Genomic DNA, 230686 nt, shown 5'->3' on the forward strand with positions numbered 1-230686 from the left:
CATAATGCCAAATCCCGTTTCAGAGCGAACATGAATAGCATTTTCAAGTTCCACGGTCGAAACCGTTGAAGTCCCCAATTTACCCACCACAATTCCAGCGGCGACATTGGCTAGGTAACAAGATTCTTCGAAAGAACGCCCATCAGCTAACGCAGTTGCTAATACGCTAATAACGGTGTCACCGGCTCCCGTCACATCAAACACTTCTTTTGCAACGGTTGGCAAATGATAGGGTTCTTGATTTGGACGTAATAATGTCATTCCTTTTTCAGAACGCGTCACCAAAAGTGCGGTTAATTCAATATCAGAAATTAATTTTAAACCTTTCTCAATAATCTCTTCTTCTGTATTGCATTTGCCCACAACAGCTTCAAATTCAGACATATTTGGTGTCAATAATGTCGCACCACGATAACGTTCAAAATCAGTTCCCTTTGGATCGATTAACACAGGCACATTTGCTTTGCGTGCAATTTGAATCATTTTCTGAACATCTTTAAGAGTGCCTTTGCCATAATCAGAAAGAATCAAAGCACCATAATTTTTCACCGCACTTTCTAACTTCGCTAATAAATCCTTGCAATCTACATTATTGAAATCTTCTTCAAAATCAAGGCGAAGTAACTGTTGGTGACGGGATAAAATACGTAATTTAGTAATGGTTGGATGGGTTTCTAATGCAACAAAATTACAATCGATTTTTTGTTTTTCTAATAAGTGGGAAAGCGCAGAACCAGTTTCATCTTGTCCAATCAATCCCATTAACTGAACAGGTACGTTGAGTGAAGCAATATTCATCGCTACATTTGCAGCACCACCCGCGCGTTCTTCATTTTCTTGTACACGAACCACTGGCACAGGGGCTTCTGGTGAAATACGGTTGGTTGCGCCAAACCAATAACGATCAAGCATCACATCGCCTAATACGAGCACTTTTGCTTGCTTAAATTCTGCTGAATATTGAGCCATTTTAAAATCTCTCTATTTGAATAACCAAAATTGTGGCGATTTTACCACAACTCAAATTTACGATAAACTACGCTCCTAACTTACGTGGAAAGAACAATGAAAAACGAAAAACTCCCTCAATTTCAACCGCACTTTTTAGCTCCAAAATACTGGCTTTTTTGGCTAGGCGTGGCAATTTGGCGAAGTATTTTATGTCTTCCCTATCCTATTTTGCGCCATATTGGTCATGGTCTCGGTTGGCTGTTTTCACATTTAAAAGTGGGTAAACGTCGAGCTGCCATTGCACGCCGTAATCTTGAACTTTGTTTCCCTGATATGCCTGAAAACGAGCGTGAGGTGATTTTGCAAGAAAATCTCCGCTCAGTAGGCATGGCAATTATCGAAACAGGTATGGCTTGGTTTTGGTCGGATACACGTATCAAAAAATGGTCAAAAGTTGAAGGCTTACATTATCTAAAAGAAAATCAAAAAGATGGAATTGTTCTCGTCGGTGTTCATTTCTTAACACTAGAACTTGGTGCGCGTATCATTGGTTTACATCATCCTGGTATTGGAGTTTACCGCCCAAATGACGATCCTGCATTTGATTGGCTACAAATTCAAGGACGTTTAAAATCAAATAAAAATTTACTAAATCGTAAAGATTTACGTGGAATGATCAAAGCTTTACGCAATGAAGAAACCATTTGGTATGCGCCTGATCACGATTACGGCAGAAAAAATGCCGTTTTTGTTCCCTTTTTTGCGGTTCCTGATGCTTGCACAACCACTGGTAGTTATTATTTACTGAAATCCTCACCAAATAGCAAAGTGATTCCATTTGCGCCATTACGAAATAAAGATGGCTCAGGCTATACCGTGAGTATTTCAGCGCCTGTTGATTTTACAGATTTACAAGATGAAACGGCGATTGCAGCGCGAATGAATCAAATCGTTGAAAAGGAAATCATGAAGGGCATATCACAATATATGTGGCTACATCGCCGTTTTAAAACACGCCCAGATGAAAATACGCCTGGTTTATACGATTAAAAGTGCGGTCGAATATCACCGCACTTTTTGATAGAATTTTCTCAAATTTAAAAAATTAACGACTCATCTAACCATGACAACCAATTATTCAGCTCAAGAAATTACCGTACTTAAAGATCTCGAGCCGGTGCAAATTCGCCCCGGTATGTATACAGATACCACTCGTCCGAATCACCTCGCACAAGAAGTTATTGATAACAGCGTGGATGAAGCCCTTGCGGGTTTTGCCACAAAAATTGAAGTAATTTTACACCCAGATCAATCCATTGAAGTCACAGACAATGGTCGCGGTATGCCTGTGGATATTCATCCAATGGAAGGCGTTTCCGGCGTAGAAGTGATCCTGACTAAACTTCATGCTGGTGGTAAATTCTCCAATAAAAATTATGAATTTGCCGGTGGTTTACACGGTGTGGGGATTTCTGTGGTGAATGCGCTTTCTGAACGAGTGGATATTCAAGTCAAACGTAATGGTGAAGTGTATAAAATTGCCTTTGAAAACGGCAATAAAGTAGAAGAATTGGAAGTTATTGGGACTTGTGGCAGACGCACAACGGGGACAACAGTTCACTTCAAACCGAATCCAAAATATTTTGACAGCGCAAAATTTTCCGTTAGCCGTCTACGCCATTTATTAAGAGCGAAAGCCGTCCTCTGCTCAGGGCTTGAAATCAAATTCATTGATAAAGTAAACAATACTCAAGATATTTGGTTATATGAAGATGGGCTTTCCGATTATCTTATCGAAGCAGTTAATGGCTTTGAAACACTTCCGGAAAAACCATTCGTTGGTGAATTTAAAGGAACAAATGAAGCGGTTAGCTGGGCATTACTTTGGTTACCAGAAGGTGGCGAACTGATTGGCGAAAGCTACGTAAACTTAATTCCGACTATTCAAGGCGGAACACATGTTAATGGCCTACGTCAAGGTTTATTAGATGCCATTCGAGAATTTTGCGAATTTAGAAATCTATTACCACGCGGCGTAAAACTTACCGCTGATGATATTTGGGATCGTTGTTCTTACATTCTTTCCCTTAAAATGCAGGATGCGCAATTCGCGGGGCAAACTAAGGAACGCTTATCATCACGCCAAAGTGCGGTCTTTGTCAGCGGTGTTTTAAAAGATGCGTTTAGTTTATGGCTCAACCAAAACGTACAAGATGCTGAAAAATTAGCAGAAATTGCCATTAGTTCTGCACAACGCCGATTACGTGCAGCCAAAAAAGTCGTGCGAAAAAAACTCGTTAGTGGCCCTGCGTTACCAGGGAAATTAGCAGATTGTGGCTCACAGGATTTAGAAAAAACTGAATTATTTTTAGTGGAGGGCGACTCTGCGGGCGGTTCAGCAAAACAAGCGCGTGATCGCGAATATCAAGCGATTTTGCCGTTACGTGGAAAAATCTTAAATACATGGGAAGTTTCACCTGATCAAGTATTAGGTTCAACGGAAATTCACGATATCGCCGTTGCTCTTGGAATCGATCCTGACAGCAATGATTTATCACAACTTCGCTATGGTAAAGTATGTATTCTCGCGGATGCTGACTCCGATGGTCTGCATATTGCCACTCTGCTCTGCGCCCTGTTCTTACGTCATTTTCCGAAATTGGTACAAGACGGTCACGTTTACGTCGCAATGCCACCACTTTATCGCATTGACTTAAATAAAGAAGTCTTCTACGCATTAGATGAAAGTGAAAAAGAGGCGATTTTAGATCGATTAAAAAATAAAAAAGGCAAACCTAATGTTCAACGTTTTAAAGGTTTAGGTGAAATGAACCCATCGCAATTGCGTGAAACAACAATGGATCCTAATACTCGTCGCCTTGTTCAATTAACTTATGATTTAGAGGAAGACCAAGGTGCGGATACATTAGAACTCATGGATATGTTATTAGCGAAAAAACGTTCCGAAGACCGTAAAAATTGGTTGCAAGCGAAAGGCGATCAGGTTGATTTATCTGTTTAGACTAAATTAATCTCAGCAAATCCGAATTTTAATAAATTAAGAATATATTCAATTAACAGAAACCAAAATGACAAATATCAATTATGAAGGCATTGAGCAAATGCCTCTACGCACCTTCACCGAAAGGGCTTATCTCAACTATTCCATGTATGTCATCATGGATCGTGCGCTGCCTTTTATCGGTGACGGTTTAAAACCCGTTCAACGCCGTATTGTATATGCGATGTCTGAACTTGGCTTAAATGCCACGGCAAAATACAAAAAATCTGCCCGTACCGTCGGTGATGTACTCGGTAAATTCCATCCACATGGAGACAGTGCTTGTTATGAAGCGATGGTGTTAATGGCACAACCCTTCTCTTATCGTTATCCGCTCGTAGATGGTCAAGGTAACTGGGGGGCGCCAGATGATCCAAAATCTTTCGCTGCCATGCGTTATACGGAATCACGCCTATCTAAAATCTCTGAAATATTGCTGAGTGAACTCGGACAAGGAACGGTAGATTATCAACCAAACTTTGATGGAACCTTGGCTGAACCACAATATTTACCTGCTCGTTTACCTCATATTTTATTGAACGGCACAACAGGTATTGCAGTGGGTATGGCGACAGATATTCCACCACACAATATTAACGAAATTGCTGATGCGGCAGTAATGTTGCTAGATAATCCGAAAGCGGGATTAGATGATGTACTTAAAATTGTTCAAGGTCCAGATTTTCCAACAGAAGCGGAAATTATTTCGCCCAAATCAGAAATTCGTAAAATTTATGAGCAAGGTCGTGGCTCAATAAAAATGCGTGCAACTTGGAAAAAAGAAGACGGTGAAATTATTATCTCAGCACTTCCGCATCAATCTTCGCCATCCAAAATTATTGCCCAAATAGCCGAACAAATGACGGCAAAAAAACTGCCAATGCTAGAAGATATTCGTGATGAAGCCGATCACGAAAATCCAATTCGGATTGTGCTAGTTCCTCGCTCAAATCGCGTCGATACCGATGCATTAATGGCACACTTATTTGCGACTACAGATCTTGAAAAAAGCTACCGTGTAAATATGAATATGATCGGGCTTGATCATAAACCTGCGGTAAAAGGCTTATTAGAAATCTTAAATGAATGGCTTACTTTCCGCCGAATAACCGTGACTCGTCGTCTTCAATATCGTTTGGATAAAGTGCTCTCTCGCTTGCATATTTTAGAAGGTTTGATGGTAGCCTTTTTAAATATTGATGAGGTTATCGAAATTATACGCCATGAAGATGATCCAAAAGCAGAGCTTATAGCACGCTTTAATTTAAGCGATGAACAAGCCGATGCAATTTTAAATTTACGCTTACGTCATTTAGCGAAATTAGAAGAAAACCAACTCAAAGCTGAACAAAATGAACTTGAAAAAGAGCGGTTAAATTTAGAAGCAATTTTAGGATCGGAACGCCGTTTGAATACGCTTATCAAAAAAGAAATTCAAGAAGATGCGAAAAAATATACTAGTCCACGAATGTCTCAACTGGTCGAACGAGAAGAAGCCAAAATGATCTCTGAAAGTGACATGACACCAGCAGAGCCTGTCACTGTCATCTTATCCGAAATGGGCTGGGTTCGTTGTGCTAAAGGACACGATATTGATCCTAAATCATTAAGCTACAAAGCTGGTGATAATTATCGAGCTCACGCTTGTGGCAAGAGTAATCAAGCTGTTGTATTCATTGATAGTACGGGGCGAAGTTATGCACTCGATCCGCTTTCATTACCTTCCGCGCGTTCGCAAGGTGAACCCCTCACAGGTAAACTAAATTTACCCGCTGGTGCGACCATTGAATATGTCGTAATGGCCAGCGAACAGCAAGAATTATTGATGGCTTCTGATGCGGGTTATGGTTTTATTTGTAAATTTGAAGATTTAATTGCACGCAATAAAGCAGGAAAAGCCTTGATTTCTTTACCGGAAAATGCCAAAGTGATGGAGCCTAAAACGCTGGCGAATGCCACCTCACTTGTTGTCGCGATGACATCCGCTGGCAGAATGTTGATTTTCCCGGTAAAAGATTTACCGGCATTATCAAAAGGCAAAGGCAATAAAATTGTGACAATTCCTGCCGCAAATGCAAAGGAGCGCAGTGAATTGTTAGTGAAATTATTGCTTATTTCAGATCAAGCAAGTCTTGAATTTCATTCCGGAAAACGAAAAATTGTATTAAAACCGGAAGATCTGCAGAAGTTCCGTGCTGAACGAGGCAGAAAAGGTTCGACATTACCACGCGGATTACATACCAATGTTGAAATAGTGGTAATCGAACCGCAACACAACACATAACTTAAACACAACATAGGGAGATCCAATTTATGAGTCATACATTTAGCACGTATGAAACCCTTGCACTAGCAAGCTTAGTCTTGCTCTTGGGGTATTTTCTCGTTAAACGAATTAGCATCTTAAAAACATTCAACATTCCTGAGCCAGTTGTTGGTGGATTTATTGTTGCTATTGCTCTTTTAATTTGGAATAAAGTAGACGGTACATCCTTTAACTTCGATAAGAATTTGCAAACTACCATGATGTTAGTGTTCTTCACTTCCATTGGTTTAAGTGCAAACTTTTCCCGTTTAATTAAAGGCGGAAAACCACTTATCGTATTTTTATTCGTCGCTGGTTTGCTAATTATTTGCCAAAATGTTATCGGTGTCATAGGTTCATTAGCATTAGGTATCCACCCAGCATACGGCTTATTAGCGGGTTCTGTCACATTAACTGGCGGTCATGGTACTGGTGCTGCATGGGCTGATACATTTACTCACCAATTCAATTTACAAGGTGCAACTGAAATTGCGATGGCATGTGCAACCTTTGGTTTAGTCTTTGGTGGTATCATCGGTGGCCCTGTTGCACGTTTCTTATTAAATCGTCAAAAACAAGGTGAAAATCCTGAAAACGATGAAGTAGATGATATTCAAGAGGCTTTTGAACATCCAACTTACAAACGTAAAATTACTTCACGTTCGTTAATTGAAACCATTGCAATGATGTCTATCTGTTTGCTTATCGGCCAATATTTAGATGCTCAAACAAAAGGTACCGCATTCCAATTACCAACATTCGTATGGTGTTTATTTACCGGTGTAATTATCCGTAATATTTTAACCAATATCTTCCGTTTCCAAGTGGCTGATTCGGCTATTGATGTATTAGGTAGCGTGGGTTTATCTATCTTCTTAGCTATCGCCCTAATGTCATTAAAACTTTGGGAACTTGCAGGCTTAGCGGTAGATGTATTAATCATCCTTGCAGTACAAGTTGTCTTTATGGCGGTATTTGCAATCTATGTTACTTATCGCGCAATGGGTAAAGATTATGATGCGGTTGTATTAAGCTCTGGTCACTGTGGTTTCGGTTTAGGAGCAACCCCAACAGCCGTTGCAAATATGCAAGCCATTACCAGCCGTTTTGGGCCATCACACAAAGCATTTTTAATCGTTCCAATGGTCGGTGCATTCTTTATCGACTTAATCAACGCTGCGCTATTAAAAGTTTCATTTGCAGTTGTAAATATGCTCGTGTAAAGTGCGGTTGAAATTGACAATGTTTTAGAGAAATGCCTTTATCTTGAATTGGTAAAGGCATTTGTTTTAAGGAAGAAAAACAAAAGGAAAAATTATGCACGAATTGTCTCTTTGTCAAAATATGCTGGAAATAGTAGAACAACAATGCAAGAGTCACGATATAAAAAAAGTTACGGATCTTTGGCTAGAAATTGGCGCGCTCTCTTGTGTAGAACCTGATGCATTAGAATTTTGTTTTGATATAACCTTTCAAGGTACGGCTGCTGAAGGCTGTAAACTTCATCTAATTCCTATTGCAGCGCAAGCCTGGTGTTGGCAATGTCAAAAATTAGTTGAGATACAAGCTCATCATGATTCTTGTCCAAATTGTGGCAGCATACATTTGCAACGACAAAGCGGTGATGAGTTACGTATTAAAGAAATTGCCTTTGAATAAACCACTCTTTTTACATTTCTAATATTCTTACCTACATCATATTTCATTAGACATAAAAAAGGACAGGCATAAAGCCTGTCCTCATCATGATAAATATTATTAAGCCACAAGTGCGGTTTCTTTTAAACGAGATTTGAGCTTAGTATATTCAGTGACAACATAGTGCTCAGCCCAACGTTGATCTTCAATTTTTTCGATACGCACTGCGCTGTATTTATATTCCGGAGTACGAGATCCCGGATTTAAATGTTCAGCGGTGAGTTCGTTACATTTTCCGATCCACCATTGGTAAGTCATATAACACGCACCTTTGTTAGTACGAGAACTTACATCAGCACGAGATATCACTTTACCACGAGATGAAGAAATCCAAACAAGCTCATTATTCTTAATGCCTAAAGCTTTCGCATCTTGATCGTTCATTTGAACAAATCCTGGCTCATCAGCCAACGCAGCAAGTGCACGGCAGTTACCCGTCATTGAACGGCAAGAATAGTGACCAACTTCACGTACGGTAGAAAGGACTAATGGATATTCTTCAGAAACTTCTTCCATTGGTGGTTCCCAGTCGCAAGCAAAGAACTCTGCTTTACCATTTGGACGGTCGAAGATTTGACCTTCATATAAGTATGTAGTACCTTGATCTTCAGGGCCTTCATCCGTACATGGCCATTGAATATAACCCAAGCCTTCCATTTTTTCGTAAGTTGCACCTTTATAAATTGGGCAAAGCTCACGCAACTCATCCCAAATTTCTTTGGTGTTGTTGTAATGCATTGGATAACCCAAAGCTTGTGCCATAAGACTGATGATTTCCCAGTCGTCTTTCACATCACCCACAGGATCCACCGCTTTATAGAAACGTTGGAAACCACGGTCAGCCGCACTATAAACACCTTCGTGTTCAGCACAAGATGTTGCTGGTAAAATCACATCCGCTTCCGCTGCCGTTTGAGTCATAAAGATATCTTGAACAATAATAAACTCAAGATCTTTAAAGGTTTGTTTCATTGCATTCAAATCAGGTTCAGTTTGTAAAGTATCTTCACCCATAATATAGAATGCTTTGAGTTTACCTTCTGCCACAGCATGTGGCACTTCACTCAATGGTACACCTGGTTTGGTTGGAATAGACGGTACGCCCCATGCTTTCGCAAATTTAGCGTTGATTTCTGGATCCGCATAACTTTGATAACCAGGTAAAGTATTATATAAAGCCCCCATGTCACATGCGCCTTGTACGTTGTTTTGCCCACGCACAGGATTTACACCAACATTTGGTTTACCTAAGTTACCAGTAAGCATTGCCAAGCTTGCCAACGCACGTACAGTTTCCACACCTTGACGGAACTGACATACCCCCATACCCCAAAGAATTGTCGCAGTTTCAGCTTTCGCATAAGTGCGGGCAATTTCTCTCAACATTTCAGGCTCAATGCCAGTGATATGTTGAGTTGATTCAGGTGTATAAGCTTTTACAGTTTCATAGAACGCATCGAAATTTTCGGTATGTTCATCGATGAATTTTTGATCTTGTAATCCTTCTTCAAGAATCACGTTCATCATTGCATTCAAAAATGCGACGTTGCTACCATTGGCAAGAGGCGCATAAATATCAGCAATACGAGCGGTTTCAATTTTACGAGGATCACAAACAATAATCTTCGCCCCTTTTGCTTTTGCGTGGTTAATACGACGCGCCACAATAGGGTGAGACGTTGAGGCATTATAGCCAAAGATAAATACGCATTTAGTGTCTTCAATCTCAACAATTGAGTTGGACATCGCGCCGTTACCGACCGATTTGAGCAGACCTGTTACAGAAGGGCCGTGTCATACGCGCGCACAACAGTCAATATTGTTATTGCCTAATACCGCACGAGCAAATTTTTGCATAACGAAATTCACTTCGTTACCTGGTCCACGAGAAGAACCCGTTACCATAATTGACTCGTTGCCATATTTTTCTCTAATTTCTTGTAAACGTTTTGCAGAATAGGAAATAGCTTCTTCCCAGCTCACTGGCGTGAACGGCTCGCCACGTTTGTAGCGAATCATCGGTTGAGTTAGGCGAGGAGTGAGGATTTTTGTATCATGCACAAAATCCCAGCCATAATATCCTTTCAGGCAAAGCTCCCGTTCGTTTGTTTTACCGTTTGCACCTTCAGCACCCACAATTTTGTTGTTTTCAACCAATAGATTGATCTTACAACCTGAAGCGCAATACGGACAGACAGTAATCACTTTTTTAATTGCCATAATAATGTCCTTATTGTAGATAACCAGAATGAATTAATCATTCCGAGTAATATAATACGACTAAATAAGAAAAATAGTCTTATTAATTTTATGGTTTTCTTGATATAGAACAGGTTTTAAGTAATTTTTTAGAATATTTAAAACAAGTAAAAAAATAGCCGCACTTTATGCGGCTATTTTTATATAACATTGGAAATAAATATATTTATTTTCCCCAGACCTCTTCAGCAATGTCACGGATAAACTCTAGTTTTTTCCATTGTTGTTCTTCAGTTAAAATATTGCCTTCTTCTGTAGAAGCAAAACCACATTGAGGGCTTAAACAAAGCTGATTAATATCGACATATTGTGTTGCTTCCTTAATGCGTGCAATAATTTCATCACGATTCTCTAAGTCACCTGATTTGGATGTCACTAATCCTAGAACAACTTGCTGATTTTTAATAAAACGTAACGGTTTAAAATCACCCGCACGATCACTATCATATTCTAAGAAGAAACCATCTACATTACAGTGACCAAATAAGATTTCTGCTATAGGTTCATAACCACCAGCAGAGAACCAAGTAGAACGGAAATTACCTCGACAAATATGCATTGTAATGGCTAGATCAGCTGGTTTAGCCGCAACAATTTTATTAATCATATAGACATAATCTTTTGCGATTTGATCAAGATCTAAACCTCGCTCTGTATAGGCCTTGCGTTTATCTTCAGCACAAAACTCACCCCAACTTGTATCATCCAATTGCAAATTGCGACAGCCTGCAGCATAGAAGATATTCATTGCTTTAATATAAGCATCAGCAATATCATCAAGTAATAATTGATTATTATCTTGATAACGCGCAATAGGATGATAATCTGTTTCACGTACTGTACAAATTAAATGCAACATGGAAGGAGAAGGAATGGTTAATTTTACTTCTGTTTCACCTGAAATTTTTTGTAAAGCACGATAATGTGCTATGAATGGATGATTCTCAGAAAAATCAATTTTATCAACAATACGTAAAGTTTTTGGGCGGACACTATGATGCTTAAATTGTACAGAAAATTTTTCTACATCCACTTCTTTTACACCATCTAAAGCGGCTAAGAAGTCAAGATGCCAGAAAGTTCGACGAAACTCCCCATCTGTTACAGCAGATAATCCCACTGACTTTTGATGCTCAACTAATTTGGAAATTTCACTATCTTCTACTTGAGTTAAGTCGGCGCAAGAAATGTCGCCACAGCTACATTGATGGCGTGCTTGTTTTAATGTTTCTGGGCGTAAGAAGCTCCCGACAATATCAAAACGATAAGGGGCTTGAGTTCGAGTTTTGGCATTTGGAAATAATTTGCTCATGATGCTTTCCTATAATTAAATTTTAAATAAAGTGTGATCGATTCTAACAAAGAATATATAGCGATTGAAGTTTTAGCCATCTAGATGTATATGAATTTTATTTATGGTTTTAAAAAATAAATTTCATATAAATCATTGAAAGCAGATTCTTACAATATTAAAAATACCGCACTTTCATGCGGTATTCACAAAATTAATGGCTACTTAATACTTGGGCTGGTTGTAATTTAGCGGCCCTACTTGCTGGATAAAGACTAGCAATTAAACTCAATGCAAGCGCGGCAACTAAAACCATCAAAACATCCAACCAATGTAACTCGCTTGGCAAAAAATCGACAAAATACACATCGCCCGATAACAATTTCTTACCGATAACCCACTCAATGCCTTGAATAAAGGTTGTAAGATTTAATGCAAGTATAATGCCTAACACAATACCAATTAAGCAACCTTTCATTCCTGCCTGTAAGCCATACCAAATAAAAATACGTTTAATGAACGCATTATTCGCCCCAAGCGTACGCATAATGGCTATATCGCCCTGCTTATCTTTTACCGCCATAATCAGCGTAGAAACAATATTAAAACATGCTACCCCAATCACGAGTACCATGGCAATGTACATCACTGTTCGAATAAGTTGAATATCGCGATACATATAACCAAATTTACCAATCCAGTTTTGAATATAAAGCATCTGCGGATAATCATTAAGCATAGATAAATCCAGATTTTTCACAGAAAAAGGATCATCTAATTTCAATTCAACACCTGTTATTTGATCAGATTTATAAGTCAAAAATTCTTGTGCTTGAGCAAGCGGCAATAAGGCATAACTATAATCAAGTTGTCCATCTAAACGCAAAATTGCAGTGACTTGCACGCGTTCACGAGTTGGTTGAGCAAGTTGTTCCTCGCCGTTTTGCTGAGAAATAAGTAAGGTAACCCAATCACCCGCTTTTACATCGAGTTCTCTAGCAATACCTGATCCCAAGACTAATCCACCTTCTTTCCCAAATTTATCCCAGCCTTGCTCTTGTACGAAATTACCAAGAGAGCTCACGCGATCTTCTGCTTGTTTTTCAATGCCCTTCACCTGAACCACTTTCAGTTTTGAGCCATTTTCTACCAATGCAGTAAAACTAACAAAAGGGGAAATACCTTTAATTTGGGCATTTTGTTGTAAGCGTTTTTCTAAATTTTGCCAATGGTGAATGGTTGGCTCCGTCGCATTGGGCGCAGATAAAATCTCTGCGTGGGGAACTACAGCAAGAATTCGTTGATTAAGCTCACGCTCAAAACCATTCATCGCGCTTAAGCCAACAATTAAAACGGCAACACCCAGCGCAATACCGATAGCTGAAAATTTTGCAATTAACGCAACCAAAGGATTTTTCTGCTTGCCACGTTGATAACGCCAACTAATGAAAAAAGGCGTATTCATTATGCACCTTCCTTCAAAATACCGTCTTGCATGACTAAACGACGTGATAATTTTTCAGCAAGCCCCATATCGTGAGTGACTAATAAAAAAGCGATATTTTGCTCTTGATTAAGTTGTTGAATGAGTTCAAATATGCTTTCTGTGGTCTTGTGGTCAAGATTCCCTGTGGGCTCATCCGCTAAAACTAACGATGGATTATTCACTAAAGCACGTGCAATGGCGACGCGCTGACGTTCCCCTCCAGAAAGCGCAGAAGGGCGATGCATAATTCTATGACTTAAGCCTACCGCACTTAGCATTTTTTCGGCACGATCTTTTGCTTCTGTTTTATTCTGATGACCAATCAACATCGGCATCATCACATTTTCAAGTGCGGTAAAATCCGCCATTAAATGATGGAATTGATACACAAATCCTAAATAACGATTACGCAAAGCAGCTAATTCATTAGCTGATGCTTTTTGTAAGGATTGTCCATTAATAAACACTTCCCCACTACTTGGCTGATCAAGTCCCCCTAAAGTATGCAATAACGTACTTTTCCCTGAACCAGAACTCCCCACAATCGCAACCAACTCTGCGGGTTCCATAGAAAAAGAAACGCCTTTTAACACTTGCGTTTGATTTTCGCCTTCTTGATAAAATTTATTGATGTTTTCGCATTTTAATAAATAGTTATTCATTTTTTACTCGTTTTAACCGCACTTTAGCAGCAAATCATCTCATTAAAAACTTGCGCGAGTCTATCACACTTTTCTTTGAGCTTAAATTTCAATGCGCCCAAAGTATTCAAATCCCGTTTCAGGAAAATATTTTTTAAGATAACGTTTTAAATAGCCTTGTGTCTCTTCACTAATAATTGGATCGTATTCCGGATAACCGTTATACATCACGCTTAGCACTGACACACCATGAGAACGACAGGCATCTAAACTTAATAATGTGTGGTTAATACTACCTAATTTTCCCGATGTCACTAAAATCAAAGGGTAATTATTTGACTGGATATAATCTAACGTCGTCGCATCGTCACAATAAGGCACCATTAATCCACCAGCGCCCTCCAACAATACATAATCATATTTTTCTACCAAAAGTGCGGTAGATTTTTCAATAATTTTTTCATTAATTTCTCGCCCCTCGAGCTTTGCCGCTAAATGAGGAGAACAAGGATATTCAAAAAGATAAGGGCAGGTGTCGCCTTGTAAATCTTCTTCCGTCAAACCAATGCCTTGAATCTTTCGATGTACAAGCAAATCATCAGCGATATTTTTACAGCCTGTTTGAATCATTTTTTGTGTAATAACGGAAAAGCCTTGTTCCATCAACTTTTTAGCATAAATACCTGTTGCAACCGTTTTACCTACATCGGTATCAATGCCCGATACAAAAATAACCTTGCCCATAAATACGCCTTACTAATTTCCAGCACGAGAATAACGTGCGATAAAAAACAATGGATGATAAGTTAACCGCACTTTACCCGATGGCAAACTAAAAGCCCGCAAGTAATCATCAATAAATTTGTTGAGATTTTTTCTTGTCCAATTTTTCTGGTTAGTCGCTGTTACACCAGTATATTTCAGATGTTTGAGTACATCCAATGGCGTATCAAAGTCTAGTATTACATTAAAATCGTCACACCATAAAAGCTCAAAATCATTGGCTAACCAATTTTGCCATTGAGATAAATTCGGATAACTTAACCCCACATTCGTCATTTGGCGAATCTCTTTTAAATTATCTTTACCAAAGGTCGTCATCGCCAATAAACCATTAGGTTTCAATCCTGTTTTACAATGGGAAATAAAATTGTCAGGATGATGGAACCACTGCACCGCTGATGCACTTGCAATCAAGTCAAACCCTCGTTGAAAAGGAAAGTTTTCCGCATCGCCACAAGAAAAATCAAAAGGTTGAATCAGCTTTTCAGCGAGTAGAGAGCACACATCGCACAAATCATTAAATAACCAATAATTGGCTGAAATCTGTTTTTGCAACAATGAACTCAACATACCAGACCCGCAACCAAGCTCCAAAACACTATCTAGTGGCCCATTTGGTAAATAGTCTTGCAAATGCGTCATTAACTTAATATTCATTTTCTGTTGAATTAACGCATGTTCATCATAGCTATTTAAGGCTTTTTGAAAGGCTTGTTGAATGCGCAATTTATCTACAGAAGTTAATGATTCCATAATGCAGACCAGTGGCTAAATCTTGAAAACACATAATGCTCACCCTCTATTTCCTGAACAGCACAACGCGATGCCCAATATTGGTGCTGATTAGCTGGCATAAAAATTTTATCGCGAGAACTAATCCATGCATTTGTCCAGTGAATAAGATCGGTGCGTTTATCCTGCTGAATCATCGCAAAAAGAGCGGTGAGTTCTTGATGAATTTCGTTAAATGGTCGTGCAGAAAATTGTTGATAACGTTCAAAAGATACTTTGTCACCACAGATTCTACGTTCAAACTTTAAACGAGTATTTTCTGCGAGATTCTCTAGCGTACCTTTAAAAATAGCGTAGGGAATACCGAAGCAATCATCACAAGGTAAACCTGTGCCATTCACTGCTGTTGCAGATTGTAAGGTGATTCCTTGTAATACTCGCTCTGCCACCCAAACACCCATTGACCATGCCACTACACGAATTTGCTGATAGGCAGAAAAATCAAAATCTAACGTCAAATCTTGATAATCGTAGCAAATTAATAAATCATGATCTGTTGGCAAAATCAAATGAGCCACAGCATCAAGAGGTGTTCCCCAGCCAGCAAAATAAACTATTAAATGCTCACCTTGATGATCATAAAATTTCGTTTTCACATTATTTCCTTATAAGCATGCCACAAACTGCTTTACTTCATCCATTGTCATATCTGCCGTTAAAGACAATCGTATTCTGGATGTACCTTTCGGTACTGTCGGAGGTCTAATCGGCAAGCAATAATAACCTTGCTCTTGCAGATCTTTCGCCTTAGCAAGGGTTGCATCGTTCTCGCCTAAAATATAAGGAACGATGCAAGTTTGGCTTGGCATTATTTGCGTTCTATGCTCCACTTCTTGGCGTAAAAATGCACTTAACTGCTCAAGATGCGTTCTTTCTTTTGAAAGTTGTGGTAATCGTTCAAAAATAAAATGAGTCCATGCCACATTAAATGGCGGAAGTGCGGTTGAAAAAATCAATGGACGCATTTGATTAATCAAACACTCTTTTAATATTTGATCACAGACGACATAAGCGCCCATTGAAGCTAAGGCTTTGCCAAAAGTGCCGACCAATAAATCTATATCAGCTATCACATTAGCTCGTTCGGCAATACCTAATCCGTTTTTACCATAAACGCCTATTGCATGGGCTTCATCCACATAAAGATAAGTATTGGGAAACTGTTTTTTCAGTTGCACAAGATTTTTTAAATCAGCTACATCACCATCCATACTAAAAACCGATTCCGTCACAATAAAAGTGCGGTCAAATTTTCCAGCATTTTTTTCGAGCAGATTCTTTAGATGTTCATAATCATTATGACGATAACGAAAGAACTCACATTGGCTTAAACGAATGCCATCAATCATACTGGCATGCACTAATTTATCTGCCAAAATTAAACTTTTTGTTGTCGTCAACGCCGGTAAAATACCAAGATTGGCGTGATAGCCACTGTTAAATAATAAAGCGCTTTCTCGTTGGAAACGTTGAGCAATGAGCTGCTCAAGATCGGTATAAATAGGAAAATTTCCCGTTAATAAACGAGACGAAGAACTGGTAAAAGAAGGGAAATTATCGCCATATTGCTGTAAAAAAGACTGGCGCAAGTTTTCATTCGATGCCAAACCTAAATAATCATTAGATGACATATTCAACATTTTGCGATTTTCTCGCGTAATATATCGTCCTTGATGAACTAAATCTGGAATTGAACGATATTGATTTTGTGCACAAAGCTGTTCCAGTTGCTGTTTGAAAGCATCCATTTTTTATCCTAATGTTCATATTCCTGAATTAAAGCCAGAATCATGCCTTCCGTTAATTTCTGAAGTTCATCATCTTTAATCACAAATGGTGGCATAACATAAACCAATTTTCCGAAAGGCCGAATCCAAACACCTTGTTCCACAAAACGTGGGACTAAAGTTTTCATATTTACCGCACTTTTCATTTCAACCACCCCAATCGCCCCTAATACGCGAACTTCTTTGACGTAATCTTTTCCAGCTAAAGGCAAAAGCTGTTGTTTTAAGGAATGCTCAATTCGCTGAATATTTTGCTGCCAAGGACTTTCCAATAATAGACGAATAGATTCTGCCGCAATTGCACAAGCCAATGGATTTGCCATAAAAGTGGGCCCGTGCATAAAGCATTTAGCCTCACCGCGACAAATAGTTTGCGCAATTTCAGTGGTCGTAATGGTTGCCGATAAAGTTAAATAACCACCGGTTAAGGCTTTACCGATACACATAATATCTGGCGAAATCCCAGCATGCTCGGCAGCAAATAATTTCCCTGTGCGGCCAAAACCAGTGGCAATTTCATCAAAAATTAGCAATACACCATATTGTTTACAAAGCGCTTGTGCTTTCACTAAATAAGTTGGCGAATAAAAATACATACCGCCCGCACCTTGCACTACTGGCTCTAAAATAAGTGCGGCGATTTCGCTACCTTTTTTCTTAAGTAAATCAGCTAAAGGTTCAATCTCACAATCATTCCAAGATGCATTAAATGGAATATTAGGTTGAGGAAGAAAATATTGTACTGGCAGGCTATGATGAAATAAATGATGCATACCTGTGGTTGGATCACACACCGACATCGCATTCCAAGTATCGCCATGATAACCCGAACGGATGGTGGCGAATTTTTGTCGTTGTACTTCCCCTTTAGCGTGCTGATATTGAATAGCCATTTTCATCGCTACTTCCACAGCAACAGAACCACTATCAGCAAAAAAGATCTTATCTAATCCATTTGGCAAAATTTGTACCAATAATTGGGCTAATTCCACCGCGGGCTCATGGGTAAAACCGCCAAACATAATATGGCTCATTTTTGCCAACTGATTCTGTGCAGCCGCATTTAAACGAGGATGATTATAACCATGCAACGCTGCCCACCAAGAAGACATGCCATCAATCAAACGACGACCATCTTTTAAGGTTATCATCACGCCATCAGCACGTTCTACCGCATAAAGCGGTATATCAGAAGAAACTGAAGAATAAGGATGCCAAATATGTTGTGTATCAAAAGCTAAAAGTGATTGTTCATCCATCATTCATTTACCATTAAAAACTTATTCGTATCGCAAGGCAGCGGCAGGTTCTACTTTCGCAGCTCGATAAGCGGGATAAAGTGTAGAAAGTAAAGAAAGCAACAAGGAAAATCCAACGACAAAAATCATTTGAACAAAGGATAATTCTGTCGGTAAAAAAACACCTTGTGGATTTACCGCACTTACAATCTCTGTTAAGTTCAAGGTGACTAAAACACCTAAAATAGCACCGAGCAATGTGCCAACAAATCCCACCAGTAATCCTTGATAAATAAACACTGAACGCACTTGGGATTTTGTTAAGCCCTGAGTTTGCAAGATCGCAATTTCCCCTTGTTTATCCACCACCATCAAACTTAAAGAGGTGACGATATTGGAAATCGCCACAACAATGATCAAACTAATCAGCAATCCCATCATATTTTTTTCCATTCTCACCGCTTGGAAAAATTCACCTTTTTGGACACGCCAATCCGTGATTTTTTGTGTTGAGAAATGTTGTGGGAGCTCTGTAATTTGGAACGGATCATTCAAAAATAAACGATAACCCTGCGCTTGCTGCGGTTGAATACGCATTAAGCGACCAATATCTGTAATATTAGCAAAGGCTTCATAACCCGATGCTTCGCCATAATCATAATAAATATCGCTAACAGTAAATAAACGCTGCATTGGCACGCGACCGAATGGTGTATATTGGCTATTTTCCGTAATCATCAAACGGATTTTATCTCCAACATTCACGCCCAACTTTTGCGCCAGTTGATCACCAATGACCAGTTTAAATTCACCAGTCGGTAAAATTTCATTAAATTTATCCTGATCAAAAGATTCAACCAAAGGATCATCAGAAAATGATTGAATACCAATGATTTGTCCTGCACTCACGCCTTTTGTCGTTTGATAAATCACATTTGTTGTATTGATCGGCACGGCTTTTTGGACAAAGTACGGTAAATTTTCTAATGTTTTTTCTGTAGAAATAGGCTGTTCTTCACTCACAATCGCGTGAGGAATGGAAGATAGCACCTGTTGTTTTTGGTAACCTTCTAATCCATTCATCACAGAAAGCACGATGATCAATGCCATCACACCTAGCACAATCCCTAGGCTTGCAAGATTAGTCACTAATCGTCCAAAACGATCCGCACTTTTCGCACGCCAATAACGTAGTGCAATATAAAGAGAAATAGGAAAATTCATTATTTTTGATTTAATTGTTGTACAAATTCTTCGATATTTTGCATTACTTTGCCAACTAATGTTGTCACTGCACTATCACTCGCCCAAGCAATATGCGGGGTGATAATTAAATTAGACATAGTTTTTGCAGCTAAAATTAATGGGTTATCTTTTTCTGGTGGCTCTTTTACCATTACATCCAAAACCGCTCCGCCTAAATGCCCCGTTTTTAACGCATCAACTAAGGCAAATTCATCAATCAAAGGCCCACGCCCTGTATTAATCAAAAATGCACCTTTTTTCATTTGGGATAAGGTTTCTGTATTGATTAAATTCTTTGTTGTTTCAGTTAATGGGCAATGCAAAGTTACAATATCTGCTTGTTTTAATACCTCATCAAAGGGCGTATAACCTTCACGACAAACAGTGGCATCTTTATGTTCTGCATAAAGCACCTTCATTCCCACTGCATTCGCTAAACGCCCAACTTCTGTCCCTAAGCAACCTTTACCAAATACGCCCAATGTCGAACCGCGCACATCTGTAATAGAGTAATCAAAATAACAAAATTGTTTACTTTCCGCCCATTTTGCTTCCGTTTGATCGCGTAACCAACCTGCCAAACTGTGTTTTAAAGAAAAAATCAGACCGATGACGTGTTCTGGCACGGTTGTACTGGAATAACCTGTCACATTACGCACGGTGATTCCCATTTCTTCTGCAGCCACAAGATCAACATTATTTGTACCAGTTGCAGTAATTGCAATTAACTTTAACTTAGGTAATTGTTTTAACGTTTCTCGATCAAAAATAACTTTGCTCGTAATAACAATATCAGCATCTTTCGCTCGTTCAATCGTTTGTGAAGAAGAAGTATGCTCATATTCAATCCAAGTATGCGCAAAACTTGGACGAGGAATAGGGATATGCTTCGGGATAGCCGTACTATCTAAAAAGACGATATTCATCATTTCTACTTTTATATACAAAGTGATCTGCCCCCCAAAAGTTGGACAGGTTAGTTAACTTAAATATTGAGCTCGGTATTACACTGGACTCAATCCTTTGAAAGCAAGTTTAATTCGTTTTTGGTTGTAATACACTAAATATTCTTCAATTTCAGCCTGTAATTTAGCGATTGAGTGATAAGTCCGAGAGTGGGGTGCAGATCACTTAAGCCGATTATTTATCTAATTGAACAGGAAGAAATAAGCTTAATGGACGTTTTTTTACAATTTGACAAACTTCATACCAAATTGGCCACCAGCTATCAATTTCCGCATTCAAAGAACGCAGTGCAACCCAAAGCGTTAATGAAAAACTGACAATTAAATTAACTAAACCAATCAACAATACAAAACCAATGCATTGTAAAAGCAATGAATAGGTGAATTGTCCGCTCACAGCAATATAGCCTACATTCGCAGATGAAAATGCCACATGACGAATATCTAACGGAAGGTGCATTAAGTAACCTACCACACCCGTAATACCAAGCAGCATACCAAAGCAAAGGTTACCGATAAGCGAGCCATAATTCTCATGCATATAATTAGCAAATTTAACGCGAGATTTCTCAGACATTAATTTTTTCAATAACGGATGTTGGGTTAAACGAATACGCATATTCAAATAATTGCTGCGGTTATCAAAATAGCCTGAAATAATCCCTGAGCAGAATAACCACACCCCCGCAATGGCTGCAAACCATAAGGTTCCCGCAAAAGGATCAATGCTATGCAACTGATAAGCAATTTGATCAGCATTCATCAATGGCTCACCTGTTTTATATTGGTAACCAAACGCAATCAATGCGGCTAAGCCCATCGCAATGAGGACATTACCTAGCACCGCAATACTTTGAGAGCGAAATACATCCACTAATAATTGAGCTAATTTCATATTGACGCTTTTACCTTGAGGCGTTTTCTCAACAGCCTCAGCAAAACGGGCTGCAGTCATGGCAGGCTGTTTCGTCGCTACCGTAAAATGCAACATAAAGATCACCATAAAACCTAAGCCGTAATTTAAGCCTTCGGCAAGCCCTTTCCAGACTTTGTCATCAATAATGCTGCCTAGATAGATTTTAAATAGCGCCATCAGTGCAATTAATACACCACCACCTGCCGCAGAATAAAACATTGCCCAATACTCTTTTTTATCTCGAGTAATGTAATGCTCGCCGTGATCGCCCGCATTTTGGGTAATGCTACGTGAAATTAATCTAGAGCTTTGTTTCCATAATCGGGTAATGCTATGTTTTTCTGCTGCTGTGCGGGCAAAACAGCCAGTTAATAACAATATTCGGCGTGGTAAATAGCGATTTGAAACAAAAATCGCCATCAAGATTTCTAATCGTTCTAAGGTCTGAGAAAGACGCTCCAATAAATAAGCCGTATTTAAAGAAGAGCCCACCACTGCTCCACGTTTTTGCAAACGCTCAACCAATTTTTTACATTGGTTAAACATTACCTGTAAATGGCTATCATCAAAAACGGTTGATTGGCGGTGCGCCTGTAACCAATTCACCACTTCATGGTGCAATGCCACAAAAGGGGAATCTGCATTCAACAGAGAAGGCTCCATTCGCATCAGCTCAGGATCCATATCTTCAGCAGCAATCCAAATTGAAAGCATCTCAATGGCAAATAACCCTTCACTTTCAATATGATTTTTTAAACGCTCACGATCTTTTTGTTCTGTACAACGGGTTAAGACGCCAAATACACCTCGCCACGTTTTTAAAGGAACAGCATCAATCCAGCGTGCATCATTTTTATCTCTAAATAATAAATAAAAAATATCACGTAAATCATTAATATCTTTAAAAGAGGGGTTAAAACGCTCATAAATACGTGTTTTCATCTCCTGTCCAAAACCGCCACGTGTAAGGATACCGCTACTAATAAACAAGGGGTAAAGGCGTAAACCACATAACCAACCACATAATAATTTCGAAACAGAACAGCCTAATTCTTTATCGTTCTTTAAGATAAACTTAAACAAATGCAAGGTCGGAGCAATTTTTTCTGTGGGGCTGCTACGTAATAATTGGCACAAGCCCTCCACGAGACCAAAGGCATCGTTTTCCGCCACTTTGTTACGTAAAAATTGCGGTAAGGTATCGATTTTAATCATGAGCTTCCCCCTCATATCGTTTATATTCAAAAGCGTGACATTATACAGCGCTGTTGGATAAAGTAAAAATTAGCGGAAAAAGCGATCTGCCCCCCAAAAAAGTTGGACAGGTTAGTTAACTTAAATATTCTTCAATTTCAGCCTGTAATTCAGCAATTGAATGATAAGTCTGTGAGTAAAAACACTCTGATTTTAATATCGCAAAAAAACTTTCAATCACCGCATTATCGTAGCAATTTCCTCGGCGGCTCATACTTTGCACCGCTTTACCCTCCAACATTTTCATCCATTCCGCCGTGCCATACAATACGCCTTGGTCGCTATGAATAATCGGGCATTCTGTCGGTTTAAGCCGACTAAGTCCTTGTGCTAACATCTTTTTTACCAATGAAAATTTGGGGCGTGTTGAAAAGTTATAGGCAATAATTTCTCGGTTAGCTAAGTCTATCAACGGTGAAAAATAAAGCTTTTCTTGCCCAACCCGAAATTCCGTTACATCCGTTACCCATTTTTGATTGAGTGCTGTCGCTGTAAAATCACGATTCAGTAAATTCGGGGCAATATGCGATGTTTTTCCTCGTTTTCCATGTCTTTTTTTGCGTAAATGGAATGAATACCTAACTCGTTCATTAGCTTTAACACCGTTTTATGATTCAAATTAAAACCCATTTGGCGTAATTTAAACATCATGGGGCGATAACCATCTCACTTTCTGTTCTTTTTATACAGCGATAAGATAGCCTCTTTTACCTCGTGATAATTTCGCTTAATCTCTTTATAGTAAAAGCTTGAGCGAGGCATTTTAGCCACACGAAGTAAATCATTTAACGCGTGGTCCGGCTTCAATCTTTCAATGATTTTTCTTTTTTCTGTCGTTGTTTTTGACGGTCGAGCGCCTCCAACTCCTTTAGATAAGCAATCTCCGCACGAGCCAAGGCGAGCTCTCGTTGCAGCTTTTTAAACGCTTAGGTGAAAAGTCTGTGGTTTCTGGAATTTCATTTTTGGCTTTACTATTTTCGGTGTTTGAAGGCTTGTATAAGGCGATTTTACGCCATCAAGCCCTCTTTCCCGAAATGCTTTTAGCCAATAAATAACGAGAGAGTGGGAAATTTTATGAAGTTTAGCCACCTCACGGATACCATAATCCTGTTCGGTGACAAGTTTGATAATTTTCAAACGAAATTGATAAGAGTAGGACATAATCTGCACCTCGAATTAGGTATCCAGGTTTTTGGGGGCAGATCAAAGTGCGGTCAAAATTAACCGCACTTTTGCTTAAATATTTTCTTAGATTGAAGTATCCAATTCTGGGAAAGATTTTACTAAATCATCGATTGCTTTCATTTGAGAGACAAAACCTTCAAGAGCAGAAAGAGGCAATGCAGAAGGGCCATCACATTTCGCTTGATTTGGATTTGGATGCGCTTCTAAGAATAAACCTGCAATTCCTACTGCTAAACCTGAGCGCGCTAATTCTGTTACTTGCGCGCGACGTCCACCTGATGCAGATCCAAATGGATCACGGCATTGAAGTGAATGGGTTACATCAAAAATAACTGGGCTGCCCTTAGATGCTTTTTTCATAACACTAAAGCCAAGCATATCCACAATTAAATTATCATACCCAAAGTTTGTTCCACGATCACAAAGAATGATTTTATCGTTGCCACATTCTTCGATTTTTTCCACGATATTCCCCATTTGACCAGGGCTTAAAAATTGTGGTTTTTTCACATTAATCACTGCGCCTGTTTTCGCCATCGCTTCAACGAGATCTGTTTGACGTGCCAAAAAGGCTGGAAGTTGAATAATATCTACAACATCTGCTACGGGCTGACATTGATAGATTTCGTGTACATCGGTAATAATTTTTACACCGAACGTATCTTTTAATTCTTGGAAAATTTTTAATCCTTCTTCCATACCTGGGCCACGGTAAGAATGAATAGATGAACGATTTGCTTTGTCAAAAGAAGCTTTAAATACGTAAGGCACGCCAAGTTTTTCTATCACTTTCACGTAAGCCTCGCAGACTTGCATTGCCATATCACGGCTTTCAAGTACGTTCATTCCACCAAAAAGCACGAAAGGTTTGTCATTTGCAACATCAATATTGCCAATTTTTACAATTTTATTTTGCATAAATTTTCCTTAAATCAATGGAGGGGAAAAGGATCTTTATCAATCTCGCCCTTAAGTTCTAAAAGTTGAGTTCGGATTAAAGCCGCAGTTGGGTCTTCCGGACAACGTTCCACAAAAAATTCTAAATCTTTCAATGCCGAAGGGTAAGCGCCCATCTGAGCTAAAACTAAACCTCGATCGCGAATATGATAAGGGTCTTCATCATTGCCAATCAGTAAATTCTCAATATAACGGTATGCCATGTCGTTATGCTCTTCGCGGATGAGCGCATTCTTCGCCAGTTGTTCAAAACGAGAATAAAGTAAAGAAAGATCGGCTCTATCAAGTTCTTCAGGTTGAATTTGCACACCAAAACCAAATGCCCCTTCATAAAGTTGCTGTAATTTTTCTTGCGATATATAAGTACCATCCCAAGGATCAATAAAAGCGACTTCATCTCTTACTTCAGCACGTAAAATGAGCTGTGTTGGGAAATTTACTGGGTAAATCGGCAAATCCAATACCTCGGCTAAATAAAGCACAATTGCCCCAAGAGTCACAGGCATTCCTTGACGATGCTCCAACACATAGGGCAAATACAAATTGCGTGCATAGAAGTACTCTTCTGAGTCACAATGAAAGCCCCAATCACCATAAAATAGCTGTAGTAACTGATGAATTTGCTCTTCTTTCGGCCAATCTGGCGAAATTTCTTTACGTGCTCGACGTACAAACCCGCCAATTTTTCCCCGAATTTGCGCTTCTGATGATCCATCATCTGAGATGGTATTATAAAAATGCACAAATTGATCGTATAACGCACGTCGATAATATTTCATTACTTCTTCCAAAAACCTAAAGTGACGCGCTCATTGTCGCCATAATCACGCACGGTTTCAACCATTTCCCAATGATTTTCTAGGAAAATTGACCGCACTTTTTCGCCTTGTTGCCATCCATGCTCAAGTAATAATGCGCCATTAGAATTCAAATAACTCGGTGCTAATTCAATAATATGACGTAAATCAGCATAACCCGCATCATTGGCAACTAATGCAGAAAGCGGTTCAAAACGCACATCGCCTTGACGTAAATGTTCATCTTGCGCATCAATATAAGGCGGATTACTGACGATAAGATCAAACTTCCCTGTTATATTTTCAAACCAACGGCTCTGTAAAAATTTCACATTTAACTTATTTCTTTCTACATTAGATTGGGCTAACTCAACAACATCTGGCATAAGATCAACACCAATTATGTCTAATGAAATTTGTCGTTTTTGACAAATAGGTGAAAGCTCCGAGGCTAATGCTAACGCGATAGCGCCTGTGCCTGTGCCAAGATCAAGAATACGAAAGCGTGGTAGATTTTCTTGTAATTTTTCTAAAGCAATTTGTAATGCCTTTTCCACTAAAATTTCAGTATCTGGCCTTGGAATCAAGGTACCTTTTGAGACATTTAATGGCAACGACCAAAATTCTTTTTCGCCAAGAATATAAGCGATAGGTTCACCGTTTAAACGCCGATCTAAAAGTGCGGTTAATTTTAACCGCACTTTTTCATCAATCTCGGTATCATCAAAAGCAAGGATTTGCGTACGCGATTTGCCAGTAGCATGTTGAAGAAGCACAAGCGCATCAATTTTACTATTTTCAGTGGGATTTTTTTGTACCAAATCCGCAATCGCTTGTGCTAGCCATTCTTTATAATTCATTATTTTTCGTCTTTTAACACAACCGTGCCAGCCACTAAATCAGTTAAAGAACGACGATCATCGCGCACAAGTGCAACAATACCGCTAATAATTAATAAGAAACTCGTCCACGCCAATAAAATATCAATAATCTCACGGCCGATGTATTTACCAAATTCAACAGGCTGATTGGTATGATAATTAAATACACGCAAGCCTAGCCAGCGTTTTGCCATAGTTTGACCATAAGTTTTCATGAAATATAACTGAAAACCAGCATATACAATCGTCCCCACTACACCGGCAAAATCCCCCAATGCAAAACCGAGACCAACCATCACCCAAAGCACAAGCCCATTAATCATACTCGCAAGCCAACGTTTAAAACGGCTCGCTTGAGCGGGTTGAGAAGGCTTGAAAGCAGAAGAAAATTCAGCATCTTTTTGATTTTCAATGATCATTTTATTTCCCTGTAAAGTTAAAAAGGACATCTGAAATCAGATGTCCCTATCATTAATTCTGTTCAGACAATGCCGCCAACTGATCCGCTTGATATTCGGTAATAATCGGCTGAATCAGTTCATCAATTTTACCATTCATCACTTCATCCAAACGGTAAATTGTGAGATTGATACGGTGATCTGTGACTCGACCTTGCGGATAATTATATGTACGGATTTTATCGGAGCGATCGCCCGAACCTAATAAATTACGGCGCATATCTGTTTGTTCTGCAGCTTGGCGCTCTTGCTCTGCTTGAACAATACGTGACGCTAATACCGACATTGCTTTCGCTTTATTTTTATGCTGTGAACGCTCATCCTGACATTCCACAACAATGCCTGTTGGAATATGTGTAATACGCACTGCAGAATCCGTTGTGTTTACGTGCTGACCACCAGCGCCTGATGAGCGATAAGTATCAATACGCAAATCTGCTGGATTAATTTCTGGCATTTCAGATTCTGGCAATTCTGGCATTACCGCGACAGTACAAGCAGACGTGTGGATACGCCCTTGCGATTCGGTTTTTGGTACACGTTGCACACGATGACCACCAGACTCAAACTTCAATTGACCATATACACCTTCGCCAGTGACTTTAACAATCACCTCTTTATAACCGCCTTGCTCACTTTCGTTAGCACTTAGCATTTCTACACGCCAGCGTTTACTTTCAGCATAGCGACTATACATACGGAATAAATCACCCGCAAAAATACCCGCTTCATCACCGCCTGTTCCAGCACGGATTTCTAAATAGCAGTTATATTCATCATTAGGATCTTTCGGCAGTAACAGAATTTGAAGTTGTTGTTCCACTTCTTCAATTTCCGCTTTGGATTCTTCGATTTCCATTTGCGCCATTTCTTTCATTTCAGGATCGTCGAGCAATATTTCTGCTTCTTCAATATTTTGATTTAATTGCGTCCAACGATTAAAACATTTCACCACTTCTTCAAGTTGCGAATATTCTTTAGAATACGCACGGAATTTATCCTGATCACTAATCACAGAAACATCACCCAATAAGGCTTCTAGCTCTTCATAACGTTCTTTTAAACTTTCTAATTTTGCAATAATGGAATCTTTCATCATTTATAAGTTACCGAAAATAAAATCGGCGTATTCTAGCCGATTTTAGGGAAAATTGACAGTGTCAAAAGTGCGGTTAAAAATCGCCGCTTTTTAAATACGTGTCACATCAAATTTACTTAAATCAATACGATCTTCTGTGCCATAAAAAATAGCAAGAGCATGGCGTAACGTTTCAGCTCGTTTTGGTAAACCTTTTTCCGCGTAGATTTTCACTTGTTCATACACGGCTTGTTTAAAAGGCTGTGTATCGCCCGGATTGCCATTCAAATTATCCGCACTAGCAAAATAACGGAAACCTGCCGTCGTTGCCAAAATCCATTCTAATGCTTGCGGTTTAACTTCAACTTTTTCAAAATCACGCTGACGTTCTTCAGAACGTCCATCAGGCTCATACCAATAACCAAAATCTTCTAGTTTACGGCGTTCTTTGCCTGCCACTAACCAATGGGCAATTTCGTGCAATGCACTGCTGTAAAATCCTCGCGCAAAATAAATCGCATTATAAGGCACTTCATCATTTGCGGGTAAATAAATTGGTTCTTCACCGCCCTTGACTAAGCGAGTGTTGTATTCCTCTTCAAAACATTGATTAAAAATTGCAATAATATCTTCTAATTTATGTTCCATGGTATCGACTCCTAAAAAACCGCGAGATTATATCACCAGAGGCTCATTTGTTCTTGTTTATTTTCTTCGGGTAAATTGACATGTAGCCCGATCAAACGAATCGATCGCCCTTTTGATCGCATAAAAATTTGAGGAAGTAATTGTTGAAAACTCTCCAAAGAAAGTGACAAACCCGTTTTCTCTAAAGTAGTTACTTGAAAATCTTCAAATTTAAGCTTTATGCCGATTTTACGAAATGCAGATAACGGTATATTACGGCTAACACGCTCAAGGCGACGAATTAACTCTTGATAAAGATTATTCAATAAGGCTGAAGCTTGCTCAATTGTGTGAATGTTTTCAAGCAAAGTTTGTTCTACGCCAACTGATTTACGTTCACGATGAGCTTGTACTTCACGATCATCAATGCCGTGGCTAAAATCCCAAATACGTTTACCCGCTTTACCAAATTGATTTAATAAGACGATTTGATCAAAGGTTTGAATGTCAGTACAAGTTTCTAATCCCATATCGAGTAATCGTTGTGATGTTACTTTACCTACACCAGGAATTTTATTTAAAGGTAAGGCTTTAATGAATTCCTCTACTTCATTCGGCTTAATCACAAATTGCCCATTAGGTTTATTCATATCCGAGGCAATTTTGGCTAGGAATTTTAAAGGTGCCACACCAGCCGAGGCAGTTAAATGCAACTCATCAAAAATTGCTTGACGAATTTCTTGAGCGATCCAAGTCGCTGAGCCTGAACATTTTTGGCAATGCGTAACATCTAAATATGCTTCATCTAAAGAAAGTGGTTCAATAATATCGGTGTAGCGCTGGAAGATTTGATGAATTTGTGCTGAAACTTGTTTATACAACGCCATATTCACAGGCACAAGAATGAGATTAGGGCACTTTTTTATGGCTTGAGCGGTTGGCATTGCACTATGCAAACCAAATTTTCTCGCCTCATAATTACAAGTTGTTAATACACCACGTTGACGAGAAAAACCACCTACAGCAACAGGCTTTCCCTGGAAATTAGGATTTTCACGAATCTCAATCGATGCGTAAAAACAATCCATATCAATGTGAATAATTTTTTTATCTTGTAGCATAAAAAAAGTGCGGTTAAATTTTATTTAGTATAACCGCACTTTAATTACTGTTCAAGCATACATGTTTAATTATCAGAAACGACTTTCTTATCTTTAAACATGACTGAACGTTCAATTTTATAAACATGAATAGGTTCTTGCGTATTCATAAAAATTGAACGGTATTTTTCATCAATTTGAGCAAATGGAATTTGTAAATTGATTGTCAAAGACTTCCCTGGCAATAAGGTATTTTCTAATTCTATTTGCATATCTTGGCTATGCACAACTTGACGATTATGCACATACACACTCATCCATTGAATATTTTGAATCGGGAATTCACTTTTATTCGTAATGGTATATTTAAAGCGAGAAAGCGCTTGACCATCCTCGCCTACCACAATATCTCTATCGCCAACATCAATAGAAATAGCATAGTTAACATACTTAGGGTAGCTTTTTTCTGCAGTTGCAGTTTTTTCTACACTTTTAAGTTTTTCCTTTGAAACATTTTCTTTTGCAATTGCAGAAGAAATTGAACAACTCGCTGCAAACAAAGCGAGTACTAAATATTTAAAAAATGACATTATTTTTCTCCTATAAAAAACGCCGAAATTTTACCCTAACACACGCATTTAATAAATACCGCCCTTTTTCTTCTGCTTGTTTTTTGTTAGACTAGTCCACAATTTTGGGGCTGATTCTGGATTCGACGGGATTAGCGAAGCCCAAGGTGCACGTCGAGGTGCGGTAGGCCTCGTAAATAAACCGCAAAAAAATAGTCGCAAACGACGAACAATACGCTTTAGCAGCTTAATAACCTGCATTTAGCCTTCGCGCCCCAGCTTCCGCTCGTAAGACGGGGATAACGCGGAGTCAAACCAAAACGAGATCGTGTGGAAGCCACCGTTTGAGGATCGAAACACTAAATTGAATCAAACTAGCTTAAGTTTAGCGTGTCTGTCCGCATGCTTAAGTGAAATTAAAGACTAGACTAAACGTGTAGTGCTGAAGGTAGAGTAATTTCGGACGGGGGTTCAACTCCCCCCAGCTCCACCACCCCTTTGTTTTTCCTCTTCTAAGTTTTCAATAAAAGCAATAATTTAGTTTTTCTACTCACCTTAGTTTTAGTAACTGCTACCTTGTTATTACCTAGTACATTATTAGCGGAATCACTCATATTCGTTACTCGATGGGATATGGATATGAAATAATAAAGAGAGATTTTATGACCAGAATTAACCTTGTTCCTCCTGCTGAACTTTGCGATCAGCATCTATTAGCGGAACATAGAGAGCTAACACGGATTCCAAATGCTGTTGCGAAAGGAAAATTTAGCTTAAAAGGGCAGCCTGAAGATTATAAATTAGGCGAAGGACATGTACGATTTTTCTTTAATAAACTTGCGTTTTTAAAGCAACGTTACAACCTATTGCATGAAGAGTGTCTTGCTCGTGGTTTCAATGTACAATATTTTTGGGCAGAGGAGCTACCAGATGATCCTAATCTTTGGCAAAATTATTCGCCCACAGAAAATGCTTTAGCATTAAACCGTGAGCGAATTGCATTGCGTATGCCAGTAAAAGCACGATTTACCGCAAGAAAATAAAGCCCAGAAAGGGCTGTATCCCCCATTATAATCAGCACCTACACCAACCATTGTAGTCTCTATAGTGCGGTAGCCTTCTGTACCATTTGGGGAAAAATCGTCAGTCATGGATAAACTACTCTAGCTGTTCTAGGGTATTTTTGCTAAGTTCAGAAATCACTTCACCTATTTAATTTTTCTAAAATATTGATTTTATCTAATCATTAACAAATTCGTGGCAATGGTTCATTTGTTGGTAAATCTAACAATCGACTTTGTCCAAAAATGCCCACTAAACGCACTTTTTTATCGGTTGTCACTTCACCAATCACAGCCGCATTTTCACCTAATGGATGACGACGAAGTGCGGTCAAAATTTCTGGTGTTTTTTCGGCTGATGCAACAATAACAAGCTTGCCTTCATTAGCGAAGTTTAATGCTTCAAGACCAAGTAATTCACAAATTCCGCGCACTTCTTGGCGAATTGGTAAGGCTTGTTCATCAATGTTCATGCCTAGCTGTTGCGCCTGTGCAAATTCATGCAAAACAGCATTGACTCCCCCACGGGTCGCATCTCGAACTGCTTTCACGCCATATACTTCACGTAAATTTTCAATCAATGGATAAAGCACGGCGCAATCACTGTGAAGATCCGTTTGGATACCCAGTTTCTCACGTAAATTTAAGATTGTTGCACCATGATCCCCAATGGTGCCGCTAACAATGATTTTATCGCCTGCTTGAATTTTATGAACACCCCAATCCAAATTTTGAGGAATAACACCAATTCCACTGGTATTGATAAAAATCTTATCCACTGCCCCTTTCTGTACCACTTTTGTATCGCCAGTAACAACCTGAATGCCTGCTGCTTTTGCGGTTTCAGCCATTGATTGAATAATTGCTTTAAGATCCGCAAGTGGCAATCCTTCTTCCAAAATAAAGCCACAGGATAAATATTTTGGTATCGCCCCGCACACCGCCACATCATTTGCCGTGCCGCACACCGCTAATTTCCCGATGTTACCGCCAGGGAAAAAAATGGGATCAATTACAAAACTATCCGTGCTAAATGACAGTGTTTCGCCTTGCTTTGCTAATTCTGTTAATGGAATTCTAGCCTGATCTTCCCCTTGCGCCAAAATAGGATTCGCAAAAGCTTCAACAAAATAATCTTGGATCAATTTTTGCATGGCTGCACCACCATTGCCGTGCGCCATAGTGATAAATTCGCTCATTTTATTCTCTCCGATATTGATAATAGGCTGCACATGCGCCTTCGGAAGAAACCATTAATGCGCCATAAGCATTATCAGGATTACAACCTGTTCCAAATAACGGGCAATCAGATGGTTTACAACGCCCAGTCAAGACATCGCCACAACGAGAATTAGGATCATCCGCCACCTGTTGCGCTTGGCTTTGGAAATAAATTTCGGCATCAAATTCACGATAAGCCTCCGTCAATTCCACGCCAGATTGTTCAATTTCCCCCAACCCACGCCATTCACTGCTTGCTTTAAGCTGGAATACTTCTTGCATTGAACGTTGGGCTAAAGCATTTCCGTGATCATCAACAATTCGTTTATATTGATTTTCGATTTCACAACGACCATCAACAAATTGCTGCACTAACATCACAATCGCCTGCAAAATATCCAAAGGTTCAAAACCGGTAATCACGAAAGGTTTGTGATATTTATCGACAATCCCTTGATAAGGCGATGAACCAATCACCATACTCACATGCCCTGGCGCAAGAAAACCATCAATTTTGACTTGATCTTGTGCTAGCAAGCTATGTAACGTTGGAATAATCGTGATGTTTTGGCAAACAATCCAGAAATTTTTTGTTCCTAGTTTTTTGGCTTGCTGAAGCGTTACTGCCGTGCTCGGCATTGTCGTTTCAAATCCTAAGGAAAAAAAGACGACTTTTTTATTCGGATTATTTTGTGCAATATTCAATGCATCCAAAGGTGAATACACAATGCGAACATCTGCGCCTTTCGCTTTTGCTTCTAACAGCGAACCTTTGCGGCCTTTCACTCGCATTGCGTCACCAAAAGTACAGAAAATGACATCAGGTTTTAGCGCAATTTCAATACAGACATCAATACGCCCCATCGGAAGCACACAGACAGGGCAACCTGGGCCATGAATAAATTCGATACTTTTTGGCAATAGCCGATCCAACCCAAATTTAAAAATCGTATGGGTATGCCCGCCACACACTTCCATTAAATACAATGGATTCTGCGCCGTAAAGTGCGGCATTTTCTCCATCAATTTTTCAAGTTGCGCCACTAAACTACGGGCAAGTTCAGGATCGCGAAATTCATCAACAAATCGCATCGATTATCCTTGTTTACGTTGTTGTTCTAGCCAATTTAACCACTCACTGAGACCTTGTTCAGTGGTAGCAGAAAGTTGAATCACTTCAATATTTGGATTCACACGTTTTGCATTGGCAATGCATTGTTCTACATCAAATTTCAAATAAGGTAATAAATCCACTTTATTTAAAACCATCAAACTTGATGCGGCAAACATATGCGGGTATTTAAGCGGTTTATCTTCGCCTTCTGTCACAGATAAAATCACCACTTTCGCTTTTTCACCAAGATCAAACTCAGATGGACAAACTAAATTTCCCACATTTTCGATAAACATAATACTGTCAGCTTGTGGTCTTAATTTCACCATTGCTTCGCTAATCATTTGTGCATCTAAGTGGCAGCCTTTGCCTGTATTCACTTGAATAGCCGGCACGCCAGTAGCACGAATACGATCTGCATCATTTTCAGTTTGTTGATCGCCTTCAATGACATAACAAGTGCGGTCATTTTTGAGGGCATTTAGCGTCGTCGTTAAAAGGGTGGTTTTGCCTGAACCCGGACTCGATACAAGATTTAAGGCTAAAATATGTTGTTTCGCAAAGAATGCTCGGTTGTGATCAGCTAGTTGATTATTTTTTCCGAGAACATCTTGTTCGATTTTTAACAAACGTTTTTGAGTATCGTCTGCATCGACTGGTTTATTAAAATGAAATGTTGAATGTGAAAAGTTTGGCGTACCTGATTGATGACTTCCTTGATCATCATGAGTATGAGGCAATTCACCAATACGGACTTGCTCTGGATGTCCGCAGCCACAGGTTGTACACATAAATCCTCCGTTTTAATGTGCTTATTTGGGCTGAGGTTTCAAACTGACTTTCAACAGAAATAATGTTTAAAACACTCAAAGCCCTTAGCTTTGTCAACAAATTTGCAACAAGCATAGCACAATCAAAATTCGGCTTTTTGATGAAGATCATAAACTGATAATTTCTGTGGCTAATTCGTTAATAAATCCATGATGATGGGATGAAATCAAAATGGGTAAGGAAAGTTCACGCAAAAGTGCGGTCAATTTTTCAGTATTTTTTCGATCTAATCCATTGGTGGGTTCATCTAATAATAAGATTTTTGGCTGCATCGCTAAGACACCTGCAAGTGCGGTGAAATTTTTCTCACCACCAGATAAAGTATGTACCATACGATCTTTTAAACGTGTGATACCAAGACGTTCTAATTGCTGCTCTGCGATATGATACGCCTGATCTCTAGGCACATTTTGGTTTAATGGTCCAAAAGCAATATCATCCAACACTGTTGGGCCAAAAAGTTGATCATCGGCATTTTGAAAACAAATGCCAACCGTTCCTCGAAACGGTGCGAAATCTTTTTCTTCACGACAAACTTGGCCAAATAGTTTAATTTCACCTTTGGTTACAGGAACAAATCCCAACAAAGCAAGAAGTAACGTCGTTTTTCCTGAGCCAATTTCCCCTTGTACAAAAAGGCGTTTTTGACCTTCCAAGGTAAAACTCAAATCTTGAATAATCGCTCTACCATTGCGTTCTATATAAAGATTATTTACAGCTAACATTTATTTTTCTCTCTTTTTTCCGAACTGAAAACCACGACATTTTAAAGCCATTTGCGCCGTTTCGGCTTTCAACAGGGCATGAATCAATAATAAAGCGACACTTTGAGCCGTCACATAAAGGGTTCGCCGATTAAGCCCAGGACAAAATCCACGAGCGCGCATGGCAATATCCATTTTTTGACGCAATTCGCCAAGCAGTGCAATGTAACGTACGGTCAGCACAAAGAGTTGAATTAATTTTTCTGGCAAAGGCAATTTACCAATGGCTTGAACAAGCACCGCATCATTAATATTCCACAAAAAAAGCCAAAGCGAAATCAGCAATAAATGAGTCCGTAAACTTAACTTTTCTGCTAATTCTATGCCTTGAAAATTGAGTTCAATGCCATTTTCTCCAATTTTCCAACTTAATGTCGCCCACATTAAAGCAATAAAAATGATTAAAGCAAACCAACGTTTAAGATAGGGCAAAAAAGATTTTTGACTGAACAGCAGTGAAATAAAAAAGAGAGAAACTGCAAGTAAATTAAGGGGGATAAGCCAAGTGAGATCACTCAATCCACTAATGATTAGCCCCCAAATAAACAGATAAATCAACCTAAAGTGCGGTTGAAACAAGCAGTGAATTTTCATTAAGAGAAATTCTCGGTACGATTCATGACTTCAGGATACATTTTACCAAGCAAGGTAATCACCCCTACGCTGATAATACTATCCAAAATAAATACTGGAATATGAGAGACTAGCAAGAGCCAAACAAGATTCAGATAACTTTTTCCACCATCTAACATCAGCACAAAAGAGGCAAGCGCGCCTGCTCCGCCAACGCCAATTACGCCAGATCCAATACCTACTAATAAGCGATCTTTTAATGCCATTTGTGGCTGTAAACGAGAACGGAAAAGATAATGAGCGATCACCGCTGGCGTTGCCATCACGCAAAGGTTGACGCCTAACACTGCAAATCCGCCAAAAGAAAAGAAGATGACTTGCAATAAAAGCGCAATGAGGAATGCAGGAAAAACAGCCCACCCAAGAAATAAACCGGCCATGCCATTTAAAATTAAATGCACGCTACCAATTCCTACGGGCACATGAATGGTTCCTGCCACAAAAAATGCAGCTGCAAAAAGTGCGGTGAGCGGTAAACGTTCTGATTCTAAACGACGTAACCCCACAGCAATGCCCGCAACAGCAAGCACTGCGCCAGCTAATAAAATAGGCGTATGTAACACGCCTTCAGATAAATGCATTAAATACGTCCTTGTTTAATTTTACGCGCATTACGTAAAGCAATAAGTCCAGCAATACCAACGATATAACCGATGCCACCTAAAATATCATGCAAATAAATTTTATCTTTTAAATGCGCAATATCTTCACGAAGCAGCATTAAATCTGCACCGCTTTGATTTTCGGCAGATGTATGAGCAGCAACAACTGATGCACGGTGTCCTTCATCGCCTTCCACTACAACTTTTAAGGTTGTATGTGGCACATCAGCAATAGAAAGCTTAAATGCGCCTTGGCGGTCAGTTTTTCCAGTTAAAACGGGATCAGCAACACCAGAACGGAAAACTTCTAAATAAGTTTCAGCTGCTGGGGTCATATCAGAATAATAGGATTTGCCAGAGAGTGTTTGCCCATCATATTGGGCAAACACATAAAGCGCGTGGGCATAAGCATTCGGGAGATAGCAAGCCGCAAAAAGTGCGGTTAAAAAAACAATTTTCTTCATCCCAAATCCATATTATTGCGCATCAAAAGTTAACATATATTCTACAGAGCGACGATCGTAATCCGCATTATTTGTTACTTTTTCCTCAAACTCTGCCCATACTTTGTTGAAGCCTTTAGTTGGCGTAAATTGAGCGATACCTTTTTCATTCGTTAAATTGAACGGTGCATCTTCACTCACGCCCACTTTAATCCCTTGAACCGGTTTACCATTATGTAACACAAGGATAGAAAGTGGTTTGTTCGCTTGTGCTTTTTCTTGAGGAACCAATTCATAAGCTTGTTGATGAGATTTGAAAGATTCAGCATCCCATTTCAAAATCGCTTTACCAAATTTAACAGGATTGGTACTAAATTCTGCTGTTGGTTCTTCACGTTTTGTTTTTTCAACGTATTTACCGCTTGGTAATTTTGACCATACACCATTATCAAAATGAACGAATACTAAATCTGATTTAGGCATAAGATAGGCTTCGCCATTTCTGAATTGGTAGTCAACTGCAGTTAATTTTCCTTGCGCATTTAAGGCTTGAATTGATTTAAGTTTAGATTCTGGGTAGGTTTCAGTTTGTTCATGTCCAAATTTCACCACATATTCACCTTTAGCTGAAGCAGGTTCAAGCCAAACATTGTGAGCGTTAGCAACAGACATACCTAAAAGTGCGGTTAATCCCACTGCGATTTTTTTTAATTCCATTTTGGATGCTCCTTGTTTGTTTAAGAAAATCTGAAAGCATGATAAAATATGAAGTAACTTTAGAGTCAAGTTATTTTTTAAGGTGATTAATGAAAATTGGAGCACTTGCTAAAGCCCTAGGCTGCACCGTAGAAACCATTCGTTATTATGAACAACAAGGTTTAATCCCGCCCCCAAAACGCACTTCAGGCAATTTTCGACAATATAATGAAGAACACTTGCAACGTTTATCATTTATTTGTAACTGCCGAAATTTAGATATTTCATTAAGTGAAATAAAAAGCCTACTGAATTTAGAAAACGCCTCAAAACAACAAGCAAAAGAAATTAATCGTGTGTTAGACAAACATATTAAAGAAGTGGCAACACGAATTCATGAACTCGCCCATTTGCGGATGAAATTAATTGAATTACGTGAAAAAACAGTCTCAAATGATGAAGATCCAATGAAATTGCTATTGCAACATAGTGGTGTGAAATTTGTGCGGTTAAAATAGCCTATATCTTATGTAATACACAATTATGTCCTAGGTATATTATCCAAAAATTACATGCTTAATAAACTTTCTAAAATACACCTTACAGTCTCAAGAATTAAATTGCCTGTATTTTTTAGTGTTCTCCAGAACTTTCATTTTTCATAATAGTCTTATAAATAAGATTTATCAGTAAAGAGATTTTTATGAAAAAAGCTACTTTTCTTGCAACCTTTATTGCACTTACATTTTCAACCTCAACACTTGCTATACCAAATAAACCCGATCCTCTAGCCAATACCCCTTATTTTAATCAAACAGACAAGGGATTCGATCTTAAATTCACCCCAAAAAACTACCGCACTTTAGAGGTAAAAGTCGGGGATTCATCAGTTAAATTCCGTGCCTTTGAAAAGATTGTGTACGTGGCGAATCCTATCGAGCCTGATTATCAAACCTTAAATATTTATGTTCCGGAAGCTTATTTTAAGGGTAAAAAAATAAATGGTTATTCAGCTGAAACGGCGCCGATCTTTTTACCTAATGCAGTTGGTGGCTATATGCCGGCTAAAGCGGCAACCTATGATGCCAAAGGTTTTGGTAGTGGCGATAAACCAAATGCCATTGTGACCGCACTTTCTAAAGGTTATGTAGTGGCGAGCGTAGGCGCGCGCGGCCGTACTTTAGAAAAAGACGGGAAATACACCGGTAAAGCACCTGCAGCAATTATTGATTTGAAAGCTGCTGTTCGTTATTTGCATGCGAATGATAATGTGATGCCTGGTGATGCGAAGAAGATTATTTCTAACGGCACCAGTGCTGGAGGGGCATTATCTGCTTTACTGGGTGCAAGTGGTGATAGCAACGATTATATCGATTATTTAAAACAAGCCGGCGCGGCCGAGGCAAGTGATGCTATTTTTGCGGTATCGGCTTATTGCCCGATTACCAATTTAGAGAATGCGGATAGTGCTTATGAGTGGGAATTTAACGGTTTAAATGAATATAGCCGTATGGATATGAGCCGTTTAGATGCCAATAGCTATAATGACCGTTCACAGGTAGAAAAAGCTAAAATTGAAGGGACATTGTCTGCAGATGAAATCAAGGTTTCTGATCAACTTAAAGCGGCGTTTCCAGCTTACTTAAATAGCTTAAATTTAAAAGATGAAAAAGGTCATGCTTTGACATTAGATGCACAAGGAAATGGCTCTTTCAAAGATTATATGCGTTCAGTGATTGCTTCATCTGCAGATAAAGCCCATAAAAACGGTGCCTCTTTTGAGGGTAAACCTTGGGTGAAAGTCAGTAAAGATGGCGTAAGCGATATTGATTGGGATGGCTATGTTCACTCAGAAAAACGAATGAAATCGCCCCCTGCGTTTGACGCATTGAATTTGAGTTCTGGCGAGAATAATTTATTCGGTACGGAAACGGTAAATAATAAACATTTTACTGCATATTCACTGCAACACAGTACAGAGAAAGGTGAAATGGCAGATAAACAAATCGTGAAACTCATGAATGCCATGAATTATCTCGATCAGAGTAAAACGCAGCATTGGCGCATCCGTGCGGGAACATCAGATCGTGATACATCTCATGCGATTAGTGCGATCTTAGCAGTGAAATTACGCATGAATGGTAAGCAAGTTGACTATCAAACGCCTTGGGGTGTACCTCATTCAGGAGATTATGATCTCGATGAATTATTCCAATGGATTGATAGCATTTCAAAATAACTGAAAAACCAACCGCACTTTTAAATTATGGCTGACTAGATAAACGCTGTTTTGCTTCCTTATTGCCTAATTCAGCGGCTTTCTTCAGCCATTCCAATGATTTTTCAGGTTGGTTTTGTGAGCGATAAATATTACTTAACATCATCATTCCATCCGTATCTTTAGCTCGAGCTGTACGTTCAAAAAGCTTAATGGCTTGCTCTGTATTTTGTTTGACGTAATCGCCACGCAGATACATAACGCCAAGGTTATTTAGCCCTTTCACACTACCCTTCTCTGCCGCTTCGCTAAACCACCAATAAGCCTTTTCGTAGTCTCTCACCGTGCCACGCCCAAGGTTATATAACATACCTAGATTGCTTTGAGCGGTTATATTTCCTTCTAACGCCATCGGATACATAATATCGAAAACAGAGATCCATTGCTGTTTATTGGCAAAGTCTTGTGCCAAATTCATTCTTGCTTGATCATCCATTTTCGAACTCGCTGTGATATCAACGGTTTTCATTGCCCAAACAGGCAAACTAAAACAAAATAATACTGTATGAAAAAATAACTTCAGTTTCATTTATAAAGTTGCTATTAAAAGTAAAATAAAAAACACGGCAGTAATGGCAAATTCGGTTAGTCCAACTTGCATAACAGAGAGCTTTTTAGTGGGCAGATAAACCGCTCGCACTAACCCGGGAACAAAAGCTAATGCTAAAATAAATTGTTGCGAAACCACAAAAATCAGCACACATAATAAGTGAAAAATCACTGATGCCCAAAAATAACATGGATTTTTTCGCTCACGCATCATGGATTTCACATAAAGTGTTGTTCCAATAAAAAATAACGTTGGATAAATCGCCACCCAAAGTATTTTTTCATCAAAAGTGCGGTCAGAAAAGTAATAAGATCCCATTCCAGATAGAGCAAAAATTAAGATCCCCGCCAAGTCATTCCATAAGTTACGCTCATCTTTTTTCTTGGTGAAATAAATATTTACCGCGACAAACGGCAGCATGGCAAACATAAAATACAGCACTTGCCAATTATAAATTAACGCGGGAATCGCAAAAATCACAGCGGCAGCAAAATAAATCACAGACCATTTTTTGTATAACTCAAGATTTTTACCTTTAAACAAATTCAAAAAAGGATAAGTCATCAAATAAAGCGAAAACCATCCTAATAATAAAAATACGTGCGCCCATACAGGATTCGCAAGTAACATGCCGTAAATAAAAGGCACCAATGCCATAACAATAGCGCCATGCTGATTAGAGATAAGCAGTTTCATAATGATTAAATAATTGAGAATAATTATCGGGTATTCTAGCCTAGTAAAGAGGATTTTACAAAATGGTAAACGCTATTTAGAATAGAAAAAAATACCCCAAAGGAGAACCCTATGACAATTCAACGCATTTTACCCAGCACACGTTTAAGTGAAGTTTCAATTCATAACAACCTTGCCTATTTTGCAGGGCAAGTTCCAGAATTAACCATCGAGCAAAATGCCTACGAACAAACCAAAGAAGTATTAGGTTTAATTGATAAATTGTTAGCAGAAATTGGCTCCAATAAAAGCAACATTTTAACCGCACAAATTTTCTTGGTAGACATGCAAGATTATGCTCAATTCAATCAAGCTTGGGATGAATGGGTCGATCATGTTAGCCCACCAAGTCGAGCAACAGTCGAAGCTAAATTAGCGGATCCTCGTTGGAAAGTTGAAATTGTTATTATTGCAACTTGTTAGTTTTTAAGCCAAATAAACAGGAGAACATTATGGAAAATTGGACAAATGAAATTTGGGTAGCAATTGGTATCGCTTTTATTCTTGGATTATTTATTGGTTACATTATTGTGCGTTTAACCAAAGGATCCGTAAAACATCAAGCTAAGACAGAAGCTGAATTAAAAACAGCCAAAACCCAACTTGATACACAAAAAGCACAAATCGAAAAACATTTCGCAGAAAGTGCTGAGTTATTCAAAACCCTCATTAACGATTATCAAAAGCTTTATCGCCACTACGCAACCTCCTCCAATAATTTACTGGGCGAAAAAGATCACAAAGGTTTATTCACCCAACAGTTAATTACTGCAACAGATAAATCTCAAAATGAACAACCAAGAGATTATTCAGAGGGCGCATCAGGCTTATTTAAAGAAAATAAAGAAGAAAATTAAAAAGTGCGGCTAAAAATAGAAATGTTTTTAGCCGTTTTGATATAGGAACAATTTATTGTTCTCTTATACTACTCATAAAACCTAGATAAAACATAACCCCGCGATTAGTTTCGCGGGGTTATGAAAGGGTTAGATGGTGCAACTAGCTGGACTCGAACCAGTGACCCCCACCATGTCAAGGTGGTGCTCTAACCAACTGAGCTATAGTTGCACTGCATAAATCGTTTGGAATTATAGATATTTTTAATCTGAAAACAAGTATTTTTCTTAAAACTCGAGATAACTGACAAAAAAGTAAACAGTATTGCCTTAAATAACCGGGCTGTTTTTGATTTCCCCAATTTTTAAGCGTATAATGCGCACCGATTTTTCATCTGGCTAATATATAGCCAAGTAAAAATAGTATCTTTAAAATTTTGTAATTATTGACGGAGTAAATAATGTCTAGAAGACTAAGAAGAACGAAGATTGTATGTACTATGGGCCCATCAACTGACCGTGATAACAATCTTGAAAAAATTATCGCAGCGGGCGCAAACGTAGTTCGTATGAACTTCTCTCACGGTACACCTGATGACCATATTGAACGTGCTGAACGTGTACGTTCTATTGCGAAAAAATTAGGTAAAACTGTGGCAATCTTAGGTGATTTACAAGGTCCTAAAATTCGTGTTTCTACCTTTAAAGATGGTAAGATTTTCTTAAACATTGGTGACAAATTCATTCTTGATGCAGAGTTACCAAAAGGTGAAGGCACACAAGAATCTGTTGGTCTAGACTATAAAACCCTTCCACAAGATGTTGTTCCTGGCGATATTCTTTTATTAGATGATGGCCGTGTTCAATTAAAAGTATTATCAACTGATGGGGCGAAAGTTTTCACTGAAGTCACTGTTGGTGGTCCATTATCAAATAATAAAGGTATCAACAAATTAGGCGGTGGTTTATCTGCAGATGCCTTAACAGAAAAAGATAAAGCAGACATTATTACTGCTGCACGCATTGGCGTTGATTTCTTAGCTGTTTCTTTCCCTCGTTCAAGCGCTGACCTGAATTATGCACGTGAACTTGCACAACAAGCGGGTTTAAATGCAAAAATCGTTGCTAAAGTTGAACGTGCAGAAACAGTGGCTACTGATGAAGCGATGGACGATATTATTTTAGCATCTGATGTTATCATGGTTGCTCGTGGTGACTTAGGTGTAGAAATCGGCGATCCTGAATTAGTCGGCGTACAGAAAAAATTAATCCGTCGTTCACGTCAATTAAATCGTGCGGTAATTACAGCGACTCAAATGATGGAATCAATGATTAGCAACCCAATGCCAACTCGAGCTGAAGTAATGGACGTTGCAAACGCAGTATTAGATGGTACTGATGCTGTTATGCTTTCTGCAGAAACAGCAGCTGGTCAATATCCTTCTGAAACAGTAACCGCAATGGCTGGCGTATGTTTAGGGGCGGAAAAAATGCCAAGCATTAACGTTTCTCGTCACCGTATGGACAAACAATTCGAAAATATTGAAGAATCTGTTGCCATGTCTGCAATGTATGCTGCTAATCACATGAAAGGTGTTGCTGCTATCGTTACATTAACAAGCTCAGGCCGTACACCTTTATTAATGTCTCGTATTAGTTCTGGTTTACCAATCTTTGCATTATCTCGTCATCAAGAAACCTTAAATCTTTGTGCGTTATACCGCGGTGTAACTCCTGTTTTCTATGGTGAAGATAGCCGTACTGAAGCTGGTGCAAAAGCTGCACTACAATCATTAAAAGAAAAAGGTTATTTATCTGCAGGCGATTTAGTGCTTTTAACTCAAGGTGGACAAGGTGCGACAGAAACCAACGTATGTCGTACATTAATTGTTGAATAATCAACAATCTAGATACGTTAAAATGAAAGAGCGGTGGATTTTTCCACCGTTTTTTATTTCCTTTTTCCACCGCACTTTTCACTTAAACCTAATAGATATTTGCGGTATCATAAGCGACATTCTAGTATCAAAATAAGTCCTATGGCATCACAACCTCAAATCAAATCTTCTGACAAAAAAACGGCACAAATAAGTATTCCACCACATTCACTTGAGGCTGAACAAGCCGTATTGGGAGGCATCATGCTGAGCAATCAACATTGGGACGGCATTGCTGAACGTGTGATTGCTGACGATTTTTATACTTTTCAGCATCGTCTAATTTTTACAGAAATGGAACATCTCATGCGTAATCAATCACCTATTGATTTAATTACGCTAGATCAAGCCTTAAGAAGCCGAGGTGTAAGCGATGAAGTGGGTGGATTTGCCTATCTAGCAGAGCTTTCCAATAATACGCCGAATGCCATTAATATTTTGGCTTATGCGGATATTGTGAGAGAAAAAGCCATATTACGAGAACTTATTTCGGTAGGAAATCGCATTGCTGAAAATAGCTATTCTCCCAAAGGACAAGACATCAAGTTAATTCTTGATGAGGCTGAGCGTGAAGTCTTTGCGATTGCAGAAAAACGGACAACTTCTAGCGAGGGCCCACAAAATGTGATCAATGTGCTGGAAAGTACTATTGAAAAAATCGATATTTTGAGCAAACTTGAAAATCATTCAGGCGTAACAGGCATTACGACTGGTTTCACTGATCTTGATAAAAAAACGGCAGGTTTACAGCCTTCTGACTTAATTATCGTTGCGGCACGTCCGTCAATGGGTAAAACTACTTTCGCTATGAACCTTTGCGAAAATGCCGCAATGGCAAGTGAAAAACCTGTTTTAGTATTTAGTTTGGAAATGCCAGCAGAACAAATTATGATGCGTATGATCGCATCGCTTGCTCGCGTTGATCAAACTAAAATCCGAACAGGCCAGAATTTAGATGAAATCGAGTGGAACAAAATTGCTAGCGTAGTGGGAATGTTCAAGCAAAAAAATAATCTTTATATCGATGACTCTTCGGGCCTAACACCTACCGACGTTCGTTCTCGCGCACGCCGAGTTTATCGTGAAAATGGTGGATTAAGTATGATTATGGTGGATTATTTGCAATTAATGCGCGCCCCCGCATTTTCAGATAACCGAACACTAGAAATTGCAGAAATTTCTCGCTCCCTCAAGGCGCTAGCCAAAGAATTACAAGTGCCAGTCATCGCCCTTTCTCAGTTAAATCGTACTTTGGAACAACGTGCGGATAAACGCCCTGTAAACTCAGATTTACGTGAATCTGGCTCCATTGAACAAGATGCAGACTTAATTATGTTTATTTACCGAGATGAAGTCTATAACGATAACTCAGAAGATAAAGGTGTTGCAGAAATTATTATCGGTAAACAGCGTAACGGCCCGATTGGTCGAGTGCGGTTAAAATTTAATGGACAATTCTCACGCTTCGATAATCTCGCCGAACAACGTGAATATCATGATGATTATTAAGGAATAACAATGAATGTAAAACCGGCGACAGCGAAAATTAGCTCACACGCCTTAAAACAAAATTTAGAAATAATTAAACAAAAAGCACCAAATAGTAAAATAATCGCCGTGGTTAAAGCAAACGCCTATGGTCACGGAGTTGTGTTTGTCGCATCAACTTTAGAACAAAATGTTGATTGCTTTGGCGTGGCGCGTTTAGAAGAGGCTTTAGCATTACGCTCCAACGGTATTACTAAACCGATTTTATTGCTTGAAGGCTTTTTTAATGAACAGGATTTGCCCGTCTTAGCGGTCAATAATATCGAAACTATCGTACATAATCGTGAACAATTGGATGCACTAAAACGTGCGAATTTACCAAGCCCAATTAAAGTTTGGTTAAAAATAGACACAGGCATGCATCGTTTAGGTGTTGCATTAGATGAAGTGGATTTTTTCTATAATGAACTTAAAAAACTTCCATATATTCAACCGCACTTAGGCTTTGTCAGCCATTTTAGCCGCGCTGATGAATTAGAATCCAATTATACCCAACTTCAAATCAACCGCTTTTTATCCGCCACAAAAGATAAACAAGGTGAACGTACTATTGCTGCGTCAGGCGGCATTCTTTTCTGGCCTGAATCTCATCTGGAATGTATCCGCCCTGGTATTATTATGTATGGCATTTCACCAACTGATACCGTCGGTGCTGAGTTTGGTTTAACACCAGTGATGAATTTAACTTCATCATTGATTGCTGTTCGAAACCATAAACAAGGTGAGCCAGTTGGATACGGTGGCATTTGGACAAGTTCACATGATACAAAAATCGGCGTTGTGGCTATTGGTTATGGCGATGGATATCCTCGAGATGTTCCTGAAGGCACGCCTGTTTATTTGAGTGGTCGTATCGTGCCAATCGTTGGAAGGGTTTCAATGGATATGTTAACCGTTGATTTAGGACCTGATAGCCAAGATCAAGTAGGTGATGAAGTCATTCTATGGGGTAAGGAATTACCTATTGAAACCGTAGCTAAATTCACAGGAATTTTAAGCTATGAGCTAATTACAAAATTAACACCGCGTGTTATAACTGAATATGTTGATTAATCTGTTAATCACTGCATTTTCTGAAAAGAGGGATTCAGTCCCTCTCTAATAGAAATTCTAGAAAGTGCGGTTAAAATTTTGATTATTTTTAATGAAAGGAAATACAATGAAAAACATTAACCCGACTCACACCCATGCGTGGAAATCTCTCGAAACACATAAAGCTGAATTGTCAAACATCACCATCCAAGATTTATTTAAACAAGAAAAAAATCGTTTTGGCGATTATTCTTTAACATTCAATAACCAAATTCTTGTAGATTTTTCCAAAAACAACATCAATCAAACAACCCTTTCACATCTTCGCCAACTTGCTCAAGAATGCGCTCTTGATAGCGCAAAAGAAGCAATGTTTACTGGTGAAAAAATTAATCGTACTGAAAATCGGGCTGTACTACATACCGCACTTCGCAATCGTTCTAATACTCCAGTACTTGTTGATGGTAAAGATGTTATGCCTGAAGTCAATGCGGTGCTAGCTAAAATGAAAGATTTCTGTCAGCGTATTATTTCTGGTGAATGGAAAGGCTATACAGGCAAAGCGATTACTGATGTAGTGAATATTGGTATTGGTGGCTCTGATTTAGGCCCTTATATGGTAACCGAAGCGCTTCGCCCATATAAAAATCATCTAAATATGCACTTTGTTTCAAATGTCGATGGTACACATATTGCGGAAACCTTAAAAAAAGTCAATCCAGAAACGACGCTTTTCTTAGTTGCATCTAAAACTTTTACCACTCAAGAAACCATGACAAATGCGCAAAGTGCGCGTGATTGGTTACTGAAAGCAGCGAAAGATGAAAGTGCGGTTGCAAAACATTTTGCAGCATTATCAACCAATGCTAAAGATGTAGAAAAATTTGGTATTGATACCAATAACATGTTTGAATTTTGGGATTGGGTTGGCGGTCGTTACTCTTTATGGTCAGCTATTGGTCTTTCAATTGCACTATCAATTGGCTTTGAAAACTTTGAAGAGTTATTGAATGGCGCGCATGAAATGGATAAACATTTCCGCTCTGCTCCAATTGAAAGAAATATTCCAACCACTTTAGCATTAGTTGGTTTATGGAATACCAACTTCCTTGATGCCCAAACAGAAGCGATCTTACCTTATGATCAATATTTACATCGCTTTGCTGCCTACTTCCAACAAGGTAATATGGAATCAAATGGTAAATATGTGGATCGTGATGGCAATGTCATTAATCATTACCAAACTGGCCCGATTATTTGGGGAGAACCAGGTACAAATGGACAACATGCGTTCTATCAATTAATTCACCAAGGCACCACTTTAATTCCTTGTGATTTTATCGCACCAGCTCAAAGCCATAACCCATTGGCAGATCATCACAATAAATTACTTTCTAACTTCTTCGCACAAACAGAAGCATTAGCATTCGGAAAAACAAAAGAGGAAGTCGAGGCTGAATTTGTAAAAGCGGGTAAATCTTTAGATGATGTAAAAAATATTGTTCCATTTAAAGTATTCACTGGTAATAAGCCAACTAATTCGATTCTCGTTCAAAAAATCACGCCATTTACCTTAGGGGCATTAATTGCTATGTATGAACATAAAATCTTCGTACAAGGTGTGATTTTTAATATCTTTAGCTTCGATCAATGGGGTGTAGAATTAGGCAAACAACTTGCAAACAGAATTCTTCCTGAATTAACAGATTCTGAAAAAGTAGCAAGTCATGACAGTTCAACCAATGGGTTAATTAATCAATTTAAATCATGGCGTTAGTTTTTTAATATATAAATAATCTGCACTCTAATTACTGATAGATAATCAGATTTTTAAAGTGCAGATTAATAATTAAAATTTTAATTCATTTACTCTCTCTAATAGTACTCTCCCCAGAGGACTTGGATCGCCTATAAAAAGTGTATTCAATCTATTATTTTCGATAATATGTTGACGTAATTTAAGTCGTTCTCTATGGTTTTCTGCAAGACTAACAGCACAATCAATGTATCCATCTATAGTTTTAGCTATAAGCCATTCAGGTAAACCTAAACGTTTAAATAAACCTTCATCAATATGCTCATGTACTTCTATACCAGTTTTACAAACACCTACTAAGCCCAAAGTAACCATATCAATGATGCCATTGGTATTGCCAAATGGAAATGGATTTAACATCATATCGCATTGACCTAAAATATTGAGATATTGATGATAAGGCGCATGAGCATAAGCTGTTGCACTATCCCCTAAATAGCTCTCAATAAACCACTTAACATAGGGATGGGTGATACCTAAAGATTGACCTAAAGCAAAGTGAAAATGTATTTTTACTTTAGCTCTATCCCGAATCTCTCGTAGAGTCTCAAGAAATTTAGGGTTCATTTTCATTGTCGTTGCAGCAATACCAATATTGACAATCTCTGGATCTTCTCTAAGTAAATAGTCTACTTTTTCTGGCGCTAATGCTGATGGTACATAAGGTAATGAATCTTTTGGTAAACGTATTAAGGTTTCACTAAAACAATCTTCCGATCCCACATAATCATCCTCTACAATTACATATTCAATAAAATCAGAATATGTAGTTGCAGGGTGCCCTAGCGCAATCGCTTGAATTGGAGCAAGACGTGTATTACTTGCAAAAATGGTGATTAAATCCATCCCAATACTTGGCATATAAAACACTGCCGCACCATATTCTTCACATGTCCGACGAATAAACTCAAGATTCTTTAGAATACTATTCCCTTCAAGTTGAAAAAACTCATCAAATACATCACGCCCAGCTTTATCAACCTCTTTTCTCCCGATGCCAATTAAATAAAATCGTTCACGAGCGGCAATCATTGAAGTTGAATGAGTACGGTAAATTGAATGAGCTGAATTAAAATGCTCTAGTAATACAATCATTACTGGCTTATCATTATAACGCCCCAAAGAAATTATCTTACGATCTTCCCACCCCTGAGCTAATAAATGTCCCCGAATCACTTTATTTAAAGCTCGCTTTACATAGTGTTTATTACTTGCAAAATCATAACTACAATGCATATAAACATCATGAGAAATACCCGAAGGTAATTCATCTAAATTCTCAAACTCTGCTAATTTTTCAGGAAACCACTGTAAAATAGCAGCTCTCTTATTAAATGCCGTACTTGTTCCAATAAAACGAGGTGATTGCAATGCAAAACAAAGTGAAGCACAAAGCGCTTTGTTAATTTCCCAGAGTGCATTTAAATCTACATTAATATTTGATTCTGGCAAATATAAAATACAGAATTTTGCGAATGACGAAAAATCAGTCTTTAAACACATATCACCTTTAGGATCAGGATTAATATTATAAGTTCTTAAAATATGATCTGCATTAACATAAGGGGAGGTTGAAAAAATCATTGTCAACCAACGTTGTAAAGTAATAAAACGCAGTGCTCCACTTTCTGAAATATGTAAATCAGGATCTATAAATAAATTAGTTACTGCATTTGCAACGCGTGTACAAAAATACGTCAAATGTTTTTCCGATAAATCAGAAAGCTGTTTTGGATAATCGAATTGTATTCCTTCAATTCCACCAAAATTACAATCAAGTTTAGTTAAAATTTTTATAAGTTCTAAACAAGCTAGTTCATAATTTTTAGCTGAGATTTCTTGTTCTAAACGATTAACACTAGGTAGAATTTCTTCTGACATATATATCCTTCTTACATTAATCAATATTATGTTCTCGTTATATTTTTACCATTCTATTGAAATCTTAAGATGAAATAAATAAAAATTCATAGACTATAAAAATGCAGTACCCATTATAGTAATAAATTTTATTATTGAAAAATTGACTAATTGTAGATTAAATATATCTATAATGATTGATTGACCATTATAGCCTGTTTGATTAAATGTTACTAATATGTGATCTTGATCACATTTTTACACTCTTTCATTAGCATTATTTTCACTATTTTTCTATAATTAAGTCATAATTAAAGACTAAAGGAAAATTATGAAAACATTAAGTGAATTTATTGTAGAACGGCAAGCTGAATACCCTAATGCAAAAGGGGAGTTAAGTGGAATTTTATCGTCAATACGATTACTTGCTAAAATTATCCATCGTGATATCAATAAAGCGGGCCTAACTAATATCCTTGGACAATCAGGTATAGAAAATGTGCAAGGTGAAAGCCAAATGAAGCTAGATTTATTTGCACACAATACAATGAGAGCAGCCTTAATGGCACGAGAAGAAGTCGCGGGATTTGCATCAGAGGAAGAAGAAAGCTTTATCGCTTTCGATACAGAACGTGGTCGCAATGCAAAATATATTATATTGACAGATCCTCTTGATGGTTCATCTAATATTGATGTAAATGTATCTGTCGGAACAATTTTCTCTATTTATCGTAGAGTTTCACCAATTGGTACACCAGTAACATTAGAAGATTTCTTGCAACCTGGAAATAAACAAGTTGCTGCTGGTTATATTGTTTATGGTTCATCAACAATGTTAGTATATACCACTGGTAACGGAGTTAACGGATTTACCTATGATCCATCAATCGGCACATTTTGTCTTTCTCACGAAAATATGCAAATGCCAAAAGATGGACGTATTTATTCTATTAATGAGGGACAATATTTGAAATTTCCTCAAGGTGTAAAAAAATATATCAAATATTGTCAAGAAGAAGACAGAACCACTAACCGTCCTTATGCATCTCGCTACATTGGATCGCTTGTTGCTGATTTCCATCGCAACTTACTTAAAGGTGGAATTTATATTTACCCAAGTGCAACTAATTACCCGAATGGTAAGTTACGCCTACTTTATGAAGGTAATCCTATAGCCTTCTTAGCCGAACAAGCAGGAGGAATTGCGAGTGATGGTTATCGTAGAATTTTAGATATAAAACCAACTGCACTTCATGAACGAATCCCATTATTTGTCGGTTCAGAGAAAATGGTGAAAAAAGCGCAAGAAATGATGGAAGAATTTAAAGAAAATTAAGAGATCTTTCATCAAATCCTTTTTATTTCTTAATCTTAATATAAATGGGGGGAGGACATCCTCCCATATTATTTTCAACATCAGATGAGCTTGAATACAACTGATCTAGATAACAATATAATCTATTTTATGACTATCTTACTTACTAAATTTCTAAAAATAAATTATTTGTTTAGCTTAGTAAACAATATCAAATAGTAATAATACAGGAAATATGGCTGGGGTACTAGGATTCGAACCTAGGGATGCCGAGATCAAAACCCGGTGCCTTACCGCTTGGCGATACCCCAACAGAGAAATCTTTGATTAGATATAAAGAAGATTTATTTGATAGCATGGCTGGGGTACTAGGATTCGAACCTAGGGATGCCGAGATCAAAACCCGGTGCCTTACCGCTTGGCGATACCCCAACTACTATTTGACTTACAAAGCGATAAATGGTGCGGGACGAGGGACTTGAACCCACACACCTCTCGGCGCCAGAACCTAAATCTGGTGCGTCTACCAATTTCGCCAGTCCCGCAAATCTGGTGGCTACAGCGAGATTCGAACTTGCGACCCCAACATTATGAGTGTTGTGCTCTAACCAACTGAGCTATGTAGCCATTACCTTAATTTGCCTAACCATATCGGCTTTGCGGGGCGTATTATGCTGATTTTAAGAGACCTCGTCAAATACTTTTTTGAAAAAATTTGTGTTTATATGTTTATTTGATTATTAAAAAAACACTTTACTTGTTTTTTACACGTTTGCAGTTTGCATTGTAAGCATTCCTATTCTATGTCTCCAACTTTTTATTTTTCACATTCATATATAAATTTTATTTATATTATGATTAAAAAAATGGCATTTTTTCATTTGTCAATAAAATCTATTTGACAAAAAATGCCTAAATCGTTATTTCTATACCAACTATTCTAAAAAATCACAACATCTCAGGAGCATCTTATGTCCCATCTCTCAGTCGCCAAATTTGGCGGAACATCTGTAGCCAACCACGCCGCAATGACAGCTTGCGCCAAAATTGTCATCGCTGATCCAAATACACGCGTAGTCGCGCTTTCTGCATCAGCTGGCGTGACGAATTTATTAGTCGCTTTAGCAAATGGTGTAGAAGCGACAGAACGTGAAAAATTAATTGGTGAAATCCGTCAAATTCAAGAGAATATTTTGAATGAATTAAAAGACGACAGCCGAGTTCGTCCGATTATTGAAAAATATCTTGAAAATATTACCGCACTTTCCGAAGCAGCTAGCCTTGCAACCTCTCCCGCATTAACTGATGAACTCATCAGTCACGGAGAAATGATGTCAACTCAAATCTTTATTGAGATTTTACGTGAACAAAACGCATCGGGCACTTGGGTTGATGTCCGTACGATTGTTGCAACCAATAACCATTTTGGTAAAGCTGCACCAAATGATGAACAAACTCAATCAAACAGTGATAGCATTTTAAAACCATTAATAGACCGCGGCGAATTAGTCATCACCCAAGGTTTTATCGGACGTGAACCAAGCGGTAAAACAACCACATTAGGCCGTGGCGGTAGCGACTACTCTGCTGCCTTGTTAGCCGAAGTATTAAATGCAAAAGACGTTTTAATTTGGACTGATGTTGCTGGTATTTACACAACCGATCCACGCATTGTTCCAGCTGCACAACGTATCGACACAATGAGCTTTGCTGAAGCAGCTGAAATGGCAACCTTTGGCGCAAAAGTGCTACATCCAGCCACATTACTCCCTGCAGTACGCAGCAATATCCCCGTTTATGTAGGTTCAAGCAAAGCCCCTGAAGCGGGCGGAACTTGGGTCACTCGCGATCCTCAACCACGTCCAACTTTCCGTGCAATTGCGCTACGCCGAGATCAAACCTTACTTACGCTTTCCAGCTTAAGTATGCTGCATGCACAAGGTTTCTTAGCGAATGTATTTAACATTTTGGCTAAACACAAAATTTCTGTGGATACTATCACCACATCAGAAGTGAGCGTTGCATTGACATTGGATAAAACAGGCTCCGCATCTTCAGGGGCAGAATTACTTTCAACCGAATTGTTAGATGAACTTCGTCAATATTGTTCAGTGAAAGTCGATACTGGATTATCATTAGTTGCATTAATCGGCAATAATTTACATACTGCAACAGGTGTAGCAAAAGGAATTTTTGATACTCTTGAGCCTTATAATGTAAGAATGATTAGCTATGGTGCAAGCACCAATAATATTTGTATGCTCGTGCAAAGTGAACATGCTGACGAAGTCGTTCGTTCATTACACAAATCCTTATTTGAATAAAGTCTAACCCCAAAGTGCGGTGAAAAATCACCGCACTTTTTCTTTTATATCATTGAGATTAAAGCCGAAAAAGAGTAAAGTAAACGGCTGTTCATTTGACTAATTTAACCGAATAAAAGGCGGAAATTATGGGAAAAAGTGTTGTTATCTTAGGCGCTCAATGGGGCGATGAAGGTAAAGGGAAAATCGTCGATCTTCTAACGGATCGCGTAAAATACGTAGTTCGTTACCAAGGCGGTCACAACGCAGGCCACACACTTATCATCAATGGAGAGAAAACCGTATTACGTTTAATTCCATCTGGTATGTTACATCCAAACGTAACTTGCTTAATTGGTAATGGCGTTGTTGTTTCACCTGAAGCATTAATGAAAGAAATGGGTGAACTTGAAAGCCGTGGTATTAAAGTTCGTGAACGTTTATTAATTTCTGAAGCTTGTCCTTTAATCTTGCCTTATCATGTGGCGATGGATCACGCCCGTGAAGCAGCACTCGGCAAAAAAGCTATCGGTACAACTGGTCGTGGTATTGGCCCAGCTTATGAAGATAAAGTAGCTCGTCGTGGTTTACGCGTAGGCGATTTATTTAATAAAGAAGCCTTTGCCGAAAAACTCAAAAATATCCTTGAATACTATAATTTCCAATTGGTGAACTACTACAAAGTTGAACCTGTTGATTATCAAAAAACCTTAGATGATGTAATGGCAATTGCCGATGTAATCACTGGTATGGTGGCAGATATCACTACAATTCTTGATACTGCACGCAAAAATGGTGAGCACATTTTATTTGAAGGTGCACAAGGCACCATGTTAGATATCGACCACGGTACTTATCCGTATGTAACCAGCTCAAACACAACGGCTGGTGGTGTTGCAACTGGCTCTGGTTTTGGCCCGCGTAACTTAGACTATGTACTTGGTATCATCAAGGCTTACTGTACTCGTGTAGGTGGAGGCCCATTCACAACGGAATTATTTGATGATGTGGGTGCTGAAATTGCGCGTAAAGGTAACGAATTTGGTGCAGTAACAGGCCGTCCACGTCGTTGTGGTTGGTTCGATGCCGTCGCCATTCGCCGTGCAATCCAACTTAACTCTATTTCTGGCTTCTGCATGACCAAACTGGACGTATTAGATGGTTTTGATGAAGTAAAAATCTGTGTTGCATACAAAATGCCAAATGGTGAAATCGTTGAATATGCACCATTAGCAGCAAAAGATTGGGAAGGTGTAGAACCAATTTATGAAACATTACCGGGTTGGAAAGAAAATACTTTCCGCATCACGGATGTAAATAAATTACCACAAAACTGCATTAACTATATTAAACGTATTGAAGAAGTAACTGGGGTGCCAATTGATATTCTTTCAACAGGTCCTGATCGTGTAGAAACCATGATTTTACGTGATCCATTTGCAGAATAATGAAAATGGCGAATGTAAATACTTTATTTACATTCGCCTTTATTATTTTAAATATAAATACTCTTATGTAAAAAATGAACTAAATATTCATTTCTTTCTATACTACATAATACGACGAGATTGTGTATAAACTCTCGCCCAATAATCTTCATCAAGAGAACTAATAGTCACTCCCTGGCTTGTACTTGCATGCATAAATTGGTTGTTACCAATATAAACACCGACATGGTTATTTTTACGGAAGAAAACTAAATCACCTTTTTTCAACTCTGATTTACTAATTTGTTTACCCAAATAACGTTGTTCAGCCGTAGAACGAGGCAACTCAATGCCAAATGCTTCAGAAAAAGTCGTTTGCATAAATGCAGAACAATCAATACCACGTTTAGTTGTACCGCCCATACGATAAGCGGTTCCCACCCATTCATTATACACACCAGCTAAAGCCTTATCACCCATCAATGCAGATGAACGGTTTGTTCTCACTTTATGGAAAATCCCTGAACGATTACCTTTTTCTAAATTACTAATCAAACCCGTTAATTGAGCATCATCACTTTCAGAAATAGCCTGATGATTTGCCGTTCGAGGGCCATTAGAACAAGCGGTTGCGAGTGTCGCTAAACCAATAATAACTAAAATTCTTTTTAACATAATTTAAAATAATTAAAAGATATAAAATAAAATTCTGCCCGAGACTATCAAAATTTGAATAAGATTGCCAGTAAAAATCCAATTTTAATGGAATTTTTGTGATCTTTTGCACAATTTTGGTTTAATTTGTACCACCAACGGTAATTTCATCAATTTTTAGTGCGGGCTGTCCAACGCCGACGGGCACACTTTGCCCCTCTTTACCACAAACCCCGATACCTAAATCAAGTTCTGATTTATCTGCAACCATAGAAATTTTTTGCATCACTTCAATGCCACTACCGATTAAAGTTGCGCCCTTAACTGGTTTCGTAATTTTTCCTTTTTCAATTAAATAAGCTTCTGAAGTGGAAAATACAAATTTACCAGACGTAATATCCACTTGCCCACCACCAAAGTGCGGTGCATAAATCCCTCGTTCTACAGAAGCAATCAAATCATCAAACTGACTTTGTCCAGCAAGCATATAGGTGTTAGTCATTCTAGGCATTGGTAAATGGGCATAAGACTCACGTCGTCCATTCCCTGTTGGTGCGACGCCCATCAAACGAGCATTCATTTTATCTTGCATATAACCTTGCAAGATCCCATCTTTGATGAGTACATTGCACTGGCTTGGCACACCTTCATCATCAATAGTTAATGAACCTCGACGATTTTCAATCGTACCATCATCCACGATCGTACATAACGGTGAAGTCACTTGTTCCCCAATCTTGCCTGTGAAAAGTGAACTTTCTTTACGGTTAAAATCCCCTTCTAAACCGTGCCCTACCGCCTCGTGTAACAACACACCAGGCCAACCAGCACCTAATACAACAGGCATTAATCCAGCTGGTGCTGCAACTGCGCTAAGATTTACTAAAGCTTGACGAACCGCTTCTTTAGCAAATCGTACTGCTCTAATATCGCCATCAATCACTTCAAAGAACCAATCTAAACCGAAACGCCCACCAGAACCACAACTGCCTCGTTCACGTTTGCCATTTTCTTCTACTAACACAGAAATAGATAAGCGAACTAAAGGACGAATATCTGCGGCTAGCGTACCATCCGTCGCCATGACTAATACTTCTTCATAAACGGAACTAAGACTTGCTGATACGCGGGTTACGCGATGGTCTTCTGCGCGTGCTGTACGATCAACCAAATGTAATAGCTCAATTTTTTTCTCTTTAGTCAAACTTTCCAAAGGATTAATCGCCGCATAACGAGCAATAGGATTTACAACATTAAAAGCAGATGGCAAAATCAAATTCCCCTGTTTTACTTGCGCAATCCCTTTTACCGCCTCCGCACATTGCTGCAAAGAGGCGAGATTAATTTGATCAGCATAAGCAAAACCTGTTTTCTCACCAGAAACAGCCCGCACGCCAACACCACGATCAATATGAAAACCACCTTCTTTTATAATACCATCTTCCAATACCCAACTTTCATCTTGGCTAAGTTGAAAATACAAATCAGCATAGTCAATATTACGATGCGACATCATATCGAAAATATTGAGCAATGCTTTAGTTGAAAGATTACTTGGTGTCAGTAATGTATTTGAAACTTGGTTTAACATATTTTTTCCAGTCTAAAAGTAAATATCTTGTAAGAGCTTGTGTCCGTTTAGTGCAACAGCACAGATTAAAATCGGATGAATAAAATGCGGTTGATTTTGAGGTTATTTTTCCAAATGCGCTAATCCAAATTGATACAAAGCATTCTTCTTATAACCATACAACTCAGCAACAATAGCAGCCGCTTTTTTTAGCGGTAATTCTTCTGCAATTAATTCAAGTGCCTTCACCGCTTGTGGAGAAATTTCCTCGTTATTGTCAGACTTTGGTTTGCCTTCCACAATCAAAACCATCTCGCCTTTTGTACGATTGGTATCTTCTAAAAGCCATTCTCGTAAATTTTTAATACTATTACCCGTAATTGTTTCCCAAGTTTTAGTAATTTCACGAGCTAACACAATATATCGTTCTTTCCCTAACACCGATTGCATATCTTCTAGCGTATCTAAAATACGGTGAGTGGATTCATAAAAAATCAAAGTGCGGTCTTCCTCTGCGATATTTTCTAATTTATCTTTGCGAGCTTTACTTTTCGCAGGTAAAAAACCTTCAAAACAAAATCTATCAGAAGCAATCCCCGATGCGCAAAGTGCGGTAATTGCCGCACAGGCTCCTGGCAAAGGAACAACACGAATGCCGGCTTCACGGCATTGGCGTACTAAATGAAAACCAGGATCACTAATTAATGGCGTTCCTGCATCAGAAATCAAAGCAATATAGCTACCTTGCTTGAGTTTCTCCACCAAAATATGCGCTTTTTCTTGTTCATTGTGATCATGCAAAGCAAAAAAGGGCTTTTTGATACCGTAATGGCTTAATAAAAGGCCACTATGACGGGTATCTTCTGCGGCAATTAAATCCACTTGCGCAAAAGTATCTAAAGCGCGCTGGGTAATATCCTGTAAATTGCCAATTGGTGTGGCAACAATGTATAAAATTCCGGTTAAATCAGTCATTTTTGTTTGCTTTTAAGTTATGAGATAAGTAAGATCTGCCACAACTATTGTCTGTTCATGATGGAGCGAGAATGTCTATTCTATTACAAGGCGGACGTTTTAAAAAACGTTTAATGCCAATTTTATTGTCAATGGCCTTAGCTGGCTGTTCAAATCTACTTGGCAGCAGTTTTACGCAAACTTTACAACAAGATGCGAATGCAAGTTCTGAATTTTATATGAATAAATTAGGACAAGCACAAGAACTTGAAGATCAACAAACCTATAAATTGCTCGCGGCTCGCGTGTTAATCAGTGAAAATAAAGTTGAACAATCAGAAGCTTTATTAAGTGAGTTAGGTGAATTAAATGATGCGCAAAAATTAGATCGAGCATTAATTGAAGCGAGAATTTCTGCTGCAAAAAATGCCAATGAAGTCGCGCAAAATCAATTACGTGCATTGGATTTAAATAAATTAAGCCCGTCACAAAAATCTCGTTATTACGAGACCTTAGCGGTTGTTGCTGAAAACCAAAAAGATATCATTGAGGCCGTCAAAGCTCGGATAAAAATTGATGAAAATTTAACAGATGTACAACGTCGTCAAGATAATGTTGATAAAACTTGGGCATTGTTACGTTCAGCAAATACTGGCGTAATCAATAATGCTTCAGATGAAGGCAACGCAGCTTTAGGTGGTTGGTTAACCTTAATTAAAACCTACAATGATTATATTCGTCAACCCGTTCAATTAAGCCAAGCATTACAAAGTTGGAAAAATGCTTATCCAAATCATGCAGCCGCAACGTTGTTCCCTAAAGAATTGCTTACATTGCTGAATTTCCAACAAACGAATGTGTCACAAATTGGTTTATTATTGCCATTAAGTGGAGACGGACAAATTCTTGGTACCACCATTCAATCGGGTTTCAACGATGCGAAAGGTAACTCAACTATTCCAGTGCAAGTATTTGATACCTCAATGAATTCTGTACAAGATATCATTGCGCAGGCAAAACAAGCAGGTATTAAAACGTTAGTGGGTCCATTACTAAAACAAAATCTTGATGTGATTTTAGCGGATCCAGCACAAATTCAAGGTATGGATGTGCTTGCATTAAATGCTACACCAAATTCTCGTGCAATTGCTCAACTTTGCTATTATGGACTTTCACCAGAAGATGAAGCTGAGTCAGCAGCCAATAAAATGTGGAATGATGGAATTCGTAGTCCACTTGTTGCAATGCCACAAAATGATTTAGGGCAACGAGTAGGTAATGCCTTTAACGTACGTTGGCAACAACTTGCTGGCGTCGATGCGAATGTTCGTTATTATAATCTACCTGCTGATGTCACCTACTTTTTACAACAAAATGGTGAAAATACAACCGCACTTTATGTGGTCGCCAACCCAGATGAACTGGTCGAAATGAAAGGCTATTTAACGAATAGTGCACCAAATTTACGCATTTATGCGAGCTCACGCTCAAGCTCCAATGCTACAAGCAGCAATCCAGAGTTTGTCGCTCAAATGAATGGTGTTCAATTTAGTGATATTCCATTTTTTAAAGAAACTAATTCACCACAATATCAAAAACTCGCTAAAACAACTGGCGGTGAATATCAATTAATGCGTTTATATGCAATGGGTGCAGATGCTTGGTTACTCATCAACCAATTTAATGAATTGCGCCAAGTACCAGGATATCGCTTAAGTGGTTTAACTGGTGTTTTAAGTGCAGGTACAAATTGTAATGTTGAACGTGATATGACTTGGTATCAATATCAAAATGGTGCAATTGTACCGGTCGCAAACTAATGTTTTCTTTAAAACGTCAACAAGGGGCGAGCTTTGAGCATCAAGCTCGCCTTTTTTTAGAATCAAAAGGCTTAAAATTTATTGCGGCTAATCAAAATTTCAAATGTGGTGAACTTGATCTTATTATGAATGACAAAGGAACCATCGTTTTTGTTGAAGTTCGCCAGCGTTCTAATCATGCCTTTGGCTCGGCAATAGAAAGTGTAGATTGGCAAAAACAACAAAAATGGTTGGATGCAGCAAATTTATGGCTTTCAAAACAAAACATGAGTTTAGAAGACGCCGATTGTCGTTTTGATTTAATCGCCTTTGGCAAAACGTCCCAAGATATTCAATGGATTCCTAATTTTCTCGATTAATGGCTTTTTATGATGTTACAAAAAGTAAAAGATATTTATAGCGAAAGTATTCAAATTCAAATTGCTGCATCTAGTATGCTTTCGGAAAATATTGCTAACGCTACCCAAATGGTGATGCAATGTTTGCTAGGTGGCAATAAAGTGATCGCTTGTGGTGTGTCACGCTCTTATGCCAATGCACAGTTTCTCGTATCTAACTTACTTAATCGATACGATTTGGCAAGACCAAGTTTTCCCTCTGTTCTATTAAGTTTAGAAAGTGCGGTGGGTTCTTCTCTTGTTTTTGAACACTCGCCTGAGGAATTATATTGTCATCAATTTAATGCCGTTGCCAAACCAGGTGACTTACTTATTGCTTTTGCACCTTTGGGAACAGAAAAAATTGTACTAAACACTATTTCTCATGCAGTAAATAAAGAAATTAATGTCATTGCACTCACTGGCTCTAATAACGATGCAATTCAAGGAATTTTAGCTGATAGTGATTTAGAAATATCGATTCCAGCAACCAAAGAAAGCCGGGTCTTAGAAAACCATCTTTTTGTTATCAATGCTCTTTGTGAATTAGTTGACCATACGTTTTTCCCAGGTGCTTGACAGCACAATAAATCAATTTCAAACTAGCAGTAATTTAATCTCAAAAGGAGTTAATTATGACATTATCCCCGTTAAAAAAACTGGCTATCGTGCTTAGCACAACATTCTTTTTACAAGGCTGTATCGTTGCCGCTCTAGGTGGTGGCGCAGCAGCAGCTAAAGTCGGTACCGATCCTCGAACAGCTGGCACACAAGTTGATGACGAAACACTCGAATTCAAAGTCGAAAATGCCGTTGAAAAAGATGCTCAAATCAAAACTGAAGGTCGTATAAATGCAGTGTCTTACAATGGTCGAGTACTTTTAATCGGTCAAGTTCCTAATAGTGGTGTAAAAGACACTGCCGCAGATCTTGCAAAAGGCGTTGAAGGTGTCAATGACATTTATAACGAGCTGACTGTTGGCCCGAAAATCTCTTTTGCACAAATCAGCAAAGACAGTTGGATTACCACTCAAGTTAAATCAAAAATGTTAGTCGATGATCGAGTGAAAGCAACCGATGTTAAAGTTATTAGCGAAAATGGAGAAGTTTTCCTACTCGGTACAGTGACTCACGCTCAAGCTGATGCCGCTGCAGATATTGCAAGTAAAATCAGTGGCGTGCAAAAAGTAATTAAAGTTTTCAAATATCTCAACTAATCTTTAAAGTGCGGTAAAAATTCAACGAATTTCAACCGCACTTTTCTCATTTTTACAAGTAAAAAATTTGATTTTTTTGCTCTTCGAAAAAACCGTTTATTTTTAAATAGGTTACCTATTGTCAATAATTCAAGCAAAAAATTTATTGCTTGATCTCTAGCAAAAAACACATTACCTTGTGCGTAATTTTATTAAAAACACTATATCTTGTGTTTAACATTGCCATAATAACAAGGGTCGTATAATGAATAAAAGCTTAATGGTAACCAAGCGTGATGGCACGCAGGAACAAATCAATCTTGATAAAATCCACCGTGTTATTACATGGGCAGCAGAAGGTCTAGACAATGTATCTGTTTCCCAAGTTGAGCTTCGCTCACACATTCAATTTTATGAAGGCATTCGTACTTCAGACATTCACGAAACCATTATTAAAGCAGCCGCAGATTTAATCAGCAAAGATACGCCTGATTATCAATTTTTAGCTGCTCGCTTAGCGATTTTCCATTTACGTAAAAAAGCCTACGGTCATTTTGATCCCCCTCGTTTATACGATCACGTCAAAAAATTAGTGCGCATGGGAAAATACGATCACGCCTTGTTGGATGATTACACCCGTGAAGAATGGGACACAATGGACGGATTCATCGACCATTGGCGTGATATGACGTTCTCTTATGCTGCCGTAAAACAATTAGAAGGTAAGTATTTAGTTCAAAACCGTGTGACGGGTGAAATCTACGAATCAGCACAATTCCTCTATTTACTAGTTGCCGCTAGTTTATTCTCTAAATATCCAAAAGAAACCCGTTTGGATTATGTACAACGTTTCTACGATGCAACATCAACCTTCAAAATCTCCTTACCAACGCCAATTATGGCTGGAGTTCGCACACCAACTCGTCAGTTCAGCTCTTGCGTATTAATTGAATGCGATGACAGCTTAGATTCAATCAATGCAACGGCATCAGCTATTGTGAAATATGTTTCACAACGTGCGGGGATTGGTATTAATGCAGGTGCAATTCGTGCACTAGGCAGTGAGATTCGTGGCGGTGAAGCATTTCATACGGGTTGTATTCCATTCTATAAATATTTCCAAACTGCAGTGAAATCTTGCTCACAGGGTGGCGTTCGTGGCGGTGCTGCCACACTTTATTACCCTATTTGGCACTTAGAAGCAGAAAGCTTACTTGTGTTAAAAAATAACCGTGGTGTAGAAGACAACCGCGTTCGTCATATGGATTATGGCGTTCAATTAAACAAATTAATGTATCAACGCTTAATTAAAGGCGGCGAGATTACTTTATTCAGTCCATCAGATGTACCTGGACTTTATGAAGCATTCTTTGCGGATCAAGACAAATTTGAAGAACTGTATGTAAAATACGAACAAGATCCAACTATTCGCAAACGCACCGTTAAAGCCGTTGAGATTTTCTCTTTATTAATGCAAGAACGTGCATCAACAGGTCGTATCTACATTCAAAACGTAGACCACTGTAATACTCACTCTCCGTTTGATCCACAAGTGGCACCAGTTCGCCAATCTAACTTATGTTTAGAAATCGCATTACCAACGAAACCACTTCAGCACATTAATGATGAAAATGGAGAAATCGCACTTTGTACGCTTTCCGCATTTAACTTAGGTAAGATTGAAAACTTAGATGAATTAGAAGAACTTGCCGATCTTGCAGTGCGTTCACTTGATGCATTATTAGATTATCAAGATTACCCTGTGGTGGCTGCAAAACGTAGTTCACTTGCTCGTCGTTCATTAGGTATCGGTGTAATTAACTATGCTTATTATCTTGCGAAAAATGGTGTTCGTTATTCTGATGGTTCAGCTAACGATTTAACTCACCGCACTTTTGAAGCCATTCAATACTATTTATTGAAAGCCTCTATGAACTTAGCAAAAGAGCAAGGTGCTTGCGAATACTTCAATGAAACCACTTATGCAAAAGGCATTTTACCTATTGATACCTATAAGAAAGATTTAGATGCCTTAACCCAAGAGCCATTACATTATGATTGGGAAAGCTTGCGTAAAGATATTCAAGAATTTGGTTTACGTAACTCAACATTAACCGCCTTAATGCCATCAGAAACCTCATCGCAAATTTCTAATGCGACTAATGGTATTGAGCCACCGCGTGGACATGTAAGTATTAAAGCATCAAAAGATGGCATCCTAAAACAAGTTGTACCTGAATACGAAAACTTAAGCGACAACTACGAATTACTTTGGGATATTCCAAGTAATGACGGCTACTTACATTTAGTCGGTATTATGCAAAAATTCGTAGACCAAGCAATCTCTGCCAACACCAACTACGATCCGAAACGTTTTGAAGACGGTAAAGTACCAATGAAAGTGTTGTTAAAAGATCTTTTAACCGCTTATAAATATGGCTTAAAAACCCTTTACTATCAAAACACCCGTGATGGCGCTGAAGATGCTCAAGAAGATCTTGATGATGGCTGTGCTGGTGGGGCGTGTAAGATTTAAATTAGACATTGCTTTCTATTCTTGTAGGGTGGGCTTTAGCCCACCAAAACTTTCTTATTAAAATGGTGGGCTAAAGCCCACCCTACGATGTGGAGACCCAAAATGGCATACACTACTTTCTCACAAAACAAAAACGACCAATTAAAAGAACCGATGTTCTTTGGTCAAAACGTTAACGTTGCGCGTTACGATCAACAAAAATATGAGACGTTTGAAAAGCTCATTGAAAAACAACTTTCTTTCTTCTGGCGTCCGGAAGAAGTGGATGTGTCACAAGACCGTATCGATTATGCTGCGTTGCCTGAGCATGAAAAGCACATTTTCATCAGTAACTTAAAATATCAAACCTTATTAGATTCTATTCAGGGTCGTAGTCCAAACGTAGCATTGTTACCGTTGGTGTCAATTCCGGAATTAGAAACCTGGATTGAAACTTGGACATTCTCTGAAACCATCCACTCTCGTTCTTACACGCACATTATTCGTAACATTGTAAACGATCCATCTATCGTATTTGATGACATCGTAACTAACGAAGAAATCATCAAACGTGCGCGTGATATTTCTTCTTACTACGATGATTTAATTCGTGATAGCCAACTTTATAGCCTATATGGCGAAGGTACTTACACGGTTGATGGTAAAGAATGTGTGGTGACACTACGTAATCTGAAAAAACAACTTTACCTTTGCTTAATGAGCGTGAACGCCCTTGAAGCCATTCGTTTCTACGTATCCTTCGCTTGCTCCTTTGCCTTTGCTGAACGTCAATTAATGGAAGGTAATGCGAAAATTATTAAATTTATCGCTCGCGATGAAGCGTTGCACTTAACCGGTACGCAGCACATTTTAAACATCATGGCAGCAGGTCAAGACGATCCGGAAATGGCAGAAATTGCAGAAGAATGCAAACAAGAAGCCTATGATTTATTCTTAGCCGCAGCGGAACAAGAAAAAGACTGGGCGGATTATTTGTTTAAAGACGGTTCTATGATCGGTTTGAACAAAGATATTTTAGTGCAATACGTGGAATACATTACCAATATCCGTATGCAAGCTGTTGGTCTTCCATTACCATTTGGTGCGCGTTCTAACCCAATTCCATGGATTAACGCATGGTTGGTTTCTGACAATGTGCAAGTGGCGCCACAAGAAGTGGAAGTAAGTTCTTACCTTGTTGGTCAAATTGATTCCAAAGTAGATACCAAGGATTTTGGCGATTTTGATTTATAAAATGTTTAGAATCTAGAATCACTTCATATAAAAGGCCCCGCAATTAATAACGGGGCCTAATTTATATTTCATTTATCCATTACTCTTGCTGAGCCTTTACTGCCGCATACGCTACCATATTAATAATTCGGCGAACGGATGCACTCGGATTAAGAATATGCGCAGATTTATTCATACCCATTAAGATTGGGCCAACGGTAATTGCCGTAGTGGTGCCGCGTAATAAGCTATAACTAATACGTGATGAGCTCAAATCAGGGAACACCAATAAATTTGCACTTCCTTTTAATGGACTATCAGGCATGACTTCTCTTCTGTGTGCTTCATTCATTGCTAAATCGCCACGCATTTCACCATCAATCATTAAGTGTGGATTGCGCTCATTTACCATATACAATACTTCGCGCATTTTTAGTGCCCCCAATGAATTCGATGAGCCAAAGTTAGAATGAGAAAGTAATGCAATAGCAGGTTCAATACCAAAACGATGAATTTCTTCCGCTGCCATTAACGTAATCTCTGTAAGCTCTTCCGCTGTTGGGTTAGTATTTACATGAGTATCGGTTAAAAATACATTTCCTGTTGGTAATACAAGACTATTTAATGCAGCCGCAACTTTAACGCCATCTTTTAACCCAATAATATCCTTAATAGATGCTAAATGTTTACCATAAGAACCAAATAAACCACATACCAAGCCATCAGCATAGCCCAGACTCACTAAAGTAGATGCTAGCACAGTTGTATTAGAACGCACGACACGTTTTGCGATTGCAGGTGTAATGCCTTTACGTTTAGTAAGTTCGTAGTAATGTTTCCAACATTCTTCATAGCGAGGATTATCTTCGTTATCCACAATTTCAAAATCAACACCCGCAGTTAAACGCAAACCAAGTTTTTTAATTTTTTCTTCAATCACACTGCGGCGACCAATTAAGATTGGATTTGCCAAGCCCATTGAAATCACTTCTTGGGTTGCATGCAATGCTTTATTTTCTTCCCCTTCCGCTAAAATAATCCGTTGTTTTGCCGCTTTTGCTTGACTAAAAATAGGACGCATAAACAAGCTAGTTTTGTAAACAAACTGAGTTAGTTTTTCAACATAAGCATCCCAATTTTGAATTGGACGAGTTGCCACACCAGATTCCATTGCGGCTTTTGCTACCGCTGGTGCAATACGCACAATTAAGCGAGGATCGAATGGACGAGGAATCACATAATCGGCACCAAAAGTCGCGCCTTCACCGCCGTAAGCAGAGGTTACAACTTCATTTTGCTCTTCTAATGCAAGATCAGCAATGGCATAAACTGCCGCACGTTTCATTTCTTCATTAATAGTGGTTGCGCCCACATCTAATGCACCACGGAAAATAAATGGGAAACAAAGCACGTTATTTACTTGGTTTGGATAATCGGAACGGCCTGTACATACAATCGCATCAGGACGAACGGCTTTCGCTTCTGGCGGGGTAATTTCAGGATTTGGATTAGCTAAAGCAAGAATAATTGGATGCGCAGCCATGGTTTTCACCATATCTTGTGTAAGTGCACCAGCCGCAGAACAACCTAAGAAAATATCTGCATTTGGAATCGCATCGCCAAGTTTACGCCAGCCATTATCTTCAATTGCATAATCTTTTTTGGTTTGATCCATTTTGTCATCACGGCCTTTATATACCACGCCTTTCGAATCGCAAACCGTGATATTTTCACGTTTCATACCTAAAGAAAGCAATAAGTTCAAGCACGCGATAGATGCAGCTCCCGCACCAGACGCAACAAGTCGAACATCTTCAATTTTTTTACCTACAATACGAAGAGAATTGATGATCGCGGCAGCACTGATGATCGCTGTACCATGTTGGTCATCATGGAATACAGGAATATTCATTCTCTCACGCAATTTTTGTTCAATATAGAAACATTCTGGTGCTTTAATATCTTCTAAATTGATCCCACCGAAAGTCGGCTCTAACGAGGCAATAATATCGACAAGTTTATCGGGATCATGTTCATTCACTTCAATATCAAATACGTTGATGCCCGCGAATTTTTTGAACAATACGCCCTTCCCTTCCATTACAGGTTTGCCCGCAAGCGCGCCAATATTACCAAGACCAAGTACCGCTGTACCATTAGAAATAACAGCGACCAAATTTCCACGCGCCGTATATTTGTAAGAGGCTGCAGGATCTTTTTCAATTTCTAAACAAGGCTCAGCCACACCTGGTGAATAAGCTAAAGCCAGATCGCGTTGTGTTGCTAATGATTTTGTTGGGGTAACTTCGATTTTTCCAGGAATTGGAAACTCGTGGAAATCCAAGGCTGCTTGACGTAATTGTTCACTCATAATAAATGCTCCATTTTATTGAAACAGGATTGAAATATTACGTCAATTATAGCGGTTTTTTATTCAAAAAATTGTGACAGACTGCAAATTTTCACAAAATCATTACAAAATTTTTTGATGCGAGACATTAGCTAGACTTTTCATTTTTCAGCAAAAAAGGTAGGATTTTCACAAGAGAATCATAGAGGATAATAAAATGAATCCATTTCAAAAACTTAAAAGTGCGGTGAATAAATGTCAAAGATTTTTTATCAATCGTTCATTACAACGTAAATTGACTAACCAAGGCATGACTGTCATTTCTGCCAATTGCGTGGGGGCTTTTATCTTACATGATTTGCACCAGCCGTTTAATTCGCCATTTGTGAACCTCTATCTCTCACCACAGGATTTTTTGCGTTATTTACAAAATATGGATTTCTACCTCACTCAACCTCTTACATTTGTACAAACAGAAAAAAGTTATCCACTGGGAAAACTTGCCGATCTTGAAATTCATTTTATGCACTATCACAGTGAGCAAGAAGCCAGTGAAAAATGGCAACTTCGCACGTCACGAATGAATTTAGACAATCTTTTTATTATCATGACAGATCGAGATGGTGTAACCGAAAAAGACATTCAACTTTTTGATCAACTCCCTTTCAAACATAAAGTAATTTTTACTCACAAGCCCTACCCTACTTTTAAATCGGCTTATTATATAAAAGGCTTCGAGAAGCAAAATCAGGTGGGGGATATTTTTGAATTTTCTGGCTGGAATGGGAAAAAATATTACGATCAATTCGATTACGTGAAGTGGTTTAATCAAGCTTAATCGATAAAGGCTGCATTGCAGCCTTTTTTGTTTCGTTCTAAAAGCAAAAACCTGTACAATGCCTAGCGAATTTTAATAAGAGAAAACATAATGAGATTAGATAAATTTATTGCTGAAAATACGGGATTAACTCGTTCTCAAGCAACAAAAGCGATCCGCCAAAGTGCGGTAAAAATTAATGGTGAAATTGTCAAAAGTGGCTCGGTACAAATTTCACAAGAAGACGAAATTTATTTTGAAGATGAATTATTAACTTGGGTGGAAGAAGGTCAATATTTTATGTTGAATAAACCACAAGGCTGTGTTTGCTCTAATGATGACGGCGACTATCCAACTATTTATCAATTTTTTGATTACCCTTTAGCGGGAAAATTACATAGCGCGGGTCGCTTAGATGTGGATACGACAGGTCTCGTATTGCTTACCGATGATGGACAATGGTCACATCGCATCACTTCGCCAAAACATCATTGTGAAAAAATCTATTTGGTGACATTAGCTGATCCCGTAGAAGAAAATTATGCTGCAGCTTGTGCGGAAGGCATTTTATTACGCGGAGAAAAAGAGCCTACTAAACCAGCAAAATTAGAAATCTTAGATGATTACAATGTGAATCTGACGATTTCTGAAGGTCGCTATCATCAAGTAAAACGTATGTTTGCTGCACTTGGGAATAAAGTCGTTGGATTACATCGCTGGAAAATTGGGGAGGTAGTGTTGGATGAATCCTTAGATGAAGGTGAATACCGCCCATTGACTCAAAACGAAATCGAAAGTTTGGTGAAATAAGATGAGTCAGCAAAAATCTACTTTTATCTTTATTCTTACGCTCGGCATTCTCTCCATGCTACCGCCTTTTGGCGTGGATATGTATTTGCCGTCTTTTTTAGAAATTGCGAAAGATCTCGGCGTGAGTCCAGAGCAAGTGCAACACACGCTCACCTCTTTTGCTTATGGCATGGCGTTTGGTCAGCTTTTCTGGGGGCCTTTTGGTGATAGTTTTGGACGAAAACCGATCATTTTGCTCGGTGTCATTGTGGGCGCATTAACAGCTTTAGTGCTCACCGAAATAAATTCAGTCGGAAATTTCACCGCACTTCGTTTTGTGCAAGGTTTCTTTGGTGCCGCACCTGTTGTGCTTTCAGGTGCATTATTACGTGATTTATTTAGTAAAGATCAGCTATCTAAAGTAATGTCCACCATCACGTTAGTGTTTATGCTTGCACCTTTAGTTGCGCCAATTATTGGTGGTTACATCGTTAAATTTTTCCATTGGCATGCGATTTTTTACGTTATTTCGCTTGTGGGATTATTAGCCGCAGCATTAGTCTTTTTCATCATTCCAGAAACACATAAAAAAGAAAATCGTATTCCGCTGCGCTTAAATATTATCGCGCGCAATTTCCTTCTGCTTTGGAAGCAAAAAGAAGTGCTCGGCTATATGTTTGCCGCCTCTTTTGGATTTGGCGGGTTGTTTGCTTTTGTGACTGCAGGATCAATTGTCTATATCGGCATTTATGGGGTTCCCGTCGATCAGTTCGGTTACTTCTTTATGATCAATATCGTTACGATGATCTTTGCCTCCTTTTTGAATAGCCGATTTGTCACTAAAGTGGGCGCAGAAACAATGTTACGGATAGCCCTCACAATTCAATTCCTTTCTGGAATGTGGCTAATTTTGACCGCACTTTTAGATCTCGGTTTTTGGCCAATGGCAATTGGCGTTGCCTTTTTCGTCGGTCCAAACCCGGTGATTTCATCAAATGCAATGGCATCAGCTTTAGAAAGATGTCCTCAAATGGCGGGAACCGCAAATTCTTTGATTGGCAGCGTACGTTTTGCTGTGGGCGCAATTATGGGAAGTCTGGTCGCGTCAATGAAAATGGATACTGCCGCTCCAATGCTCTTTACTATGGGGGCATGTGTCGCGATTTCCGTGTTGGCATATTACTTTCTAACCAGCCGAAATCTTAAAAAATCTGTGGGTAAATAGCTCACAATTCATCATAGTTCCCTCAATGTTAGTGAGGGAACATTAATTTCTAACGTTTTGAGCCTAAATAAATCGCAAATAAAGTGAGCAATGCACCAAGCAATGCACTGCATTACTGCACCGTAAATGACAACTAATCCCCAATCCTGCCATGTTGTTGGATAAAGATTGTTTGAATTGAAAATTAAAGATGGGACAAGTAGCACTAAAGCACCTGTCAAACTGATAATTAACATCAATGGAAATAATGCCGTTTGCTCTTCTTGATGAACTTTTTTCACCATCACCATAGAACCAGCCAACATTACCGCTGAAATTAAACCAATCACAATGCCATAAATTCCGTCAATATTATGATGTAACTCTTCGACAGAAATTAACGCTACGCCAACTATCGCCAAAAACAAATTTAATATTTGTAGTTTGCTTTGACGTTCTGCAAAAAAGACAAAACCAATGGCAGCCAAACAAAAAATTTGCAAGCTATTTAATAAGGTAGAAATGCCTGGGCCGACGGTGTAAATACTTTCATGCCAAAAGGCAAGATCAAACGCTAAAAACACCCCAGAAAGTGCTGCGAAAAATAAAGCCTTTTTACTTTTGGGAAAATGTTGGCGTTTTAGTTTCATTAAAAAATAGAAAATGCCCGATGCAATTAATAATCGCCAAAAAGCAATTGCATAAGCACCGACAGGCACAAACTTAACAATCAAGCTACCTAATCCAAATAAAATACAGCCTACCACTAACATCAAAGAGGCAATATTATTTTGCTTCTCCATTAAGCAAAGACCATCCATAACGGCAAGCAAACCGCAATAAATAATAGGATAAATAAACTATTGGCAGATAATTCCCACTTTTGGAAACTATGCAGAATCAAAATAGCCGCAATAACAAAATGGCAAACAAAATAAATGATGTAAGCGAAAATACTGTCAGAATCAACCGCACTTTCCATGCCATTTAAAAGTAAAAATAAGAACATAGCCAAAGCATTTAAGGCGAGCAATATAATCATGGCTAAGGGCAACAATGCAATAAAACCTTGTAAACGATTTCGTGCAATAACAAGCGCAAGATTTGCCAAAATCACTCCCGCTAAAATCTGCGCAAACGGGTTATATTCAGCAAAATCGCTTGCAGGAAGCACGGTAAAAATCATTAAATAACTCAAGCAACCTAAACCCGCAATTAATGCAGCCATCAATAAAAAACTGTTACGGATTTTTTCAGTTTTTGGTTGTTTCCAAATAAAATACACGACAGAAAGACCACATACGCTCATCACGTTAGTAAGCGTGTGATTATTCTGTAATAGGCTTATCAGCAACCACACCGCCCAATAAATAGCAAAAGTCAGATTAACTTTGATTAAACGACCACGTTGTCCTGGGCAAATTTCGCCTCGATAAAAAACCAATAAAGAAATTAACTGTGCAACCAGCACGCCGACACCTAAATGGGGCATTGTTTGCTTTTCAGATTGCAAAGAAAAAATAAATAGATCGATGCCAAGCACCATTGAGATCGATAATACCGCAAGCAATGCCGCGATATATTTAGAAGATTGTTCTGACATAATTTTGACGTCTGAAAAAATAATGCGCCATTATGCTAAAAATTCATTAAATTTTAAAGTAGAATGAAACCAATTATAACCGCACTTAGGTACATGAATGTTACTTAGTATTTTATATATCATCGGTATCACCGCTGAAGGAATGACTGGTGCACTTGCGGCAGGTCGTGAAAAAATGGATATTTTTGGCGTGATAATTATTGCATCCGTTACTGCCATTGGTGGCGGCTCTGTGCGTGATGTACTACTTGGACATTACCCTCTCGGCTGGGTTAAGCATCCAGAATATTTTTTAATGGTGGCAAGTGCAGCGGTGATTACCGTATATGTCGCGCCATTCATCAATCATTTTATGCGCTATTTCCGCACTATTTTCTTGGTGCTCGATGCGATGGGGTTAGTGGTGTATTCCATTATTGGTGCACAAATTGCGATGGATATGGGACATAGCCTCACCATTGTAAGCATTGCAGGCTGTATTACAGGTGCCTTTGGCGGGGTTCTACGCGATATGCTATGCAATCGAATTCCTCTCGTATTCCAAAAAGAACTCTACGCCAGCATTGCGCTATTTGCCACGCTGACTTATTACGCATTAAGCACACTTCAAGTAGAACATACACTTGCCGTATTACTCACGCTTATTAGTAGCTTTACTTTACGTCTTTTAGCTATTCATTTTGAATGGGGGTTGCCGGTGTTTAATTACCAAGAACTCACATCGGAAGAACAAGATAAGCTGCCAAATAAAAAGAAATAAATAAAATAAAGGGAATAACTATGTTAGAACAAATGGGTAAACAAGCCAAAGATGCAGCATTTATCTTGGCTCAACTCACCACTGCTGAAAAAAATCGTGCATTATCCATTATTGCAGAACAACTAGAACAACAAGCACCGCTTATCTTAGCCGAAAACGCAAAAGATATTGAACTTGCTAAACAAAATGGATTATCAGATGCTTTGATTGATCGCCTACTGCTCACGCAAGAACGTTTACAAGGCATTGCTAATGATGTACGCCACGTTATTTCTCTGGCAGATCCAGTGGGTAAAATCATAGATGGCGGTACACTGGATAGCGGACTTAAAATCGAACGCGTACGCACTCCGCTCGGCGTCATTGGCACAATTTATGAAGCTCGCCCAAATGTGACCATTGATGTGGCAAGTCTTTGCCTCAAAACGGGTAATGCAGTAATTTTACGCGGCGGTAAAGAAACGCAGTTTTCTAACAAAATTCTAATCGAAGTTGTACAAAATGCTTTAGAGCAAGCCGGCTTACCAAAATTTGCAGTGCAAGCCATTACCGATCCAAACCGTGAACTCGTTATGCAATTATTAAAACTGGATCGCTATGTGGATATGATTATTCCTCGTGGTGGTGCGGGTTTACATGAATTGTGTAAACAACATTCAACTATTCCAGTTATTGTGGGTGGTGTGGGTGTTTGCCATACTTTCGTTGAAGAAAGTGCGGATCAAAATAAAGCAATTTTTGTTATTGATAACGCCAAAACACAACGTCCCAGCACCTGTAACACATTAGAGACTTTATTAGTTCAACATTCTATTGCTGAAGAATTTTTACCTAAACTCGTGTCTCACCTTTCCGCTAAAAACGTAAAATATCATGCAAAATCCACCGCACTTAATATATTGAAACAAGCGGGTGCGAATGTCTGCAAAGTGACAGAAAAAGAATTACGCGAAGAATGGGGATCATTGGATTTAAATGTCGTTATTGTGGAAGATATTCATGCCGCTATTGAGCATATCCGCCAATATGGCACACAACATTCTGAAAGTATTTTAACTTCCTCACAAAACCTAGCACGTCAATTTATTAATCAAATCGATGCCGCTGCCGTTTATGTGAATGCAAGCACACGATTTACTGATGGCGGACAATTTGGATTAGGTGCAGAAGTTGCCGTGAGTACCCAAAAACTTCACGCTCGTGGCCCAATGGGATTAGAAGCATTAACAAGTTATAAATGGGTTTGTGAGGGGGACTATACTGTACGTGGATAATGCGTTCTGAATAAATAAAGATCAAGCTATAGCTAAACTGGATGAATACTCTCTACGTCTAGTTTAGCGTCAAACTCTTTCTGTAAAAGTAGAATTTTATTGTCTTGTTGAAGTGCGGCTCTCGCTTGCTCCCGTAAGGTTTGATAAATATTACGGCGATATTCCATCGGCGTGGTGACAGAGCTGTCATCAATGTTAATTTTTATATGAATAGCCTTGCCTTGAAGTTTACTCAATGCTTCAGTTAAATGCTTGATACTTCTCTCTTGGCGTAGATGGGATTTTTCTGAATGTAATCCAAGATTGATTTCATCATCAGTTTTACTTTGCAAGAAACAATTTAACGCTAATTCTTTGCTAAATCCGGTTACCCCTGAACGTTCCACTATATCAGCCCACTCATCTTGTTGTTGAGTTTGGGTAATGATTTTTAAACGTAATTCAGGCGTAATATCTTTCAAAATAGCCTGTTTTATATCGGAAGGACGAACGCCTGTATCGGCTTTAGCAAGCTCTGGATTACTCCATTCCCAACGATAAGTCTCTGCATCTAAAATCTCCCGTTCTTCCTGCATTATTTCGGCATTATCCTCCATAGAATTTTCAACAATAGCTACGTCTTTAGCCATACTAGCTATTTGAGGAGAAAAAGAGGAAAGTTTTTCATTTTTTAATTTTGGTGCAGACATTTCGCGCATAGGAAGTGCGGTCATTTTTTTATTCGATTTTTCTTCGTCTAGTTCTTGGATGTGATGTAAAGTCTCACTTACTGCAGCTAATGATTCGGCTTTGTGTTCTTGACGTTCTTGGTTTTCGAGTTGTGTTAAATGTTCAAGCGCATCTAAAGCCGAAAAACTTGCCAAATTTGGAATGCCTGTTTTATTTGATTTTGCTTGAGAATAAGCTGATTTGATACTTTGCGACAGTACTGGCACATCGACATAATTACCTGTATTTTCAACCGCACTTGGAGTTGATGGCGGTGGAGTAATTGTAGTGTTAGCCTTTGGTACTGCCGTAAGGAACTTTGGGTGGAATGCCAATGCCCTCAATAATGTCATTTCTGTGCCAATACGACGGTTTGGCGCATTTGATAAGTCTTTTCTACCAGAAACAATCACTTGATAAAAAAACTGAACATCTTCTGGAGAGATATGTTTGGCTAAAAATGAAAAATGTTCATTGTCATCTGAAGATTTTTGTGGAAGAAGTTGCATGAGTGCAATTTGATGTAATTTTTCTGCACATTCACCAAGTAATTTATCCCAATCACCTGCCGCATCTGCAACTTTTTGCAGTGTTCGCATTAAGAGTTCACCATTACCTTGGTGTAAAGCGTATAAAATGTCAATAGAATAGTTATCATCAAGCAACCCTAACATATTGCTTACAACACTATTAGTAACTTGTCGGTTGCCCATTGCAATGGCTTGATCGGTTAAACTTAAGCTATCACGAATACTTCCTTGCGCTGCTTTTGCAAGTTTAACTAATGCAGGCTCTTCAAAAGGAATATTTTCTTGCGTCAGAATATGGGCAAGATGCTGGGAGATTTGGGTTTCATCTAATGCTTTGAGATGAAATTGTAAACAGCGAGAAAGAATAGTTACAGGTAATTTTTGTGGATCCGTTGTCGCAAGTAAGAATTTTACATATTCGGGTGGTTCTTCCAAAGTCTTGAGCAATGCATTAAATGAATGACGAGATAGCATATGGACTTCATCGATTAAGTAAACCTTAAATCTGCCCACAACTGGTTTATATTGCACGTTATCTAATAATTCGCGCGTGTCTTCAACTTTTGTGCGTGATGCTGCATCAATTTCAATTAAATCAATAAAATTACCTTGCTCAATCGCTTTACAATTTTCACATTCACCGCAGGGTGTTGCGGTTACACCATGTACACAATTTAATCCTTTTGCAAACAATCGAGCAATAGAGGTTTTCCCTACACCACGGGTGCCTGAAAAGAGGTAAGCGTGATGTAGTCGATTATCTTTTAATCCATTTGCTAATGCCGTAATAATGTGTTCTTGCCCAACAACATCAGCAAATGTTTTTGGCCGCCACTTTCTGGCTAAGACTTGATAGCTCATCGAATCCTTAATTAATGACCTTCAAAATTGACGAGTGTATAGCAATCAACGCCCAAATTATTTAAGCGTTTTTCGCCACCTAATTCAGGTAAATTAATCACAAATGCAGCGTGTTTTACTACTCCACCTAAACGTTGTACTAATTTTACCGTCGCTTCAACGGTGCCGCCTGTTGCTAATAAATCATCAATGATTAAAACATTGTCACCTTCTGAAATTGCATCAATGTGCATTTCCAAAGTATCTTGACCATATTCTAATTGATAAGATTGAGAAATAGTTTCACGTGGTAATTTTTTAGGTTTACGTACTAATTCGAAAGGTAAATCTAGTGCTAGGGCAACGGGTGCGCCAAAAATAAAACCACGAGATTCAGTTCCAAGCACTTTGGTAAGTCCTTTGTCACGATATTGTTCCACAATAAGATCTATTGTTGCTTTAAAAGCTGATGGAACTTCTAAAAGGCTGGTAATGTCACGAAAGATAATGCCTTCTTTTGGATAGTTAGGAATTGATTTGATAGAAGATTTTATTAAATCAAGTTGTGTAGTCATAAATATTGCTCACAAAGTGCGGTTAAGAAAATAAATATTTTTGGATAGGCATTCTATCATAAAAACGCAAAAAATATGCGTCACACCAAAATTTCATACAATCAACGTTGAATTTAAATAAAGTATAACGCATATCTGTATTTAACGTTTTTATAAAAACTAAATTTCCAATAATAATCTTGTTGGGTCTTCCAATAATTCTTTAATTGTCACTAAGAAACCAACAGATTCACGGCCATCAATTAAACGATGATCGTAAGATAAAGCAAGATACATCATCGGACGAATCACAACTTGACCATTAAGCGCAATCGGACGTTCTTTAATTGCATGCATTCCTAAAATAGCACTTTGTGGTGGATTGATAATTGGAGTAGACATAAGAGAACCAAATACACCGCCATTTGTAATAGTAAAATTGCCGCCAGTGAGATCTTCTACAGTCAATTTTCCATCACGACCTTTTTCAGCTAATGCTTTAATTTGTTTTTCGATCTCTGCCATACTGAGCTTATCACAATCGCGAAGCACTGGTGTGACTAATCCACGCGGGGTAGAAACCGCAATACTAATATCAAAATAGTTATGGTAAACAACATCATCACCATCAATAGAAGCATTAACCTCAGGATAACGTTTTAATGCTTCCACAACAGCTTTGATATAAAAAGACATAAATCCTAAACGAACACCATGCTGTTTTTCAAATTTTTCGCCGTAGGTTTTGCGCAAAGTCATTATCGGCTGCATATCCACTTCATTGAAAGTGGTAAGCATCGCCGTACTGTTTTTGGCCTCAAGTAAACGTTCAGCAATACGTTTACGTAACCGGGTCATTGGCACACGTTTTTCAGAACGTGCACTATAAGCTACCGTACTAATTGTATTTTGCTCAGTGGCAGCGTCTTGTTTTGCTTGCAGTGCTTGTCGTTTTGCAATTTCACGTTCAATATCTTCACGTGTTAAACGGCCGCCCACGCCCGAACCTTGAATTTGATCTGCTTGTAAATCATGTTCTGCTAATAAACGACGAATCGCAGGGCCTTGATCCGCATTATGATTATGACTATTTTCAATCGCTGCATGTTGACGATCAGATGGTGTAGGTTCATTCGTTGCTTTTAACGTCGCGGAACTGACATCCCCTTCTTGAGCCGTAGAAATTTTTCCTAGCAGCTGTTTACTCACCACAGTTTCGCCCTCAGCTTGAACAACTTCTGCCAGTACGCCATCAGAAAGTGCGGGTACTTCTAGCACAACTTTATCCGTTTCAATTTCTACAATAACTTCATCACGTTTCACTGTATCGCCTACTTTTTTATGCCAAGTAGCAACGGTTGCATCCGCAACTGATTCAGGTAGGTCTGGAACAAGAATTTCAATGGTCATTTTATTTTTCCTTATCTCTTAAAGTGCAACTTATTGCACAGAATTACTCTTTACTTTTTATCCAGGATGCAACAAGTACACCTGTAAATTTATAAAAATATCTTAATTTTTAACCGCACTTTATAGGGTTAACGCATCTTCCACTAACTGTTTTTGCTGTTTAGTGTGAAGAGACATATAACCCACGGCAGGCGAAGCTGAAGCTGGACGCCCTGCATATTTGAGTTTAACGGATTCTGGAATTGCTGATTCAAAATTATGTTTGCTGCAATACCAAGCCCCTTGGTTAAGTGGTTCTTCTTGGCACCATACATAATCCGTGACATGTGCATAAGGCTCAAGCGCTTTCTTCACATCTTCATGTGGGAATGGATAAAGCTGCTCAATACGAATAATCGCAACATCTTTCTGATTATTCGCACGACGTTGTTCAAGTAAATCGTAATAAACTTTACCTGAACACATTACCACACGTTTTACATCTTTAGGATCAAGCTCGTCAATTTCTCCAATTACAGTTTGGAAAGCTCCATTAATCAACTCATCTAAACTGGATACAGCCAATGGATGGCGTAACAAAGATTTTGGAGAAATGGCAATCAATGGACGGCGCATTTTACGTAAAGATTGACGGCGCAACATATGGTACACCTGTGCTGGCGTTGATGGCACGCAGACCTGCATATTTTGTTCAGCACAAAGTTGCAAATAACGTTCAAGACGGGCGGAAGAATGTTCTGGGCCTTGTCCCTCATAGCCATGAGGCAATAACATAACTAAACCACACATTCTGCCCCATTTTTGTTCGCCGGAGCTAATAAATTGGTCGATAACAATTTGTGCACCATTAGCAAAATCGCCAAATTGAGCTTCCCAAATGGTTAAAGTTTTTGGATCCGTTGTTGCATAGCCATATTCAAAAGCAAGTACGGACTCTTCTGAAAGTACAGAATCCCATACTTCAAAACGACCTTGGTTAGCATGTAGATGTGTCAATGGTACATACCCCGTACCATCATTTTGATTATGCACCACGGCATGACGATGGAAAAAGGTTCCGCGCCCTGCATCTTCACCTGATAAACGGACATTAACACCTTCATCAAGTAAGGTTGCATAAGCCATGGTTTCAGCCATCCCCCAGTCGAGCAATTTTTCGCCTTGATACATTGCTTTACGATCATTATAGATTTTTTCTACACGAGGATGAGCGCGTAAACTTTCTGGGTATTCACACACTCGTTTAGCAAGCGTTAAAAAACGTTCCTGTGAAAATTTGCTTTCATACGGCGCAGTCCAATCATAGTTGAGATATTGCAACCAATCCATTTTTGCCGTATCCATTTCTCGCCATTCAGATACGACTCGATCACCATTATCTAGCGCATCGCGATAATCATTCGCCATCTCGGTGACTTGTTCTTCAGTCATCACGCCTTCTGAAACTAAGCGATCTGCATAAACTTTACGCGGTGTAGGATGTTTTTTGATGATGCTATACATCATTGGCTGAGTAGCTAATGGTTCATCAGCTTCGTTATGACCATGACGGCGATAAGAAATCAAATCAATAAAAATATCTCGTTTGAATAAATTACGATATTCCACCGCCATACGCGCAGCAAAAGCAACCGCTTCAGGATCATCACCATTAACGTGAATAATCGGCGCTTGAATCATTTTCGCAATATCGGTGCAATACTCTGTGGAACGTGTGTCATTAGGATTAGATGTCGTAAAACCAATTTGGTTATTAATCACGATACGAATGGTACCGCCCACACTATAACCACGGGCATTTGACATATTCAATGTTTCTTGAACAACACCCTGCCCAGCCACAGCTGAATCGCCATGTACAGTAATAGCAAGCACTTGGTTACGCTCTGTATCATTCATACGAGTTTGACGAGATCGAACAGAACCCACAACCACAGGGCTTACAATTTCCAAATGAGACGGATTAAATGCCAAAGTTAAGTGCACTCGCTTATCGTCCACTGCGAAATCAGAAGAAAAACCTTGATGATATTTCACATCTCCCGTACGCTCACTCGAATGTTTGCCCGCAAATTCATCAAATAAATCCTCTGGCTTCTTACCTAATACATTCACGAGCATATTCAAACGACCACGATGTGCCATTCCCATCACCACATCAGTCACACCTTGACGACGAGCATGGCGAATAATTTCTTTCATCAACGGAATAAACGCATCACTTCCCTCTAAAGAAAAGCGTTTTGCCCCTGGGAATTTTGCACCTAGATAACGCTCTAAACCGTCTGCGGCGGTAAGTTCACGAAGAAAATTGACACGTTCCTCTGATGTAAAAAGCGGTTTCTCTAATACACTTTCCATCTTGCTCTGGAGCCAAGTTTTCTGCGCCATATCTTGCACATGCATAAACTCCAAACCAATTGAGCCACAATATGTCTCTTTCAACATTTGAGCTAACTCACCAAGCTTAATGGTATCGCGTTTGTAAACGTAATGATTAATATTGAAGGTTTCGTTGAGATCTTGTTCAGTAAAACCGTGATGACGATAATCTAATTCAGGGACGGAAGATACTTTCCAACGATAATAATTGAGGGGATCGAGATTAGCCTCTAAATGGCCACGAAAACGATAGGCATTGATAAATTGTAGAACTTTCACCAATTTTGCACCAGCAGCAGGATCTATCACTGTCACCGCTTCATTATGATTTTCTCTTGCCAAACGACGAAAATAATCTCGAACTGGTGTATGAGGCTGTTCAAGTGCGGTCATTTTTGGTAAAGAATCAAAAGTGGCTCGCCAGCTTTCCTCCACCGACTGCGGATCACTCAAATAGCTTTCATAAAGTTCTTCTATATAAGATTGATTTGCACCGCCTAATGCTGTGCTAGCTAACCAATCATCAAACGCCTTGTTTTGCTGCATAATTACCTCTTTATTATGATTATTTGGAACGATATTTTTCGATCCATTTTTTTATTTATTATACATAGGATTGAAAAGGAAATAAGCCTCTTATTAGAAATTGTTACAGATTTGTGATCTGGCTCAAATGTTTAATTAATGACTTGGTTTAGTTAAATGAATATAACAAAATTTTCTTATTCGATATTCTTAAAAAACCAATAATTTAAATAAGCCTATAATAAGATACTTGGGGATAAAGAAGAATATACTTATGATAGAGAGAAAAAAGGCGGGTAATTCCCGCCTCATAATGTAAAAGGTTGCTAGCTAACTAGCCAAAACTTTAACTAAATACTTAGAAAGTTAAGAATGGTGCTATTTTTTCAATGGTGGTTGAACCTAAACCATCAATTTTTGACAGTTCTGCCATATCTTTAATTTTACCAACCTTATTACGATAGTCGATGATTGCTTGCGCTTTTTTCTCACCGATACCAGAAAGCTGTTGTAATATTTTAGCATCTGCTTTGTTAATATCGATCTTAGCTGAATCAGCAATAGACTTAACTTTATCTTTTGCACTATTCATTTTTTCTGCGGCTTTTTCTTTCGTTTCTTTCACTTTCTCCGCAGCTTTGTGTTTTAAAGCTTTGTGACTATCTTCTGATGAAGAATCTTTTAATGATTTTGCTTTCTCTTTTACTGAATCAACTTCTTCTTTTGCTGCAGCCATTTTTTCTTTCATAGAAGAAACGCCTTCCATCGCTTTTTCTTTTGTTGAAGAAACTTTTTCTAAAACATTTCCTTTCGCAGCTGATGCAGAATCTTTTACTGATTTCACATTTTCTGAAACGGTTGTTTTGACATTATCTTTAGCCACATCTTTTAATGTAGCCAATGGATTTTCATTTGCTAATGCAGAACCTGAAATAGCAAGGGTAAGTGCGGTAACACTTAAAAGAGATTTTAAAGATTTCATATAAACTCCTATTATAAAATTTGCCAAAGGCATGCTTAAGACTCCCCCTCTGACAATTAGTTCAAAATACCATAAAAAATTCACCGCACTTTTAACGATTTAAAAATGGGTTTGTCTGTTTTTCTCGGCCAATGGTTGTATAAGGCCCATGCCCAGCAATAATAATAAGATCATCATTCAACGGTAATAGTTTTGTTCGAATTGAAGAAATCAATGTTTCATAGTCGCCACGAGGAAAATCGGTACGACCAATTCCGCCTTGAAATAATACATCGCCTGTAAATGCCACTTTTTTCTCATGTTCAATAAAACCAATATGCCCTGGTGTATGACCTGGCAAATGTAAAATTTCAAAATTAAAGCCATCTAATTTTAAGATTTCACCTTCTTGATTAAACCAACGATCAGGTAAAAAGGCCTCAATATTTGGTAAACCAAAACGTTGGGCTTGTTCGGGCAAACTCTCAAATAAAAATTTATCTTCTTCATGAGAGCCCCAAATTTCAACGCCAAAATGTTGTTTTAACTGCATCGCTGCGCCAACATGATCTAAATGGCCATGAGTAAGCAAAATCACTTTAAGATTCAAACCAAGTTCTTTAATTCGCTGAATTAAACGCTCACCTTCACCGCCCGGATCAATGATTGCTGCATTTTTTTCGTCATCCCAAATCAAAGAACAGTTTTGTTGAAATGCGGTAACTGGGATAATTTCGATATTCATGCTTGCTCCTTATAATCGATAAAATTGTTGGGTATTCAAAAGCATTTGCTCTTGAACATAATGTAATGGCAAAGATTTTAATTCAGCTATTTTCTTCAATACTGAGAATAATTGCTCAGAAATTACCGCACGTTCAAATCCTTCATGTGGCCAAGGACTATCCGTTTCAATCATCAAACGGTTTAACGACAAATGTTGAGCAACATACTGTGTTTTAGGATTCCATAAAATATCAGGTGTTAAGCTAGCAAAATATGGTGTAGATAAAAATTTCTGAAAAGATTTTTCATCTGTCTTAAACCAATGAAAATGGGCTCGTTGAATATTATTTTTCTGTAATAATTCAAGGGCAGTATCCACATCATTATGCACAATATGTAAATTTAACGGCAAATCCCATTTTTTCGCTATCAGAATAAATCGTTCTAGTAATTCAATATAAGGTGCGTAATCCAAATTTAAATTTTCACGTTTAGAATAATGTGGCAATCCCACCTCGCCAATCGCAGAAATTAAAGAATGATGTTCATCAATCCATTGAAATAATTCTTCTTGCTCTTCTAAATTCAGCAAGGGCTGTTCAGGGTGAAAACCAGCTGAGATATAAAGTTTCTCGGGGTAAACCTGTTTTAAATTCAATAGTTTTTTAGCACTTTTTAGATTCGTACTTACCGCAAGCATACCCGTAATCTTCGAATCACCAAGTGTTTTCTGGATATTCTCATCAGAGAGTTGATCCAAATGGAGATGACTGTCAAATAGCATAGTATTTTCCAATGAAAAACCGCACAAAAGTGCGGTCAATTTTAAATTTATTTTATACCCCTTTCCAGGTTCTAATAGGGCCGGTATCCACATGAATAAAATTACTTGTTGGATAATATCCTACTCCACCATTACTCAGGTTTTCTGCAGCAGCTTTTACTTTAGCCAAAGACACATCAGCAATACGAAAATCAATGGCCTTTCCTTTAATATGGTAACTATTACTTGCTACTCCGCTACTTTGACGATGACGCATTGCATTGGTTGCAGCAGAACGATACCCACAAATAATTTCAATTTCAGCATTGCGTAACCCTAAATTGCTTTGAATGTTATAAAACTTGTGGAATAAATTTGGATCCATTCTATGAACTTGGTTTGTTCGTTTATCACGCATAAAATGGTCCAATTTTTGTAATATCGCACTTGTAAAACCTTTTTGAGCTGAAAATTCACCACTTAATCGCTCTCCCGTATTAATATTACGGAACGTCAAAATACGAGGCTTAGGTGTTGAAACCATTGCTAATACAGAATTTGGCAAAACTGATGCACCTAAAACAATGCCACCGAGGGACAGCCATTTACGTTTCTGTTTATCAACCTTGTTCATCCTCTCTCCTTTCTATTTTTTGATGGATTATTAGAGATATTTTTTGACGACATTCCAGTTAATTCCACTGAAATTCATCAATCCATCATATTTATAAATATCTGGCAATACTTGAATTTTTCCTTCATCAACCCAGGATGTAACATAGTATATAAACACAGGGTTTTCCGAACGAATTGGGGCAGAAACCGTTTTTTTACTCTCTAAAACATTCTTTTTACGTTCATCAGACCACCCTGCTTCTTTCAATAAAATACTAGCAAGTTGATCGGATTTTTCCACACGTACGCAACCAGAACTTAATGCGCGATCTTTACGGCTAAACAGCCCATGATTTGGCGTGTCATGCAAATAAATGGCATCTGAGCTTGGCATATTAAATTTATAATTACCCAGTGCACTATCGCCAGCGGCTTGTCGAACTCGATAAGGGAATTTATTACCAATAGATGCCCAATTTATCGAATAAGGATCAATCACATTTCCAGCACTATCCAAAATAGAATAATTATGAGCTGCAATATAACTTGGATCCGCTTTCATTTTTGGTAATAAATCTTCATTAATTAAACGAGTAGGCGCATTCCAAGGTGGATTAACAACAACACTACTTAATTTACTATACATCACAGGTGTACGGCGTTCATCCTTACCAACAATAACACGAGATTCCAAAGTTAAATTACCATCGCGATAATACTGCAATTTATAACTTGGAATATTCACGAAAATACCATTATGAAAATCAGGAATCACCCGTAAACGTTGCGCATTAATAGCAAGCTTTTTACCTACTTCTGACAGTCCTGATGCAGATACCATTGATGATAAGGCTTTAACAGTTTGATGATATAAGTGATTATCGCCCGATAAACTTTGTACAAAACCTAAAAGTTGACCATTTTCTACCGCACTTAACCAACGTTGAATATGCTCATCTGCAGGTTGTTGAACTTGATAAGTGCTAGATGAATACAACCAACGTTGAGCTTGCACGCCTACATTTTGAGTATAATACAAATAATCTAGCAATATATCGCTCAATAAAACATCATAAGCTAATCCACCTTGTTGTTCGATCAACTCAAAGGATTCTAAGGATTTTGCTGAACGTTTAGAAATACCGCTAGCCACCATCGCGGCATACCCCTGTAACAATTGGCGAGCCGCTGCATTATCTTTCCATAATGGTGCATATTTACGTTCTGCATATAAACGAGCTAACAAAGGCTTAAACTGTAAAGCATGCTCACCTATTTCATGGGTTAGCGACATTTCTAAAATTGCTTGCTTTTCCTGTGCTAAGCGGGCTTGATCTAATTTAATTTCCTCTTCAAGCTTTTGTTTTTCTTCTGGAGATAAATGCGAAACATCAACGCCATGAAGTTGCACCGATTGTCCATTTTTTACAAAATCTGCTAAAGCGCATCCTGAAGTCATCATTGACAATGACAACGCAAATACTGAGAGCTTTGCAGTGCTTTTAAACATAGCCATTCCTTAAACATTCCCTAAAACAACCGCACTTTATTTAAGTTCTAAAACAAAGTGCGGTTAAAATAATTTTATTTTTTCTCTTCTACTGTTTCTGTTGGTTTCTGAGTTTCTTTGCTAACATCTTGCTCAGTTGAATTCAACATAACAAAATCCGCAGCCATTTTTTCTGCTTCTTTTAAGAAGAAATCTGGCGCTTCATAATCTTTCGGTAAATCATCAATATCATTTAATGCTTTTTTACCTTCTCGTTTAAAACGCTCATTAATATCTTTTAAACGTCTTGCATCATCCTTATCATTTTCAGCTTTACGCGTTTGATAATTCAATGATAAGAATTTGCGATCACGGCGCTCATTACGAATTTTTAAATCTTCATTCAATGCAATAAATTCAGGATCTTTAGCAATACGCTCAAGATGCTTTTTATTTAATACATCAACATCTTTGCGAGCATTGCCAACTTCAGTATAAGTTGCAGATGGAATTTTATCCCATGGCAATGCATTATCTTCCTTATCTTCGCCGTACTCTTTGGCATCGATAATTTCAGGGAAATTAATATCTGCAGCAACGCCTTTTAACTGAGTTGAACCACCATTAATACGATAGAACTTTTGAATCGTATACTGTAATAAACCTAATGGTGTTTGATCTAAATCATAGGTAAAATTTAATGAGCGACTTTGCTGAACCGTACCTTTACCAAAAGTATTCTGACCAATGATAATACCACGATTGTAATCTTGCATTGCGGCAGCAAAAATCTCAGATGCTGATGCACTATAACGATTAATCATCACCAATAAAGGCCCTTTATATTGCTGTGCTGAATCATCATCTTCATGTACCCGAATACGCTGATAAGCATCCCTTACCTGAACTACAGGCCCATCTGTAATAAACAGACCACTTAATGCAACAGCCTCTGTTAATGCGCCACCACCGTTCTCACGCAAATCAACAATTAAAGCATCCGCCTTTTGATTTTCTATATTAGTGAGTAATTTTTTTACATCACTTGTTAAACCGATATAAAAACCAGGAATTTTAATCACTGCAATATTTTTACCATCAATTTTATTCATGGTTAATTTTGCAGCTTGATCTTCAATACGAACTTTATCACGTACTAAAGTAATAATACGGGATTTTCCACCTTTAGACGGTTCGATTTCCAACCGCACTTTTGTGCCTTTTTTACCTTTGATTTTCTCAACGATATCTTCTAAACGCCAGCCTACGATATCTTCAATCTCACCAGTTGCTTGGCCCACACCAATAATTTTATCTCCTGGATGCAATTTTTTGCTTTTTTCAGCTGGCGCACCTGGAACAAGTGACTTGATGCTTGTTTCATCATCTTCTGATTGTAAAGTTGCCCCAATCCCCTCAAGAGAAAGATTCATGCTTTCGTTAAAACTTTTCGCGGTTCTTGGTGCAAGATAGCTTGTATGCGGATCAATTTCGCGAGCAAATGCATTTAAATAAGTTTGAAGAATGTCATCTGCCTTCGTTTGAGTTAAACGACGAATTGCCAAATTATAACGTTTGGTGAGTTTTGACTTAATTTCTGACCATTTTTTATCTTTTAATTTAAGATTGATAATGTCATTTTTTACTCGTTCTTCCCAAAGTTGGTTGGCTTCATCTTCAGTTTTCGGAAATGCCGCTTTTTCACGATCAATTTCAATTTGATCCTGGCCATTCAAATTAGGCTCTTTATCTAATAAAGACAACGCATAAGCATAACGTTCATAACGACGCTTCATCATTACATCATAAATATCAAAAGCAGCAGAAAGATCACCTTGATTTAACTGGTCATCCAACTTAGTGCCATATTTTTGACGAAGTTCATCTACATCAGATTGCAAAAAGGTGTTATGGCTAAAATCAATATTTTTAATATAACGATCAAAAATCTTCTCAGAAAAAGCATCATCTAATGAGATCTTTCGATAATGCGATTGGGTTAATCGAGTGGTTGCGCGCTTAGTTGCCAACTGATTCTCTTCGCTTGCTGTTGGAATAGTAATATCGCTCAGTTTTAATTTAGGCTGCACAGCAAAAGCAGGCACAGAGCCGATTAACAATGCCGATAACAATGCGCTAGTAATCACATTTTTTGAAATATTAGATCTCATAACCTTTCCCGAGTAGAATTAAATCATTATGCAAATAAACGATCTGCAGCTACGCTCATAACCAAACCGTTTTCAAGCTCAACACGTGCTGAATCTTTTAGCACTTCCACTACTGTTGCTTTTTTCGCATGATCGCCAGCTTTCACTTTCACCACAGAACCAACAGAAATTTGTGAAAAATCAACCGCACTTAATGAGGGCTTATTGAAGTGTTTAGCATTTTTATTTGCAGGTTTACGTGGGCGTTGTTTTTGTTGGGCTTTTTTCGCTGCAGCCTCCGCTTTACGTTTTTCAGCAACACGAGCTTTAGCATCTGCAAGCTGTTGAGCTGCATGGGCTACATGTTCCGCTTCTAATACTCCGGCTGGATTACCTTGTAAATCTACGCGCACAGCACCTTCGCGACAGCCATGCAAATAACGCCAATTTGATGTGTATTGACGAAGAGCCTGACGCAACTGAGTTTTGCTTACACACTCATCATCTTCTAATGCTTCTGCTAAATCTTGGAACAGACCAATTTTTAATGGTTTTGCTTCGCCTTCTAAAATAAAGCAAAGAGGGAATTTTTCAGCCAAATACGCAATAATATCTTTTGTATTGGTTAATTTTTGTGAATTTACTTGCGCATCAGAGGTCTGAACGCCAGATTGAGAATCAGTCATGTTAGTTATCCTAGGGTAAATATAAATCGACTTAGTTTATCGCACTTTTTACAAAATTTACAATGAATCAAAACATTGTGAATAAATTTCGCACAAAAATAGTCAAGATCACTTCCCATATATACTTAAACAAGGCTAAAATGCGCCGTTTTTAACAACCGAATAAAAGATAATCTTTCGTGCAAGAATCAAACCTCACACAAAAATCATTTCAAATTATAAAATGCGAAGAATGTGATGCTAGCGTAGAAACACCTTTAATATTAAATAAAGATGAACAAGCTGAATGTCCACGTTGTCATCACCATTTAGCTACAGGTGGGCGTTGGTCTGTTCATCGTTGCGCAATGGTCGCTTTATCGATCCTTATTTTGATGCCATTTGCCTTGGGTTATCCCCTATTAAGTCTTCATCTATTAGGTGTAAAAATTGACGCATCTATTTGGGAAGGTATTTGGAAAATGTCAGTAGCTGGCTATGAATACACTGCCTTTATGGTGTTTATCTGTGCCGTTGTGATGCCAATTACCTTTGCAATTTTAGTCATCATGCTCTGGATTGCAAAAATTTTGCATATTAAACCTCGCAGTGTTTTGCTTTTTTTAGGTTATATAAAACCTTGGGTTATGTTTGATGTTTATTTAGTTGCGCTAGGCGTAACGATGTTCAAAGTACGTGAATATGCAACACTGGAAATTAATGTTTATTTAATTCCCTTTATTTTCACCGCACTTTTGACAACCTTACTTTTTATCAAATTAAACCTTAAAGCATTATGGAAAGAGTTTTATCCAGAAAATGAACCAGCTTATGATGCAAACAACATTGAATTATGTGATGCTTGTAACTATACATTTTCAAAAAATGGGATTCATTACGATAAAAAGAACAACCCACGATGTCCGCGCTGTTTATCGCCTGTTCATATTTCAGATAATATTAAGTTACAACGCACTTGGGCAAGTTTAATTGCTGGGATTATTATGCTTTTCCCTGCAAATTTATTACCCATATCAGGCATTTATTTAACAGGTTCGCTCTCTGAAGATACATTAATATCCGGAGTTATTTCTTTTGTGAATATGGGCAGTTATTTTGTTGCTTTCGTGGTATTCTTTGCGAGTATTTTTGTCCCAATCAGTAAAGCTGCAATTTTACTTTATTTACTAAGTTGTGTTCATTTTAAATGGCGACACTCTATTAAATGGCAAATACGTTTATTGCATATTGTGCATTTCGTTGGGCGCTGGTCTATGCTCGATTTATTTGTATTAGCCTTAATGATGTCTCTAGTAACACGCGGTGAAATTATTAATTTTACCGTTGGTCCTGGCGCATTTTACTTCGGCGCTGCCGTATTTTGCAGCATGATTTCAACCTCACAATTTGATAGTCGATTAATTTGGAAAATTTATGACAGAGAAAAATAGTTCTTCAATGAAAGATCAACATACAGAAATGACAGCGGCAGTACGAAAAACTCGTCGTATTTCTCCATTTTGGTTACTTCCCTTTATTGCATTATGTATTGGGGCAATTTTATTCTTCCAAATTGTTAAGGAGCGTGGCACAAGCATCACGATTACCTTCACCAATGGTTCTGGTATCGTTGCGGATAAAACACAAGTTCGCTACCAAGGTTTGCAAATTGGTGTGGTGAAAAAAGTAAATTTCACAGATAACATGCAAAAAGTGGAAGTTGTTGCCAATATCAATCCTGAAGCGTCAAGTATTTTGCGTAAAAATACAAAATTCTGGCTTGTTCAACCAAATGTTTCACTTGCAGGAATTTCAGGTTTAGATTCTCTCGTATCAGGCAATTACATCACTCTTCAACCAGGTGATGGCGATCACGAAAACGAATTTATTGCGGAAGAACAGGGCCCAATTGCCCAAGTTTCGCCTGGAGATTTATTGATTCACTTAATTTCTGATGATTTAGGCTCAATTTCTATCGGTGCATCTGTCTATTTTAAAAAATTACCTGTAGGAAAAATTTACGATTACCGCATTAATAAAGACAATAAAGTGCAAATAGATGTGGTGATTGATAAAGCCTATGCACAGTTTGTGAAAAAAGATTCACGTTTTTGGAACATCAGTGGCATTAACGCTAACATTAGCCCGTCAGGCTTAAATCTAAATGTAGAAAGTTTAAATTCGGTTGTACAAGGTGCCGTTTCTTTTGACTCTCCAGCTGACAGCCCAAAAGCAGATGAAAATAGCCATTTCACGCTCTATACCAATTTAAAAGCAGCAAAACGTGGGATTGAAGTCAACGTAAATATCCCTGCATCTGCGGGTCTCGTTGCAGGACAGACCGAAGTTTATTCTCAAGACAATCCTATCGGGATTCTTTCTAAAATAAGTGCGGTTGAAAATAACGATGAAATTTTAGAAGGCAGTTTATTGATAGATCCAAACCAAGCCTCCTTATTTAAAGCGAATAGCAAAATCGTACTTCGTAATAAAAAAACGGATCTTGGTAATTTAGCAGATCCAAAAAAATTCTTTCGTGGCGAATATTTTGATGTCATTGCTGGAGATGGTGAAACTAAACATCAATTTGATGTCATTAAAGAAAATGAGTTATTACTCAATGCACCTAATACATTGGTTTTAACACTCACCGCACCAGAAAATTATGGTGTAAGTGAAGGTCAAAATGTGTTTTATAACAACATGCCAATCGGACAAATTGTTTCACAAAAAGTGGATATAAATGGCGTACAATTTAAAGCAGCAATTGCATCCGAATATCGCAATTTAATTCACGAAAATACACGATTTGTCGCAGCAACCAACTTTGATATCAGCGTTGGATTAGACGGATTGCGTTTTGAATCCGCGACACCAGAAAAATGGTTACAAGGTGGCGTACGAGTACTAACGAAACAAGGTCAGGGAAAAGCTAAAGATAGCTACCCGCTTTATCAAAATATTAGCAATGCTGAACATGGGATTATAGGAAATATTCTTACGCCAACGATAACCTTACACACCCAAACGTTACCAAGCATTGATAAAGGCTCTCTCGTACTATATCGTCAATTTGAGGTGGGAAAAATTTTAAATATTAAACCTAAAACTAATAGCTTTGATGTGGAGGTTTATATTTATCCCTCCTATCAACATTTATTGACAGATAAAAGCCGATTTTGGGTAGAAAGTGCGGCGAAAATTGATATCACACCTAAAGGTATTAGCATTCAAGCAACGCCACTTGCGCGTTCCTTAAAAGGTGCGATTAGCTTTGATAATAGTGGTTCGGGCAATAATCGAACACTTTACGCAAATGAAAGTTATGCAAAATCCATCGGACTTGCCATCACCTTAACGGCAGATGATGCAACCAATCTGAGTAAAGGGATGAGTCTGCGCTATTTGGGTTTAGATGTGGGGCAAATTGACAGTATTCAGCTTGATGCAAAATCTAAACGCATCACTGCAAAAGCGTTAATAAACCCAAATTATATGAATATGATTGCAAAAGAAGGTTCTAACTTTACGATTATCTCACCACAAATTTCAGCAGGTGGAATTGATAACCTTGATAGCTTATTACAACCTTATATCGATATTGAAATTGGGAATGGTAAACCAAAAACACAATTCAATTTAGCTCAAACAGCTCCACAACGTAATAAATTTAGTAATGGTACGCCATTTATTTTAGAAACACGTGATGCAATGAATTTAAGTGAAGGTTCACCAATTCTTTATCGAGGCGTAGAAGTGGGTACCGTGAAAAAATTTGAGCTTAACAGCCTTGGTGATCGCGTCTTAGTGCATATTGCAATCATACCGAAATATAGTCATCTTGTTCGACAAAATACAGAGTTTTGGATTGCATCAGGTTATGACTTCACCTTAGGCTGGAAAGGTGCGGCATTTAACACAGGAAGTGTTCAACAGTTGCTAAAAGGTGGTATTTCTTTCTCCACACCAGCAGAAAAAGAAATTCAACCACAGGCGCAGCCAAACAAACGTTTCTTGCTCCAAATAAAACGCCCAGAAGAAGTACAAACTTGGGGAAGTGGCGCATTACCACAGTAAATAAAAAATGGATTAAACGGTAAAAGGTTTAATCCATTTTTTATTATCGATTTAAATAGTCCAATAAGTTTTTCCACTGTAATTGCATATCTTTTATACCCAACTCATACATTGCCTGCAATTTATTGGGATCTTTTTCAATGCGCTTAATCTTCAAATCAACAGAAGGTCGAATAACAAAAATATCGCCTTCTTCTGCTAACTTAATCACATTTTCAACTTGTTGATTATACATGGCATAACGCTGATTTACGGCATCTGCAAAATGTGGATAACGTCGATAAAACCATTTGGCAATCCAAGTCATTGGCTTAGATTTTCTATAATCTAAAGTGCGGGTAAGAATGACAATGATTTTATCGTATCCTAACTTCTGCATTTGTTCGACAGGAATAGAATCCGCAATAGCGCCATCCAAATAAGGAATCCCGTCTATCTCAACAGGACGAGAAACATAAGGCATGGCGGAGGTAGCACGCAACACCTCCATTTGGGCCAAAGGATCTATTAATTTGACATATTCTGCTTGCGCAGTTTGTAAGTTAGTTACAGCTACATAAAAATCGATATCTGATTCTTTAAACGTTTTATTATCAAACACATCATATTTGAAAAGTACTTCATAAAAAGCAAAATCTTTATTCACGATATTGCCTGTGCTCACCAAACTTTTAAAACTGATATAACGCTTATCTGATATAAATTTCTTGTTGTAACGAATTGCCCGCCCTTTTTGCCGAGAAGGATAATTAACCCCAAACAATGCACCTGCAGAAACAGAAATGATACCATCAACCCCAAAATCTTTATCTAAGAAGGTATCTAGTACACCCGCGGTGTACATGCCTCGCATCGCCCCACCTTCTAATACTAAGCCAATTTTCATTGATTTTTTAACTTCTTCCATTTGAAAACAACACATAAAAATATTGCGTGCCATTACTGAACACGCAATTATTTGAATAATCTGGATTAATCCCGCTTCCGACTCAGCAACCACCAAATCATCACAATAAATAGCAAACTTGGCATTAGCGCACCGAAAACAGCAGGCATGTTATAAACAACGCTCATTTGTCCGAAAATTTCATTTACTACATAAAACAAAAATCCAAAAAAGATGCCCGTTACAATTCTTGCTCCTGCAGTCACACTACGTAGCGATCCAAAAATAAAAGATAATGCCAATAACATCATTACGCCAACAGATACAGGTTGGAAAATTTTCCGCCAGAATGTGAGTTCAAAGCGACTCACATCCTGACCTGTTTCACGTAAAAATGAAATGTAATTATACAAACCTGAAATAGACAGTGATGTAGGACGTAAAGAAACAGCACCTAATTTATCTGGCGTTAAATTTGTTTCCCATTTTTCCGATAAGCGATTACTTGTCGTGATTTCATCTTTGCTAATCATAGAATGGTTCACTTGACGTAAGGTCCATTTACTTTCATCTTCCGAATAACTTGCTTGGTTAGCATGTTTCAACTCCGTCAAATTACGATGCTGATCAAAAGTATAAATATAAATATCGTTTAATTTTGCGTCATCAGTAACACGTCGAACAAACACAAAATTATTACCATCTTTTGCCCAAACCCCATTTTTCATCGAAAGCATTGAACCATCAGAAAGCGCTCGAGCACGCATATCACGTGCGAACTGTTCGGTTTGCGGAATCCCCCACTCACCAATCACCATCGTTAATAAAACTAACGGTAATGCGGTTTTCATCACAGCCATACCAATTTTAAAACGAGAAAACCCTGCGGCTTGCATCACAACGAGTTCACTTCGACTCGCAAGATTACCTAAAGCCATTAGCGCACCAAGCAATGCTGCCATAGGAAAGAAAGTTTCAATATCTTTTGGAATAGTTAAGCCAGTAAAAGCCACCGCTTGCCAAATATCATAGGTGCCTTTACCTACGCTACGAAATTGTTCCACAAATTTGATAATGGCAGAGAGCCCAACCAATGTAAGCAAAGTAGCAAAAATTGATCCAAGAATACTTTTTCCAATATAACGATCGAGGGTATTCATCATTTTGCTTATCCTTTTCTACTGAATAAATGGCGGAATTTATACATGGCAGCGCTATCCCAACCGTTTAACACTATACCAAGCAACAAAAAGCCAATATTAACAAGAGGCATAAAAATAGCAGCATCTAATTTTCCTGCTGCCCCCGCAGATTTAAAGGAACTTTGTAATAAGAAATAAATTAAATAAAGTAAAAGTGCGGGTAAAATTTTGGCAAATCTACCTTGTCGAGGATTTACACGACTTAATGGCACAGCAATTAACGCCATGAGTGGAACAGCTAGGATTAATGTAATACGCCAATGCAATTCAGACTTCGCCGAAGGAGAATCTAAACCGATAAGTTGAGACAATGTTAATTCTGCGACTTCATCATTCGTATTTTCTGTTTCCTGATGACCTAAATAGGCTTGATATTCATCAAAATGCGTAATGCGAAAATCTGGTAAAACAGACGTGCCTTCAACTCGTTGGGTATTTTGTAAATTCAGAATTTGATCGCCATTTGGCAGCGCTTTTAATTCGCCTTTTTCAGCAGTTACGACAGATGGTTTCGTTTGCCCTTTTGGCGCAGTTTGGAACAAATACACGTCATTAATTTGATTTCCCTTGATACTATCAATAAATAAAACAAAATTGTTGTTATTCGTTGCTATAAACTGACCAGAAGCAAGCGCCCCCATTGTTGGATTCGCTTTTGCATCTTCCACAATTTCAGCTTGTTTTTGAATTGACCAAGGCGAAAGCCATAAGACGTTATAAGCAGCAAGTCCCGCAGTAACCAATGAAAGCATTAACGCCACACGCACTAAAACACGTTGCCCGACACCACAAGCACGCATCACCGTTATTTCACTTTCAGCGTAAAGACGACCAAAAGTGAGTAAAATCGCAATAAACAAACATAATGGCAACATTAATTGTGCCATAGCCGGCATGCCTAGCCCAAGCAAGGAAAATACCAAATCCGCTGGTACTTTACCATTAGCCGCAGATCCCAGTACGCGCACTAACTGCTGAGAGAAAAAAATCAGCAATAAAATGAACAAAATGGCGACTTGGCTCTTAAATACTTCTTTCGTTAAATATCGAATTAAAATCATCTTATTTCGTTTGTTTTTCTAAATCTAAAACGGGGGAAAACTGGATAAAATCGGTCGCGTATGATACCTTATTTTCGCTGAATTAAACAGAAATTTAAGGACATCAAATGAAATATCAAGCAAAAAACACCGCACTTTCTCAAGCCAGTGATTGCATTGTTTTAGGCATATATGAGAACAATGAATTTTCAAAAAGTTTTCATGAAATCGATCAATTAACCCAAGGCTATTTAAACGATTTAGTGAAATCAGGTGAGCTAAGTGGCAAATTAGCCCAAACTGTTTTACTTCGTGATCTTCAAGGTTTGGCTGCCAAACGCCTATTAATCGTTGGCTGTGGCAAAAAAGGAGAACTCTCCGAGCGCCAATATAAACAAATCATCCAAGCTGTATTAAAAACACTAAAAGAAACCAACGCACATGAAGTCGTTTCTTATTTAACTGAAATTGAATTAAAAGATCGCGATCTTTATTGGAATATCCGCTTTGCCATTGAAACGATTGAACACACCAATTATCAATTTGATCATTTCAAATCTCAAAAAGCAGAAGCCTCTGTTTTAGAATCGTTCATCTTTAATACGGATTGTGAGAAAGCACAACAGGCTATTGCTCATGCCAATGCGATTAGCTCAGGTATAAAAGCCGCACGCGACATCGCAAATATGCCACCCAATATCTGCAACCCAGCTTATCTTGCTGAGCAAGCAAAAAATTTGGCAGAAAATTCTACCGCACTTTCTTTGAACGTTGTGGATGAAGAAGAAATGTCAAAACTTGGAATGAATGCTTATCTTGCCGTCTCAAAAGGCTCTGAAAACCGTGCTTACATGTCTATTTTGACATTCAATAATGCACCAAATAAAAACGCCAAACCCATTGTACTTGTAGGCAAAGGATTAACCTTTGATGCAGGCGGTATTTCACTTAAACCTGCCGCTGACATGGATGAAATGAAATATGACATGTGTGGTGCAGCCTCTGTCTTCGGCACAATGAAAGCCATTGCAGAGTTGAATTTGCCATTAAACGTTATTGGTGTTTTAGCAGGTTGTGAAAATCTGCCTGATGGCAATGCTTATCGCCCAGGCGATATTCTCACTACCATGAACGGTTTAACCGTAGAAGTGCTCAACACCGATGCAGAAGGTCGCTTAGTCCTTTGTGATGCTCTTACTTATGTTGAACGTTTTGAACCTGAGCTTGTTATTGATGTCGCAACCTTGACGGGTGCTTGTGTAGTTGCCCTTGGTCAACACAATAGCGGCTTAGTTTCTACAGATAACGATCTCGCCAATGCACTACTCCAAGCCGCAACAGAAACCACAGACAAAGCATGGCGTTTACCATTAAGCGAAGAATATCAAGAACAACTTAAATCGCCTTTTGCTGATCTTGCCAACATTGGCGGGCGCTGGGGTGGCGCAATTACTGCCGGTGCATTTTTGTCTAACTTCACGAAAAAATATCGCTGGGCACATTTAGACATCGCAGGTACGGCTTGGCTACAAGGCGCAAATAAAGGCGCAACTGGCCGTCCTGTTTCGCTATTAACACAATTTTTGATTAATCAGGTTAAATAAAATATGTATGAAAATAACCGCACTTTTAAAAAGTGCGGTTATCCAAGAATACCGAGGAGCGTATTAATTTGAAAAACGGTGAATATATCGATTATTCACCGTTATCAATAACATTTAACAGTCAATAAGACGTGATATTCACATCACCGACACCGCTTTAATTTGAACATAGACATCCTGCCCAACAGCAAAACGCAGTTCATTTTGCGCCCATTTACTGATACTTGCCCAAATCTTATGCCCTTCCACTAATACGGCAAGATCCACTCGAGAATCTTGTATCTCAATTTGTGCAACTTGGCCAGGTAAAATATTACGAATGCTTGTTTGTTCTGGCTTTTTCAGTGTGATAGAAACATCTGAACTATAAATACAAACTCGCACTCGCTCGCCTACATTTGCAGGCACTTGATGAATCCAGAGCGCTTGTTCGTCTAACGAAAGTGCGGTCATTTTATAAGGTGGATTATGCAAATGAACGGGCAAGGCAAGTACACTACTCTGTTCGCTTTCCCCTTTCCAAGGGGCAAAAATAGGACTATTCCAAATTTTTTCTACGCTGTCATAGGCTTTCACAATGCCGTTTTCCATCAGTACAACGCGATCAGCTAAACGCAACAGTTCGTCCAAGCTATGTGTAACATATAAAATCGGGATATTAATTTCTTTAGAAAGACGTTCCAAATATTGCATTAGCTCGCGTTTACGGGGAACATCAAGGGCAGAAAGTGGTTCATCCATCAGTAAAATATCAGGATCAGTCAGCAGTGCCCGCCCGATTGCCACACGTTGTTTCTCTCCGCCAGAAAGCGTAAGCGGATAACGCTTTAATAAGTGAGTAATCCCGAGAAGATCGACAATATAATTAAAATCATCTTGCGAGACATTTTTCATACCATAGCGCAAATTGCCTTTCACAGTATAGTGAGGAAATAAGCGCGCATCTTGGAACACATAGCCAATTTTACGCAAATGAGTCGGCAATGATTCTTGGGTTTCCCTATCTACTAAAGTGCGGTCATTTAAACGGATGAATCCTTCGTCTGGTTGTATCAAGCCACTGACGAGATTAATCAGCGATGTTTTGCCTGAACCAGACAAACCGAAAATGGCGGTTACACCTTGATCTGGCACTTGTATATTCGCTTGCAAGGCAAGTTGCCCGAGCTGTTTTTTCACATTAATCTGCAACATTTCCTTGTCCTAATTTTTTCTGCATTCGCTTGCTCAACCACTCTGACAATAGCAAAGAAATCAATGAAAGAATGATAGCAAATAAACATAACCGAGCAGTTTGTTCTTCTGCTCCCGGTGTTTGAATAAAAGAATACATCGCAAGGGGAATCGTTTGAGTTTCGCCTGCAATGTTCGACACAAAGGTTATAGTCGCGCCAAATTCCCCCAATGATCGTGCAAAACCAAGCACCAGCCCAGCTAAAACCCCAGGTAAAGAAAGTGGCAAGGTTATTGTAAAAAATACACGCCAAGCGGAAGCGCCAAGTGTTTGCGCTGCTTGCTCCAATTTAATATCAATATTTTCTAAAGAAAGTCGAATCGCACGAACAACCAATGGAAAGGCAACCACTGCAGAGGAAAGCACCGCCCCCTTCCAACTAAAACCAAAAGATAAGCCAAACCACTGATATAAATACTTGCCAATCAAACCATTGCGTCCCATTGCCACAAGTAGTAGATAACCGATAACCACAGGTGGCAACACTAAAGGCAAATGAATCACGCCAGTAATCAGAGATTTTCCATAGAAGTTTTTGCGCGCTAAAAGCCACGCCACAAAAATGGCTAAAGGCAAACTCCAAAGCATAGAACTGACGGCGACACTCAGGCTTAAATTAATCGCTGATATTTCCATTGGAGTCAGATTGAAAAATGAAAAAAATTGGGTAAGCAAAATGAATCCTTATCTGAGTAGCCTCTCTTTAAATTCCTTGTTTATGAGAATATCCCACATTAATGAGAGGTAAGATGCTCTATAATAACAAAAGGGCAGAAATATCCGCCCTTCATGACTATTAAGATTCTATCTTATTTTGCAGAGAAACCATACCCTACAAGCACTTTCTTCGCAGCATCTGATTCTAAATATTTTAAGAAGTCACGAGCATCCGTATTATCATGATCTTTCAAAATAGAAACGGGGTAAACAACTGGTTTATGGCTATCCGCAGGGAACACTGCAACCGTTTTAACTTGTTGGCTAATTTTTGCATCAGTGCTGTATACAATACCGTAAGGTGCTTCTGCACGTTCCACTAAAGCTAATGCACCACGCACATCTTTTGCACGCGCTAAACGATCTTGCACTTTATCCCATAAATTTAATTTAGTTAATGCTTCTTCTGCGTATTGACCCGCTGGTACGTGCGCAGGATCGCCAACAGATAAATAACTATCTTTTAATGTATTAATCCATTCGCCTTTTGCAATATCCACAGAATTTACCGCACTTTTTGCTGGTGCGATTAAGACTAAATCATTGCCCACTAACACTTTTTCAGTTTCTTTCACGGTTAAATCTTTTTCAGAAAGATATTTCATCCATTTATTGCTTGCAGAGACAAAAATATCTGCTGGCGCGCCTTCTTCAACTTGTTTTGCTAAAGTTGAAGAAGAAGCGAAAGAAAACACTACTTCATTTTTCGGGTTTTGTTTTGCGTAATCTTTTGCGACTTGTTGTAAAGCATCTGTCATTGAAGCCGCTGCAAATACAGTCACTTTAGCAGATGCTGCAAAAGAAAAGCCTAATCCAGCGATTAAAAGTGCGGTTGAAATTTTAGTTAATTTTTTCATGAATCATCTCCTATGATTATCGATATATAATTTATTATATATCAATTTTAATATATAAAGAAAGTAGCACATATAAAAAATAACTAATCATTTCAGGTGGTTCGCCGTATATAAAAAGGTATTTACTGATTAAATTTATCTTCTGTTTTCTTCAAATTACCATTTTCATTTTCTTTCGCTGACATAGGCACGCAGCTACAATTAGGTTGATCTAATCCCCATTCTTTAATGAAATTATCATATTTTTCAAGTGCACGTTTAAACCAGCCTTTTGGTTTCTCAATTTGTTCTGTCATAAAGTTCCTCGTTCTAAATATTGTTTAATTTCTAAACGTAGGCATTCTACGCCTTTTCTCTTGTTAATAGGAAGTTGTTTTTTTGTTAAATAAGCAGAAATTAATGGAAAATTTTCTTTGCCCGCTAATTTTAATAAACGCCTTATCACAGGAATGCTCGAAAATAAAGTGCGGTGGAAATTAGCGAAGTTTTTTAAGCTCACCCAATCTAACTCATCAAGCTGCCAATCAAGCTGATTTTGCTGAAAATTTATGGATAGCGGATGAAAAGATAAAGGGATATTACGCTGAAATTGTTTGTACGCAGTCTCAACTAAAGCCAATCCATCTTTAGAAATACCTTTAAGGGCAATCGCTGAATAACAACCACTACTCGCTTCTTGGTGCTCACCTAAATGTACCAAAACAAAACCGCACTTTTGCCAAAATTTTGCCAGTTCGTCGGTGTAGCCAAAACTCACCGAAAGAAAATCAACTTCTGAATTTTCCATAAATTTCATTAGATTTTGACCAATACCCTGTTTTTGCCAATTTGGCTGAACCGCGATACGAGAAATACGTAAAGATCGTAATTTACAGGCGTAGGATAAATTTTCATGGAAACATAATGCCTGTGGAACAAGATTCCCCTTCGGGCGGCGTTTGCCTTGTTGAATTTGAATAATCAACTCATCATCTGTCATATTTCCTTCTTCTAATGCCCAAATGGCACCGAGCAAATTCTGTTGATATTCGGCAAAATAAAAACGTTGATTTTCCCCATCAAGTAAACGGCGAAGATCAAGTGGCGACGTTCGATAATGCGCCAATGTCATTAAGCCATAAAAATCTGCAATATGATGAGGTTTTTGCACTTCTCGAATTTGATAAGGGAGATGAGGTCGAAAAGGAAATTGCTGAAACTCATCTTCAGCATTTAGTAACAAAAGATCATCAATAAAATGTTCTAACGGATCATTTTCTTGCCAACGTAGAGGCTGTTTAAGCTCAAAATGCTGAAAAGTACGGTGAATTTTTCGTTTAAATTTTAATTCGAAACCACGTCCCGTTCCTTCGTAGCTATGAATTGTTGTGCTGAAGACAATATGTTGAAAATATTGAGAATATTCTTGCAATAACGGCAATGGGATCATCGCTGCTTCATCTACGAGCAACCAAGCGGATTGACTAAAATCTGGTTCATTTTGTAACCGAATAGTCAGTTCATCTGGGGCGATAAATTCTATCTCTCGTTCTGAAAATTCAATAACCGAATACACCGCACTTTTATTCGGTGCGGTGAGATAAACTGGCGCTTGAATTTGATTAGCGAGCATCCCCAATAATGCGGATTTTCCTCTTCCCCGCTTGGCGGTTAGAAAATAAATATCCTGATCGGCCTGTAAAATATTCTCGATAATTTGTTGTTGCGCTAACGTAGCATTTTTATGAAGTTCGTTAGAATAAAAAACCGTAGGAAATTCAACCGCACTTTCCTCTCTCAAAATGGGGAAATGATAGCGTTCAATGCACTGTTTGAAATGATCAATAAAATTAGGCGTGGCGATTGTTGACTGATTTCCATTCCAACGTAAACTATCTTGATCAAGTTGCAAAGATAAATTTTCCCAATCAGATAACACTAAACAAAGTGTACCGCCTATTTTCAGTGTTCCAGCGGCAATAGCTAGCGCTTCAAGATGAATGCCATTTCGTCCATCAAATAAAATATGTTCAAATTCTTGTCCGAGCAAATTCGTTGCTTTAGAAAAAGCAACGCCGCTTTCACCAATAATGAATACGTTATCAGGCACAAGCGGCAAAGTTTTTCTGATTAAAATTTGAAGCTGGCGAAATGGCATCTTTTATTTTAAATAGGCAATTAAGATCGCACCAATAAAACTTACGCAAGCAAGCCAAAAGAAAATACTTTTGGGTTGAGAAACTTTTTTACTGAAAAATTTTGCAGCAAACACGATATACAAAATCAGTAATGCGAATTTAGCTATCAACCACCATTCAATACCAAAAGCAAAGAGATATAAAATGACGACACCAGAAACAATCAACAAGGTATCTGATAAGTGCGGTAAAATTTTTAATAATTTTATCGAACGCCAGTTTTTGCCAGTAAGCTGCATTGCTCCACGAATCACCAACAAGGCAAAACTTAAAAAGGCGAAAAAAATATGTAAATAAACTAGCATAATCACTCCCAAAAAAGTAAGAAAAGTGCGGTCAACATCAACCGCACTTTCTCAATATAAATTACTTCGCAATACGTTTATATTTAATACGATGCGGCTGAGTCGCTGCATCGCCTAAGGTTTTCTTTTTCCACTCTTCGTAGTCTGAGAAGTTACCTTCGTAGAATGTCACTTTGCCTTCATCACCGTAATCTAAAATATGCGTTGCGATACGGTCTAAGAACCAACGGTCATGGGAAATCACCATTGCACAGCCTGGGAATTCTAAAATTGCATTTTCTAAGGCACGCAAGGTTTCAACGTCTAAATCATTGGTTGGTTCGTCCAATAACAGCACGTTTCCACCACGTTGTAGAAGTTTAGCTAAGTGTAAACGACCACGTTCACCACCCGATAATTCGCCCACTCGTTTTTGTTGATCTACACCTTTAAAGTTGAAACGCCCTACATAAGCGCGGCTTGGAATTTCAAAGTTGCCGATAGTCAGAATATCTTGGCCGTTAGAGACCTCTTCCCACACGGTTTTCTTATCATCCATTGAGTCACGGAACTGATCAACAGAGGCTAACACCACGGTTTCACCCATCGTAATTGTGCCGTTATCTGGCTGTTCCTGTCCAGAAAGCATACGGAATAAGGTTGATTTACCTGCACCATTTGCCCCGATAATCCCTACGATTGCACCTTTTGGAATACTAAAAGATAAATCATCAATTAAAGTGCGGTCGCCATAAGATTTGGTTAAGTTTTGCACTTCAATCACTTTATCACCTAAGCGTGGACCAGGTGGAATAAAGAGTTCGTTAGTCTCATTTCGTTTTTGATATTCGCCAGAGTTCAACTCATCAAAGCGCGCCATACGTGCTTTGCTTTTCGCTTGACGGCCTTTTGGATTTTGACGCACCCATTCCAACTCTTTCGCAATGGATTTTTGACGCGCATTTTCAGCTGCTTGTTCTTGCTCTAAGCGTTTCTCTTTTTGCTCTAACCAAGAAGAATAGTTGCCTTCCCAAGGAATACCCTCACCACGGTCAAGCTCTAAGATCCAACCAGCTACATTATCTAAGAAATAACGGTCGTGAGTAATTGCGACAACAGTGCCCTCGTAGTCATGTAAGAAACGCTCTAACCATGCCACCGATTCTGCATCTAAGTGGTTAGTTGGTTCGTCTAATAAGAGCATATCTGGTTTTTCGAGTAATAATCGACAAAGTGCCACACGGCGACGCTCACCACCAGATAAATGTTCGATTTTGGCATCCCAATCAGGTAAACGTAACGCATCTGCCGCACGCTCTAATTGGTTATCTAAATTATGCCCATCATGCGCTTGAATAATGGCTTCAAGGTTCGCTTGTTCTGCGGCTAATTTATCAAAATCCGCATCTGGATCCGCATAAAGCGCATACACTTCATCTAAACGAGTCAGTGCATTTTTCACTTCTGAAACTGCTTCTTCTACAGCTTCACGCACGGTTTGTTGCGGTTCTAATTTTGGTTCTTGTGGAAGATAACCGATTTTAATTCCTGGCTGTGGACGAGCTTCCCCTTCAAATTCTTTATCTACGCCCGCCATGATGCGCAAAAGGGTTGATTTACCCGCACCATTTAAACCCAAAACCCCGATCTTCGCGCCAGGGAAAAAGCTTAAAGAAATATCTTTCAAAATATGACGCTTCGGCGGTACCACTTTACCGACACGATGCATCGTATATACAAATTGAGTTGACATATTTATCCTTTATCTAATAAAAAAGTGCGGTCATTTTACTTGAAGTTTCTTTATTTGCCTAACAATAGGCAAATAATAGATAAAAAAAACCACCCGAAATGGGTGGCAGGAAAGTAGTTTAGCTATATTTATGATTATTTTATTTAGGAACTTTATGAATATCAAGCAATCACTTGACGAGGCTATGTTACTGAATATTGAAAGGTAAAGGAAATGCTATTGAGAGTTTTTTTGATTTACATCAACATTTTTGACAGAAAAATTCGTTTTTGCGTGTAGAATAAACAAATTCTAATGCTAACGTTCAAAATAATAGGATTTTTTGTGAAAACGTATTCATTATTACTCGGTCTATTCTTTAGTTATGGTGTTTTAGCTCACCCCCATGCATTTATTGATATGCAAACCACGCCTATCATAGAAAATAATCAACTCGCTGGCTTATCAATGAAATGGACACTCGATGAAGCAAGTTCATCCGCAGTTATTTATGATATGAAACAGGCTAAAACAAAAAATGAGCAACAGAAACTTATTGATGATGTTATGGGAAATGTTGTGAGTGAACATTATTTCAGCTATTTATATGACAATCAGCATAACAAAATAAAATATTCTCCTCACCCCAAAAATTACGGGGTAAAAATTCAAGGATTGCAGCTACAATATTATTTTGATGTGCCACTCGCCCATTCTCAAAATTTAGAAAAAAACACATTTAGCTTACAAACCTACGATCCTACTTATTATGTGGCGATGACTTACACTTCAAAAAGTGCGGTAGATTTTTCCACACTTCCGAAAAATTGCCAAGGAAAATTAATTGAACCTAATGTGAATGAAAAAATCCAAGCCTACGCATCTTCACTTGATAAATCCCAAAAGAACGAAGATGATTCCTTAGGTGTGATGTTCGCACAAAAAATAATAATTCAATGTGAGTAGAAATGAAAAAATATAAAAAAGGGCTCGTGTTATTAGTGGTTGCACTCGCCTTACTTGGCTATTTTTCCCCTTGGTTTTTCTTACATATTGCTGCATGGCAAAAAGATTTTAATCAGCTTATTTCGGAAAATTTACACCAAATTCAAAATAATAGTATCAAAGCAGGCATCACACTTATTTTCGCCAGCTTTGTTTACGGCGTACTTCATGCCCTCGGGCCAGGACACGGCAAATTTATTATTGCTAGCTATCTTTCCACTCATGAAAGCCAATTAAAACAAAGTACTATCTTGAGTTTACTTTCTTCCTTAATGCAAGGCATTGTCGCGATTACAGCAACAACATTGCTCGTTGTAGTGCTAAATCTATCATCACGTTATTTCAAATTAAGTCAGCTTTGGTTAGAAAGAACTGCCTTGCTATTATTAGTATTTCTCAGCTGTTATTGGATTTTGCAAGGCTTACGTGCCTATCGTAAAAAAGCTAAATTAACCATTAAATCCCTAAATCCCCTCCCCCTATACGAAAAAAGTGCGGTGAAAAATAGCCGCACTTTTCAGCCAAACACTTGTAGCTGTGGACACCAACATTTGCCAAGCCCCACGCAAACTGCACAAGCAACCAATCTAAAATCACAATTTCTCGTGATTTTAACAATTGGCATGCGACCATGTAGCGGTGCAATTTTCGTTTTATTTTTAGCTTATATGCTTGATCTTTACGGCTGGGGAATTTTAGCTGTATTGGCCATGTCTTTCGGCACAGGACTTATGCTGTCAGCCTTCGCGGGGATTGTTCGTTATGCGCGAAATACCGCAATTCACTTAGGGCGTTGGTATAGTTCAAAACATATAAAGGGAAAAAGCGAAAGTATCGTGAAATTAATCGCAGGTGGAATAATGCTGTTTTTTGCCTTGAGCTTGTTATATGGCACAACCATCTCAACTGGCGGAAGCAAAATCCTATTTTGAAGTTAAAAATAAAGCCCATCAACATGATGGGCTCAAAATCTTTTGGTTGCTAATTTAGAATTTGTAAAAGGAGACAAACAAACTCTAAACCAAAAGAAAAATTGGCTCCTCCTGCTGGACTTGAACCAGCGACATATGGATTAACAGTCCACCGTTCTACCGACTGAACTAAGGAGGAATAAACTTTGTATCACAAGGAATAGGGCGCGAATTTTAATGGTCGATAGTTAGCTTGTCAATGAAAAATTAAAAAAAATTTCATAAAAAACAAAAAAATTTCTCATCTTTTCTATACCACCTAATATTTATTTTTCTATCCACAGAGCCTGTGGATAACTTTGTGGATTAACTTTTTAAAATTTTGCGGATCCCTTGTTCTTACAAGGATTGTTCGATCTTGATTACAGATTAGCCTAAAATTAAATTTTAATTTAAAATCAATAAGTTAAATTTTGTCTAGTAAAAAATTAAAGTTTTTTTTATGAATTTGTGACATCTTCCTCTTGACATCACTAAGTCTGTGTAAAACTTAGATTTTTGCCTGATCAATTTTACACATTAAATATGCTAAAATAGACATTATTCAAAACTATGAAAAAACCGGCCGCACTTTATGTCTGAAAAAATCAACACAAAACCATTCATTCTGCATTCCGACTTTCGTCCCTCTGGCGATCAGCCGCAAGCTATCGAAAAATTAGCTGAAAATTTAACTGATGGTTTGGCGCATCAAACTTTGCTCGGTGTAACTGGCTCGGGAAAAACGTTTACTATTGCCAACGTAATTGCCCAATTAAATCGCCCCGCAATGTTACTTGCACCGAATAAAACCCTTGCAGCCCAGCTTTATGCAGAAATGAAAGCCTTTTTTCCAGAAAATGCGGTGGAATATTTTGTGTCTTACTATGATTATTATCAGCCAGAAGCCTATGTGCCGAGCAGTGATACCTTCATTGAAAAAGATGCGTCTATTAATGATCAAATCGAACAAATGCGTCTTTCTGCGACGAAATCTTTTCTAGAACGTCGAGATACTATCGTGGTAGCTTCAGTTTCTGCAATTTATGGTTTGGGTGATCCTGATAGCTATTTACAAATGATGTTGCATTTACAACAAGGTGCCATTATCGACCAACGCCAAATTTTAGCCAAGTTAGCGGAATTGCAATATACCCGCAATGATCAAGCATTTCAGCGTGGAACTTTCCGTGTTCGTGGAGAAATTATTGATATTTTCCCTGCGGAATCTGATGATCGTGCGGTGCGTATTGAATTATTTGATGATGAAATCGAGCGTTTAAGTTTATTTGATCCGCTCACTGGCAGTAGTTTTGGTGCAGTACCACGTTTTACGATCTATCCTAAAACTCACTATGTGACACCAAGAGAACGTATTTTAGATGCGATAGAAAATATCAAAAAAGAACTGGTATCACGCCGTGAATACTTCATTAAAGAGCACAAACTGTTAGAAGAACAACGCATCAGCCAACGTACCCAATTTGATATTGAAATGATGAATGAATTGGGCTATTGCTCGGGCATTGAAAACTATTCTCGCTATTTGTCAGGCAGAAATGAGGGCGAGCCACCACCAACATTATTCGATTATATGCCCTCTGATGCGATTTTAATTATTGATGAATCTCATGTGACTGTGCCTCAAATTGGCGGAATGTATCGTGGCGACCGTTCGCGAAAAGAAACCTTAGTCGAATATGGTTTCCGATTACCGTCAGCATTGGATAATCGTCCGTTACGCTTTGAGGAATTTGAACGCTTAGCTCCACAAACCATCTATGTTTCCGCAACACCAGGGCCTTATGAATTAGAAAAATCAGGCAGTGAAATCATCGATCAAGTGGTTCGTCCAACTGGTTTGCTTGATCCGCTCATTGAAATTCGTCCAGTCTCAATTCAAGTAGATGATTTACTTTCCGAAGCTCGCCAAAGAGCGGATAAAAATGAGCGTGTTTTAGTGACAACACTCACCAAGAAAATGGCGGAAGATTTAACAGATTATTTAGATGAACACGGGATTCGTGTGCGTTATCTACATTCTGATATTGATACCGTGGAACGCGTCGAAATTATCCGTGATTTGCGTTTAGGCGAATTTGATGTATTGGTTGGAATTAACTTATTACGTGAAGGTTTAGATATTCCGGAAGTGTCTCTTGTGGCGATTTTAGATGCCGATAAGGAAGGTTTTTTACGTTCTGAACGTTCTTTAATCCAAACCATCGGCCGAGCTGCACGAAACTTAAATGGTAAAGCGATTTTATATGCGGATAGCATCACCAAATCGATGGAAAAAGCCATTACCGAAACCAATCGTCGTCGTGAAAAACAAACCAAATACAATGAAGAACATGGCATTGTGCCACAAGCATTAAATAAGAAAGTCGGTGAATTGTTAGATATTGGGCAAGGTGCAAACCAAAAAGCGAAAGCCAATAAACAACGTGGAAAAATGGCGGCAGAACCAACCGCACTTTATAATGCACCGAAAAATGCCAAAGAATATCAACAACAAATCAAAAAACTGGAACAACAAATGTATAAATTTGCGCAAGATTTGGAATTTGAAAAAGCCGCGACAATTCGCGATCAATTACATCAATTACGTGAACAGTTTGTTTTTGATAACTAAAAGAAACGCCAGCTTAAGCTGGCGTTCTGTTTATTTATTTTCACCTGAAGAATACAAGCGATTCTTATATAAATAACTACCTAATAAAGCGTGAGCCAATGCCTCTTTTTTCATCGCATCAGGTACGTCTTTTGGCGTTAAAGTTTCTGAAGCTTTATCATAATGATAACCTTGCGCTGCTTTATTTGGCATTTGAATTACCACATCATTATTGCCTTTCATCATTGCTTGAGTTTGATCATATTGCATAAAGGCACGATCTGGGTTTACATCTTGCGTTAAATCAAAACCAATCATTGGATAATTGCCACTTACGCCGGCTAAAGAAAGTAACGTGGTTGGCATATCAATTTGGCTCACAAGACGACTGTCACGACGTGGCGCAACTCCATCACCAAGAATCAAGGCTGGAATATGGAAATGCTTAATTGGCACAAGACTTGCTCCGCCTACACGAGAATCGTGATCCGCAACAATTAAGAAAATCGTATCTTTCCAATAATTAGACTGTTTTGCCATTTTAAAGAAATGACCTAACGCATAATCCGCATATTTTGCTGCATTATTACGAGTGGCTTTTGGTTGCTCATAAAGCTCAATTTTGCCATCTGGATATTCAAATGGATCGTGATTGCTGGAGCTAAACACTAAACTAAAAAACGGTTTACCTTCATTTTGTAATTTCGTGAAGGTTTCATTGGCTTTATCAAATAAATCCTCATCACTCACGCCCCAAGTGCCAGTAAATGTTGGATTTTGGTAATCTTGTTGATCCCAAATATCTTTAAAACCATTGCCGTAGAAAAAGCTCGCCATATTGTCGAAGTGCTTTTCACCGCCATAAATAAAGGAAGTGTTATAACCTTGTTTATGTAATAAATCCGCAATAGTAAAGAAACCACTTTGGGCATTATTAAGTTTCACCACTGCGCGAGCTGGCGTTGGAGTAAAACCTGCGGTTGTTGCTTCAATACCGCGCACTGAACGCGTACCTGTTGCATAAAGATTTTCAAATAACCACCCTTCTTTTGCGAGCTGATCTACATTTGGAGAAAGTGGTTTGCCACCGAGTGTACCAATAAACTGAGCACCGAGACTTTCTTGTAGCAAAATCACGATATTTTTAGGTTTCCCCTGATAAGTCGCGATATTTTTCGTTAAAGTTGGATATTTATCTGAAATGTAATCGCTGTCTGGGCGGCCACGGCTTGCTTTAACAATACGAAACATTTCATCTGCATCCATTTTTCCGTACATTTCTGAAGATTTTTCTTCATCTTTAAATTGCTGTGCCGCATAAATGACGGAATAGCCCGAATTAAGCACCAAAGAATTCACTAACGCATCAGAAGAAAATGCCACCATAGCGGGATTAATACCGCGGTGTTGAAAACTTGAACGCGCCCCAAGGAAACTCACTACAATAACAAGCAAAGCAATCACAGGACGAAGTTTCCAACTCACTGAGCGTAAATTTTTGACTGCCCAACCAGAAATTTTCCAATAAATCACGGCAGCTAAAATAGTGAAAACAAGGCTAAAAATGACCGCACTTAAATGCCCTTCAGCAAGCATTGAAAAAACTTCTTTCGGATAAATCAGATATTCGATAAATAAGCGATTTGGACGGTAATCGTAGGTTTCAATAAAGGCAGGTGTGGCAATTTCCATAAAGATAATAAACACACTGCCAAGCGTTAACCAAATGCGTAAAATTTTTACCCAAACTTTGCTGCTATGAAATAACGTTGTGAGCAATGCAGGTACACCAAATAAATAACAGAGTGCCACAACATCCATTCGTACGCCTTGCAGAAATAATTGCAACCAGCCATCTACGGCAGACACACGCTCTGATTGCCATATAGCAAGTCCCAAACGGGATAAGGAAAGGATGATGAGATTAATCAACACGAAAGTGAAGATGGGGAATAAAGGGGAATGCGCTTTTTTCATTGTAAAAACCATTAACAAAACGGCATCCAAGCCGTATTAAATTGAAGAAAGATAGGCAACTGTCTATCGGTCGGTTCCTTTTCGACACGACAAAAGTCTTAAAGTGCGGTCAATTTTCGCATAGTTTTACTTAATCTCAAATGTATTCATAGGTTATCAATCAATTTCACCGTTAAAATCTTAACGCCCCATGTTAAAAAATAACATTGGCTTTACTGATATAAAAAAGCGAGTTTAACACTCGCTTTTTCTTGTACTTAAAAAATTACTTTTTCTTCGCTTTTGCATTTGGAAGGTCAGTGATTGAGCCTTCAAATACTTCCGCAGCTAAACCAACAGACTCGTGTAAAGTTGGGTGAGCGTGGATAGTTAATGCAATATCTTCTGCATCGCAACCCATCTCGATGGCAAGACCGATTTCACCTAATAATTCACCACCGTTAGAACCGACGATTGCACCGCCAAGTACACGATGAGTATCTTTATCAAAGATTAATTTCGTCATACCTTCTGAACATTCAGAAGCAATAGCGCGGCCTGATGCTGCCCAAGGGAATTTAGCGACTTCGTAGTTTAAACCTTCTTGTTTACATTCTTTTTCTGTTTTACCTACCCAAGCCACTTCTGGTTCGGTATAAGCAATGGATGGAATTACTTTAGGATCGAAGTAGTGTTTTTGTCCCGCAATGACTTCTGCAGCAACGTGGCCTTCGTGAACACCTTTGTGCGCTAACATTGGTTGACCAACAATATCGCCGATGGCAAAGATATGTGGCACATTGGTGCGCATTTGTTTATCAACATGAATGAAACCACGATCATCTACTTCAACACCTGCTTTACCAGCATCGATCAATTTACCATTTGGTGTACGGCCAATCGCAACAAGTACTGCATCATAACGTTTGGTATCATTGCATGCTTTGCCTTCCATTGAAACGTAGATACCATCATCTTTTGCTTCAACAGCAGTCACTTTGGTTTCAAGCATTAACTTGAATTTTTTCTCGATTTGTTTGGTGTAAATTGCTACAACATCTTTATCCGCGGCAGGGATAACTTGGTCGAACATTTCTACCACTTCAATTTCTGAACCTAATGCATGGTAAACCGTCCCCATTTCTAAACCGATAATACCACCACCCATAATAAGAAGTTTTTTAGGTACTTCTTTTAATTTAAGTGCATCTGTTGAATCCCAAATACGCGGATCTTCATGTGGAATGAAAGGTAATTGAATTGGGCGAGAACCTGCTGCAATAATAGCATTATCAAATTTGATTGTTGTTGGGTGACCATCACGATCACGCGCCACTAAAGTATTAGGATCAGTAAATGCTGCTAAGCCTTCAACAGCAGTGACTTTGCGTGCTTTTGCCATACCCGCTAAACCACCGGTTAATTTAGCGACAACCGCTTCTTTACCCGCACGAACTTCATCTAAATCAATTCTTGGCTCACCAAAGTAAATACCATTTTTACTTGCGTGTTTTGCTTCTTCAATCACTTTTGCTACGTGCAATAATGCTTTGGATGGGATACAACCTACATTTAAACATACCCCACCAAGAGTTGAATAACGTTCAACTAATACAGTTTCTAAACCTAAATCCGCACAACGGAACGCCGCAGAATAACCTGCTGGGCCAGCACCAAGTACGACGACTTGGGTTTTAATTTCTTTACTCATTTTTACCTCGTAAAAACGTTCAAAATATTGACCGCACTGTTTTGCGATCATAAGGAATTTGCTAAAACGCCCTTTCTTCTAATTAGAAGAAAGGGGCGTTATTACATAATCAAACGGCGTAAATCTGCTAATACAGCACCGATATAGCTGATGAATCGTGCACCATCTGCACCATCAATGACACGATGATCGAATGATAATGACATTGGAAGAATTAAGCGTGGTGCAAATTCTTTACCATTCCATACTGGTTCCATCGATGATTTAGACACACCAAGGATTGCCACTTCTGGTGCATTTACGATTGGTGCAAAGTGAGTTGTACCAATACCGCCTAGACTTGAAATAGTGAAACAGCCACCTTGCATATCAGATGCAGTCAATTTGCCTTCACGGGCTTTTTTCGATACTTCCATTAATTCACGTGAAAGTTCGATAATGCCTTTTTTGTTCACGTTCTTGAATACAGGCACGACTAAGCCATTTGGCGTATCTACTGCGACACCAATGTTAATATATTTTTTCAGGATTAAGCGTTGAGCATCTTCGGTAATTGAGCTATTGAAACGTGGATACGCTTCTAATGCTTTTGCCACTGCTTTCATAATGAACACAACTGGAGTAATTTTCACTCCAAGTTTTTGTTTTTCTGCTAACGCATTTTGTTCTTTACGGAATGCTTCTAAATCCGTGATATCTGCTTTATCGAAGTGAGTAACATGTGGAATCATTACCCAGTTACGATGTAAGTTAGCGCCTGAAATTTTATTGATACGGCTTAATTCGACTTCTTCTACTTCACCGAATTTACTGAAATCAACTTTTGGCCATGGTAATAAGCCTAAGCCAGCGCCATTCGCTACGCCATTGCCAGCAGCTTGTGCTGTTGCACCACTTTCATAAGCTTTAACTGCTGTTTTCACATAAGCTTCGATATCTTCTTTAACGATACGACCTTTACGACCTGTACCTTTTACTTTATCTAAGTTTACGCCAAATTCACGTGCTAAACGACGAATAACTGGAGTAGCATGCGCATAGCCAGCGCTTGCCACCACTTGTTCTTGGCTTAAGCCTGATACATTGTCAGATTGAGCAGGTTGTGCCGCTGGCGCAGGCGATGCAACTTGTGGTGCTGGCGCAGATGTTGCCGCAGCTGGCGCTGCGCCCGCTACTTCAAAGCGCATAATTAATGAACCAGTCGATACTTTATCACCAGATTTCACGAGAATTTCTTTTACTACACCACCGAATGGAGCAGGAACTTCCATTGATGCTTTATCACCTTCAACGGTAATTAATGATTGATCTTCTGAAACAGTATCACCAATGGCAACCATAATTTCAGTTACATTGACTTCATCACCACCAATATCAGGCACATTCACATCTTTAATTGCAGATGTTGTGGCAGCTACAGGCGCAGCTGTTTGAGCTGGTGCTGATGCAGCAACTGGAGCAGCTGATGCAGTTTCAAATTTCATGATGAGTTTACCGGTTGAAACTTTATCGCCAACATTAATTAAAATTTCTTTCACCACACCTGCGATTGGTGCTGGAACTTCCATTGAAGCTTTATCGCCTTCAACATTGATGATTGATTGATCAACTTCAACACTATCACCTACTTTAACCATAATTTCAGTCACGTTTACTTCATCAGAACCGATGTCTGGTACGTTTACTTCAACAACAGCCGATGCAGTTGGCGCGGCAGCGGCTACTGGTGCAGTAGGTGCTTCAGCCGCTGGTGCAGCGCCTGCGGCTTCTAATACGAGCATTGGGGTGCCTGTTGTGACTTTATCACCGACTTTGACTAAAACTTCTTTTACAACACCCGCTTCTGGTGCAGGCACTTCCATTGAAGCCTTATCACCTTCAACGTTAATGATAGATTGATCAACAGAGATGGTATCGCCTACGTTTACCATGACTTCTGTTACTGTAACTTCATCACTACCAATATCAGGAATTTGAATTTGTTTTGACATTTTTTTGTTCCTTTTAAAGTGCGGTCATAAAACACGATGTTTTTTGACCGCAGTTTTCATCAATTACGCGTAAAGCGGATTGATACGATCTACATTCAAACCGAATTTTGCAATCGCATCTGCAACAACTTGGTTAGATACTGTACCTTCTTTCGCTAATTGAGAAAGTGCAGCAACCACAACATAACGTGCATCAACTTCGAAGTGTTCACGTAAGTTTGCACGGCTGTCTGAACGACCGAAACCATCTGTACCTAACACATGATAATGACGACTTGGTACGAATGCACGGATTTGATCTGCGTATGCTTTAACATAGTCAGTTGAAGCAACGGTTGGTAAATCAGCTAATACTTGAGCAACGTATGGTACGCGTTGTGTCTCTGTTGGGTGTAATAAGTTCCAACGTGCTGCATCGTGACCTTCACGGGCTAATTCATTGAATGAAGGCGCAGAGAATACATCTGAGGTGACACCATAATCTTTTGCAAGAATTTGTGCCGCTTCACGAACATGACGCATGATAGCACCAGAACCTAACAATTGAACGTGGCCTTTGCCTTTTTTACCTTCCACGGTTTCAAATTTATATAAACCTTTGCGAATACCTTCTTCCGCACCAGCAGGCATAGCCGGTTGATCCATGACTTCATTTAATGTTGTCATGTAATAGAATACATCTTCTTGTTTTTCGCCGTACATACGGTTAATACCGTCTTGCATAATTACTGCAACTTCGAATGCGAATGATGGATCGTAAGTGACACAGTTAGGAATGATACCTGCTTGAATATGACTATGGCCATCTTCGTGTTGTAAGCCTTCGCCGTTTAATGTCGTACGACCTGAAGTACCACCCACCATGAAACCACGAGCTAATTGGTCACCAGCCGCCCACATCATATCGCCCACACGTTGGAAACCAAACATTGAGTAATAGATGAAGAATGGAATCATTGGTTGGTTATTGACAGAGTAGGAGTTCGCTGCAGCTAACCAAGATGCGGTTGCACCTAATTCATTGATACCTTCTTGTAGCACTTGACCATCTTTTGCTTCGCGGTAGTAAGCAACTAAGTCACGATCTGAAGGAACATAGTTTTGGCCATGTGGGTTATAAATACCGATTTGACGGAATAAACCTTCCATACCAAACGTACGTGCTTCATCAGCAATCATTGGAACGATGGTTTTACCAATGTTTTTATCTTTTAATAAGATGTTTAAGGCACGAGTAAACGCCATAGTGGTTGAAATACCACGAGGTTGTTCTTCTAATAATGCTTTAAACTCTTCTAATGCAGGAACTTTATATTCAACATCAAATTTAGCACGACGAGCAGGAACATAGCCGTTTAATGCTTTACGGTGGCCATGTAAATATTCGTATTCAGGCGTGCCTTCAGCAAATTTAATGTATTCTAATTTTTCTACTTGCTCATCAGTCAATGGTAAATCGAAGTAGTCACGGAAACCTTTAAGGCTTTCGTAAGACATTTTTTTAGATTGGTGAGCGGTGTTTTTACTTTCCGCTTCAGGAATTTTATAACCTTTAACTTGATGCGCTAAAATCACAACTGGTTTCGTTGCATTTTGTGCTTTTGCATAGGCTGCATATAATTTTTCGCTATCGTGTGCACCACGGCGTAATGCCCAAATTTCATCATCCGTCATATCTGCAACTAATGCAGCGGTTTCTGGATAACGACCAAAGAAGTGTTCACGAACATAAGCACCGTCTTTAGATTTAAAGGTTAAATAGTCACCATCAACCACTTCCATCATTAACTGAGTTAATTTACCTGAAGTATCTTTCGCAAATAATTTATCCCAATCGCTTCCCCATAAAACTTTGATTACTTCCCAGCCAGCACCAGTAAATAATCCTTCTAATTCTTGAACGATTTTACCGTTACCATTAACTGGGCCGTCTAAACGTTGTAAGTTACAGCTGATAGTGAAGATTAAGTTATCTAATTTTTCACGAGCTGCAAAAGTTAATGCACCTTTAGACTCAATTTCATCCATTTCACCATCGCCTAAGAATGCATAGACTTTTTGATCTTTGGTATCTTTTAAGCCTCGGTTATCTAAGTATTTTAAGAAACGCGCTTGGTAGATGGCGTTCACTGGGCCTAACCCCATAGAAACCGTAGAGAATTGCCAGAATTCAGGCATTAATTTAGGGTGTGGATATGAAGATAAACCATCGGTAAAGGCTTCTTGACGGAAGTTATCCATCTGTTCTTCAGTTAAACGACCTTCTAAGAATGCACGCGCATACATACCCGGAGCAGCATGGCCTTGGAAGAAAATTAAGTCACCACCGTTTTTCTCTGTTGCTGCTTTGAAGAAGTGGTTATAGCACACTTCATACATGGTTGCTGCAGCTTGATAAGTTGAGATATGGCCACCTAAGTCAAGATCTTTCTTCTGACTACGCAATACCATAGCAATAGCATTCCAACGCACAGCAGAACGAATACGACGCTCAATAGCATGATCACCTGGGTAAGCAGGTTGTTCAGAAGCTGGAATAGTATTGACATAATCGGTTGTTACACCTGTCGGTAATGAAACACCGTTGGTGCGTGCTTGGCCGATAACTTGCTCAATAATATATTGTGCACGTTCTACGCCTTCTTCACGAATCAAAGAATCTAATGATTGTAACCAATCTTGAGTTTCGATTGGATCAACGTCATTTTTTAAAATCTCAGACATAGGTTTTCCTTATCTGTTAATTAAGTGAACATTAGTTTAGTAAGCACTAAACACGAATATCAGAAATGCTTGCCTTTTTACAAACATTTAACAAATCCTGCAAATTTTAGAAGATTTTTTGAGATAAAGATAGTAAATTTTCATCAAATATCCCTGTTGAGTACTGTGTTAATCGGTAATCTTTTGAAAGTGCGGTAATTTTTTCTCGCCTTTTGTAAAGCCTATTAAAATCATAAGTAAAACATTGCATTCTGTAGGGCTTTGCTTTAAAGTTTTTCAAACTTATTTCAAAAAGGAATCAATCATGCATATAACGACGCGAACGCTCACTCAACACAAACGTATTGCGCTTGTGGCTCATGATAGCTGCAAAAAAAATTTACTGAATTGGACGCAAAAACACAAAGAAGCGCTTAAGCCTCATATACTTTATGCAACAGGTACAACAGGGCATATTTTAGAACGAGAAACCGGTTTAAGCATTCAATCTTTATTAAGTGGTCCAATGGGCGGAGATCAACAACTTGGTGGATTAATCGCAGAAAAGAAAATCGACATGATGATTTTCTTTTGGGATCCAATGAATGCCGCCCCCCATGATCCTGATGTGAAAGCCCTCATGCGTATTGCAACAGTGTGGAATATCCCCGTTGCGATTAATCAAAGCTCCGCAGATTTCATGTTAACTTCAGTTTTATTTGAACAGGATGTGGAAATTGAAGTGCCGGATTATGAAGGATATTTAAAAGAGCGTTTAGCTTAAAAAGATAAAGAATATTGACCGCTCTTCATCGTGAAACAGGGCGACAATTTATCGCCCTGTTTTAGTTATCTCCCAATTCCCCCCATTGCAAGCATGAAGAGTACCATTTTCAACTGTTCTTCTGGTATTGCTTTGCCGTTTAGTTTTAATTCGTTATTCTCTAAAGCAAGCGTTAATGTGACTGTTTTATCAGAGTTTACGATAATGCCATTCGCTTCTCCATCAGAGACTAATTCATCCAATCGGTGAACTAAATCTTGCTTTTGGTTTTCTGGTATAAATTTAGATAATAATGAAATTGCAGTTTCTTTATTCACATCAAAATTGATCGAAAAATCTTTGAATTGTTTGTATAAGCCACTACGCATTAAATCAAATTTAGGGTTTGGCACTAAAGCAATATTTAGATCCAATGCCACTTTACCTTTTTCATCAGAAATAGAAAGAGGGGCAAATTTAATTTGAGGCTGATTATTTGCAATGGTCATGCCTGCTTGTTGTAATTTTTGCACCAATGCTTTAGATAACGGCGTATCTGAGTCGGCTTTGCCTATTGCAACTAAAATATTTAAAAGTTCTTGTAATGCGTTGCCATCAATATGGTTGAATTCTACATTATAGGTCACTTTACCTAAGTTATTGCCATTAATATGTAATTCATCCAGATTTGTTTTATTGATGATATTTACTGTATCACCCTCAACTTGTGTAGTTAAATTTGCTTGGCTATTTTTCTGAATAAGAGAGAATTTTTCGCCAGTCTCTGCAGACTCGGTATTTTGCTCAAAATAGCCTATTTTGCTATTAATGTTTCCACTATAAATAAATGGCCATTTTGTGCTTTGTAGTGAGCCTTGTACGACAAGATCTTTTATTTTAATTGATGAAGTGGTTGAAACTGCATGATTTGGGTCATTTGAATTAAATGCATCTACAGATAGCGTATAATTGCTAGGTTCATTTTTGTCTAAATAAACATTTAATACGACATTTGACCAATCAAAATCAGCCTTAGATTGATCATTGCGATATTGCCCCGATGCAAGTTTTAATTCCGCATTACCGTTTAAGGCATAATTCATTGCAAAATTTAGTTGTAACGGTTTTTCTGATTTTGTGATGTCAAAGAGTGTTTGAGTTGTTGCATTTTTTCCTAACAAGGTTTGGCTTGAAAAAATGGTTGGAACGAAATTCAGTTTCGCCACACGATCAAGCGGCAAAGGCCCGTGATAAAGCGTTGATGATAAAGGAATAATGATCGTTTCATTTGCTTTATGAATTTCTATTTGATCTTGAATATGAGACGCAAATAATCCTCTATCAAATTTTATATTTTTATAAAAAATTTTACTTTCTTCTAATACATCTGTTTTAGCAAATAGTTGATCTAACTGTTTTAGTTGATGTAAATATTCTTCTTCCGCTTTTTTCCCTGTAAACCATGCACCGGTACACCAAACGGCAGCAAGAGCAACGACTACGCCTGCAGCAATTTTTGATTTTTTCATTTATTTCTTTCCTATTTTAAAGTAAAAATTTTTGCCAAATTTATCACAAATCCCTTTTTCTTGCCTGAAAATTTTTGTTTTCCCCTTGAAGTTCACCATTTGAGACTTATCTTGAAAACAAGAACGGAAATCACCGCACTTTAAGAAATAAAAAATTTTTAAAATTTTCTCTTGAAATGCGAAAGAATATCCACATCTTACAATTCGTAACAAATAGGGCTTGTAGATGTTTCAAAAATATTTGTGATAGAGGCTATTTTGAGACGTTTATAAGTTCAACCCCGAATTTTAAAATTTTTACTAGGAGTACAAAATGGGAAAAATTATTGGTATTGACTTAGGTACAACAAACTCTTGTGTAGCAGTCATGGAAGGCGACAAGGCTCGCGTAATTGAAAATGCAGAAGGTGCACGTACAACCCCTTCAATTATTGCTTATACAGATAATGAAACTTTAGTGGGTCAACCAGCAAAACGTCAAGCAATCACTAACCCGAAAAATACATTGTTTGCGATTAAACGTTTAATTGGTCGTCGTTTTGAAAGCGAAGAAGTTCAACGCGATATTAAAATTATGCCTTTCGAAATCGTGCGTGCAGATAACGGCGATGCGTGGGTAAATGTAAAAGGTGATAAATTAGCACCACCGCAAATTTCTGCTGAAGTATTGAAAAAAATGAAAAAAACTGCAGAAGATTTCTTGGGTGAATCTGTAACAGAAGCAGTAATCACTGTGCCCGCATACTTCAACGATGCACAACGTCAAGCAACTATTGATGCGGGTAAAATCGCAGGTTTAGATGTTAAACGTATCATTAATGAACCAACGGCAGCTGCCTTGGCGTTCGGTTTAGGTTCAAGCAAAGAGAACCAAGTGATCGCTGTTTACGACTTAGGTGGTGGTACATTCGATATTTCAATCATCGAAATTGATAACTTTGATGGTGAACAAACTTTCGAAGTGTTAGCAACGGGTGGTAACACTCACCTAGGTGGTGAAGACTTCGATAACCGTGTAATTGATTACATTATTGATGAGTTCAAAAAAGAACAAAACATCGATTTACGTAATGACCCAATGGCATTACAACGCGTAAAAGAAGCAGCAGAGAAAGCTAAAATTGAACTTTCATCAGCTCAATCTACTGAAGTGAACCTTCCGTACATCACTGCAGATGCGACAGGCCCTAAACACTTAGCATTAAATATCACTCGTGCAAAATTAGAAGCATTAGTAGAAGATTTAGTGGCAAGCTCAATTGAGTCTTTGAAAGCTGTATTAAAAGATGCAGGTAAAAGCGTAAGTGAAATCCACGATATTATTCTTGTGGGTGGACAAACTCGTATGCCACTTGTACAACAAAAAGTTGCTGAATTCTTTGGTAAAGAAGCTCGTAAAGATGTTAACCCTGATGAAGCGGTGGCAATCGGTGCGGCAGTTCAAGGTGGTGTATTAAAAGGTGATGTGAAAGACGTTCTTTTATTAGACGTTACTCCGTTATCACTTGGTATCGAAACCATGGGCGGCGTGATGACCACTTTAATTGAGAAAAATACAACGATTCCAACCAAAAAATCGCAAGTGTTCTCAACAGCGGAAGATAACCAAAGTGCTGTAACAATTCACGTTCTTCAAGGTGAACGTAAACGTGCGTCAGATAATAAATCTTTAGGTCAATTCAACCTAGAAGGTATCAACCCTGCACCGCGTGGTATGCCACAAATCGAAGTCACTTTCGACATCGATGCAAACGGCGTAATCAATGTATCTGCAAAAGATAAAAATACGGGTAAAGAGCAACAAATTCGTATTCAAGCATCATCTGGTTTATCTGATGAAGAAATTCAACAAATGGTGCGTGATGCAGAAGCAAATGCTGATGCAGACCGTAAATTTGAAGAAGTTGTTCAAGCACGTAACCAAGCTGATGGTATTGCTCACGCAACACGTAAACAAATTGCAGAAGCTGGCGACGCATTGAGTGCTGCAGATAAAGAGAAAATTGAAGCTGCAGTCGCTGAGCTTGAAACAGCAGCAAAAGGTGAAGATAAAGCAGAAATTGAAGCGAAAATTGAAGCGGTAATTAAAGCCTCTGAACCATTAATGCAAGCAGCTCAAGCAAAAGCTCAACAAGCTGGTTGCGAGCAACCACAACAATCATCAGCAAAAGATGATGGTGTGGTAGATGCGGAATTTGAAGAAGTGAAAGATAATAAATAATTCACCGCTCTTCTTAGCATAAACAGGGGGCGTGGAAACACGCCCTTTTGGCGTATATAAATGATCCCCCTCTTTAGAAAAGAGGGGGTAGGGGAGATTTGATAGCGATATCAAATTTTCTTATGAGCTAAATTTACTTCTGCCAAATCTTCCCCCGCCCCTCTTTGCTAAAGAGGGGAATATGTTATAAGCGGTCAAATTTACCCAGAGTTTTGTAAATTTAAGGAATAGTTATGCCACTTACACTTTATCCACTTGCTACAATTCGTACGCATAACACAAAGGAAAATCCTGCTGAAAAGATTGGACAGCTTTGGCAGAATAATTTTGTAAAATTGCCTCAAAATGCCCCTTATTATGGTGTTTATCTGAATTACGAATCGGATTTTACGGGCTATTATGATGTTGCTGTTGCTCAAGAAAGTAAACCTAAAGGCAGTTTTTCAACCATTGAAATTGAAGATCTGACTTGGTATGAAATCTTCCCCACGACTTATGAATCAGTAGTTCAAACGTGGCAACGCATTTGGAATAAAGAAAAGCAAGGCTTATTAAAACGCGCTTATAAAGTGGATTTTGAGAAATATTATCCAAATGGAAAAGTGGATATTTACATTTCAATTTGCCCACATTGCTAAAAATAGCAAATGTAAGCGGTCAGAAATGACAAAATATTTGCAAATAAAAATACGGAAACACTATGGCAAAAAAAGATTACTACGAAGTCCTTGGATTGAAAAAAGGGGCGAGTGAGAATGATATTAAACGTGCGTATAAACGTTTAGCGTCTAAACATCATCCGGATAAAAACCAAGGCAGTAAAGAAGCGGAAGAAAAATTTAAAGAAATTAATGAAGCTTATGAAGTATTAGGCGACGATCAAAAACGCGCAGCTTATGATCAATATGGTCATGCAGCCTTTGAACAAGGTGGTGGCGCAGGTGGTTTCGGTGGCGGCTTTGGTGGTGCTGATTTTGGTGATATGTTTGGTGATATCTTTGGCGATATTTTTGGTGGCGGTGGCCGTGGTCGTCAGCGCGTTGTTCGTGGCGAAGACTTACGCTATGACTTAGAAATCACTTTAGAAGAAGCCGTAAAAGGTACAACTAAAGATATTCAAATTAACACCCTTGCACATTGTGATAGCTGTGGTGGTTCTGGGGCTGAAAAAGGTTCTAAAGTGGAAACTTGTCCGCATTGCCACGGTTCTGGTCGAATTCGTCGTCAACAAGGCTTCTTTGTATCTGAAAGTGTTTGTCCAACTTGTCATGGTAGTGGTAAGAAAATTGAAAAACCTTGTCGCAGCTGTCATGGTGAAGGGCGTGTGCATAAGAAAGAAAATCTTTCAGTAAAAATTCCTGCAGGTGTAGATACGGGCAATCAACTTCGCTTAGCAGGCAAAGGTGCTGCGGGTGAAAATGGCGCGCCAGCTGGAGATTTATATGTTGTGATTCATGTGAGAGAACATAACATTTTTGAACGTGACGGTAATAACTTATATTGCGAAGTACCGATTAGTTTTGCTACTGCAGCGCTTGGCGGTGAAATTGAAGTACCGACCTTAGATGGCAGAGTAAAACTTAAAATCCCAGCTGAAACGCAAACTGGAAAATTATTCCGCATGCGAGGCAAAGGTGTCGCCTCTACACGTAGTGGCTATGCGGGCGATTTGATTTGTCGTATCGCGGTCGAAACACCCGTTAATTTAACTAGCGAACAAAAAGAATTACTTCAAAAACTTGAGAAAAGTTTACAAGGTAAAGATTTAAGTAAGCATGCGCCAAAATCTTCAGGATTTTTGGACGGTGTGAAAAAATTCTTTGATAATTTGGGTAAATCTGACAAATAAAGATAATGAAAAAGTCCGCTTTCGCGGACTTTTTGCTTATAGCCTATCCAAATTATTATAGTTGTCCCTATTCCATTCTTGGTATTCTTTAAAATATTTTCATAAATTGCTACCTTTTTTCTTTTTTTTAATCTAGAATTCTTCAATTTGTTTTTTAAACGCCAAAAGGAGAGTAAATATGAAACTGGTTGAAGTAAAACACCCACTTGTTAAACACAAATTAGGTGTGATGCGTGAAGCTGAGATTGATACAAAAAAATTCCGTGAACTGGCAACAGAAATCGGTAGCCTATTAACCTACGAAGCAACGTCAGATTTAGAAACTGAAAAAGTAACGATCAACGGTTGGAATGGCCCAGTAGAAATCGACAGAATTAAAGGTAAAAAAGTAACGGTTGTCCCAATTTTACGTGCAGGTTTAGGTATGATGGATGGTGTACTTGAACATGTACCAAGCGCACGCATCAGTGTAGTGGGGATCTACCGTAATGAAGAAACCCTTGAACCAGTCCCTTACTTCCAAAAATTAGCTAGCGATTTAGAAGAGCGCCTTGCAATTGTTGTTGATCCGATGCTTGCAACGGGCGGTTCTATGATTGCTACCCTTGATCTTTTAAAAGCAAAAGGTTGTAAGCATATTAAAGTATTAGTTTTAGTCGCTGCGCCAGAAGGTATTAAGGCTCTTGAAACGGCACATCCCGACATTGAACTTTACTGTGCTTCTATTGATAGCCACCTAAATGAACATGGTTACATTATTCCGGGTCTCGGTGACGCGGGTGATAAAATTTTTGGGACTAAATAATCCCAGAAACAAAAGACGGTATTCATACCGTCTTTTTTCGGTGCATGAAATATTAAAAATATATTGACCGCACTTTCAGTTAATTCAAACAGAGAGTTGAAACTAAATGACACATCAAAATTCTTCCGTGGTAGAAAACCAGAGTAAACTTAAACAATCTTTTGTTGGCCTACAGATGCTCTTCGTCGCATTTGGTGCGCTCGTTCTTGTACCATTAATTACTGGTCTTGATTCCAATACTGCATTACTAACTGCTGGCGTTGGCACCCTACTCTTCCAACTTTGCACTGGCAAACAAGTTCCTATTTTCTTAGCTTCATCTTTTGCCTTTATCGCACCGATTCAATATGGTATTCAGACATGGGGGATTCCAACCACTATGGGGGGATTAGCATCGGCGGGTCTTGTATATTTAGCACTAAGTATATTGGTAAAATTACGTGGAACTGAAGCATTACAACGTATTTTCCCACCGATTGTTGTGGGGCCAGTGATTATTATTATTGGGATGGGGCTTGCCCCTGTAGCAGTTGATATGTCATTAGGCAAAAACAGTGCTTATGCTTATAACGACGCTATATTAGTTTCAATGGTAACACTTCTCACTACTTTATCTGTAGCTGTGTTTGCCAAAGGATTGATGAAACTCATCCCAATTATGTTTGGTATTACTACGGGCTATATTTTATGCTTATTCCTTGGTTTAATTAATTTCCAACCAGTGATTGATGCGCCTTGGTTCAGCTTACCAAAATTAACTGCTCCTGAATTTAACCTAGAAGCTATTCTTTATATGTTGCCAATTGCTATTGCACCGGCGGTAGAACATGTTGGCGGTATTATGGCTATCAGCTCTGTAACAGGTAAAGATTTTTTAAAAAAACCAGGATTACACCGCACTTTATTAGGCGATAGCTTAGCAACTGCAGCGGCTTCTTTAGTGGGTGGCCCACCAAATACAACTTATTCTGAAGTGACTGGTGCCGTAATGTTAACCCGAAATTTCAATCCTAATATTATGACATGGGCTGCCATTTGGGCTATTGCGATTTCATTCTGTGGAAAAGTAGGCGCCTTCCTATCAACGATTCCAACTATTGTAATGGGTGGGATTATGATGCTTGTTTTCGGTTCAATCGCAGTCGTGGGCATGAGCACCTTAATTCGTGGCAAAGTTGATGTTACCGAAGCACGTAATCTGTGTATTATTTCTGTCGTCATGACATTTGGTATCGGCAATATGTTTGTAGATGTAGGCAATGTATCACTAAAAGGTATCAGCTTATGCGCAGTTGTTGCTATCATCTTAAACCTTGTTTTACCGAAAGCAAAAAATGAAGTAGAATAAGAGTTCTTTTAAAAGGGTTAAATCCCAATTTAGCCCTTTTCTTACTTATAATCTGTAATACATAAATATTTGAATAAGCAGCTTCCCTTACCCATTCATCAAATTGATGATGCCACATTAGCAAACTTTTACGGCGATAATAATCTTTTATTGCTCGATTCTTTACGCAAAAATTCATCTGAGTTAAAACAACAGTTTTTCTATATTTGGGGAAATAAAGGTTCTGGAAAAACTCACCTTCTTAGAGCATTCAGTAACGAATATTTAATCAATCAACGTACTGCTATTTATGTACCGCTCAGCAAATCTCAATATTTTTCTACCGCAGTTCTTGAAAATCTAGAACAGCAAGAATTAGTATGTCTAGATGATGTACAAAGTGTGATCGGAAATGACGAATGGGAATTAGCTATTTTTGATCTATTCAATCGAATTAAAGCAAGCGGAAAAACGCTTTTGCTTATTAGTTCAGATAAATCGCCTTCTGCACTTTCTGTAAAATTGCCTGATTTGAACTCCCGCTTGACTTGGGGTGAAATTTATCAATTAAATTCCCTAACTGACGAGCAAAAAATTAGTGTGCTACAACATAACGCTTATCAACGAGGAATTCAATTACCCGATGAGACGGCTAATTTTTTACTTACACGACTAGCACGAGACATGCACACATTATTTGAAGCACTTGATCTACTAGATAAAGCCTCGTTGCAAGCACAACGAAATCTTACGATTCCTTTCGTTAAAGAAATTTTAAATCTTTAACAAAAAAGGCGCTAATGCGCCTTTTTAATCATCCACCTGATAATTTAACGGTAAACCCTTTTTGCTCTAAAAATTGCTTGAGCAAATCACGCTTTTCACCTTGAATCTCAATCATTCCATTTTTAACTGAACCACCACATCCACAACGTTTTTTTAATTCAGCAGCTAATTTTTTCAATTCCTCATCAGATAAATCTAAACCAGTTATAACCGATACGCCTGCACCTTTCCTACCACTCGTTTGTTTTTGGATACGTACAACACCGTCTCCTTTTGGACGAACTACAGAAGCCTTTTCCTCTTTAATTCGCCCCGCATCAGTTGAATACACTAAAACAGAATCTGACATCATTCTTACCTAATAGACGCGTTAATAGAACGAAGAACCTCTACTGGATTATTAGCTTTAGTAATAGGACGCCCTATTACTAAATAATCTGAACCAGCACGAATCGCAGCAGTAGGAGTCATCACTCGTCTCTGATCACCAAAATCAGCCCCAGTTGGACGAATACCTGGGGTCACCAATTTAAACTCTTCTCCACAAGCGTTACGTAAAATTTCAACCTCTTGCGGAGAACAAACCACTCCATCCAAACCTGCGCGTTGGGTTAAATGAGCTAAGCGTAAAACTTGTTCCATTGGCGATGCATTAATCCCAATTTGTAATAAATCCAAATCTTCCATACTGGTTAATACCGTCACAGCAATAAGCAATGGCGCATCTTTCCCATAAGGTTCAAGAATTCTCTTAGCTTCTTCCATCATTCGTAGCCCACCGCTTGCGTGCAAATCGACCATCCATACCCCCAAATCAGCGGCGGATCGGACCGCTCTTGCTACCGTATTTGGAATGTCATGATATTTAAGATCTAAGAAAACATCAAAATTACGTTGATGCAATTGTTTTACAAAATTCATACCAAGTGTAGTAAACATTTCTTTACCCACTTTTAATCGACACAAATTCGGATCAATTTGATCAACTAAAGCAAGAGCATCTGATTCTTTCTCATAATCCAATGCCACAATAATTTTACTTGTCATAATGTTACCTCACAGAGTATCAATTAATTATGTTCTTGACTTGAAACTGGTTTAATACATTCCCATTGACGGCAAGATGGGCAATTCCACAACAACTTGTGGATTTGATAACCACAATTTGTACAACGATAAGCTGAAGTTTGCTTAATTCGTTCCCCCACCATTTTATGTAATAAAATTAGACTTTCTTTTCCACGTCCGTCTTCTGCCTCATCAATTTGATACTGCATAAAACGATGGAAAATTAAAGTACTTGGCTTTTTCGTGAGTTGCTGATAAAGCTTAGCTTGAGCAGCAAGTTTTCCATCTTTTTCTTCAATTAATTTAACTAGGGCTAACTCTACCTCATCATTATTAGTAATTTGACCAGCACGAATTAAGAATAACTCAAAGTTATCTAACTGATTTAATTCTTCATAACAATGTTTTAAAGGTGATAAAATTTCACCCGTATAATCTGGATTTTGCTCCAAAACATTTTCTAGTATTTTTGCTGCTTGTTGATATTGGCCTTCAAGCATTTCTAAATTTGCGAGTAATAAAGAAGCGCGAACACAAGTAGGAGAAACCAACAAAGCTTTTTGTAAAATACTGCGTTTTTCAACCGCATTTTCAGGCTCTAAACTTTGTGAACATTCACAATAACATTGCGCAAGTTCAATATTATTCTCTTGTGGTTTGATTTTTGCGAGTTTTTCAGCAATATTAACCGCTTTTTTCCATTCTTTAGTTTTTTGATAAATCACTAAAAGTTGCTGCAAAGCATTTTCTGCAAATTCAGGTTCATCCACTAGTAAAATATAAAGACTTTCAGCTCGGTCAAAAAAACCAACAGTCATAAAATCTCGAGCAAGCTGCTGCTTAGCGAGCAGTTTTTGTTCAAAAGTATAATTTGGGCTACGATCTAAAGCCTGATGAATGCGAAGAGCACGATCAACTTCGCCTCTAGAACGGAATAGATTGCCAAGAGTCAGTTCAGCTTCAAATTGGGAGTGGCTTTCGATTTCATTTTCGGCTTCTTGCTTTTGTAGCATATTCAAAAATAGATCTACAGCCTTATCAGTTTGATTGGAAAGTAAGAAGTTTACCCCCGTAACATAATCTCGGGAGAGTTTATTACTAATGTCATCTTGATCTTTCTTTACACTACGCTGCCCCATGTACCAACCATAGGCTGCAGCGATGGGCAATAGTAGAAAGAGTAATTCCAGCATTAGACAGCCTTATCACGGGTAGTCGTTAATTCATGAAGTTGTAATGTTTGACGTTTAACTTGGCGCGCTAAAACCATATTCTTGAATTTTAATTTTAAATAGAAAAATCCACTAATTAACCAACCAAGAATTAACCCAAAACCAAATAAAATCGCGACAAGTGTAGAAAGTTGGAGCTGGCTTTCTGCCACAATATAGTTAAAGGTTATTATTTGATCGTTATTGGCTCCAACAGTAATCGCAACAAGTACAATAGCAATAACAATCACAAAACCTAAAATATACTTAATCATAATTCCCCTCTTCAATTACGCCACTATTATGCCAAACTTTCTAATAAAAAACGACACTTACGCGCCGTTTGTACTAATGAACTATAAACAATTTACTCGTTCTTTTAATTCTTTACCCGCCTTGAAATGTGGCACTGATTTCTCATCTAATTTTACTGAATCACCTGTTTTAGGATTACGCCCTAAACGAGGCTGACGATAATGTAACGAAAAACTACCAAACCCACGAACTTCAATACGATCACCATTTTCGAGAGACTGAGACATAAACTCAAGAATATCTTTTACAATATTTTCAACCATTTTCAGAGGTAACATTGGATGCTTTTCTGATAATTTTTCGATAAGTTCTGATTTAGTCATCGTCTTTTCTCCCCTCATATTATTCAAATTAAGATCTATTGCTAATACATTATTTCAATACATTAGCAATAAGCCCTAACAAATAAGGCTGGACATGAGCCCAGCCTTACTATGTGAATTAATTATTCACCTTTAGCTGCTTTAAATGCTTCAGCCATTGCGTTTGGAATAGCAACTTCTTCTTGTTTGTTATTCACATTTGCAACTGCTGCAGCTTCTTCAGCTTGATCTTTTGCTTTCACTGATAAGTGAACGATACGAGATTTACGATCTACACCAGTGTATTTAGCTTCAACTACGTCACCTGCAGCAACTTCATTTGTTAAATCAGCTGCGCGGATATAACCTTCAACACCGCCCGCTAATTCAACTTTAGCTCCTTTTGCATCAGCTTCAACTACTGTTGCTGATACTACAGCACCTTTTTTGTTGATTGCTATGAAGTTATTGAATGGATCTTCTTCAAGTTGTTTGATACCTAAAGAAATGCGCTCTTTCACTGCATCAACCGCTAATACTACTGCAGAAACTTCGTCACCTTTTTTGTAGTTACGAACGGCTTCTTCACCTGATACATTCCAAGAAATATCAGATAAGTGAACTAAACCATCGATACCACCTTCAAGACCGATGAAGATACCGAAATCAGTGATAGACTTGATTTTACCAGTTACTTTATCGCCTTTATTGTGAGTTTCAGCAAATTGAGTCCATGGGTTAGCTTTGCATTGTTTTAAACCTAAAGAAATACGACGACGTTCTTCATCAATTTCTAATACCATTACTTCAACAGTATCGCCTAAGCTAACAACTTTAGATGGGTGGATATTTTTGTTAGTCCAATCCATTTCAGAAACGTGAACTAAACCTTCAACGCCATCTAAAATCTCAACAAAACAACCATAGTCTGTTAAGTTAGTTACTTTACCAGTTAATTTGCTATTTACTGGGTGATTTTCAGCAATTGCGGCCCATGGATCTTGACCTAATTGTTTTAAGCCTAAAGATACACGAGTACGATCTTTATCAAATTTTAATACTTTAACAGTAACTTCATCGCCAACATTCACGATTTCGCTTGGATGTTTAACACGTTTCCAAGCCATATCTGTGATATGTAATAAACCGTCAACACCACCAAGATCAACGAATGCACCGTACTCAGTTAAGTTTTTAACGATACCTTTAACTTCTGAACCTTCAACAAGATTTTCTAATACTTGTTCACGTTCTTGGCTATTTTCAGATTCAATCACTGCACGACGAGAAACAACAACGTTGTTGCGTTTTTGATCTAATTTGATTACTTTAAATTCTAATTCTTTACCAAGTAAATGATCTGCTTCACGCGCTGGACGAGTATCAACTAAAGAGCCTGGTAAGAATGCACGAACACCGTTTAACTCAACTGTGAAGCCACCTTTCACTTTACCGTTGATTAAACCGATAACGGTCGCTTTTTCTTCGTAAGCTTTTTCTAATTCAATCCAAGATTCGTGACGAACAGCTTTCTCACGAGAAAGTTTAGTTTCACCGAAACCATCTTCAACTGCATCTAATGCAACATTTACAGTATCGCCAACTTGGATTTCAAGTTCACCTTGTGCATTTAAGAATTCAGCAACTGGAATTGCAGACTCAGATTTTAAACCTGCATCAACAAGCACAAAGCCTTTTTGGATAGCTACTACAGTACCGCTAACGATTGAACCTTGACGAGTTTCAAGGCCTTTTAATGATTCTTCAAAAAGTTGAGCAAAAGATTCTGACATATAAATAATCTTCTTAATTTAAGTTAATAACATCCACATTAAAATCCATAAAATGCGGGGTTGAGGATAAATGCTTATTCTTCCTTGAACAAACAGTTAAATCGAAACTGACACCTTTTCTTGAATATAAGCTAACGCCCGATCAATAACTTCACCAATACTCAACGTTGTGCTATCCAATAACAGAGCATCATCAGCTGGTTTTAGAGGCGCAACCTCTCGATTTCTATCACGAAAATCACGCTCTTTTATCTCGGCTAAAATCTGCTCAAAGTTACCATTTATTCCTTTATATTGCAACTGTTTATAACGTCTTTTTGCACGTTCTTCAGCACTTGCATCTAAAAATAACTTCACTTGAGCATTTGGGAATACCACAGTCCCCATATCTCTACCATCAGCAATTAATCCATCATTTTTCGCAAAATCTTGCTGAAGTTGTAGCAAAGCTGACCGCACTTCTGGAAACACAGCGACTTTAGATGCGGCATCAGCGACTTCTTGAGTGCGAATTAAATGGCTTACATTCATACCAGCAAGTAAAATATTCACCTCGCCATTTTGAGGAATAAATTGAATATCTAAGTGACGAGCCAATTCAGCTAGCTCCGACTCATTTGTTAAATCAGTTTTACGTTGTAATGCCGCTAATGCTGTAACGCGATAAATCGCTCCACTATCCAACAACGCATAACCTAGCTTTTCAGCCAAAGCGTAACAAAGCGTACCTTTCCCAGCACCGCTAGGCCCATCAACGGTAATAATCGTTCCCATGTAACAAATCTCTCTATAAAAATTTTGTATATTATAGAGAGAATTTGGTTAACTCGCTAATTTTAATAGCATATTAAATAAAATATTTCCCCCTTTTTCACACCATTCATCTGTAATATTTTCCTGCTCGTTATGACTTAATCCATCTATACATGGAATAAATATCATCGCTGTTGGCATTTCATTATTCAAATGACAAGAATCATGACCAGCACCAGAAACAATATCCTCTCGACTATAACCCAATTTATCAGCTATTTGTCGAATAATTCTGAGTAAATCAGAATTAAATACCAATGGAGGAAGATTGACTACTTGTTTAATCTGAGCATCTAACTGGTATTTATTCGATATATTATTTACAATTTTATAAATCTCTTTATCCAAACGATTTAATGATTGTTGATCAGGATGGCGAATTTCCAATGTAAAATTTGCTCGCCCTGGAATAACGTTAGGAGAATTTGGAGTAAGTTGAATTGAACCTATCGTCACTCGTCCTTGATGTTTTATTTCTTTCATACCCAACTTATTAAATTCCATCATTGCTTCCGCCATACCTATACCAGCATCTTTGCGCATATTCATTGGCGTCGTTCCAGCATGAGAAGCCAGACCATCTAATTGAATCTGATACCAATTTTGCCCTAAGGCACCACTTACGACTCCAATATCTGTATGATTTCTTTCAAGAATAGGCCCTTGTTCTATATGAATTTCAAGTGCAGCATATGGTCTATAATTTAAAAAATCATCTTTTCCTAAATAACCAATTCTTTCTAGTTCAGACTCAACAGTTATGCCATTTTTATCTTGTTTCCTGAATGCTTCTTCAATAGATAATTTACCAGTAAATACTGCGGACCCCATCATGGCTGGAGAAAAACGAGAACCTTCCTCATTAGTCCACATTACAAGATCAATAGGTCGTTCAGTTTCAATCTGATAATCATTTAATGACAATAGTGCTTCTAATCCTGCTAATACCCCATAAATACCATCATATCGACCTCCTAAAGGTTGAGAATCTCCATGAGAACCGACCAAAATAGGGGATAGCTTAGGATATTTTCCTTCTCTTCTAACAAAAATATTACCAATAGGATCAACTTTAACAGAAAAATCAGCTTGCCTTGATAACTGAATGAAATAATCTCTCGCTAACTTATCTTCATTAGACAAAGCAAGTCGAGTCACCCCATTATTTTCAGTTTTACCAAATTGAGCAAAATCATCTAGTAACTTTAATAATCTTTCATTATTAATTTTTCTCATGATTGATTCTCATCAATTTTAAGTTTAAGTTGGTATCTAAAATCACAGAAACCATCACCATTCATCACTGTATGCGGACGAGTTAATTTAATATTGGGAGCATAACCTTCAATAAATTTACTATCGCGATTACAAGAAAGGAGAAAACCAATTTCCTCTAATCCCATTTCTTTGTACATTTCCGCATATCGGCAACGATGTACGTTATAGCTATATTTTTCATGTGTGTTATCAAGCACCTCAATACGCAAGGCATCATCTTTTTCCCATAAATATTGCAATGCAGCAAAGCTTTCTACGCTTGTACCATTTGGTTCTCGTTTTGCATATTCTTTTCCCGCCTCTAAAGCAGCATTCGCGACTGCTTCTTCAATAATAGTCTTAGCCTTTTCCAAACCAAATTCACGTTTCATAATTTCGTAGATTGGTTTAACTATTTCTGCTTCAATTTTACGTTGTTGCAAAATACCAATTTCAACAAATTTAGAAAAATCTTGTGACATATTATTACTCCTTAAATACTAAAATCATTTAATAAAATTTCGTTATTTATAAAGCGACGTATACGCGGATCATCATTTTTTCTTAATTCATCTGGTGTTTGTAAAAACACAATTTCACCAGAATCCATAAAGGCAATTTTGTCAGAAATTTTTAACGCAAACTGCATTTCATGGGTCACAATAATCATCGTCATGCCTTCTTTAACAAGCCCTTCCATCACCAATAAAACGTCACTAACTAATTCAGGATCAAGTGCCGATGTTGGTTCATCAAAGAGCATAATTTTGGGTTTCATAACTAGAGCTCTAGCTATGGCAACACGTTGTTGCTGCCCTCCTGATAATTGATGAGGGTATTTATTTGCATGCGAAAGTAATCCCACTTTATCCAACATTGCTAAGGCTAATAAATATGTTTCCTGTTCGGGTTTACCATGATATTCTGGTGCTAATAGAAGATTTTCCAACACTGTTTTATGCGGAAATAAGTTATAGCTTTGGAATACCATTCCTAAATTCACAATTTTATTTTGAGCATTTGATACAAAATGTTTCCCATTAATAAACACTTCCCCTTCCAAATAAACCTTACCTTGATCAATAGTTTCCAACCCATTAATACTTCGGATTAAAGTTGTTTTACCGGAACCAGAATAACCAATAATTGACAATACCTCCCCCCATTTTAAGGAAAAATTAATATCTTTTAAGACTTCAATTTGATTGAATGATTTACTCAATCCTCTAACGTTTAACACATCTTCATTATTTGGTTTTTCTAGTTTAAGAATAGAATAAGATGAAAGTTCTTCTTCATTTACATTAATGTCAGAAATTTCCTGCCCTTTACGTAATGAAATATCTAATTTATTTTCAAATTTTTTTAGTATCCAAGTAAGTAATGTCACAATTATAATGTAATAAAATGCAACAGCTAATAAGGTTTCTAGTACTAAGAAATTACGCGTATAAAGCTGCTGTCCTACTAGTAAAATTTCAGTTAATGAAATTACTGAAACCAAAGACGTTAATTTAACAATAGTGATATACTGGTTCGTCAACGGCGGTAAAGCTACTTTTAAGGCCTGTGGAATCACAATTAATTGTTGAATTCCCCAGAAGCGTATACCTAAGGCTTTTCCTGCTTCATATTGACCCTTTGGAATCGCTGATAATGCACTACGGTGAATTTCTGCAATATAAGCCGATTCACTTAGCACCATAGCAATTAGACCTGCAATAAATGGGTTAGATAAAACAACAGAACTTGCTGGCCAAAATTGCGGAACGTTATAGATGAAAATCAGAAGCACTAATAATGGTAAGCTACGGAATAACCAAATATAGATTTTACTACATTGATTAAAAACTTTATTAGTGGATTGAGAACCTAATGCTAGAAGAAATCCCCATAGAATAGCCAATATCCAAGTTAATGTACTGAGTTCTAAAACCGTTAGAACGGCTTTCCAGAAATCGGTATTAAAAAATAGGCTACCAAGATACTTCCAATTAACCCCTTGTTCAGAAACTGCTTCACTTTCTTCGTCTGAATTGGACACGATAGCTTGTTCAATGGCATTTTCTAAACCATTAGCTTTTAATAATTCATCTTTGGGAAATTCTAAGTTATATCTTTTCAAGAGCTGTTTATAAGAACCGTCAGCTAAGATGTCTTTAAGGGTCTGGGCAATTTCTGCTTTTCCTTTCACATCATCTTTATTAAAGGCTAAACCAATTAACACTGGATAAAGTCGTTCTTTATTGGTTATTTTTAATTTAGAACCTAATTGATTAATTACCATTTGAGCAACGGCAGCATCTTCATATTGCACATCTACTCCGCCAGATAATAAAGCTTGAGCAGCTTCTGGGGCACTAGGATATTCCTTAACTACAAGAGGTTTAAGATTATTTGGCAAACAATATTCTTGTGAGACTCTATTCATAGTTTGTATCCAGGCTGCACCTTTCATAGAAGAAATACTTTTGCCACATAAATCTTCTAATCTTTGTGGTAAGAACCTATCATTACCACGGACAACAAGCACACCACCAGTTTGCAAATAAGGTAAAAAATCTACCTGTTTGGCACGTTGTGCATTCACATATAATGCAGAAGCCACCAAATTATAATGTCCTGCATTCAAGCCAATAATGATATTCTCAATACGTGTATCTTTGAATTCAACCTTCTTATCTAATTTTTTACCAATTAACTCCATTAAATCTGGATCAAAACCAGAGGCTTTTCCTCTTTCTAAATAAGCATAAGGCGCATAAGTTAAATCAATCCCCACTTGTAACGTACTATTTCCTTCTGCAAAGGATATTGCTGAATAAATAAAACAAAAAACACCTAGCAAGACTTTTCTTATAATGTTGAACATATATTTCCTTATATTTTTATATAATGTGTATTTGATTCTATAAATCTTTTATCTCCTCATCTAATAATTAACCCCCACATCATATTCCATTTTAGTCTATTAAGATTTTAATCAGAGAAGATTGGTAATAAAAATGTAAAAAATGAAAATAAAATGTTAATTTTTTATGAGATATTGATCACATTTTCCCAAAAGAGGTATATTCTTTTATGCCTAAATCCATACAATGCACGAGTCTTTTTTATTATAAATTTAAGGATATTTTCTAATGTCTTTTGTTCTGAGTATTTTTCCTATTGTTTTGCTGATTTATCTAATGGTAAAACGAAATTCCTTGCCTTCTTATGTCGCATTACCTTGGATTGCAACATTAGTAATGGGTGTCCATCTTCTTCACTTTAATACCGATATTGTCACAATTAGTGCCAATGTTGTTTCCGCTATTATTGCTGTACAAACTCCAATCACAGTTATTTTTGGCGCGATCTTATTTAATCGCTTTTCAGAAATTTCAGGTGCGACAGATACCATGCGTAAATGGCTAGGGAATATTAATCCCAATCCTGTAGCTCAATTAATGATTATCGGTTGGGCATTTGCTTTTATGATTGAAGGAGCAAGTGGTTTTGGTACACCTGCAGCCATTGCGGCACCTATTTTAGTCGGGCTAGGTTTTCATCCATTAAAAGTCGCCATGTTGGCACTAATCATGAACTCCGTCCCAGTCTCTTTTGGGGCTGTGGGAACGCCTACATGGTTTGGTTTCGGTCCACTAAAACTATCAGAAGATATGATTTTGGAAATTGGTTCGATTACAGCATTTATCCATTCTATTGCCGCATTTATTATTCCATTATTAGCATTACGAGTCTTAGTAAGTTGGAACGATATTCGTAAAAATATTATATTTATCTATATCAGTGTCTTTGCTTGTGTCATTCCTTATTTCTTACTTGCTCAAGTTAATGATGAATTTCCATCATTAGTAGGCGGTGCAATTGGTTTATTTATTTCTGTATGGGCTGCAAATCGCAATATTGGCTTAACAAAAGTAGAAAATATTCTGGATAATAATTCGGTCACAACTAAGCAAGTAATGAAAGCATTATTCCCAACAGGTTTATTGATTGCATTCCTAATCATTACACGTATCCATCAATTACCTTTCAAAGCAATGATGAATGACGCCACAATTTGGTTCTCCACAACTCTAGGATCATTAGGTACATTTGAAATTAGTAAAGGCTTAATCTTTACGTTAAAAGATATTTTTGGTTCTGATGTATCATCAAGCTACAAATTGCTTTACGTACCAGCGTTAATTCCATTTGTAATCACAGTTTTAATTACAATTCCTATATTTAACGTCTCAATTAGTAATGTTAAAAACGTTTTTGCTTCAAGTTTACAACAATCAAAAAATCCATTTATAGCCTTAGTGGGAGCCTTGGTTATGGTGAACTTAATGTTAGTCGGCGGCGAACACTCTATGGTGAAAATTATTGGTCGCACCTTTGCAGAAATATCCGGCAGTAACTGGACAATTTTCTCCTCTTTCTTAGGGGCTATAGGGGCATTCTTCTCGGGATCAAACACCGTATCTAACCTAACATTTGGTAGTGTTCAACTTTCTACAGCGGAAACAACAGGAATTTCAGTAGCGCTAGTCCTAGCTTTACAATCTGTTGGAGGCGCAATGGGAAATATGGTATGTATTAATAATATCGTTGCTGTCAGTTCAGTATTAAATATTTCTAACCAAGAAGGTACCATTATTAAGAAAACCATTATCCCTATGATGATTTACGGTATTATTGCGGCACTCTGTGCGCTGTACTTAGTACCTTTACTTTATAATCTATAAATTTACTTGGAAAAATGACCGCACTTTTGCGGTCATTTATTACTTTTCTCTTATTGGAGTGATTAAAAATGAACGTAAATTTCTACGTAACCTGCATTGCAGACGTAGTAAAAAGTGGTGTGGCCAAAAACACCGTTTTACTGCTTGAGAAACTCGGTTGCAATGTTACTTTCCTTGAAAAACAAGGTTGTTGTGGGCAGCCTGCATTAAATAGTGGCTATACAAAACAAGCTATCCCTGGCATGAAAAACTTAGTCGAAACCTTTGAAGTAAATGATTACCCAATCGTAGCACCTGCCGGTTCTTGTGTTTATGCGATCAAAAATTATCCTAACTACTTCACTAACGCAGGGGAATTAGACTGGGCTAAACGTGCCCAAAAAGTAGCTTCACGTTTCTGTGATTTAACCGATTTTATCGTGAATAAACTTGGAATAACTGATATTGGTGCCTATTTGCCAGGTAAAGCGGTTTATCACCCTTCTTGTAGCCTTACACGTAAACTGGGCATCGTAAATGAGCCTATCGCACTGTTAAAAAATGTGAAAGGATTAGAACTACTTCCTATTCATAATCAACAAACCTGCTGTGGCTTCGGTGGAACTTTCTCTGTGAAAATGGCTGAGATTTCTGGCGAAATGGTGAAAGAAAAAGTTGAGCATATTGAAGAGGTTGAACCACAATATTTAATCGGTGCAGATGTAAGTTGTTTATTAAATATTGGTGGTCGTTTACAACGCGAAGGCAGCAAGATTAAAGTGATGCACATTGCGGAAGTATTAATGCAAGGGGAGAAATAAGATGTCATTGAAAACCAGTAATCTTCCTTTTAAAGCGCGTGTCGATCATGAAGTGCACAACACTATTATGCGTAAAGCGGTAGTGAAAGCCCAAGAAACTATTGGGGCTAACCGTCAAAAAATGGTGGACGAATTAGGTCATTGGGAAGAATGGCGTGATTTATCTAAACAGATTCGTAACCATGTTTTAGCTAATTTAGATGCTTATTTGTATCAATTAAGCGAAAAAGTGATGGAAAATGGCGGTAAAGTGTATTTTGCTGAAACTGCCGAAGAAGCGAGTGCTTATATTCGCAAAGTCGCATTAGAGAAAAATGCGAAGAAAATCGTAAAATCTAAATCCATGGTGACTGAAGAAATCGGTTTAAACGAAGTACTTGAAAAAGAGGGAATGCAAGTGATCGAAACCGATTTGGGTGAATATCTATTACAAATTTCAGGTGATAAACCATCCCATATCGTTGTGCCTGCAATCCACAAAGATCGTCACCAAATCCGCAAAGATTTGTCTGAAAAACTCGGCTATGAAGGCGAGGAAACGCCTGAAGATATGACGCGTTTCGTACGTGAAAAAATTCGCCAAGATTTTTTAGAGGCTGATATCGGTATCAGTGGTTGTAACTTTGCCGTAGCGGAAACCGGCTCAGTTTGTTTGGTGACAAACGAAGGTAACTTACGTTTAGCGACGACATTGCCGAAAACGCATATTGCCGTGATGGGAATAGAGCGTTTAGCGCCGACTTTCCAAGAGGTGGATGTGTTAATTACGATGCTTGCTCGTAGTGCGGTAGGGGCGAAATTAACCGGTTATAACACCTGGTTAACCGGTCCTCGTCTTTCTGGTGAAACCGACGGCCCTGAAGAATTCCATTTGGTTATTGTGGATAATGGCCGTTCAGATATTTTAGCGTCTGAATTTCAAGAAGTTTTACGTTGTATCCGCTGCGGTGCTTGTTTGAATACCTGTCCGGCATATCGTCAAATCGGTGGTCATGGGTATGGTTCTATTTACCCAGGTCCAATTGGTGCAGTAATTTCTCCATTACTAGGTGGTTATGATGAATTCAAAGAATTGCCGTATGCTTGTTCATTATGTAACGCGTGTAACTCAGTCTGTCCAGTGCGTATTCCATTAGCACAGTTAATCTTAAAACACCGTGAGAAAATGGTAGAGTTAGGTAAAACTCCCGCGATGGAACGTTTATCTATTTTTGGTTTCACCACAGCCAATGCCAACCCAACACTATGGAAAACAGGTGTGAATATTGGTGCGAAATTAGCGGGTAAGCTGATCAAAAATGGTAAAGCACCAATTACATTTGGGGCATTGGGTGAATGGACAAAAGCACGAGATTTACCACAAGCAGATGGCGAAAGTTTCCGTCAATGGTTTAATAATAGAGAGAGAGGATAATAAGCATGGATTTACAAAATCGCGAAAATTTTCTTAATAAATTAGCGGCGAAAATGGGTAAAGCCCGAGCTATCGAACCTGAACCGATGGATGCACCAGTCAATACATACCCAACTGAGCGTTTAACCCATTTAAGTGCGGTTGATTTAGCGAATGAATTTATCAATTCTGCGAAAACCATGATGGTGGACGTAAATGTGTGTAAAGAATCTGATGCAGTGCAAACTTTACTTGCTCTTTGTGAAAAATATGGTGGCGGTGATGTTGTACTTAATTCCGATGAAAGATTGAGCACACTTGGTATTCCTGTAGCGCTTGAAACGAAATATACTTGCCATACGTGGTCATCAGAAACGGCACAAGATAACATTCGTTTTTCTGAAAAAGCTAATCTTGGCGTAGTTTATGCAGAATATGGTTTGGCGGAAACTGGCGGAATCGTCTTATTCTCTAGCGCAGATCGTGGACGTTCAGTGAGTTTATTACCTGAGAAATCAATTGTTGTTTTACGTAAAAGTCAAATTGTTCCTCGTGTTGCACAAGTGGCGAAAGTATTACACGAGAAAGCACAACAAGGCGAGCGTATGCCATCTTGTATCAATATTATCTCAGGTCCGAGCTCAACGGCGGATATTGAATTGATTAAAGTGATTGGTGTCCATGGACCCGTAGCAAAAATCTATTTAATAATTGATGATCTATAATGCAGAAAGGGGCAAATGCCCCTTTTACTTTCCCCAATCAAGAAATTTTTCCACCTTCATCTGAAATTAGTTTTTTTCATTATTTTTTGTTATTTCATTAATTTTATTAAATTACCTCTTGAGTTTTTTAGTTAAAGTGAAATAATGATAATCTTTCTCAATAATAAAAGGATATGATAATGAAGAAAGTTATTAAATTAAATTTAATCACACTCTGCTTAATCAATACCCTAAGTGTTTCTATCGTTGATGCAAAAGCTGAAGAAACATTAGATCAAATTGATGTAGTAGAAAAAAATGTCGCCAACGATAAAAAACCTTTTACGGAAGCGAAAGCCAAAAGCACCCGAGAGCATATTTTTAAAGAAACCCAAACTATAGATCAAGTTATTCGAAGTATTCCTGGTGCTTTTACTCAACAAGATAAAGGCTCTGGCGTAGTTTCTGTGAATATTCGTGGCGAAAATGGGTTAGGTCGTGTCAATACAATGGTTGATGGGGTTACACAAACCTTTTATTCCACCTCAATGGATTCGGGACAATCTGGTGGTAGCTCTCAATTTGGAGCAGCGATAGAGCCCAATTTTATTGCTGGTGTCGATGTCAATAAAAGCAACTTTTCAGGAACAAGCGGTATAAATGCGTTAGCGGGCAGTGCTAATTTTAGAACATTGGGCGTTAATGATGTTATTACCGATGACAAACCATTTGGTATTATTCTGAAAGGAATGACAGGGAGCAATGCCACTAAATCCAATTTTATGACAATGGCGGCAGGCAGAAAATGGCTTGATAATGGTGGCTATGTAGGCGTGGTGTATGGTTATAGCCAACGTGACGTTTCACAAGATTATCGTATCGGTGGCGGAGAACGATTAGCATCATTAGGGCAGGATATTCTTGCTAAAGAAAAAGAAGCCTATTTCCACAATGCAGGTTATGTTTTAAATTCAGCTGGACAGTGGATACCTGATTTAAACAAAAACCATTGGTCTTGCAATGCACCAAATCCAACATTTCATGGAAGTACAGAAAAAACGACAAACTCTAATGATTTCACAGGAGAAACAGAAACCATATGGACTGATTCAAATTGCATTACCCATATTGAAAAATCCAATATATATGATCCTGAAGAAACTGAGACCAGTGTAAAGAATATTTATAAAAATCAGGCTAGAAAAAACATTCTACAACAATTAGGAGCTGGCAAAAAACCCGAAGATATTGAAGAACTCCAAAAAGGTGATGATGGAATTGAAAAAACTGACAAATCATTTGAACGTAATAAAGATCAATATAGCCTCGCCCCTATTGAACCAGGCAGTTTGCAATCACGCTCACGTAGCCATTTATTAAAATTTGAATATGGCGATGATCACCATACGCTAGGGGCGCAACTACGTACATTAGATAATAAAATTGGTTCTCGCAAAATTGAAAACCGTAATTACCAAGTCAATTATAACTTCAATAATAACAGCTATCTTGATCTTAATTTAATGGCTGCACATAACATTGGCAAAACCATTTATCCTAAAGGTGGATTTTTTGTAGGTTGGCGAGTTAGAGATAAACTTATCACAAAAAATGCAGCGAATATTGTTGATATAAACAACAGCCATACTTTCTTACTACCAAAAGAAATTGATTTAAAAACCACATTAGGTTTTAACTATTTTACCAATGAATACAGTAAAAACCGTTTTCCAGAAGAGCTAAGTTTATTTTACAAAGGAGCATCAGGCGAACCTGGTCGTTACACGTATACAGATGGGCAGCTAGAGGGTACTCAAAGTTTACTGCCTCAACGTTCAGTAATCTTACAACCTTCCGGTAAACAAAAATTTAAAACAGTGTATTTTGATACCGCACTTTCTAAAGGAATTTACCATTTAGACTATAGTGTCAATTTTACGCATTATGCATTTAACGGTGAATATGTAGGTTACGAAAATACACCAACACAAATTAATGAACCGATTTTGCATAAATCAGGGCATAAAACAGCGTTCAATCATTCTGCCACATTAAGTGCTGAGCTAAGCGATTATTTTATGCCATTTTTCACTTATTCGCGCACACACAGAATGCCGAATATTCAAGAGATGTTTTTCTCTCAAGTGTCTGATGCGGGGGTGAATACCGCATTAAAACCTGAACGAGCAGAAACTTATCAACTTGGTTTTAATACCTATAAAAAAGGCGTTTTTACTCAAGACGATGTATTAGGAGTTAAGGTTGTTGGCTATCGTAGCTTTATTGAAAACTATATCCACAATGTGTATGGAGATTGGTCGCGAGATGGTGTTCTTCCTGAGTGGGCAAGCGTCAATGGTTTTCGTCTGACGATTGCTCATCAAAATTATCAACCAATAGTGAAAAAAAGTGGAGCTGAGTTAGAGCTGAATTATGATATGGGACGTTTTTTTGCGAACTTATCCTATGCTTATCAACGCACGAATCAGCCGACCAATTATGCAGATGCCAGCCCACGACCGAATAATGCCTCAAACGAAGATATTTTGAAACAAGGTTATGGTTTATCACGAATCACTATGTTACCAAAAGACTACGGTAGATTAGAGCTTGGCACTCGCTGGTTTGATCAAAAATTAACTCTTGGTATCGCAGCCCGTTACTATGGAAAAAGTAAGCGTGCTACAACTCAAGAAGAATACATCAACGGTTCTCGCTATGAAGAAAATACTGCGGGCGACAGAATTTATTATGCTATTAAAAAGACAGAAGATATTAAAAAACAACCGATTATTTTAGATTTACACGTCAGCTATGAACCAATCAAAGATTTGATTATTAAAGCGGAAGTACAAAATCTGTTAGATAAACGTTATGTTGATCCATTAGATGCTGGAAATGATGCGGCTTCGCAAAGATATTATTCAAGTTTAAATACTTCTATCGAATGTGCAAAAGATCCATCTGCTTGTAACGGTGGTTCAGATAAATCTGTACTTTATAACTTTGCACGTGGAAGAACTTATATTCTGAGTTTGAACTATAAATTCTAGTAAGTTCATATAAAAGGCATAGCTAATAAGCTATGCCTTTTTAAATAATGTTTATGATTCAATTTTAGAATTTATTATCTTATTAAAAGATTATTACTACAGTCTATCAATCATCCCTAATACTAATGATGAAGACTGTTTTGCAGCCAACGGTAAGAACTCTTCAAAAGACATACTTGCTTCACCATTGCCTGCATCTGAAATGGCTCGAACCACTACAAAAGGCACATTAAAAGCATAACAAACTTGAGCAATCGCTGTTGCCTCCATTTCAACCCCCATTACATTCGGGAAGTCAGCTTTTATTTGTGCAATTTTGTCTTCACTATTAATAAAACTATCGCCAGAGCAAATTAAACCACGTTTTACTGATTGTCCTTGCTTTTCTGCAATTTCTTGAGCAAGGTCAGCTAGTTTTTTGTCAGATAAAAATGCTGCTGGATTAGCTGGCAACTGCCCTTTTTCATAGCCAAAAGCTGTCACGTCCGCATCGTGGTAGCGTGTTTCATCTGAAATTACAATATCTCCCACTTTCAAGCCTTTTGCTACCCCACCCGCAGAACCAGTATTGATCACAAAATCTGGCTTGGCTACTTGTAACAATGCCGTCGTGCCAATTGCAGCGGCTACTTTTCCAATACCTGATTGCAACAATGCAACATCTTTACCATTAATTTTGCCTTCAAAAATGACCGCACTTGCTACTCGAGTTTCAGTTCTCTCTGCCATTACATTTTTTAAAATTTCGACTTCTTGCGCCATTGCGCCAACAATTCCGATTTTCATCACTTTTGTTCCTGTTCTATTTTATTTACCAAAAAATCTAGCACCGCCACGCTATAATCATCGTTATAAAGCGTGCTCGCCGTGAGTACATATTTTCCCCCAATGACAACATAAGGATAGGTAAAAACACCATATTCTTCTGTCAATTCAATCGCATCTTGAATTTGTTCTTTTACTCTTTCTGAATTTTCAGTTTGAATAAATAACTGCTTATCTAGCCCTTGTTCTTCCGCCCATTGTTGAATTTTATTTGTCGTAGACAACTCTGCATAACGGGATTTTTCTGAAGTTTCAAATAATAAAACATTAGATAATTCACCCGCACTTAGTGCTTGCAAGGTATAAAAAATACGTGCGCTAAACTGACTATCGGCAGTTGCAATAGGATATTGCTCCAACGCAACTTTATTTGTACGTATTTGACTATAAAGCTCTAAAATATCTTGTGCTGACGAACATACGCGGCAATCGTAATCAAAAAAGAATTGAATACGTATTTTTTTATCCGCTCTAGGCACTTGTTCAATAGGCTCTTGATAAGAAAAATAATCCTGCCCATCTTCAAAATGCATGACATCAGAAGATGGTAAGTGCGGTGGATTTTGAGTAGAAAATTCTTTTTGATTTACTTCGGCTAGAACCGATGATGTAAACCCAAATAAACCTAATACGAATAATCCATAAAATTTCAAAACATTACTCATCAATGGCTTCAATATATTCCACTAAAAGCTGTACATTTCGGTTACCACGAAACTCATTAACATCCAATTTATATGCAAATCTTGCCTGTTTAATTGAAAGATCAGGATACAATCTTGTGTCAATATTAAACGCAACCGCGTCTAATAAAGGCCCACCTTGTTTTGGCTCCACTAACATTTTGAGATGGTTTTGATTTTGTCCAATTGCACGCTGGTCTAAAATTTTAAATTCACCATCAAAACAAGGCTCTGGGAAAGCTTGTCCCCAAGGGCCTGCTGATTTTATCAATTCCGCCGTTTCAAGATTAAATTCATTTGAATTTAATTCGCCATCGGTCCAGATTACGCCTTGTAAATGTTCTTCATCAAGCCAATCGGCAACGGTTTGATTAAAAATATGTTGGAAATCGTCAAAGTGTTCTTCTCGAAGGCTTAATCCTGCAGCCATCGCATGGCCACCAAATTTTAAAATCATATTAGGATGTTGCGAATGAATACGCTCTAAAACATCACGCATATGCAAACCTTCGATAGAACGCGCAGAACCTTTCAAGATTCCCTCACTATCTTGTGCAAAGGCAATCACAGGACGGTGATATTGTTCTTTAATTCGAGAGGATACTATTCCCAACACACCTTGATGCCAATCGGGTTGATAAAGTGTAATCCCCGAAGGTAACTCTTTAAAAAGTGCGGTGAGATTTTGGCAAATTTCTAACGCCTCAAGCTTCATGCCTGCTTCAATTTCTTTACGCATTTGATTGAGTTGGTCAAGATCTAAAGCCAATTCTCTGGCTTTTAGCATATCGTCCGCCAGTAAAAGCTCTACCCCAATCGACATATTGTCTAAGCGCCCTGCTGCGTTTAAACGAGGCCCGATACAAAAACCGAGATCACTTGAAGTAAACTGTTCAACATTACGGTTGGCCACTTCAGCCAACGCAATAATACCAGGACGACAACGCCGTGCACGAATCCGCATTAAGCCTTGATAAGCAAGGATACGATTATTTTGATCTAAAGGCACCACATCTGCGACAGTACCCAATGCCACTAAATCGAGCAAGTCAGTAAAATTAGGTTGTGTTTCTGCAGTAAAAATACCGAGCTCACGAAATTTTGCTCGTACGGCTAACATCAAATAAAACGCAACACCAACGCCCGCTAAGGATTTTGAAGGAAAACTACACTGGCTTAAATTAGGGTTAACAATAGCATCGGCTGGCGGCAAAGTTTCCGGTGGTAAATGATGATCCGTCACTAAAACACGAACACCTTTCTCTTTCAAAAATGCAACGCCTTCAAAAGATGAAACGCCGTTATCCACCGTCATTAAAAGCTGTACACCCTTTTCAATCGCCATTTCAGCCACTGGAATACTCAAACCATAACCTTGTTCAAATCGATTTGGTACAAGATAATCCACGTCAGCAAAACCAAGTTGTCTTAAAGCCAGCACACTCAATGCTGTACTAGTTGCACCATCAGCATCGAAATCCCCTACAATCACTATTTTTTGCTGTTGTTGGTAAGCTTCCACTAATAAATTTACGGCTTGCTCAATACCATATAGCTGATTTGGATTCAGCATTGATTTTAAAGTGCGGTCTAATTCTTCAGTGTTTTGAATATGGCGTGCGCGATAAAGGCGATCTAATAACGGATGGTTTGAAACAGAATTTCCAATTGGAATTTCACGGCGTTTGATAAGTTTTTTCACGGTGTATTTTGTTTTAATTTATCATATTCAAAGGGCATATAAGATATGCCCTTATAAATATGAATATCGCTAGAATTATTTTGTTGTTTCTTCAAGTGCGCTCAATAAATCAGCGGGTTTTAAATAACCGCCAATAAGCTCACCAGTTGAGGTAACAATACTCGGTGTGCCATTTACGCCAAATTGCGCACCTAATTCATAATGCTTTTTCACAACATTTGGGGTTTTAACTTCTTTCGGTAAATTGCCTTTTTCAGCTTCGTTTAAAGCAAAAACAGGATCTTTTGCCGTCCAAATTGCTTCCATTTGTTTTGCCGTTTGGTTATTCATGCCCGCACGAGGGAAAGCTAAATAACGCACGGTAATTCCAAGATCGTTATATTCTTTTAATTGCTGATGTAATAAATGGCAATAATGGCAAGTAATATCCATAAATACCGTCACAACATGCTTTTCATTTTTAGCGGGATAAACAATCATCTCATTTTTATAAGAATTAAGTTTATCCACTAAAATTTTACCCGCCACATCAACAGGACCATTATTTGTGAGTTCGTAAAGTTTACCTTGGAAAGCATATTTTCCATCTTCCGTCACATAAAGTACGCCTTGATCTGTGACGGCAGTTTTGATACCTGAAATTGGCGAGGATTTCACATCAATATTTGATGCGCCAAGAGACTGTAATTTGCTTTTAATCGTGGCATCGTTTGCCATTGCATTAGCCGCAGCCATGCACAAAAGTGCGATAAAAATTTTCTTCATTTTTTGTTCCTAAATTAGCTTGAGTAAGAAAGTCTGAAATTATAGAGAGATTGCTAATTTCTGCAAGGTCAAACTATCCAAAAATCAGAAAATAGCATATAATTCCACACTTTATCACACAGTGAATTTATTATGTTTGAAATCAATCCTGTAAAAAATAAAATCACCGACTTATCCGACCGCACTTTGGTGCTTCGGGGGTATCTTTGACTTCGATGCCAAAGTTGAGCGTTTAGAAGAAGTCAATGCGGAATTAGAACAGCCAGATGTTTGGAATGATCCAGATAAAGCCCAAGCGCTTGGTAAAGAACGCGTTTCCTTAGAACAAGTTGTAAATACCATCAAAAATTTAGAACAAGGTTTAGAAGATGTTGATGGATTATTGGAACTTGCCATCGAAGCAGAAGACGAAGACACCTTCAATGAAGCGATAGCTGAATTAGATGAACTCGAACAACAACTCGAAAAATTAGAGTTCCGTCGAATGTTTAGTGGCGAACATGATGCTTGCGATTGCTATGTGGACTTACAAGCTGGTTCTGGCGGTACGGAAGCTCAAGATTGGACAGAAATGTTGCTCCGTATGTATCTCCGTTGGGCTGAAAGCAAAGGTTTTAAAACAGAACTGATGGAAGTATCTGACGGTGATGTAGCTGGGTTGAAATCGGCAACGATTAAAGTGAGCGGTGAATATGCTTTTGGTTGGTTACGAACAGAAACTGGTATTCATCGTTTGGTGCGTAAAAGTCCATTTGATTCCAATAACCGTCGTCACACATCGTTCAGCGCGGCATTTGTCTATCCTGAAATTGATGACGATATTGATATTGAAATCAATCCCGCTGATTTACGTATTGATGTGTATCGTGCATCGGGAGCTGGTGGACAGCACGTAAACAAAACTGAAAGTGCGGTGCGAATTACCCATATGCCAAGTGGTATTGTTGTGCAATGTCAGAACGATCGTTCACAGCACAAAAATAAAGATCAAGCGATGAAACAATTAAAAGCGAAATTGTATGAGCTTGAATTACAGAAGAAAAATGCAGATAAGCAAGCAATGGAAGATAATAAATCCGACATTGGTTGGGGAAGCCAAATTCGCTCTTATGTATTAGACGATTCACGCATTAAAGATTTGCGTACTGGCGTGGAAAACCGTAATACGCAAGCCGTATTAGACGGTGATTTAGATCGATTTATTGAAGCGAGTTTAAAAGCTGGGCTTTAATCATGATTTGCTGGATAAGTAAAGACGCGTTACTTATCCCATCATAAGAAATAACCCCAAAGTGCGGTTATTTTTAAAGGTATTTTTAAAGTTAAAATTAAAGGTAAACAACATGTCAGAACAAGAAGTTAAAGAATTAGATCTCAATGGCGAAATGCTCGTTCGTCGTGAAAAATTAGCCGCATTACGTGCAAAAGGTAATGCATTTCCAAACAAGTTTCGTCGTGATGCTCTCGCACAAGATTTGCACAATCAATATGATGCAGAAGACGGTGAAATCTTAAAAGAGAAAGGCATTGAAGTACAAGTTGCAGGCCGTATTATGACTCGCCGTGCAATGGGTAAGGCGACGTTTATCACCATTCAAGATATGAGCGGTAAAATCCAGCTTTATGTTGCACGCGATAATTTGCCTGAAGGCATTTATAAAGATGACGTTGGTACTTGGGATTTAGGGGATATCGTTGGCGTTAAAGGCACTTTATTTAAAACAAAAACCGATGAACTCACAGTGAAAACCACTGAAGTTCAACTTTTAACTAAAGCACTTCGCCCATTACCAGATAAATTCCATGGCTTAACTGACCAAGAAGTTCGTTATCGCCAACGTTATTTAGATTTAATTTCTAACGAAGAATCTCGCCGCACTTTTATTATTCGTTCTAAAGTTGTCGCGGGTATTCGTGAATATTTCATTTCTAAAGGCTTTATGGAAGTGGAAACACCAATGTTACAAGTGATTCCTGGCGGTGCATCTGCGCGTCCTTTCGTGACCCATCACAATGCATTAGATGTGGATATGTATTTACGTATCGCACCTGAACTTTATTTAAAACGCTTAGTAGTGGGTGGCTTTGAACGAGTATTTGAATTAAACCGTAACTTCCGTAATGAAGGAGTTTCTGTTCGTCATAATCCAGAATTTACTATGCTTGAATACTACCAAGCGTATGCAGACTACCATGATTTAATGGATAACACCGAAGAACTTCTTCGTAAATTAGCGATTGATATTCTTGGTACTACCATTGTGAAATACGGCGAATACGAATTTGATTTTGGTAAACCATTCGAACGTATTACGTTACACGATGCAACCATTAAATACGGTGCAGACAAAGGTATCATAAAAGAAGATTTATATGACTTTGATCGTGCAAAAGCCACGGCGGAACGCTTAGGTATTGAAGTACAAAAATCTTGGGGTTTAGGTAGCATTGTCAATGCAATTTTTGAAGAAGTGGCTGAACATCACTTAATTCAACCAACATTCTTAATGGCTCACCCTGCGGAAATTTCACCACTTGCACGTCGTAATGATGAAAATCCTGATGTAACAGATCGTTTTGAACTCTTTATCGGTGGTCGTGAAATCGGTAATGGTTTCTCAGAATTAAATGACGCGGAAGATCAAAATGAACGTTTTGATGCACAAGTGGCTGCGAAAGAAGCGGGCGATGATGAAGCAATGTTTAAAGATGAAGACTTTGTTGTTGCGCTAGAACACGGCTTACCACCAACAGCTGGCGAAGGTTTAGGTATCGACCGTCTAGCGATGCTTTATGCAAATGCACCATCAATTCGTGATGTTATCTTATTCCCTGCAATGCGTCAGAAATAATAAAGATATAAACAAAAGCCACCATTTGGTGGCTTTTTTATCGAAACATGAAAAAGGGAGCTAATGCTCCCCTTATTTTTTAATGATTAACCATTAATAAATTTTTCACCTAATTCAATATCTGCACGTAAAGTCGGCAACATATTTTCTAGAGCTTGTTGTTCAAAATTGCTTAATGGACCAATTGGTAAAATTTCTTCTACACCTTCTTTACCTAAACGAACTGGTTGAGAGAAGAAACGAGCATATTTGCCATCACCTTCAACATAAGTACATTCAACAACTGTCTCGCCACTTAATCCTTTCACTAAAGAACGAGCGAAACGCGCTGCAGCTTGCGCCATTGAAAGCGTTGCAGAACCACCACCCGCTTTTGCATTGACCACTTCTGTACCTGCATTTTGGATACGTTTTGTTAATGGTTCGATTTCATCTTCATTCCATTCAGCATATTGAACCTGAGAAAGTAATGGAAGAATAGTCACACCTGAGTGACCACCAATAACAGGAACGCTAGTACGAGAAACATTTAAACCTTTTAATTCAGCCACAAAAGTTTCAGAACGTAACACGTCTAAAGTTGTCACACCAAATAATTTACGTTTGTCGTAAACGCCTGCTTTTTTCAATACTTCAGCCGCAATCGCAACAGTAGTATTTACTGGGTTAGTGATGATACCAACGCATGCTTTCGGGCAAGTAACCGCGACTTTTTCAATTAAACCACGAACAATGCCTGCATTAATATTGAATAAATCAGAGCGGTCCATACCAGGTTTACGTGCAACACCAGCAGAAATTAATACAACATCCGCACCTTCAAGTGCTGGAGTTGGATCTTCACCAGAAAAACCTTTCACATTCACTGCAGTTGGAATATGGCTCACATCCACTGCAACACCTGGGGTAACAGGGGCGATATCATATAATGCTAAATCTGAACCAGCAGGCAACTGAAGTTTTAGTAATAACGCTAATGCTTGACCAATACCGCCTGCGGCGCCTAATACTGCAACTTTCATAAATACTCCTTATGTGTTAGTTAATTTAAGATGACCTGATTTTAAAATTTTCATCTCACAATTACAAACAGAGAAATATCATTCTATGATCTAGTTCACATTTCTGAGGTAATTTTTTCCTTCTCTTTGCTTTTATTCACATTCAAGTTGCTGAAAATGAATTTTTATGCAATTCTTATGCAAATTTTTGACTATTGAAAAATAAAAATGACTGACAATTTAACTCGTGCTTTTAAAGAATTACTCAATCAAGAACGCTTTGGATCTCAAAGTGAGATTGTTGATGCCTTAAAAAAACAAGGCTTTACAGGTATAAATCAATCAAAAATCTCCAGAATGCTCACCAAATTTGGCGCGGTTCGCACCCGTAATACCAAAATGGAAATGGTCTATTGCTTACCGGGTGAATTAAGTGTTCCTAATACCAGTAGCCCATTAAAAAATCTTGTATTAGATGTTGATTACAATGATATGTTAATTGTCATTAAGACTTCTCCAGGCGCGGCACAACTCATCGCTCGCTTGCTCGATTCAATCGGAAAATCAGAAGGCATCTTAGGCACTATCGCAGGCGATGACACAATTTTTATCACACCAACTCGTGGCACAAAAATTGTCGATTTACTCAAAAATGTCCAACGTTTATTTGAAAACGCATTGTAATGAACATTTTATTAACTGGAGGCACAGGACTTATCGGTAAAGCACTTGTTGAACAACTCTGCTTACGCAACGAACAAGTGACGATCTTAACGCGCTCAAGTAGGCCGCCCACTATCTCAAAGCAAAAAAACATCAAATTTATTACCGTACTTTCAGAACTCGATTTACAAGAACAGTTTGATGCCATCATCAATCTTGCTGGCGAGCCGATTTTTCATAAAGCTTGGTCGAAAAACCAAAAATCTATTTTACGAGAAAGTCGTTTAAACCTTACCACTCAACTGGTTGAATTCATTAATCAATATCAGCAACACCCTATTTTTATTTCGGGTTCAGCGACTGGAATTTACGGCGATCAAGACGAACAAAAAATTACCGAAACAAGCAAAACAGCAAAAAACTTCACCGCACAATTATGCCAAGATTGGGAAGATATTGCGCGACAAGCTAATGCGAGGGTTTGTTTGATTCGAACAGGCATGGTCTTTTCTAAGAAAGGAGGCGCCCTTGCTCAAATGTTGCCTTTATACAAATGGGGACTTGGCGGCAAACTGGGCAATGGAGAGCAATATTTCCCCTGGATTGCTTTGGAAGATATAGTAAATGGCATTTTATTTTTACTCGATCATTCAGAATGCCAAGGCTCATTTAACTTCACCGCCCCGAATCCCATAAAACAACATAAATTTAACCGCACTTTGGCTCGAATATTAAAACGTCCTGCCTTTGCAATCATTCCAAAATGGATATTACATTTCATTCTTGGCGAACGAGCGAATCTATTACTCGAAAGCCAAAATGTTGTGCCTGAAAAATTACTCAACATGGGATTCCAATTTAAATATTCTAATTGCGAAAACTATCTAGAAGAAATTCTAAAAAACAAATAAAAAAATCACCGCACTTTTTTAATGCGGTGATTTTTTATCAGATTAAATATCTCGCCTTATCGCCATTTATTGCTCATTATAAATTTCAAGATTAGATGTTTGTTTTTCACGTTTTTTCTTTGCACTATCGTTCCGTTGACTTGCGATTTTGTCTAAATATTCTGGCGTGATGTCACCTGTAATATACTTGCCTGTAAATACTGAACAATCAAACCCTCGAATAGCCGAATTTTCTAATTGAACAGATTCGGTAAGTGCGGTCAGATCTTGGAAAATTAATTTGTCCACACCAATTAAATGCGCAATTTCATCAACATCTCGACCGTAAGCGATCAGTTCATCACGACTCGGCATATCAATACCATATACATTCGGATAACGAATTTCTGGAGCAGCAGAGGCAAAGTAAATTTTCTTCGCACCAGCTGAGCGAGCCATTTCAACAATTTGCTCAGAGGTTGTGCCGCGAACGATAGAATCGTCCACCAATAAGATGTTTTTACCTTTAAATTCAGCTTTAATGGTATTCAATTTGCGACGAACTGAACTAATACGCTGTGCTTGTCCTGGCATAATAAACGTACGACCAACATAGCGATTTTTCACAAATCCTTGGCGATAAGGTTTCCCTAGTACACGAGCTATTTGTAACGCAATATCTGTGGAGGTTTCAGGAACGGGAATCACCACATCAATATTATCAATTTCATCCGCCCATTGTTTTGCAATTTTTTGTCCGAGTTTTTCCCCCATGTGAACACGTGCAGCATAAACAGAGACGCCATCAATTGTTGAATCTGGGCGTGCAAAATAAACATACTCAAAAATACAAGGATTTAGCACCGCACTTTCGGCACATTGTTGCGAATAAAGCTCGCCATCAAAAGTGACATAAACGGCTTCACCAGGGGCAATATCACGAACAAAGTCAAAACCCACAATATCTAAGGCTACTGTTTCAGAGGCAAACATATAATCAGTTTTGCCATTTTCTTCGCGTTTACCCAACACCAAAGGACGAATACCAAAAGGATCACGAAACGCAACCATACCATGCCCAATAATCATCGCTAAACAAGCATAAGCACCACGAACATCGTTGTGAGTTTGACGAACAGCATTAAAAATATCTTTTGGATCAAGTTTCTCTTGAGGAATGTGATCAAGGTGATTTGCAAGAATATTTAGAAGAAGTTCGGAATCTGAATTAGTGTTTACATGGCGGCGGGCAGTTTTAAAGACTTTTTCTTTTAATTCGACTGAGTTGGTTAAATTGCCGTTATGCACCAAAGTGACACCATAGGGAGAATTCACATAAAAAGGCTGCGCCTCTGAGACGCTAGAACTCCCTGCGGTAGGATAGCGAACATGTCCCAACCCAGCATTTCCTTGCAACCGTAACATATGCTCTTGATGGAAAACATCACTCACTAAACCGTTAGCTTTGCGTAAGCGGAAACGATTTTCATCGTCAACCGTCACTATGCCTGCAGCATCTTGCCCACGATGTTGCAAAAGCGTCAATGCCGCATAAATAGATTCATTAACCGGACTTTGGCTAACAATACCGACAATACCACACATTTTGTGTTCCTTATTGATTAAGCGTTGGATTTAAAAAACTTGAACTAGCCTGAAGTTGTTGAAAGAACCATTCAATAATAAAACCAAAGTGCGGTATTAATTGAGATTCTTTCCACCAATCAGTTTGTTCAAAATTGGTGAAGGTATCCATGAAAAATAATAGCGCAGCGACAATCAGTGCACCGCGCACTAAACCAAAAATCGCCCCTAACACACGATCTGTGCCACTTAAACCCGTCTTATCTACTAATTGACTAATCACATAATTTACTATGGCGCCCACGATTAAAGTCAGTATAAATAAAATCCCGATTGCGGTTCCATTACGAATATACATTGATTCAATTTGCGTAAGATAAGCTGCAAGATAAGGATAGAACTGGCTTGCTACTATAAATGCCACAACCCAGCTACCGAGTGAAAGCACTTCGCGTACAAAACCGCGTAATAAACTGACAAGAATGGAAAAAGCGATAATGCCAATAATAATGTAATCGATCATTAAAAAATCTCTCAATGAAAAACGGCCGTTTAAAACGACCGAGGTATTCTACAAAAATAAAGCCGAAAAGAAAACGTTTGCGTAAACTAAATTTCCTGCCAAAAAGCTCGTTCAAATTTGCTTTGAGCTTTCTTTAAGACTTCTGCTAAATGTTGGTATGTCGGTTGATCTTGCACAAAAGGCAAAGGTTCATGTAGTTGTTTTAACCGTTCGCAAATATCATAAAACCATACTGCACTTTGATTTTCTAATGGCGAATTCGCACGCTTACCAAGCCAATAAAGACCTTGAAAAGGAATAAGCAAGGCAAAAAGTGAGGTCAAAATTGCAATAGAAAAGGCCATCAAATCATTTTTTGCATAAATCTGTTGCCACACCACTGCAAATACAGCAACAAAGGGCATGAATTTTTGTGCAAAACTCGTGGCTTTCATAATACGGTTTTCAGGGAAAATCATGCCTAACTTAGCCTCCTGCGGCCAAGTATTAAGATAAACTTGTCCCTGTTTTAAAATGGAAAAAAATGCCATAAAAATGCTCGTTAAAATAACCGCACTTATCATACCCCACTTTATATTATTTTGTCACCTTACCTAAAAAGTTTAAATTTTCAAAAAATTTAATAACCTGATGAATTTTTATGCATAGACGAATTTATTTTATTTGCCAAAAAGTGTATCCTATGTTCGATTTTTTCAGTCCATTCAACTGAGTGGATTTTCATTAACTTTAATCAAATATAGGGTTCCTATGTCAAAACTTGTTCTAATCCTTAACTGTGGTAGTTCTTCATTAAAATTTGCAATCCTTGATCCAGCAACAGGTGAAGAAAAATTATCTGGTTTAGCTGAAGCATTTTTCCTTCCAGAAGCTCGCATTAAATGGAAACTTAACGGTGAGAAAGGGAGCGCAGATTTAGGTGCAGGTGCAGCACATACTGAAGCACTTGACTTCATTGCATCAAACATTATGACTGATGAGCTTAAAAACTCAATCACATCGATTGGTCACCGTATCGTTCACGGTGGTGAAAAATACACTCAATCCGTTGTAATCACAGATGAAGTGGTTAAAGGTATTGAAGATGCAGCACAATTTGCCCCACTTCACAACCCTGCTCACCTAATCGGTATTCGTGAAGCCTTTAAAACCTTCCCACATTTAAAAGATAAGAACGTTGCCGTATTTGATACTGCTTTCCACCAAACTATGCCTGAAGAAGCATTCTTATATGCGCTTCCATATTCACTTTATAAAGAGCACGCTGTTCGTCGCTATGGTGCTCACGGTACAAGCCACTACTTCGTTTCTCGTGAAGTCGCTGAATATGTCGGTAAACCTGCAGACCAAGTCAATACGATTATTTGTCACTTAGGTAATGGGGGGTCTGTTTCTGTTGTTCGTAACGGTAAATGTATTGATACATCAATGGGCTTAACTCCGTTAGAAGGTTTAGTAATGGGCACTCGTTGTGGTGATATCGACCCTGCAATAGTATTCTACCTATACAAAAACTTAGGTATGTCAATGGAACAAATCGAAGAGACTTTAGTGAAAAAATCCGGTCTTTTAGGTTTAACTGAGGTAACCAGTGACTGTCGTTATGCAGAAGATAACTACGACGATCTGTCTAAGCCTGAAGCAAAACGTGCATTAGACGTCTATAGTTACCGTTTAGCAAAATACATCGGTGCTTATATGGCGGTATTAGGCGATGATCACTTAGATGCCATTGCATTTACGGGTGGTATCGGTGAAAACTCCGCTCATGTTCGTGAATTAGCATTAAATCACTTAAAATTATTTGGTATTAAAGTGGATAACGAACGCAATCTTGCGGCACGCTTCGGTAAAGATGGCGTAATCACTACTGATGATTCTGCATTTAAAGCGATTGTACTTCCAACTAATGAAGAGTTAGTCATCGCTCAAGATACCGCACGTTTAGCGGGCTAATCAACTTCCATCAAACCTGCTGAAAAATCAGCAGGTTTTTTTCATTTATTAAAAGGTATATCAAAATGACTAAAGCAGTTATTCTTATTCCAACTAGCACAGAAGCCAATTTAGCATCAGCATTACAAATCGCTAAAACAACAAATGCGGTTATATTCAATGCAGTAGAAGATGTAAAAGCCGCTCAAGCATTCATCGCAAATAATCAAAAAGACGTGTTGTTAGAAAAAATCGTTGCTGATTTCCAAGCATTAAATGCAAATCTAGTGGTTGTTAAAGGTGTTCAACCTTCAGCTCAAGCGCCTTTTGCAAATAGCTTAAACTTTGCGATTGCGCAAACCTTAGATGCACAAATCATCTTAGTAGCAAACAATGAAGAAAGCACATTAATAGAAGCCGTTGCTTCAGAATTTGGTGGTGTGAACAACGCTGATATATTAGGTGTATTTGGTGCACAAGCAGGAAAAATTAAAACCTTCGATGAACAAGCATTAGTTGCGGCAATCTCTGCACCACTTGCTCGTAAAGCACGTATTTCTCCAGCTGCATTCCGTTTCAAATTAACTGATTTAGCACGCAAAGCAGGCAAAACTATCGTATTACCAGAAGGTGACGAACCTCGCACTGTTAAAGCGGCTGCAATCTGTGCTGAACGTGGTATCGCAAAATCAGTATTATTAGCGGATCCTGAATCAGTGAAAAAAGTCGCAGCAGAACAAGGCGTGACTTTAAGTGCTGACGTAACAATCATCAATCCAGCTGACGTACGCGAAAACTACGTTGCTCGTTTAGTTGAATTACGTAAATCTAAAGGCTTAACTGAAGAACAAGCTCGCGCGCAATTAGAAGACACCGTTGTATTAGGCACCATGATGTTAGAAGCTGGCAAAGTGGATGGTCTAGTTTCTGGTGCCGTTCATACAACGGCAAACACTATTCGCCCACCGATGCAGATCATCAAAACAGCACCTGGCAGTTCAATTATCTCATCTGTATTCTTTATGTTATTACCAGACCAAGTATTAGTCTATGGCGACTGTGCGGTAAATCCAGAACCTACAGCGGAACAATTAGCTGAAATCGCAATCCAATCAGCCGAATCTGCAAAAGCATTTGGTTTAGAACCAAAAGTGGCAATGCTTTCTTATTCAACTGGTACTTCTGGTGCGGGTCAATCAGTCGAGAAAGTAAAAGAGGCAACCCGTATTGCACAAGAAAAACGCCCTGATTTATTAATTGATGGTCCATTGCAATACGATGCAGCTGTGATGAAAGATGTGGCAGCTTCTAAAGCACCAAATTCTAAAGTAGCGGGTCAAGCAAATGTATTTGTATTCCCTGATATCAACGCGGGTAATATCGGCTATAAAGCAGTTCAACGCTCTGCTGATTTAGTTGCGGTAGGTCCAATGCTTCAAGGTATGCGAAAACCTGTTAATGACTTATCTCGTGGCGCATTAGTCGATGACATTGTTTACACTATTGCATTAACTGCAATTCAAGCAACACAATAGTCTAAACAAGCTAAAAAAATCCCGCACTTTTAAAAGAATGCGGGATTTTTTATTGATTAATCAATTTTGTGCATGTTTTGCAGAAACTTCATTTAATAAAGTTTGCAACTCCCCAGATTGATACATTTCCAAAATAATATCACACCCACCAATTAACTCTCCCTCGACCCATAGTTGTGGGAAAGTAGGCCAATTCGCATAAACAGGCAATTCAGCACGAATATCAGCATGTTGTAAGATATCAACATAACCAAAAGGTACTTTACAATTCATCAGTGCTTCTACTGCTCGCGCCGAAAAACCACAAGATGGTAATTTAGGTGAGCCTTTCATATAGATAAGAATTGGATTTTCACTAATTTGTTTTTTAATTTTGTCTAAGGTTTCCATAATGTTCCCCACGAATAAAAGAGGATTGAATTCTACCACAAGTTAAAACTTGAGTGAAATTCTAGGATTATTATCTTAATAAAACAAAAGGCCTAAACCGAAGTTTAAGCCTTTTTTTCTGTATTTAATCTTTCGTTAAACGAATACTAAAATTATTTAGTACCGTTAACTGCGATTTCAACACGACGGTCTGGTGCTAAACAAGCGATAAGCGCTTTACGACCTTTAACTTGGTCACAAGTTGCGCCAGTCACTGGATTTGCTTTACCGTAACCAGTTGCAGAGATTGCGTTAGTTGCTACGCCTTTTTGTACTAAGTAGTTAGCTACTGTGTCTGCACGACGTTGAGAAAGTTTTAAGTTACCAGCATCAGAACCGATACGGTCAGTGTAACCAGCAACAGCTACTTTAGCACTGTTGATTTGTGCGATTTCACCGTAGATACCATCTAAAGTTGCTTTAGCTTGTGGTTTTAAGTTTGCTTTACCGAAAGCGAAAGTTACATCAGAGTTTAAGTTGAAAGTTTTGCTTACAACTTCAGGAGCCATAGCTGGTGCAGCTACTGCGCCTTGACCGAAACGGTAAGAAACGCCAGCGTTGATAGAACCAATCCATGGGTTGTAATCTACAGAGCTATTGTGAGCATTTTGAGTACGGAATTTACCTACGCGAGTTAACCATTGGTATTCTAAACGAACTGCTAACTCTGGTAATACTGCATATTCTGCACCGACTGCGAATAAACCAGAGGTACGTAAGCTGTGACGACCTTCTTCGTGATCACGAGCACCATTTGCATCGTAGAATTTATAGTCAGAACGTACTAAAGCCACACCTGCTTTACCGTAAACATCTAAACCATTTAACACTTCATAGCTACCTTTAAAGCTTAAGTGAGCACCGTGGTTAGTGTGTTTAGCAACAGTTTTGCCAGCTTCACGCGCTTTTGCACGACCAAAATCATCGTAACCTAATTCAACCGCTAAACCTAAATTATCACGGTTTAAAATTTGGTAACCACCAAATACACCATAAGTGAAAGAGTTACGCTTATAACCGTATTCTCCCTCTAATCCTTTCTCAATCACATGGTTACGATTAATACCATCGTGGAAAGATGCTTGACCTGCTTTAACACCTGCATAGAAAGTGTTTTCTTGTGGTGCAGCTTGAGCTACTGAAGCTGCTGCTAAACCAGCAACTACTAATGCGATTGCAGTTTTTTTCATTTTGATGTCCTCTATTTAGTCATCGTTTATTAATAAGAAAAGTTTCCTTGCTTATAATGGAACTTTTAGGGAAAGTTACACTCAAAGCATTTGCTTAACTAGGGTTTTGAATTTGCCCTACTTTTTACCTTTTGACAAATTCAATTCCTTTGTTTACGCCAAAGGAACGTTCAAAAGTGCGCCTATTATCCTATAAAAATTAAAAAGATCAAATTCTTTTGAGCTTTTTGTTTGCTTTTTATACAAATAACACGCTTTTCTTGACTAATTTACTCCACAAAACGCTTCTTTAAAACGCTCAAAATCTAATTCGACATTGTGCGCTCCTTAAGATATTATCGAGAACACCCTGTATTTATAGCTTTAAATGAGTTAAATGCTATGTTGCCAAGTCTAAACCGCACGCCACAAATTGAACAAGATGTCCTTAACTATCTCCAAGCACTAAAAAAACAACATTTTGAAGGGGATATTGCTACAAATTATGCAGATAGATTAAGTCTTGCTACGGATAACAGCGTTTACCAGCAGCTTCCCCAAGCGATTCTTTTTCCGAAAACTGTTGCTGATATAGTACGTATAACCAAATTGGCTAATTTACCTGAATATCAATTAATCACCTTTACGCCTCGTGGTGGAGGCACTGGGACAAATGGACAATCTATCAATAACAATATAATAGTAGATCTCTCTCGCCATATGACTGCCATTTTAGAACTCAATGTAAAAGAACGTTGGGTTCGAGTACAAGCAGGCGTAGTAAAAGATCAACTTAATCAATTTTTAAAACCACATGGTTTATTCTTTGCCCCAGAGTTATCCACCAGTAATCGAGCGACTTTAGGTGGAATGATTAATACGGATGCCTCTGGGCAAGGTTCATTGCAATACGGTAAAACCTCTAATCACGTTTTGGCATTACGCGCAGTATTAATGAACGGTGAGATTTTAGATACGAGTGCAGCCAATTCTGTTGATGTTTTAGAAAACATCGATGCGCTTGAATTAAGTGGCGATAGCAAAAAACTTCATCAAACCATTGCGCAACACTGTAAAGAAAAAAGAGCGGCAATCATTAAAGAGCTGCCACAACTTAACCGTTTTTTAACGGGATACGATCTGAAAAATGTATTTAATGAAGATGAAAGTGAATTTAATCTCACCAGAATTCTCACTGGTTCTGAAGGTTCTCTCGCATTTATTTGTGAAGCCAAACTCAATCTTCTGCCTATTCCGCAGTATCGCACGCTCATCAATATTAAATATCGTTCTTTTGATGCAGCATTACGCAATGCACCTTTTATGGTGAAAGCCAATGCGCTTTCTGTGGAAACCGTTGATTCCAAAGTCTTAAATCTCGCTAAACAAGATATTATTTGGCACTCGGTGAATGAACTTCTTACAGAAGATGAAGAAGATCCAATTCTTGGTTTAAATATTGTGGAATTTGCTGGCAATAATAAAGAAAAAATAGACCGCCAAGTCACCGCACTTTGTCGCTCACTTGATGAAAAAATCGAACACAACCAAGATCACATTATTGGCTATCAAGTTTGCTCAGATTTACCTTCTATTGAACGTATTTATGCAATGCGCAAAAAAGCAGTAGGCTTACTTGGTAACGCAAAAGGCGCAGCCAAACCGATTCCGTTTGTAGAAGATACTTGTGTCCCCCCAGAAAATCTTGCGGATTACATTAGTGAATTTCGCACTTTATTAGACAAGCACCATTTACAATATGGCATGTTTGGTCACGTGGATGCGGGCGTGTTGCACGTTCGCCCTGCGCTTGATTTATGCGATAAAGAACAAGTGAAATTATTTAAACAAATTTCAGATGAAGTGGCAGAGCTTACGATTAAATATGGTGGATTACTCTGGGGAGAGCACGGAAAAGGCGTGCGTTCCCATTACGGCGAAAAATTCTTTACACCAGAACTCTGGCATGAACTTCGTTATATCAAAACCTTATTCGATCCAAACAATCGCTTAAATCCCGGCAAAATCTGTACACCATTGGATTCCAAAGAGGAACTTTATTCTATTCTTTCGCCGATGCGGGCTGATAAGGATCGCCAAATTCCTATCCCAATACGCGATGAATTTAAGGGGGCGATGAACTGCAATGGAAACGGCTTATGTTTCAATTTTGATGAACACAGCATTATGTGCCCATCGATGAAAGTCAGTAAAAACCGTGTATTTTCGCCGAAAGGTCGCGCAGCCATGGTTCGAGAATGGCTTCGATTGATGGCAAATGAAAATGTTTCACCCGAACAATTAGACTTCCGTAAAACAGAAATAAAACTAACCGCACTTGTGAAAAGACTAAGCAATACGGTTCAAAAATGGCGAGGCAATTATGATTTTTCTCATGAAGTGAAAGCTGCAATGGATACTTGCCTTGCTTGTAAAGCCTGCGCGAGCCAATGCCCGATTAAAATTGATGTGCCAAGTTTCCGTGCGAAATTCTTTCATTTTTATCACAACCGCTACTTACGCCCAGTAAAAGATCACGTTGTGGCAAATTTAGAAATCGCTGCGCCTTATATGGCAAAGCAGGCAAAATTCTTTAATTATTTTACCAAGCTAAAAATCACGCAAACATTAGTGGAAAAAACGCTAGGCATGACCGATTTGCCCTTGCTTTCTGAACCCAATTTGCAACAACAGCTGGTAGAAATTCATTATCAAGGCAAATCCTTGGAAGAATTGGAAGACCTAAGTGAGGTAGAAAAAAACGATATTTTATTTATTGTGCAAGATCCTTATACCTCTTACTATGATGCGAAAGTGGTACGCGATTTTGTTATGCTTACGCAGAAATTAGGCTTCAAACCAATTCTGTTGCCATTTAAACCAAATGGCAAAGCAATGCATATTAAAGGTTTCTTAAAACGCTTTAGCAAAACAGCACAAAACCAAGCAGAGTTTTTAAATCGAATGGCAAAATTAGGCATTCCACTTGTAGGCGTTGATCCAGCCATCGTGCTGTCTTATCGAGACGAATACAAAGAAGCACTACAAGAAAAACGTGGCGATTTTCACGTTCTCACTGCTCACGAATGGTTAAAACAAAGATTACAAAATGCGGCATTACAAGATAAACTGAAAAACATCGCCAAAACTGACCGCACTTCCGATTGGTATTTATTCCCGCATTGTACGGAATCTACTTTTATGCCGAACAGCCCAAAAGAATGGCAAGAAATTTTTGGAAGATTTGGGCAACAACTGAATGTAGAAAAAGTAGGATGTTGCGGTATGGCTGGTGTATTTGGACATGAAGTGCAAAATCAAAAAATGAGCCAAGAAATCTACGATGTATCGTGGCATAAAAAACTGCATGGAAAAGATCCGCACTTTTGTTTAGCAACTGGTTATTCTTGTCGCAGTCAGGTAAAACGTTATGAACATGTGGTGCTAAAACACCCAGTGCAGGCATTATTAGAAATTTTAGCGTAATGAAAGGAACATCATGATTTGGCAAAAAAACTTCACGCTCGAAAACTTAAATCAACTTTGCTCCAACAGTGCAGTTAGCCATCTTGGCATTGAAATTTCTGCTTTTGGCGAAGATTGGATTGAAGCGACAATGCCTGTAGATCATCGCACAACTCAACCTTTTGGTCTATTACATGGCGGAATATCTGTTGCATTAGCAGAAACGATAGGTTCATTGGCGGGATACCTTGCAATAGAAGAAAATAAAATTGCAGTGGGACTTGATATTAATGCCCATCACCTACGTTCAGTAAAGCAAGGCATTGTTACAGCAAAGGCTACGCCTATTAGTTTAAATAGAAATATCCACGTATGGCAAATTGACATTCGTGATGAACAAGATAAACTTTGCTGCGTTTCTCGACTTACACTTTCTATTCTAAACTTATGATAGCAAATCAAAAAATAGGGATTATTTTAGCCAATTTAGGGACACCCGATGCGCCCACCTCATCTGCTATATCCCGTTATTTATGGAAATTTTTAACCGACCCAAGAGTAGTCGATTTATCTCCTTACAAATGGTATCCATTACTCAAGGCTGTTATTTTGCCATTACGTTCAAAACGTATCGCTAAAAATTACCAAGCAATTTGGACAGAGCAAGGTTCGCCTTTACTTGCCATTTCACGACAACAAAAAGATGCATTACAAGTCTATTTAGATAAGCAAAATATTGATACTCAAGTAGAAATTGCGATGACATACGGCAACCCATCAATGCAAAGTGCGGTGAAAAATTTACTTAAAAATAAAGTTGAACGAATTATTGTACTCCCCCTTTACCCACAATATTCTAGTACAACAACAGGCGCGCTATTTGATGCCTTTTCTCATGCCCTTAAAGAAGAGCGGGGGATGGTGCCGTTCGATTTTATTCATTCTTATCATGTTGATGAAAATTACATTAACGCCTTAGCAGATTCCATAAAAGTACGGTTAAAATCCGATGAGTTTTTGCTATTTTCTTATCATGGTATCCCTTTACGTTATGAAAATATGGGCGATTACTACCGTGAACACTGCAAACAGACAACTCTTGCTGTTGTAGACAAATTGGGATTGACCGAAAACCAATGGGGAATAACCTTCCAATCACGTTTTGGACGAGAAGAATGGTTACAACCTTACACGGATAAATTTCTCCAAAATGCAGCATCACAAGGCATTCATAAAATAGCCGTCATTTGCCCGGGTTTTTCGGTTGATTGTTTAGAAACTATTGAAGAAATTGATGAGGAAAACCGCGAGAATTTTCTCACTAACGGCGGACAATCTTACCAATATATTCCTGCACTCAATTCCGAACCGCAACATATTGAAATGATGGGAAAACTGCTCCTGGCAAAAATCTTTCCCCCATTGAAAGAGTAAAACATTTCTAAAATCGACCGCACTTTGTTAAAATCAGCCATTATTTTTTTCACAAGGATAAAACATGGCTGATTTTTCTTTTATCGTTGACATCAACGAACAAAATCTTACTGAAATACTGCAACAATCCTTAGAAAAACCACTTGTCATCAATTTTTATGCTCCAACGCATAAAGAGTCATCAGATTTTTTGGCTCTACTTGAGCAAGTTGCAGAACAATATCAAGGACTATTTGTTCTTGGAAAAGTAAATTGTGAAAAAGAGCAAATGATTGCCGCACAATTCCGCATCCAAGCATTGCCAACCACCTATTTATTTAAAGAAGCACAGGCATTAGATGCATTTCCAGGTGCGCTTGATAAAGCGTCATTAATCCAACGATTAAGCATTATTTTACCAAAAGAAGAAGATTTAAAATTCCAACAAGCATTAGATTTCTTGCAAGTAGAAAATTATGAGGCAGCATTGCCATTATTGAAAGACGCATGGGAACTTTCTGATAAGAAAAATAGTGATGTCGCCCTACTCTACGCTGAAACCTATATTGCAATGAAAAAAACGGAGCCAGCACAAGAAATTCTAAAACAAATTCCATTGCAAGATCGTGATAGTCGTTGGCACGGATTACAAGCACAAATTGAGCTACAAATTCAAGCAGCCGATACACCTGAAATCCAACAATTACAGGCCGATTATGCTAAAAATCCAACAGCTGAAATTGCAATAAAACTTGCTATACAACTTCATCAAGCTGGACGAAATGAAGAAGCGCTGACATTACTTTTCGGCATTTTAAAAACAGATTTAGGGGCACAGAATGGTGAAGTGAAACAACAATTTTTATCCATTTTAAGTGCAATGGGCAATGCTGATCCATTAACAAATAAGTTTCGCCGATTGCTTTATTCACTGCTCTATTAATCGAAAGGTTTATAATTGATAAGCTGTATGGAACAGTTTCATACATAGCAATCATCAGAATAAACTTAAATTCAATTAATTCTCTCTTTACAAAAAACAAGGATTCTTTATGTCAGATATCAAACACGCAAAACTTTTAATTTTAGGCTCAGGCCCTGCTGGTTATACAGCTGCCATTTATGCAGCACGTGCAAACTTAAAACCAGTATTGGTAACGGGTTTGCAACAAGGCGGCCAGCTTACCACAACAGATGAAATCGAAAACTGGCCAGGTGATTTTGAGATGACTACTGGTTCAGGTTTAATGCAACGTATGTTGCAACATGCAGAAAAATTTGAAACAGAAATCGTCTTCGATCATATCAATCGCGTCGATTTATCCTCTCGTCCATTCAAACTTTTTGGCGATGTGCAAAATTTTACTTGTGATGCGTTAATTATCGCAACAGGCGCCTCTGCACGCTATATTGGCTTACCGTCAGAAGAAAACTACAAAGGCCGTGGCGTTTCTGCTTGTGCAACCTGTGATGGTTTCTTTTATCGTAATAAACCAGTCGGTGTAATTGGTGGTGGAAATACTGCGGTAGAAGAAGCGCTTTACTTAGCCAATATTGCAAGTACAGTGCATTTAATCCACCGTCGCGATAACTTCCGTGCGGAAAAAATCCTTATCGACCGTTTATACAAAAAAGTAGAAGAAGGAAAAATCGTTCTTCATACCGACCGCACTTTAGATGAAGTGTTGGGTGACAACATGGGAGTAACCGGATTACGTTTAGCCAACACAAAAACTGGGGAGAAAGAAGAACTCAAATTAGATGGTTTATTCGTGGCGATTGGTCACTCGCCAAATACGGATATTTTCCAAGGACAATTAGAATTGAATAATGGCTATATCGTTGTAAAATCTGGTCTTGAAGGAAATGCAACAGCTACTTCTGTGGAAGGCGTATTCGCAGCAGGCGATGTAATGGATCACAATTATCGCCAAGCCATTACCTCTGCGGGAACTGGTTGTATGGCAGCCTTGGATGCAGAACGCTATTTAGATTCTCAAGAGGTATAAATTCTCTAACTAATTCCCCTCTTTTAAAAGAGGGGAACTTTTTCTATATCACGATAAAACTATGAACAAACTTCGCCAAAAATATTTACAAAAATGGCTTCGCGCACAACAAGAACCTATCAAAAAATTAATGCGCGCAAACATTGTCTTAGCTACGCTTTCTACACTCATTTTAGTCGCGCAAACTTATTTTCTTGCGACTTTGCTCGATAAACTGATTATGCAAAATGTGCCTCGTGATGAACTCATTCCTTATTTTATTGGATTAATTGCTTGTTTTGGATTGCGCGCTGTCATTTTATGGATACGAGAAAAAATTGGATTTCAGAGTGGCAAAATATTACGTCGTCATATTCGCCAAAAGATTCTCGATAAAATTCATCTCGTGGGACCTGCCACAATTAACCAAAAACCAGCGGGAAGCTGGGCAAGCCTCATGCTAGAACAAGTAGAAAACCTACATAATTTCTATGCCCGTTTTCTGCCACAGCAAAGTCTTTCAGTCATTGTTCCCCTTGTGATCTTAATTGCTGTCTTTCCATTGAACTGGGCTGCAGGTTTAATTTTAATGATCACCTCGCCACTTGTTCCCGTCTTTATGATCCTTGTTGGTATCGCTGCAGCAGACAGTAGCCAAAAAAATATGGATACCCTTTCTCGCCTCAGCGCCCAATTTTTAGATCGCTTACGCGGTTTGGAAACCTTACGTCTTTTTAACCGCACTTCTGAACAAACAGCGCATATTGAAAATGCCACTGAAGATTTCCGTGAAACCACAATGGATGTGCTAAAACTCGCTTTTCTCTCTTCTGCTGTATTAGAATTTTTTACCTCTATTTCCATTGCCCTCATGGCGGTCTATTTTGGTTTTAGCCACTTAGGTCAAATTGAATTTGGTACCTATAACACCCCACTTACACTTTTCACAGGTTTCTTTTGTTTAATTCTTGCACCTGAATTTTATCAACCCTTACGCGATCTGGGCGCTTATTACCACGACCGCGCAGCGGGTATTGGTGCCGCAGATGCCATTGTTGATTTCTTAGAATCCGATTATTTAACCGTTCATCAAAATGAAAAAACAATTTCTTTGGAAAGTGCGGTTGAAATTTCTGCCGAAAATTTAGTGGTACTTTCGACACAGGGTTCAGCATTAACCAAGCCGTTAAATTTCCAAATTCCAGCAAATCACAATGTTGCGCTTGTAGGACAAAGTGGCGCAGGGAAAACCTCATTAATGAATGTAATTTTAGGCTTTTTACCTTATGAGGGTTCTCTCAAAATTAATGGACAAGAACTTCGCGAAAGCAATCTAGCTGACTGGCGCAAACATATTGCCTGGGTAGGACAAAATCCATTGTTATTACAAGGCACAATTAAAGAAAATCTTCTGCTTGGTGATATTCAAACAAGCGATGAGAAAATTCACCATGCTTTAAGCCAAGCCCAAGCCACCGAATTTATAGATAAACTCGGTTTAGATTATGAAATTAAAGATGGAGGATTAGGCGTTTCTGTGGGACAAGCGCAACGTCTTGCTATTGCACGTGCATTATTACGCAAAGGTAGCCTACTATTACTTGATGAGCCAACAGCCAGTCTCGATGCCCAATCTGAAAGTCTCGTCCTTCAAGCATTAAATGAAATGAGTTGCTACCAAACAACATTAATGATTACACACCGCATTGAAGATTTAAAACAATGTGATCAAATTTTTGTCATGCAGCAGGGCGAAATTGTCCAACAGGGGATTTTTGCTGAATTACAAAATGAAGGTTTCTTTGGAGAACTTCTTGCACAACGAAAACAGGATATCCAATAATGCGCACATTACTTCCGTTTATACGTTTATTTAAATTCGCCAAATTTCCTCTTATTTTAGGCTTGGTGCTGATGATTTTAGGATTAGGATCCAGCATGAGCTTACTTACCGTTTCAGGCTGGTTTTTAGCCGCTACAGCCATTGCAGGACTAGGCACTCTATTTAACTTTTTCTACCCTTCAGCCAGTGTGCGAGGTTTAGCTATCGGACGAACCGTCATGCGCTATTTTGAAAAAATAGTGACGCATGATGCAACATTCCGAATTTTGTCAAAATTACGCGTACAAGTATTTGAAAAAATCATTCCTTTAAGCCCAGGGGTATTAAATCGTTATCGTAACAGCGATTTGTTAAATCGTTTAGTATCCGATGTGGATACACTTGATAGCCTCTATTTACGTTTACTTGCGCCATTTTTCACTGCTGCATTTGTAATCATTGCCATGACGATTGGACTTAGCTTTGTCAATATTCCACTCGCACTTGGTTTAGGTTTATTTTTGTTAATTTTATTAATGATTATCCCAACTGTTTTCTATCGACTAGGGCAGAAATTTGGTGAACGCTTAATCCAAGCACGTGCGACCTATCGAACCCAGTTTTTAGAATTTATCCAAGCACAAGCCGAGCTTTTATTATTTAATGCAGAAGATAAATTAAAAGAGAAAATGTCAGTCACAGAAAAAACATGGCAGGAAGATCAAGCCAAAGAAGCAAAATTAAGCGGATTTTCTACTGCACTTGTTCTGTTTCTAAATGGTTTGTTGATTTCTGGAATGCTATGGTTTGCAAGTAACGCCGATTTTGGCACAGATGAATATCGCACGGCTTATATTGCACTTTTCACTTTTGCTGCACTTGCAGCCTTTGAGATCATCATGCCATTGGGAGCCGCATTTTTACATATAGGTCAAGTGATTGCTGCAGCAGAACGTGTGACCGAAATCATTGAGCAAAAACCGCTTGTTGAGTTTAATGGTAACGAAGAATTTGAAACAAAAGTGCGGTTGATTTCTACGAAGAATTTAAGTTTTTCCTATCCAGGGCAAGAAACGCTTGTATTAAAAAATCTTACATTAGATTTAGAACAAGGCAAAAAAATTGCTATTTTAGGCAAAACTGGAAGTGGGAAATCTTCACTCCTTCAACTTTTAGTACGCAATTATGATGCGAATCAAGGTCAGCTTTTACTGGCAGAAAAAACCATTTCTGCCTATTCAGAAAATACATTGCGTAACCAAATTTGTTTTTTAACTCAACGTGTTCATGTGTTTAGTGATACGCTTCGTCAAAATTTACAATTTGCAAGTGCAGACGAAATTTCTGATGAAAAAATGATTGAAGTGCTACATCAAGTTGGTTTAAGCAAATTACTTGAGCAAGAAGAAAAAGGTTTAAATCTTTGGCTTGGGGATGGCGGTCGTCCACTTTCCGGTGGAGAACAACGCCGTTTAGGTTTAGCCCGTATTTTACTCAATAATGCACCAATTTTATTGTTAGATGAACCGACAGAAGGTTTAGATCGCGAAACTGAACGTCACATTTTACGTTTAATTCTGCAACATGCCGAAAATAAAACCCTAATTATGGTCACTCACCGTCTAAGTTCAATTGAACAATTCGATAAAATTTGTGTAATTGATAACGGAAGATTAATCGAAGAAGGAGATTACAATAACCTAATCACAAAAGAAAATGGTTTCTTTAAAAGATTGATTGAGCGGGTATAAGAAAAGGAAGTTGGGCGGAAACCTTCCCAGCTTCTTCTCGGCACACAGTAATTCCGACTTTGGCTGCTTCCTTCCGGACCTGACCGAGTAAACCAGACACCGTTGCGAGAGACCGAGAAGGTTTCCATTGATATCGCAGAGCGATTGCGGACTATTATGCAAGAATTACCATATTATTGCAAAGATTAATTCTCTTTAATTACAAAAGTGCGGTTAATTTGCTGAGAATTTACACCATATTCCAGGAGTTTAATAATATGAACTATCTTCAATACTATCCCACTGATGTCATTAATGGCGAAGGTACACGTTGTACTTTATTTGTCAGTGGCTGTACCCATGGTTGTAAAGGTTGCTACAACCAAAAAAGCTGGTCATTTTCAGCAGGTGTATTATTTGATGAAGCGATGGAACAACAAATTATTAATGATTTAAAAGACACTCGCATTAAACGCCAAGGGTTGACGCTTTCAGGTGGCGATCCACTTCATCCCCTCAATGTAGAAACATTATTGCCATTTGTGCAACGCGTAAAACGAGAATGTCCCGATAAAGACATTTGGGTTTGGACGGGTTATAAGCTGGATGAACTAGACGAACAACAACGTGCTATGTTGCCTTATATTGATGTGTTAATTGATGGGAAATTTATTCAAGAACAGGCTGACCCAAGTTTAGTTTGGCGGGGTTCAGCAAATCAAATTATTCATCGATTTAAACTATAATATTACCGATATACCATTATTGCGTTTTTTTATTTCGCTCTAAAGATTTATGCTGAATCTGCACTATTTTTCCTTTTGCCTGAAAATATTCTCCAAGTTGTTGTGCTATATAAACAGAGCGATGTTTCCCACCAGTACACCCAATAGCGATAGTTAAGTAGCTTCTATTATTTTTTTCTAAGAGCGGCAACCATGTCTCTATATAATTTCGTGTAAGATAAATAAATTCATTCACTTCTGTATGACTATTTAAAAATGCCGCCACAGGGGCATCTAATCCTGTCATTGGGCGAAGTGCCGGATCCCAATGTGGATTGGGTAAGAATCGCACATCAAAAACATAATCTGCATCAAGCGGAATACCATATTTAAACCCAAAAGATTCTATAATAATTTTAAGTTCTTTTTCGCCATACCCACAAATAAACTCTCGTAATTTTTCTGCAAGCGTATGTGTCGAAAGATGTGTCGTATCAAGAATGAAATTAGCATGTTGGATTAGTGGCTCTAAATATTGATATTCTGCATCAATCGCAACTTCAAGGGACAGATCTTGAACAGAAAGTGGGTGTAAACGCCGAGAATCACTATATCGACGAATCAACGTACTGCGATCCGCCTCTAAGAAAATAATCCTAACCTGATGATGATTTTGTAATGTTGAAAGTGTTTGCTCTAACGTCGTCGCAGAATTTGGAATATTACGAATATCTAGACTAATCGCTACTGAAGATTGTGACTGAGAAAGAATCTGAGTTAATTGAGGTAGTAAATCAAAAGGGATATTATCCACACAATAATAGCCCATATCCTCCAAAGCGCGTAGTGCCACAGACTTTCCCGCACCAGAACGTCCGCTAATAATGATAATATCCATATGCCCTCCCACTCTTTATTTCTTATTCATTATTCTCAAAAGAGATATTTTCTGAGCTATCTGAAATTTCAAAAACCTGCCAAATTTCCTCTGCACTTTTTGCTGAACGTAACTGCTTCAAAAGATTTTTATCCGTTAGTCTTTCAGTTAAGAAAGATAAAATTGGCATATAGGTTGCGCACTGATTTTCAGGTACCAATACCGCAAATACAAGATCAACAAATTTACCATCTGATGAATCGTAATCAATCGGTGTATCTAATTGCATAAATACAGCTATTGCTTTGTCTGATAATGTTACAGGAATTTTAGCTTTAGGCATGGCGATACCATTTCCTAAACCTGAATTACCTAATTTTTCCCGTTCAAAAAGACATTCCAAACAAACTTGTTCACCTTTCTCATCATTAACTTGCTCAATGACAAAATGCGCAATAGATTCAAATAATCGTTTTTTACTGGAAAAACTTACCCCCTGACGAATATTCTCAGGGCTTAATAACTCGGTAACGTTCATCTTTATAACTTAAACTGATCACCAAGATAAACACGTTTAACATGCTCATCATTCATAACAGCCTCAGGCGTACCTGTCGCAATAATTTTACCTTCTCCAACAATATAAGCGCGTTCACACACATCTAAAGTTTCACGTACATTATGATCAGTAATTAGCACACCTAATCCGCGATTACGTAAATCAGTAATAATTTTCTTAATATCAGATACTGAAATAGGGTCAACACCAGCAAAAGGTTCATCTAATAAAATAAATTTAGGATTAGCGGCTAATGCTCGAGCAATTTCTACACGACGACGTTCCCCACCAGATAAAGATTGGCCGAGACTATCTCTAATATGACTAATATTAAATTCTTCGATTAATTCATCCGCTCTTTCACGGCGTTGCTCAGCGGTTAAATCTTTACGAATTTCTAAAACAGCCATCAAATTTTCATAGACGGTTAAACGGCGAAAAATAGATGCCTCTTGGGGTAAATACCCAATACCTCGCTGGGCGCGATTATGCATTGGAAGTAAACTAATATCCTCACCATCAATCACAATCTTACCTTGATCTTGGCGAACGAGCCCCACCACCATGTAAAAAGTCGTCGTTTTTCCCGCACCATTCGGCCCAAGTAATCCCACAATTTCATTTGAATTAACTTGAAGACTAACATCAGATACCACTTTACGGCTTTTATAGCTTTTCGCTAAATTCTCAGCAATCAAAACTGACATGATTACTTCCCTTTCGCTTTTTGTAATTGAGACGGAATTAACACTGTAGTCACTCGTGATTTCGCACCGCCATTGGCTCTAAGTTGCTGTTTCTTCACATCATAAGTGATAAGTTCACCATTAATTTTGCTATCTAATTGTTTCAACTCAGCATTACCTGTCAATGTTAAAAACTCCGTACCAAGATCATAGTGCACCTTATTAGCCTTCCCATCAACCAGTTTCCCATCGTCAAGTAATTGATGAAATGTAACAGGGCTACCAAAAGCATCAACAGTTTCTTTTTTACCTGAGTTTTCAGGTGGACGTGTAATCACAACCTTGCTTGCTTTAATTAAAATCGATCCTTGAGTTATCACAACATTATCCGTAAAAGTCACTACACTCTTTTCCATATCCAACGCTTGATTATCCGAAACGATATTAATCGGTTGATTTGTATCATCTTTAAGCGCAAAAGCTGATATGGATGTCATCATTAACGTTGTGAGTAAAAATATTTTATTATTTACGAACTTCATAATATGTTTTCACCTGTTCTTTTAAAGTAGCAACTTGTTGACGTAAATTGCCAACCATTTTTAATCCTGTTGAACTAAAATTTTGTCCATTAATCTTAACCATTGAGTCTGATGTCATATCCTGTGTTTTCAAATTGACAATTGCCATCTGAGTTTCTACACGCTGCAAATGAGAAGTTGGTTCCAAACTTTCCGCCACAACATCTCCCTCTAAATACAGCATTTCATCTTTTGTGAGCTTGGCTTTTTTAGCACTCAATTTCCAACTCTGTGATACCAAAGCATGAGCAACATCCTTTGCTTGACTAGTATTAGATGAATTAACATCGAATAAATAGACTAATGGCATCTCAAAATCAGTATGTCCATCTACAGTATAATGTTTCACATTATCCGCAAGAGAAACATATTGTTTTTTCCCTTCTGGTGAAAACACTGTTGTTTCCATTTTATTGCCAATATAATCGGGGCTATCTGGCTTTTTCACCAAATTTGATAAATCAGGTGCATCCCGATTCAGTGAATAAAACCAACCTAGTAAACAAAAAACAATAATACTTAAAATTACATTCCAACGAATATTCATTTTTTCTACTTTATTATCCGGATAAGTGCGGTTAAAAACGTTGATAGCACTGCTTGAGTCTCACAAAGCTAATCTTCCAGCATCAATGATTTCAGCATTTGATAAATATCTCGATATGCTTTTGAAGGTTTATTTTGTTCCCGCTCTTTCTGTGCAGAACGAATCAAATTACGTAATTTCTGGCGATCAGCTTCTGGATAATTATTTAATAAATTCGTCAATGCTATATCACCATTTTCGATCAACTCATCACGAATTTTTTCAATTTTATGTAACATCGCTTGCTGCTGATTATGCTTATTTTCGATTTTATCTAACGCTTCACGAATTGGGGCAATATCAATACCACGAAATAATTTTCCAATATATTGTAACTGACGACGGCGCGCCTCTTTTTGTAAACGCTGAGCAAGCTCAATGGCATCAAGCAAAGATTCATCAAGGGGAATTTTAGCTAAATTTGCTTTGGTTAAATTCACAATTTTTTCGCCAAGTTGCTTTAAATCTTCTGCATCTCGCTTAATTTCACTTTTACTTACCCAAATAATTTCTTCTTGCGCCTCATCTTCCCAATCAAAAGCTTCTTTCTTCTTACGTTTCGCCATTTTTTGTCCTTTATAAAAATTGGGGCGCATTTTACCATAAACTTTGAAAATAAGATAAAATGTTGCAAATTTTTAACAGGAAAAAACAATGAAAGCACCCGAAAATCAAACCGCACTTTTAAAAGCGCAGGAGCAAGAATTACGTCACGCTGTTAGTTTTGCAGTTGAATTAGCCCAAAAAGCTGGAGCCAGTGCCGAGGTGGCTGTAACCAAAGTAAGCGGCTTATCTGTTTCAACACGATTGCAAGATATTGAAAATGTGGAATTTACCAATGATGGAGCACTAGGTATTTCCGTTTATTTAGGACAACAAAAAGGTAATGCTTCTACCTCTGATTTAAGTGAAAATGCCATTAAAAATACTGTAGAAGCGGCACTTTCTATCGCAAAATATACATCACCCGATGATTGTACAGGACTTGCTGATGAGCAATTAATGGCCTTTGATGCGCCTGACTTAGCACTTTACCATCCTGCTAATATTGATGTAGAAAAAGCAACAGAACTTGCTCTCCGTACAGAAAAATCTGCTCTTGAAGCAGATAAACGAATCGTAAATAGCAATGGTGCAAGCTTTAATTCTCACACGGGTGTAAAAGTATATGGTAATACCTACGGTATGTTACAAAGCTATTTATCCAGTCGCTATTCATTATCTTGCTCAGTCATTGGGGGCATAGAAGGTGCATTAGAAAATGACTACGAATATACAATTTCCCGTGAGTTTGATCGACTTCAATCACCGACTTGGGTCGGTGAAACTTGTGCGAGAAAAGTAATTTCACGCCTAAATCCACAAAAACTTAATACATGTGAAGTACCCGTCATTTTTTTAAATGATGTTGCAACTAGTATTATTTCGCATTTAGCGGCATCAATAAGTGGCGGTAGTTTATACCGAAAATCAAGTTTTTTACTTGATAGACTAGGAACATCCGTCTTACCTGAATGGTTTAATATCAGCGAACGCCCCCATTTATTACGTACACTGGCTTCAACGCCTTTTGATAGTGAAGGAGTCCGCACACAAAATCGTGAAATTGTTGAGAATGGTATATTACAAACCTATTTATTGACCAGTTACAGTGGAAAAAAACTCGGAATGCCAAGCACAGGTCATGCAGGCGGGATTCACAATTGGCTTATTCAACCAAATTTAACGGGAGGATTAACCGCACTCTTACGTAAAATGGATAGAGGTCTATTAGTAACAGATGTTATGGGACAAGGAGTAAACCTTGTGACTGGTGATTATTCTCGGGGTGCATCAGGATTCTGGGTTGAAAACGGTGAAATTCAATACCCTGTCGCTGAAATTACAATTGCAGGTCAATTACAAGATATGTTGAAAAACATTGTTGCCGTATCAGATGATATAGAACATCGTTCAAACATACAAACCGGCTCAATTTTATTAGAAAAGATGAAAATTTCTGGAAACTAAAAAATATTTAATATTGATAATTATTCTTATTGACAGAAATTAAAATTCTGATAAGATACCCGCCATCTGTTAAGCGATTGCAGGTTGCTCCAACAGGTAGAGTAGAAAGTAAATTCGTTAGGGTTCAAAAGGCTGAAGATTAATCTTCAGCCTTTTTTATATTTCATCTTCCATCTCTAAATCTATCTTAAAAGAATCCAAGTTATTTATATTGAAATATAGAATAACACTCAGCGAGAAATTCTGATACACATGGCATAACGATCAATTTTTTTGTAGAATAGCAAACGATTACATTCCTTTTAAATTCACAAGGACATTTTATGAAAAAACACCATGTTGATGTTTTAATTGCAGAAAGCGATGTTCACTCTCGTATTGCAGAGCTTGGGGCCGAAATAACAAAACATTATCAAGAAAAACAAGTCAATAACCTTGTTGTTATCGGACTTTTACGTGGCTCATTTATGTTTATGGCTGATATTGTACGCCACATTCATTTACCTGTAGAAATTGAGTTTATGACTACTTCCAGTTATGGAACAGGGATGACAACAAATCATGATGTGCGTATCACAAAAGATCTTGATGGCGATATTAAAGGTAAACACGTATTAATCGTAGAAGATATTATTGACACGGGTTACACACTTGAAAAAGTACGTGATATTTTGAACTTACGTGATCCTGCAAGCCTTGCTATCTGTACCTTGCTTGATAAACCCTCTCGTCGCGAGGTTGAAGTGCCGGTAGAATGGATAGGTTTTGAAATTCCAGATGAATTTGTGGTGGGATATGGTATCGATTATGCACAACATCACCGTAATTTAGGCTATATTGGCAAAGTGGTTTTAGAAGAATAATACTCATCAAGCAAGTGCGGTCAAAATTTATAATGAATTTTGACCGCACTTATTCTTAACGTTTCGCTTTCTTAATAAACTTCATCAAACGTTTACGCTTACGCAATTGATTTGGAGTAAGTTTATTTTTACGCCCCGCAAATGGGTTCGAACCTTCTTGAAAAAGAAGACGAATTGGTGAGCCAATAATTTTCAAACTCTTACGATAATAATTAGATAAATAACGTTTATAAGAATCGGGTAATTTATCCATTTGGTTACCGTGAACCACAATAATCGGCGGATTATAACCACCTGGATGAGCATATTTTAATTTAATTCGACGACCGCCAATCATCGGAGGTTGGTGCTCATCCGTTGCCATTTGTAAAATACGAGTTAAAAGCGAGGTTGTCATTTTTTGAGTCGCGCAAGCATACGCTTCTTTAATCGAATCAAAAAGATTACCCACACCACTGCCGTGCAATGCGGAAATAAAATGCACACGAGCAAAATCAATAAAATCTAAACGACGATCAAGCTCAGATTTTACGCGGTCTTTCACATCTTGATCTAACCCATCCCATTTATTCACGACGATCACTAAAGAACGACCCGCATTTAAAATAAAGCCGAGTAAAGATAAATCCTGATCAGAAATGTTTTCTCTCGCATCAATAGTCAGTAACACAACATTAGCATCTTGAATCGCCTGTAAAGTTTTAATCACGGAGAATTTTTCCACCGCCAAATGCACCTTACCGCGTTTACGCACACCAGCCGTATCAATCAACGTATATTGCTGCCCATCACGCTCCATTGGGATATAAATACTATCGCGTGTCGTGCCTGGCATATCGTAAACCACCACACGATCTTCACCTAAAATACGATTGGTTAAAGTGGATTTACCGACGTTTGGACGACCAACAATGGCAATCTTAATATTTTTATCCTGCTCTTCTTCTGATTCTTCTAACGCCTCATCAAGTAAGGCTGTATCTTCTTCTGAATCAAAATCGAATTCTTGTTCCCATTCGTCTTGTTCTTCCTCAGAAGTGCGGTCATTTTCATCGGAATTTTCCATTTGTTCCGCAAAAGGCGCAAGTACTTGTTCCATTAACTGAGTGACCCCACGGCCTTGTGAAGCAGCGATTTGCTCAATTTCCCCTAAGCCTAACTGATAAAATTCAGCACAATGAGAATCCGCATCGATACCATCGGTTTTATTCGCTACCACAATCGTCGTTTTGTTTTGACGTTGACGTAAGTAATTAGCGATACCAATATCCGCTACCGTTAAACCCGCTCTAGCATCCACAAGGAAAAGAACAATATCGGCTTCATCAATAGCAAGCAAAGATTGTTCCGCCATTTTTTCTTCTACGCCCTCTTCGGTTCCATCAATCCCGCCAGTATCAATAACAATAAACTCATAGCCAGCAATATGAGCATGGCCGTATTTTCTATCACGAGTTAAACCTGGAAAATCAGCGACTAACGCATCTCGTGTGCGAGTAAGGCGATTAAATAATGTGGATTTTCCCACATTCGGGCGACCAACAAGGGCCACAACTGGAGTTGCCATAAAAAATCTCTTATTTTGTCAAAAATGGCGGCTATTATATCGGAAGTTAAAGGATTGGTAAAAAATGATTTCATAAAGAAAAGAAAAAGCCACAGGATACAATCCTATGGCTTTCTAAACACTGTTTATTTATCTATAACCTAACGTTATAATAATGTCGCTTTCAAGTCATCACCTTGAAAGCGAGTGTTGCGCTTTTTCGCAACGTTTGAAGAGGATAAGAAAATGATTAAACTCATTATCCTTGTCGTACTACTATTATTAGTGAGTTTACCGACTTACTAATAACACGACATACTAGGGAGTAGCAGCTCCCTAGTTCTTCAGATCTTAAAAGTTTACTTTATTTTTGTCAAGGATGAAGCAAATTTCAGATACAAAAAAAGCACCCTCAGGTGCTATCTTTATTTATCTTAATTGGCGGAATGGACGGGACTCGAACCCGCGACCCCCTGCGTGACAGGCAGGTATTCTAACCAGCTGAACTACCACTCCGAGATAAGATATTAATTTTAAATTGGCGGAATGGACGGGACTCGAACCCGCGACCCCCTGCGTGACAGGCAGGTATTCTAACCAGCTGAACTACCACTCCGCTAAGTGGTGCGTATCATAATGATGAACATAAATCTCGTCAATCTTTTTTTATGATTTTTTTATTGTATGATTAAATCCTAAACGATTAGTGAATAACCTCTTTGTCTAAACGTTTATCCCATAAACAATTATCACCGCTTTTTTTATTAATCATTTTAATAAATTCTAAATGCGCCAATAATTCATCTTCACTCGGTTGTAATACTTTCAAATTATGCGAAATATTCACCGCACTTCGTAAAGCTGAATCTTTATTGCCTGACATGGTTCGAATAAAATGTGATTCATTCACATCATTTTCATCAAACAAACTGGTTTGACCGCCTGTCATTGCCAAATAAACATCAGCTAAAATTTCAGCATCTAGCAACGCCCCGTGTAGCGTACGCTTACTATTATCAATATTCAAACGATCACAAAGTGCATCTAAGCTATTACGCTTGCCTGGATACATTTGACGCGCCATCTGTAGCGTATCTGTGACTAAGCAAATTTCATCAGTTTTCACATTAAGATTCAACTTACGAAACTCATAATCCATAAACCCTACATCAAAGGGCGCATTATGAATCAATAATTCTGCGCCTTTAATATAATCCAAAAATGGCTGTGCAATCTCATTAAATGAGGGTTTATCTGCCAACATTTCATCTGTAATGCCATGAACTTTAATTGCTTCAGGATCAACAGGACGATCAGGCTTAATATAAAAGTGAAAATTATTGCCAGTATAACGACGATTAATCATTTCTACCGCACCAATTTCAATAATACAATGTCCTTCATAATGCGCCCCTAACTGATTCATCCCCGTTGTCTCGGTATCCAGTACAATTTGACGATTTGGATTAACCATTTGTTCAACCTATTTCTTTCCTTTAAAATGAGGGTCATTTTACACAACAACGCTTTTGTTATGCAAAAACAGATTGAAATTTTTACTGACGGCTCCTGCTTAGGCAATCCTGGTCCGGGAGGAATTGGCATTGTCTTACGCTATAAGCAACATGAAAAAACCATTTCCAAAGGCTACTTCAAAACTACAAATAATCGTATGGAACTTCGTGCTGTCATTGAAGCACTGAATATTTTAAAAGAGCCCTGCCAAATCACACTCTACAGTGATAGCCAATATATGAAAAACGGGATCACGAAATGGATTTTCAATTGGAAAAAAAATAATTGGAAATCCAGTCAAGGCAAACCTGTAAAAAATCAAGACTTATGGCAAGCGCTGAACGAAGCCATTCAACATCATCAAATCAATTGGCAATGGGTAAAAGGGCATGCGGGACATCGTGAAAATGAAATCTGTGATGAATTAGCCAAAAAAGGGGCTGAAAACCCAATATTAGAAGATGAAGGATATTTTGAAACCTCAATATAAATACACAGCTTCGATGTATTTTTATACCACTTTACTTAAGCAAACGATTACGAAAGCATTTACTTGAACAAAAAATAAACAAAAATAGATGAAAAATGTGATCCTGATCAGATTTTTGGAAATTAAGCCTATAGAAGTGATTGACACAAAAAATGGAATTTGCAATGATTTGCACGTCTATTTAGGTGGTTGGACTACCATATAAGGAAAGAGTTCAATCATAGATAGTAAAACAACCATAAGGAATACAAATTATGAAAAAAACACTTGCAGCATTAATCATTGGTGCATTTGCAGCTTCAGCGGCGAACGCGACAGTAATCTATAATAATGAAGGTACTAAAGTTGAATTAAACGGTTCTTTACGTATCAACTTAGAAAAATCTAACCAAGATGGTATTAATAAATCAGGGAACTTAAAACGTCATACTCATTCAGGATTGAAAAATGATGGTTCTCGTTTTGAAATTAAAGCACGTCATGATTTAGGTGATGGCTATTACGCATTAGCACGTACTGAAGTACGTTTTGATGGTGATGAAAAAGGTCTTAAAAAGAAAGACAACGATGGTTTTGGTAATTTAACTACGAAACGTGCTTATGTTGGTTTAGGCCACAAAGAATTTGGTCAAGTAACTTTTGGTCGTCAAGTAACTATTGTTGATGACGTAGTGACAGCAGAAGACAAAACATACGGTCTAATTGAACAAGGTGATTACGTATCAAAAGAAGGAAAATCTGTTGTTCGTTACGACTACTATGGTATTGAAGGTTTACAATTAGGGGTTGGTTACCAATTTGCAGAACAACGCAAAGATAATAATGAAGTACTTGAAGGTTCTGTTCAAAACTCAAACCAATTTGGTGCTTTATATGAAAAAGATGGCATAATTGCTAAAACTGCGTTTGGTAGAACAAATTACAAAACTGGCAATACAGAAACTAAAGAACATAGAGATGGCGTTGTTGCTAGCTTAGGTTATGAGTTCAATGGTGTAACTCTTTCTGTGGATGGTGGTTACGCAAAAACCAAATTTAAAGATACCGATAAAAAAGAAACTCGTTTCTTTGTATCACCAGGTTTCCAATATCAAATTACTGACTTAAGTAAAGTATATGGTAACTATAAATATGAACAAATTAAAGGCACGGATAGTTCTAAAGATAAACAACACGGTTTCTTACTAGGTATTGACTATAAACTTCATAAACAAGTAGTAACCTACTTAGAAGGTAAATATCAAGTTACTAAATCTTATGACGAAGATGGTAAATACGTAGACGATAGCAAAGTTAAAGATAAAGCTATTGGCGTAGGTATCCGTGTATACTTCTAATTAGTTGATTAAAAACTACTGTATAAAAGGCGAATCAAATGATTCGCCTTTTTTATGTAATAAAAAATCTATTTATAACGAAAGTGCGGTAATAAAATAGTATTTTATTACCGCACTTTTTCCTATATTTTCACAGGCTTAACAATTTCGCTCGGATAGCACCCTAAAATCTTTAAATAATTACTATAATTTTTCAGCTCTTCCAAGGCTTGTTGCGTATCAGGATGATGAATATTCGCCTCAATTTCTAAATAGAACATTTCTTCCCATGGTTTACCATAGATTGGGCGAGATTCTAATTTTGTCATATTAATGTGGTGTTTTTTAAATACCAATAAAGCATCAACTAATGAGCCCACCTGTTGTGAAGTCGTCATCAACAATAGGGTTTTTGTTGGGATCTGAGAAGAAACCTCTCGAGGTGTCTTAGCAACCACAATAAAACGTGTAATATTATTTTCTTGATTAGCAATATTCGTTTTCAGAACATTCAAACCATATAATTTTCCACCGTCTTCATTACCCAATGCCGCAATATTAGGTTTATTCAAACTTGAAACTAATTGCATCGCATGGGAACTACTTTCGCAATATTCAATATGAACACGCTCAAGACTGTGAATAAATTGGCTACATTGTTGAATAACTTGAGGATGGCTATATAAGGTATCAATTTGGCTTAAATCTGTCATATCATTGACTAATACGCAATGTTTAATTGGATAAGCCAACTCTCCCACCAATGAAAGCTCTGTATGTTGAAGTAAATCATAAACTTCATTAATCGCACCCGAAGTAGTATTTTCTAAAGGAAGGATACCAAAATCAGCCTCACCATTTTGTACTTTTTCAAATACTTGCTCAAAAGATTGACAGCCTAATTCAATAAATTGTTTTTGGTAACGTGCCGCATAATTCCTTGCCGCAAGATTAGAATAAGATCCACGTTTCCCTAAAAATGCAATATGTAAATTTTGGCTACGCTGTTCATTTAATTTATTTTGTAGGTAAACTTGCTGCGTTAATACTGAATCTTCAATGATTTTTTGAAAAATTGATGTGATATATTGAGCCTCAAGTTGATAGTTCTCATTTTCAGCAAATTGAATCAATTCTTGCAAAAGCGCTTGTTCACGCTCAACATCTCGTAAAGCCTTTTGAGTGACTTCTTTGCTTCTTACAACATCAAAAGCTAAGCGATGACGTTCTGACAGCAACTTCAACAAACTACGATCAATTTGTGTAATTTGTTGCCGAATTTCTGATAATTCTAATGCCATAATGTTTTCCTATAAAATCTTCCCGAAATTAACCGCGCTTTTGCGCTTTACAATTAAAATACGTACTAAATAAAAAAGCTATACTTCTTATCAGAAATATAGCTTTTTCAACAAAAAAAGAATTAAATCAATACTTGAACAGGCGCTACATACCCTTGCGGTACTTGAGCTTTATCTTCAAAGGTGACAAATTCCCACGCTTCTTGATTAGCTAAAACAGCGCGAAGCAATTTATTATTCAAACCATGTCCTGATTTATAAGCTTTGAAATCACCAATGATGTTATAGCCAGCCATGTAAAGATCGCCGATCGCATCTAACATTTTATGGCGTACTAATTCATCTTTGAAACGTAATCCATCCTCGTTAAGAATACGATAATCATCTAATACGATGGCATTATCAAGGCTACCGCCTAATGCCAGACCTTGAGATTGGAGATATTCAATATCTTTCATAAAACCAAAGGTTCTTGCTCGGCTTATTTGATGAACAAATGCTTGAGCCGAAAATTCCATATCATAATTACGTACGTTTTTACCAATCGCAGGATGATCAAAATCAATAGTGAAATTTAAGCGGAAACCATTATAAGGCTTAAATTCAGCCCACTTATCACCGTCTTCTACACGTACATATTCTTTAATACGAATAAATTTCTTCGCTGCGTTTTGTTCTTCAATACCCGCATCCAATAATAAATAAATAAATGGGCTTGCACTACCATCCATAATAGGAATTTCTGGAGCATCGACTTCAATAATAATATTATCAATACCAAGGCCTGCTAATGCAGCATTTAAATGCTCAACTGTTGAAATACGCACACCTTTCTCATTTATTAAGGCAGTACAAAGCATAGTATCACGCACAGAATTAGGATCAGCAGGAAATGCCACAGCTGGATTTAAATCTGTACGGTAATATACAACCCCTGTATTTGGCATTGCAGGGCGTAAAGTTAATGTTACCTTTTTGCCACTATGCAAGCCCACACCAGTGACCTTAATGCTTTGTTTTAATGTTCTTTGTTTAATCATATTATTTACCCTTAATTTCAGGCAATACTATATCAATTTGATGAATTTTCATCACGTTGTGCTGCTGGGTTAAAGAAAGCATTGTTTTTAAACATATCTAAACGATCTGTAATAGGTTTATCAAGCGGACGATGATATTCCTCTTCTACTGTTTTAGTTTCTTCAACCGGTTCCGGACGACGAATATCTGGCACAATATTTACATCTTGTGGCTGGCGCACTGGGCGAACAACTTGAATTGGTTCATTAACTGATATGTCTCCCAATCCTGTTGCAACAATAGTCACTCGGATTTCGTCCGTCATTTCAGGCACTAAGCTGGTACCAATCACTACAGTCGCATCTTCAGAAGCAAAACTACCCACCGTTTCACCAACAATATTAAATTCTTCGAAAGAAAGATCCATACCAGCAGTGATATTCACCAAAATACCTTTTGCATTTGAAAGATCGATTTTCTCTAATAAATCATTACGTACGGCAATACGAGCGGCTTCTTCAGCACGCCCTTCACCCGCTGAACCAACAGCAGAACCAAAGCCAATCATGGCTTGTCCCATTTCTGACATAACAGTTCTTACATCAGCAAAGTCTACGTTGATTAAACCTGGTGAGGTAATCATATCTGAAATACCCATTACAGAATTACGTAATACATCGTTTGCTGCAGCAAATGCATCAATTAATTTAGCGTTTTTAGGGAGAACTTTTTGAATTTGTTGATTTGGGATAATAATCATTGAATCAACATATTGCGCTAAATCTTTAATACCCAATTCAGCAAATTGCATACGTTTTTTGCCTTCAAAAGCAAACGGCTTAGTAACAACTGCTACGGTTAAAATACCTAATTCTTTTGCAATTCTCGCTACAACAGGCGCCGCCCCCGTACCTGTACCGCCACCCATACCAGCTGCAATAAAGACCATATCAGCACCTTCAAGCATTTTACGGATTTCTTCTTGATCATCTTCCGCTGCTTTACGGCCAATATTTGGATTTGCCCCTGCACCTAAACCTTTAGTCGTCTCTCCACCAATTTGTACAGTTTGTTGAACATGGCTTTTACGTAGAGCTTGTGCATCAGTATTTACTGCATAGAAAATAATGCGGCCATGCTCTTCCGATGTTAATGTGCTTTCCCCTAAGTAGGTACCACCCATTTCTTGTTTCACCATATTCATAACCATATGGTTGACGGCATTACCGCCACCGCCTCCCACACCTACGACTTTAATCAGTGCGCCGGACTCGTTAAAATTGTCGTACTCAGGGTACTCAGGGTATAGCATTGATGTTCTCCGTTATGATCAGACAAACTGACCCAATATATAAAACCTAAATTCTCTTTATTGTAGATGAAAAATCAAAATAATCAAAATTCTGACCGCACTTTATTGACAATTTTTTTAATTCCTTGCCAAATTGGCTGCCAAACACCACTCTCTGAATCATCACTACCCGAAATTAAATCATCATCACTATTGCTTTGATTATATTGTAATAATCCTACTACTGTAGAATATTGTGGACGACTAACATAATCCGTTAAACCAGTAATATTTAACGGGCTACCAATACGTACTTGGCAATTAAATACATCTGAAGCACATTCTTTTAAATCTTCAATTTGTGCGCCACCGCCGGTAATCACAACACCTGCAATTAATTCAAATTTAATATGTTTTGCTTCTAATTCTTTTTTTAATTTATCTAATTCATCTTTTACTACACCTAAAAGTTCAGTATAACGCGCAGATGTAATTAAGGATAAATCACTTTTAGTTAAAGAACGAGGTGCTCGACCACCAATACTTGCCACTTCAATTTTTTTATCGCCATGCAAACGTGCTGGATAAAATGCACTTGCATAATTAACTTTAACACGCTCAGCTTCTGCACGAGAAATGGTACAAGCGTGTGCAATATCATTTGTCACAATATTCCCAGCATAAGGAATTACCTTACTAAAACGCAAAGCACCATTAGTATAAACCATCACATTCATTGTACCTGCGCCAAAGTCAATTAAGCATACCCCTAAATCTTTTTCATCTTCAGTTAATACTGAATGGGTAGCAGCAAAACCAGAAAATACAACTTTATCAACCTGTAAACCACAACGTTCAACAGCTTTTTTTAAGTTATTTTGCCAATCTTGATGGCAAGCTATTAAGTGCACTTGAGCTTTTAATCGAACACCTTGTAAACCAAGAGGATTCTTGATATTAAATTGACGATCTACTGCATATTCTTGTGGAATAATATGTAATAAAGATAATCCTTCTGGCAATTTAATCGAACTTGCAGTGTGAAGTGCTGCATCAATTTCATCTTGTGTTACTTCGCGATCAGAAATAGGGACAAAGCCGCTTTCATTTAAGCTTTGAATATGCTCACCTGTAATTGCTAAAGTCACACTCATAATTTGGCAGTCTGCCATGGATTCAGCGCCTTCAATCGCACGTTGAATCGAATTGACGACAGCATCAAGATCAGTAATACTGCCACGATCAATACCTTTTGATGGGCAACTTCCCATCCCAAGAACATTTACCACACCATCAGGGAAAACTTCCCCAACAACTGCGACAACTTTTGACGTGCCAACTTCTAATCCTACAATCGTTTTTGCTTCCACACCTTTAACCATTTTTGCACCTAGTTATTTTTATTTATCTGCCATACCTACAGCAGCACCTGCCGTATATCGTAAATCTACATAATCTATTTTTTTATTTTCTGGTACATCAATTTGTGGATAAATCGTTACAAAGCGCTCCAGTTTCGATTTCCACTCACCTCTGCCTAATCTTAACACAATATCATTATCAAGCGTAACCTGCCATGCACCACGCTCATCAATTGTCATGCCTTTTGCCATTAAATTCTTGGCTTTAAAATCAGCATAAATTTGATTCCATGCCTCCAAAACTTTTAAGCTTTGATAATCTGGCCCTCCTAAATAAGGTAACGTTTGCTTATTCAACCTTTCAAAAGGAAGCTGAAATACAACACCATCTTGTGTGACTAACTGGTTATGATTCCAAAATGCTACAGGCTGATATTCAGTTACCCAAATGCTTAAACGATTTGGCCATATTTTCCGAACAACTGCATTCTTAACCCAAGGCAAAGCTTCTATTTGAGCCTGAATAGGCTCAACATCCTGTCCCCAGAAGCCTTTTAACGATCCCATTTTTAATAGACTTTCTTTTATATCTGGATCTGTCGTAAATGTTTTCTGCCCCATAAGTGCAAATGCCCCCATGGGTTTGTCATCCATTTTTTCTAAAAGTGTTTGCCAATTAATATATACGCTAAACACAAGCAAAGCGCCTAACAAAGCAAAGAAAGCCCGGATGTGAAAATAATACTTGGACTTTTTTTCGCCAAAACGAATATTCTGTGGTGTATTCCCTTTCAGAATGTTCATATTATGCACTTAACTCCAAAATTTTCACGACAAGTTGCTCAAAAGAAATCCCGACTGTCGCAGCTGATTTAGGAAATAAACTATGACTAGTCATACCTGGGTTTGTATTCACTTCCACTAAACGGAAATTACCTTTTGAATCACACATGACATCAATACGGCTCCAACCACGACAACCTACTGCATCATAAGCACGTTTCACTAATAACGCTAATTCTTGTTCACGTTCAGGCGTTAAACCTGCAGGGCAAAAATATTGTGTATTATCTGAAATGTATTTTGCCTCATAATCATAAAACTCGCCTTCAGGTACAATACGAATAGCAGGTAAAACCTTTCCATCTAATACCGGTACAGTTAACTCATCTCCAGCAAGCCACTCTTCAATCAAAATTGTATTATCAAATTTAAGGGCAAATTCTACCGCACTTTTTAGAGCTTCTACGGTTTTCACTTTTGTTAATCCCACACTAGATCCTTCTAAAGACGGTTTTACCATTAATGGTAAGCCCAGTCTTGCCACAACCTCTTCAGAATTAAGATTATTAAAAGTTTCACGCGTAACCACTTCCATTTCAGCGACAGGTAAACCAAACGCCTTCCATAGCATTTTTGTACGCATTTTATCCATCGTCAACGCAGAAGCCATCACGCCACAACCAGTATAAGGCAAACCAATTTGCTCTAATAAACCTTGCATTGTGCCATCTTCACCACCACGACCGTGTAAAATATTAAATACTCGATCAAAACCATCATTTTTAAGGTTTGCAACAGGGTATTCTTTAGGATCTACTGGATGAGCGTTATACCCCTGATTCAATAAAGCTTCTAATACGGCTTTCCCTGATTGAAGAGACACTTCTCGCTCAGCAGATGTACCGCCTAGTAATACAGCAATTTTTTCTTTTTTTAAGTTCATTTTTTATCCTATTCGTCATTACCTAGGGAAAATATATCCTAGATTTCTTTCTGTTCTATTTCATGGGAAATGTAGCCGTTCCTCAACAGAGGATGATTATAAATAACCAAGAGCCTATATTAATTTTTCCAAGATTCAGCCAAACCACGAGAAATTTTACTCACACTTCCCGCACCTTGCGCTAGAATTAAATCACCGTCTTGAATAATTTGATCAAGCACATCACCTAATTGTGATGTATCAGAAACTAAAATTGGATCAACTTTTCCCAAATTACGAATAGAACGGCAAAGTGATTTACTATCCGCACCGACAATTGCGGCTTCTCCTGCTGCATAAACATCAAGCATAATTAACGCATCAACTTGAGAAAGTACCTGAACGAAATCATCAAATAAATCTCGAGTACGAGAATAACGATGAGGTTGGAAAATCATCACAATTCGTTTATCGCCCCATCCTTCTCGTGCAGCTTTAATGGTTACACCAACTTCTGTTGGGTGATGGCCATAATCATCTACTAAACGTACCTTTCCATTAGGACGAATAAATTCACCTAATTGATCGAATCGGCGACCAGCCCCTTGGAAATCAGCTAATGCTTCTAAGATAGCTTCATTATCAATACCTTCTTCTTTTGCTACCGCCAATGCTGCCGTTGCATTTAAGGCATTATGTTTACCTGGCACATTTAATAATACATTGATACGTTCACCATTTGGACAAATCACTACATAATGTCCTTGGAAACCAGTCTGTTCATAATCTTCAATGCGATAATCCGCATGCTCACTGAACCCATAGGTAATGACTTGACGGCCAACTTTTGGTACAAGTTCCATTAATACAGGATCATCTGCACACATCACGGCTAAACCATAGAATGGTAAATTATGTAGAAACTTGACATAGGTCGCTTTCATTTTCTCAAAATCGCCTTCATACGTATCCATATGATCGGGTTCCATATTAGTCACCACTGAAACCATAGGTTGCAAATGTAAAAATGAAGCATCACTTTCATCCGCCTCCGCAATTAAATAGCGACTCGCACCAAGATGCGCATTTTTACCCGCAGATTTTACCAATCCTCCATTTACAAAGGTTGGATCAAGTTTTGCCTGGGTATAAATCATGGAAATCATAGCAGTGGTAGTCGTCTTCCCGTGTGTTCCTGCAACAGCAATACCATGACGAAAACGCATAATTTCAGCTAGCATTTGTGCGCGTTGAATAACTGGGATACGTTTCTCCTTAGCAGCAATAAGCTCAGGATTATCTTCATGAATCGCACTTGACACAACAACAACACTTGCGCCTTCTATATTCTCTACGGCATGACCAATATAAATTTGCGCCCCAGCCTGCACTAAACGTTGAGTAACAACGCTATCGGCAATATCTGAACCAGAGATTTGATAGCCCTCATTTAATAAAATCTCAGCGATACCACTCATTCCCGCACCACCAATACCAATAAAATGGATTTGTTGTACACGGCGCATTTCAGGAATAATTTTTCTAATTTCTTCGTGGGAATGTTTCATTTATATTTCCTTTTTGACCTATCGGCAAAATACTAAAGTGCGGTTAAAACTCACAATGTTTTTGTTATTACTTTGAATTTTCAATGATTACATCTGCAACTCGTTGTGCTGATAATGGTGTCGCCATTTCTTTTGCTTTGATTGCCATTTGCAATAAATTTTCACGTGAGAAATTTTTCAAATAGTTCACCAAAATATCAGGCGTTAAATCAACTTGCTCCACAATTTTTGCGGCACCAACATCAGCCAAATATTTAGCATTCAAATATTGCTGGCGATCTTTATGTTGGAAAGGTACAAAAATGGCTGCTGCACCAACTGCGGCAATTTCGCAAACCGTTAATGCACCTGAACGACAAATCACCACATCCGCCCAAGAATAAGCTTCTGCCATATCATCAATAAACTCTGTTATTTTAACTCGATGAGCATTTTCTGCATAAAGCGCTTTCACTTCATCTACTACACCTTTCCCTACTTGATGGCGAATATCTAATTTATTCTCGAGTTTAGAGAAAACTTTTGGTAACGTATGATTCAATACTCTCGCCCCTTGGCTTCCCCCTACCACTAAAACACGTAATTTATCCCCACGTTCAGAAAAACGGATTTCAGGATTAGACATCTGAAATAAATCTTGTCGAACAGGATTCCCAACAACCTCTGCATTTGGAAAAGCCGTTGGAAAAGCCTGCAATACACGCTTCGCAATTTTAGCTAACCACTTATTCGTTAATCCCGCTATCGCATTTTGCTCATGCAAAATAACTGGTACACCACAAAGCTTCGCAGCAATACCACCAGGACCTGACACATATCCGCCCATACCAAGTACGGCATCAGGTTTCTCATGTTGAATAATTTTTTTGCTTGTAGGATTGCGCGTAAAATAGCAAAAGGTGCAGTAAGTAAGGCTTTTAAGCCTTTACCACGCAATCCAGAAATTTGAATAAAATAAATTGGAATACCGTACTTAGGTACAAGCTGGGCCTCCATCCTATCTTTTGTACCTAACCAACAAATATCCCATCCTTGTTTCTGTAAAGTTTGTGCGACAGCTATTGCTGGAAAAACATGTCCGCCAGTTCCACCGGCCATTACTAATAATTTTTTATTTTTCATCTTTATGTCTCTAATCATCACGCAAACGTGCTTGGCCAGCTCGGAGTAGGCGATTTTCATGATCTATACGTAATAAAATACCAATCGTTGCTGACATAATAATAATACTAGAGCCACCATAGCTGACAAGAGGGAAAGTTAAACCTTTAGTTGGTAACATGCCAAGAGCCATACCTAAATTGACAAATCCTTGGAAAAAAATCCAAAAGCCAATTCCTAATGCAAAAAAACCTCGAAAACGTTGCTCTAATATCAAAGACTCTTTACCAATTTTCAAAGCGCGAAATATAAGTAATCCCAATAAAGTGACAACAATAATAATACCAATCAAGCCAAACTCTTCGCCAATAATCGCCATGATAAAGTCTGTATGCGCTTCGGGTAAATAATCTAGTTTTTGAATTGAATTACCCAGTCCCTCACCAGTAATCTCACCTCGACCAAATGCCATAAGAGAATTAGTTAATTGGAAACCTGTACCGTATGGATCTTTAAAAGGATCTAAAAAACCTGTAAATCGTTTCAAACGATAAGATGCTGAAATAATCAACCATGCACCTAGTACCCCCCCTGTAGCCACTAATAAAACAAATTGAAAAAAGTGTGCGCCAACAATAAATAGCATACAGAAAGTTATTACAAAGAGCACCACGGTACTTCCCATATCTGGCTGAACCAACAGGAACATCCCCATTACACCCATAACAATAAATGGCTTCACCGCACTAAATTTACGACCACGTACTTCATCATAACGACGAGTAAAATAGCTTGCTAAAAAACAAGTTAGGGCTAATTTTGCAAATTCTGCAGGCTGAAAATTCAAAATACCTAAAGAAATCCAACGTTTAGCACCGTTTACCGAAGTGCCAATAAATAACACAGCTACGAGCAATACTACCGCAACCCAGAAAATTTTTGCATGCCATCTTTCTAACCTTTCAGAAGGTAAATACAACATGCTGTAGCAAGTTGCTAAAGATAAGCAGACATAGAGTGCATCACGTTTGGCAAAGTAAAACGGATCATTGAATAGTCTTGAGCTATAAGGAATGGAAGCGGATGTCACTGCAATAAGACCAATCAAAAGCAAAATTACAAATAGCCAGAATAGAGCACGATCATATAATAGTCCTTGTGGGGTAATACGAGTCCACTCATCGTAATTTTTTTTGAGCTTTTGTAATAATTCCATATATTCTATACGTTATTAAGTTGAGCCAAACGTGTAAATTCTTCACCACGTTTTTCAAAAGAGGTAAACTGATCTAAACTTGCACAAGCAGGAGACAATAATACCATATCACCTACACACAATATAGGGCGTAAAAATTCAATTGCCTGCCCCATTGTTTCAAATAAGTGACTTTGTGGAGAAAGTTTCGCTAATTGTGAACCATCTCGACCAAAACAATAACAAATAATGTGTGGTTGATTAATTAATTCAGCTAATTCTGAAAAATCAGCTCCTTTTCCATCACCGCCTAACAACAAATGCAATTTGCCTTCCACATAAAGGCCAGCTAATGCGGCAACTGTACTCCCCACATTTGTTGCTTTAGAATCATTAATCCAACGAATGCCATTAGCCTGATACGCTAATTGAAAACGATGGTCTAGCCCTTTGAAATGACGAAGTGCGGTACGAATTGAATCTAAATTAATACCAACAGCTTGTGCCAATGCCGTTGCCGCCAAAATATTCATATAATTATGGCGACCGACTAATGTTGCTTCTTCACAAGGCAAAATTACTTCATCTTTTGCCATTAAGTATTGCTTGCCGTTTTCCGTTTTTAGCCAATAATCTGCTGACTTTTCCGCAAAAGAAATGGTTTGTTTCGCTTGATTTTCATCTTCACCAAAAGTCAGCTTATCCTCATTATTCAAAACGCCGACCTCAGCATTATGATAAATGCGTAATTTTGCTTGGCGATAATCTTCTAAATCCACATAACGATCCATATGATCTTCAGTCACGTTTAAGACAGTTGCAGCCGCAGATTTTAAGCTGTAAGTTGTTTCAAGCTGAAAACTAGACAGCTCTAATACATAAAGTTCACAATCTTCATTCAACAATGACAAAGCGGGAATCCCAATATTTCCCCCCATACCAACTTTCACACCAGCAGCTTTCGCCATTTCATAAACCAAGGTAGTCACAGTACTTTTTCCATTTGAACCGGTAATCCCGACAATTGGCTTCGTCGCCGCACGGCAGAATAATTCAATATCACCAATTACTTCTACGCCAGCTTTAAGTGCGGTTTGAATTTCAGGTGTTTTTACCGCAAGCCCTGGGCTGATAACGATCATATCGCTTTCCAGTAACCATTCCTGATTTAAACTACCAGTATGAAGAGGGATATTTTGAGGAAGTTTATCAACACCAGTAGGATTTTTTCGGGTATCAATCACTCGAATATTAGCCTGTTGGGATAAGAGATAATCCACGCAAGAAAGACCTGTTTTGCCAAGCCCGATGATAGTAATATTTTTGTTTTGATAGGCGTTCATTTTCTTTCTTCTTAATTGCTATAAATTCTAAAATTATATTATGGATGGAAATATAAATTTCCTTTACTAACGTAAAAAGGTCGCCCTTTCAAAAACTGAAAGAGCGAACCTAGCTATATTTATTAACGTAACTTCAAGGTTACCAATCCCATCAACACCAACATTAAGGAAATAATCCAAAACCGAATAATGACTCTTGGCTCTGGCCATCCCTTCAATTCAAAATGATGGTGAATCGGTGCCATTCTAAAAATGCGTTGTTTGCGTAACTTATAAGATCCCACTTGCAAAATAACAGAGAGCGCTTCAACAACAAACACCCCGCCCATTATCACAAGCAAAAATTCCTGACGAACTAGGATTGCCACGACACCAAGCGCGCCGCCTAATGCAAGGGAACCTACATCGCCCATAAAGACTTGTGCTGGATAAGTATTGAACCATAAGAATCCTAGCCCTGCACCAACAATGGCTGTACAAAATACAACCACCTCAGAACTATATTTAATGTATGGGATGTGCAAGTATTCTGCGAAATTCACGTTACCCGTCGCCCATGCAATTAACGCAAACGCACCTGCGACAAGCGCGGTTGGCATTATCGCCAATCCATCCAAACCATCTGTTAAATTCACCGCATTACCGGTTCCAACAATCACAAAGTAAGACAACACAATATAGAACAAACCTAATTGAGGCATAATGTCTTTAAAGAATGGAATCACTAAACGGGTGGCATCAGTGTCGTGGCCAAGCCAATAAAGCCAAAGGATTGCCACTAATGCCACAACAGACATCCAAAAATATTTCCAACGCGCAATCAAACCATCCGTGTTTTTACGGGTAATTTTACGGAAATCATCCACAAAACCAATTGCACCATATCCAAATAATACAAATAAGCAAACCCAAATATAAGGATTAGCAAGATTTGCCCATAATAACGTACTTACGCCAATAGAGAATAAAATCATCACTCCGCCCATAGTAGGGGTGCCTTTTTTTGCAAAGTGACTTTCAGGACCATCATTTCGCACTTCTTGGCCAAACTTTAAGATCTGTAAACGTTTGATCACTTTTGGACCAATCCAAAGTGAGATAAAAAGTGCGGTTAATAATGCAAGAATTGCACGGACGGTAATATAAGAAATCGCATTAAATGCGGTTTCATAACGAATAAGATATTCAGCAAGCCAGACTAACATTTAATTTTATCCTTTAATGAATAAATCACATCTTCCATTTTCATTGAGCGCGAGCCTTTTCCTAGCACCACGACTTTGTTATTTTGTTGTAATTGTGTTTCAATCAATGGCACAAGAAAATCAACCATTTCCACCTTATCAGTAAAATGCTTACCCGAAACAGCCTCAGAAATAACCGCACTTTCGTTGCCATAAGAACAAACTAAATTTAAATTTGCCGAGTTGGCATGTTGTCCTACTTCACGGTGAATAGCGAGAGAGTTTTCCCCCAACTCTTTCATATCACCGACACACAAAATACGGAAAGCTTCATAACTTTTTAAAACATCAATCGCAGCACACAGAGAATCTTTATTTGCGTTATAAGTATCATCTAATAACAATAAATTAGGCGTTACTTGAATTGGGAATAAACGTCCTTTCACTTGTGAACGTTGTTCTAATCCAGCTTTTACATCCGTAAGGGTTGCACCGACATTCATCGCAAGTGCGGTAGCAGCCAAGGCATTTTTTACATTATGTTCACCAAGGTAAGGTAAGTTAATCTCCATTTCACCTTGTGGGGAAATAAGTGTAAAAGTGGAGCCTTGAGCAGTATGATGAATATTTTTTGCAGAATAATCTTTACCGTTGAAATATTGAATTTCATGTTCACCGATTTCTTTTTGCCAAAAATCTAAATGGTTATGTTCTGCATTAATAATCGCCACGCCATTCGATGTTAAACCACGATAAATCTCACCTTTAGCTTGTGCAACGCCCTCTAAAGAACCAAAGCCCTCTAAATGCGCAGGCGCAATATTATTAATCAATGCGGCATCAGGTTGAGCTAATTTTGTGGTGTAATCAATTTCACCTTGATGATTTGCACCAAGTTCGATCACAGCGAAACGATGTTTTTCTGTTAAGCGAAGAAGGGTTAAAGGCACACCAATATCATTATTAAAATTACCATTGGTAAAAAGTATTGCTTCCGAATCACCAGCAGTATGTTGCAAAATACTCGCCGTCATTTCTTTTACCGTAGTTTTACCAGAAGACCCTGTCATCGCGACAGTACGCGGATTAATTTTCTCACGTAACCATTTTGCAAGTTCGCCCAAAGCAATTCGAGTATCCTTAACCACCAGTTGTGGAACAGAAATGGAAGAATTTTCTTGCTGAACAACAACGGCTACCGCACCTTGTACTACCGCTTGTTCAAGATATTGGTGAGCATCAAACTTTTCGCCTTTCAACGCAAAAAATAAACTATTTGATACACTTTTTCGGGTATCTGTATTAATTTCTTCAACTTGCACATTTTTATCGCCAATTAATTTAGCTTGAAGAATCTGTGCTAATTGTTCAGTAGAGAGTTTAATCATAATTTAATTGTTATTATTTTACTTTAAAAAATCATGTGCTACATCTTGATCAGAAAATGAAATCACTTCATTACCAATAATTTGATAATGCTCATGACCTTTACCCGCAATTAAAATTACATCATTTTCAATAGTACTTTCAATTGCAAATTGGATAGCTTGTTCTCTATCAGGAATAATACCCACTTTATCCATATTAATAAAACCAGAAACAATATCATCCTCAATTTGTTTATAAGGCTCTGATCGCGGGTTATCTTTTGTCACGATAACTTTATCAGCAAATTGTTCTGCCACTTTTGCCATTAATGGACGTTTACCTCGATCGCGATCACCGCCACAGCCAAAAATGCACCATAATTCACCTTGACAGTGCTCCCGTGCTGCAAGTAATGCCTTCTCTAATGCATCAGGGGTGTGAGCATAATCAACGATGACCGTTGGCTTGTTTGGATACTGAATCATTTCCATTCTTCCACATACTCCTTTCAAAGATTTCGCCGTAGCGAGTAAATTTTCCAATGGGTAACCAAATGATAATAACGTGGTCATCACTAATAACAAATTGCTTACATTGAAAGCACCGATTAATGGACTATGCAATACGCCATTACCCCAGCTAGATTCAAAAGTAATCTCTGCGCCTTGAGCATGATAGTGGATATTTGTTGCCTTCATCCATTGATGTGAGTTTGCTTGGAAATCGGTGCTTGTACTAACTGCAATCGCATCAGGCAATTCACTTAACCATTGGCAGCCAATCTCATCATCCACATTAATCACTTTAATTTGCGTATCTAATTCGGTGAATAAGCGTTTTTTAGCGGAAGCATAATTTTCCATTGTTTGATGATAATCAAGATGATCACGAGTTAGATTTGTAAAAATAGCGGCCTTAAAATGTAATGCTTCTACTCGATATTGGGCTAAACCATGTGATGAAACCTCAATTGCAGCGAAATCGGCTCCATCTTGTCTAAATTTGGCAAGGGAAGACTGAAGTTCTACCGCAGACCCTGTCGTATTCTTAGCCTCAACTACGGCACCTAAAAGTCCATTACCAATTGTTCCCATTACTGCCGCACGATGGCCTAATAGCTCCGCCCATTGTGCTAATAATTGAGAAATAGTAGTCTTGCCATTTGTCCCAGTTACGCCAACAAGCGTTAATTTCTTAGAAGGCGAATCATAAAAAATATCTGCCAACAACGAAAGATGGCGTGCAAGTTGATAAAACTTAACTACTGGCACATTCCCAATAAATATTACTGTTAAATGCTCGCTAGATAATTCCGTCTCAGAAAGCACCGCACTTGCACCAAAGTGAATAGCCGAATCAATAAATTGATTTCCATCGACTTGATGTCCTTTTATTGCTACAAAAAGATCCCCTGTTTTAACTTTACGGCTATCCAATACCATATTATGGAGTTCTATCTCATCCTTTAATTCAGGTAAATCAAAAAGTGCGGTGAGTTTTTTCATTATTTTTCCTTAATTCATTTTTTCATTCTTACGCTCACCAACATATACAATGCGTTTCGCACTTTTCATTGTTTTTTCTGTTGGTTCCGCATCTTGTGGAATTCCGTTAGCACGTAATGCATAACCCATAATACTAGAGAACACAGGAGCTGAAACCGCACCACCATAATATTCCCCAGCTTTTGGATCGTTAATCAAAATGACTAAGGCATAACGTGGATCACTAATTGGTGCAATCCCCGCTGTGAATGCAACGTATTTATTCACATAATGACCATTCTCTAATTTACGTGCTGTACCCGTTTTTACACCAACACGATATCCTTCAACCATCGCTCGCTTATTTTTAATCGCTACTTTTTCTAAAATACCGACAATATCCTTCGTGATTTTTTCAGAAAAAACTCGTTTCCCTATTACAGGTGGATCAACTTTTGTAATAGAGAGTGGACGATAAATACCGAAGCTACCAAGCGTTGCATAAGCTCTAGCTATTTGGAGTGGTGTTGCAGTAATACCATAACCATAAGAAACCGTTGCACGTTCAATATCCGCCCAACGTTTACGATTGGCATTTAAAATCCCAGCCTGTTCACCAATCAATCCCAAATCTGTCGACTTACCTAAACCTGCATTTTGATAGGTTTCCATCAAGGCACTTGGGGGCATACGTAACGCAAGGCGACTTACACCACGGTTACTTGAATTAATTAATATTTCATCTAATGTTTGTTGCGCACGTGGTGCTACGTCTACAATTTCTTTTCCACTTACTGTAAAAGACCCCGTATTAATAACTTCATCACGACGAACTACACCACGTTGAAGTGCAGTTAACACAACTAAAGGCTTTACAGTAGAACCCGGCTCAAAGGTATCCGTAATAGCACGATTACGCATTAATTCTGATTTAACGCCAACACGATTATTCGGGTTATAGGATGGCGCAGTAGCCATGGCTAATACTTCTCCTGTACGAACATCAACTAATACAGCTGTACCTGATTCAGCATTATTTTCTGATACCGCTTTTTTAATTTCACGATACACCATAGATTGTAATTTTTCATCAATACTTAACGTAACATCTTGCGCATCATATTTTTTTTCATCAGAAATGTGTTCAACAATGTTACCTCGCTTATCTTTACGTACTGTGCGTGAACCATCTTTCCCCACAAGCATGGTATTAAAACTTTTCTCTATCCCTTCTATACCATTCCCATCAATATCAGTATAACCAACTAAATGTGCAGCTTCTTCTACACGTGGATAAAAACGACGATGTTCAGTTTCTAAGAAAACGCCTTTAACGTTTAATTTTTTAATATAATCTGCTTTATTTGACTCTACTTGACGAGCCAAATACAAATAACCTGATTTTGAATTTTTCTCAATTTTTTTAATCAAGTCATTGCTACTCATTCCTATCTCTTGTGCTAATGCATTAATACGCTCTTTATCCGCTAAAGCATCTTCTTTTAACATCGTTTTGGGATCAGCTACTATTGCACTCATCGGGACACTTACTGATAATAATTGCCCATTACGATCTAAAATTGAACCACGCACTGAAAGAATTTCATCTTTACGTAACGAGCGTTTATCTGCCTCGCCAGATAAGGTATCAGCATTAATAGATTGGACATAACCAGCACGAGCTACCAATGCACACAAACCAAGAAAAACAAAAAATACCGAAATAATATAACGTCCACGCATAAAACATTTATCAAACACCATTTTCGGTTTGTTATGTTTCACGGCTTCAGGTGCGGTTAATTTTCTAATTGTTTTTTTAGACTTATTTGATTTACGAGAAGAATTGAATTTAACCATCTTTTTACCTATTATTCTCTAATCTCAACTTCTTGTTCTGTCGTTAAAGGTTTCATTTTTAAAGTACCTACAGCAATAGATTCTACTCTTGTGCTATCCCCTTCAGTCGCTTCCTGCACCTGTAAATTTCGATATTCATTTTCAAGCGCTTGCCGTTGTAAAATAAGTGCACCATTTTCAGAAATTAACTGACGTGTTTTATGCGTCACCCAAATAGCGCCCATTGCGGATACCAAAATTGCTATTAATAAGAAAACAATTAACTTATTTGAAGAAAATAAATCTTCAACTAAAATCTGCTGTAACGGATAACGAGGTTTATTATTTTCAGACATCACTAAATTCTCTCCGCTACACGCAATACTGCACTTCTTGAACGAGGATTTGCTTGAATTTCCGCCTCACTTGGTTGAATTGCTTTACCAATTAGTTTTAATTTCTGATTACGTTGAATTTGGTCTTCTCGCAATGGTAAACCTTTAGGGATATCCTCACCTTTACTTTGTTTTTTCATAAAATGTTTCACCATTCTATCTTCCAAAGAATGGAAACTAATAATTGATAAACGCCCTTCTGGCGCTAACATGTCTAAAGCAGAATTGAGTACACTTTCCAATTCGTCTAGTTCTGAATTGATGAAAATACGAATGGCCTGGAAACTACGAGTCGCAGGATGTTTATGTTTATCTTTAAAAGGTACCGCTTGTGAAATAAGCTCAGCTAATTGACTAGTACGTGATAAAAATTCTGTGCCATTTTTGGCCGCACTTTTGTTGTAATCAACAATAGCAGTGGCAATACGTTTAGCAAAACGCTCCTCGCCAAAAGTTTTCAAAACCCAAGTTAAATCCTCAACCGATACTTGTTTTAACCATTCTGCTGCTGATAAACCTTGAGTCGTGTCCATACGCATATCAAGTGGGCCATCTTTCATAAAACTAAAACCACGTTCTGCTTCATCAAGCTGGGGAGATGACACGCCAAGATCAAGCAAAATACCATCAATTTTGCCAACCAAATTTAATTTTTCACAAATTTCAGGAATATGAGAAAAGCTGTTATGTTCAATCTGAAAACGTGGGTCTTGAATTTTTTGAGCTTCAGCAATGGCTCTAGGATCGCGGTCAACGCCAATAAGACGACCATTTGGGGATAATTTAGAAAGGATTAAGCGAGAATGTCCACCACGGCCAAAAGTACCGTCAATATAAATTCCATTTTCCTTCAATGCCAAGCCATTCACGGCTTCGTGAAGTAAAACTGTGATATGTTCAGGTGAAGAAAAGGAATTTTCGGTATCCATAAATACAATATAAAAGTAAAAAACGGTGAATCATTTTCTATAATGAGAAATCTTTCAGAGCCTCAGACGCAAAGTCTGCACTTGAACCAATTTCCATATCTTCTTCAATTTGAGCATGCCATTCTACAGCACTCCAAATTTCAAATTTATTAAGTTGTCCTACTAACATTAAACCTTTTTCTAATTTTGCATGTTGGCGTAATGGTCCACTAAGCAAAATACGGCCCTGAGCATCCATCTCACATTCAGTGGCATGACCAAGCATTACTCGTTGCAAACGGCGTTGGGTAGGATCAAAATTAGAAAGTTCGAGAAGTTTTTGTTCGATTTTTTCCCATTCATCAAGGGGATAAAGTAAAAGACAAGGTTGGCGAATATCGACGGTACAAACCATTTGCCCTTGGTTCTTTTCAAGAATTTCAGAGCGATAGCGGGTTGGGATCGCTACGCGTCCCTTAGAATCTAAATTAACCGCTGTTGCACCACGAAACATATTACGCCTTCAAAATTAAACTTATTTTGAGAAATTTTTCTAAAAATCTCCACAAAACACCACTTTTCTCCACATCTACGTAAGTTTATAATTTGTTTGCTTAAGTTGCAAGCGATTATCCCTGATATAACCCTATTTTTTATCAAAATAAAAAGCCGTTTGAGAAAATATCCCAAACGGCTTTTTTCAACCAGATGTTCTTAATTAATTATTCACATAAGCTTCTTCGTCACGATCACCGAATGGTTTAAGTAACGTAAAGAATAATATGATACATACTACTGTTGTTGCCAAACCTAAATATACTGACAATTGATAATCTAAGTGGAAACCAATTGGATTGTAATATAAATAAGTTGCACACACTGTGGTAATAAACCAAGCAGGAATAGAAGCAACCCAATGGAATTTATGATAACGATATAAATATGCAGCTGCTGTCCATAACATTACCATTGCTGTCATTTGGTTTGCCCAAGTGAAATAACGCCATAATACGCTAAAGTCAATGGTTGAAACAAAATAGCCTAATACGAATAGTGGTACAGCAATTAATAAGCGTTTAGATAATGAACGTTGGTCAATATGGAAAATTTCCGCTAATTGTAAACGAGCAGCACGGAATGCGGTATCACCAGAAGTGATAGGTAAAACAACCACACCTAACACAGCAAAAATACCACCAACAAAACCTAAGAAATGTAATGAACTGTCATATACAACTTTAGATGGTGAACCTGCTGCAATTGCATCTTGTAACGCTTGTGGGTTTTCATAGAATGCAAGACCAACCATACACCAGATTAACGCAATTACACCTTCAGCAATCATTGCACCGTAAAAGATAAAACGGCCTTCTTTTTCATTTTCAGCACAACGCGCCATTAAAGGAGTTTGAGTTGCATGGAAACCAGATAATGCACCACAAGAAATAGTTAAGAACAATAATGGCCAAATTGGAACATCACCTTTCACTTGGAAGTTTTGCGTGAATTTCTCTAAAGTTAAACCTTGACCATCTGCATTGATAGTACGGAAGAACTCAATAGGATCAACCGCACTAAAGTGTGCAGAAACTAAGCCATACACCATACCCACAGACATAAATAGCAATAATGCGCCAAAGAGTGGATAGATTCGACCGATAATTTTGTCGATCGGTAATAAAGTCGCAAGAATATAGTAAGCAAAGATAATAATCGTCCAAACTGCAACAACAGTTGCTTTATCCATTCCCCATACTTTGATACCACCGGCTTCAACTGCATGATGAACAGCTTCAGCATCACCTAATTGTAACGCTCCTTGAGATGCGCCCAATAAGTCCATGGTAATCGTACCCATTAATTGAGCTGGGCTTGATACAAACACAACACCTACTAATAATAAAAGTACAAGAGCTAATGTGTTAATAAATACTTTTACAGGACGACCTAAGAATTTACCAGCTAAATATGGCATTGTTGCACCACCATGACGGATACTCAACATACCGCAGAAATAATCATGTACTGCCCCAGCAAAAATACAGCCTAGTACAATCCATAACATCGCGACAGGTCCGTATAATGCACCAAGAATAGGGCCAAAAATTGGGCCAGTACCAGCAATATTCAACAATTGAATTAACCAAATCTTAGTTTTTGACATTGGCATATAATCCACACCATCATTTATTTGATAGGCTGGTGTTTGACGTTTTGGATTAATGACAAAGATTTTTTCGATAATTTTTCCATAAATAAAGTAACCAAGAATAAGAATGGCTACACAAAAGAAAAACCACAACATAGAAATACTCCTCAAAAGATGGGTAATAATATTTAGATATACTCTAAATTAGCGGCCGTATTCTATGTCAAATTGATAGAAATCAAAAATTGAATTTAAGAGTTTTTTTAAAATTTGTGACTTTTATCACATTTATTAATAACACTATTTACATTAAAAGAATAAAACAGATTGATACTCTCAAAGTTAAATACACCCTCCACAGCTCCCGCAGCGCCAATCGGCCTGATTTACTGCTTGATAAAATGCTCTCATTATATTTTCCTCTAAAGGAATATTATGCTCAATAAATACATCAGAAAGCCATTCAATATTTTCAACAATCCAATCATCCTCACCCAATCCCTCGCGATAAAGCTCATCTTCAGGATCCATAAAATTATAAATATTTTCTGTTCCCATATCTTTATCTTGGCGCTCTCGAGGTAACACGACGGGTAAACCAAGATATTTAATTTCCCAATGTCCCAAACATAATGTATGTCCCTTAGATGACCAGTTAACTTGGAATGGATTATTATTCATGTTGAATTTTTATAGAAAAAGTTGAAATGTGTAATGAGTATAGAATGAAGTAAAGAAAATTCCCATACTAAGTACCGGGTATTATTTCAACTAAAATTCACTTATAAATGACACTTAGGCTAATATTTTGCCCAAAACAAAGTGCGATTAAAAATATTTCTTTTTTAACCGCACTTTGATCTTATGAAATTATCGTTTAAACATTCCGCCTAAACCACCAAGACCGCCCAAGCCTCCGCCCATTAAGCCTTGCATTCCACGCATCATTTTAGCCATGCCACCTTTACGCATTTTCTTCATCATACGTTGCATTTCATCGAATTGTTTAAGTAATTTATTGACATCTTGCACTTGAGTGCCAGAACCTAATGCAATACGACGACGGCGAGATCCTTTGATAATATCTGGGTTGGCACGTTCTTTTAAGGTCATAGAGTTAATGATCGCTTCCATTTTGACAAACATTTTGTCATCCACTTGATTTTTAACGTGATCAGGCAAATTTTTTGCACCGGGTAATTTCTCAAGCATAGACATCATGCCACCCATTTTTTTCATCTCGATAAGCTGTTCTCTGAAATCATCTAAAGTGAAATCATCGCCTTTCTTGAATTTCTGCGCCATTTTTTCTGCTTTTTCACGGTCAACAGAACGTTCAAGATCTTCAATCAGTGAAAGCACATCGCCCATACCCAAAATACGGGAAGCGATACGGTCTGGATGGAACGGCTCAAGCGCTTCTGTTTTCTCACCCACACCCAAGAATTTGATTGGTTTACCAGTGATTTGACGAATTGATAACGCCGCACCACCGCGTGCATCACCGTCCACTTTTGTCAAAATAACACCTGTAAGCAGCAATGCTTCATTAAAGGCTTTTGCCGTATTGGCTGCATCTTGACCAGTCATCGCATCTACGGTGAAAAGGGTTTCGATTGGATTTAACGCTGCATGGACTTGCTTGATTTCATCCATCATTTCTGTATCAACGTGCAAACGCCCTGCCGTATCCACAATCAATACATCGTAGAATTTCAGTTTTGCATCAGCAAGTGCCGATTTAGCAATATCAACTGGGTTTTGTTTAACATCCGATGGGAAAAAATCCACGCCAACGGACTGAGCCAAAGTTTCAAGCTGCTTAATCGCAGCTGGGCGATATACGTCGGCAGAAACTACTAACACTTTCTTTTTATGGCGTTCACGCAAGAATTTTGCTAATTTACCCACGCTGGTGGTTTTACCCGCACCTTGTAAACCCGCCATTAAGATAACCGCTGGTGGTTGAGTTGCTAGGTTTAAACTCTCATTCGCTTCACCCATGGCTTTTTCAAGCTCACGCTGAACGATTTTTAAGAACTCTTGCCCCGGCGTTAAGCTTTTATTGACTTCTTCCCCAAGCGCGCGTTCTTTTACTTTTGCGATAAATTCACGCACCACAGGTAAAGCAACATCTGCTTCAAGTAATGCCATACGCACTTCGCGTAAGGTTTCTTTAATATTATCTTCCGTTAAACGGCCTTTTCCCGTGATATTGCGTAAAGTTTTAGAAAGGCGATCCGATAAATTATCAAACATAACTCGTAATCCTGTTTTTTTCTAAAAAAATTGCCTTGATTATACCGAAATTTAGGCGTTTTTCATCATTTCAAATAAATTTATAGCGAATTGTGTGTGAGAACGATAAAATACGAACCATTCCCAAACAGAGAAAAGAAATTATGTGGTTTGCTATTTTTTCGATTTTATTTTATCTAATTAGTGTGTTGATGATCGCTCCTTTACTTACGTCCGTAGAAAACACACAACATTCTCCGAAAAAAACACCGTTGTTTTTTACCTCACTTTTTGCGATAGCATTACACGGTATTACGCTTTTCCCTTCCTTGAAGGAATTAGCTGAAGAGCATACATTCACATTAATTCAAATTAGTTCATTAATGAGTGTTAGCATCTCTGCCCTTGCAGTATTTGCTATTTTATCAGTGAATTCTATCTGGTTCGTTTTACCTATCGTCTTTGCCTTTTCAATTTTTAACTTAATTTTGGCAACATTTATACCAAGTCATTTTATTCAATTACTCAATCAAGATTCTGCGATGTTATTTCATATAGGCTTATCAATATTTACTTATGCCGTATGCTTTATTGCCATGCTTTATGCAATCCAACTCAATTGGATTGATCGTTCATTAAAAGCCAAAAAAACCAACTTTTCTCCGATTATACCTTCTTTAATGACCGTAGAACGTCATTTTGCAAGGGTATTTGCTTTTGGTGAATTATTATTAACACTGACATTAATTTCAGGTATTTATCATTCTATCAATGCATTAACTGCGGAAAATATTCACAAAGCACTATTTTCATTTTTTGCTTGGATAGTCTTTGGCATCGCACTTTTTGGTCATTGGAAAAAAGGATGGCATGGAAAAAGGATGATAATTTATGCAATTTCAGGTATTATCTTACTCACGATTGCTTATTTTGGCAGTCGGCTGATTTAAAAATAAGGGCGAATTCAAATTCGCCTTTATTATTCCATAGGGCATAACTTATTACATAAACTTAATTAGCTAGACTAATTTATGCTTCAATAAATTACGCCCTATGATGTGATTAACGAACAAAAGGATTTTCCCTTGGACAGTATTCCCCTTAGTACTTTATTTATTATTCTCATTATCTGTTTAGTGTTATCTGCATATTTTTCTGGCTCAGAAACCGGACTACTCTCTCTCAATAAATATCGTCTTCGTTTTCTATCCGAACAAGGCAATAAAGGCGCACAAAAGGCAGAAAAACTGTTAGAAAAGCCAGATACCTTGTTAAGCTTTATTCTTATTTTTAATAACCTTGTGAATATCAGCGCATCAGCGATTGCGACCATGATTGGTATGCGTTTATACGGTGATGCGGGCGTGGCGATTGCAACAGGTTTGCTCACTTTCGTGATGCTTGTATTTTCTGAAATTTTCCCCAAAACGGTGGCTGCAATGCACGCGGAAAAAGTCGGTTTTGTTTCCAGCCACATTTTGACGGTATTACTTAAAATCTTCTATCCGTTAGTTTGGCTGATGAATATTTTTACCAAATCATTAATGCATTTGGTGGGATTAAAACCCGATATGCAAAAACAAGTAATTAGCCGTGAGGAACTTCGCAGTATCGTATCAGAAGCGGGTGAAGCCACGCCTGATGAACAACATCCACAAATGTTGCTTTCTATTTTAGATATGGAAACCGTCACCGTCGATGACATTATGGTTCCGCGTAACGAAATTGGCGGCATTGATATTGATGATGACTGGAAAGCCATTATGCGCCAGCTCAATCACGCAGCACACAACCGCGTGGTGCTTTACAAAGGCAGCCTTGATGAACAAGTGCTTGGTATTTTGCGCGTGCGTGAAGCATTCCGCTTACTGCTTGAAAAAAATGAATTTACCAAAGAAACCTTAATTCGTGCTGCTGATGAAGTGTATTTCATTCCTGAAAGCACGCCATTAAAAACTCAACTTGCGAATTTCCGTGCAAATAAAGAGCGCATTGGCTTAGTGGTGGATGAATACGGCGATATTAAAGGTCTTGTGACGTTGGAAGATATTTTGGAAGAAATCGTTGGTGACTTTACCACTTCCACTGCCCCAAGCATTGATGAGGAAGTAACGCAACAATCTGATGGTTCCATGATTATCGATGGCTCTGCCAACCTACGCGATCTCAACAAAATGTTTAACTGGGAATTGGATACAGAAGATGCCCGAACCTTTAATGGTTTAATCCTAGAACACTTAGAAGAAATTCCCGATGAAGGCACGGTTTGCGAAATTGATGGCTTGCAAATTACCATTCTTGAAGTGGGCGATAATATGATTAAACAAGCGAAAGTCGTTAAACTTTAATCATAAAAACTCAGACAAATTGAACCGCACTTTTGACTTGGATCATAAGTGCGGTTCTTTTTTGCGCATTTTTCAGAAAACATTTTTATAATTCTTTCTAGGTATATTTTAATAGAGAACAAAGATATGGAGCACGAATATCAACGGGCGGTGACTCGCGTGTGCGTACAAACAGCACTGCTCTTGTTACAACATGGGGCAGAAAGTACCGTGGTGGTGCAAATGGCGCAGCGTTTAGGCATCGCACTTGGCGTAGAAAGCGTAGAATGTGCGCTCACGGCAAATGCGGTGGTGCTAACGACCTTATCAGATAATCATTGCATTACCACCGCAAGAAAAAATACGGATAAAGGCATTAATATGCAAATGGTCACTGATGTGCAGCGCATTGTAATTGCCGTTGAACATCATTTGTATGACTTAGAAATCGCACAAAGAAAATTGGATCAATTAAAACCGCTTAAATATAACCGATGGTTGGTTGTATTCATGATAGGCTTATCTTGTGCGGCATTCGCCCATTTATCTGGTGGAGACTGGGTGATTTGTGGTATCACCTTTGTGGCGGCAGCCATTGCCATGTTTGTGCGACAAGAATTTTCTAAACGGCACTATAATCCCCTTATCGTCTTTTCTATCACCTCTTTTGTCGCCTCACTGATTTCTGGCGTGAGCTTAAAATATAACTTAGGTAATGATCCTCAAATTGCCTTGGCATCTAGTGTATTATTACTCGTGCCAGGGTTTCCGCTGATTAATTCTTTGGCAGATATATTAAAAGGTTATGTGAATATGGGATTAGGCCGTTGGACGATTGCGACTATTCTCACTTTTGGCGCATGTCTTGGCATTGTATTCGCGTTAAGCGTATTACATATTACAACTTGGGGGCATTAAAATGTTATTAGACATCACAATATTTATATTGAAATTGCTCGATGATATGTTATTTGCCGCGATTCCAGCAGTGGGCTTTGCTTTAGTATTTAATGTGCCGCCAAAAGCCTTAAAATATTGCGCAATTTTAGCCGCACTTGGGCATGTGACACGCACATTATTACTGCATATTAATATGCCTATTGTATTTGCCACCTTCTTTGCCACTTGCGTAATTGGATTTTTAGGCGTGCATCTTTCCCATCGTTATTTAGCCCATCCAAAAGCCTTCACTGTTGCCGCAATTATCCCCATGATCCCCGGTGTTCATGCCTATAAAGCAATGATTTCAATGGTACAAATTCATCATTTCGGCTTTTCCGATGCTTTATTTGAACAAATGATTAGTTCCTTTATTAATACCAGTTTTATCCTAGGCGCAATAGTATTTGGATTAGCTTTACCAGGCTTATTGTTTTATCGACAAAAACCCGTGGTGTGACACTAAAATAGTTCAACAAAAAACCGGCATCAGCCGGTTTTCTTTTACTATTCTTGTGATTTTTTCTTGAGATATTCATAAAGCTCATCTTTAATCCGTAATTTCTCTTTTTTCAAAGCCTCAATTTCCATATGAGTGGCGAGCTGAATGTTTTCCTGCATGTTCTTAATTTCATGATCTAATTCGTTATGCTTTTCAAAAAGACGATCGAAATAAGCATCATTACTTTTAAGTTTGGTGATTAATTCTCGGTATTCGGGAAACATAGCATTGCTCCTATAGTGGTTTTAACTGATTTCAGTTTACTACATTTGCCTCAAATAAACAGAACGCAATCTTAAAAATTTGACAACGATCACAAAAATTTATTTCTCGCAAATAATCCTTTACTCTTTTGCTTTTTTATTTTTTCCAGCACCTAAAATCAGCATAGCTAATAAACTAAGAATAATTCCAAATCCAGTACCAATACCCGTTGAGATAACATAAGGTTTTTCTGACATCACAAGATTAGGCTGTTGAACAAAATGAAATGTCACCAAATTATTATCCAACGGTTGAACTGATTGCATCATTTTCAATTTGTTTTCCCAAGAAACGTCTATTTTGGCGTCTGCAGCATTTTTCACTTGTTCGAATAAAGATTTCCATTTTGTAATCAATTCATTATTTAATGTTTGGCGCGCTTGATTATTCACATAACGAATGTATTCCACAAAAAGGTGATCCACTTCTTCACGATCAAAAGAAGACAGGGTTAATTGAGCAAGATTATTTTCTTGGGAAAATTTAAAATGTGATGCAATCTGCTGAATCGTTTGATTTTCAACTTTAGCTCTCGCTTTCACAAAATCAGATTGATTTAAAAAAGCGATTAATTGAGCGGATGAATTAAGAATTTTTGTAAATTCATGATAGGCAGAATTGGTCGCCTTGCGTTCAATCTTTGTGGCATCCACCGCATCCGCATCACCGCTAACTAAACTATATGTAGAAAAAAGAGAAAAATAATTACCCAGTTCACTCATTTTGGGCGCTTCAAATTGCGCACTAACCTGCCATTTTGTCGGATGAAAATGAGCCCCAGCAAAACCAAGCCCACCTCCAATAATCATAAATAGAAAAGAAAGAATAAATTTTCTCATAACCCACCTAAAAATTTGATTAAATCGGCGCAAATTTTAACACAAAGTGCGGTGCATTTTTCTTTATTTTCAGAATATCGTTTTTCCCTTGGCTTTTAACTGGTTTATTTCAACAACGTGCGATAGAATAAAACCGTTTTCATTTCAACGAAAAAAGTAAGGAAATACCATGATCGATCCAAATTTACTCCGTAATAATTTAGCGGAAGTCGCAGAAAAATTAAAAGTAAAACGTAACTTTATTCTTGATACAGAAAAACTCACCTTATTAGAAGAACAACGCAAGAACTTACAAGTCACCACCGAAAATTTACAAGCTGAACGTAATACTCGCTCTAAAGCCATTGGCGCTGCCAAAGCACGCGGTGAAAATATCGAACCATTATTGGCCGAAGTGGATAATATGGGCAATCAATTGACTGAAGCAAAAGCACAATTAGATGCGGTACTTGCGGAAATCAATCAAATTGCATTAAGTATTCCAAATCTACCAGCAGATGAAGTGCCATTAGGCAAAGATGACACCGAAAATAAAGAAATCTTACGTTGGGGTACACCACGTACATTTGATTTTGAAGTGAAAGATCATGTCACTTTGGGCGAAGACGCCAATGGCTTAGATTTTGCCGCAGGGGCTAAATTAACTGGTGCGCGTTTTGCTGTAATAAAAGGTCAAATCGCTAAAATGCACCGCGCATTGGCACAATTCATGTTAGATCTTCACACTGAACAACACGGCTATTTAGAAACCTACGTGCCTTATTTAGTAAATCACGCAACACTTTATGGTACAGGGCAATTACCAAAATTTGGTGAAGATTTATTCCATACTTTAGCCTTAGAAGGCGAACAACCTTACGCATTAATTCCAACTGCAGAAGTGCCCGTCACTAATTTAGTGCGTGATGTGATTATTGATGAAGCAGAATTACCAATAAAAATGACCGCACATACGCCATGTTTCCGTTCTGAAGCAGGCTCTTACGGTCGTGATACTCGTGGTTTAATTCGTATGCACCAATTTGATAAAGTGGAAATGGTACAAATCGTTGATCCAGATAAATCAATGGAAGCACTCGAAGAATTAACTGGTCACGCAGAAAAAGTATTGCAATTATTAAATCTTCCGTATCGTAAAGTTTTGCTTTGCACAGGCGATATGGGCTTTGGTTCTTGCAAAACTTACGACTTAGAAGTGTGGGTGCCTGCACAAAATACTTATCGCGAAATTTCTTCTTGCTCAAATATGTGGGATTTCCAAGCTCGCCGTATGCAAGCACGTTGTAAAGCAAAAGGCGATAAGAAAACTCGCTTAGTGCATACCTTAAATGGTTCTGGCTTGGCTGTTGGTCGTACTTTAGTGGCTGTACTTGAAAACTATCAAAATGCAGATGGTTCAATCACCGTGCCAGAAGTGCTACGTCCATATATGGGCGGATTAGACGTTATCGGAAAATAATCCTTCTATAAAATAAAAAAGCGTGGATTTTAAAATTTCCACGCTTTTTTATTAAGCTATTTCAATGATGACATCGAGTTCTGATTTAGGTTTCAATTCACCCACTTCATATAAATCAATGCCCGCATCTTTGGCTATTTCAATGACCGTTTGAACGCTATTAGGCTCAACTGCCACTAATAAACCACCTGATGTTTGAGGATCACATAAAATCGCTTTTTGTTCTTCCGTTAATGCGCCAATTTTATGCCCATAACTGTCAAAATTACGCCCTGTTCCACCAGGTACGCAACCTTGAGCAATATAATCTTTTACACCGTCCAAGGTTTTAATTTTGTCCGCAAAAACTACCGCACTTAGATTTGAACCTTCACAGATTTCAATTAAATGACCAAGTAAACCAAATCCTGTGACATCAGTCATTGCTGTGACGCCATCCACTTGGGAAAATTGGCTTCCAATGGAATTCATTTGGCACATAGCAGCAGTGGCTAAACCTTGATGTTCTGGCTTAAGTTTTCCTTTTTTCTCCGCCGTCGTCAAAATACCGATACCAAGCGGCTTCGTCATATAAAGCTTACAACCTGATTTTGCAGAAGCATTACGTTTTACTTTTTCAGTGTCAATCACACCTGTCACGGCCAAACCAAAAATAGGTTCAGGCGAATCAATGGAATGCCCTCCCGCCAAAGTAATACCCGCTTGATGGCAAGCAAAACGCCCACCATCAACAATTTTCTGTGCAACTTCTGCAGGTAATATATTAGTTGGAAAACCTAAAATGGCGATTCCCATAATCGGCTTACCGCCCATAGCAAAAATATCACTGATGGCATTGGTCGCGGCAATTCGTCCAAAATCAAAAGGATCATCCACAATTGGCATGAAAAAGTCTGTGGTACTGATAATCGCAGTTCCATTACCAAGATCATACACCGCTGCATCGTCAGCAGTTTCATTGCCAACGAGCAAATTTGGATCATAAAATTTTTCCAGTTCTGAATGTAAAATTGTCCCTAACACCTTAGGCGAAATTTTACAACCTCAACCCGCACCATGGCTGTATTGCGTCAGCCGAATTTTTTCTTCCATTTTTATTTACCTTGTTAAATATCCGTTTTCGAGAGTATGAAGTTTAAACCTACTCTTAATCATAAAGATCTTCGCCATCCTTCCTTGTACGCAATAATTGCAAAATCCAAACATATTGCTCTGGCGCTGGCGTAACAAAAGATTCTATTTCTTCATTCATTGCTCGGGCTGATTGTTCAGGATCATCACTTAAATTCATTGCAGGATGAATTTCCATTTCATATTTGCCAGCCTCAGCGTTATAACGAGGAAACATTGGAATAACAACAGCTTTAGAAAGTTTTGCCATTTTATTTAATCCCGGCAATGTCGCTTTATAAGTTCCAAAGAAATCAACAAATACGCTTTGCTCGGCCCCAAAATCTTCATCAGGTAAGTAATAACCCATTTCGCCTTTACGAACATGATTTAAAAAAGATTTAATACCATTTTGACGAGCATGCATTTTTCCGCCAAAACGTTGGCGTGTAATCGTCCAAAGCCAATCCACCAATGGATTACGGTGTGGATTATACATAGAGGTCATTGGCATGCCTTGAGTGTGCAAAATAATGCCAGAAGCATCAATCGCCCAGCCATGTGGCACCATAAGAATAATATTATTACCCTCAGCTTTTGCCTGTTCGATATGTTCAAGACCGATAAATTCGCTGCGTTTTTGCAAATGTTTCTTTGAACGGATGGCAATCTCACCAATACCAAACATAACTTGTGCAACAACCGCAAACATTTTATCAATCACTTGCTCACGTTGTTGTTCAGTCCAATGAGGGAAGCAATATTGCAAGTTAGTTTGTGCACGCATGCGCTGTTTCTTTGCTTTATGCCCAATCCATACACCTAATTTTCCCGCCAATTTATCGCGCAGACGAAAAGGCACAAATGCTAACAACAATAAAAAGAAAATACCGAACCAAATTCCCCAATATTGAGGCTTTAAATACGACCATGAAAAGTGCGCTTCATAGCCCACTCTCGCCGTCAAACGTAAATTTTGTTGATTATCCGACATAATAAAATGAAATTAATTTTAACCGCACTTTGCTCGCTTTCAGAATTAAAAATGAAACCAACCCTGATCGTAAACCATTTTAGCCGTCATCATAAAAGACATGATAACAACCATCGGTCGAATCAAGGTTTTACCTTTCGTCATCACCATTTTGGCGCCTAAATTTGCACCTAAAATGCTCCCTGCCATCATCACGAAACCCACTTTCCAAAGAATTTGTCCGCCCAATAAGAAAAGCGCAAAAGAAGCAAGGTTAGAAGTGAAGTTCATCACTTTTGCATGTGCTGTCGCTTTCGAGAGATTAAATCCTAGCAAAGTAACACAGGCTAAACTCATGATTGAGCCAGTCCCGGGCCCAAAGAATCCATCATAAAAACCTAAAAATGGGCTAACTAAAAGACCAAATAGCATATAACTTAAACGCTGTTTTCGATCTTCATCACCTAATTTAGGGGTAAATAAAAAATACAGACCAATAGCTAAAATCAAAAAAGGCAGAATTTTTTTGAAAATCGCCACATCAATTGATTGAATTAATAATGTACCTAGGGCTGAACCTAAGAAAACCCAAATCAAAATAAACCAAATATCGCGTAAATTGACCGCTCTTTTTCGCAAGAAATAAAGGCTTGCGGATAATGCGCCCCCCATGGCTTGCAATTTGTTGGTGCCTAACGCCATTGCAGGTGGCATGCCAGTCATAAGCAACGCTGGAATAGTAATTAATCCACCACCGCCAGCAATTGCATCGATAAATGATGCGACAAAACCAACACAAAACAATATTGCTAAAAGATCAATGCCGATATCCATATTGATTTACCTTAATTCTATTCTAACCATTCACTCCGATTCGGTGAGTTCAAAATTTGTTGGCACAAAAACGGCTCAAGTGGTGTAACTTTAGGTTTACTCACTGAAGTGCCTGGTTTTGGCGGTTCAAACCAAGAATATAATTCGTCTCCACAACCATCACCGGCAGGCACAGGCGCTTGATTTTCACAATAAGGCGCATCTGCTGGGCAAGTTAAACGAACATGAAAATGAGAGTCGTGTCCATACCAAGGACGAACTTTGTGTAGCCAACCGCGATCATTGCCAGCGGTTTGGCATAATTTTACCTTAATCGCAGGATTAACAAAAATACGCGTCACATTTGGATCTTGCGCGGCTAATTTGATTAACGTCGCGTGATTGCTATTCCATACACGTTCATCTACTCGTTGCGCCTTTCTATCCACAACTAATAAACCTTTACCATCAGAATTCAGCGCATCGGCGTCTGACATTTCGCCCATTCTTAACCAAATATCCGCATCTAATCCCATCTGATGGCTAGCATGACCCGTTAAAAACCGTCCACCACCCGGCATGGCAATATCGCCTACTAACATCGTTGGCAACCCAGCAGCTTTAGCGCGTTGTCCTAAACGTTCAAGATACTGAATCATATTTGGATGGCCATAATAGCGATTGCGATTCATACGAATCACTTGGTAACCTTCACCTTTTGGCGGTAATGCTTGTGCCCCTATAATACACCCATTGGTATAACTACCAATAGGTTTTGCTTTCCCATCGTCACTTGGAATAGGACGTTTCACTTTTTGCCAATCTAGAGGAGACGCAACAACGTTCAGAGAGAAAAGTGCGGTAAAAATTATGGTTGTTTTTAATAAAATTTTATTCATTCTAATATTATCATCAATAGTTTCATCGTCGATAAATATACCCACTATAAAAAAATAACTCCCCTTTGAGAAATATTCATTGCTCAAAGGGGTAACATCAAAGCTTATCTAGGAGATAGCGACCTAGCCTTAAATATCACATTAAGATCACTTACACTGCGCCTTAAAACGCAATAGATGATCTAATAAGACAATCGCCATCATGGCTTCTGCGATGGGTACAGCACGAATACCCACACAAGGATCGTGTCGGCCTTTTGTTACAACTTCTACGGCTTCACCATTAAGATTGATTGAACGACCAGGAATCGTAATACTTGAAGTCGGTTTTAGCGCAATAGTAGCGATGATCGGTTGACCAGAACTAATTCCGCCTAAAATGCCACCAGCATGATTGCTTTCAAATCCATCGGGGGTCATTTCATCACGATGTTCACTTCCACGTTGCTCAACCACCGCAAAACCATCACCAATTTCGACGCCTTTTACTGCATTAATTCCCATTAATGCATGGGCAAGATCCGCATCTAAACGGTCAAATACTGGCTCACCTAATCCTACGGGCACATTTTCCGCGATAACGGTAAGTTTAGCACCAATAGAATCCCCTTCTTTTTTAAGTTCACGGATCAATTCATCGAATTTTTCTACCGCACTTTCATCAGGACAAAAAAATGGATTGCTGTTTACCTTTTCCCAATCAATGTCTCCGATGGTTTGCGGCGCAATTTTCACATGACCGATTTGACTTAAAAAACCGCGGACTTCAATACCAAAATGTTCGCGTAAATATTTTTTTGCAATCGCTCCTGCTGCAACTCGCATTGCTGTTTCACGCGCTGACGAACGCCCACCGCCACGGTAATCACGGATGCCATACTTTTGCTGATAGGTAAAATCCGCATGTCCTGGACGAAAACGATCTTTAATCTCGCCATAATCTTGCGAACGCTGATCACCATTTTTAATGATCATTCCGATACTTGTGCCTGTCGTTTTTCCTTCAAACACACCAGACAAAATTTGAACTTCATCGTCCTCACGACGCGGCGTGGTATATCGAGATGTCCCTGGTTTACGACGATCTAAATCTGGCTGAATATCTTTCTCAGATAATTCGAGATTTGGCGGTACCCCATCAACGATACAGCCTAATGCAATACCATGTGACTCCCCAAAGGTTGTCACACGAAAAAGTTGTCCGATTGTGTTACCCGCCATATTCTTTCTCTTTAATTAGTTTTAGTTAATTTTTCCATATTAATAAAAGGAATCTCTTCACCCGTGTCTTTATTTTTAATAAAGATATCCAATTGATTGAAAGCAATGTCTATATTATTTTCTTTAAACAATTGATTTACACGACGATTTAATAAATCAAGCGTATCATTACGATCTGAAACTTGTCCGACATAAACTCGTAACTCATGGTCTAAAGTGCTTGCACCAAAATTTAAAAACAACGCTCTTGGCTCAGGCTCTTTTAAAACGCTCGGCAATTCATGAGCAGCTTGTAACAACAAACGTTTTACTAATTCTAAATCGGAGTTATAAGCAACCCCCACAGAGATGACTAAACGAGTAATGGTATTTGATAATGCCCAGTTGGTCACTTGCCCTGTTACAAACGATTTATTAGGTACAATCACTTCTTTTCTATCTGGATCAATCATCGTAATAGCACGAATACGGATTTTTGCTACTGTACCTGTGACACCGTTTATGGTAACGGTATCGCCCACTCGAATTGGGCGTTCAAACAATAAAATAATCCCAGATACAAAGTTTGCAAAGATTTCTTGCATACCAAAGCCCAAACCAACTGAAAGGGCTGCAAACAACCATTGCAATTTAGACCACGACATGCCTAATGTAGCAAATGCCCACGCCCCGCCAACCGCAACTAAAACATAAGTTAATAATGTAGTAATAGTATAAGGCGTGCCTTGTGAAAGTTTAACCCGTGAGAAAATTAGTACTTCTAAAATACCTGAGATATTGCGTACTAACACATAAGTAATCCCTACAATCACCAAGGCAACGAGAAGATTAAATAAAGTGATACTTTCCATCACTGTGCCAGCTTCAGTAGTTGTTGTTTGCTGCCATAAGGTAACTTCACGCAAATAACTTGCCACCGTTACAAGATCTGACCAAACATAGTAGAAAATGCCAAACAAAGCAGTCCAAATGAAAAGATCCGCAAAACGCAATAATTGGCTACGCACTTCATTCAGCGCTAAGCCTTCTTCTTTTTCATTAAGAACAAGCTCATCGGATGTTGATCCTTCATTGATGCTTGCCCGTTTCTGATTACGTTTTTCTTCTAAACGGCGATGAGCCAAGCGACGAGAGGATACAGTAATACCACGATAAATGACTTGACGAATTAACCACCACACACACCATGCGATATAAGAATTAATCAGATGCTGTATTAAATTCAACGCAGTGTAATAGTATCCCAAGGCAACTAATATCACTAAGCCAACAGGAATAATCTGTAAACCGAATTGAACGATTTTGACAATAATGTGGTTATGGCTTTTTTTCTCATCTTCGTAAGAACGTAGCACATTTTTGAAACGTGGGGCGATGATAATAATGCAGAACAGCAATGAAACTATTGTATTCACCTGTCCAATCACATCATTTGCTAACCCATAATCGGTCACGTTACTAAATACTGATGTATTCAGTAACAACACAACCGCTACAACAATACGTTTAATTACACTTTGAAAACGCACCGCACTTTGTTGAGAAAATTCAAAGTGATGGACAAAAATCCCATTCGGGCGGAATAAAGAAAGCCAAAACGTGAAGAACCACCAATAGCCCGCCATACTAAACGACCAATCCCAAAACTCAGTTGGATTTTTCATAAAGAAGAAACCAAGCATTTGACAAATGGCTAAAAACCATAAAGTTCCAGAAAGCGTTAAAAATGCAGTAAGCAATAAAGCTTGTGGTGTATTCCACTGATTATCATATTTTAATCGGTTAATTTCGCCGTTAATTTTTGATAGGCGTTGTTTGATGCGATCTTTGAATTTAAAAATAGCGCCCCCCACGACAAACAAGCCCAAGCAGTACATCAGTAAGTAAGGCAAGTTACTATAATTTGTGGGTAAACCAATTTTTTTCACAATACCATCGACTTGCGCCATAAATGCTCGAGGCAATTCAGCAAACCAATCTAAATTAATAGGATTATTGCTTTTAACCCAGAAACTTTGTTGCTCCAATTTTGATTGAATTTGATCACTAATTTGAGTAATTTGTTGCTGAGTAAGCTCTAAAGAAATAGCTAAATTAAGTTGATTATTCAATGACTTAATTAAGTCAGAAGCCATTCTACGACGTTCAGTTAGCAAATTAACTAATTGTGTTTTTTCAGCGTGAGTAAATTTCTCACCTTCATCTGATTCGACTTTGGCAATATAGGCATCTAAATCATAAAGTTCATTACGTTTTTGAGTTATATCGAAAATTTGTACCCGTAAATCCGCAATTTGTTTTGATAAACCTTGAATATTTAAGTTCGTCGGTAATTTTTGTTTTTGTTGTTGAATAATACGAGAAAGCACCAACGTACCTTGTAATGCGCTAATTTGCTCTTCGATAGTGTGTTGAGTTTGGGTTAGGCTATCAAACACATTACGCATTCTTAAATCATCTTGCGTCAAGATGTTCGTCTTTTCAGTTTGTTGCAACAAATATTGACTCAACTCTGCATTACGCGCCAATTCTTTCTGAATATAAGCATTTTTCGCGCTATTTTGTTGTTGCTGAACTTGTTCTACTTGGTTTTGAGTTTGCGCCAAGTTTTTCTGATTAATCACTTCTTGGATCGCCACAATTTGTTGTTGTAGCAGTTGCAAACGAGCATTCAACAAATCATAACGGCTTTGATAAAGCAATGTCAGCTGATCGCTATTTTTCAATAAATCTTGGTTGTAAACGTTTTTTAAATCAATCAACTGTAATTCTATTTGATTTTTTTGACGTAAAGTTTTTGTAAGATTGCTATCGGCTAATTGTTGATTAATTTCTTGTGTGCGTTTCAAATTCTCAGTAAGACTGGTTTGCGCACGCTCAGATACAGAACTTTGCCCCGCTAATTGAGTATTCGCTTTACTTAATGCAGTTTGGGTTTCCTGCTGTTGAGCATTAAGTTTACTTAATGTAGCCTGTAAATCTGCTAAATTTTGAGCTTGATAATCGACTGATTTAGATTGTTCTAACTGCTTCTTAAACGCCAATAAATCTGCATTATTTTTCTTAATTTCACTATCAGCATGGGCTAAAACATCATGTAAATCTTCATTATTTTTTTGTTGAGTTTGAATGAGCTGCAATAAATCCAAAGAGGTTTGCAATTCATTAATAAGTGCTGTTTTTACATCACCATCAGACATTTTTTGCGCATCAGCTAAATCTGCAGAGAGCTCTTGCTCCGTAGGTAATAATATATTGCTTTTATTTGCAGCCAATGTTGGATACACCGTTGCCCAACCAATTAAAGCTGTCGCTAAAAGTGCGGTGAAAAAACGTGATGTTTTCATAATTTACCTGTATTTTTTATTGTTCGTTTATTTGTTTTGCTAACCAATCGGCAAGCACTTTACGTGATATTTTTATTGCGCCAGCAGATAAATCTACAGGCAATTCATAATAAGCTATTGGCTGTTTAAAGCGAGCCAATTTATCTTGTAAAAATTCAGTGAGTTTTTCGACCGCACTTTGATTAAAGGGTTCATTCAAAGCAACAATCGCGACTGGGCGATAGCCAAATTCATGATCGGCTTTGGGTAAAACAAAAACTTGTTTCACCATAGCATTTTTCAGCATCACTTGCTCTATTTCTTCTGGCTGAATATTTTCACCGCCTGAAATAAACATATTATCAAGTCGTCCGATAATAACCAGTTCGCCCTCTTGCAAAATGCCTTTATCTTTTGTCTGAAGCCAGCCGTCTTCATTCGTTAATGGAAAAATTTGTCGATCTTTCCAATACCCCATCGCCAAACCCGCACCTTTTAGCCAAACTTCATCATCCACCAAACGATATTCTCGACCTAATAACGGTTGCCCTACGCCTTGTTTTTTATCAGATTGTTTGGCAAAAACCGTAGAAGCCATTTCCGTCATTCCGTAACCAGAATACGTTTCGACACCATATTTCACCATTTTTTGTGTAAGTTCTGTCGGAATATGCGCACCACCCAGTAAAATATGACGCGTAGCGAATGAAATGCTCGGATTTTCCTGTAAATAATCTAATAAACGCTGTAATTGCGTTGGCACAAGAGAAACGTGAGTCGCCTCCAATAATGAAGCGTAAAAATCCGTTTTCGGAAAATGCAATTCAGCGCCACAACTCAACCAACGCCAAACAATACCTTGACCTGAAACATGATATAACGGCAACGAAAGTAGCCAAGAATGTACGCTATCGAACTTCATCAATTCACATACGCCCTTCGCATTATCTAAATGCGCTTGAACATTATGTACTACCGCTTTTGGCAAACCTGTCGAGCCAGACGTGAGCGTCATTGTTGCAGAGCGAAAGAAATCAGCTTTTTGTATAACTACGTCAGCTTTTGGAAAATCCCTCAAATCTTCATCATAAAAACAAAAATCGATGTGATGAACATCACACAATTCTGTAATTTTTTCTTGAGGAAACGCAGGGTTAATACCTAAAATTTTTGCACCCAGTTGGATTGTAGCAAGATATAAAAATAAAATGTTTTCTGTATTTTTTCCGACAAAAGCAACCGCACTTTCAGGATTTACACCTTTATTTTGTAAAAAGGAAATAACTTGGTTCACTTTCTCGGCTACTTGAGCCCAATTAAAAACATCGCCCTGTACAGTGCGCAAGGCGATTTTATGAGAAAACTTAGGTTGGATAGCAAACGCTTGCCAAGGATACATCATTAATTTACCGTGAAATATGCCCGCACTTCGTCAATTAAACTTTCAGGCAAATCCATTGATTGCATTGCGCCTTCCAACATCAGCATTTTACGACCACTATTTGTGTTAGTGATAACCCAATAAGGCGTATCTGGAATTTGTTTTGGTTTTGTATGATTGCCTGTCATTAATAATGTTGCTTCGTCGCGCGCAAAATAAACTCGAGTGCGGCCTTGTAAAGATTCTGTGGCTTGCGCAAAACTCTCAGGATTAGTGCGATAAAGCACGCGCAGAATAGCTAAGAAACGGGTAACAGCTTTGCCTTCTTCTTGAAATTCTGTCGAGTTTAATAGAGTTTGAACTTTTTCTACGATCTGATTAATTGCAGTTATCGGCTGTTTTTTCGTCGGTTTTACACTTTCTGACTTAGCAGGTTCGGGCTGTACTTCTACTTTTGATTCTGTTTTTTCGTTATTTTCAGCCGGAGCAAATGTTAAATCATCAGCGAAAACACTCGCATGTGCCGGTAAATTAAGCAAACGGCGTAAAATATCCGAAGCACTTTCCCCAATAGAGCGGGTTTGGCTAGCAATGTATTGGTATAATTCTTCATCAACTTCAATGATCTTCATTTTTTTCTCTCTGTTTGCTAGAATTTTTTTAATTATAACTACTTCTTTACAAATTCTCACGCAAAAATTATGGCAAATTCATTGCTCAATTATCAATTTCATCAAGTAAAACAAGCGATTAATTCTCCAACTTTAGTTTTTATTCACGGTTTATTCGGGGATATGAACAACCTTGGCATCATCGCCAGAGCTTTTAGCGAAAATCACAATATTTTACGCGTAGATCTGCGTAATCACGGCCATAGTTTTCATTCGGAAAAAATGAATTATCAACTTATGGCTGAAGATGTTATTGCCGTAATCCGCCACTTGAATTTACCCAAAGTGATATTAATTGGCCATTCTATGGGGGGAAAAACCGCCATGAAAATCACCGCACTTTGCCCAGAATTAGTCGAAAAATTAATTGTAATTGATATATCTCCCCTACCTTACGAAGGATTTGGACATCAAGATGTGTTTAATGGCTTGTTCGCTGTCAAAAATGCAGCCCCTAAAACTCGTCAAGAGGCTAAACCGCTCTTAGAAAAAGAAATTGATGATCAGGATGTCGTGCAATTTATGCTGAAATCTTTTGAACCCAATTCACCTGATTATTTTCGATTTAATCTCACCGCACTTTTCAACAATTACGCTAACATTATGGATTGGGAAAAGGTGCATGTACTCACGCCGACGTTGTTTATCAAAGGCGGAAATTCTTCTTATATAAAAATAGAGAATAGCGAAAAAATTTTAGAACAATTTCCTCATGCGACGTCTTTTACTATTAGTGGTTGTGGGCATTGGGTGCATGCTGAAAAACCTGAATTTGTTATACGTGCGATAGAGCGATTTGTAAATAAGAATTAATTAATTTAAATGAGAATACTTTTGTAGTATACTCCCACATAATTTAGGGTATATCCCCTATTTATAATCAATACGTTAAATTTTAAAAGGAAAGAAAAATGGCAGTTGTTGGTCTATTTTATGGCAGTGACACAGGCAATACCGAAAACATCGCGAAAATGATCCAAAAACAATTAGGTAATGACTTAATCGATATTCGTGATATTGCCAAAAGTAGCAAAGAAGATATTGAAGCATACGATTTCTTACTTTTCGGTATTCCGACTTGGTATTACGGTGAAGCACAAGCTGACTGGGATGATTTTTTCCCAACGCTAGAAGAAATTGATTTTACAGATAAACTCGTAGGTATTTTCGGCTGTGGAGATCAAGAAGACTATGCTGATTATTTCTGTGATGCTATCGGCACCGTGCGTGACATCGTAGAACCGCGGGGCGCAATCATTGTGGGTAACTGGCCAACTGAAGGTTATACTTTTGAAGCATCAAAAGCATTATTAGAAGATGGAACTTTCATTGGGTTGTGTATTGATGAAGATCGCCAACCTGAACTCACTGCAGAACGTGTAGAAAAATGGTGTAAACAAATTTACGATGAAATGTGTTTAGCCGAGCTCGCTTAGAATTTTTCACATAAAAGGAAGGGAACTTTATGTCTGAAGAAAACATTAAATTACTTAAAAAAGCTGGATTAAAAATCACTGAACCTCGTTTAACGATTCTTGCTTTAATGCAAAATCACAAAAATGAGCATTTTTCTGCAGAAGATGTATATAAGATTTTACTTGAACAAGGTAGTGAAATTGGGCTTGCAACGGTTTATCGTGTACTTAATCAATTTGACGAAGCACACATTTTAATCCGTCATAATTTTGAAGGAAATAAATCAGTATTTGAATTAGCTCCGGTCGAGCACCACGATCACATTATCTGCGAGGATTGCGGAAAAGTATTTGAATTCACAGATAATATTATTGAGCAACGCCAACGCGAAATTAGCGAACAATATGGTATTAAATTAAAAGCTCACAGTTTATACCTTTACGGTAAGTGTAGTGACATCAATAAATGTGATGAAAACTCAAATAAATAATTTCAGCAAGGCGACTAAAAGTCGCCTTTATTTTTTCCATTTATCAATTTCAATAAAAATACCAAATCGCTTCTCTAACCTACTTCATTGGTCAGTTTTTGAATCTAAATGTGATTCGATAGGCAATAAACTTGTTATTGCTTACGCCAAGTTGTCCCATTCGGACCATCTTCTAATACTATGCCCATAGCTGTCAATTCATTACGTGCTGCATCTGCGGCAGGCCAATCTTTAGCCGCTCGCGCTTCGTTGCGTTGTTTGATGAGTGCTTCAATTTTTGCCACTTCATCATCGTCAGAACCAGCTTGTAAGAATTTTTCTGGATCTTGTTGAAGTAAGCCTAAAATCGCACCCAATTCACGCAAACACGCGGCAAGTCCATTGGCTTTCTCAACATCTTCTGTTTTTAACTTGTTAATTTCACGCGCCATTTCGAATAAAACAGAAAGTGCATTTGGCGTATTAAAATCATCATCCATTGCTTCACGGAAAGTTTCTACAAAATTTTCTCCGCCAAAAGCAACCGCACTTTGATCTGTTCCGCGTAAAGCCGTGTATAAACGTTCCAATGCACCTTGTGCTAAATTCAAGTTTTCTTCGCTGTAATTGAGCTGGCTACGATAATGTGCCGTTAATAAGAAATAACGTACTGCCTCTGCATTATAGTGATTTAATACATCACGAATTGTGAAGAAATTGCCGAGAGATTTCGACATTTTTTCTTTATCCACCATAATCATGCCAGAATGGATCCAATAATTCACATATTGGCCACCATGCGCACAGCAAGATTGTGCAATTTCATTTTCGTGGTGAGGGAACATTAAATCAGAGCCACCACCGTGAATATCAAAATGCTCGCCAAGCTGTTTGCAGTTCATTGCGGAACATTCAATGTGCCAACCTGGACGACCTGCGCCCCAAGGAGAAGCCCAACTTGGTTCGTTTTCTTTCGACATTTTCCAAAGCACGAAATCCATTGGATTTTTCTTGATTTCATTGATTTCAATACGTGCACCAGCTTGTAATTGCTCAAGATCTTGACGAGATAATTTGCCATATTCTTTGAAGCTTTCTACATCAAACATCACATCGCCATTATCCGCGACATAAGCATGACCACGTGCAATCAGTTTTTCCACAATCTCAATAATTTCAGGGATATGATGCGTCGCACGAGGCTCAAAATCAGGGCGTAAGACATTAAGTGCATCAAAATCTTTATACATTTCCTGTACCATACGATCCACAAGTTGATCGCAGGTTTCTTTGTTTTCTAATGCACGTTTAATGATTTTATCGTCCACATCAGTGATATTACGCACATAAGTTAAATCGTAATCCAAAGAACGTAAATAACGAGCAATCACATCAAAACACACAAAAGTGCGTCCATGACCGATATGGCATAAATCATAAACAGTGACGCCACAAACATACATTCCCACTTTATTTTCGTGGATAGGTTTAAAGATTTCTTTTTCTCTCGTTAAGGTATTGAAAATTTTTAGCATTTTTAAGCTCGTAAAATGAAATAAAAACAAACCGCACTTTTATAGCACTTTTACCTCGATTGTGGAATAATACGACCCTTAATTTTTCAGAAGGAAAACAAAATGGTTACGTTACACACAAACTTTGGCGACATTAAAATTAAATTGGATTTTGATAAAGCTCCAGTTACAGCAGAAAACTTCTTAAATTACTGCAAAGACGGTTTTTATAATAACACAATTTTTCACCGTGTTATTGATGGCTTTATGATTCAAGGCGGCGGTATGGAAAGCGGTATGCGCGAGAAAGCAACTAAAGCACCAATCCAAAATGAAGCGAACAATCGTTTAAGTAACAAACGTGGAACCATTGCAATGGCTCGCACTTCAGATCCACATTCAGCGACCGCACAATTTTTCATTAACGTGGCAGACAATGATTTCTTAAATTATCGTTCAAAAGAAATGTTTGGCCGCGAAGTCGTTCAAGAGTGGGGCTATGCAGTATTTGGTGAAGTGGTTGAAGGCATGGATGTTGTTGATAAAATCAAAAAAGTGAAAACAGGCAACAAAGGCTTTCATCAAGATGTTCCAACCGAAGATGTAGTGATTACATCGGTTTCAGTAGAATAATGGTGAATGGCGGATGAATTCCGCCATTTTTTATCGACCCAAAGGAAAATGCTCATGCCTTTCTTCGACACTCACACACATCTCGATTATCTCCAACAATTTACAGGGGAACCTTTGTCACAGCTTATTGATAATGCTAAGCAAGCCGATGTGCAAAAAATACTGATTGTGGCGGTGAAAGAAACTGATTTTAAAACAATCCAAAATATGACCGCACTTTTTCCTGATAATTTATGCTATGGGCTTGGGTTACATCCTCTTTATATTAAAGATCACGCCGAAAATGATTTAATTCTGTTAGAACAAGCCTTAAAAAATCGTGATGCAAATTGCACGGCGGTGGCAGAAATTGGTTTGGAATGCGCGATTCCTGATTTGCTCACCGATGAACTTTGGGCAAAGCAATGTCATTTTTTTGAAAGCCAACTTTATTTGGCAAAACAATTTAATTTACCCGTCAATATTCACAGTCGAAAAACCCATGATCAAATTTTTACTTTTTTAAAACGTATTCCATTATCTAAACTTGGCGTGGTACACGGTTTTTCAGGAAGCTACGATCAAGCAAAACGCTTTGTTGATTTAGGTTATAAAATCGGGGTTGGCGGCACTATCACTTATGAACGCGCCAATAAAACTCGTCAAGCGATTGCAAAACTACCACTTGATGCCTTAGTGTTGGAAACAGACAGTCCAGATATGCCTGTATTTGGTTTTCAAGGCCAACCTAATCGACCAGAGCGTATTGTGGAAAGTTTCAAAGCCCTTTGCGCCTTAAGAAATGAACCTGCTGAATTGATTAAAAAAGTCACATGGGAAAATGCTTGCCAGATTTTTTCTTGATCCACGTCACATTACTGAAATTATTTTGAATTAAATACTAGAAAAAAGAAACTGAGCATAATAATATCCGCCTTGTAGAAAGTTTTTCTCAACACACAATAAGGATATATTATGTCGCAAATCTATACTCAGGTGAGAAAGTTAGCGGAACAGTTTATTGAGCCTTACGCCGACGAACTCGATCAAAAAAAAGAATTTCCTGTTCAGGCATTTAAGGAATTAGGTAAAGCCGGTTGGTTTTCACTTTTAATTCCGAAAGAATACGGCGGAATGGGATTAACCCTGAAAGAACATGCTGAAGTCTGTATGGCGTTAGCAGAAAGTTCAGCCTCTGCTGGTCTCTGTTACATGATGAGTAATGTTGCAGTGAATTGTTTAAATCTATTCGGCAGCGATCAACTCAAACAAAAAATCTTTTCTGACATTGTTCAAAATCAAACCTTTGCCGCACTCGCCTATAGTGAATTAGGCACAGGTACTCACTTCTATATTACCGATGCAACCGCACAATTTAATGCTGAACATGCAGTATTCAATGGCTTAAAATCCATGGTGACATCGGGCAATTATGCTTCTTATTATTTAGCGCTTTTGCCTTCCGAAAATGGTGAAACTATTGATAACTGGGTGCTTCCACTTGGCACTCAAGGCTTAACTTTTGAAGCCGATAGCTGGAATGGCTTAGGTATGCGTAGCAATGTCTCTTGCTTTATGCGCATGACCGATATGCCATTAGATCGTAACTGGCGTATTGGCGAGGTTGGCACAGGCGCAGAACAAGTATTTGGTGGCATTGCACCAGCCTTTATTTGTGGTTTGGCAGCTGTCTATAGCGGCGTATGTAAAGCCGTGCTTACTGAGGCAATTAAACATTCAACACACCGTAAATACACATCGGGCACTGCATTAGCTGAAATCGAAACCGTGCAAATTCACTTAGCTAAAATCTATGCAAATACGAATGCGGCTGTATGCGCTACGCGAAATGCGGCTCGTGCAGCCACAGAAGGTGATGCAGATGCATTGGCTAAATTATTAGCTGCCCGAATTCTCGCGAGCGAAAACGCGATTACTCTTGCACAAATTGGTATGCGTATTGGCGGTGGCAAGGCTTATAACAAAATTGGGCCAATGGAACGCTATTTACGCGATGCATTAGCAAGCCAAGTGATGGCGCCAAGTGTCGATGTACTAAATATTTGGTTAGGTAAAGCCATTACAGGTCAACAAATTCCATAAAGTGCGGTGAAAAATGAGTGAGAAATTAAAAATTGGGGCGGTAATCTACGCCCCACAAGTGACAGTGATTTGGGGCATTATTGCAGACTTTTTCGAAAAAGAAGGTTTCCCTATTGAACCCGTGTATTTCAAAGACTACAAAGGACAAGTTGATGCGTTACTCAATAATGAAATTGATGTGGCGTGGAATTCTCCTCTTGCTTGGCTAGATGGTTACTTACGTAGTGGGGGTAAAACCTTAAATGGTGCCATGCGTGATACCGACCAAGATCGTCAAAGCTATTTAGTTGTTAATGATCCAACTATCCAATCGATTGAAGATTTAAAAAATAAAACTATTGCTTTTGGTGCAATTGATTCCCCACAAGCGCGGTTAATTCCAATCGAGTTTTTACATCAACATGGCTTAGAGTTTGGTCAAGATTATGTAGAAAAACGCTTTGATGTGGGTGTTGGTTTGCACGGCGATCATGTAGGCGGTGAATTAGATGCAGCTAATGCATTAAAAGATCGCCAAGTCTCTGCAACATGGATGTTAGATTTCAACTTTGAACGTTGGACAAAAGATGGCACGCTCGATCCAGCAACAGTTCGAGTACTTGTAAAAACACCATCATTTGACCATTGTATTTTCAGTGGGCGCGTGGGATTAGATGAAACCAAATTCAATGCATTCACCGAAACCTTGTTCAAAATGGATTACAACAATCCAGAACATAAAGAAATGATGGATTTGGAAGGATTAAAACGTTGGGTTGCGGGTAGAACAAAAGGTTTTGCTCAATTACAAGCTGCCAATGAATATTTAAAATTCTTTTAAGATCAATATGTCATGATGGGCGTGTAATAAACGCCCATCATTGTGGATTTTCTATGAAACCTTTCACAACTTCCCTTTTAGGCTCAATGCCTCGTAGCCAAGCACTTTTGATGGCGCGTAAAAAACATTCACTCGGCAAAATAACCACAGCAGAGCTGGAGCAAATCGTTGTTCAAGAAACAAAGCAAATTGTCGAACTTCAACAACGTACTGGCATTGATATTATCACGAGTGGTGAATTACTTCGTGACAATTACCTTTCTTTTATTGCACAAAAAATTCAAGGCGCGACCTTAATGAGCATGAGTGAAATACTTGATCACATTAAAGAAAAGCAAATTTTTGAGTCAATGCTAGAAACCTTGGATGTTCCCGCACTTTCCATAAAAAATGCTATTTGCGTGGGAAAAATCAGCTACAAACAATCTTTAGTCGCAGATGAAATGTTGCTACTAAAAAATCTAACCAAGCAACCAATTAAAGCAACCTTGCCAGGGCCTTACTTAATGGCTCGCTCGATGTGGCTTTCGCCTGTGTCAGGGAAACATTATTCTTCAAAAGAAGAAATGGCGAAAGATGTTGTTGCTATCTTAAAACAAGAAATTGATCATTTATGTGAACTAGG

Annotated in this window: 200 protein-coding genes, 8 tRNA genes, 2 other RNA genes and 2 pseudogenes (2 of these 212 cut by a window edge); 78 read left to right on the forward strand and 134 right to left on the reverse strand. The window is 38.2% G+C overall.

Going from position 1 to position 230686, the window contains the following annotated elements:
* Positions 1-969: the 5' portion of a bifunctional D-glycero-beta-D-manno-heptose-7-phosphate kinase/D-glycero-beta-D-manno-heptose 1-phosphate adenylyltransferase HldE gene (gene hldE, locus C3V42_RS00600; RefSeq protein WP_106013288.1), read on the reverse strand. Its footprint begins 462 nt before the window's first position; the window shows 969 of its 1431 coding nt (coding positions 1-969); it begins with the start codon at positions 967-969; its stop codon lies beyond the left edge, outside the window.
* Positions 970-1065: 96 nt separating this feature from the next.
* Between hldE and C3V42_RS00605 the strand changes: the two genes are divergently transcribed.
* The 5 genes from C3V42_RS00605 (at position 1066) to hypA (ending at position 7976) form a co-directional block, all read left to right on the forward strand.
* On the forward strand, positions 1066-2001 hold the full coding sequence (locus C3V42_RS00605; protein ID WP_106013289.1) for a Kdo(2)-lipid IV(A) acyltransferase: 936 nt from the start codon (positions 1066-1068) through the stop codon (positions 1999-2001).
* 73 nt (positions 2002-2074) lie between these two features.
* Positions 2075-3973, forward strand: a complete 1899-nt coding sequence (parE, locus tag C3V42_RS00610) for a DNA topoisomerase IV subunit B (protein ID WP_106013290.1) — start codon at positions 2075-2077, stop codon at positions 3971-3973.
* Positions 3974-4040: 67 nt separating this feature from the next.
* Positions 4041-6296 (forward strand): DNA topoisomerase IV subunit A, encoded by a 2256-nt coding sequence (gene parC, locus C3V42_RS00615; protein ID WP_106013291.1) that lies wholly within the window; start codon positions 4041-4043, stop codon positions 6294-6296.
* A 29-nt stretch (positions 6297-6325) separates the two neighbouring features.
* A complete protein-coding gene (gene gltS / locus C3V42_RS00620) occupies positions 6326-7540 on the forward strand; it encodes a sodium/glutamate symporter (protein WP_065264718.1) in 1215 nt (404 codons plus the stop codon).
* A 94-nt stretch (positions 7541-7634) separates the two neighbouring features.
* Positions 7635-7976 carry a hydrogenase maturation nickel metallochaperone HypA gene (gene hypA, locus C3V42_RS00625; RefSeq protein ID WP_005633520.1) on the forward strand — a complete coding sequence of 114 codons (342 nt, stop codon included), beginning with the start codon at positions 7635-7637 and terminating at the stop codon, positions 7974-7976.
* A gap of 99 nt (positions 7977-8075) precedes the next feature.
* Here the strand turns inward: hypA and fdhF are convergent, their stop codons facing one another.
* The 22 genes and pseudogenes from fdhF to C3V42_RS00750 all read right to left on the reverse strand — a co-directional run bounded on the left by fdhF (position 8076) and on the right by C3V42_RS00750 (position 30345).
* Positions 8076-10229 (reverse strand): formate dehydrogenase subunit alpha, encoded by a 2154-nt coding sequence (gene fdhF / locus C3V42_RS00630; RefSeq protein ID WP_080351508.1) that lies wholly within the window; start codon positions 10227-10229, stop codon positions 8076-8078.
* Positions 10230-10440: 211 nt separating this feature from the next.
* Complete coding sequence (locus C3V42_RS00635; protein WP_106013292.1) at positions 10441-11586, reverse strand: 5-methyltetrahydropteroyltriglutamate--homocysteine S-methyltransferase; 1146 nt, start codon at positions 11584-11586, stop codon at positions 10441-10443.
* A 193-nt stretch (positions 11587-11779) separates the two neighbouring features.
* Entirely contained in the window at positions 11780-13030 is a 1251-nt protein-coding gene (lolE, locus tag C3V42_RS00640) for a lipoprotein-releasing ABC transporter permease subunit LolE (RefSeq protein ID WP_106013293.1), read from the reverse strand.
* Positions 13030-13713 (reverse strand): lipoprotein-releasing ABC transporter ATP-binding protein LolD, encoded by a 684-nt coding sequence (gene lolD, locus C3V42_RS00645; RefSeq protein WP_106013294.1) that lies wholly within the window; start codon positions 13711-13713, stop codon positions 13030-13032. The genes lolE and lolD overlap by 1 nt, the downstream gene beginning before the upstream one ends.
* 81 nt (positions 13714-13794) lie before the next feature.
* Positions 13795-14436, reverse strand: coding sequence for a dethiobiotin synthase (bioD, locus tag C3V42_RS00650; protein ID WP_106013295.1), 642 nt, complete (start codon positions 14434-14436; stop codon positions 13795-13797).
* Between the two features lie 12 nt (positions 14437-14448).
* Positions 14449-15228, reverse strand: a complete 780-nt coding sequence (gene bioC / locus C3V42_RS00655; RefSeq protein ID WP_106013296.1) for a malonyl-ACP O-methyltransferase BioC — start codon at positions 15226-15228, stop codon at positions 14449-14451.
* Positions 15216-15863 carry a DUF452 family protein gene (locus C3V42_RS00660; RefSeq protein ID WP_106013297.1) on the reverse strand — a complete coding sequence of 216 codons (648 nt, stop codon included), beginning with the start codon at positions 15861-15863 and terminating at the stop codon, positions 15216-15218. The genes bioC and C3V42_RS00660 overlap by 13 nt, the downstream gene beginning before the upstream one ends.
* A 9-nt stretch (positions 15864-15872) precedes the next feature.
* Positions 15873-17015: an 8-amino-7-oxononanoate synthase gene (bioF, locus tag C3V42_RS00665; protein WP_106013298.1), complete on the reverse strand. Its 1143-nt coding sequence runs from the start codon at positions 17013-17015 to the stop codon at positions 15873-15875.
* Between the two features lie 8 nt (positions 17016-17023).
* Positions 17024-18313, reverse strand: a complete 1290-nt coding sequence (gene bioA, locus C3V42_RS00670; RefSeq protein ID WP_164994243.1) for an adenosylmethionine--8-amino-7-oxononanoate transaminase — start codon at positions 18311-18313, stop codon at positions 17024-17026.
* A 21-nt stretch (positions 18314-18334) separates the two neighbouring features.
* Positions 18335-19516 carry a lipoprotein-releasing ABC transporter permease subunit gene (locus tag C3V42_RS00675; RefSeq protein WP_106013300.1) on the reverse strand — a complete coding sequence of 394 codons (1182 nt, stop codon included), beginning with the start codon at positions 19514-19516 and terminating at the stop codon, positions 18335-18337.
* The gene (locus C3V42_RS00680; RefSeq protein WP_106013301.1) at positions 19516-20463 is read right to left on the reverse strand and encodes a 2-hydroxyacid dehydrogenase; all 948 of its coding nucleotides are present in this window, start codon (positions 20461-20463) and stop codon (positions 19516-19518) included. The genes C3V42_RS00675 and C3V42_RS00680 overlap by 1 nt, the downstream gene beginning before the upstream one ends.
* Before the next feature lie 214 nt (positions 20464-20677).
* Positions 20678-22633, reverse strand: coding sequence for a recombinase (locus C3V42_RS00690; RefSeq protein ID WP_106013302.1), 1956 nt, complete (start codon positions 22631-22633; stop codon positions 20678-20680).
* A gap of 115 nt (positions 22634-22748) precedes the next feature.
* A complete protein-coding gene (locus tag C3V42_RS00695; protein ID WP_106013303.1) occupies positions 22749-23195 on the reverse strand; it encodes an IS3 family transposase in 447 nt (148 codons plus the stop codon).
* A gap of 280 nt (positions 23196-23475) precedes the next feature.
* Positions 23476-23833: pseudogene (locus C3V42_RS00710) on the reverse strand (transposase).
* Between the two features lie 87 nt (positions 23834-23920).
* Complete coding sequence (kdsA, locus tag C3V42_RS00715) at positions 23921-24775, reverse strand: 3-deoxy-8-phosphooctulonate synthase (RefSeq protein WP_106013306.1); 855 nt, start codon at positions 24773-24775, stop codon at positions 23921-23923.
* A 14-nt stretch (positions 24776-24789) separates the two neighbouring features.
* On the reverse strand, positions 24790-25593 hold the full coding sequence (locus tag C3V42_RS00720) for a SirB1 family protein (protein ID WP_106013307.1): 804 nt from the start codon (positions 25591-25593) through the stop codon (positions 24790-24792).
* Positions 25593-26471 carry a peptide chain release factor N(5)-glutamine methyltransferase gene (gene prmC / locus C3V42_RS00725; RefSeq protein WP_106013308.1) on the reverse strand — a complete coding sequence of 293 codons (879 nt, stop codon included), beginning with the start codon at positions 26469-26471 and terminating at the stop codon, positions 25593-25595. Before prmC ends, C3V42_RS00720 begins: the two co-directional genes overlap by 1 nt.
* Positions 26471-26911 (reverse strand): RDD family protein, encoded by a 441-nt coding sequence (locus C3V42_RS00730; protein ID WP_164994201.1) that lies wholly within the window; start codon positions 26909-26911, stop codon positions 26471-26473. Before C3V42_RS00730 ends, prmC begins: the two co-directional genes overlap by 1 nt.
* 52 nt (positions 26912-26963) lie before the next feature.
* On the reverse strand, positions 26964-28046 hold the full coding sequence (gene prfA / locus C3V42_RS00735; protein ID WP_032803489.1) for a peptide chain release factor 1: 1083 nt from the start codon (positions 28044-28046) through the stop codon (positions 26964-26966).
* A gap of 93 nt (positions 28047-28139) precedes the next feature.
* The gene (locus C3V42_RS00740) at positions 28140-28676 is read right to left on the reverse strand and encodes an elongation factor P hydroxylase (RefSeq protein ID WP_106013310.1); all 537 of its coding nucleotides are present in this window, start codon (positions 28674-28676) and stop codon (positions 28140-28142) included.
* Between the two features lie 32 nt (positions 28677-28708).
* On the reverse strand, positions 28709-29776 hold the full coding sequence (dinB, locus tag C3V42_RS00745; protein WP_106013311.1) for a DNA polymerase IV: 1068 nt from the start codon (positions 29774-29776) through the stop codon (positions 28709-28711).
* 65 nt (positions 29777-29841) lie between these two features.
* Positions 29842-30345: a hypothetical protein gene (locus C3V42_RS00750; RefSeq protein WP_005638005.1), complete on the reverse strand. Its 504-nt coding sequence runs from the start codon at positions 30343-30345 to the stop codon at positions 29842-29844.
* 106 nt (positions 30346-30451) lie between these two features.
* On the opposite strand from C3V42_RS00750, the gene ssrA reads away from it, so the two are divergent.
* Positions 30452-30817, forward strand: a transfer-messenger RNA (tmRNA) gene (gene ssrA / locus C3V42_RS00755).
* 169 nt (positions 30818-30986) lie between these two features.
* Positions 30987-31367, forward strand: coding sequence for a pyrimidine dimer DNA glycosylase/endonuclease V (locus C3V42_RS00760; RefSeq protein WP_065264699.1), 381 nt, complete (start codon positions 30987-30989; stop codon positions 31365-31367).
* A gap of 203 nt (positions 31368-31570) precedes the next feature.
* On the opposite strand, the gene hypE is transcribed toward C3V42_RS00760, so the two are convergent.
* From hypE to C3V42_RS00800, 8 genes are all read right to left on the reverse strand, one after another.
* The gene (gene hypE / locus C3V42_RS00765) at positions 31571-32584 is read right to left on the reverse strand and encodes a hydrogenase expression/formation protein HypE (protein ID WP_065264698.1); all 1014 of its coding nucleotides are present in this window, start codon (positions 32582-32584) and stop codon (positions 31571-31573) included.
* 1 nt (position 32585) lies between these two features.
* Positions 32586-33698: a hydrogenase formation protein HypD gene (gene hypD, locus C3V42_RS00770; protein ID WP_005644830.1), complete on the reverse strand. Its 1113-nt coding sequence runs from the start codon at positions 33696-33698 to the stop codon at positions 32586-32588.
* A gap of 3 nt (positions 33699-33701) precedes the next feature.
* Positions 33702-34511, reverse strand: a complete 810-nt coding sequence (gene hypB, locus C3V42_RS00775; RefSeq protein WP_106013312.1) for a hydrogenase nickel incorporation protein HypB — start codon at positions 34509-34511, stop codon at positions 33702-33704.
* A 147-nt stretch (positions 34512-34658) separates the two neighbouring features.
* A complete protein-coding gene (locus C3V42_RS00780) occupies positions 34659-35276 on the reverse strand; it encodes an energy-coupling factor ABC transporter ATP-binding protein (protein WP_106013313.1) in 618 nt (205 codons plus the stop codon).
* Positions 35277-35909 carry an energy-coupling factor transporter transmembrane component T gene (locus C3V42_RS00785; RefSeq protein ID WP_106013314.1) on the reverse strand — a complete coding sequence of 211 codons (633 nt, stop codon included), beginning with the start codon at positions 35907-35909 and terminating at the stop codon, positions 35277-35279.
* Complete coding sequence (gene cbiM, locus C3V42_RS00790; protein ID WP_106013315.1) at positions 35909-36529, reverse strand: cobalt transporter CbiM; 621 nt, start codon at positions 36527-36529, stop codon at positions 35909-35911. Before cbiM ends, C3V42_RS00785 begins: the two co-directional genes overlap by 1 nt.
* Positions 36529-37014, reverse strand: coding sequence for a hypothetical protein (locus C3V42_RS00795; protein ID WP_005642909.1), 486 nt, complete (start codon positions 37012-37014; stop codon positions 36529-36531). Before C3V42_RS00795 ends, cbiM begins: the two co-directional genes overlap by 1 nt.
* 12 nt (positions 37015-37026) lie before the next feature.
* Complete coding sequence (locus tag C3V42_RS00800) at positions 37027-37710, reverse strand: DUF4198 domain-containing protein (RefSeq protein WP_106013316.1); 684 nt, start codon at positions 37708-37710, stop codon at positions 37027-37029.
* Positions 37711-37799: 89 nt separating this feature from the next.
* On the opposite strand from C3V42_RS00800, the gene C3V42_RS00805 reads away from it, so the two are divergent.
* Together C3V42_RS00805 and C3V42_RS00810 are read left to right on the forward strand one after the other, a co-directional pair.
* Positions 37800-38207, forward strand: coding sequence for a Cd(II)/Pb(II)-responsive transcriptional regulator (locus tag C3V42_RS00805; RefSeq protein WP_106013317.1), 408 nt, complete (start codon positions 37800-37802; stop codon positions 38205-38207).
* Between the two features lie 185 nt (positions 38208-38392).
* On the forward strand, positions 38393-39928 hold the full coding sequence (locus tag C3V42_RS00810; RefSeq protein WP_106013318.1) for a subtype B tannase: 1536 nt from the start codon (positions 38393-38395) through the stop codon (positions 39926-39928).
* Positions 39929-39953: 25 nt separating this feature from the next.
* Here the strand turns inward: C3V42_RS00810 and C3V42_RS00815 are convergent, their stop codons facing one another.
* Entirely contained in the window at positions 39954-40496 is a 543-nt protein-coding gene (locus tag C3V42_RS00815; RefSeq protein WP_106013319.1) for a tetratricopeptide repeat protein, read from the reverse strand.
* Entirely contained in the window at positions 40497-41213 is a 717-nt protein-coding gene (locus C3V42_RS00820) for a YwiC-like family protein (protein ID WP_106013320.1), read from the reverse strand.
* A gap of 111 nt (positions 41214-41324) precedes the next feature.
* Here C3V42_RS00820 and C3V42_RS00825 point away from each other — a divergent pair, with 111 nt between their 5' ends.
* Together C3V42_RS00825 and C3V42_RS00830 are read left to right on the forward strand one after the other, a co-directional pair.
* On the forward strand, positions 41325-41675 hold the full coding sequence (locus tag C3V42_RS00825; RefSeq protein ID WP_106013321.1) for a RidA family protein: 351 nt from the start codon (positions 41325-41327) through the stop codon (positions 41673-41675).
* Positions 41676-41704: 29 nt separating this feature from the next.
* Positions 41705-42109 carry a YhcB family protein gene (locus C3V42_RS00830; protein ID WP_106013322.1) on the forward strand — a complete coding sequence of 135 codons (405 nt, stop codon included), beginning with the start codon at positions 41705-41707 and terminating at the stop codon, positions 42107-42109.
* Positions 42110-42243: 134 nt separating this feature from the next.
* Here C3V42_RS00830 and C3V42_RS00835 read toward each other — a convergent pair.
* Positions 42244-42320: transfer RNA gene (locus tag C3V42_RS00835), tRNA-Val, on the reverse strand.
* 229 nt (positions 42321-42549) lie between these two features.
* Between C3V42_RS00835 and pyk the strand changes: the two genes are divergently transcribed.
* From pyk to pgi, 4 genes are all read left to right on the forward strand, one after another.
* Positions 42550-43986, forward strand: coding sequence for a pyruvate kinase (gene pyk, locus C3V42_RS00840; protein WP_106013323.1), 1437 nt, complete (start codon positions 42550-42552; stop codon positions 43984-43986).
* 141 nt (positions 43987-44127) lie between these two features.
* Positions 44128-45534: a replicative DNA helicase gene (locus C3V42_RS00845; RefSeq protein ID WP_164994202.1), complete on the forward strand. Its 1407-nt coding sequence runs from the start codon at positions 44128-44130 to the stop codon at positions 45532-45534.
* 9 nt (positions 45535-45543) lie between these two features.
* Positions 45544-46626 carry an alanine racemase gene (alr, locus tag C3V42_RS00850; RefSeq protein WP_106013325.1) on the forward strand — a complete coding sequence of 361 codons (1083 nt, stop codon included), beginning with the start codon at positions 45544-45546 and terminating at the stop codon, positions 46624-46626.
* A gap of 106 nt (positions 46627-46732) precedes the next feature.
* Complete coding sequence (gene pgi, locus C3V42_RS00855; RefSeq protein WP_106013326.1) at positions 46733-48382, forward strand: glucose-6-phosphate isomerase; 1650 nt, start codon at positions 46733-46735, stop codon at positions 48380-48382.
* A 72-nt stretch (positions 48383-48454) separates the two neighbouring features.
* Here the strand turns inward: pgi and C3V42_RS00860 are convergent, their stop codons facing one another.
* The gene (locus C3V42_RS00860; protein WP_106013327.1) at positions 48455-50302 is read right to left on the reverse strand and encodes an adhesin; all 1848 of its coding nucleotides are present in this window, start codon (positions 50300-50302) and stop codon (positions 48455-48457) included.
* Positions 50303-50612: 310 nt separating this feature from the next.
* On the opposite strand from C3V42_RS00860, the gene fbp reads away from it, so the two are divergent.
* On the forward strand, positions 50613-51617 hold the full coding sequence (gene fbp / locus C3V42_RS00865; RefSeq protein WP_048954010.1) for a class 1 fructose-bisphosphatase: 1005 nt from the start codon (positions 50613-50615) through the stop codon (positions 51615-51617).
* Between the two features lie 215 nt (positions 51618-51832).
* On the opposite strand, the gene C3V42_RS00870 is transcribed toward fbp, so the two are convergent.
* The 4 genes from C3V42_RS00870 to C3V42_RS00885 form a co-directional block, all read right to left on the reverse strand.
* Positions 51833-51907, reverse strand: a tRNA-Gln gene (locus C3V42_RS00870).
* A 46-nt stretch (positions 51908-51953) separates the two neighbouring features.
* Positions 51954-52028 (reverse strand) — tRNA-Gln (locus C3V42_RS00875).
* 28 nt (positions 52029-52056) lie between these two features.
* A tRNA-Leu gene (locus C3V42_RS00880) sits at positions 52057-52141 on the reverse strand.
* Positions 52142-52146: 5 nt separating this feature from the next.
* Positions 52147-52223, reverse strand: a tRNA-Met gene (locus C3V42_RS00885).
* 344 nt (positions 52224-52567) lie between these two features.
* Here C3V42_RS00885 and lysC point away from each other — a divergent pair.
* A complete protein-coding gene (gene lysC / locus C3V42_RS00890; RefSeq protein WP_106013328.1) occupies positions 52568-53920 on the forward strand; it encodes a lysine-sensitive aspartokinase 3 in 1353 nt (450 codons plus the stop codon).
* Between the two features lie 128 nt (positions 53921-54048).
* A complete protein-coding gene (gene purA / locus C3V42_RS00895; protein WP_106013329.1) occupies positions 54049-55347 on the forward strand; it encodes an adenylosuccinate synthase in 1299 nt (432 codons plus the stop codon).
* A gap of 102 nt (positions 55348-55449) precedes the next feature.
* Here the strand turns inward: purA and C3V42_RS00900 are convergent, their stop codons facing one another.
* From C3V42_RS00900 to rsmI, 3 genes are all read right to left on the reverse strand, one after another.
* The gene (locus C3V42_RS00900; RefSeq protein ID WP_048954013.1) at positions 55450-56001 is read right to left on the reverse strand and encodes an NlpC/P60 family protein; all 552 of its coding nucleotides are present in this window, start codon (positions 55999-56001) and stop codon (positions 55450-55452) included.
* Positions 56002-56122: 121 nt separating this feature from the next.
* The gene (tldD, locus tag C3V42_RS00905; protein ID WP_106013330.1) at positions 56123-57571 is read right to left on the reverse strand and encodes a metalloprotease TldD; all 1449 of its coding nucleotides are present in this window, start codon (positions 57569-57571) and stop codon (positions 56123-56125) included.
* A 102-nt stretch (positions 57572-57673) separates the two neighbouring features.
* Positions 57674-58525, reverse strand: a complete 852-nt coding sequence (gene rsmI / locus C3V42_RS00910) for a 16S rRNA (cytidine(1402)-2'-O)-methyltransferase (RefSeq protein ID WP_106013331.1) — start codon at positions 58523-58525, stop codon at positions 57674-57676.
* A gap of 71 nt (positions 58526-58596) precedes the next feature.
* Here rsmI and C3V42_RS00915 point away from each other — a divergent pair, with 71 nt between their 5' ends.
* The 6 genes from C3V42_RS00915 to nrdB all read left to right on the forward strand — a co-directional run bounded on the left by C3V42_RS00915 (position 58597) and on the right by nrdB (position 65666).
* Positions 58597-60324 carry a penicillin-binding protein activator gene (locus tag C3V42_RS00915; RefSeq protein ID WP_106013332.1) on the forward strand — a complete coding sequence of 576 codons (1728 nt, stop codon included), beginning with the start codon at positions 58597-58599 and terminating at the stop codon, positions 60322-60324.
* Complete coding sequence (locus C3V42_RS00920; protein WP_106013333.1) at positions 60324-60683, forward strand: YraN family protein; 360 nt, start codon at positions 60324-60326, stop codon at positions 60681-60683. The genes C3V42_RS00915 and C3V42_RS00920 overlap by 1 nt, the downstream gene beginning before the upstream one ends.
* Before the next feature lie 12 nt (positions 60684-60695).
* Positions 60696-61280, forward strand: coding sequence for an SIS domain-containing protein (locus C3V42_RS00925; RefSeq protein WP_106013334.1), 585 nt, complete (start codon positions 60696-60698; stop codon positions 61278-61280).
* Between the two features lie 56 nt (positions 61281-61336).
* Positions 61337-61918: a division/outer membrane stress-associated lipid-binding lipoprotein gene (gene dolP / locus C3V42_RS00930; protein WP_106013335.1), complete on the forward strand. Its 582-nt coding sequence runs from the start codon at positions 61337-61339 to the stop codon at positions 61916-61918.
* Between the two features lie 244 nt (positions 61919-62162).
* Positions 62163-64433: a class 1a ribonucleoside-diphosphate reductase subunit alpha gene (nrdA, locus tag C3V42_RS00935; RefSeq protein ID WP_106013336.1), complete on the forward strand. Its 2271-nt coding sequence runs from the start codon at positions 62163-62165 to the stop codon at positions 64431-64433.
* Between the two features lie 102 nt (positions 64434-64535).
* A complete protein-coding gene (gene nrdB, locus C3V42_RS00940) occupies positions 64536-65666 on the forward strand; it encodes a class Ia ribonucleoside-diphosphate reductase subunit beta (RefSeq protein ID WP_065264663.1) in 1131 nt (376 codons plus the stop codon).
* Between the two features lie 79 nt (positions 65667-65745).
* Here the strand turns inward: nrdB and C3V42_RS00945 are convergent, their stop codons facing one another.
* Positions 65746-68016 carry an NADP-dependent malic enzyme gene (locus C3V42_RS00945; protein WP_106013337.1) on the reverse strand — a complete coding sequence of 757 codons (2271 nt, stop codon included), beginning with the start codon at positions 68014-68016 and terminating at the stop codon, positions 65746-65748.
* A 196-nt stretch (positions 68017-68212) separates the two neighbouring features.
* Between C3V42_RS00945 and C3V42_RS00950 the strand changes: the two genes are divergently transcribed.
* The 3 genes from C3V42_RS00950 to C3V42_RS00960 all read left to right on the forward strand — a co-directional run bounded on the left by C3V42_RS00950 (position 68213) and on the right by C3V42_RS00960 (position 70826).
* On the forward strand, positions 68213-68833 hold the full coding sequence (locus C3V42_RS00950) for a DUF1919 domain-containing protein (RefSeq protein WP_106013338.1): 621 nt from the start codon (positions 68213-68215) through the stop codon (positions 68831-68833).
* Positions 68834-68923: 90 nt separating this feature from the next.
* The gene (gene rsuA / locus C3V42_RS00955) at positions 68924-69622 is read left to right on the forward strand and encodes a 16S rRNA pseudouridine(516) synthase RsuA (RefSeq protein WP_106013339.1); all 699 of its coding nucleotides are present in this window, start codon (positions 68924-68926) and stop codon (positions 69620-69622) included.
* A 1-nt stretch (position 69623) separates the two neighbouring features.
* The gene (locus C3V42_RS00960; protein ID WP_106013340.1) at positions 69624-70826 is read left to right on the forward strand and encodes a Bcr/CflA family multidrug efflux MFS transporter; all 1203 of its coding nucleotides are present in this window, start codon (positions 69624-69626) and stop codon (positions 70824-70826) included.
* Positions 70827-70837: 11 nt separating this feature from the next.
* Here the strand turns inward: C3V42_RS00960 and C3V42_RS00965 are convergent, their stop codons facing one another.
* Together C3V42_RS00965 and C3V42_RS00970 are read right to left on the reverse strand one after the other, a co-directional pair.
* Complete coding sequence (locus tag C3V42_RS00965) at positions 70838-71608, reverse strand: DMT family transporter (RefSeq protein ID WP_106013341.1); 771 nt, start codon at positions 71606-71608, stop codon at positions 70838-70840.
* Positions 71608-72408, reverse strand: a complete 801-nt coding sequence (locus C3V42_RS00970; protein WP_106013342.1) for a hypothetical protein — start codon at positions 72406-72408, stop codon at positions 71608-71610. The genes C3V42_RS00965 and C3V42_RS00970 overlap by 1 nt, the downstream gene beginning before the upstream one ends.
* 97 nt (positions 72409-72505) lie before the next feature.
* Here C3V42_RS00970 and C3V42_RS00975 point away from each other — a divergent pair, with 97 nt between their 5' ends.
* Together C3V42_RS00975 and proA are read left to right on the forward strand one after the other, a co-directional pair.
* Positions 72506-73168 (forward strand): trimeric intracellular cation channel family protein, encoded by a 663-nt coding sequence (locus C3V42_RS00975; RefSeq protein WP_005634779.1) that lies wholly within the window; start codon positions 72506-72508, stop codon positions 73166-73168.
* Positions 73169-73188: 20 nt separating this feature from the next.
* On the forward strand, positions 73189-74442 hold the full coding sequence (proA, locus tag C3V42_RS00980) for a glutamate-5-semialdehyde dehydrogenase (RefSeq protein ID WP_106013343.1): 1254 nt from the start codon (positions 73189-73191) through the stop codon (positions 74440-74442).
* 32 nt (positions 74443-74474) lie between these two features.
* On the opposite strand, the gene dnaX is transcribed toward proA, so the two are convergent.
* The 11 genes from dnaX to proQ form a co-directional block, all read right to left on the reverse strand.
* Positions 74475-76541 carry a DNA polymerase III subunit gamma/tau gene (gene dnaX, locus C3V42_RS00985; protein ID WP_106013344.1) on the reverse strand — a complete coding sequence of 689 codons (2067 nt, stop codon included), beginning with the start codon at positions 76539-76541 and terminating at the stop codon, positions 74475-74477.
* Positions 76542-76552: 11 nt separating this feature from the next.
* The gene (apt, locus tag C3V42_RS00990) at positions 76553-77095 is read right to left on the reverse strand and encodes an adenine phosphoribosyltransferase (protein ID WP_106013345.1); all 543 of its coding nucleotides are present in this window, start codon (positions 77093-77095) and stop codon (positions 76553-76555) included.
* 159 nt (positions 77096-77254) lie between these two features.
* The gene (gene odhB, locus C3V42_RS00995) at positions 77255-78484 is read right to left on the reverse strand and encodes a 2-oxoglutarate dehydrogenase complex dihydrolipoyllysine-residue succinyltransferase (protein WP_106013346.1); all 1230 of its coding nucleotides are present in this window, start codon (positions 78482-78484) and stop codon (positions 77255-77257) included.
* Between the two features lie 120 nt (positions 78485-78604).
* The gene (gene sucA, locus C3V42_RS01000) at positions 78605-81412 is read right to left on the reverse strand and encodes a 2-oxoglutarate dehydrogenase E1 component (protein WP_106013347.1); all 2808 of its coding nucleotides are present in this window, start codon (positions 81410-81412) and stop codon (positions 78605-78607) included.
* Between the two features lie 337 nt (positions 81413-81749).
* Positions 81750-82373: a helix-hairpin-helix domain-containing protein gene (locus tag C3V42_RS01005; RefSeq protein ID WP_106013348.1), complete on the reverse strand. Its 624-nt coding sequence runs from the start codon at positions 82371-82373 to the stop codon at positions 81750-81752.
* Positions 82374-82464: 91 nt separating this feature from the next.
* On the reverse strand, positions 82465-83097 hold the full coding sequence (locus C3V42_RS01010; protein ID WP_106013349.1) for an MBL fold metallo-hydrolase: 633 nt from the start codon (positions 83095-83097) through the stop codon (positions 82465-82467).
* Between the two features lie 9 nt (positions 83098-83106).
* Positions 83107-83862, reverse strand: coding sequence for a TatD family hydrolase (locus C3V42_RS01015; protein WP_048954035.1), 756 nt, complete (start codon positions 83860-83862; stop codon positions 83107-83109).
* Between the two features lie 52 nt (positions 83863-83914).
* A complete protein-coding gene (locus C3V42_RS01020; protein WP_106013350.1) occupies positions 83915-84475 on the reverse strand; it encodes a YcbK family protein in 561 nt (186 codons plus the stop codon).
* A gap of 30 nt (positions 84476-84505) precedes the next feature.
* Entirely contained in the window at positions 84506-85972 is a 1467-nt protein-coding gene (locus C3V42_RS01025; protein WP_048954037.1) for a L,D-transpeptidase family protein, read from the reverse strand.
* Between the two features lie 68 nt (positions 85973-86040).
* Positions 86041-88116 (reverse strand): carboxy terminal-processing peptidase, encoded by a 2076-nt coding sequence (gene prc, locus C3V42_RS01030; protein ID WP_048954038.1) that lies wholly within the window; start codon positions 88114-88116, stop codon positions 86041-86043.
* 26 nt (positions 88117-88142) lie between these two features.
* A complete protein-coding gene (gene proQ, locus C3V42_RS01035) occupies positions 88143-88781 on the reverse strand; it encodes an RNA chaperone ProQ (protein ID WP_048954039.1) in 639 nt (212 codons plus the stop codon).
* Between the two features lie 179 nt (positions 88782-88960).
* Here proQ and C3V42_RS01040 point away from each other — a divergent pair, with 179 nt between their 5' ends.
* Together C3V42_RS01040 and C3V42_RS01045 are read left to right on the forward strand one after the other, a co-directional pair.
* Positions 88961-90211 (forward strand): PqiA/YebS family transporter subunit, encoded by a 1251-nt coding sequence (locus C3V42_RS01040; RefSeq protein ID WP_048954040.1) that lies wholly within the window; start codon positions 88961-88963, stop codon positions 90209-90211.
* Entirely contained in the window at positions 90195-92837 is a 2643-nt protein-coding gene (locus C3V42_RS01045; RefSeq protein ID WP_106013351.1) for a PqiB family protein, read from the forward strand. The genes C3V42_RS01040 and C3V42_RS01045 overlap by 17 nt, the downstream gene beginning before the upstream one ends.
* Before the next feature lie 43 nt (positions 92838-92880).
* Here the strand turns inward: C3V42_RS01045 and C3V42_RS01050 are convergent, their stop codons facing one another.
* From C3V42_RS01050 to lptF, 3 genes are all read right to left on the reverse strand, one after another.
* Positions 92881-93723 (reverse strand): DUF6363 domain-containing protein, encoded by an 843-nt coding sequence (locus tag C3V42_RS01050; protein WP_106014296.1) that lies wholly within the window; start codon positions 93721-93723, stop codon positions 92881-92883.
* 86 nt (positions 93724-93809) lie between these two features.
* Positions 93810-94886, reverse strand: a complete 1077-nt coding sequence (lptG, locus tag C3V42_RS01055; RefSeq protein ID WP_106013352.1) for an LPS export ABC transporter permease LptG — start codon at positions 94884-94886, stop codon at positions 93810-93812.
* Between the two features lie 5 nt (positions 94887-94891).
* Positions 94892-95986, reverse strand: coding sequence for an LPS export ABC transporter permease LptF (lptF, locus tag C3V42_RS01060; protein ID WP_106013353.1), 1095 nt, complete (start codon positions 95984-95986; stop codon positions 94892-94894).
* 107 nt (positions 95987-96093) lie between these two features.
* Here lptF and C3V42_RS01065 point away from each other — a divergent pair, with 107 nt between their 5' ends.
* On the forward strand, positions 96094-97569 hold the full coding sequence (locus C3V42_RS01065) for a leucyl aminopeptidase (RefSeq protein ID WP_106013354.1): 1476 nt from the start codon (positions 96094-96096) through the stop codon (positions 97567-97569).
* A 138-nt stretch (positions 97570-97707) separates the two neighbouring features.
* Here the strand turns inward: C3V42_RS01065 and modC are convergent, their stop codons facing one another.
* From modC to ettA, 7 genes are all read right to left on the reverse strand, one after another.
* Positions 97708-98763, reverse strand: coding sequence for a molybdenum ABC transporter ATP-binding protein ModC (modC, locus tag C3V42_RS01070; RefSeq protein WP_106013355.1), 1056 nt, complete (start codon positions 98761-98763; stop codon positions 97708-97710).
* Positions 98750-99478 (reverse strand): molybdate ABC transporter permease subunit, encoded by a 729-nt coding sequence (modB, locus tag C3V42_RS01075; RefSeq protein ID WP_164994203.1) that lies wholly within the window; start codon positions 99476-99478, stop codon positions 98750-98752. Before modB ends, modC begins: the two co-directional genes overlap by 14 nt.
* A 134-nt stretch (positions 99479-99612) precedes the next feature.
* Positions 99613-100377, reverse strand: coding sequence for a molybdate ABC transporter substrate-binding protein (gene modA / locus C3V42_RS01080; protein WP_065264636.1), 765 nt, complete (start codon positions 100375-100377; stop codon positions 99613-99615).
* Between the two features lie 122 nt (positions 100378-100499).
* A complete protein-coding gene (locus C3V42_RS08650; protein ID WP_164994204.1) occupies positions 100500-100673 on the reverse strand; it encodes a DUF5363 family protein in 174 nt (57 codons plus the stop codon).
* Positions 100670-102514 carry a GNAT family N-acetyltransferase gene (locus C3V42_RS01085; protein WP_065264635.1) on the reverse strand — a complete coding sequence of 615 codons (1845 nt, stop codon included), beginning with the start codon at positions 102512-102514 and terminating at the stop codon, positions 100670-100672. Before C3V42_RS01085 ends, C3V42_RS08650 begins: the two co-directional genes overlap by 4 nt.
* A gap of 3 nt (positions 102515-102517) precedes the next feature.
* A complete protein-coding gene (locus tag C3V42_RS01090) occupies positions 102518-102859 on the reverse strand; it encodes a SirB2 family protein (RefSeq protein ID WP_065264634.1) in 342 nt (113 codons plus the stop codon).
* A 61-nt stretch (positions 102860-102920) separates the two neighbouring features.
* Positions 102921-104591, reverse strand: coding sequence for an energy-dependent translational throttle protein EttA (gene ettA / locus C3V42_RS01095; RefSeq protein ID WP_106013356.1), 1671 nt, complete (start codon positions 104589-104591; stop codon positions 102921-102923).
* A 324-nt stretch (positions 104592-104915) separates the two neighbouring features.
* On the opposite strand from ettA, the gene zevA reads away from it, so the two are divergent.
* Both zevA and zevB read left to right on the forward strand, forming a co-directional pair.
* A complete protein-coding gene (zevA, locus tag C3V42_RS01100; RefSeq protein WP_106013357.1) occupies positions 104916-105536 on the forward strand; it encodes a zinc transporter binding subunit ZevA in 621 nt (206 codons plus the stop codon).
* 2 nt (positions 105537-105538) lie between these two features.
* A complete protein-coding gene (zevB, locus tag C3V42_RS01105; RefSeq protein ID WP_106013358.1) occupies positions 105539-106507 on the forward strand; it encodes a zinc transporter permease subunit ZevB in 969 nt (322 codons plus the stop codon).
* Positions 106508-106609: 102 nt separating this feature from the next.
* Here the strand turns inward: zevB and C3V42_RS01110 are convergent.
* A tRNA-Asn gene (locus C3V42_RS01110) sits at positions 106610-106685 on the reverse strand.
* A 435-nt stretch (positions 106686-107120) separates the two neighbouring features.
* Here C3V42_RS01110 and uvrB point away from each other — a divergent pair.
* On the forward strand, positions 107121-109160 hold the full coding sequence (gene uvrB / locus C3V42_RS01115; protein ID WP_106013359.1) for an excinuclease ABC subunit UvrB: 2040 nt from the start codon (positions 107121-107123) through the stop codon (positions 109158-109160).
* A gap of 30 nt (positions 109161-109190) precedes the next feature.
* On the opposite strand, the gene C3V42_RS01120 is transcribed toward uvrB, so the two are convergent.
* From C3V42_RS01120 to aceE, 4 genes are all read right to left on the reverse strand, one after another.
* Complete coding sequence (locus tag C3V42_RS01120) at positions 109191-111116, reverse strand: LTA synthase family protein (RefSeq protein WP_164994205.1); 1926 nt, start codon at positions 111114-111116, stop codon at positions 109191-109193.
* Between the two features lie 265 nt (positions 111117-111381).
* Positions 111382-112806 carry a dihydrolipoyl dehydrogenase gene (lpdA, locus tag C3V42_RS01125; RefSeq protein ID WP_106014298.1) on the reverse strand — a complete coding sequence of 475 codons (1425 nt, stop codon included), beginning with the start codon at positions 112804-112806 and terminating at the stop codon, positions 111382-111384.
* A gap of 101 nt (positions 112807-112907) precedes the next feature.
* Positions 112908-114797, reverse strand: coding sequence for a pyruvate dehydrogenase complex dihydrolipoyllysine-residue acetyltransferase (gene aceF, locus C3V42_RS01130; RefSeq protein ID WP_106013361.1), 1890 nt, complete (start codon positions 114795-114797; stop codon positions 112908-112910).
* A 63-nt stretch (positions 114798-114860) separates the two neighbouring features.
* Positions 114861-117521 (reverse strand): pyruvate dehydrogenase (acetyl-transferring), homodimeric type, encoded by a 2661-nt coding sequence (aceE, locus tag C3V42_RS01135; protein WP_106013362.1) that lies wholly within the window; start codon positions 117519-117521, stop codon positions 114861-114863.
* 304 nt (positions 117522-117825) lie between these two features.
* Between aceE and mgsA the strand changes: the two genes are divergently transcribed.
* Positions 117826-118284 carry a methylglyoxal synthase gene (gene mgsA, locus C3V42_RS01140; protein ID WP_048954058.1) on the forward strand — a complete coding sequence of 153 codons (459 nt, stop codon included), beginning with the start codon at positions 117826-117828 and terminating at the stop codon, positions 118282-118284.
* Positions 118285-118349: 65 nt separating this feature from the next.
* Here mgsA and C3V42_RS01145 read toward each other — a convergent pair whose 3' ends face one another.
* The gene (locus tag C3V42_RS01145; protein WP_106013363.1) at positions 118350-119792 is read right to left on the reverse strand and encodes a DUF945 family protein; all 1443 of its coding nucleotides are present in this window, start codon (positions 119790-119792) and stop codon (positions 118350-118352) included.
* A 313-nt stretch (positions 119793-120105) separates the two neighbouring features.
* Here C3V42_RS01145 and dnaK point away from each other — a divergent pair, with 313 nt between their 5' ends.
* From dnaK to hda, 6 genes are all read left to right on the forward strand, one after another.
* A complete protein-coding gene (gene dnaK / locus C3V42_RS01150; RefSeq protein WP_106013364.1) occupies positions 120106-122013 on the forward strand; it encodes a molecular chaperone DnaK in 1908 nt (635 codons plus the stop codon).
* 233 nt (positions 122014-122246) lie between these two features.
* Entirely contained in the window at positions 122247-122651 is a 405-nt protein-coding gene (locus tag C3V42_RS01155; RefSeq protein ID WP_048954061.1) for an effector binding domain-containing protein, read from the forward strand.
* Between the two features lie 62 nt (positions 122652-122713).
* Positions 122714-123862 carry a molecular chaperone DnaJ gene (gene dnaJ / locus C3V42_RS01160; RefSeq protein WP_106013365.1) on the forward strand — a complete coding sequence of 383 codons (1149 nt, stop codon included), beginning with the start codon at positions 122714-122716 and terminating at the stop codon, positions 123860-123862.
* Positions 123863-124040: 178 nt separating this feature from the next.
* Entirely contained in the window at positions 124041-124667 is a 627-nt protein-coding gene (gene upp, locus C3V42_RS01165; RefSeq protein WP_106013366.1) for a uracil phosphoribosyltransferase, read from the forward strand.
* Between the two features lie 106 nt (positions 124668-124773).
* Positions 124774-126015: an NCS2 family protein gene (locus C3V42_RS01170; RefSeq protein ID WP_065264612.1), complete on the forward strand. Its 1242-nt coding sequence runs from the start codon at positions 124774-124776 to the stop codon at positions 126013-126015.
* A 69-nt stretch (positions 126016-126084) separates the two neighbouring features.
* A complete protein-coding gene (hda, locus tag C3V42_RS01175) occupies positions 126085-126780 on the forward strand; it encodes a DnaA regulatory inactivator Hda (protein WP_065264611.1) in 696 nt (231 codons plus the stop codon).
* A gap of 28 nt (positions 126781-126808) precedes the next feature.
* Here the strand turns inward: hda and yciH are convergent, their stop codons facing one another.
* From yciH to C3V42_RS01225, 10 genes are all read right to left on the reverse strand, one after another.
* On the reverse strand, positions 126809-127129 hold the full coding sequence (gene yciH, locus C3V42_RS01180; RefSeq protein WP_106013367.1) for a stress response translation initiation inhibitor YciH: 321 nt from the start codon (positions 127127-127129) through the stop codon (positions 126809-126811).
* Positions 127130-127134: 5 nt separating this feature from the next.
* Entirely contained in the window at positions 127135-127827 is a 693-nt protein-coding gene (gene pyrF / locus C3V42_RS01185) for an orotidine-5'-phosphate decarboxylase (protein WP_106013368.1), read from the reverse strand.
* Between the two features lie 23 nt (positions 127828-127850).
* Positions 127851-129041 (reverse strand): lipopolysaccharide assembly protein LapB, encoded by a 1191-nt coding sequence (gene lapB, locus C3V42_RS01190; RefSeq protein WP_106013369.1) that lies wholly within the window; start codon positions 129039-129041, stop codon positions 127851-127853.
* Entirely contained in the window at positions 129041-129334 is a 294-nt protein-coding gene (locus C3V42_RS01195; protein WP_065264607.1) for a LapA family protein, read from the reverse strand. The genes lapB and C3V42_RS01195 overlap by 1 nt, the downstream gene beginning before the upstream one ends.
* A gap of 81 nt (positions 129335-129415) precedes the next feature.
* Entirely contained in the window at positions 129416-129697 is a 282-nt protein-coding gene (locus C3V42_RS01200) for an integration host factor subunit beta (protein ID WP_065264606.1), read from the reverse strand.
* Between the two features lie 122 nt (positions 129698-129819).
* Complete coding sequence (gene rpsA / locus C3V42_RS01205; RefSeq protein WP_106013370.1) at positions 129820-131469, reverse strand: 30S ribosomal protein S1; 1650 nt, start codon at positions 131467-131469, stop codon at positions 129820-129822.
* A 96-nt stretch (positions 131470-131565) separates the two neighbouring features.
* Positions 131566-132243 (reverse strand): (d)CMP kinase, encoded by a 678-nt coding sequence (gene cmk / locus C3V42_RS01210; protein WP_164994206.1) that lies wholly within the window; start codon positions 132241-132243, stop codon positions 131566-131568.
* A gap of 48 nt (positions 132244-132291) precedes the next feature.
* Entirely contained in the window at positions 132292-133518 is a 1227-nt protein-coding gene (locus C3V42_RS01215) for a M20 family metallo-hydrolase (RefSeq protein WP_106013371.1), read from the reverse strand.
* Complete coding sequence (locus tag C3V42_RS01220; protein ID WP_106013372.1) at positions 133515-134021, reverse strand: L-2-amino-thiazoline-4-carboxylic acid hydrolase; 507 nt, start codon at positions 134019-134021, stop codon at positions 133515-133517. Before C3V42_RS01220 ends, C3V42_RS01215 begins: the two co-directional genes overlap by 4 nt.
* 11 nt (positions 134022-134032) lie before the next feature.
* Positions 134033-136411 (reverse strand): ABC transporter permease subunit, encoded by a 2379-nt coding sequence (locus C3V42_RS01225; RefSeq protein ID WP_106013373.1) that lies wholly within the window; start codon positions 136409-136411, stop codon positions 134033-134035.
* Positions 136412-136679: 268 nt separating this feature from the next.
* Between C3V42_RS01225 and C3V42_RS01230 the strand changes: the two genes are divergently transcribed.
* From C3V42_RS01230 to C3V42_RS01250, 5 genes are all read left to right on the forward strand, one after another.
* Entirely contained in the window at positions 136680-138275 is a 1596-nt protein-coding gene (locus C3V42_RS01230) for a lactate permease LctP family transporter (protein ID WP_106013374.1), read from the forward strand.
* Positions 138276-138343: 68 nt separating this feature from the next.
* The gene (locus tag C3V42_RS01235; RefSeq protein WP_106013375.1) at positions 138344-139075 is read left to right on the forward strand and encodes a (Fe-S)-binding protein; all 732 of its coding nucleotides are present in this window, start codon (positions 138344-138346) and stop codon (positions 139073-139075) included.
* Between the two features lies 1 nt (position 139076).
* Positions 139077-140489: a LutB/LldF family L-lactate oxidation iron-sulfur protein gene (locus tag C3V42_RS01240; protein WP_106013376.1), complete on the forward strand. Its 1413-nt coding sequence runs from the start codon at positions 139077-139079 to the stop codon at positions 140487-140489.
* Positions 140490-140494: 5 nt separating this feature from the next.
* Positions 140495-141193, forward strand: a complete 699-nt coding sequence (locus C3V42_RS01245; protein ID WP_106013377.1) for a lactate utilization protein C — start codon at positions 140495-140497, stop codon at positions 141191-141193.
* Positions 141194-141372: 179 nt separating this feature from the next.
* Complete coding sequence (locus C3V42_RS01250; RefSeq protein WP_106013378.1) at positions 141373-144225, forward strand: TonB-dependent receptor; 2853 nt, start codon at positions 141373-141375, stop codon at positions 144223-144225.
* Between the two features lie 96 nt (positions 144226-144321).
* Here the strand turns inward: C3V42_RS01250 and mtnN are convergent, their stop codons facing one another.
* From mtnN to dsbC, 4 genes are all read right to left on the reverse strand, one after another.
* Entirely contained in the window at positions 144322-145011 is a 690-nt protein-coding gene (gene mtnN / locus C3V42_RS01255; RefSeq protein WP_106013379.1) for a 5'-methylthioadenosine/S-adenosylhomocysteine nucleosidase, read from the reverse strand.
* On the reverse strand, positions 145011-145715 hold the full coding sequence (locus C3V42_RS01260) for a thiol:disulfide interchange protein DsbA/DsbL (RefSeq protein ID WP_106013380.1): 705 nt from the start codon (positions 145713-145715) through the stop codon (positions 145011-145013). The genes mtnN and C3V42_RS01260 overlap by 1 nt, the downstream gene beginning before the upstream one ends.
* The gene (gene recJ / locus C3V42_RS01265; RefSeq protein WP_106013381.1) at positions 145708-147435 is read right to left on the reverse strand and encodes a single-stranded-DNA-specific exonuclease RecJ; all 1728 of its coding nucleotides are present in this window, start codon (positions 147433-147435) and stop codon (positions 145708-145710) included. Before recJ ends, C3V42_RS01260 begins: the two co-directional genes overlap by 8 nt.
* Before the next feature lie 75 nt (positions 147436-147510).
* Positions 147511-148200, reverse strand: coding sequence for a bifunctional protein-disulfide isomerase/oxidoreductase DsbC (gene dsbC / locus C3V42_RS01270; RefSeq protein WP_065264600.1), 690 nt, complete (start codon positions 148198-148200; stop codon positions 147511-147513).
* A gap of 132 nt (positions 148201-148332) precedes the next feature.
* Here dsbC and prfB point away from each other — a divergent pair.
* A protein-coding gene (prfB, locus tag C3V42_RS01275; RefSeq protein ID WP_106013382.1) for a peptide chain release factor 2 occupies positions 148333-149431 on the forward strand; the annotation gives its coding sequence in 2 pieces (ribosomal slippage) (positions 148333-148407 and positions 148409-149431; 1098 coding nt in all).
* Between the two features lie 112 nt (positions 149432-149543).
* A complete protein-coding gene (gene lysS, locus C3V42_RS01280) occupies positions 149544-151052 on the forward strand; it encodes a lysine--tRNA ligase (protein ID WP_065264598.1) in 1509 nt (502 codons plus the stop codon).
* Positions 151053-151138: 86 nt separating this feature from the next.
* Here lysS and mdh read toward each other — a convergent pair whose 3' ends face one another.
* On the reverse strand, positions 151139-152074 hold the full coding sequence (mdh, locus tag C3V42_RS01285; RefSeq protein WP_005634845.1) for a malate dehydrogenase: 936 nt from the start codon (positions 152072-152074) through the stop codon (positions 151139-151141).
* 207 nt (positions 152075-152281) lie between these two features.
* Here mdh and argR point away from each other — a divergent pair, with 207 nt between their 5' ends.
* A complete protein-coding gene (gene argR, locus C3V42_RS01290; protein WP_005638679.1) occupies positions 152282-152737 on the forward strand; it encodes a transcriptional regulator ArgR in 456 nt (151 codons plus the stop codon).
* Positions 152737-153627 (forward strand): TIGR01777 family oxidoreductase, encoded by an 891-nt coding sequence (locus C3V42_RS01295; protein WP_065264597.1) that lies wholly within the window; start codon positions 152737-152739, stop codon positions 153625-153627. Before argR ends, C3V42_RS01295 begins: the two co-directional genes overlap by 1 nt.
* Before the next feature lie 66 nt (positions 153628-153693).
* Here the strand turns inward: C3V42_RS01295 and purF are convergent, their stop codons facing one another.
* The 3 genes from purF to yfbV all read right to left on the reverse strand — a co-directional run bounded on the left by purF (position 153694) and on the right by yfbV (position 156243).
* Positions 153694-155211, reverse strand: coding sequence for an amidophosphoribosyltransferase (gene purF / locus C3V42_RS01300; protein ID WP_065264596.1), 1518 nt, complete (start codon positions 155209-155211; stop codon positions 153694-153696).
* A gap of 10 nt (positions 155212-155221) precedes the next feature.
* Positions 155222-155713, reverse strand: coding sequence for a CvpA family protein (locus C3V42_RS01305; RefSeq protein WP_065264595.1), 492 nt, complete (start codon positions 155711-155713; stop codon positions 155222-155224).
* An 86-nt stretch (positions 155714-155799) separates the two neighbouring features.
* On the reverse strand, positions 155800-156243 hold the full coding sequence (gene yfbV, locus C3V42_RS01310; protein ID WP_048954091.1) for a terminus macrodomain insulation protein YfbV: 444 nt from the start codon (positions 156241-156243) through the stop codon (positions 155800-155802).
* A gap of 220 nt (positions 156244-156463) precedes the next feature.
* On the opposite strand from yfbV, the gene C3V42_RS01315 reads away from it, so the two are divergent.
* On the forward strand, positions 156464-157669 hold the full coding sequence (locus tag C3V42_RS01315) for an acetate kinase (protein ID WP_048954092.1): 1206 nt from the start codon (positions 156464-156466) through the stop codon (positions 157667-157669).
* Between the two features lie 65 nt (positions 157670-157734).
* Entirely contained in the window at positions 157735-159183 is a 1449-nt protein-coding gene (pta, locus tag C3V42_RS01320; RefSeq protein WP_048954093.1) for a phosphate acetyltransferase, read from the forward strand.
* Between the two features lie 60 nt (positions 159184-159243).
* Here pta and grxD read toward each other — a convergent pair whose 3' ends face one another.
* Both grxD and ompA read right to left on the reverse strand, forming a co-directional pair.
* On the reverse strand, positions 159244-159573 hold the full coding sequence (grxD, locus tag C3V42_RS01325; protein WP_048954094.1) for a Grx4 family monothiol glutaredoxin: 330 nt from the start codon (positions 159571-159573) through the stop codon (positions 159244-159246).
* Between the two features lie 152 nt (positions 159574-159725).
* The gene (gene ompA, locus C3V42_RS01330) at positions 159726-160802 is read right to left on the reverse strand and encodes a porin OmpA (protein ID WP_106013383.1); all 1077 of its coding nucleotides are present in this window, start codon (positions 160800-160802) and stop codon (positions 159726-159728) included.
* A gap of 381 nt (positions 160803-161183) precedes the next feature.
* On the opposite strand from ompA, the gene C3V42_RS01335 reads away from it, so the two are divergent.
* The 7 genes from C3V42_RS01335 (at position 161184) to cydC (ending at position 171220) form a co-directional block, all read left to right on the forward strand.
* Positions 161184-164267, forward strand: a complete 3084-nt coding sequence (locus C3V42_RS01335; RefSeq protein WP_106013384.1) for an FAD-binding and (Fe-S)-binding domain-containing protein — start codon at positions 161184-161186, stop codon at positions 164265-164267.
* A 13-nt stretch (positions 164268-164280) separates the two neighbouring features.
* Positions 164281-164697, forward strand: coding sequence for a hotdog fold thioesterase (locus tag C3V42_RS01340; protein WP_048954097.1), 417 nt, complete (start codon positions 164281-164283; stop codon positions 164695-164697).
* Positions 164694-165680, forward strand: a complete 987-nt coding sequence (gene hemH / locus C3V42_RS01345) for a ferrochelatase (RefSeq protein WP_106013385.1) — start codon at positions 164694-164696, stop codon at positions 165678-165680. The genes C3V42_RS01340 and hemH overlap by 4 nt, the downstream gene beginning before the upstream one ends.
* Positions 165681-165744: 64 nt before the next feature.
* Positions 165745-166602 (forward strand): co-chaperone YbbN, encoded by an 858-nt coding sequence (locus C3V42_RS01350; RefSeq protein WP_106013386.1) that lies wholly within the window; start codon positions 165745-165747, stop codon positions 166600-166602.
* 109 nt (positions 166603-166711) lie between these two features.
* On the forward strand, positions 166712-167668 hold the full coding sequence (gene trxB / locus C3V42_RS01355) for a thioredoxin-disulfide reductase (RefSeq protein ID WP_048954100.1): 957 nt from the start codon (positions 166712-166714) through the stop codon (positions 167666-167668).
* A 61-nt stretch (positions 167669-167729) separates the two neighbouring features.
* Positions 167730-169490 (forward strand): cysteine/glutathione ABC transporter permease/ATP-binding protein CydD, encoded by a 1761-nt coding sequence (gene cydD / locus C3V42_RS01360; protein ID WP_106013387.1) that lies wholly within the window; start codon positions 167730-167732, stop codon positions 169488-169490.
* Complete coding sequence (gene cydC, locus C3V42_RS01365) at positions 169490-171220, forward strand: cysteine/glutathione ABC transporter ATP-binding protein/permease CydC (protein ID WP_106013388.1); 1731 nt, start codon at positions 169490-169492, stop codon at positions 171218-171220. Before cydD ends, cydC begins: the two co-directional genes overlap by 1 nt.
* 20 nt (positions 171221-171240) lie before the next feature.
* Here cydC and ffs read toward each other — a convergent pair.
* Positions 171241-171339, reverse strand: an RNA gene (ffs, locus tag C3V42_RS01370) — signal recognition particle sRNA small type.
* Positions 171340-171477: 138 nt separating this feature from the next.
* Here ffs and nrdG point away from each other — a divergent pair.
* Entirely contained in the window at positions 171478-171945 is a 468-nt protein-coding gene (nrdG, locus tag C3V42_RS01375; protein ID WP_106013389.1) for an anaerobic ribonucleoside-triphosphate reductase-activating protein, read from the forward strand.
* A 16-nt stretch (positions 171946-171961) separates the two neighbouring features.
* Here nrdG and rapZ read toward each other — a convergent pair whose 3' ends face one another.
* The 6 genes from rapZ to yjgA form a co-directional block, all read right to left on the reverse strand.
* Positions 171962-172822, reverse strand: coding sequence for an RNase adapter RapZ (rapZ, locus tag C3V42_RS01380; protein ID WP_048954104.1), 861 nt, complete (start codon positions 172820-172822; stop codon positions 171962-171964).
* A gap of 22 nt (positions 172823-172844) precedes the next feature.
* Entirely contained in the window at positions 172845-173339 is a 495-nt protein-coding gene (gene ptsN, locus C3V42_RS01385; protein ID WP_048954105.1) for a PTS IIA-like nitrogen regulatory protein PtsN, read from the reverse strand.
* A gap of 2 nt (positions 173340-173341) precedes the next feature.
* Positions 173342-174067, reverse strand: coding sequence for an LPS export ABC transporter ATP-binding protein (gene lptB, locus C3V42_RS01390; protein WP_106013390.1), 726 nt, complete (start codon positions 174065-174067; stop codon positions 173342-173344).
* A gap of 2 nt (positions 174068-174069) precedes the next feature.
* The gene (lptA, locus tag C3V42_RS01395) at positions 174070-174588 is read right to left on the reverse strand and encodes a lipopolysaccharide transport periplasmic protein LptA (protein ID WP_106013391.1); all 519 of its coding nucleotides are present in this window, start codon (positions 174586-174588) and stop codon (positions 174070-174072) included.
* Positions 174572-175174 carry an LPS export ABC transporter periplasmic protein LptC gene (gene lptC / locus C3V42_RS01400; RefSeq protein WP_106013392.1) on the reverse strand — a complete coding sequence of 201 codons (603 nt, stop codon included), beginning with the start codon at positions 175172-175174 and terminating at the stop codon, positions 174572-174574. The genes lptA and lptC overlap by 17 nt, the downstream gene beginning before the upstream one ends.
* Before the next feature lie 68 nt (positions 175175-175242).
* On the reverse strand, positions 175243-175779 hold the full coding sequence (gene yjgA / locus C3V42_RS01405) for a ribosome biogenesis factor YjgA (RefSeq protein ID WP_106013393.1): 537 nt from the start codon (positions 175777-175779) through the stop codon (positions 175243-175245).
* 88 nt (positions 175780-175867) lie between these two features.
* On the opposite strand from yjgA, the gene pmbA reads away from it, so the two are divergent.
* Together pmbA and hpt are read left to right on the forward strand one after the other, a co-directional pair.
* Positions 175868-177223: a metalloprotease PmbA gene (gene pmbA, locus C3V42_RS01410; RefSeq protein WP_106013394.1), complete on the forward strand. Its 1356-nt coding sequence runs from the start codon at positions 175868-175870 to the stop codon at positions 177221-177223.
* 323 nt (positions 177224-177546) lie between these two features.
* A complete protein-coding gene (hpt, locus tag C3V42_RS01415) occupies positions 177547-178086 on the forward strand; it encodes a hypoxanthine phosphoribosyltransferase (RefSeq protein ID WP_065264578.1) in 540 nt (179 codons plus the stop codon).
* A 55-nt stretch (positions 178087-178141) separates the two neighbouring features.
* On the opposite strand, the gene der is transcribed toward hpt, so the two are convergent.
* The 4 genes from der to dnaQ form a co-directional block, all read right to left on the reverse strand.
* Entirely contained in the window at positions 178142-179653 is a 1512-nt protein-coding gene (gene der, locus C3V42_RS01420; protein ID WP_106013395.1) for a ribosome biogenesis GTPase Der, read from the reverse strand.
* A 418-nt stretch (positions 179654-180071) separates the two neighbouring features.
* Positions 180072-180148 (reverse strand) — tRNA-Asp (locus tag C3V42_RS01425).
* Between the two features lie 23 nt (positions 180149-180171).
* Positions 180172-180248: transfer RNA gene (locus C3V42_RS01430), tRNA-Asp, on the reverse strand.
* An 87-nt stretch (positions 180249-180335) separates the two neighbouring features.
* A complete protein-coding gene (gene dnaQ, locus C3V42_RS01435; RefSeq protein WP_106013396.1) occupies positions 180336-181106 on the reverse strand; it encodes a DNA polymerase III subunit epsilon in 771 nt (256 codons plus the stop codon).
* A 60-nt stretch (positions 181107-181166) separates the two neighbouring features.
* On the opposite strand from dnaQ, the gene rnhA reads away from it, so the two are divergent.
* Both rnhA and C3V42_RS01445 read left to right on the forward strand, forming a co-directional pair.
* On the forward strand, positions 181167-181637 hold the full coding sequence (gene rnhA / locus C3V42_RS01440) for a ribonuclease HI (protein ID WP_048954113.1): 471 nt from the start codon (positions 181167-181169) through the stop codon (positions 181635-181637).
* Positions 181638-181891: 254 nt separating this feature from the next.
* The gene (locus C3V42_RS01445) at positions 181892-182974 is read left to right on the forward strand and encodes a porin (protein ID WP_106013397.1); all 1083 of its coding nucleotides are present in this window, start codon (positions 181892-181894) and stop codon (positions 182972-182974) included.
* Between the two features lie 122 nt (positions 182975-183096).
* Here C3V42_RS01445 and C3V42_RS01450 read toward each other — a convergent pair whose 3' ends face one another.
* From C3V42_RS01450 to ffh, 20 genes and pseudogenes are all read right to left on the reverse strand, one after another.
* Entirely contained in the window at positions 183097-184254 is a 1158-nt protein-coding gene (locus C3V42_RS01450) for a chorismate mutase (protein WP_048954115.1), read from the reverse strand.
* 122 nt (positions 184255-184376) lie between these two features.
* Complete coding sequence (lpxC, locus tag C3V42_RS01455) at positions 184377-185294, reverse strand: UDP-3-O-acyl-N-acetylglucosamine deacetylase (RefSeq protein WP_106013398.1); 918 nt, start codon at positions 185292-185294, stop codon at positions 184377-184379.
* 32 nt (positions 185295-185326) lie between these two features.
* Positions 185327-186586, reverse strand: a complete 1260-nt coding sequence (gene ftsZ, locus C3V42_RS01460; protein WP_048954117.1) for a cell division protein FtsZ — start codon at positions 186584-186586, stop codon at positions 185327-185329.
* Positions 186587-186669: 83 nt separating this feature from the next.
* On the reverse strand, positions 186670-187947 hold the full coding sequence (gene ftsA, locus C3V42_RS01465) for a cell division protein FtsA (protein WP_048954118.1): 1278 nt from the start codon (positions 187945-187947) through the stop codon (positions 186670-186672).
* Between the two features lie 18 nt (positions 187948-187965).
* On the reverse strand, positions 187966-188730 hold the full coding sequence (locus C3V42_RS01470; RefSeq protein WP_106013399.1) for a cell division protein FtsQ/DivIB: 765 nt from the start codon (positions 188728-188730) through the stop codon (positions 187966-187968).
* Position 188731: 1 nt separating this feature from the next.
* Entirely contained in the window at positions 188732-189652 is a 921-nt protein-coding gene (locus C3V42_RS01475) for a D-alanine--D-alanine ligase (RefSeq protein ID WP_106013400.1), read from the reverse strand.
* A gap of 119 nt (positions 189653-189771) precedes the next feature.
* Positions 189772-191199, reverse strand: coding sequence for a UDP-N-acetylmuramate--L-alanine ligase (gene murC / locus C3V42_RS01480; protein ID WP_106013401.1), 1428 nt, complete (start codon positions 191197-191199; stop codon positions 189772-189774).
* A gap of 67 nt (positions 191200-191266) precedes the next feature.
* Positions 191267-192321, reverse strand: a pseudogene (gene murG, locus C3V42_RS01485) (undecaprenyldiphospho-muramoylpentapeptide beta-N-acetylglucosaminyltransferase).
* A gap of 10 nt (positions 192322-192331) precedes the next feature.
* Complete coding sequence (gene ftsW, locus C3V42_RS01490; protein WP_048954123.1) at positions 192332-193516, reverse strand: putative lipid II flippase FtsW; 1185 nt, start codon at positions 193514-193516, stop codon at positions 192332-192334.
* 5 nt (positions 193517-193521) lie between these two features.
* Entirely contained in the window at positions 193522-194838 is a 1317-nt protein-coding gene (gene murD / locus C3V42_RS01495; protein WP_106013402.1) for a UDP-N-acetylmuramoyl-L-alanine--D-glutamate ligase, read from the reverse strand.
* A gap of 122 nt (positions 194839-194960) precedes the next feature.
* Positions 194961-196043: a phospho-N-acetylmuramoyl-pentapeptide-transferase gene (gene mraY / locus C3V42_RS01500; protein ID WP_048954125.1), complete on the reverse strand. Its 1083-nt coding sequence runs from the start codon at positions 196041-196043 to the stop codon at positions 194961-194963.
* A complete protein-coding gene (murF, locus tag C3V42_RS01505) occupies positions 196037-197410 on the reverse strand; it encodes a UDP-N-acetylmuramoyl-tripeptide--D-alanyl-D-alanine ligase (RefSeq protein ID WP_048954126.1) in 1374 nt (457 codons plus the stop codon). Before murF ends, mraY begins: the two co-directional genes overlap by 7 nt.
* 18 nt (positions 197411-197428) lie before the next feature.
* Entirely contained in the window at positions 197429-198895 is a 1467-nt protein-coding gene (murE, locus tag C3V42_RS01510; protein WP_048954127.1) for a UDP-N-acetylmuramoyl-L-alanyl-D-glutamate--2,6-diaminopimelate ligase, read from the reverse strand.
* A 9-nt stretch (positions 198896-198904) separates the two neighbouring features.
* Positions 198905-200734 carry a penicillin-binding transpeptidase domain-containing protein gene (locus C3V42_RS01515; protein WP_048954128.1) on the reverse strand — a complete coding sequence of 610 codons (1830 nt, stop codon included), beginning with the start codon at positions 200732-200734 and terminating at the stop codon, positions 198905-198907.
* Positions 200735-200745: 11 nt separating this feature from the next.
* Positions 200746-201069, reverse strand: a complete 324-nt coding sequence (gene ftsL / locus C3V42_RS01520) for a cell division protein FtsL (RefSeq protein ID WP_048954129.1) — start codon at positions 201067-201069, stop codon at positions 200746-200748.
* 2 nt (positions 201070-201071) lie between these two features.
* The gene (gene rsmH / locus C3V42_RS01525) at positions 201072-202037 is read right to left on the reverse strand and encodes a 16S rRNA (cytosine(1402)-N(4))-methyltransferase RsmH (protein WP_048954130.1); all 966 of its coding nucleotides are present in this window, start codon (positions 202035-202037) and stop codon (positions 201072-201074) included.
* Between the two features lie 37 nt (positions 202038-202074).
* Positions 202075-202530 (reverse strand): division/cell wall cluster transcriptional repressor MraZ, encoded by a 456-nt coding sequence (gene mraZ / locus C3V42_RS01530; RefSeq protein ID WP_048954131.1) that lies wholly within the window; start codon positions 202528-202530, stop codon positions 202075-202077.
* 204 nt (positions 202531-202734) lie between these two features.
* Complete coding sequence (locus C3V42_RS01535) at positions 202735-204321, reverse strand: carbon starvation protein A (protein WP_106013403.1); 1587 nt, start codon at positions 204319-204321, stop codon at positions 202735-202737.
* 186 nt (positions 204322-204507) lie between these two features.
* Positions 204508-204846 (reverse strand): hypothetical protein, encoded by a 339-nt coding sequence (locus tag C3V42_RS01540; protein ID WP_048954133.1) that lies wholly within the window; start codon positions 204844-204846, stop codon positions 204508-204510.
* A 189-nt stretch (positions 204847-205035) separates the two neighbouring features.
* Positions 205036-206424, reverse strand: a complete 1389-nt coding sequence (gene ffh, locus C3V42_RS01545) for a signal recognition particle protein (protein WP_048954134.1) — start codon at positions 206422-206424, stop codon at positions 205036-205038.
* 143 nt (positions 206425-206567) lie between these two features.
* On the opposite strand from ffh, the gene ccsA reads away from it, so the two are divergent.
* The 4 genes from ccsA (at position 206568) to C3V42_RS01565 (ending at position 210129) form a co-directional block, all read left to right on the forward strand.
* Entirely contained in the window at positions 206568-207353 is a 786-nt protein-coding gene (gene ccsA / locus C3V42_RS01550; protein ID WP_048954135.1) for a cytochrome c biogenesis protein CcsA, read from the forward strand.
* A gap of 135 nt (positions 207354-207488) precedes the next feature.
* Complete coding sequence (locus C3V42_RS01555; RefSeq protein WP_005626318.1) at positions 207489-208751, forward strand: HlyC/CorC family transporter; 1263 nt, start codon at positions 207489-207491, stop codon at positions 208749-208751.
* A 126-nt stretch (positions 208752-208877) separates the two neighbouring features.
* Positions 208878-209648, forward strand: coding sequence for a threonine/serine exporter ThrE family protein (locus tag C3V42_RS01560; protein WP_005634905.1), 771 nt, complete (start codon positions 208878-208880; stop codon positions 209646-209648).
* Position 209649: 1 nt separating this feature from the next.
* On the forward strand, positions 209650-210129 hold the full coding sequence (locus C3V42_RS01565; RefSeq protein WP_005628250.1) for a threonine/serine exporter family protein: 480 nt from the start codon (positions 209650-209652) through the stop codon (positions 210127-210129).
* Between the two features lie 47 nt (positions 210130-210176).
* On the opposite strand, the gene C3V42_RS01570 is transcribed toward C3V42_RS01565, so the two are convergent.
* Together C3V42_RS01570 and C3V42_RS01575 are read right to left on the reverse strand one after the other, a co-directional pair.
* Positions 210177-210395: a YdcH family protein gene (locus C3V42_RS01570; RefSeq protein ID WP_005628252.1), complete on the reverse strand. Its 219-nt coding sequence runs from the start codon at positions 210393-210395 to the stop codon at positions 210177-210179.
* Positions 210396-210515: 120 nt separating this feature from the next.
* A complete protein-coding gene (locus C3V42_RS01575) occupies positions 210516-211274 on the reverse strand; it encodes a hypothetical protein (RefSeq protein ID WP_106013404.1) in 759 nt (252 codons plus the stop codon).
* A 169-nt stretch (positions 211275-211443) separates the two neighbouring features.
* On the opposite strand from C3V42_RS01575, the gene serS reads away from it, so the two are divergent.
* Positions 211444-212733 (forward strand): serine--tRNA ligase, encoded by a 1290-nt coding sequence (serS, locus tag C3V42_RS01580; RefSeq protein ID WP_106013405.1) that lies wholly within the window; start codon positions 211444-211446, stop codon positions 212731-212733.
* Positions 212734-212784: 51 nt separating this feature from the next.
* Here the strand turns inward: serS and selD are convergent, their stop codons facing one another.
* From selD to seqA, 8 genes are all read right to left on the reverse strand, one after another.
* Positions 212785-213825: a selenide, water dikinase SelD gene (gene selD, locus C3V42_RS01585; protein ID WP_106013406.1), complete on the reverse strand. Its 1041-nt coding sequence runs from the start codon at positions 213823-213825 to the stop codon at positions 212785-212787.
* Between the two features lie 55 nt (positions 213826-213880).
* Positions 213881-214837: a lauroyl-Kdo(2)-lipid IV(A) myristoyltransferase gene (gene lpxM / locus C3V42_RS01590; protein ID WP_106013407.1), complete on the reverse strand. Its 957-nt coding sequence runs from the start codon at positions 214835-214837 to the stop codon at positions 213881-213883.
* A 45-nt stretch (positions 214838-214882) separates the two neighbouring features.
* On the reverse strand, positions 214883-215650 hold the full coding sequence (locus C3V42_RS01595) for a TSUP family transporter (RefSeq protein WP_106013408.1): 768 nt from the start codon (positions 215648-215650) through the stop codon (positions 214883-214885).
* Between the two features lie 17 nt (positions 215651-215667).
* Entirely contained in the window at positions 215668-216528 is an 861-nt protein-coding gene (mepA, locus tag C3V42_RS01600; protein WP_106014299.1) for a penicillin-insensitive murein endopeptidase, read from the reverse strand.
* 147 nt (positions 216529-216675) lie between these two features.
* On the reverse strand, positions 216676-217749 hold the full coding sequence (gene aroC, locus C3V42_RS01605) for a chorismate synthase (RefSeq protein WP_106013409.1): 1074 nt from the start codon (positions 217747-217749) through the stop codon (positions 216676-216678).
* Positions 217750-217760: 11 nt separating this feature from the next.
* Positions 217761-221096, reverse strand: coding sequence for a mechanosensitive channel MscK (gene mscK / locus C3V42_RS01610; protein ID WP_106013410.1), 3336 nt, complete (start codon positions 221094-221096; stop codon positions 217761-217763).
* A gap of 16 nt (positions 221097-221112) precedes the next feature.
* The gene (gene menE / locus C3V42_RS01615; protein ID WP_106014300.1) at positions 221113-222474 is read right to left on the reverse strand and encodes an o-succinylbenzoate--CoA ligase; all 1362 of its coding nucleotides are present in this window, start codon (positions 222472-222474) and stop codon (positions 221113-221115) included.
* A gap of 2 nt (positions 222475-222476) precedes the next feature.
* On the reverse strand, positions 222477-223088 hold the full coding sequence (gene seqA, locus C3V42_RS01620) for a replication initiation negative regulator SeqA (protein WP_106013411.1): 612 nt from the start codon (positions 223086-223088) through the stop codon (positions 222477-222479).
* Positions 223089-223157: 69 nt separating this feature from the next.
* On the opposite strand from seqA, the gene C3V42_RS01625 reads away from it, so the two are divergent.
* The 3 genes from C3V42_RS01625 (at position 223158) to fur (ending at position 225033) form a co-directional block, all read left to right on the forward strand.
* The gene (locus C3V42_RS01625) at positions 223158-223940 is read left to right on the forward strand and encodes an alpha/beta fold hydrolase (RefSeq protein ID WP_106013412.1); all 783 of its coding nucleotides are present in this window, start codon (positions 223158-223160) and stop codon (positions 223938-223940) included.
* Between the two features lie 98 nt (positions 223941-224038).
* Positions 224039-224563 carry a flavodoxin FldA gene (fldA, locus tag C3V42_RS01630; RefSeq protein WP_005629135.1) on the forward strand — a complete coding sequence of 175 codons (525 nt, stop codon included), beginning with the start codon at positions 224039-224041 and terminating at the stop codon, positions 224561-224563.
* Positions 224564-224592: 29 nt separating this feature from the next.
* Positions 224593-225033: a ferric iron uptake transcriptional regulator gene (gene fur / locus C3V42_RS01635; RefSeq protein WP_048954146.1), complete on the forward strand. Its 441-nt coding sequence runs from the start codon at positions 224593-224595 to the stop codon at positions 225031-225033.
* 134 nt (positions 225034-225167) lie between these two features.
* Here fur and cysS read toward each other — a convergent pair whose 3' ends face one another.
* On the reverse strand, positions 225168-226547 hold the full coding sequence (gene cysS, locus C3V42_RS01640) for a cysteine--tRNA ligase (protein ID WP_106013413.1): 1380 nt from the start codon (positions 226545-226547) through the stop codon (positions 225168-225170).
* A gap of 102 nt (positions 226548-226649) precedes the next feature.
* Between cysS and C3V42_RS01645 the strand changes: the two genes are divergently transcribed.
* From C3V42_RS01645 to C3V42_RS01665, 5 genes are all read left to right on the forward strand, one after another.
* Complete coding sequence (locus tag C3V42_RS01645; protein WP_005634038.1) at positions 226650-227159, forward strand: peptidylprolyl isomerase; 510 nt, start codon at positions 226650-226652, stop codon at positions 227157-227159.
* Between the two features lie 54 nt (positions 227160-227213).
* The gene (locus tag C3V42_RS01650) at positions 227214-228002 is read left to right on the forward strand and encodes a TatD family hydrolase (protein ID WP_106013414.1); all 789 of its coding nucleotides are present in this window, start codon (positions 227214-227216) and stop codon (positions 228000-228002) included.
* A gap of 111 nt (positions 228003-228113) precedes the next feature.
* Positions 228114-229241: an acyl-CoA dehydrogenase family protein gene (locus tag C3V42_RS01655; protein WP_106013415.1), complete on the forward strand. Its 1128-nt coding sequence runs from the start codon at positions 228114-228116 to the stop codon at positions 229239-229241.
* A 13-nt stretch (positions 229242-229254) separates the two neighbouring features.
* A complete protein-coding gene (locus C3V42_RS01660) occupies positions 229255-230061 on the forward strand; it encodes a PhnD/SsuA/transferrin family substrate-binding protein (protein WP_106013416.1) in 807 nt (268 codons plus the stop codon).
* A gap of 53 nt (positions 230062-230114) precedes the next feature.
* Positions 230115-230686, forward strand: the 5' end (the start) of a protein-coding gene (locus tag C3V42_RS01665; protein ID WP_106013417.1) for a cobalamin-independent methionine synthase II family protein. The gene runs 607 nt beyond the window's last position; only the first 572 of its 1179 coding nucleotides appear in the window; the start codon lies at positions 230115-230117; the stop codon falls past the right edge of the window.

This window comes from Haemophilus sp. oral taxon 036, from assembly GCF_002998595.1.
In the GTDB taxonomy this organism is placed as follows: Bacteria; Pseudomonadota; Gammaproteobacteria; order Enterobacterales; family Pasteurellaceae; genus Haemophilus; species Haemophilus haemolyticus_K.

Bases quoted from the DNA above. Each gene is read 5' to 3' on its own strand.
- parC (WP_106013291.1), top strand. From the start codon at position 4,041: ATGACAAATATCAATTATGAAGGCATTGAGCAAATGCCTCTACGCACC.
- C3V42_RS01235 (WP_106013375.1), top strand. From the start codon at position 138,344: ATGAACGTAAATTTCTACGTAACCTGCATTGCAGACGTAGTAAAAAGT.
- pmbA (WP_106013394.1), top strand. From the start codon at position 175,868: ATGAAAGCACCCGAAAATCAAACCGCACTTTTAAAAGCGCAGGAGCAA.
- lptB (WP_106013390.1), bottom strand. From the start codon at position 174,067: ATGTCAGTTTTGATTGCTGAGAATTTAGCGAAAAGCTATAAAAGCCGT.
- C3V42_RS00805 (WP_106013317.1), top strand. From the start codon at position 37,800: ATGAAAATTGGAGCACTTGCTAAAGCCCTAGGCTGCACCGTAGAAACC.
- cydD (WP_106013387.1), top strand. From the start codon at position 167,730: ATGAACAAACTTCGCCAAAAATATTTACAAAAATGGCTTCGCGCACAA.
- ftsZ (WP_048954117.1), bottom strand. From the start codon at position 186,586: ATGCTATACCCTGAGTACCCTGAGTACGACAATTTTAACGAGTCCGGC.
- rsuA (WP_106013339.1), top strand. From the start codon at position 68,924: ATGAGATTAGATAAATTTATTGCTGAAAATACGGGATTAACTCGTTCT.
- dnaQ (WP_106013396.1), bottom strand. From the start codon at position 181,106: ATGGTTAATCCAAATCGTCAAATTGTACTGGATACCGAGACAACGGGG.
- upp (WP_106013366.1), top strand. From the start codon at position 124,041: ATGAAACTGGTTGAAGTAAAACACCCACTTGTTAAACACAAATTAGGT.
- lpxC (WP_106013398.1), bottom strand. From the start codon at position 185,294: ATGATTAAACAAAGAACATTAAAACAAAGCATTAAGGTCACTGGTGTG.
- C3V42_RS01625 (WP_106013412.1), top strand. From the start codon at position 223,158: ATGGCAAATTCATTGCTCAATTATCAATTTCATCAAGTAAAACAAGCG.
- yjgA (WP_106013393.1), bottom strand. From the start codon at position 175,779: ATGGCGAAACGTAAGAAGAAAGAAGCTTTTGATTGGGAAGATGAGGCG.
- C3V42_RS01445 (WP_106013397.1), top strand. From the start codon at position 181,892: ATGAAAAAAACACTTGCAGCATTAATCATTGGTGCATTTGCAGCTTCA.
- C3V42_RS01475 (WP_106013400.1), bottom strand. From the start codon at position 189,652: ATGAACTTAAAAAAAGAAAAAATTGCTGTATTACTAGGCGGTACATCT.
- pyrF (WP_106013368.1), bottom strand. From the start codon at position 127,827: ATGACAAGTAAAATTATTGTGGCATTGGATTATGAGAAAGAATCAGAT.
- zevB (WP_106013358.1), top strand. From the start codon at position 105,539: ATGAAAAAATATAAAAAAGGGCTCGTGTTATTAGTGGTTGCACTCGCC.
- C3V42_RS01170 (WP_065264612.1), top strand. From the start codon at position 124,774: ATGACACATCAAAATTCTTCCGTGGTAGAAAACCAGAGTAAACTTAAA.
- lptG (WP_106013352.1), bottom strand. From the start codon at position 94,886: ATGATGAATACCCTCGATCGTTATATTGGAAAAAGTATTCTTGGATCA.
- C3V42_RS01260 (WP_106013380.1), bottom strand. From the start codon at position 145,715: ATGAGTAATGTTTTGAAATTTTATGGATTATTCGTATTAGGTTTATTT.
- C3V42_RS00750 (WP_005638005.1), bottom strand. From the start codon at position 30,345: ATGTCATTTTTTAAATATTTAGTACTCGCTTTGTTTGCAGCGAGTTGT.
- mepA (WP_106014299.1), bottom strand. From the start codon at position 216,528: ATGAATAAAATTTTATTAAAAACAACCATAATTTTTACCGCACTTTTC.
- C3V42_RS01575 (WP_106013404.1), bottom strand. From the start codon at position 211,274: ATGAGAAAATTTATTCTTTCTTTTCTATTTATGATTATTGGAGGTGGG.
- C3V42_RS01195 (WP_065264607.1), bottom strand. From the start codon at position 129,334: ATGATTAAGTATATTTTAGGTTTTGTGATTGTTATTGCTATTGTACTT.
- murD (WP_106013402.1), bottom strand. From the start codon at position 194,838: ATGAACGCCTATCAAAACAAAAATATTACTATCATCGGGCTTGGCAAA.
- ptsN (WP_048954105.1), bottom strand. From the start codon at position 173,339: ATGAACGTTACCGAGTTATTAAGCCCTGAGAATATTCGTCAGGGGGTA.
- C3V42_RS01540 (WP_048954133.1), bottom strand. From the start codon at position 204,846: ATGAATAATAATCCATTCCAAGTTAACTGGTCATCTAAGGGACATACA.
- lapB (WP_106013369.1), bottom strand. From the start codon at position 129,041: ATGCTGGAATTACTCTTTCTACTATTGCCCATCGCTGCAGCCTATGGT.
- C3V42_RS01240 (WP_106013376.1), top strand. From the start codon at position 139,077: ATGTCATTGAAAACCAGTAATCTTCCTTTTAAAGCGCGTGTCGATCAT.
- C3V42_RS00815 (WP_106013319.1), bottom strand. From the start codon at position 40,496: ATGAAACTGAAGTTATTTTTTCATACAGTATTATTTTGTTTTAGTTTG.
- menE (WP_106014300.1), bottom strand. From the start codon at position 222,474: ATGTATCCTTGGCAAGCGTTTGCTATCCAACCTAAGTTTTCTCATAAA.
- lysS (WP_065264598.1), top strand. From the start codon at position 149,544: ATGTCAGAACAAGAAGTTAAAGAATTAGATCTCAATGGCGAAATGCTC.
- C3V42_RS01295 (WP_065264597.1), top strand. From the start codon at position 152,737: ATGAACATTTTATTAACTGGAGGCACAGGACTTATCGGTAAAGCACTT.
- C3V42_RS00900 (WP_048954013.1), bottom strand. From the start codon at position 56,001: ATGTTAAAAAGAATTTTAGTTATTATTGGTTTAGCGACACTCGCAACC.
- serS (WP_106013405.1), top strand. From the start codon at position 211,444: ATGATCGATCCAAATTTACTCCGTAATAATTTAGCGGAAGTCGCAGAA.
- C3V42_RS00830 (WP_106013322.1), top strand. From the start codon at position 41,705: ATGGAAAATTGGACAAATGAAATTTGGGTAGCAATTGGTATCGCTTTT.
- ffh (WP_048954134.1), bottom strand. From the start codon at position 206,424: ATGTTTGATAATTTATCGGATCGCCTTTCTAAAACTTTACGCAATATC.
- lysC (WP_106013328.1), top strand. From the start codon at position 52,568: ATGTCCCATCTCTCAGTCGCCAAATTTGGCGGAACATCTGTAGCCAAC.
- grxD (WP_048954094.1), bottom strand. From the start codon at position 159,573: ATGGAAACCTTAGACAAAATTAAAAAACAAATTAGTGAAAATCCAATT.
- lptA (WP_106013391.1), bottom strand. From the start codon at position 174,588: ATGAAGTTCGTAAATAATAAAATATTTTTACTCACAACGTTAATGATG.
- gltS (WP_065264718.1), top strand. From the start codon at position 6,326: ATGAGTCATACATTTAGCACGTATGAAACCCTTGCACTAGCAAGCTTA.
- C3V42_RS01660 (WP_106013416.1), top strand. From the start codon at position 229,255: ATGAGTGAGAAATTAAAAATTGGGGCGGTAATCTACGCCCCACAAGTG.
- cbiM (WP_106013315.1), bottom strand. From the start codon at position 36,529: ATGCATTTATCTGAAGGCGTGTTACATACGCCTATTTTATTAGCTGGC.
- C3V42_RS01200 (WP_065264606.1), bottom strand. From the start codon at position 129,697: ATGACTAAATCAGAACTTATCGAAAAATTATCAGAAAAGCATCCAATG.
- hypA (WP_005633520.1), top strand. From the start codon at position 7,635: ATGCACGAATTGTCTCTTTGTCAAAATATGCTGGAAATAGTAGAACAA.
- ompA (WP_106013383.1), bottom strand. From the start codon at position 160,802: ATGAAAAAAACTGCAATCGCATTAGTAGTTGCTGGTTTAGCAGCAGCT.
- ettA (WP_106013356.1), bottom strand. From the start codon at position 104,591: ATGTCAACTCAATTTGTATATACGATGCATCGTGTCGGTAAAGTGGTA.
- C3V42_RS01645 (WP_005634038.1), top strand. From the start codon at position 226,650: ATGGTTACGTTACACACAAACTTTGGCGACATTAAAATTAAATTGGAT.
- lpxM (WP_106013407.1), bottom strand. From the start codon at position 214,837: ATGTCGGATAATCAACAAAATTTACGTTTGACGGCGAGAGTGGGCTAT.
- kdsA (WP_106013306.1), bottom strand. From the start codon at position 24,775: ATGCAAAATAAAATTGTAAAAATTGGCAATATTGATGTTGCAAATGAC.
- C3V42_RS01065 (WP_106013354.1), top strand. From the start codon at position 96,094: ATGAAATATCAAGCAAAAAACACCGCACTTTCTCAAGCCAGTGATTGC.
- C3V42_RS00920 (WP_106013333.1), top strand. From the start codon at position 60,324: ATGTTTTCTTTAAAACGTCAACAAGGGGCGAGCTTTGAGCATCAAGCT.
- C3V42_RS00975 (WP_005634779.1), top strand. From the start codon at position 72,506: ATGTTACTTAGTATTTTATATATCATCGGTATCACCGCTGAAGGAATG.
- lptF (WP_106013353.1), bottom strand. From the start codon at position 95,986: ATGATTTTAATTCGATATTTAACGAAAGAAGTATTTAAGAGCCAAGTC.
- mraZ (WP_048954131.1), bottom strand. From the start codon at position 202,530: ATGTTTCGTGGTGCAACAGCGGTTAATTTAGATTCTAAGGGACGCGTA.
- sucA (WP_106013347.1), bottom strand. From the start codon at position 81,412: ATGCAGCAAAACAAGGCGTTTGATGATTGGTTAGCTAGCACAGCATTA.
- C3V42_RS01535 (WP_106013403.1), bottom strand. From the start codon at position 204,321: ATGTTGTGGTTTTTCTTTTGTGTAGCCATTCTTATTCTTGGTTACTTT.
- C3V42_RS01305 (WP_065264595.1), bottom strand. From the start codon at position 155,713: ATGATCGATTACATTATTATTGGCATTATCGCTTTTTCCATTCTTGTC.
- der (WP_106013395.1), bottom strand. From the start codon at position 179,653: ATGGCAACTCCAGTTGTGGCCCTTGTTGGTCGCCCGAATGTGGGAAAA.
- C3V42_RS01450 (WP_048954115.1), bottom strand. From the start codon at position 184,254: ATGGCATTAGAATTATCAGAAATTCGGCAACAAATTACACAAATTGAT.
- prc (WP_048954038.1), bottom strand. From the start codon at position 88,116: ATGAGATCTAATATTTCAAAAAATGTGATTACTAGCGCATTGTTATCG.
- hemH (WP_106013385.1), top strand. From the start codon at position 164,694: ATGATAGCAAATCAAAAAATAGGGATTATTTTAGCCAATTTAGGGACA.
- C3V42_RS01595 (WP_106013408.1), bottom strand. From the start codon at position 215,650: ATGGATATCGGCATTGATCTTTTAGCAATATTGTTTTGTGTTGGTTTT.
- C3V42_RS00780 (WP_106013313.1), bottom strand. From the start codon at position 35,276: ATGTTAGCTGTAAATAATCTTTATATAGAACGCAATGGTAGAGCGATT.
- ftsW (WP_048954123.1), bottom strand. From the start codon at position 193,516: ATGGAATTATTACAAAAGCTCAAAAAAAATTACGATGAGTGGACTCGT.
- C3V42_RS01145 (WP_106013363.1), bottom strand. From the start codon at position 119,792: ATGAAAAAATCAAAAATTGCTGCAGGCGTAGTCGTTGCTCTTGCTGCC.
- bioC (WP_106013296.1), bottom strand. From the start codon at position 15,228: ATGGAATCATTAACTTCTGTAGATAAATTGCGCATTCAACAAGCCTTT.
- C3V42_RS01050 (WP_106014296.1), bottom strand. From the start codon at position 93,723: ATGAAAATTGGCTTAGTATTAGAAGGTGGGGCGATGCGAGGCATGTAC.
- C3V42_RS01655 (WP_106013415.1), top strand. From the start codon at position 228,114: ATGTCGCAAATCTATACTCAGGTGAGAAAGTTAGCGGAACAGTTTATT.
- pta (WP_048954093.1), top strand. From the start codon at position 157,735: ATGACTAAAGCAGTTATTCTTATTCCAACTAGCACAGAAGCCAATTTA.
- murE (WP_048954127.1), bottom strand. From the start codon at position 198,895: ATGAAAAAACTCACCGCACTTTTTGATTTACCTGAATTAAAGGATGAG.
- C3V42_RS01020 (WP_106013350.1), bottom strand. From the start codon at position 84,475: ATGAACAAGGTTGATAAACAGAAACGTAAATGGCTGTCCCTCGGTGGC.
- mdh (WP_005634845.1), bottom strand. From the start codon at position 152,074: ATGAAAGTTGCAGTATTAGGCGCCGCAGGCGGTATTGGTCAAGCATTA.
- modA (WP_065264636.1), bottom strand. From the start codon at position 100,377: ATGAAAAAATTAACTAAAATTTCAACCGCACTTTTAATCGCTGGATTA.
- ftsL (WP_048954129.1), bottom strand. From the start codon at position 201,069: ATGTCTGAAAATAATAAACCTCGTTATCCGTTACAGCAGATTTTAGTT.
- fur (WP_048954146.1), top strand. From the start codon at position 224,593: ATGTCTGAAGAAAACATTAAATTACTTAAAAAAGCTGGATTAAAAATC.
- lpdA (WP_106014298.1), bottom strand. From the start codon at position 112,806: ATGAGTAAAGAAATTAAAACCCAAGTCGTCGTACTTGGTGCTGGCCCA.
- modC (WP_106013355.1), bottom strand. From the start codon at position 98,763: ATGTTGCAGATTAATGTGAAAAAACAGCTCGGGCAACTTGCCTTGCAA.
- rpsA (WP_106013370.1), bottom strand. From the start codon at position 131,469: ATGTCAGAATCTTTTGCTCAACTTTTTGAAGAATCATTAAAAGGCCTT.
- hypE (WP_065264698.1), bottom strand. From the start codon at position 32,584: ATGAGCGAATTTATCACTATGGCGCACGGCAATGGTGGTGCAGCCATG.
- proA (WP_106013343.1), top strand. From the start codon at position 73,189: ATGTTAGAACAAATGGGTAAACAAGCCAAAGATGCAGCATTTATCTTG.
- C3V42_RS01515 (WP_048954128.1), bottom strand. From the start codon at position 200,734: ATGGTTAAATTCAATTCTTCTCGTAAATCAAATAAGTCTAAAAAAACA.
- bioF (WP_106013298.1), bottom strand. From the start codon at position 17,015: ATGGATGCTTTCAAACAGCAACTGGAACAGCTTTGTGCACAAAATCAA.
- mscK (WP_106013410.1), bottom strand. From the start codon at position 221,096: ATGAAAACATCACGTTTTTTCACCGCACTTTTAGCGACAGCTTTAATT.
- murF (WP_048954126.1), bottom strand. From the start codon at position 197,410: ATGATTAAACTCTCTACTGAACAATTAGCACAGATTCTTCAAGCTAAA.
- C3V42_RS01315 (WP_048954092.1), top strand. From the start codon at position 156,464: ATGTCAAAACTTGTTCTAATCCTTAACTGTGGTAGTTCTTCATTAAAA.
- C3V42_RS01025 (WP_048954037.1), bottom strand. From the start codon at position 85,972: ATGGCTATGTTTAAAAGCACTGCAAAGCTCTCAGTATTTGCGTTGTCA.
- hypD (WP_005644830.1), bottom strand. From the start codon at position 33,698: ATGCGATTTGTTGATGAATTTCGCGATCCTGAACTTGCCCGTAGTTTA.
- C3V42_RS00810 (WP_106013318.1), top strand. From the start codon at position 38,393: ATGAAAAAAGCTACTTTTCTTGCAACCTTTATTGCACTTACATTTTCA.
- cmk (WP_164994206.1), bottom strand. From the start codon at position 132,243: ATGGGAACGATTATTACCGTTGATGGGCCTAGCGGTGCTGGGAAAGGT.
- bioD (WP_106013295.1), bottom strand. From the start codon at position 14,436: ATGGGCAAGGTTATTTTTGTATCGGGCATTGATACCGATGTAGGTAAA.
- C3V42_RS00945 (WP_106013337.1), bottom strand. From the start codon at position 68,016: ATGAGTGAACAATTACGTCAAGCAGCCTTGGATTTCCACGAGTTTCCA.
- yfbV (WP_048954091.1), bottom strand. From the start codon at position 156,243: ATGGCATTTTTTTCCATTTTAAAACAGGGACAAGTTTATCTTAATACT.
- C3V42_RS01250 (WP_106013378.1), top strand. From the start codon at position 141,373: ATGAAGAAAGTTATTAAATTAAATTTAATCACACTCTGCTTAATCAAT.
- alr (WP_106013325.1), top strand. From the start codon at position 45,544: ATGAATGTAAAACCGGCGACAGCGAAAATTAGCTCACACGCCTTAAAA.
- aroC (WP_106013409.1), bottom strand. From the start codon at position 217,749: ATGGCGGGTAACACAATCGGACAACTTTTTCGTGTGACAACCTTTGGG.
- yciH (WP_106013367.1), bottom strand. From the start codon at position 127,129: ATGTCAGATTCTGTTTTAGTGTATTCAACTGATGCGGGGCGAATTAAA.
- C3V42_RS01565 (WP_005628250.1), top strand. From the start codon at position 209,650: ATGTTATTAGACATCACAATATTTATATTGAAATTGCTCGATGATATG.
- C3V42_RS01225 (WP_106013373.1), bottom strand. From the start codon at position 136,411: ATGTTCAACATTATAAGAAAAGTCTTGCTAGGTGTTTTTTGTTTTATT.
- C3V42_RS01215 (WP_106013371.1), bottom strand. From the start codon at position 133,518: ATGAGAAAAATTAATAATGAAAGATTATTAAAGTTACTAGATGATTTT.
- C3V42_RS00960 (WP_106013340.1), top strand. From the start codon at position 69,624: ATGAGTCAGCAAAAATCTACTTTTATCTTTATTCTTACGCTCGGCATT.
- aceE (WP_106013362.1), bottom strand. From the start codon at position 117,521: ATGTCTGAGATTTTAAAAAATGACGTTGATCCAATCGAAACTCAAGAT.
- C3V42_RS01010 (WP_106013349.1), bottom strand. From the start codon at position 83,097: ATGAATATCGAAATTATCCCAGTTACCGCATTTCAACAAAACTGTTCT.
- odhB (WP_106013346.1), bottom strand. From the start codon at position 78,484: ATGACCATTGAAATTCTTGTTCCAGACCTACCTGAATCAGTTGCGGAT.
- C3V42_RS01245 (WP_106013377.1), top strand. From the start codon at position 140,495: ATGGATTTACAAAATCGCGAAAATTTTCTTAATAAATTAGCGGCGAAA.
- nrdA (WP_106013336.1), top strand. From the start codon at position 62,163: ATGAATAAAAGCTTAATGGTAACCAAGCGTGATGGCACGCAGGAACAA.
- lptC (WP_106013392.1), bottom strand. From the start codon at position 175,174: ATGAATATTCGTTGGAATGTAATTTTAAGTATTATTGTTTTTTGTTTA.
- C3V42_RS00970 (WP_106013342.1), bottom strand. From the start codon at position 72,408: ATGTCAGAACAATCTTCTAAATATATCGCGGCATTGCTTGCGGTATTA.
- hypB (WP_106013312.1), bottom strand. From the start codon at position 34,511: ATGTGTACAACCTGTGGCTGCGGACATCCAGAGCAAGTCCGTATTGGT.
- C3V42_RS01340 (WP_048954097.1), top strand. From the start codon at position 164,281: ATGATTTGGCAAAAAAACTTCACGCTCGAAAACTTAAATCAACTTTGC.
- C3V42_RS01045 (WP_106013351.1), top strand. From the start codon at position 90,195: ATGACAGAGAAAAATAGTTCTTCAATGAAAGATCAACATACAGAAATG.
- C3V42_RS00915 (WP_106013332.1), top strand. From the start codon at position 58,597: ATGTCTATTCTATTACAAGGCGGACGTTTTAAAAAACGTTTAATGCCA.
- C3V42_RS00690 (WP_106013302.1), bottom strand. From the start codon at position 22,633: ATGATTAAAATCGATACCTTACCGCAATTTTTACGTAACAAAGTGGCG.
- dnaJ (WP_106013365.1), top strand. From the start codon at position 122,714: ATGGCAAAAAAAGATTACTACGAAGTCCTTGGATTGAAAAAAGGGGCG.
- C3V42_RS01650 (WP_106013414.1), top strand. From the start codon at position 227,214: ATGCCTTTCTTCGACACTCACACACATCTCGATTATCTCCAACAATTT.
- prfA (WP_032803489.1), bottom strand. From the start codon at position 28,046: ATGAAAGATTCCATTATTGCAAAATTAGAAAGTTTAAAAGAACGTTAT.
- C3V42_RS00680 (WP_106013301.1), bottom strand. From the start codon at position 20,463: ATGAATATCGTCTTTTTAGATAGTACGGCTATCCCGAAGCATATCCCT.
- tldD (WP_106013330.1), bottom strand. From the start codon at position 57,571: ATGTTAAACCAAGTTTCAAATACATTACTGACACCAAGTAATCTTTCA.
- C3V42_RS00635 (WP_106013292.1), bottom strand. From the start codon at position 11,586: ATGAGCAAATTATTTCCAAATGCCAAAACTCGAACTCAAGCCCCTTAT.
- fldA (WP_005629135.1), top strand. From the start codon at position 224,039: ATGGCAGTTGTTGGTCTATTTTATGGCAGTGACACAGGCAATACCGAA.
- C3V42_RS00845 (WP_164994202.1), top strand. From the start codon at position 44,128: ATGGCATCACAACCTCAAATCAAATCTTCTGACAAAAAAACGGCACAA.
- rnhA (WP_048954113.1), top strand. From the start codon at position 181,167: ATGCAAAAACAGATTGAAATTTTTACTGACGGCTCCTGCTTAGGCAAT.
- aceF (WP_106013361.1), bottom strand. From the start codon at position 114,797: ATGTCAAAACAAATTCAAATTCCTGATATTGGTAGTGATGAAGTTACA.
- C3V42_RS01220 (WP_106013372.1), bottom strand. From the start codon at position 134,021: ATGTCACAAGATTTTTCTAAATTTGTTGAAATTGGTATTTTGCAACAA.
- bioA (WP_164994243.1), bottom strand. From the start codon at position 18,313: ATGGATGAACAATCACTTTTAGCTTTTGATACACAACATATTTGGCAT.
- rsmI (WP_106013331.1), bottom strand. From the start codon at position 58,525: ATGACTGATTTAACCGGAATTTTATACATTGTTGCCACACCAATTGGC.
- C3V42_RS00965 (WP_106013341.1), bottom strand. From the start codon at position 71,608: ATGGAGAAGCAAAATAATATTGCCTCTTTGATGTTAGTGGTAGGCTGT.
- cysS (WP_106013413.1), bottom strand. From the start codon at position 226,547: ATGCTAAAAATTTTCAATACCTTAACGAGAGAAAAAGAAATCTTTAAA.
- C3V42_RS00800 (WP_106013316.1), bottom strand. From the start codon at position 37,710: ATGGAATTAAAAAAAATCGCAGTGGGATTAACCGCACTTTTAGGTATG.
- mtnN (WP_106013379.1), bottom strand. From the start codon at position 145,011: ATGAAAATCGGAATTGTTGGCGCAATGGCGCAAGAAGTCGAAATTTTA.
- C3V42_RS01350 (WP_106013386.1), top strand. From the start codon at position 165,745: ATGGCTGATTTTTCTTTTATCGTTGACATCAACGAACAAAATCTTACT.
- hpt (WP_065264578.1), top strand. From the start codon at position 177,547: ATGAAAAAACACCATGTTGATGTTTTAATTGCAGAAAGCGATGTTCAC.
- rsmH (WP_048954130.1), bottom strand. From the start codon at position 202,037: ATGGATACCGAAAATTCCTTTTCTTCACCTGAACATATCACAGTTTTA.
- argR (WP_005638679.1), top strand. From the start codon at position 152,282: ATGACTGACAATTTAACTCGTGCTTTTAAAGAATTACTCAATCAAGAA.
- parE (WP_106013290.1), top strand. From the start codon at position 2,075: ATGACAACCAATTATTCAGCTCAAGAAATTACCGTACTTAAAGATCTC.
- C3V42_RS01155 (WP_048954061.1), top strand. From the start codon at position 122,247: ATGCCACTTACACTTTATCCACTTGCTACAATTCGTACGCATAACACA.
- C3V42_RS01560 (WP_005634905.1), top strand. From the start codon at position 208,878: ATGGAGCACGAATATCAACGGGCGGTGACTCGCGTGTGCGTACAAACA.
- seqA (WP_106013411.1), bottom strand. From the start codon at position 223,088: ATGAAGATCATTGAAGTTGATGAAGAATTATACCAATACATTGCTAGC.
- C3V42_RS08650 (WP_164994204.1), bottom strand. From the start codon at position 100,673: ATGACAGAACAAATTGAGAAACCAAAAGGCTGGTTTAAACGTGCACTT.
- mraY (WP_048954125.1), bottom strand. From the start codon at position 196,043: ATGTTAGTCTGGCTTGCTGAATATCTTATTCGTTATGAAACCGCATTT.
- C3V42_RS01230 (WP_106013374.1), top strand. From the start codon at position 136,680: ATGTCTTTTGTTCTGAGTATTTTTCCTATTGTTTTGCTGATTTATCTA.
- dolP (WP_106013335.1), top strand. From the start codon at position 61,337: ATGACATTATCCCCGTTAAAAAAACTGGCTATCGTGCTTAGCACAACA.
- C3V42_RS01005 (WP_106013348.1), bottom strand. From the start codon at position 82,373: ATGAAATCTTTAAAATCTCTTTTAAGTGTTACCGCACTTACCCTTGCT.
- proQ (WP_048954039.1), bottom strand. From the start codon at position 88,781: ATGACTGATTCTCAATCTGGCGTTCAGACCTCTGATGCGCAAGTAAAT.
- C3V42_RS00825 (WP_106013321.1), top strand. From the start codon at position 41,325: ATGACAATTCAACGCATTTTACCCAGCACACGTTTAAGTGAAGTTTCA.
- ccsA (WP_048954135.1), top strand. From the start codon at position 206,568: ATGTGGTTTGCTATTTTTTCGATTTTATTTTATCTAATTAGTGTGTTG.
- dnaX (WP_106013344.1), bottom strand. From the start codon at position 76,541: ATGAGCTATCAAGTCTTAGCCAGAAAGTGGCGGCCAAAAACATTTGCT.
- lolD (WP_106013294.1), bottom strand. From the start codon at position 13,713: ATGAATAACTATTTATTAAAATGCGAAAACATCAATAAATTTTATCAA.
- C3V42_RS00605 (WP_106013289.1), top strand. From the start codon at position 1,066: ATGAAAAACGAAAAACTCCCTCAATTTCAACCGCACTTTTTAGCTCCA.
- C3V42_RS01570 (WP_005628252.1), bottom strand. From the start codon at position 210,395: ATGTTTCCCGAATACCGAGAATTAATCACCAAACTTAAAAGTAATGAT.
- dinB (WP_106013311.1), bottom strand. From the start codon at position 29,776: ATGCTACAAGATAAAAAAATTATTCACATTGATATGGATTGTTTTTAC.
- ftsA (WP_048954118.1), bottom strand. From the start codon at position 187,947: ATGGTTAAAGGTGTGGAAGCAAAAACGATTGTAGGATTAGAAGTTGGC.
- murC (WP_106013401.1), bottom strand. From the start codon at position 191,199: ATGAAACATTCCCACGAAGAAATTAGAAAAATTATTCCTGAAATGCGC.
- purA (WP_106013329.1), top strand. From the start codon at position 54,049: ATGGGAAAAAGTGTTGTTATCTTAGGCGCTCAATGGGGCGATGAAGGT.
- C3V42_RS00785 (WP_106013314.1), bottom strand. From the start codon at position 35,909: ATGAAAATTCACTGCTTGTTTCAACCGCACTTTAGGTTGATTTATCTG.
- C3V42_RS01015 (WP_048954035.1), bottom strand. From the start codon at position 83,862: ATGCTATTTGACAGTCATCTCCATTTGGATCAACTCTCTGATGAGAAT.
- C3V42_RS00950 (WP_106013338.1), top strand. From the start codon at position 68,213: ATGAATCCATTTCAAAAACTTAAAAGTGCGGTGAATAAATGTCAAAGA.
- C3V42_RS00795 (WP_005642909.1), bottom strand. From the start codon at position 37,014: ATGAAGAAAATTGTTTTTTTAACCGCACTTTTTGCGGCTTGCTATCTC.
- C3V42_RS01120 (WP_164994205.1), bottom strand. From the start codon at position 111,116: ATGAAAAAAGCGCATTCCCCTTTATTCCCCATCTTCACTTTCGTGTTG.
- prmC (WP_106013308.1), bottom strand. From the start codon at position 26,471: ATGAATTATAAAGAATGGCTAGCACAAGCGATTGCGGATTTGGTACAA.
- C3V42_RS00740 (WP_106013310.1), bottom strand. From the start codon at position 28,676: ATGGAACATAAATTAGAAGATATTATTGCAATTTTTAATCAATGTTTT.
- fbp (WP_048954010.1), top strand. From the start codon at position 50,613: ATGAAAACATTAAGTGAATTTATTGTAGAACGGCAAGCTGAATACCCT.
- C3V42_RS00675 (WP_106013300.1), bottom strand. From the start codon at position 19,516: ATGAATTTTCCTATTTCTCTTTATATTGCACTACGTTATTGGCGTGCG.
- C3V42_RS01085 (WP_065264635.1), bottom strand. From the start codon at position 102,514: ATGCCATTTCGCCAGCTTCAAATTTTAATCAGAAAAACTTTGCCGCTT.
- pyk (WP_106013323.1), top strand. From the start codon at position 42,550: ATGTCTAGAAGACTAAGAAGAACGAAGATTGTATGTACTATGGGCCCA.
- nrdB (WP_065264663.1), top strand. From the start codon at position 64,536: ATGGCATACACTACTTTCTCACAAAACAAAAACGACCAATTAAAAGAA.
- C3V42_RS01335 (WP_106013384.1), top strand. From the start codon at position 161,184: ATGTTGCCAAGTCTAAACCGCACGCCACAAATTGAACAAGATGTCCTT.
- pgi (WP_106013326.1), top strand. From the start codon at position 46,733: ATGAAAAACATTAACCCGACTCACACCCATGCGTGGAAATCTCTCGAA.
- lolE (WP_106013293.1), bottom strand. From the start codon at position 13,030: ATGAATACGCCTTTTTTCATTAGTTGGCGTTATCAACGTGGCAAGCAG.
- apt (WP_106013345.1), bottom strand. From the start codon at position 77,095: ATGACTACACAACTTGATTTAATAAAATCTTCTATCAAATCAATTCCT.
- trxB (WP_048954100.1), top strand. From the start codon at position 166,712: ATGTCAGATATCAAACACGCAAAACTTTTAATTTTAGGCTCAGGCCCT.
- C3V42_RS01470 (WP_106013399.1), bottom strand. From the start codon at position 188,730: ATGAACATTCTGAAAGGGAATACACCACAGAATATTCGTTTTGGCGAA.
- cydC (WP_106013388.1), top strand. From the start codon at position 169,490: ATGCGCACATTACTTCCGTTTATACGTTTATTTAAATTCGCCAAATTT.
- C3V42_RS00860 (WP_106013327.1), bottom strand. From the start codon at position 50,302: ATGTCAGAAGAAATTCTACCTAGTGTTAATCGTTTAGAACAAGAAATC.
- nrdG (WP_106013389.1), top strand. From the start codon at position 171,478: ATGAACTATCTTCAATACTATCCCACTGATGTCATTAATGGCGAAGGT.
- C3V42_RS00820 (WP_106013320.1), bottom strand. From the start codon at position 41,213: ATGAAACTGCTTATCTCTAATCAGCATGGCGCTATTGTTATGGCATTG.
- dsbC (WP_065264600.1), bottom strand. From the start codon at position 148,200: ATGAAGAAAATTTTTATCGCACTTTTGTGCATGGCTGCGGCTAATGCA.
- purF (WP_065264596.1), bottom strand. From the start codon at position 155,211: ATGTGTGGTATTGTCGGTATTGTTAGCCAAAGTCCGGTTAATGAATCT.
- uvrB (WP_106013359.1), top strand. From the start codon at position 107,121: ATGTCTGAAAAAATCAACACAAAACCATTCATTCTGCATTCCGACTTT.
- C3V42_RS00720 (WP_106013307.1), bottom strand. From the start codon at position 25,593: ATGAAATATTATCGACGTGCGTTATACGATCAATTTGTGCATTTTTAT.
- rapZ (WP_048954104.1), bottom strand. From the start codon at position 172,822: ATGGATATTATCATTATTAGCGGACGTTCTGGTGCGGGAAAGTCTGTG.
- C3V42_RS01090 (WP_065264634.1), bottom strand. From the start codon at position 102,859: ATGCTAGTTTATTTACATATTTTTTTCGCCTTTTTAAGTTTTGCCTTG.
- dnaK (WP_106013364.1), top strand. From the start codon at position 120,106: ATGGGAAAAATTATTGGTATTGACTTAGGTACAACAAACTCTTGTGTA.
- mgsA (WP_048954058.1), top strand. From the start codon at position 117,826: ATGCATATAACGACGCGAACGCTCACTCAACACAAACGTATTGCGCTT.
- C3V42_RS00760 (WP_065264699.1), top strand. From the start codon at position 30,987: ATGACCAGAATTAACCTTGTTCCTCCTGCTGAACTTTGCGATCAGCAT.
- C3V42_RS00730 (WP_164994201.1), bottom strand. From the start codon at position 26,911: ATGATCATTGAAAATCAAAAAGATGCTGAATTTTCTTCTGCTTTCAAG.
- C3V42_RS00925 (WP_106013334.1), top strand. From the start codon at position 60,696: ATGTTACAAAAAGTAAAAGATATTTATAGCGAAAGTATTCAAATTCAA.